This window comes from Streptomyces sp. Ag109_O5-1, assembly GCF_003814875.1.
Classification (GTDB): Bacteria; Actinomycetota; Actinomycetes; order Streptomycetales; family Streptomycetaceae; genus Streptomyces; species Streptomyces sasae.
The window spans coordinates 3,541,514-3,769,210 of record NZ_RKQF01000001.1; the positions used below are offsets into that span (position 1 = coordinate 3,541,514).

Annotated in this window: 213 protein-coding genes, 1 tRNA gene, 3 rRNA genes, 9 pseudogenes and 1 riboswitch; of the genes and pseudogenes, 127 read left to right on the top strand and 99 right to left on the bottom strand. The window is 70.2% G+C overall.

Features of this window, described 5'->3' with window-relative positions:
- Window positions 1-110 precede the first annotated feature (110 nt).
- The gene (locus tag EDD90_RS15865; protein WP_123973640.1) at window positions 111-2,423 is read left to right on the top strand and encodes an FdhF/YdeP family oxidoreductase; all 2,313 of its coding nucleotides are present in this window, start codon (window positions 111-113) and stop codon (window positions 2,421-2,423) included.
- 1 nt (window position 2,424) lies between these two features.
- On the opposite strand, the gene EDD90_RS15870 is transcribed toward EDD90_RS15865, so the two are convergent.
- Complete coding sequence (locus EDD90_RS15870; protein ID WP_260327886.1) at window positions 2,425-4,134, bottom strand: FUSC family protein; 1,710 nt, start codon at window positions 4,132-4,134, stop codon at window positions 2,425-2,427.
- A 193-nt stretch (window positions 4,135-4,327) separates the two neighbouring features.
- Between EDD90_RS15870 and EDD90_RS15875 the strand changes: the two genes are divergently transcribed.
- Window positions 4,328-5,272, top strand: a complete 945-nt coding sequence (locus tag EDD90_RS15875; protein WP_123973642.1) for a hypothetical protein — start codon at window positions 4,328-4,330, stop codon at window positions 5,270-5,272.
- An 8-nt stretch (window positions 5,273-5,280) separates the two neighbouring features.
- On the opposite strand, the gene EDD90_RS15880 is transcribed toward EDD90_RS15875, so the two are convergent.
- The 3 genes and pseudogenes from EDD90_RS15880 to EDD90_RS15890 form a co-directional block, all read right to left on the bottom strand.
- Complete coding sequence (locus EDD90_RS15880; RefSeq protein ID WP_123973643.1) at window positions 5,281-5,589, bottom strand: AzlD domain-containing protein; 309 nt, start codon at window positions 5,587-5,589, stop codon at window positions 5,281-5,283.
- Window positions 5,586-6,332 (bottom strand): AzlC family ABC transporter permease, encoded by a 747-nt coding sequence (locus EDD90_RS15885; protein WP_123973644.1) that lies wholly within the window; start codon window positions 6,330-6,332, stop codon window positions 5,586-5,588. The genes EDD90_RS15880 and EDD90_RS15885 overlap by 4 nt, the downstream gene beginning before the upstream one ends.
- Window positions 6,233-7,194 (bottom strand): annotated as a pseudogene (locus tag EDD90_RS15890) (AraC family transcriptional regulator). The gene EDD90_RS15885 and the pseudogene EDD90_RS15890 overlap by 100 nt, the downstream one beginning before the upstream one ends.
- Before the next feature lie 442 nt (window positions 7,195-7,636).
- Here EDD90_RS15890 and EDD90_RS15895 point away from each other — a divergent pair.
- The 3 genes from EDD90_RS15895 (at window position 7,637) to EDD90_RS15905 (ending at window position 14,284) form a co-directional block, all read left to right on the top strand.
- The gene (locus EDD90_RS15895; protein ID WP_123973646.1) at window positions 7,637-12,589 is read left to right on the top strand and encodes an ATP-dependent helicase; all 4,953 of its coding nucleotides are present in this window, start codon (window positions 7,637-7,639) and stop codon (window positions 12,587-12,589) included.
- Between the two features lie 67 nt (window positions 12,590-12,656).
- Window positions 12,657-13,487 carry an Fpg/Nei family DNA glycosylase gene (locus EDD90_RS15900; RefSeq protein WP_123973647.1) on the top strand — a complete coding sequence of 277 codons (831 nt, stop codon included), beginning with the start codon at window positions 12,657-12,659 and terminating at the stop codon, window positions 13,485-13,487.
- Window positions 13,488-13,519: 32 nt separating this feature from the next.
- A complete protein-coding gene (locus EDD90_RS15905; protein WP_123973648.1) occupies window positions 13,520-14,284 on the top strand; it encodes an SDR family NAD(P)-dependent oxidoreductase in 765 nt (254 codons plus the stop codon).
- A 327-nt stretch (window positions 14,285-14,611) separates the two neighbouring features.
- On the opposite strand, the pseudogene EDD90_RS15915 reads toward EDD90_RS15905, so the two are convergent.
- The 9 genes and pseudogenes from EDD90_RS15915 to EDD90_RS15955 form a co-directional block, all read right to left on the bottom strand.
- A pseudogene (locus EDD90_RS15915) lies at window positions 14,612-14,912 on the bottom strand (hypothetical protein).
- Window positions 14,913-15,102: 190 nt separating this feature from the next.
- A complete protein-coding gene (locus tag EDD90_RS15920) occupies window positions 15,103-15,471 on the bottom strand; it encodes a helix-turn-helix domain-containing protein (RefSeq protein WP_123973650.1) in 369 nt (122 codons plus the stop codon).
- A gap of 109 nt (window positions 15,472-15,580) precedes the next feature.
- Window positions 15,581-16,126 carry a CinA family protein gene (locus EDD90_RS15925; RefSeq protein ID WP_123973651.1) on the bottom strand — a complete coding sequence of 182 codons (546 nt, stop codon included), beginning with the start codon at window positions 16,124-16,126 and terminating at the stop codon, window positions 15,581-15,583.
- Window positions 16,123-16,884, bottom strand: coding sequence for a CDP-diacylglycerol--glycerol-3-phosphate 3-phosphatidyltransferase (gene pgsA, locus EDD90_RS15930; RefSeq protein ID WP_123973652.1), 762 nt, complete (start codon window positions 16,882-16,884; stop codon window positions 16,123-16,125). Before pgsA ends, EDD90_RS15925 begins: the two co-directional genes overlap by 4 nt.
- Window positions 16,881-18,353, bottom strand: a complete 1,473-nt coding sequence (gene rimO / locus EDD90_RS15935; protein WP_123973653.1) for a 30S ribosomal protein S12 methylthiotransferase RimO — start codon at window positions 18,351-18,353, stop codon at window positions 16,881-16,883. Before rimO ends, pgsA begins: the two co-directional genes overlap by 4 nt.
- Before the next feature lie 92 nt (window positions 18,354-18,445).
- A complete protein-coding gene (locus tag EDD90_RS15940; protein WP_123973654.1) occupies window positions 18,446-19,288 on the bottom strand; it encodes a helix-turn-helix domain-containing protein in 843 nt (280 codons plus the stop codon).
- A gap of 276 nt (window positions 19,289-19,564) precedes the next feature.
- Window positions 19,565-22,291, bottom strand: coding sequence for a DNA translocase FtsK (locus EDD90_RS15945; protein ID WP_185149113.1), 2,727 nt, complete (start codon window positions 22,289-22,291; stop codon window positions 19,565-19,567).
- A gap of 124 nt (window positions 22,292-22,415) precedes the next feature.
- A complete protein-coding gene (locus EDD90_RS15950; protein WP_123973656.1) occupies window positions 22,416-23,096 on the bottom strand; it encodes a two-component system response regulator in 681 nt (226 codons plus the stop codon).
- A gap of 274 nt (window positions 23,097-23,370) precedes the next feature.
- Window positions 23,371-28,830: a HAMP domain-containing protein gene (locus tag EDD90_RS15955; protein ID WP_123973657.1), complete on the bottom strand. Its 5,460-nt coding sequence runs from the start codon at window positions 28,828-28,830 to the stop codon at window positions 23,371-23,373.
- Window positions 28,831-29,228: 398 nt separating this feature from the next.
- On the opposite strand from EDD90_RS15955, the gene EDD90_RS15965 reads away from it, so the two are divergent.
- Window positions 29,229-31,985, top strand: coding sequence for a SpoIIE family protein phosphatase (locus tag EDD90_RS15965; RefSeq protein WP_123973658.1), 2,757 nt, complete (start codon window positions 29,229-29,231; stop codon window positions 31,983-31,985).
- 71 nt (window positions 31,986-32,056) lie between these two features.
- On the opposite strand, the gene EDD90_RS15970 is transcribed toward EDD90_RS15965, so the two are convergent.
- The 8 genes from EDD90_RS15970 to thyX form a co-directional block, all read right to left on the bottom strand.
- Window positions 32,057-32,129, bottom strand: a tRNA-Thr gene (locus EDD90_RS15970).
- 75 nt (window positions 32,130-32,204) lie between these two features.
- Window positions 32,205-32,867, bottom strand: coding sequence for a DegT/DnrJ/EryC1/StrS family aminotransferase (locus tag EDD90_RS15975; RefSeq protein ID WP_123981300.1), 663 nt, complete (start codon window positions 32,865-32,867; stop codon window positions 32,205-32,207).
- A gap of 113 nt (window positions 32,868-32,980) precedes the next feature.
- Window positions 32,981-33,097: ribosomal RNA gene (gene rrf, locus EDD90_RS15980) — 5S ribosomal RNA — on the bottom strand.
- Window positions 33,098-33,188: 91 nt separating this feature from the next.
- Window positions 33,189-36,292 (bottom strand): 23S ribosomal RNA (locus tag EDD90_RS15985).
- Window positions 36,293-36,598: 306 nt separating this feature from the next.
- Window positions 36,599-38,122, bottom strand: a 16S ribosomal RNA gene (locus EDD90_RS15990).
- The 16S, 23S and 5S rRNA genes sit together here, the layout of an rRNA operon.
- 486 nt (window positions 38,123-38,608) lie before the next feature.
- Complete coding sequence (locus EDD90_RS16000) at window positions 38,609-40,294, bottom strand: ribonuclease J (RefSeq protein WP_123973659.1); 1,686 nt, start codon at window positions 40,292-40,294, stop codon at window positions 38,609-38,611.
- Window positions 40,295-40,454: 160 nt separating this feature from the next.
- Complete coding sequence (dapA, locus tag EDD90_RS16005) at window positions 40,455-41,354, bottom strand: 4-hydroxy-tetrahydrodipicolinate synthase (protein WP_123973660.1); 900 nt, start codon at window positions 41,352-41,354, stop codon at window positions 40,455-40,457.
- 211 nt (window positions 41,355-41,565) lie between these two features.
- A complete protein-coding gene (gene thyX, locus EDD90_RS16010; protein WP_123973661.1) occupies window positions 41,566-42,306 on the bottom strand; it encodes an FAD-dependent thymidylate synthase in 741 nt (246 codons plus the stop codon).
- A gap of 288 nt (window positions 42,307-42,594) precedes the next feature.
- Between thyX and EDD90_RS16015 the strand changes: the two genes are divergently transcribed.
- Both EDD90_RS16015 and EDD90_RS16020 read left to right on the top strand, forming a co-directional pair.
- A complete protein-coding gene (locus EDD90_RS16015; RefSeq protein WP_123973662.1) occupies window positions 42,595-42,855 on the top strand; it encodes a hypothetical protein in 261 nt (86 codons plus the stop codon).
- Window positions 42,856-42,945: 90 nt separating this feature from the next.
- Window positions 42,946-43,500, top strand: a complete 555-nt coding sequence (locus tag EDD90_RS16020) for a hypothetical protein (RefSeq protein ID WP_123973663.1) — start codon at window positions 42,946-42,948, stop codon at window positions 43,498-43,500.
- Window positions 43,501-43,624: 124 nt separating this feature from the next.
- Here EDD90_RS16020 and EDD90_RS16025 read toward each other — a convergent pair whose 3' ends face one another.
- The 5 genes from EDD90_RS16025 to rpsO form a co-directional block, all read right to left on the bottom strand.
- Window positions 43,625-44,077, bottom strand: coding sequence for a tetratricopeptide repeat protein (locus tag EDD90_RS16025; RefSeq protein ID WP_123973664.1), 453 nt, complete (start codon window positions 44,075-44,077; stop codon window positions 43,625-43,627).
- 20 nt (window positions 44,078-44,097) lie between these two features.
- Window positions 44,098-44,850 (bottom strand): 4-hydroxy-tetrahydrodipicolinate reductase, encoded by a 753-nt coding sequence (gene dapB, locus EDD90_RS16030; RefSeq protein ID WP_123973665.1) that lies wholly within the window; start codon window positions 44,848-44,850, stop codon window positions 44,098-44,100.
- A 26-nt stretch (window positions 44,851-44,876) separates the two neighbouring features.
- A complete protein-coding gene (locus EDD90_RS16035; RefSeq protein ID WP_123973666.1) occupies window positions 44,877-46,256 on the bottom strand; it encodes a pitrilysin family protein in 1,380 nt (459 codons plus the stop codon).
- Window positions 46,253-48,475: a polyribonucleotide nucleotidyltransferase gene (locus EDD90_RS16040; protein WP_123973667.1), complete on the bottom strand. Its 2,223-nt coding sequence runs from the start codon at window positions 48,473-48,475 to the stop codon at window positions 46,253-46,255. Before EDD90_RS16040 ends, EDD90_RS16035 begins: the two co-directional genes overlap by 4 nt.
- A 349-nt stretch (window positions 48,476-48,824) precedes the next feature.
- Entirely contained in the window at window positions 48,825-49,112 is a 288-nt protein-coding gene (gene rpsO / locus EDD90_RS16045) for a 30S ribosomal protein S15 (RefSeq protein ID WP_030041128.1), read from the bottom strand.
- A 269-nt stretch (window positions 49,113-49,381) separates the two neighbouring features.
- On the opposite strand from rpsO, the gene EDD90_RS16050 reads away from it, so the two are divergent.
- Both EDD90_RS16050 and EDD90_RS16055 read left to right on the top strand, forming a co-directional pair.
- Window positions 49,382-49,675, top strand: coding sequence for a DUF397 domain-containing protein (locus EDD90_RS16050; RefSeq protein WP_123973668.1), 294 nt, complete (start codon window positions 49,382-49,384; stop codon window positions 49,673-49,675).
- 463 nt (window positions 49,676-50,138) lie between these two features.
- Window positions 50,139-53,894, top strand: coding sequence for an SCO5717 family growth-regulating ATPase (locus EDD90_RS16055; protein ID WP_123973669.1), 3,756 nt, complete (start codon window positions 50,139-50,141; stop codon window positions 53,892-53,894).
- Window positions 53,895-53,961: 67 nt separating this feature from the next.
- On the opposite strand, the gene EDD90_RS16060 is transcribed toward EDD90_RS16055, so the two are convergent.
- The 9 genes from EDD90_RS16060 to rimP all read right to left on the bottom strand — a co-directional run bounded on the left by EDD90_RS16060 (window position 53,962) and on the right by rimP (window position 66,271).
- Window positions 53,962-54,912: a bifunctional riboflavin kinase/FAD synthetase gene (locus EDD90_RS16060; RefSeq protein WP_123973670.1), complete on the bottom strand. Its 951-nt coding sequence runs from the start codon at window positions 54,910-54,912 to the stop codon at window positions 53,962-53,964.
- A gap of 120 nt (window positions 54,913-55,032) precedes the next feature.
- On the bottom strand, window positions 55,033-58,749 hold the full coding sequence (locus EDD90_RS55465; protein WP_123973671.1) for a trypsin-like peptidase domain-containing protein: 3,717 nt from the start codon (window positions 58,747-58,749) through the stop codon (window positions 55,033-55,035).
- A 262-nt stretch (window positions 58,750-59,011) separates the two neighbouring features.
- On the bottom strand, window positions 59,012-59,917 hold the full coding sequence (gene truB / locus EDD90_RS16070; protein WP_123973672.1) for a tRNA pseudouridine(55) synthase TruB: 906 nt from the start codon (window positions 59,915-59,917) through the stop codon (window positions 59,012-59,014).
- A complete protein-coding gene (gene rbfA, locus EDD90_RS16075) occupies window positions 59,914-60,375 on the bottom strand; it encodes a 30S ribosome-binding factor RbfA (RefSeq protein WP_123973673.1) in 462 nt (153 codons plus the stop codon). Before rbfA ends, truB begins: the two co-directional genes overlap by 4 nt.
- 38 nt (window positions 60,376-60,413) lie before the next feature.
- Entirely contained in the window at window positions 60,414-60,707 is a 294-nt protein-coding gene (locus EDD90_RS16080) for a DUF503 domain-containing protein (protein WP_123973674.1), read from the bottom strand.
- Window positions 60,708-61,081: 374 nt separating this feature from the next.
- On the bottom strand, window positions 61,082-64,207 hold the full coding sequence (infB, locus tag EDD90_RS16085) for a translation initiation factor IF-2 (RefSeq protein WP_123973675.1): 3,126 nt from the start codon (window positions 64,205-64,207) through the stop codon (window positions 61,082-61,084).
- A 154-nt stretch (window positions 64,208-64,361) separates the two neighbouring features.
- Complete coding sequence (locus tag EDD90_RS16090) at window positions 64,362-64,631, bottom strand: YlxR family protein (protein WP_123973676.1); 270 nt, start codon at window positions 64,629-64,631, stop codon at window positions 64,362-64,364.
- Window positions 64,632-64,778: 147 nt separating this feature from the next.
- Window positions 64,779-65,765 (bottom strand): transcription termination factor NusA, encoded by a 987-nt coding sequence (nusA, locus tag EDD90_RS16095; RefSeq protein ID WP_123973677.1) that lies wholly within the window; start codon window positions 65,763-65,765, stop codon window positions 64,779-64,781.
- 2 nt (window positions 65,766-65,767) lie between these two features.
- Window positions 65,768-66,271 carry a ribosome maturation factor RimP gene (gene rimP / locus EDD90_RS16100; protein ID WP_123973678.1) on the bottom strand — a complete coding sequence of 168 codons (504 nt, stop codon included), beginning with the start codon at window positions 66,269-66,271 and terminating at the stop codon, window positions 65,768-65,770.
- Between the two features lie 271 nt (window positions 66,272-66,542).
- Here rimP and EDD90_RS16110 point away from each other — a divergent pair, with 271 nt between their 5' ends.
- From EDD90_RS16110 to EDD90_RS16120, 3 genes are read left to right on the top strand one after another with little or no spacing between them, the layout of a single operon-like run.
- Window positions 66,543-67,103: a hypothetical protein gene (locus EDD90_RS16110; protein ID WP_123973679.1), complete on the top strand. Its 561-nt coding sequence runs from the start codon at window positions 66,543-66,545 to the stop codon at window positions 67,101-67,103.
- Window positions 67,100-67,621, top strand: coding sequence for a ferritin-like domain-containing protein (locus EDD90_RS16115; protein WP_123973680.1), 522 nt, complete (start codon window positions 67,100-67,102; stop codon window positions 67,619-67,621). The genes EDD90_RS16110 and EDD90_RS16115 overlap by 4 nt, the downstream gene beginning before the upstream one ends.
- A gap of 35 nt (window positions 67,622-67,656) precedes the next feature.
- On the top strand, window positions 67,657-68,553 hold the full coding sequence (locus tag EDD90_RS16120; RefSeq protein ID WP_123973681.1) for an aminoglycoside phosphotransferase family protein: 897 nt from the start codon (window positions 67,657-67,659) through the stop codon (window positions 68,551-68,553).
- Window positions 68,554-68,630: 77 nt separating this feature from the next.
- On the opposite strand, the gene EDD90_RS16125 is transcribed toward EDD90_RS16120, so the two are convergent.
- The 11 genes from EDD90_RS16125 to dxr all read right to left on the bottom strand — a co-directional run bounded on the left by EDD90_RS16125 (window position 68,631) and on the right by dxr (window position 80,051).
- Window positions 68,631-68,843 carry a ferredoxin gene (locus EDD90_RS16125; protein WP_123973682.1) on the bottom strand — a complete coding sequence of 71 codons (213 nt, stop codon included), beginning with the start codon at window positions 68,841-68,843 and terminating at the stop codon, window positions 68,631-68,633.
- Window position 68,844: 1 nt separating this feature from the next.
- Window positions 68,845-70,062 carry an NADH-ubiquinone oxidoreductase-F iron-sulfur binding region domain-containing protein gene (locus EDD90_RS16130; protein WP_123973683.1) on the bottom strand — a complete coding sequence of 406 codons (1,218 nt, stop codon included), beginning with the start codon at window positions 70,060-70,062 and terminating at the stop codon, window positions 68,845-68,847.
- Window positions 70,062-70,637 carry a ferric reductase-like transmembrane domain-containing protein gene (locus tag EDD90_RS16135; RefSeq protein WP_123973684.1) on the bottom strand — a complete coding sequence of 192 codons (576 nt, stop codon included), beginning with the start codon at window positions 70,635-70,637 and terminating at the stop codon, window positions 70,062-70,064. The genes EDD90_RS16130 and EDD90_RS16135 overlap by 1 nt, the downstream gene beginning before the upstream one ends.
- Window positions 70,634-71,602, bottom strand: a complete 969-nt coding sequence (locus EDD90_RS16140) for an FAD:protein FMN transferase (protein ID WP_123973685.1) — start codon at window positions 71,600-71,602, stop codon at window positions 70,634-70,636. Before EDD90_RS16140 ends, EDD90_RS16135 begins: the two co-directional genes overlap by 4 nt.
- Window positions 71,599-71,991: a hypothetical protein gene (locus tag EDD90_RS55470; protein ID WP_185149114.1), complete on the bottom strand. Its 393-nt coding sequence runs from the start codon at window positions 71,989-71,991 to the stop codon at window positions 71,599-71,601. Before EDD90_RS55470 ends, EDD90_RS16140 begins: the two co-directional genes overlap by 4 nt.
- Window positions 71,992-72,157: 166 nt before the next feature.
- Window positions 72,158-73,864, bottom strand: coding sequence for a proline--tRNA ligase (locus EDD90_RS16155; protein WP_123973686.1), 1,707 nt, complete (start codon window positions 73,862-73,864; stop codon window positions 72,158-72,160).
- Window positions 73,865-73,937: 73 nt separating this feature from the next.
- Complete coding sequence (locus EDD90_RS16160; protein WP_123973687.1) at window positions 73,938-74,468, bottom strand: GNAT family N-acetyltransferase; 531 nt, start codon at window positions 74,466-74,468, stop codon at window positions 73,938-73,940.
- Window positions 74,469-74,577: 109 nt separating this feature from the next.
- Complete coding sequence (locus EDD90_RS16165) at window positions 74,578-75,426, bottom strand: GNAT family N-acetyltransferase (RefSeq protein WP_123973688.1); 849 nt, start codon at window positions 75,424-75,426, stop codon at window positions 74,578-74,580.
- Between the two features lie 715 nt (window positions 75,427-76,141).
- Window positions 76,142-77,299 carry a flavodoxin-dependent (E)-4-hydroxy-3-methylbut-2-enyl-diphosphate synthase gene (ispG, locus tag EDD90_RS16170; protein ID WP_123973689.1) on the bottom strand — a complete coding sequence of 386 codons (1,158 nt, stop codon included), beginning with the start codon at window positions 77,297-77,299 and terminating at the stop codon, window positions 76,142-76,144.
- A gap of 170 nt (window positions 77,300-77,469) precedes the next feature.
- Entirely contained in the window at window positions 77,470-78,762 is a 1,293-nt protein-coding gene (locus tag EDD90_RS16175; RefSeq protein WP_185149604.1) for an RIP metalloprotease, read from the bottom strand.
- Between the two features lie 8 nt (window positions 78,763-78,770).
- Complete coding sequence (gene dxr / locus EDD90_RS16180; protein WP_123973691.1) at window positions 78,771-80,051, bottom strand: 1-deoxy-D-xylulose-5-phosphate reductoisomerase; 1,281 nt, start codon at window positions 80,049-80,051, stop codon at window positions 78,771-78,773.
- A gap of 169 nt (window positions 80,052-80,220) precedes the next feature.
- Between dxr and EDD90_RS16185 the strand changes: the two genes are divergently transcribed.
- Entirely contained in the window at window positions 80,221-80,679 is a 459-nt protein-coding gene (locus EDD90_RS16185; protein WP_123973692.1) for a lamin tail domain-containing protein, read from the top strand.
- Window positions 80,680-80,782: 103 nt separating this feature from the next.
- On the top strand, window positions 80,783-82,378 hold the full coding sequence (locus EDD90_RS58575) for a recombinase family protein (RefSeq protein ID WP_123973693.1): 1,596 nt from the start codon (window positions 80,783-80,785) through the stop codon (window positions 82,376-82,378).
- Here the strand turns inward: EDD90_RS58575 and EDD90_RS16195 are convergent.
- Window positions 82,305-82,799, bottom strand: a complete 495-nt coding sequence (locus EDD90_RS16195) for a hypothetical protein (protein ID WP_123973694.1) — start codon at window positions 82,797-82,799, stop codon at window positions 82,305-82,307. The genes EDD90_RS58575 and EDD90_RS16195 overlap by 74 nt on opposite strands.
- Before the next feature lie 63 nt (window positions 82,800-82,862).
- The gene (locus EDD90_RS16200) at window positions 82,863-83,312 is read right to left on the bottom strand and encodes a hypothetical protein (RefSeq protein ID WP_123973695.1); all 450 of its coding nucleotides are present in this window, start codon (window positions 83,310-83,312) and stop codon (window positions 82,863-82,865) included.
- Between the two features lie 258 nt (window positions 83,313-83,570).
- Here EDD90_RS16200 and EDD90_RS16205 point away from each other — a divergent pair, with 258 nt between their 5' ends.
- The 39 genes and pseudogenes from EDD90_RS16205 (at window position 83,571) to EDD90_RS16395 (ending at window position 103,569) form a co-directional block, all read left to right on the top strand.
- Window positions 83,571-83,795 carry a helix-turn-helix transcriptional regulator gene (locus EDD90_RS16205; protein ID WP_123973696.1) on the top strand — a complete coding sequence of 75 codons (225 nt, stop codon included), beginning with the start codon at window positions 83,571-83,573 and terminating at the stop codon, window positions 83,793-83,795.
- A complete protein-coding gene (locus EDD90_RS16210; protein WP_123973697.1) occupies window positions 83,792-83,977 on the top strand; it encodes a hypothetical protein in 186 nt (61 codons plus the stop codon). The genes EDD90_RS16205 and EDD90_RS16210 overlap by 4 nt, the downstream gene beginning before the upstream one ends.
- 94 nt (window positions 83,978-84,071) lie before the next feature.
- Window positions 84,072-84,422 (top strand): hypothetical protein, encoded by a 351-nt coding sequence (locus tag EDD90_RS16215; RefSeq protein ID WP_123973698.1) that lies wholly within the window; start codon window positions 84,072-84,074, stop codon window positions 84,420-84,422.
- Window positions 84,419-85,021, top strand: a complete 603-nt coding sequence (locus EDD90_RS16220) for a hypothetical protein (RefSeq protein ID WP_123973699.1) — start codon at window positions 84,419-84,421, stop codon at window positions 85,019-85,021. Before EDD90_RS16215 ends, EDD90_RS16220 begins: the two co-directional genes overlap by 4 nt.
- Window positions 85,018-85,263 (top strand): hypothetical protein, encoded by a 246-nt coding sequence (locus tag EDD90_RS16225; RefSeq protein WP_123973700.1) that lies wholly within the window; start codon window positions 85,018-85,020, stop codon window positions 85,261-85,263. The genes EDD90_RS16220 and EDD90_RS16225 overlap by 4 nt, the downstream gene beginning before the upstream one ends.
- Complete coding sequence (locus EDD90_RS16230) at window positions 85,260-85,628, top strand: hypothetical protein (protein WP_123973701.1); 369 nt, start codon at window positions 85,260-85,262, stop codon at window positions 85,626-85,628. Before EDD90_RS16225 ends, EDD90_RS16230 begins: the two co-directional genes overlap by 4 nt.
- Entirely contained in the window at window positions 85,625-86,149 is a 525-nt protein-coding gene (locus EDD90_RS16235; RefSeq protein WP_123973702.1) for a hypothetical protein, read from the top strand. Before EDD90_RS16230 ends, EDD90_RS16235 begins: the two co-directional genes overlap by 4 nt.
- Window positions 86,149-86,589 carry a hypothetical protein gene (locus tag EDD90_RS16240; protein ID WP_123973703.1) on the top strand — a complete coding sequence of 147 codons (441 nt, stop codon included), beginning with the start codon at window positions 86,149-86,151 and terminating at the stop codon, window positions 86,587-86,589. The genes EDD90_RS16235 and EDD90_RS16240 overlap by 1 nt, the downstream gene beginning before the upstream one ends.
- On the top strand, window positions 86,589-87,638 hold the full coding sequence (locus EDD90_RS16245) for a YqaJ viral recombinase family protein (protein WP_123973704.1): 1,050 nt from the start codon (window positions 86,589-86,591) through the stop codon (window positions 87,636-87,638). Before EDD90_RS16240 ends, EDD90_RS16245 begins: the two co-directional genes overlap by 1 nt.
- Window positions 87,635-87,889: a hypothetical protein gene (locus tag EDD90_RS16250; RefSeq protein WP_123973705.1), complete on the top strand. Its 255-nt coding sequence runs from the start codon at window positions 87,635-87,637 to the stop codon at window positions 87,887-87,889. Before EDD90_RS16245 ends, EDD90_RS16250 begins: the two co-directional genes overlap by 4 nt.
- On the top strand, window positions 87,886-88,674 hold the full coding sequence (locus tag EDD90_RS16255) for an ERF family protein (RefSeq protein WP_260327889.1): 789 nt from the start codon (window positions 87,886-87,888) through the stop codon (window positions 88,672-88,674). Before EDD90_RS16250 ends, EDD90_RS16255 begins: the two co-directional genes overlap by 4 nt.
- Window positions 88,671-89,507: an exonuclease domain-containing protein gene (locus EDD90_RS16260; RefSeq protein ID WP_123973706.1), complete on the top strand. Its 837-nt coding sequence runs from the start codon at window positions 88,671-88,673 to the stop codon at window positions 89,505-89,507. The genes EDD90_RS16255 and EDD90_RS16260 overlap by 4 nt, the downstream gene beginning before the upstream one ends.
- A 5-nt stretch (window positions 89,508-89,512) precedes the next feature.
- Window positions 89,513-89,878: a hypothetical protein gene (locus tag EDD90_RS16265; protein WP_123973707.1), complete on the top strand. Its 366-nt coding sequence runs from the start codon at window positions 89,513-89,515 to the stop codon at window positions 89,876-89,878.
- A complete protein-coding gene (locus EDD90_RS16270) occupies window positions 89,878-90,204 on the top strand; it encodes a hypothetical protein (RefSeq protein WP_123973708.1) in 327 nt (108 codons plus the stop codon). The genes EDD90_RS16265 and EDD90_RS16270 overlap by 1 nt, the downstream gene beginning before the upstream one ends.
- Window positions 90,201-90,455, top strand: a complete 255-nt coding sequence (locus EDD90_RS16275) for a hypothetical protein (RefSeq protein ID WP_123973709.1) — start codon at window positions 90,201-90,203, stop codon at window positions 90,453-90,455. The genes EDD90_RS16270 and EDD90_RS16275 overlap by 4 nt, the downstream gene beginning before the upstream one ends.
- Before the next feature lie 47 nt (window positions 90,456-90,502).
- Complete coding sequence (locus tag EDD90_RS16280; RefSeq protein ID WP_260327890.1) at window positions 90,503-91,270, top strand: phosphoadenosine phosphosulfate reductase; 768 nt, start codon at window positions 90,503-90,505, stop codon at window positions 91,268-91,270.
- Entirely contained in the window at window positions 91,270-91,527 is a 258-nt protein-coding gene (locus EDD90_RS16285; protein ID WP_123973711.1) for a hypothetical protein, read from the top strand. Before EDD90_RS16280 ends, EDD90_RS16285 begins: the two co-directional genes overlap by 1 nt.
- Window positions 91,524-92,144, top strand: a complete 621-nt coding sequence (locus tag EDD90_RS16290) for a hypothetical protein (protein WP_260327891.1) — start codon at window positions 91,524-91,526, stop codon at window positions 92,142-92,144. The genes EDD90_RS16285 and EDD90_RS16290 overlap by 4 nt, the downstream gene beginning before the upstream one ends.
- Entirely contained in the window at window positions 92,141-92,533 is a 393-nt protein-coding gene (locus EDD90_RS16295) for a hypothetical protein (RefSeq protein ID WP_123973712.1), read from the top strand. Before EDD90_RS16290 ends, EDD90_RS16295 begins: the two co-directional genes overlap by 4 nt.
- Entirely contained in the window at window positions 92,530-92,979 is a 450-nt protein-coding gene (locus EDD90_RS16300; protein WP_123973713.1) for a helix-turn-helix domain-containing protein, read from the top strand. The genes EDD90_RS16295 and EDD90_RS16300 overlap by 4 nt, the downstream gene beginning before the upstream one ends.
- Window positions 92,976-93,224 (top strand): annotated as a pseudogene (locus tag EDD90_RS57315) (WhiB family transcriptional regulator); the annotation flags it as partial. The gene EDD90_RS16300 and the pseudogene EDD90_RS57315, both read left to right, overlap by 4 nt.
- Window positions 93,225-93,637: 413 nt before the next feature.
- Window positions 93,638-93,892: a WhiB family transcriptional regulator gene (locus EDD90_RS55475; RefSeq protein WP_185149115.1), complete on the top strand. Its 255-nt coding sequence runs from the start codon at window positions 93,638-93,640 to the stop codon at window positions 93,890-93,892.
- Entirely contained in the window at window positions 93,889-94,077 is a 189-nt protein-coding gene (locus EDD90_RS16315; protein WP_260327892.1) for a transcription factor WhiB, read from the top strand. Before EDD90_RS55475 ends, EDD90_RS16315 begins: the two co-directional genes overlap by 4 nt.
- 93 nt (window positions 94,078-94,170) lie before the next feature.
- The gene (locus EDD90_RS16320) at window positions 94,171-94,566 is read left to right on the top strand and encodes a hypothetical protein (RefSeq protein ID WP_123973715.1); all 396 of its coding nucleotides are present in this window, start codon (window positions 94,171-94,173) and stop codon (window positions 94,564-94,566) included.
- A 3-nt stretch (window positions 94,567-94,569) separates the two neighbouring features.
- Complete coding sequence (locus tag EDD90_RS16325) at window positions 94,570-95,400, top strand: YfdQ family protein (protein WP_123973716.1); 831 nt, start codon at window positions 94,570-94,572, stop codon at window positions 95,398-95,400.
- Entirely contained in the window at window positions 95,400-95,711 is a 312-nt protein-coding gene (locus EDD90_RS16330) for a hypothetical protein (protein WP_123973717.1), read from the top strand. Before EDD90_RS16325 ends, EDD90_RS16330 begins: the two co-directional genes overlap by 1 nt.
- An 11-nt stretch (window positions 95,712-95,722) precedes the next feature.
- Window positions 95,723-97,552, top strand: coding sequence for an AAA family ATPase (locus tag EDD90_RS16335; protein WP_123973718.1), 1,830 nt, complete (start codon window positions 95,723-95,725; stop codon window positions 97,550-97,552).
- A gap of 18 nt (window positions 97,553-97,570) precedes the next feature.
- The gene (locus EDD90_RS16340; RefSeq protein WP_123973719.1) at window positions 97,571-98,395 is read left to right on the top strand and encodes a phosphoadenosine phosphosulfate reductase; all 825 of its coding nucleotides are present in this window, start codon (window positions 97,571-97,573) and stop codon (window positions 98,393-98,395) included.
- A gap of 96 nt (window positions 98,396-98,491) precedes the next feature.
- A complete protein-coding gene (locus EDD90_RS16345) occupies window positions 98,492-98,950 on the top strand; it encodes a DUF4326 domain-containing protein (RefSeq protein WP_123973720.1) in 459 nt (152 codons plus the stop codon).
- Window positions 98,947-99,456 carry a histone-like nucleoid-structuring protein Lsr2 gene (locus tag EDD90_RS16350; protein ID WP_123973721.1) on the top strand — a complete coding sequence of 170 codons (510 nt, stop codon included), beginning with the start codon at window positions 98,947-98,949 and terminating at the stop codon, window positions 99,454-99,456. Before EDD90_RS16345 ends, EDD90_RS16350 begins: the two co-directional genes overlap by 4 nt.
- Before the next feature lie 77 nt (window positions 99,457-99,533).
- A complete protein-coding gene (locus EDD90_RS16355) occupies window positions 99,534-100,400 on the top strand; it encodes a hypothetical protein (protein WP_123973722.1) in 867 nt (288 codons plus the stop codon).
- A complete protein-coding gene (locus EDD90_RS16360) occupies window positions 100,397-100,669 on the top strand; it encodes a hypothetical protein (RefSeq protein WP_123973723.1) in 273 nt (90 codons plus the stop codon). The genes EDD90_RS16355 and EDD90_RS16360 overlap by 4 nt, the downstream gene beginning before the upstream one ends.
- Window positions 100,669-101,001, top strand: coding sequence for a helix-turn-helix domain-containing protein (locus EDD90_RS16365; RefSeq protein WP_123973724.1), 333 nt, complete (start codon window positions 100,669-100,671; stop codon window positions 100,999-101,001). Before EDD90_RS16360 ends, EDD90_RS16365 begins: the two co-directional genes overlap by 1 nt.
- A 117-nt stretch (window positions 101,002-101,118) precedes the next feature.
- Complete coding sequence (locus EDD90_RS16370; protein ID WP_185149116.1) at window positions 101,119-101,559, top strand: hypothetical protein; 441 nt, start codon at window positions 101,119-101,121, stop codon at window positions 101,557-101,559.
- Window positions 101,556-101,948, top strand: a complete 393-nt coding sequence (locus EDD90_RS16375; RefSeq protein WP_123973725.1) for a hypothetical protein — start codon at window positions 101,556-101,558, stop codon at window positions 101,946-101,948. The genes EDD90_RS16370 and EDD90_RS16375 overlap by 4 nt, the downstream gene beginning before the upstream one ends.
- Window positions 101,945-102,202 carry a hypothetical protein gene (locus EDD90_RS16380; protein ID WP_123973726.1) on the top strand — a complete coding sequence of 86 codons (258 nt, stop codon included), beginning with the start codon at window positions 101,945-101,947 and terminating at the stop codon, window positions 102,200-102,202. Before EDD90_RS16375 ends, EDD90_RS16380 begins: the two co-directional genes overlap by 4 nt.
- A complete protein-coding gene (locus tag EDD90_RS16385; protein ID WP_123973727.1) occupies window positions 102,199-102,405 on the top strand; it encodes a hypothetical protein in 207 nt (68 codons plus the stop codon). Before EDD90_RS16380 ends, EDD90_RS16385 begins: the two co-directional genes overlap by 4 nt.
- Window positions 102,402-103,199, top strand: coding sequence for a hypothetical protein (locus EDD90_RS16390; protein WP_123973728.1), 798 nt, complete (start codon window positions 102,402-102,404; stop codon window positions 103,197-103,199). Before EDD90_RS16385 ends, EDD90_RS16390 begins: the two co-directional genes overlap by 4 nt.
- 4 nt (window positions 103,200-103,203) lie before the next feature.
- Window positions 103,204-103,569 carry a hypothetical protein gene (locus EDD90_RS16395; RefSeq protein ID WP_123973729.1) on the top strand — a complete coding sequence of 122 codons (366 nt, stop codon included), beginning with the start codon at window positions 103,204-103,206 and terminating at the stop codon, window positions 103,567-103,569.
- A gap of 355 nt (window positions 103,570-103,924) precedes the next feature.
- Here EDD90_RS16395 and EDD90_RS16400 read toward each other — a convergent pair whose 3' ends face one another.
- Window positions 103,925-104,464, bottom strand: a complete 540-nt coding sequence (locus EDD90_RS16400; RefSeq protein WP_123973730.1) for a hypothetical protein — start codon at window positions 104,462-104,464, stop codon at window positions 103,925-103,927.
- Window positions 104,465-104,634: 170 nt separating this feature from the next.
- Here EDD90_RS16400 and EDD90_RS55480 point away from each other — a divergent pair, with 170 nt between their 5' ends.
- The 8 genes from EDD90_RS55480 (at window position 104,635) to EDD90_RS16435 (ending at window position 108,258) form a co-directional block, all read left to right on the top strand.
- On the top strand, window positions 104,635-104,796 hold the full coding sequence (locus EDD90_RS55480) for a hypothetical protein (protein WP_185149117.1): 162 nt from the start codon (window positions 104,635-104,637) through the stop codon (window positions 104,794-104,796).
- Entirely contained in the window at window positions 104,796-104,999 is a 204-nt protein-coding gene (locus EDD90_RS16405; RefSeq protein ID WP_123973731.1) for a hypothetical protein, read from the top strand. Before EDD90_RS55480 ends, EDD90_RS16405 begins: the two co-directional genes overlap by 1 nt.
- A 79-nt stretch (window positions 105,000-105,078) precedes the next feature.
- Entirely contained in the window at window positions 105,079-106,212 is a 1,134-nt protein-coding gene (locus EDD90_RS16410; RefSeq protein WP_398924622.1) for a DUF2637 domain-containing protein, read from the top strand.
- Window positions 106,209-106,367, top strand: coding sequence for a hypothetical protein (locus EDD90_RS55485; RefSeq protein ID WP_185149118.1), 159 nt, complete (start codon window positions 106,209-106,211; stop codon window positions 106,365-106,367). Before EDD90_RS16410 ends, EDD90_RS55485 begins: the two co-directional genes overlap by 4 nt.
- A 2-nt stretch (window positions 106,368-106,369) precedes the next feature.
- On the top strand, window positions 106,370-106,876 hold the full coding sequence (locus EDD90_RS16420; protein WP_123973732.1) for a hypothetical protein: 507 nt from the start codon (window positions 106,370-106,372) through the stop codon (window positions 106,874-106,876).
- On the top strand, window positions 106,873-107,493 hold the full coding sequence (locus EDD90_RS16425) for a hypothetical protein (protein ID WP_123973733.1): 621 nt from the start codon (window positions 106,873-106,875) through the stop codon (window positions 107,491-107,493). Before EDD90_RS16420 ends, EDD90_RS16425 begins: the two co-directional genes overlap by 4 nt.
- A 21-nt stretch (window positions 107,494-107,514) precedes the next feature.
- A complete protein-coding gene (locus EDD90_RS16430) occupies window positions 107,515-107,694 on the top strand; it encodes a hypothetical protein (RefSeq protein WP_123973734.1) in 180 nt (59 codons plus the stop codon).
- Window positions 107,695-107,859: 165 nt separating this feature from the next.
- A complete protein-coding gene (locus tag EDD90_RS16435) occupies window positions 107,860-108,258 on the top strand; it encodes a hypothetical protein (protein ID WP_123973735.1) in 399 nt (132 codons plus the stop codon).
- A 63-nt stretch (window positions 108,259-108,321) separates the two neighbouring features.
- On the opposite strand, the gene EDD90_RS16440 is transcribed toward EDD90_RS16435, so the two are convergent.
- The 4 genes from EDD90_RS16440 to EDD90_RS16455 are packed head-to-tail and all read right to left on the bottom strand — an operon-like array spanning window position 108,322 to window position 109,275.
- Complete coding sequence (locus tag EDD90_RS16440; protein WP_123973736.1) at window positions 108,322-108,636, bottom strand: hypothetical protein; 315 nt, start codon at window positions 108,634-108,636, stop codon at window positions 108,322-108,324.
- Window positions 108,633-108,818 carry a hypothetical protein gene (locus EDD90_RS16445; protein WP_123973737.1) on the bottom strand — a complete coding sequence of 62 codons (186 nt, stop codon included), beginning with the start codon at window positions 108,816-108,818 and terminating at the stop codon, window positions 108,633-108,635. Before EDD90_RS16445 ends, EDD90_RS16440 begins: the two co-directional genes overlap by 4 nt.
- The gene (locus EDD90_RS16450) at window positions 108,815-109,027 is read right to left on the bottom strand and encodes a hypothetical protein (protein ID WP_123973738.1); all 213 of its coding nucleotides are present in this window, start codon (window positions 109,025-109,027) and stop codon (window positions 108,815-108,817) included. The genes EDD90_RS16445 and EDD90_RS16450 overlap by 4 nt, the downstream gene beginning before the upstream one ends.
- Entirely contained in the window at window positions 109,024-109,275 is a 252-nt protein-coding gene (locus EDD90_RS16455) for a hypothetical protein (protein ID WP_123973739.1), read from the bottom strand. Before EDD90_RS16455 ends, EDD90_RS16450 begins: the two co-directional genes overlap by 4 nt.
- 100 nt (window positions 109,276-109,375) lie before the next feature.
- On the opposite strand from EDD90_RS16455, the gene EDD90_RS16460 reads away from it, so the two are divergent.
- The 12 genes from EDD90_RS16460 (at window position 109,376) to EDD90_RS16515 (ending at window position 118,083) form a co-directional block, all read left to right on the top strand.
- Entirely contained in the window at window positions 109,376-109,762 is a 387-nt protein-coding gene (locus EDD90_RS16460) for a WYL domain-containing protein (RefSeq protein WP_123973740.1), read from the top strand.
- Window positions 109,763-109,779: 17 nt separating this feature from the next.
- Window positions 109,780-110,250 carry a hypothetical protein gene (locus tag EDD90_RS16465; RefSeq protein ID WP_123973741.1) on the top strand — a complete coding sequence of 157 codons (471 nt, stop codon included), beginning with the start codon at window positions 109,780-109,782 and terminating at the stop codon, window positions 110,248-110,250.
- A 113-nt stretch (window positions 110,251-110,363) separates the two neighbouring features.
- On the top strand, window positions 110,364-110,900 hold the full coding sequence (locus EDD90_RS16470) for a hypothetical protein (RefSeq protein ID WP_123973742.1): 537 nt from the start codon (window positions 110,364-110,366) through the stop codon (window positions 110,898-110,900).
- Complete coding sequence (locus tag EDD90_RS16475) at window positions 110,897-111,232, top strand: hypothetical protein (RefSeq protein ID WP_123973743.1); 336 nt, start codon at window positions 110,897-110,899, stop codon at window positions 111,230-111,232. The genes EDD90_RS16470 and EDD90_RS16475 overlap by 4 nt, the downstream gene beginning before the upstream one ends.
- Entirely contained in the window at window positions 111,229-112,569 is a 1,341-nt protein-coding gene (locus EDD90_RS58580) for a phage terminase large subunit (protein WP_123973744.1), read from the top strand. Before EDD90_RS16475 ends, EDD90_RS58580 begins: the two co-directional genes overlap by 4 nt.
- Before the next feature lie 114 nt (window positions 112,570-112,683).
- On the top strand, window positions 112,684-112,923 hold the full coding sequence (locus EDD90_RS16485) for a hypothetical protein (protein ID WP_123973745.1): 240 nt from the start codon (window positions 112,684-112,686) through the stop codon (window positions 112,921-112,923).
- Window positions 112,920-113,147 carry a hypothetical protein gene (locus tag EDD90_RS16490; protein ID WP_123973746.1) on the top strand — a complete coding sequence of 76 codons (228 nt, stop codon included), beginning with the start codon at window positions 112,920-112,922 and terminating at the stop codon, window positions 113,145-113,147. The genes EDD90_RS16485 and EDD90_RS16490 overlap by 4 nt, the downstream gene beginning before the upstream one ends.
- Window positions 113,144-114,508 (top strand): phage portal protein, encoded by a 1,365-nt coding sequence (locus EDD90_RS16495; protein ID WP_123973747.1) that lies wholly within the window; start codon window positions 113,144-113,146, stop codon window positions 114,506-114,508. Before EDD90_RS16490 ends, EDD90_RS16495 begins: the two co-directional genes overlap by 4 nt.
- Window positions 114,508-115,731: a head maturation protease, ClpP-related gene (locus tag EDD90_RS16500; RefSeq protein ID WP_185149119.1), complete on the top strand. Its 1,224-nt coding sequence runs from the start codon at window positions 114,508-114,510 to the stop codon at window positions 115,729-115,731. The genes EDD90_RS16495 and EDD90_RS16500 overlap by 1 nt, the downstream gene beginning before the upstream one ends.
- Window positions 115,728-117,131 (top strand): phage major capsid protein, encoded by a 1,404-nt coding sequence (locus tag EDD90_RS16505; RefSeq protein WP_123973749.1) that lies wholly within the window; start codon window positions 115,728-115,730, stop codon window positions 117,129-117,131. Before EDD90_RS16500 ends, EDD90_RS16505 begins: the two co-directional genes overlap by 4 nt.
- Before the next feature lie 57 nt (window positions 117,132-117,188).
- A complete protein-coding gene (locus EDD90_RS16510) occupies window positions 117,189-117,608 on the top strand; it encodes a hypothetical protein (protein WP_123973750.1) in 420 nt (139 codons plus the stop codon).
- Between the two features lie 4 nt (window positions 117,609-117,612).
- Window positions 117,613-118,083, top strand: a complete 471-nt coding sequence (locus tag EDD90_RS16515; RefSeq protein WP_123973751.1) for a hypothetical protein — start codon at window positions 117,613-117,615, stop codon at window positions 118,081-118,083.
- On the opposite strand, the gene EDD90_RS57325 is transcribed toward EDD90_RS16515, so the two are convergent.
- Window positions 118,070-118,201, bottom strand: a complete 132-nt coding sequence (locus tag EDD90_RS57325; protein WP_260327893.1) for a hypothetical protein — start codon at window positions 118,199-118,201, stop codon at window positions 118,070-118,072. The two genes, EDD90_RS16515 and EDD90_RS57325, sit on opposite strands and share 14 nt — an antisense overlap.
- 402 nt (window positions 118,202-118,603) lie before the next feature.
- Between EDD90_RS57325 and EDD90_RS16520 the strand changes: the two genes are divergently transcribed.
- The 17 genes from EDD90_RS16520 (at window position 118,604) to EDD90_RS16600 (ending at window position 135,319) form a co-directional block, all read left to right on the top strand.
- On the top strand, window positions 118,604-120,382 hold the full coding sequence (locus tag EDD90_RS16520) for a hypothetical protein (protein WP_123973752.1): 1,779 nt from the start codon (window positions 118,604-118,606) through the stop codon (window positions 120,380-120,382).
- Window positions 120,379-121,770, top strand: coding sequence for a hypothetical protein (locus EDD90_RS16525; RefSeq protein ID WP_123973753.1), 1,392 nt, complete (start codon window positions 120,379-120,381; stop codon window positions 121,768-121,770). The genes EDD90_RS16520 and EDD90_RS16525 overlap by 4 nt, the downstream gene beginning before the upstream one ends.
- 1 nt (window position 121,771) lies before the next feature.
- On the top strand, window positions 121,772-122,164 hold the full coding sequence (locus EDD90_RS16530) for a hypothetical protein (protein WP_123973754.1): 393 nt from the start codon (window positions 121,772-121,774) through the stop codon (window positions 122,162-122,164).
- A complete protein-coding gene (locus tag EDD90_RS16535) occupies window positions 122,161-122,619 on the top strand; it encodes a hypothetical protein (protein ID WP_123973755.1) in 459 nt (152 codons plus the stop codon). Before EDD90_RS16530 ends, EDD90_RS16535 begins: the two co-directional genes overlap by 4 nt.
- Window positions 122,619-123,380, top strand: a complete 762-nt coding sequence (locus EDD90_RS16540) for a hypothetical protein (RefSeq protein WP_123973756.1) — start codon at window positions 122,619-122,621, stop codon at window positions 123,378-123,380. The genes EDD90_RS16535 and EDD90_RS16540 overlap by 1 nt, the downstream gene beginning before the upstream one ends.
- A gap of 13 nt (window positions 123,381-123,393) precedes the next feature.
- Window positions 123,394-123,816: a hypothetical protein gene (locus EDD90_RS16545; protein ID WP_123973757.1), complete on the top strand. Its 423-nt coding sequence runs from the start codon at window positions 123,394-123,396 to the stop codon at window positions 123,814-123,816.
- 47 nt (window positions 123,817-123,863) lie between these two features.
- The gene (locus tag EDD90_RS16550) at window positions 123,864-124,271 is read left to right on the top strand and encodes a hypothetical protein (RefSeq protein WP_260327894.1); all 408 of its coding nucleotides are present in this window, start codon (window positions 123,864-123,866) and stop codon (window positions 124,269-124,271) included.
- Between the two features lie 46 nt (window positions 124,272-124,317).
- Window positions 124,318-124,710 carry a hypothetical protein gene (locus tag EDD90_RS16555; protein WP_123973758.1) on the top strand — a complete coding sequence of 131 codons (393 nt, stop codon included), beginning with the start codon at window positions 124,318-124,320 and terminating at the stop codon, window positions 124,708-124,710.
- Window positions 124,711-124,830: 120 nt separating this feature from the next.
- Window positions 124,831-128,721 (top strand): phage tail tape measure protein, encoded by a 3,891-nt coding sequence (locus EDD90_RS16560; protein WP_123973759.1) that lies wholly within the window; start codon window positions 124,831-124,833, stop codon window positions 128,719-128,721.
- Window positions 128,722-128,739: 18 nt separating this feature from the next.
- Window positions 128,740-129,249 (top strand): hypothetical protein, encoded by a 510-nt coding sequence (locus EDD90_RS16565; RefSeq protein ID WP_123973760.1) that lies wholly within the window; start codon window positions 128,740-128,742, stop codon window positions 129,247-129,249.
- 3 nt (window positions 129,250-129,252) lie between these two features.
- The gene (locus tag EDD90_RS16570; protein ID WP_123973761.1) at window positions 129,253-132,108 is read left to right on the top strand and encodes a hypothetical protein; all 2,856 of its coding nucleotides are present in this window, start codon (window positions 129,253-129,255) and stop codon (window positions 132,106-132,108) included.
- A 9-nt stretch (window positions 132,109-132,117) separates the two neighbouring features.
- The gene (locus EDD90_RS16575) at window positions 132,118-132,675 is read left to right on the top strand and encodes a hypothetical protein (RefSeq protein WP_123973762.1); all 558 of its coding nucleotides are present in this window, start codon (window positions 132,118-132,120) and stop codon (window positions 132,673-132,675) included.
- A gap of 11 nt (window positions 132,676-132,686) precedes the next feature.
- The gene (locus tag EDD90_RS16580) at window positions 132,687-132,881 is read left to right on the top strand and encodes a hypothetical protein (RefSeq protein WP_123973763.1); all 195 of its coding nucleotides are present in this window, start codon (window positions 132,687-132,689) and stop codon (window positions 132,879-132,881) included.
- Window positions 132,882-132,962: 81 nt separating this feature from the next.
- Window positions 132,963-133,802 carry a hypothetical protein gene (locus EDD90_RS16585; protein WP_123973764.1) on the top strand — a complete coding sequence of 280 codons (840 nt, stop codon included), beginning with the start codon at window positions 132,963-132,965 and terminating at the stop codon, window positions 133,800-133,802.
- An 11-nt stretch (window positions 133,803-133,813) separates the two neighbouring features.
- A complete protein-coding gene (locus EDD90_RS16590; RefSeq protein ID WP_260327895.1) occupies window positions 133,814-134,701 on the top strand; it encodes a glycoside hydrolase family 25 protein in 888 nt (295 codons plus the stop codon).
- Window positions 134,702-134,712: 11 nt separating this feature from the next.
- Window positions 134,713-135,021 carry a hypothetical protein gene (locus EDD90_RS16595; RefSeq protein WP_123973766.1) on the top strand — a complete coding sequence of 103 codons (309 nt, stop codon included), beginning with the start codon at window positions 134,713-134,715 and terminating at the stop codon, window positions 135,019-135,021.
- Window positions 135,022-135,052: 31 nt separating this feature from the next.
- The gene (locus tag EDD90_RS16600) at window positions 135,053-135,319 is read left to right on the top strand and encodes a hypothetical protein (RefSeq protein ID WP_123973767.1); all 267 of its coding nucleotides are present in this window, start codon (window positions 135,053-135,055) and stop codon (window positions 135,317-135,319) included.
- 765 nt (window positions 135,320-136,084) lie between these two features.
- Here the strand turns inward: EDD90_RS16600 and EDD90_RS16610 are convergent.
- Entirely contained in the window at window positions 136,085-136,267 is a 183-nt protein-coding gene (locus tag EDD90_RS16610) for a hypothetical protein (protein ID WP_123973769.1), read from the bottom strand.
- Between the two features lie 128 nt (window positions 136,268-136,395).
- Here EDD90_RS16610 and EDD90_RS16615 point away from each other — a divergent pair, with 128 nt between their 5' ends.
- From EDD90_RS16615 to EDD90_RS16630, 4 genes are all read left to right on the top strand, one after another.
- Entirely contained in the window at window positions 136,396-137,646 is a 1,251-nt protein-coding gene (locus tag EDD90_RS16615; RefSeq protein ID WP_185149120.1) for a helix-turn-helix domain-containing protein, read from the top strand.
- A 93-nt stretch (window positions 137,647-137,739) separates the two neighbouring features.
- Window positions 137,740-138,069 carry a hypothetical protein gene (locus tag EDD90_RS16620; protein ID WP_123973770.1) on the top strand — a complete coding sequence of 110 codons (330 nt, stop codon included), beginning with the start codon at window positions 137,740-137,742 and terminating at the stop codon, window positions 138,067-138,069.
- Window positions 138,066-138,404, top strand: coding sequence for a DUF6415 family natural product biosynthesis protein (locus EDD90_RS16625; protein WP_123973771.1), 339 nt, complete (start codon window positions 138,066-138,068; stop codon window positions 138,402-138,404). The genes EDD90_RS16620 and EDD90_RS16625 overlap by 4 nt, the downstream gene beginning before the upstream one ends.
- Window positions 138,401-138,595 (top strand): hypothetical protein, encoded by a 195-nt coding sequence (locus EDD90_RS16630; RefSeq protein WP_123973772.1) that lies wholly within the window; start codon window positions 138,401-138,403, stop codon window positions 138,593-138,595. The genes EDD90_RS16625 and EDD90_RS16630 overlap by 4 nt, the downstream gene beginning before the upstream one ends.
- A 123-nt stretch (window positions 138,596-138,718) precedes the next feature.
- Here EDD90_RS16630 and EDD90_RS16635 read toward each other — a convergent pair whose 3' ends face one another.
- On the bottom strand, window positions 138,719-138,952 hold the full coding sequence (locus EDD90_RS16635) for a helix-turn-helix transcriptional regulator (RefSeq protein WP_123973773.1): 234 nt from the start codon (window positions 138,950-138,952) through the stop codon (window positions 138,719-138,721).
- A gap of 202 nt (window positions 138,953-139,154) precedes the next feature.
- Between EDD90_RS16635 and EDD90_RS55490 the strand changes: the two genes are divergently transcribed.
- Window positions 139,155-139,382, top strand: coding sequence for a hypothetical protein (locus EDD90_RS55490; RefSeq protein ID WP_185149121.1), 228 nt, complete (start codon window positions 139,155-139,157; stop codon window positions 139,380-139,382).
- Here the strand turns inward: EDD90_RS55490 and EDD90_RS16640 are convergent.
- The gene (locus EDD90_RS16640; protein ID WP_123973774.1) at window positions 139,379-141,322 is read right to left on the bottom strand and encodes an acyl-CoA dehydrogenase family protein; all 1,944 of its coding nucleotides are present in this window, start codon (window positions 141,320-141,322) and stop codon (window positions 139,379-139,381) included. The two genes, EDD90_RS55490 and EDD90_RS16640, sit on opposite strands and share 4 nt — an antisense overlap.
- Before the next feature lie 147 nt (window positions 141,323-141,469).
- On the bottom strand, window positions 141,470-141,784 hold the full coding sequence (locus EDD90_RS16645) for a GH12 family glycosyl hydrolase domain-containing protein (RefSeq protein WP_260327896.1): 315 nt from the start codon (window positions 141,782-141,784) through the stop codon (window positions 141,470-141,472).
- Between the two features lie 691 nt (window positions 141,785-142,475).
- Between EDD90_RS16645 and EDD90_RS16660 the strand changes: the two genes are divergently transcribed.
- From EDD90_RS16660 to EDD90_RS16670, 3 genes are all read left to right on the top strand, one after another.
- Window positions 142,476-143,489: a LacI family DNA-binding transcriptional regulator gene (locus EDD90_RS16660; RefSeq protein WP_123973776.1), complete on the top strand. Its 1,014-nt coding sequence runs from the start codon at window positions 142,476-142,478 to the stop codon at window positions 143,487-143,489.
- Window positions 143,490-143,570: 81 nt separating this feature from the next.
- A complete protein-coding gene (locus EDD90_RS16665; RefSeq protein ID WP_123973777.1) occupies window positions 143,571-145,628 on the top strand; it encodes a TIM-barrel domain-containing protein in 2,058 nt (685 codons plus the stop codon).
- A 115-nt stretch (window positions 145,629-145,743) separates the two neighbouring features.
- Window positions 145,744-146,931, top strand: coding sequence for a sulfotransferase (locus EDD90_RS16670; protein ID WP_123981318.1), 1,188 nt, complete (start codon window positions 145,744-145,746; stop codon window positions 146,929-146,931).
- Between the two features lie 46 nt (window positions 146,932-146,977).
- On the opposite strand, the gene EDD90_RS16675 is transcribed toward EDD90_RS16670, so the two are convergent.
- From EDD90_RS16675 to EDD90_RS55495, 4 genes are read right to left on the bottom strand one after another with little or no spacing between them, the layout of a single operon-like run.
- Window positions 146,978-147,691, bottom strand: coding sequence for a GH12 family glycosyl hydrolase domain-containing protein (locus EDD90_RS16675; protein ID WP_123973778.1), 714 nt, complete (start codon window positions 147,689-147,691; stop codon window positions 146,978-146,980).
- A 34-nt stretch (window positions 147,692-147,725) separates the two neighbouring features.
- Window positions 147,726-149,939 (bottom strand): glycosyl hydrolase family 95 catalytic domain-containing protein, encoded by a 2,214-nt coding sequence (locus EDD90_RS16680; protein ID WP_123973779.1) that lies wholly within the window; start codon window positions 149,937-149,939, stop codon window positions 147,726-147,728.
- Window positions 149,936-151,942 (bottom strand): beta-galactosidase, encoded by a 2,007-nt coding sequence (locus tag EDD90_RS16685; RefSeq protein WP_123973780.1) that lies wholly within the window; start codon window positions 151,940-151,942, stop codon window positions 149,936-149,938. The genes EDD90_RS16680 and EDD90_RS16685 overlap by 4 nt, the downstream gene beginning before the upstream one ends.
- A complete protein-coding gene (locus EDD90_RS55495; protein WP_185149701.1) occupies window positions 151,939-152,100 on the bottom strand; it encodes a hypothetical protein in 162 nt (53 codons plus the stop codon). The genes EDD90_RS16685 and EDD90_RS55495 overlap by 4 nt, the downstream gene beginning before the upstream one ends.
- Window positions 152,101-152,216: 116 nt before the next feature.
- On the opposite strand from EDD90_RS55495, the pseudogene EDD90_RS57330 reads away from it, so the two are divergent.
- A pseudogene (locus EDD90_RS57330) lies at window positions 152,217-153,041 on the top strand (IS200/IS605 family accessory protein TnpB-related protein); the annotation flags it as partial.
- Between the two features lie 39 nt (window positions 153,042-153,080).
- Here the strand turns inward: EDD90_RS57330 and EDD90_RS16695 are convergent.
- From EDD90_RS16695 to EDD90_RS16705, 3 genes are read right to left on the bottom strand one after another with little or no spacing between them, the layout of a single operon-like run.
- Entirely contained in the window at window positions 153,081-154,019 is a 939-nt protein-coding gene (locus EDD90_RS16695; protein WP_123973781.1) for a carbohydrate ABC transporter permease, read from the bottom strand.
- Entirely contained in the window at window positions 154,016-155,053 is a 1,038-nt protein-coding gene (locus EDD90_RS16700) for a sugar ABC transporter permease (protein WP_123973782.1), read from the bottom strand. The genes EDD90_RS16695 and EDD90_RS16700 overlap by 4 nt, the downstream gene beginning before the upstream one ends.
- 27 nt (window positions 155,054-155,080) lie before the next feature.
- A complete protein-coding gene (locus tag EDD90_RS16705) occupies window positions 155,081-156,772 on the bottom strand; it encodes an extracellular solute-binding protein (protein ID WP_123973783.1) in 1,692 nt (563 codons plus the stop codon).
- Window positions 156,773-157,124: 352 nt separating this feature from the next.
- On the opposite strand from EDD90_RS16705, the gene EDD90_RS16710 reads away from it, so the two are divergent.
- Complete coding sequence (locus EDD90_RS16710) at window positions 157,125-159,965, top strand: glycoside hydrolase family 3 protein (protein WP_123973784.1); 2,841 nt, start codon at window positions 157,125-157,127, stop codon at window positions 159,963-159,965.
- Window positions 159,966-160,055: 90 nt separating this feature from the next.
- Here the strand turns inward: EDD90_RS16710 and EDD90_RS16715 are convergent, their stop codons facing one another.
- From EDD90_RS16715 to EDD90_RS16725, 3 genes are all read right to left on the bottom strand, one after another.
- On the bottom strand, window positions 160,056-161,504 hold the full coding sequence (locus EDD90_RS16715) for an aldehyde dehydrogenase family protein (protein WP_123973785.1): 1,449 nt from the start codon (window positions 161,502-161,504) through the stop codon (window positions 160,056-160,058).
- Between the two features lie 142 nt (window positions 161,505-161,646).
- On the bottom strand, window positions 161,647-163,215 hold the full coding sequence (locus tag EDD90_RS16720) for a PucR family transcriptional regulator (protein ID WP_123973786.1): 1,569 nt from the start codon (window positions 163,213-163,215) through the stop codon (window positions 161,647-161,649).
- Window positions 163,216-163,309: 94 nt separating this feature from the next.
- Window positions 163,310-165,469 carry an ATP-binding protein gene (locus tag EDD90_RS16725; protein ID WP_123973787.1) on the bottom strand — a complete coding sequence of 720 codons (2,160 nt, stop codon included), beginning with the start codon at window positions 165,467-165,469 and terminating at the stop codon, window positions 163,310-163,312.
- Window positions 165,470-165,805: 336 nt separating this feature from the next.
- Between EDD90_RS16725 and gabT the strand changes: the two genes are divergently transcribed.
- Window positions 165,806-167,140, top strand: a complete 1,335-nt coding sequence (gene gabT, locus EDD90_RS16730) for a 4-aminobutyrate--2-oxoglutarate transaminase (RefSeq protein WP_123973788.1) — start codon at window positions 165,806-165,808, stop codon at window positions 167,138-167,140.
- A 222-nt stretch (window positions 167,141-167,362) separates the two neighbouring features.
- Entirely contained in the window at window positions 167,363-168,211 is an 849-nt protein-coding gene (locus tag EDD90_RS16735; RefSeq protein ID WP_260327897.1) for a phosphatase PAP2 family protein, read from the top strand.
- Here EDD90_RS16735 and EDD90_RS16740 read toward each other — a convergent pair.
- The 10 genes and pseudogenes from EDD90_RS16740 to EDD90_RS16785 form a co-directional block, all read right to left on the bottom strand.
- A pseudogene (locus EDD90_RS16740) lies at window positions 168,150-168,473 on the bottom strand (chitinase); the annotation flags it as partial. The gene EDD90_RS16735 and the pseudogene EDD90_RS16740 sit on opposite strands and share 62 nt — an antisense overlap.
- Window positions 168,446-169,759 (bottom strand): RNA-guided endonuclease TnpB family protein, encoded by a 1,314-nt coding sequence (locus tag EDD90_RS16745; RefSeq protein WP_123973790.1) that lies wholly within the window; start codon window positions 169,757-169,759, stop codon window positions 168,446-168,448. The gene EDD90_RS16745 and the pseudogene EDD90_RS16740, both read right to left, overlap by 28 nt.
- 75 nt (window positions 169,760-169,834) lie before the next feature.
- Window positions 169,835-170,036: pseudogene (locus tag EDD90_RS16750) on the bottom strand (chitinase); the annotation flags it as partial.
- 227 nt (window positions 170,037-170,263) lie between these two features.
- Entirely contained in the window at window positions 170,264-170,695 is a 432-nt protein-coding gene (locus EDD90_RS16755) for a hypothetical protein (protein WP_123973791.1), read from the bottom strand.
- 125 nt (window positions 170,696-170,820) lie between these two features.
- A complete protein-coding gene (locus EDD90_RS16760) occupies window positions 170,821-172,248 on the bottom strand; it encodes an FAD-binding oxidoreductase (protein WP_123973792.1) in 1,428 nt (475 codons plus the stop codon).
- 32 nt (window positions 172,249-172,280) lie between these two features.
- A complete protein-coding gene (locus EDD90_RS16765; RefSeq protein WP_123973793.1) occupies window positions 172,281-173,081 on the bottom strand; it encodes an ABC transporter permease in 801 nt (266 codons plus the stop codon).
- Window positions 173,082-174,008, bottom strand: coding sequence for an ABC transporter permease (locus tag EDD90_RS16770; RefSeq protein WP_123973794.1), 927 nt, complete (start codon window positions 174,006-174,008; stop codon window positions 173,082-173,084). It lies immediately after the preceding gene.
- On the bottom strand, window positions 174,008-175,153 hold the full coding sequence (locus EDD90_RS16775) for an ABC transporter ATP-binding protein (RefSeq protein ID WP_123973795.1): 1,146 nt from the start codon (window positions 175,151-175,153) through the stop codon (window positions 174,008-174,010). The genes EDD90_RS16770 and EDD90_RS16775 overlap by 1 nt, the downstream gene beginning before the upstream one ends.
- Before the next feature lie 7 nt (window positions 175,154-175,160).
- On the bottom strand, window positions 175,161-176,396 hold the full coding sequence (locus EDD90_RS16780; protein ID WP_123973796.1) for a spermidine/putrescine ABC transporter substrate-binding protein: 1,236 nt from the start codon (window positions 176,394-176,396) through the stop codon (window positions 175,161-175,163).
- 52 nt (window positions 176,397-176,448) lie between these two features.
- The gene (locus EDD90_RS16785) at window positions 176,449-177,984 is read right to left on the bottom strand and encodes a gamma-aminobutyraldehyde dehydrogenase (RefSeq protein ID WP_123973797.1); all 1,536 of its coding nucleotides are present in this window, start codon (window positions 177,982-177,984) and stop codon (window positions 176,449-176,451) included.
- Window positions 177,985-178,193: 209 nt separating this feature from the next.
- Here EDD90_RS16785 and EDD90_RS16790 point away from each other — a divergent pair, with 209 nt between their 5' ends.
- Window positions 178,194-178,766: an NADAR family protein gene (locus EDD90_RS16790; protein ID WP_123973798.1), complete on the top strand. Its 573-nt coding sequence runs from the start codon at window positions 178,194-178,196 to the stop codon at window positions 178,764-178,766.
- An 86-nt stretch (window positions 178,767-178,852) separates the two neighbouring features.
- Here the strand turns inward: EDD90_RS16790 and EDD90_RS55500 are convergent, their stop codons facing one another.
- Window positions 178,853-179,533: a DUF4190 domain-containing protein gene (locus EDD90_RS55500; protein WP_185149122.1), complete on the bottom strand. Its 681-nt coding sequence runs from the start codon at window positions 179,531-179,533 to the stop codon at window positions 178,853-178,855.
- Between the two features lie 38 nt (window positions 179,534-179,571).
- Here EDD90_RS55500 and EDD90_RS16800 point away from each other — a divergent pair, with 38 nt between their 5' ends.
- Both EDD90_RS16800 and EDD90_RS16805 read left to right on the top strand, forming a co-directional pair.
- Entirely contained in the window at window positions 179,572-180,768 is a 1,197-nt protein-coding gene (locus EDD90_RS16800) for an adenosine deaminase (RefSeq protein ID WP_123973799.1), read from the top strand.
- A gap of 55 nt (window positions 180,769-180,823) precedes the next feature.
- Window positions 180,824-181,519: a glycerophosphodiester phosphodiesterase gene (locus EDD90_RS16805; protein ID WP_123973800.1), complete on the top strand. Its 696-nt coding sequence runs from the start codon at window positions 180,824-180,826 to the stop codon at window positions 181,517-181,519.
- Here the strand turns inward: EDD90_RS16805 and EDD90_RS16810 are convergent.
- The gene (locus EDD90_RS16810; RefSeq protein ID WP_123973801.1) at window positions 181,501-183,198 is read right to left on the bottom strand and encodes an RNA polymerase sigma factor; all 1,698 of its coding nucleotides are present in this window, start codon (window positions 183,196-183,198) and stop codon (window positions 181,501-181,503) included. The genes EDD90_RS16805 and EDD90_RS16810 overlap by 19 nt on opposite strands.
- A gap of 277 nt (window positions 183,199-183,475) precedes the next feature.
- Here EDD90_RS16810 and EDD90_RS16815 point away from each other — a divergent pair, with 277 nt between their 5' ends.
- The gene (locus tag EDD90_RS16815) at window positions 183,476-184,645 is read left to right on the top strand and encodes a serine hydrolase (protein WP_123973802.1); all 1,170 of its coding nucleotides are present in this window, start codon (window positions 183,476-183,478) and stop codon (window positions 184,643-184,645) included.
- On the opposite strand, the gene EDD90_RS16820 is transcribed toward EDD90_RS16815, so the two are convergent.
- On the bottom strand, window positions 184,632-184,997 hold the full coding sequence (locus EDD90_RS16820; RefSeq protein WP_123973803.1) for a hypothetical protein: 366 nt from the start codon (window positions 184,995-184,997) through the stop codon (window positions 184,632-184,634). The genes EDD90_RS16815 and EDD90_RS16820 overlap by 14 nt on opposite strands.
- 130 nt (window positions 184,998-185,127) lie before the next feature.
- Between EDD90_RS16820 and EDD90_RS16825 the strand changes: the two genes are divergently transcribed.
- Window positions 185,128-185,847, top strand: coding sequence for a response regulator transcription factor (locus EDD90_RS16825; protein WP_123981322.1), 720 nt, complete (start codon window positions 185,128-185,130; stop codon window positions 185,845-185,847).
- Window positions 185,848-185,877: 30 nt separating this feature from the next.
- Here the strand turns inward: EDD90_RS16825 and EDD90_RS57335 are convergent, their stop codons facing one another.
- Window positions 185,878-186,012, bottom strand: coding sequence for a nuclear transport factor 2 family protein (locus EDD90_RS57335; RefSeq protein WP_260327898.1), 135 nt, complete (start codon window positions 186,010-186,012; stop codon window positions 185,878-185,880).
- A gap of 122 nt (window positions 186,013-186,134) precedes the next feature.
- Complete coding sequence (locus EDD90_RS16830) at window positions 186,135-187,610, bottom strand: MFS transporter (protein WP_123973804.1); 1,476 nt, start codon at window positions 187,608-187,610, stop codon at window positions 186,135-186,137.
- On the opposite strand from EDD90_RS16830, the gene EDD90_RS57340 reads away from it, so the two are divergent.
- The gene (locus EDD90_RS57340; protein ID WP_260327899.1) at window positions 187,499-187,969 is read left to right on the top strand and encodes a S9 family peptidase; all 471 of its coding nucleotides are present in this window, start codon (window positions 187,499-187,501) and stop codon (window positions 187,967-187,969) included. The two genes, EDD90_RS16830 and EDD90_RS57340, sit on opposite strands and share 112 nt — an antisense overlap.
- Here the strand turns inward: EDD90_RS57340 and EDD90_RS16840 are convergent.
- Window positions 187,954-188,856, bottom strand: coding sequence for an alpha/beta fold hydrolase (locus EDD90_RS16840; protein WP_123973805.1), 903 nt, complete (start codon window positions 188,854-188,856; stop codon window positions 187,954-187,956). The two genes, EDD90_RS57340 and EDD90_RS16840, sit on opposite strands and share 16 nt — an antisense overlap.
- Before the next feature lie 115 nt (window positions 188,857-188,971).
- Between EDD90_RS16840 and EDD90_RS16845 the strand changes: the two genes are divergently transcribed.
- On the top strand, window positions 188,972-189,865 hold the full coding sequence (locus EDD90_RS16845; protein WP_123973806.1) for a LysR family transcriptional regulator: 894 nt from the start codon (window positions 188,972-188,974) through the stop codon (window positions 189,863-189,865).
- A gap of 70 nt (window positions 189,866-189,935) precedes the next feature.
- The gene (locus EDD90_RS16850; RefSeq protein ID WP_123973807.1) at window positions 189,936-190,991 is read left to right on the top strand and encodes a tartrate dehydrogenase; all 1,056 of its coding nucleotides are present in this window, start codon (window positions 189,936-189,938) and stop codon (window positions 190,989-190,991) included.
- A gap of 356 nt (window positions 190,992-191,347) precedes the next feature.
- Here EDD90_RS16850 and EDD90_RS16855 read toward each other — a convergent pair whose 3' ends face one another.
- Window positions 191,348-192,016 (bottom strand): GntR family transcriptional regulator, encoded by a 669-nt coding sequence (locus EDD90_RS16855; protein WP_123973808.1) that lies wholly within the window; start codon window positions 192,014-192,016, stop codon window positions 191,348-191,350.
- 143 nt (window positions 192,017-192,159) lie between these two features.
- On the opposite strand from EDD90_RS16855, the gene glyA reads away from it, so the two are divergent.
- From glyA to purU, 5 genes and pseudogenes are all read left to right on the top strand, one after another.
- Entirely contained in the window at window positions 192,160-193,515 is a 1,356-nt protein-coding gene (gene glyA, locus EDD90_RS16860; RefSeq protein ID WP_123973809.1) for a serine hydroxymethyltransferase, read from the top strand.
- Window positions 193,515-194,759, top strand: coding sequence for a sarcosine oxidase subunit beta family protein (locus tag EDD90_RS16865; RefSeq protein ID WP_123973810.1), 1,245 nt, complete (start codon window positions 193,515-193,517; stop codon window positions 194,757-194,759). The genes glyA and EDD90_RS16865 overlap by 1 nt, the downstream gene beginning before the upstream one ends.
- A 15-nt stretch (window positions 194,760-194,774) precedes the next feature.
- Window positions 194,775-197,950 (top strand): annotated as a pseudogene (locus EDD90_RS16875) (sarcosine oxidase subunit delta family protein).
- Complete coding sequence (locus EDD90_RS16880; RefSeq protein ID WP_123973813.1) at window positions 197,940-198,521, top strand: sarcosine oxidase subunit gamma; 582 nt, start codon at window positions 197,940-197,942, stop codon at window positions 198,519-198,521. Before EDD90_RS16875 ends, EDD90_RS16880 begins: the two are co-directional and overlap by 11 nt.
- A 10-nt stretch (window positions 198,522-198,531) precedes the next feature.
- Window positions 198,532-199,386 carry a formyltetrahydrofolate deformylase gene (gene purU / locus EDD90_RS16885; protein ID WP_123973814.1) on the top strand — a complete coding sequence of 285 codons (855 nt, stop codon included), beginning with the start codon at window positions 198,532-198,534 and terminating at the stop codon, window positions 199,384-199,386.
- Window positions 199,387-199,395: 9 nt separating this feature from the next.
- On the opposite strand, the pseudogene EDD90_RS57345 reads toward purU, so the two are convergent.
- A pseudogene (locus tag EDD90_RS57345) lies at window positions 199,396-199,933 on the bottom strand (hypothetical protein); the annotation flags it as partial.
- Between the two features lie 411 nt (window positions 199,934-200,344).
- Here EDD90_RS57345 and EDD90_RS16895 point away from each other — a divergent pair.
- A pseudogene (locus EDD90_RS16895) lies at window positions 200,345-203,207 on the top strand (DNRLRE domain-containing protein); the annotation flags it as partial.
- A 374-nt stretch (window positions 203,208-203,581) separates the two neighbouring features.
- The gene (locus EDD90_RS16900; RefSeq protein WP_123973815.1) at window positions 203,582-203,977 is read left to right on the top strand and encodes a hypothetical protein; all 396 of its coding nucleotides are present in this window, start codon (window positions 203,582-203,584) and stop codon (window positions 203,975-203,977) included.
- A gap of 30 nt (window positions 203,978-204,007) precedes the next feature.
- Here EDD90_RS16900 and EDD90_RS16905 read toward each other — a convergent pair whose 3' ends face one another.
- The 3 genes from EDD90_RS16905 to EDD90_RS16915 form a co-directional block, all read right to left on the bottom strand.
- Window positions 204,008-205,204 (bottom strand): extracellular solute-binding protein, encoded by a 1,197-nt coding sequence (locus tag EDD90_RS16905; protein ID WP_123973816.1) that lies wholly within the window; start codon window positions 205,202-205,204, stop codon window positions 204,008-204,010.
- A gap of 294 nt (window positions 205,205-205,498) precedes the next feature.
- A complete protein-coding gene (locus tag EDD90_RS57350; protein WP_260327900.1) occupies window positions 205,499-205,732 on the bottom strand; it encodes a histidine kinase dimerization/phospho-acceptor domain-containing protein in 234 nt (77 codons plus the stop codon).
- Window positions 205,733-205,994: 262 nt separating this feature from the next.
- Complete coding sequence (locus tag EDD90_RS16915) at window positions 205,995-207,434, bottom strand: gamma-aminobutyraldehyde dehydrogenase (protein WP_123973818.1); 1,440 nt, start codon at window positions 207,432-207,434, stop codon at window positions 205,995-205,997.
- A gap of 164 nt (window positions 207,435-207,598) precedes the next feature.
- On the opposite strand from EDD90_RS16915, the gene EDD90_RS16920 reads away from it, so the two are divergent.
- The 7 genes from EDD90_RS16920 to EDD90_RS16950 all read left to right on the top strand — a co-directional run bounded on the left by EDD90_RS16920 (window position 207,599) and on the right by EDD90_RS16950 (window position 214,346).
- Complete coding sequence (locus EDD90_RS16920) at window positions 207,599-208,120, top strand: Lrp/AsnC family transcriptional regulator (protein ID WP_185149123.1); 522 nt, start codon at window positions 207,599-207,601, stop codon at window positions 208,118-208,120.
- 2 nt (window positions 208,121-208,122) lie between these two features.
- On the top strand, window positions 208,123-209,487 hold the full coding sequence (locus EDD90_RS16925) for an aspartate aminotransferase family protein (protein WP_185149124.1): 1,365 nt from the start codon (window positions 208,123-208,125) through the stop codon (window positions 209,485-209,487).
- A 229-nt stretch (window positions 209,488-209,716) separates the two neighbouring features.
- Window positions 209,717-210,457, top strand: a complete 741-nt coding sequence (locus EDD90_RS16930) for an ABC transporter ATP-binding protein (RefSeq protein WP_123973821.1) — start codon at window positions 209,717-209,719, stop codon at window positions 210,455-210,457.
- On the top strand, window positions 210,439-211,818 hold the full coding sequence (locus EDD90_RS16935; RefSeq protein ID WP_123973822.1) for a hypothetical protein: 1,380 nt from the start codon (window positions 210,439-210,441) through the stop codon (window positions 211,816-211,818). Before EDD90_RS16930 ends, EDD90_RS16935 begins: the two co-directional genes overlap by 19 nt.
- Window positions 211,819-211,914: 96 nt before the next feature.
- A complete protein-coding gene (locus tag EDD90_RS16940; RefSeq protein WP_123973823.1) occupies window positions 211,915-212,322 on the top strand; it encodes a VOC family protein in 408 nt (135 codons plus the stop codon).
- Window positions 212,323-212,338: 16 nt separating this feature from the next.
- Window positions 212,339-213,493 carry an LOG family protein gene (locus EDD90_RS16945; protein ID WP_123973824.1) on the top strand — a complete coding sequence of 385 codons (1,155 nt, stop codon included), beginning with the start codon at window positions 212,339-212,341 and terminating at the stop codon, window positions 213,491-213,493.
- 202 nt (window positions 213,494-213,695) lie between these two features.
- Window positions 213,696-214,346, top strand: coding sequence for an LAETG motif-containing sortase-dependent surface protein (locus tag EDD90_RS16950; protein WP_260327901.1), 651 nt, complete (start codon window positions 213,696-213,698; stop codon window positions 214,344-214,346).
- 112 nt (window positions 214,347-214,458) lie between these two features.
- On the opposite strand, the gene EDD90_RS16955 is transcribed toward EDD90_RS16950, so the two are convergent.
- From EDD90_RS16955 to rlmN, 4 genes are all read right to left on the bottom strand, one after another.
- A complete protein-coding gene (locus tag EDD90_RS16955; protein WP_123973826.1) occupies window positions 214,459-215,481 on the bottom strand; it encodes an ABC transporter ATP-binding protein in 1,023 nt (340 codons plus the stop codon).
- Window positions 215,481-217,079 carry an iron ABC transporter permease gene (locus tag EDD90_RS16960; protein ID WP_123973827.1) on the bottom strand — a complete coding sequence of 533 codons (1,599 nt, stop codon included), beginning with the start codon at window positions 217,077-217,079 and terminating at the stop codon, window positions 215,481-215,483. The genes EDD90_RS16955 and EDD90_RS16960 overlap by 1 nt, the downstream gene beginning before the upstream one ends.
- A gap of 44 nt (window positions 217,080-217,123) precedes the next feature.
- Window positions 217,124-218,194, bottom strand: coding sequence for a thiamine ABC transporter substrate binding subunit (locus tag EDD90_RS16965; RefSeq protein WP_123973828.1), 1,071 nt, complete (start codon window positions 218,192-218,194; stop codon window positions 217,124-217,126).
- A gap of 77 nt (window positions 218,195-218,271) precedes the next feature.
- Window positions 218,272-218,379, bottom strand: a riboswitch (TPP riboswitch).
- Window positions 218,380-218,403: 24 nt separating this feature from the next.
- On the bottom strand, window positions 218,404-219,510 hold the full coding sequence (rlmN, locus tag EDD90_RS16970; protein ID WP_123973829.1) for a 23S rRNA (adenine(2503)-C(2))-methyltransferase RlmN: 1,107 nt from the start codon (window positions 219,508-219,510) through the stop codon (window positions 218,404-218,406).
- A 320-nt stretch (window positions 219,511-219,830) separates the two neighbouring features.
- Here rlmN and EDD90_RS16975 point away from each other — a divergent pair, with 320 nt between their 5' ends.
- Window positions 219,831-221,156, top strand: a complete 1,326-nt coding sequence (locus tag EDD90_RS16975; RefSeq protein WP_260327902.1) for a cytochrome P450 — start codon at window positions 219,831-219,833, stop codon at window positions 221,154-221,156.
- Window positions 221,157-221,194: 38 nt separating this feature from the next.
- Here EDD90_RS16975 and EDD90_RS16980 read toward each other — a convergent pair whose 3' ends face one another.
- Both EDD90_RS16980 and EDD90_RS16985 read right to left on the bottom strand, forming a co-directional pair.
- Entirely contained in the window at window positions 221,195-222,427 is a 1,233-nt protein-coding gene (locus EDD90_RS16980; protein WP_123973830.1) for a cytochrome P450, read from the bottom strand.
- 216 nt (window positions 222,428-222,643) lie between these two features.
- A complete protein-coding gene (locus EDD90_RS16985) occupies window positions 222,644-223,693 on the bottom strand; it encodes a phosphatidate cytidylyltransferase (RefSeq protein ID WP_123973831.1) in 1,050 nt (349 codons plus the stop codon).
- A gap of 21 nt (window positions 223,694-223,714) precedes the next feature.
- Here EDD90_RS16985 and EDD90_RS59025 point away from each other — a divergent pair, with 21 nt between their 5' ends.
- Window positions 223,715-224,026, top strand: coding sequence for a hypothetical protein (locus tag EDD90_RS59025; protein WP_123973832.1), 312 nt, complete (start codon window positions 223,715-223,717; stop codon window positions 224,024-224,026).
- Window positions 224,027-224,034: 8 nt separating this feature from the next.
- Here the strand turns inward: EDD90_RS59025 and frr are convergent, their stop codons facing one another.
- From frr to rpsB, 4 genes are all read right to left on the bottom strand, one after another.
- Window positions 224,035-224,592 carry a ribosome recycling factor gene (gene frr, locus EDD90_RS16995; protein WP_123973833.1) on the bottom strand — a complete coding sequence of 186 codons (558 nt, stop codon included), beginning with the start codon at window positions 224,590-224,592 and terminating at the stop codon, window positions 224,035-224,037.
- 147 nt (window positions 224,593-224,739) lie between these two features.
- Window positions 224,740-225,498, bottom strand: coding sequence for a UMP kinase (pyrH, locus tag EDD90_RS17000; protein ID WP_123973834.1), 759 nt, complete (start codon window positions 225,496-225,498; stop codon window positions 224,740-224,742).
- A gap of 207 nt (window positions 225,499-225,705) precedes the next feature.
- Window positions 225,706-226,542: a translation elongation factor Ts gene (gene tsf / locus EDD90_RS17005; protein ID WP_123973835.1), complete on the bottom strand. Its 837-nt coding sequence runs from the start codon at window positions 226,540-226,542 to the stop codon at window positions 225,706-225,708.
- Window positions 226,543-226,674: 132 nt separating this feature from the next.
- The gene (gene rpsB / locus EDD90_RS17010; RefSeq protein ID WP_123973836.1) at window positions 226,675-227,592 is read right to left on the bottom strand and encodes a 30S ribosomal protein S2; all 918 of its coding nucleotides are present in this window, start codon (window positions 227,590-227,592) and stop codon (window positions 226,675-226,677) included.
- Between the last annotated feature and the right edge of the window lie 105 nt (window positions 227,593-227,697).

A 227,697-nucleotide genomic window follows, 5' to 3' on the forward strand; every position in this document is an offset into this window, starting at 1 on the left:
TCGCGGGACGGCTGCCCGAGTCGGATGGCGAGCCGTATTCAGTCGTCCTAGCCTGCCGGAAGGCAGCCTTTCACTCAGTGGTTCCCGAAGGTCGAATGGGGTTGAGGACCATGAGCGCCAACCGCGACGGGCAGGAATCACCGGAACCGGAGGCCGGGCCGGCCGCGAAGGGCTCTCCGGAGTTCCATCCGTACCGTCATCCGGCCGCGGGCTGGGGCGCGGCCAAGAGCGTGACCCGGGTCCTGCTGCGTGAGCGCGCACTGGTGGACGGGCCCCGGGCCATCATGCGGATGAACCACGAGAACTCGGGGTTCGACTGTCCTGGATGTGCGTGGCCTGATGACCTCAAGGGTCTGAAACTGGACATCTGCGAGAACGGGATCAAGCACGTCACCTGGGAGATGACACCCAAGCGTGTGGGGCGTGAGTTCTTCGCCGCCCATTCGGTGTCCGAGCTGTCCGAATGGAGCGACTTCTCGCTGGAGGATCAGGGCCGGCTGACCGAGCCGATGAGGTACGACCCCGATACGGACCACTACGTCCCGATCAAGTGGAAGGATGCGTTCGAGCTGTTCGGCCGCGTCGTGCGCGAACTGGACCACCCGGGTCAGGCCTCCTACTACACCTCGGGGCGGCTCGGCAACGAGGCCACGTTCCTCTACCAGTTGATGGCGCGCGAGCTGGGCACGAACAACCTGCCCGACTGCTCCAACATGTGCCACGAGGCCAGTGGCCGTGCTCTGCAGGCGGCGCTGGGCACCGGCAAGGGCACCGCCGACCTCAAGGACTGGGAGACCGCGGACGCGCTGTTCATCATGGGGGTCAACGCCGCCTCCAACGCGCCACGGATGCTCACCGCCCTGGCCAAGGCCTACCATCGCGGCGCCCAGGTCGTACACATCAATCCCCTGGTCGAGGCCGCCGCCACCCGCACCATCGTCCCGCACGACTTCCTGGACATGGCGGTCTTCAAGACGACTCGGACCAGCACCCTGAACCTGCAACCGCGCATCGGCGGCGACATGGCACTCGTCCGCGGTATGGCCAAGGCGGTCCTGGAGCAGTCCAGAACCGACCCCAAGGCGCTGGACCGGGAGTTCATCCACCGCCACACCACGGGCTTCGACGAGTACCGGACGCTGTGCGAGAACACCTCCTGGGAGGACCTCGAGCTCCAGTCCGGTCTGAGCCGGGCCGACATCGTCAAGGCCGCGCGCGTGTACTGCGATGCCGACCGCAGCATCTTCAGCTGGTGCCTGGGCGTCAGCCAGCACGAACACGGTGTCGACATCGTCCGCGAGATCATCAACCTGCTTCTGCTCCGCGGCAACCTGGGGCGCGAAGGAGCGGGGCCCTCCCCGGTGCGCGGGCACAGCAACGTCCAGGGAAACCGCACCTGCGGCATCGATCACCGGCCCACCGAGGAGTTCCTGGACCGCCTCGCCGAGGTCTGCAAGATCGACCCGCCCCGTGAACACGGCCTGGACACCGTGAACACCATCCAGGCCATGCACCGCGGCGACGTGAAGGTGTTCGTCGGCATGGGCGGCAACTTCGCCCTCGCCGCACCCGACACCCCGTACACCCATGCGGCGTTGCGCAAGTGCGCACTCACCGTCCAGGTGAGCACCAAGCTGAACCGCAGCCATCTCGTCCACGGGCGCCAGGCCCTCATCCTGCCGTGCCTCGGCCGGACCGAGAAGGACCATCAGCGCAACGGCCTCCAGAGCACGTCCGTCGAGGACTCGATGAGCATGGTTCACCTGTCCAACGGCATGAAGCGCCCCGCCTCGCGGCATCTGCTGTCCGAACCGGCCGTCATCGCGGGCCTGGCCCGCGCCGCTCTGCCCGACAGCTCCACACCTTGGGAGTGGTACATCGAGGACTACGACCGCATCCGCGACACCATGGCCCAGGTCCTCGACGGTTTCGAGGACTTCAACCGTCGCGTACGCCTTCCCCTCGGCTTCCGCATCAAGCAGCCCGCCCGCGAACTGGTCTTCCTCACGCCGTCCGGAAAAGCCGAGATCTCGACAGCCCCACTGCCCGACGTCGTCCCCACCGCGGGCACCTTGGTGCTGGGCACCATGCGCTCCCACGACCAGTGGAACACCACCATCTACTCCGACAACGACCGCTACCGCGGCATCAAGAACCTGCGCACCCTCGTGTTCATGAACGCGGACGACATGCGCGAACGCGGGATCGCCGAGTTCGGCCGTGTGGACATCACCGCGACCGCCCGGGACGGCAGCATCCGCTCCCTGAAGGACTTCGTCGCGATCCCGTACGAGATCCCGCGCGGTTGCGCGGCCGGCTACATGCCGGAGATGAACGTCCTGATCGCGATCGGCGACTACAGCACCCAGAGCGACCAGCCGCTCATGAAGCACATCAACGTCGTGATCGAGGCAGCGGCCTGAGTCACGGCTCCGGATGTCGTTCCCGTCGGGAAAGCCTGTCGAGCAGGTGATAAGCGCGCTGCTCCACGGCGGTGAGCTCGGTGGGGTCGATCTCCGCCGACCACAGCTCGCCGGCTGCGGCGTCGTCGGCCTCGCGCAGCTCCACCACCGCCGCTGCCAGTCGCGTCCGGACGATCGGAAGCGACGCCTCCCGGCCTTTCGCCAGCGCGCGCTCCGCACGCTCGGCGGCCCGCACACAGACCGCCATGGCTCTCTCCGCCCGGACCGCGGCACGGTCATGGACCACCAGGAGTGCGCAGCACAACCCCACGGCGATCCCCAGCACGCTGCCCACCGCTCGCTCCAGGACCAGCGACCGCGCTGGTTCCGGGGCGGCCAGTTCGGCCAGCAGCAGCGCCAGCGGGGTGAGGAACACGACGCCGAGACCGTAGTTGCGGGCCACGACGTACTCCAGCAGGAACTCCAGAAGCACGATCACGAGGACCAGGGCCGTGGGGCTGGGGGCCGTGGCCAGCACGCCGAGCGCGAGCGCCAGCCCGGCGGCCGTCCCCACGGTGCGCTGGACGGCCCGTTGCGCCGCCGTGCGGACGTTGACCGCGTGGAGTACCGCCGCCGCGGAGATCGCCGCCCAATAGCCGTGCCCGAGCCCGAGGGCGAGCGCCAGAGCACCCGCCAGGCCGGTGCCCAGGGTCATCCGCAGCGCGGGTACCAACAGGGCGGCGGCATGACCGTGCCGCCGCCCCCTCAGCAGCACGGCGGCACGACGGGCGGCGAGGTCGGCCTTCTCGGACCCCGCCTTCGCCGAACTCGGCAGGGTGCCGGTCGGTACGGCCCCGAACGGGAACAACAGCTCGGGCAGCAGGGCGGGAACCGGGCGGCGCAGATCCACGAGAAGCGCGACCTGCCGACGCAGATTCCGCGCCACCTCGGCGGGGCCGTCCGGCGGCCGGCGAGCGGTGTCGGTCAGCAGCGACCAGGAGAGGTCGGTCAGGCGCACGCAGACGCTGCCGCGGACACGCCCGGTGGCCGCGGAGGGCATGAGGCCGAGGGACTCGTACGCCTGCAGGACCGCGGCGGTGGCCCGGTTCCGTACGGGCCTGCTCTCCGCCTCCGCGCCGGTCGCCTCCAGCAGTTCCGCGACCGCGCGCAGTGCCGCGGCCACGGCGAGGCGCTGCGGCCGGTCGGGGTGCACGAACCGGCCCGCCATGGCCACCGCCCAGACCACGGCCGCCCCCGTTGCGGCGAGCACGGTCCGCGGGAGGACGTCGGCGTAGGAGGAGGGATGGGCGTTGGCCGCGACGGCGAACGAGAACAGCAGCAGCACCGCGCCGAGCCCGCCCAGGCGCGTGGCGTCGCAGGCGAACTTCGCCAGCCCCGCCACCGCGGCCATCGCCGCGACCACCGCGGCGGCACCGGCCGCCCCCTCCCACGGCCGAGCCCACGCGGCGAGAGCGGCGCCACAGCCCACACACGCCGTCATGGCCGGCCCCACCACCGCAAGGACCCGAGCGCGCCGCGGGTAGGGCAGGTTCTGCCCGAACGTGGTGCTGAAAGAGCCCAGGATCGTGTAGACGGCGTACTCCGCCCGTCCGGTCAGCAGCAACACCAGGACGGGCAGCGCGGTGGCGATCGCGGCCTGCACGGCGTGGCTGAACGCCCCGTCCACCGTGCGCAGGGCAAGCGCACCGCGTGGGGAGAGTACGCGCGCCACGGCCACCGAACGCCGCCGACCGCTCTCCGCTGCGACAGAACGGAAGGGATACAAACGCCCATAATCTGAAATATCACCCACTACCGTTCCTCGGATACCAGCGTCAACCGCGTGACACCGGTATCCCGCCCCTGAGGGTGGGCCCTGCCCGGGACCGCTTGCCGAGACCGCTTTCCGCCCTACGGTCTTTCGCATGGCCGAAACCGGAGCTTCCCCACTCCCCCCTACGCCCCCGGCGCACTCCCCGCTGTTCCACGCCGAGCAGTTCATGTGGCTCACCGCGCGTGTGCTGGAGCAGCGCCTCTTCTCGTACCACTTCCTGAACGGCGCCCCCGATCCGGTGGAGACCGCGCTGGACGCCTACCGCAACGAGGACGGCGGGTACGGTCACGCGCTGGAGCCCGATCTGCGCGGTCCCGTCAGCCAGCCGCTGCACACCGGGCACGCGCTGCGCGTCCTCGACGCCATCGGGCGGTGCGGCGGGCAGCGGGTGGAGCGGGTGTGCCGCTATCTGACGTCCGTCTCGACGGCGGACGGGGCGCTGCCGGCGGTCCACCCGAGCCAGCGCGGCTACCCGGCGGCGCCGTTCGTCCCGGTCCTCGACGACCCGCCCAGTGAGCTGCTCGCCACCGGTCCGGTGGTGGGCCTGCTGCACCGCAACGAGGTGTGGCACGCCTGGCTGTTCCGGGCGACCGACTTCTGCTGGGAGGCCGTGGAGTCCCTGGAGAAGTCGCACCCCTACGAGATCGAGGCCGCCGTCGCCTTCCTGGATGCCACTCCCGACCGGCCGCGCGCGGAGGCGGCCGCGGACCGGCTGGGCCGCCTGGTGCGCGAGCACCGGCTGGCCGCGCTGGACCCGGAACACCTCGACGCGTACCCGGTCGCGCCCGGCTACGCCCCGGCCGAGCACCACTTCCCGCACGACTTCGCGAAGACCCCGCGCTCCCTCGCGCGCGCGTGGTTCACCGACGAGGAGATGGAGCGCTCGCTGGACTTCCTCGCCGCCGAACAGGCGGACGACGGCGGCTGGCCGATCCGATGGCGGCAGTGGGCGCCGGCCGCCGCCCTGGAGGCCCGCCCCATGGTGACGATCGAGGCCCTGCGCACACTCAGGGCGTACGGCCGCTTCGTGGGGTGACGGGAGTCTCAGCCGGTGAGGGACCGCAGCCCCGCCGTGACCAGCACGGCCACGCCGACGACGACCAGGAAGGGCGCGCGCAGCACCAGTGCCACGGCGGCCGCTCCGAGCCCCGCGGCCCGGGCGTCCAGCACGAGCGCGTGCCCGTCGGCGAACGTCTGCTGGGCCGTCAGGGCGGCGAGCAGGGCCACCGGCAGCAGGGCGGCCAGCCGCCGTACCAGAGGCCGCTCCAGGACACCCACGGGCACCAGCAGTCCGGCGAGCTTGACGGCGTAACAGCCGAGGGCGGTCGCGCCGACGGCGATCCAGGTGTTCATCGGGCGTCCTCAGGTGCGTTGTCACGGGTACGGCCGGACCTGCGGCCAGAGACGAACAGGGCGGCCGGTGCGGCCAGCGCGGCCACCAGGACCGGCACCCCGGCGGGCAGCACGGGCAGCAGACCGAGCCCCAGCAGCACCGCGAGGGCGGCGACCGCCCGCTCCGTCGTGCCCTTGAGCATGGGGGCGAGCAGCGCCAGGAAGACGGCGGGTCCGGCCGCGTCCAGGCCCCAGGCGTCGGTGTCCCCGACGGCCTTGGCGCCGAGCGCGCCGAGCAGGGTGGTGAGGTTCCACAGCACGTACAGGCTGAGCCCGGTGACGGTGAAGCCGATCCGGGCGGCGTGCCGCGTCGGCTGGGCCAGTGTCACCGCCGTTGTCTCGTCGATCACCCACTGGGCGGCCAGCGGCCGCACCGCGCGCGGGAGCGCCAGTACCTGTGAGAGCCGCAGCCCGTAGAACGCGTTGCGCACGCCGAGGAAGAAGGCACCAGCCGCCGCGGTGAGCGGGTTGCCGCCCGCCGCGAGCGCGCCCACCAGGGCGAACTGGGAGGCTCCGGTGAACACCAGGAGGCTGAGCGCGCAGGTCTGGAGCAGGCCGAGCCCGCTGCCGGCCGAGGTCACCCCGAAGGCGAACCCGGACAGTCCTACGGCGACCCCGACCCCGAGGGCGTCCCGGACGACGGCGGAGTCCGGCTTCGGCTCGCCTTCGCCGCGTATGTCTGCGAGTGCTGACTGTTGTGCCACACCCAGGACGCTACGGACGCCCGTCCCGCGCGTCTTGTACGTTCTTGCGCTCGCGCTGGTAGGCGCCCGGCGGAACGCCCACGATCCGGGCGAAGTGGCGGTTGAGGTGCGGCTGGTCGGTGAAGCCGACCGTGACAGCCGCCTCCGCGGGGGTCGTGCCCGCGTCCAGCAGCAGCCGCGCCCGACGCACCCGGGCGTCGGTCAGCCAGGTGTGCGGCGGCATGCCGTAGGCGTCGCGGAACGCCCGCAACAGCGCGAAGGGGCTGGTGCCGAGGTCGGTGGCGAGCCGTTCCAGGGTCGGCGGCTCGGCCATCCGCTCCTCCAGCACGGCACGCGCGCGTGCGGCGAACCCGGCGCCGGCGGTACGGACCTGCCGCTGCGGCAGCGGACCGCCGTTCAGGCGCAGCAGCCGGGTGACCGCGAGCCGCAACAGGGTGTCGGCGGCGAGTGCGTTGCCCTCGTCGGCGGCGCGCAGCACCCGGTGCACCAGGGCGACGGAGCGGGGATCGTCGAGTACGGGGCTGACGAAGCCGGGGGTGCCCCGGATCCCGGTGGTCTCGGCGGCGATCCCCGCGACGAGGCCGGGCGCCGGATAGACCGCCCCGTACCGCCAGCCCTCGGGCACCCCGGCCCGCCCGGTGTGCGGGGTGTCCGGGTTGACCAAGGCGAGCGCCCCCGCTCCCGCGGACACGTCGGAGCCCCGGTGGTGGAAGACCTCGACGCCGTCGGCGATGGCGGCGATCACGAAGTTCTCATGGGTGTGCCGTACGAACGTCTTGCGGATGTACCGAGCCCGCAGCAGATCGACATCCGGCAACCCCTCATACCGCCAGTGCCGCGCCCGCTCGCCCACTCCCGCCATAGGCCCATTGTCAGCCGAACCCAGCCCTCCCGTGTCCCGCCCATGCCCTTGCCCACGCCCGTGGCCCTGCCCCGCCCACGCCCCTGGCCCCGCCCCTCCCACCCCCTTGGCCCTTGGCCCTCGGCCCTGCCCCTGCCCCCGGCCCCGGCCTATCCCCTCCCGTCCCCTCCCGTCCCCTCCCGTCCCGTCGTCACGCGTCGACGCCTGTCTTTCCTTCCCGCCGCTACGGCGATCAGCCACGACGGTGGAGACCGGCGGTGCCGAACCCGCCGCAGCCGCACTCCATTGCGAACCGACGCTCGAAAATCCCTCTGCCGCCATCACCCTCGACCCCGGCACTGCGGTGCGGTGGTGACCGACCCCGCCACGACCCCTTACCTGTTCGGCGCCAGTGTTTTTGCAGGTCAGCCGGAATGTCAGTGGCCGGGTGCAGGATTGACCCATGGCGAAATCCGCTCACCGAGCCCTCGACGGCTTCTCCCCCGCGACCCGCGGCTGGTTCACGGGGGCGTTTTCCGCGCCCACCGCGGCCCAGGCGGGCGCGTGGCAGGCCATCGGTGAGGGCTCGGACGTGCTGGTGGTCGCCCCGACCGGCTCCGGCAAGACACTGGCCGCCTTCCTCGCCGCCCTGGACCAGCTCGCCTCGACCCCACCCCCGGCCGACCCGAGGAAGCGCTGCCGGGTGCTGTACGTGTCGCCGCTGAAGGCACTCGCGGTCGATGTCGAGCGGAACCTGCGCAGTCCGCTGACCGGCATCCGCCAGGAGTCCGTGCGTCTCGGCCTGCCCGAGCCGGAGGTGAAGGTCGGCATCCGCTCGGGCGACACCCCGGCAGCCGAGCGCCGCGCCCTGTCCACGCGCCCGCCGGACATCCTGATCACCACCCCGGAGTCCCTGTTCCTGATGCTGACGTCGGCCACGCGCGACGCGCTGACCGGCATCGAGACGGTGATCCTGGACGAGGTGCACGCGGTCGCCGGCACCAAGCGCGGCGCACACCTCGCGCTCTCCCTGGAGCGGCTGGACGAGCTGCTGCCGAAGCCGGCCCGCCGCATCGGTCTGTCGGCGACCGTCCGCCCGGTCGACGAGGTGGCCCGCTATCTCTCGCCGCGCCGCAAGGTGGAGATCGTCCAGCCGAAGTCCGGCAAGGAGTTCGACCTCTCCGTCGTCGTGCCGGTGGAGGACATGGGGGAGCTGGGCGGCTCCCCGGCCACCGACGGCAGTGAAGGCGCGGAGAAGCCGTCGATCTGGCCGCATGTGGAGGAGCGGATCGCCGACCTGGTCCAGGCCCACCGTTCGACGATCGTGTTCGCCAACTCGCGCCGGCTGGCGGAGCGGCTGTGCAACCGGCTCAACGAGATCGCCTACGAGCGCGCGACCGGCGAGCCGCTCGACGAGCATCACTCCCCGGCCGAGCTGATGGGCGGCTCGGGCGCGGCCCAGGGCGCCCCGCCGGTCATCGCCCGGGCACACCACGGCTCGGTCTCCAAGGAACAGCGCGCGCTGGTCGAGGAGGACCTGAAGGCCGGCCGGCTGCCCGCCGTGGTGGCCACCTCCAGCCTCGAACTGGGCATCGACATGGGCGCGGTGGACCTGGTCGTCCAGGTCGAGTCCCCGCCGTCGGTGGCCTCCGGACTGCAGCGCGTCGGCCGCGCGGGACACCAGGTCGGCGCGGTCTCCACCGGAGTGGTCTTCCCCAAGTACCGGGGCGACCTGGTGCAGGCGGCCGTGGTCACCGAGCGGATGCGCACCGGCTCCATCGAGTCCCTGAGGGTCCCGGCCAACCCGCTGGACGTGCTCGCCCAGCAGCTGGTCGCGATGACCTCCCTGGACACCTGGCAGGTCGACGACCTGCTCGCCATGGTCCGCCGCGCGGCGCCCTTCGCCTCCCTCCCGGAGTCGGCGTTCACCGCGGTCCTCGACATGCTCGCGGGCCGCTATCCGTCGGACGCGTTCGCGGAGCTGCGCCCGCGCGTGGTCTGGGACCGGGTCGCGGGGACAATCACCGGCCGCCCGGGCGCCCAGCGCCTCGCCGTCACCTCCGGCGGCACCATCCCCGACCGCGGCCTCTTCGGCGTCTTCCTCGCCGGCGCCGACCCCAAGAAGGGCGGCGGCCGGGTCGGCGAGCTGGACGAGGAGATGGTCTACGAGTCCCGGGTGGGCGATGTCTTCACCCTGGGCACCAGCTCCTGGCGCATCGAGGACATCACCCGCGACCGCGTCCTGGTCTCCCCCGCCCCCGGTGTCCCCGGCCGACTGCCCTTCTGGAAGGGCGACCAGCTGGGCCGCCCGCTCGAACTGGGCCGCGCGGTGGGCGCGTTCCTGCGCGAGGTCGGCTCGCTCCCCAAGGACGACGCCCGCCTGCGCCTCCTCGCGGCGGGGCTGGATGCGTGGGCGGCGGACAACGTGCTGTCGTACCTCGACGAACAGCGCGAGGCCTGCGGCCATGTCCCCGACGACCGGACGATCGTGGTCGAACGCTTCCGGGACGAACTGGGTGACTGGCGGGTCGTCGTCCACTCCCCCTTCGGCGCGCAGGTCCATGCCCCCTGGGCGCTGGCCCTGGGCGCCCGCCTGTCCGAGCGGTACGGCATGGACGCACAGGTCATGCACGCCGACGACGGCATCGTGCTGCGGCTGCCCGACGCCGACCTGATGGGCCTCGACCTGCTCGACCAGGCACCCATGAAGGCCGGCACGGAGTACGACGCCGACCAGGCCCCCGTGGGCGCGGCGGACGTCGCCTTCGACAAGGGCGAGGTCGACCAGATCGTCACCGACCAGGTCGGCGGCTCCGCCCTGTTCGCCTCCCGGTTCCGCGAGTGCGCCGCACGCGCGCTGCTGCTGCCCCGCCGCAACCCCGGCAAGCGCACCCCGCTGTGGCAGCAGCGCCAGCGCGCCGCCCAGCTGCTGCAGGTGGCGAGTGAGTTCGGGTCCTTCCCGATCGTCCTGGAGGCCGTCCGCGAGTGCCTCCAGGACGTCTTCGACGTCCCGGGCCTGGTCGAGCTGATGGGCGACCTGGAGTCCCGCAAGGTGCGCCTGGTCGAGGTCACCACCCCCGAGCCGTCCCCCTTCGCCCGTTCCCTCCTCTTCGGGTATGTCGCCCAGTTCCTGTACGAGGGCGACTCCCCGCTCGCCGAGCGTCGCGCGGCCGCGCTCTCCCTGGACTCCCGGCTGCTGGCCGAACTGCTGGGCCAGGCGGAGCTGCGCGAACTGCTCGACGCGGACGTCCTGACCGAGCTGGAGCACGAGCTCCAATGGCTCACCGAGGACCGCCGGATCAAGGACCCCGAAGGCGTCGCCGACGTGCTGCGGCTGCTCGGACCGCTCACGGACGCCGAGTTGGCCGAGCGCGGCGCCGAACCGCACTGGGCCAAGGAACTCGCCGGCGCCCGCAGGGCCATCAGGGTGCGGATCGCCGGTACCGGCCACTGGGCGGCGATCGAGGACGCGGGCCGGCTGCGCGACGCCCTCGGCACGGCCCTGCCGGTCGGCGTCCCCGAGGCCTTCATGGAGCCGGTGAAGGACCCGCTCGGCGACCTCCTCGCCCGGTATGCGCGCACCCACGGCCCGTTCACGTCGACCACCGCGGCCGCCCGTTTCGGGCTCGGGGTGGCGGTCACCGAGGGCGCGCTGCAACGGCTCGCCGCGGGCGGGCGGGTGGTTCAGGGCGAGTTCCACCCGGCGGGCATCGGCCAGGAATGGTGCGACGCGGCCGTGCTGCGCAGGCTGCGCCGCCGCTCCCTGGCCGCGCTGCGGCACGAGCTGGAGCCGGTGGCCCCGGCCGCGCTCGCCCAGTTCCTGCCGCAGTGGCAGCACATCGGCAAGGGGCACGGGCTGCGCGGAGTCGACGGACTGGTGCGCGCCGTCGAGCAGTTGCAGGGTGCGTCGGTACCGGCGTCGGCCCTGGAGAAGCTGGTCCTGCCGTCCCGCGTGGCGAACTACACGCCCGCGATGCTCGACGAACTCACCGCCGCCGGAGAGATCGTGTGGGCCGGCGCGGGCGCTCTGCCCGGCAAGGACGGCTGGGTCTCCCTGTATCTGGCGGACGCGGCCCCCGTGCTCCTCCCGCCCCCGCACCCCCTGGAGCCGACCGCCCTCCACCAGTCGGTCCTGGACGCGCTCTCCGGCGGCTACGGCCTGTTCTTCCGTCAGATTGCCGACCAGGTCCGCGCCACCACCCACCCCGACGCCACCGACCCCCAACTGGCCGACGCCGTCTGGGACCTGGCCTGGTCCGGTCGGCTCACCAACGACACGCTGGCCCCGATGCGCGCCCTGCTGGGCTCGGGCCGTACGGCGGGGTCCACGGCCCACCGTGCCAAGCGCGCCGTCCCACGCGGCCGCTATGGCTCTCTGACGGCCGCCGCCCGCGCCGCCTCGCGTACCGGCCCGCCGACGGTGGCCGGCCGCTGGTCACTGCTCCCGCAGCGGGAGCCGGACACCACCGTCCGTGCCCACGCCGTGGCCCGTACCCTTCTCGACCGGCATGGTGTGGTCACCCGGGGTGCGGTCGCGGCGGAGGGCATCGAGGGCGGCTTCTCGGCGGTGTACCGCATCCTGTCGGCGTTCGAGGAGAGCGGCCAGGCGCGTCGTGGTTATGTCGTCGAGGGGCTCGGCGCGGCCCAGTTCGCGATGGACGGCGCGGTCGACCGGCTGCGCGCGGTGTCCAACGCCCGCGACCGCGGCGAGGCCCTGCCGGGCCGCGGCTTCGGATCCGCCGGCGCACCCGTGTTCGCCGGACCCGACGGAAGCGCGGCCCCGGCAGCCGCTTTCGACGGCCCTTCGCCCCTCGGCCCCTTCGACACGGCCGACTTCCCCGACCTCGACGGCGACTTCGCCTGGCCCCCGGAACCCCGCACCGCGCCCGGCGACTACGTCTCCCCCAAGGACCTAGCCCCCGCCGACCCGTTCAGCGCCCCCGGCTACGGCGGCCCCCGGGGCGGCAGCCGCGCGAACCCCTACACCTACGGCAACCACCACACCCGCACTCCTGCCGCCCCCGACCCCAGAGCCGTCGTCCTCGCCGCCGCCGACCCCGCCAACGCCTATGGCGCCGCACTCCCCTGGCCCGAGCCGCCGACCGGCGCCGGTCACAAGCCGGGCCGCAAGGCGGGCTCGCTGGTCGTCCTGGTGGACGGCGAGCTGACCCTCTACATGGAGCGCGGCGGCAAGACCCTGCTGGCCTGGCCCTCCGCCCCGGACACGGCCGCCACCGACGACCCTCGCCTCCGTACGGCCGCCGAGGCCCTCGCGGCCGCCGCCCGCGCGGGCACCCTCGGCACGGTGACGGTGGAGCGCGTCAACGGCGTCTCGGCCCTGACCTCGCCCCTGGGCGCCCTCCTGGAGGCAGCGGGTTTCATCGCGACCCCGCGCGGCCTGCGGCTGAGAGCGTGAACCGCCATGAGAACCTCGCGCCCCACGGGCCCACCCCGCCTCGCCTCTCCCGTGCCACCCTTGACCCATGCCCGAAGGTGACACGGTCTGGCAGGCCGCCCGGCGCCTGCACGACGCGCTCGCCGGCAAGGCGCTGATCCGTAGCGACTTCCGGGTGCCCAGGTACGCCACCGTCGACCTGACCGGGCGTACGGTCCTCGGCACCACCCCGCGCGGCAAACACCTGCTCACCCGCTTCGAGGGCGGTCTGACGCTGCACACGCATCTGCGGATGGAGGGCGCGTGGAAGGTCTACGGCAGCGACGAGCGCTGGCGGGGCGGCCCGGCCCACCAGATCCGGGCGATCCTCGGCACCGCCGACCGCACGGCCGTCGGTTACCGCCTCCAGGTCCTGGAGTTCCTGCGCACCGGCGAGGAGGAACGCGCCGTGGGCCACCTCGGCCCCGACCTGCTGGGCCCCGACTGGAACTCCGACCGCGCCCTCGCCAACCTCCTCGCCGATCCCGCCCGCCCGCTGGGCGAGGCCCTACTCGACCAGCGCAACCTGGCCGGGATCGGCAACATCTACAAGAGCGAGCTCTGCTTCCTGATCGGCGCGACCCCCTGGCTCCCGGTCGGCGCGCTCCCCGCCGACCGTGCCGCGCAGCTCCCCGGGCTCGCCAAGCGGCTCCTGGAGGCCAACCGTGACCGCCCGGTCCGCCGGACCACGGGCCTGCGCAACCAGGACCTGTTCGTCTACGGCCGCGCACCCCGCCCCTGTCTGCGCTGCCACACCCCGATCCGCGTCGCCGACCAGGGCGACGGCTCCCGCGAGCGCCCCACCTACTGGTGCCCCGCCTGCCAGACCGGCCCGGGCCCGGCCCCGCCTCCGTCCCGGAGAACGCGTACGACCAATTGACGACCCGTCAGATCCGCTCGTACCGTCCCTTCATGCCCCTCAAGGCGTACGACCTCACCGGACGCACCGCATTCGTCACCGGCGCCGCCGGCGGCATCGGCCGGGCCTCCGCCGTGCTGCTCGCCGAGGCGGGCGCGACCGTGCACTGTGCCGACCGGGACGCGGAAGGCCTGCACGAGACAGCGACGCTCATCAAGGACCATGGCGGCACCGCCCGCACCCACCCTCTCGATGTCACCGACCGGGCGCAGCTTGCGCAGGCCGTGCGGTCCTGCGAGCGGCTGGACGTCATGGCGGCGATCGCCGGGATCATGCACCGCAGCACGGTGCTTGAGACCCGGGACGAGGACCTCGACCGGGTGCTGGACGTGAACTTCAAGGGGGTACTGCACGCCTGCCAGGAGGCGGCGTGGCTGATGCTGGCCCGGCGCAGCGGCGGCAGCATCGTCACCATGGCGTCCGGCGCGATCGACACCGGCGGCCCCGGACTGCTCTGCTACGGCGCGGCCAAGGCGGCCGTGGTCCAGCTGACCAAGACGCTCGCCAACGAGGTCGGCAAGCACGGTATCCGCGTCAACGCGGTCGCGCCGGGCTGGACCCGCACACCCATGACCGACCGGCACGACAGCGAGGAACAGCGGCAGACGGAGACGTGGATGGCCCGGATGTCACCCCTGGGCCGGGTCGGCGAGGCGGAGGACGTCGCACATGCCGTGCTCTATCTGGCGTCCGACGCCTCCTCGTTCACGACGGGTCAGATCCTGCGCCCGAACGGAGGGGTGGCGATGCCCTGGTAACCCCCTGCGCCCGCCAGGCGGTCCGCCACCTCCCGGGCCCCAGGGCCCCCGCCGCCCGGGCCCTCGGCACACAGTTCACCGGCAGGAGGCTCAGTCCCCATCCTCCGGCCGCCACGGCCCCTTCCAACGCCCCGGCGCCGTCGCCGAACGCGATCCTCAGCACGGCCCACCACCACACCGCCGCGAACCCCAGGGCAACCCCCCAGTGCACTATCCGCCCCACCATGGCCGCCACCTCCAGCCGGACGCTAGAACGCCACCCGGCCCACCGGGGAGGCGCACCAAGGGCTCACCGATGCAACAGCCGTCGGACGGCACCGGCCACTGCTACGCGTTCTCCGCCTGGAACATCCAGTGCTGCTTCTCGAGAACGCATCCGGGTGATCACGGGGCCCAGCGCATCCGCCAGGGTTCCCGTCGCGTCCGCGTCCTTGGCCCAGCCCGCGGGTGCCGTCCCGATGCCGCTGCCGGAGGCCACCGTGACCGCCCGCCCGTCCGGTGGGACACCCAGTGCCGAGGCCCGCTCGGCGACCGGCGCCAGGTCCGCCAGATCGGCGAGGGCGCCCTGCAGCGCATCGGCCACGGTCTTCAGGTCCGCGTGGGACAGCGGGCTCTTCACGACGTACATGCGCTCTCTCCGGTCGTCGGTGGGCCCCCTGTCACGCCTCTCCCACCATGACCGCACCACCGGACACCGGCAAATGGACGCATGTCCCCGCCGGACGCACGAAAGCCCCGGCCGCACCACCCCCAGATGTCCCTGGAGGAGCCCCGGCCGGGGCCTCGTACACTTCTGTCGGTCTAGGCCCGCGCAGGCGTCACGCGGCGACCACGTCCACTGCCTCGGCGGGCGCCTTGATGGTCACCCGTTCCGGTGGCACACCGGTCACCGAGACGGTACCCAGCATCGGACGCACCGGCGTGGGCTCGGTGGCCTGAGCGGACTGGGCCAGCTCGGCGAGGGCGAGCTCGTCGCTCACTTCCCGCATGAGCTCGGACATCCGTACGTCCAGCGCGTCGCAGATGGCGGAGAGCAGCTCGGAGGAAGCCTCCTTCTGCCCCCGCTCCACCTCGGAGAGATAGCCGAGTGAGACTCGGGCGGACGAGGAGACTTCGCGCAGAGTACGGCCCTGGCGCTGGCGCTGCCGACGCAGCACGTCACCAAGCAGGCGACGGAGCAGAATCATCGGTGGCTCCCTCCTCGGACCGCGTAGCCGCATCCTTCACGCCCCACCGTACCGCCTTGCGCCGCGGCCGTGCGGGGAGCGATGTCGTGTTCACTCAGGGCTGCAAACATCAAAACCCCCCGTTCTGTTCCGTATCCTGTGTCCGCTCATTCCCGGTCTGTTCGCTCGCAAGCTCCCTCAGAAGCAGTGCGAGTACGCTCCGTACACTCTCTCTACGAATTTCCGCGCGGTCGCCGTTCAACCGCAGGGCCTCCACTTTTCCGCCAGCGGCAGAACCGGCGCCAGGGCCGAACGGCCCGTCGACGGCCACGAAAACCGTCCCGACCGGCTGGCCGTCCTGCGGTTCGGGGCCGGCGACTCCGGTGGTCGCAAGGCCCCAGTCGGCGCCGAGCGCCTTCCGCACTCCGGCCGCCATCTGGGCCGCGACCTGCGGATCCACTGCTCCGCGCTGGGCCAGGAGGGTGGCGTCGACACCGAGCAGATCGTGCTTCAGCTCGGTGGCGTAGGCGGTGACCGAGCCCCGGAACGCCTTGGACGCCCCCGGGACGGTGGTGACCTCCGCCGCCACCAGGCCGCCGGTGAGCGACTCGGCGACAGCCAGGGTCTCACCCCTCACCGTCAGTAGTCGCACCAGTTCGGCGGCCGTGGAATTCACGCTTCCGTCTCCTCCAACGCCGCTGCGCGCTCGGCGATTCCCTGCCGTCGCAGCACAATGGCTTGTCTCACATAGTCGAGGCCCGTGACGACGGTCAGGACGACGGCCACAGCCATCACCCAGAACCTCAGGGTCGCCAGCCACCCCGTCAGTGCCAGCACGTACATCCCCACGGCCACGCCCTGGGTGAGGGTCTTGAGCTTGCCGCCGCGGCTGGCGGGGATCACGCCGTAGCGGATGACCACGAAACGCATGAGGGTGATGCCGAGTTCCCGGGCGAGGATCACGATCGTCACCCACCAGGGCAGATCGCCCAGTGCGGACAGACAGATCAGCGCCGCCCCCATGATCGCCTTGTCGGCGATGGGGTCGGCGATCTTCCCGAAGTCGGTGACGAGGTTGTAGGTGCGCGCCAGGTGCCCGTCGAACAGGTCGGTGATCATGGCGATGGCGAAGGCGGCCCAGGCAAGAGAGCGCCACGCCGGGTCGTATCCGCCGCCGGCCAGCATCAGGGCGACGAAGCCGGGCACCAGGACCAGCCGGAGCATGGTCAGCAGATTGGCGACGTTCCACAGGCTGGCCTGGTTGACGGCGGCCGCGGCGATCTTCGCTCCGCGCGGCGGCTTCTCCTCGTTCTGAAGATCTGCGCTCTGAGGATCGGCCTGGGAATCACGCTGTGAACCGGAGGTGGCAGCGGAGCCCGGGGCGCCGTGCGCGCCGGACGAGCCGCCCGCGGCGGACGCCGGGACTCCGGTCATCTGCCGGCCTCCTCACTCCATGCGGGCGAGCCCTGCAGCGGCTCGGCGACCAGGTCGACACCTTCCGTACCGACCACCTTCGCCTCGACCATACGACCCACGGACAGCCCCGCGCCGCTCGTGAGCAGCACCTGTCCGTCCGTCTCGGGCGCCTGGTGGGCCCCGCGGCCGTAGACGCCGTCCTCGTCGTCCACCGACTCCACGAGGACGTGCACGGTCTCACCGACGCGCTCCTCGGACCGCTGCGAGACGAGCTCCTCGGCGAGCTGGGAGATGTGTGCGAGCCGCTCGGCGACGACGTCCTCGTCGAGCTTGTTCTCGTACGTCGCCGCCTCGGTGCCCTCCTCGTCGGAGTAGCCGAAGACACCGATGGCGTCCAGCCGGGCGCCGTTCAGGAAGCGCTCCAGCTCGGCCAGGTCGGACTCGGACTCGCCGGGGAAGCCGACGATGAAGTTGGAGCGGACGCCGGCCTGCGGGGCCTTGCCGCGGATGGTGTCGAGCAGCTCCAGGAAGCGGTCGGTGTCGCCGAAGCGGCGCATGGCCCGCAGCACGCCGGGGGCGGAGTGCTGGAAGGACAGGTCGAAGTACGGGACGACCTTCGGGGTGGAGGTCAGTACGTCGATCAGGCCGGGGCGCATCTCGGCGGGCTGGAGGTAGCTGACGCGCACCCGCTCGAGGCCGTCCACCTCGGCGAGCTCGGGCAGCAGGGACTCCAGAAGGCGGATGTCGCCCAGGTCCTTGCCGTAGGAGGTGTTGTTCTCGGAGACCAGCATGATCTCCTTCACGCCCTGCTCGGCCAGCCAGCGGGTCTCGTTCAGCACGTCGCTCGGGCGGCGCGAGATGAAGGAGCCGCGGAAGGACGGGATGGCGCAGAAGGAGCAGCGCCGGTCGCAGCCGGAGGCGAGCTTGACCGAGGCGACCGGGGAGCCGTCCAGACGGCGGCGCAGGGGCGCACGGGGGCCGGAGGCGGGCGCGACGCCCTCCGGGAGGTCGGACGGGCCGTGGCCCGGCAGGGCCACCGTCGCGGCCGAGTCCTGGCGCTCGGCGGGGCTGATGGGCAGCAGCTTGCGCCGGTCGCGCGGGGTGTGCGAGGCGTGGATGCCGCCGTTGAGGATGGTCTGCAGCCGGTCGGAGATGTCGGAGTAGTCGTCGAAGCCGAGCACTCCGTCCGCCTCGGGGAGGGCCTCGGCGAGTTCCTTGCCGTACCGCTCGGCCATGCAGCCCACCGCCACGACGGCCTGGGTTCTGCCGTGCCCCTTGAGGTCATTGGCCTCCAGGAGGGCGTCGACGGAGTCCTTCTTGGCGGCCTCGACGAAACCACAGGTGTTGACGACGGCGACATCGGCATCCGATGCGTCCTCGACGAGCTGCCAGCCGTCCGCCTCCAAACGGCCTGCGAGCTCCTCCGAGTCCACCTCGTTACGGGCGCAGCCGAGAGTGACGAGTGCGACGGTACGGCGTTCAGGCATGGGCTCAAGACTACTTTGTCTCGCTGACACCCCACGTCGAAGGGGCTGGCCGATCATGGCCAACCCCTTGTGCACGCGCCTCATTCGAACGTTTATCCGACTTCCGGGTCACCCTTGGTGTAGGTCAGACGCTCCACGGCTCCGGGCTGGAACTGGTCCTCGATCTTCTTGCCGTTGACGTAGAGCTGGATGGCGCCGGCGTCGCCGAGGATCAGGTTGATCTTGGAGCTGTCCTGGAAGGTCTTGGAGTCGCCCTTCTTCAGGAGCCCGTCGAAGAGCATCCGGCCGTTGTGGTCCTTGGCCGAGATCCAGCTGCGTCCGTTCGTCGCGCTGACCTGGACGGTGACCTTGTCCTGGGGCGCGGCGGCGATCGCGCTGTCGGAGGGCGCGGGAGCCTTGTCGGGCTTGCTCTCCTTGGGGGTCGGCGAGGCCGGCTTGCTGGCCGTCGGGGTGGCTCCCTCGGCGACCGACTGCTTGGCGTCGCTGCCGTCGCCGCCCTTGAAGGCGGTGAAGCCGACGAAGCCGACCACGACGACGATCGCGGCGACCATGGCCGCCGTCCAGTTGGGTCCGCGCCGCTCGGGACGGATGCGTTCCGCCTCGAACAGCGGGGCGGCGGGCGTCGGCGCGGGCCGCCCACCACCGTGCTCGGCCGAGAACTGCGCGAGCAGCGGCTCGGGGTCGAGGCCGACGGCCTTGGCCAGGGTCCGGATGTGCCCGCGGGCGTAGACATCGCCGCCGCAGGGCGCGAAGTCGTCGGCCTCGATGGCGTGCACGATGGCGATACGGACCCGGGTGCTCCCGCTGATCTCGTCGACGGTCAGCCCGGCGGCGATGCGGGCCTGCTTGAGGGCTCGGCCTACGGAGGGGCGGTTTTCCTCGGACTCGTCTTGGAACGGACGCTCGTCTTCAGGGGAGTTGCTGCCGATGGACACGGGGGCGCCTTTCGAGCGTGTAGCCGCCTGTGCTGGAGGTTCAGTCTATGGGGGGTGCAAAAGGGTGAGGCAACCGGGCGGTACGACTTTGTACGCCATCGGTATGGCCCGACATCCCGATGACGGGTCAGGTGTGCGCACCAGGATGGAGTACACACCTTTCCTTTCGCTCAACTTGACGTGCGTCAAAGGGAAACGGTTGCCCGACGATCTCTAACGAGTGGATCACGACCGTGACTCCACCCGGTCTACAGGCGCCCGTGCCCTGAGACAGACCTACCCCTCAGACTCCCCCCGGATCACGGCAAGCACTCCATCCAGCTCATCGGGTTTCACCAGAACGTCACGCGCCTTGGAGCCCTCGCTCGGCCCGACCACCCCTCGGGACTCCATGAGGTCCATGAGCCGGCCGGCCTTGGCGAAGCCCACGCGCAGCTTGCGCTGGAGCATGGACGTCGACCCGAACTGCGTGGAGACGACCAGTTCGGCCGCCTGGCAGAGCAGGTCGAGGTCGTCGCCGATGTCCTCGTCGATCTCCTTCTTCTGCTTGGTGCCCACGACGACGTCGTCCCGGAAGACCGGCGTCATCTGGTCCTTGCAGTGCTGGACGACGGCCGCGACCTCGTCCTCGGTGACGAACGCGCCCTGCATACGCGTGGGTTTGTTCTGCCCCATCGGCAGATAGAGCCCGTCACCCTTGCCGATCAGCTTCTCGGCGCCCGGCTGGTCCAGGATGACGCGGCTGTCGGCCAGCGAGGAGGTGGCGAAGGCGAGCCGCGAGGGCACGTTCGCCTTGATGAGGCCGGTGACGACGTCGACGGACGGCCGCTGGGTGGCGAGCACCAGGTGGATGCCGGCCGCGCGCGCGAGCTGCGTGATGCGCACGATCGAGTCCTCGACGTCCCGTGGCGCGACCATCATCAGGTCCGCGAGCTCGTCGACGATCACCAGCAGATACGGATACGTCTTGAGCTCGCGCTCGCTGCCCTCCGGCGTCTTGAGCTTGCCGTCGCGGATGGCCTGGTTGAAGTCGTCGATGTGCCGGTACCCGAACGCCGCCAGGTCGTCGTAGCGCAGGTCCATCTCGCGTACGACCCACTGGAGCGCCTCGGCGGCCCGCTTGGGGTTGGTGATGATCGGCGTGATCAGGTGCGGGATGCCCTCGTAGGCGGTCAGCTCGACCCGCTTGGGGTCGACGAGGACCATGCGGACGTCCTCGGGGGTCGCGCGGACCATGATGGACGTGATCAGGCAGTTGATGCACGACGACTTACCGGAACCGGTGGCACCGGCGACCAGCACATGCGGCATCTTCGCCAGGTTGGCCATCACATAGCCGCCCTCGACGTCCTTGCCGAGCGCCACCAGCATGGGGTGCTCGTCCTCGGCGGCGGCGGCCAGCCGGAGCACATCACCGAGGTTGACCATCTCGCGGTCGGTGTTCGGGATCTCGATGCCGACCGCGGACTTGCCGGGGATCGGGCTGATGATCCGCACGTCCGGGCTGGCGACGGCGTACGCGATGTTCTTGGTGAGCGCGGTGATCCGCTCGACCTTCACGGCGGGGCCGAGCTCGACCTCGTAGCGGGTGACCGTCGGCCCGCGGGTGAAGCCAGTGACGGCCGCGTCGACCTTGAACTCGGAGAACACGTTGGTGAGCGAGGCGACGACCCGGTCGTTGGCCTCGCTGCGCGCCTTGCCGGGGCCGCCGCGGGTGAGGAGTTCCAGCGAGGGCAGCGAGTAGGTGATGTCGCCGGAGAGCTGGAGCTGCTCGGCACGCGGGGGCAGGTCGCGGGGTTCGTCGGGGGCCGGCTTGGTCAGGTCCGCGACGACGCCCTTGAGCTTCTCCTGCTTGGGCCGCGCGGCCGGGACCGGACTCGGACTCACGGCAGGGCTCGGGCTCGGCAGGGGCGTGGGTGTGGTGTCCTCGCGGTCGCCGATGCCGACGCCCTGGGTGAGGTCGGCGACGAGCGGCGAGGGCGGCATGCCGTGCAGGACGGCGCCGTCGAGCGCCGCGGCCGCGGCCGCCGCGACATCCACGGCGTCCATCTGACGGCCCATCTCGGGCTGCGGCACCGCGGAGCGCCTCGGGCGGCCGCGGCGCTTGGCGAGGGCCTGCTGCTCGGCCTCGTCGGGGTCGTAGTCCTGGGGAGCGCTCGAACGCCTGCGGGGGCGCGCGGGCAGCGCCTCGCGCCACTGTTCGTCGTAGCGCTCGTCGTCCTCGCTGTACTCGTCCGGCTCGGGGGCGTGCAGCACCCCGAGGCGCACACCGAGCGCGCGCAGCCGCTGCGGGATGGCGTTCACCGGGGTCGCGGTGACGACGAGCAGCCCGAATACCGTGAGCAGTACCAGCAGCGGTACCGCGAGGACCTCGGTCATGGTGTACGTCAGCGGGGTCGCCGCCGCCCAGCCGATGAGGCCGCCGGCGTCCCTTATGCCCTGCATGCCGTCGCTGCGGGCCGGGGAGCCGCAGGCGATGTGGACCTGGCCGAGCACACCGATGATGAGTGCGGACAGGCCGATCACGATCCGGCCGTTGGCCTCCGGCTGCTCGGGGTGCCGCATGAACCGTACGGCGATGACCGCGAGCAGTATCGGCACCAGCAGGTCGAGGCGGCCGAAGGCACCGGTGACAAGGATCTCGACCAGGTCGCCGACCGGGCCGTGCAGGTCGGCCCAGGTGCCGGCGGCGACGATCAGGGCGAGGGCGAGCAGGAGCAGGGCGACGCCGTCCTTGCGATGGGCCGGGTCCAGGTTCTTGGCTCCCTGTCCTATACCGCGGAAGATGGCGCCGACGGCGTGCGCGAGACCGAGCCAGAGGGCGCGCACCAGGCGGACGACGCCCCCGGTGGGGCTGGGTGCCGGCTTGGGCGCCGGCACCGACTTCTTGGCCGCGGTCCTCTTGGCGGGCGCCTTCTTGGCCGGGGCTTTCTTCGCCGGGGCCTTCGAGGGAGCGGCCTTCTTCGCGGGCTGCTTCTTGGCTGCCGAGGAACGTGAGGCCATGGGGGTGAGGTTACCGGGGGATGCGACAGGGGACACGTGTGCCCGCTGCTTCACCCGTTCGTGTCGCCCTTGCCGGGGCGCGGAACTGACACGCTCTCATGGGCAACTGTGTCCGCCGTCGCGGTCAGTTCTGTGACGGAAGCGCCGCGCTGCCGCCGCTCGTGCCCGGTTCGAGGGCGTCCAGCGCCCGGCGCAGGCCGGTGAGTTTGCGCTCCAGATGGGCCGCCGTGGCCACCGCCGCCGCGTCCGCGGACTCGTCGTCCAGCTGCTTGGACAGCGCCTCGGCCTGCTCCTCGACGGCCGCGAGCCGAGCGGACAGCTCGGCGAGCAGCCCCGCGGACTCCTTGCCGGCGACCGCGCCCTTGCCGCCGCCCTCCAGCTGGAGCCGCAGCAGCGCCGCCTGCTCGCGGAGCTGGCAGTTCTTCATGTACAGCTCGACGAACACCGAGACCTTGGCGCGCAGCACCCACGGGTCGAAGGGCTTGGAGATGTAGTCGACCGCGCCCGCCGCGTAGCCACGGAAGGTGTGGTGCGGCCCGTGGTTGATGGCGGTGAGGAAGATGATCGGGATGTCCCGGGTCCGCTCCCGTCGCTTGATGTGCGCCGCGGTTTCGAAACCGTCCATGCCCGGCATCTGGACGTCCAGCAGAATGACCGCGAAGTCGTCCGTGAGCAGTGCCTTGAGCGCTTCCTCCCCGGACGATGCCCGCACCAGTGTCTGATCGAGCGCAGAGAGGATGGCCTCCAGCGCCAGCAGATTCTCCGGCCGGTCATCGACCAGGAGGATCTTGGCCTTCTGCACCATGGCCCGCCCTCCTCGCCCCGGCGGTACACCGGGCGCCGCCCCAGGGGACGACTCCCTTTCGCCGCCCGTCCTTGTGCCGGTCATGGTAGCCGCACCCCGCCTGTCGCCACACCCTGTCACCGCGATGTCACTGTGCACGTAGCAGAAACGCAGCCGGAGACCAGAAGGTTCCCCCAATCCCGCACTTCTACACGGGTCCGGCCACCCTGAGTCAGCAACTCCCGGTGCACACGGAAGGTTCCCGCAACGTTCACATCACAACTGGTCACTGCGGTCACTCCGCGCGCATCCACTGCTCCATCACCGCCAGGAGGTGATCGGGATCGACCGGCTTGGTGACGTAGTCGGAGGCGCCCGACTCGATGGCCTTCTCCCGGTCGCCCTTCATCGCCTTCGCGGTCAGCGCGATGATCGGCAGCCCGGCGAACTGCGGCATCCGACGGATCGCCGTAGTCGTCGCATAGCCATCCATCTCGGGCATCATGATGTCCATCAGGACGACCGCGACATCGTCGTGCTGCTCCAGGACCTCGATGCCCTCGCGGCCGTTCTCCGCGTACAGCACCGACAGGCCGTGCTGCTCCAGGACGCTGGTGAGCGCGAAGACATTGCGGATGTCGTCGTCGACGATCAGGACCTTCTCGCCGCCGAACCGCACGCCCCGGCGCGGTAGCGGGGTCGTCGTCTCCTGCTCGGCGAGCACCGGCCACGCCTCGGCGACCTGGGGAACGCCTCGGCGCCGGCGCCGGAAGAGCGCGGCGGCACCGTTCTGGGTCTCCTGGTACGACTTCACCTCGGCCGGCGTCTCGATCTCCACGCCGGACAGCTCCATGCTGTGGCTCTGGGAAGCCACCAGGTCACCTGCCTCCAGCGCGGGCAGGGACTGCTGGTAGCCCTGCGGCGGCAGTTCGCTGGGGTGCAGCGGCAGATACAGCGTGAACGTCGAGCCGCGGCCCGGCTCGCTCTGCGCGTAAATCTCGCCGCCGAGCAGCTGCGCGATCTCCCGGGAGATCGACAGCCCGAGGCCCGTACCGCCGTACTTGCGGCTGGTCGTGCCGTCGGCCTGCTTGAACGCCTCGAAGATCACCCGCATCTTGCTGGCCGCGATCCCGATGCCCGTGTCCGTCACCGAGAACGCGATCAGCGGCGCGTCCGGATCGCTGAGCGAACCGGCCTCCAGGAGCTGTTCCCTGATCCCCACCGGCACATCGCCGCTCGCCGGCCGGATCACCAGCTCCACCGAGCCGGAGTCGGTGAACTTCACCGCGTTGGACAGCAGGTTGCGCAGCACCTGAAGAAGCCGCTGTTCGTCGGTGTGCAAAGTGGCGGGCAGTTCGGGCGACACCCGTACGGACAGGTCCAGGCCCTTCTCCGCGGTCAGCGGCCGGAAGGTGGCCTCCACGTAGTCCACGAGCTGCACGAGCGCGATACGCGTCGGGGAGACGTCCATCTTGCCCGCCTCGACCTTCGACAGGTCGAGGATGTCGTTGATCAGCTGCAGCAGGTCGGAACCGGCGCCGTGGATGGTCTCGGCGAACTCCACCTGCTTCGGCGAGAGGTTGCCCTCGGCGTTGTCCGCGAGCAGCTTGGCCAGGATCAGCAGCGAGTTGAGCGGGGTGCGCAGCTCGTGCGACATGTTGGCGAGGAACTCGCTCTTGTAGCGCATGGAGACGGCGAGTTGCTCGGCACGCTCCTCCAGCACCTGCCGGGCCTCCTCGATCTCGGTGTTCTTCACCTCGATGTCACGGTTCTGCTGGGCCAGCAGCTCGGCCTTCTCCTCCAGTTCGGCGTTGGACGCCTGAAGGGCCTTCTGCCGGTTCTCCAACTCGGCCGACCGCTCCCGCAGCTGCTCGGTCAGCTCCTGCGACTGCTTCAGCAGCACCTCGGTCTTGGTGTTGACGGAGATGGTGTTGACGCTGGTCGCGATCATCTCGGCGATCTGGTTGAGGAAGTCCTTCTGGATCTGTGTGAACGGCGTGAAGGACGCCAGCTCGATCACGCCGAGCACATTGCCCTCGAACAGCACCGGAAGCACGATCACCTGCGCCGGCGGAGCCTCGCCGAGCCCGGAGGAGATCTTCAGATAGCCGCTGGGCGCCTTCTCCACCAGGACCGTGCGCTTCTCCTTGGCGGCCGTGCCGATCAGCGCCTCACCGGGCCGGAACGACGTCGGCATGGAGCCCATCGAGTAGCCGTACGACCCGAGCATGCGCAGTTCGTACGCGTCCTCGCTCTCGGCGCTCAGGTCCTTGCCGTCGACCAGGGGCATCGCCATGAAGAACGCGCCGTGCTGCGCGGAGACCACGGGCGTCAGTTCGCTCATGATCAGGGAGGCCACGTCCGCCAGGTCGCGGCGGCCCTGCATCAGCGCGGAGATACGGGCCAGGTTGCCCTTGAGCCAGTCCTGCTCCTGGTTGGCGACCGTGGTGTCGCGCAGGTTGGCGATCATCTTGTTGATGTAGTCCTGGAGTTCCTGGATCTCGCCGGACGCGTCCACGTCGATCTTCAGGTTCAGGTCGCCACGGGTCACCGCGGTCGCCACGCGCGCGATGGCACGCACCTGCCGGGTCAGGTTCCCGGCCATCTCGTTCACGGACTCGGTGAGGTCCCGCCAGGTGCCGTCGACGTCACGCACGCGTGCCTGACCGCCCAGCTGCCCCTCGGTGCCCACCTCGCGGGCCACCCGGGTGACCTCCTCGGCGAAGCTGGACAGCTGGTCGACCATCGTGTTGATCGTCGTCTTGAGCTCCAGGATCTCACCGCGCGCGTCGATGTCGATCTTCTTGGTCAGATCACCCTTCGCGATGGCCGTGGTGACCATCGCGATGTTGCGCACCTGGCCGGTCAGGTTGGACGCCATCTGGTTCACCGACTCGGTGAGGTCCTTCCAGGTACCCGCCACACCCGGAACGTGCGCCTGACCACCGAGGATGCCGTCCGTGCCCACCTCGCGGGCCACCTTGGTGACCTGGTCGGCGAACGAACTGAGCGTCTTCACCATCGTGTTGATGGTGTCGGCGAGCTGGGCCACCTCACCGCTCGCCTCGATGGTGACCTGCCGGGTCAGGTCGCCGTTGGCGACCGCCGCCGAGACCTGGGAGATGTTGCGCACCTGCATGGTCAGGTTGTTGGCCATCAGGTTCACGTTGTTGCTGAGGTCCTTCCAGATGCCCGTGACACCCGGAACGTGCGCCTGGCCGCCCAGGATGCCCTCGGTGCCCACCTCGCGGGCCACCCGGGTCACCTGCTCGGCGAAGCTGGAGAGCTGGTCGACCATCGTGTTGACCGTCGTGACGAGCTCGAGGATCTCGCCCTTCGCGTCAACAGTGATCTTCTTCGACAGGTCGCCCTTGGCCACCCCGGTCGTGACCTCGGCGATGTTGCGCACCTGGATGGTCAGGTTGTTCGCCATGAAGTTCACGGACTGGGTGAGGTCCTTCCAGGTGCCCGCGACCCCCTGCACCTCGGCCTGGCCGCCGAGGATGCCCTCGGTGCCCACCTCGCGCGCGACGCGCGTGACTTCCTGGGCGAACGACGACAGCTGGTCGACCATCGTGTTCAGGGTGTTCTTCAGCTCCTGGATCTCACCGCGCGCGTCCACGGTGATCTTCTGGGAGAGGTCACCGCGGGCCACCGCGGTCGCGACCTGGGCGATGTTGCGCACCTGGGCCGTGAGGTTGCCGGCCATGCCGTTCACGGAATCCGTCAGGTCCCGCCACACACCGGCCACACCGGGCACCTGCGCCTGACCGCCCAGCCGTCCCTCCGTACCCACCTCACGGGCCACCTTGGTGACCTGGTCGGCGAAGGCGGAGAGTTGGTCGACCATCGTGTTGATCGTGTTCTTGAGTTCGAGGATCTCGCCGCGCGCGTCGACGTCGATCTTCTGGGACAGGTCGCCCCGCGCCACCGCCGTCGTCACCTGGGCGATCTGCCGCACCTGCGAAGTCAGGTTGCCGGCCATGAAGTTGACGGAGTCCGTGAGCTCCTTCCAGGTGCCCGAGACGCCGTCCACGCGGGCCTGACCGCCGAGGCGGCCCTCGGTGCCCACGTCCCTGGCCATCCGAGTCACCTGGTCGGCGAAGCTGGAGAGCTGGTCCACCATCGTGTTCACGGTGTTCTTCAGCTTGAGCATCTCACCGGAGACGTCGACCGTGACCTTCTGCGAGAGGTCGCCGTTGGCCACCGCCGTCGTCACCTGGGCGATGTTGCGCACCTGGCCGGTGAGGTTGCGGAACGCGGTGTTGACGGAGTCGGTCAGGTCCTTCCAGGTACCGGCCGCACCCGGCACCTGCGCCTGGCCGCCCAACTCGCCCTCGACACCGATCTCCCGGGCCACCCGTGTGACCTCGGCACCGAACGACGACAGTTGGTCGACCATGCCGTTGACGGTGTTCTTCAGTTCGAGCATCTCGCCGGCCACGTCCACGGTGACCTTCTGCGAGAGGTCACCGCTGGCCACCGCGGTCGTCACCGCGGCGATGTCGCGCACCTGCGTCGTCAGGTTCCGGAAGACCGTGTTGACCGAGTCCGTCAGGTCCTTCCAGGTGCCCGCCGCACCCGGCACGTTCGCCTGACCGCCCAGCTGCCCGGCCGCGCCGACCTCGTTGGCCACGCGCGTGACCTCGTCCGCGAAGATCCGCAGCGTCTCGGTCATCTGGTTGATGGTGTCCGCGAGCTGCGCGACCTCACCGCGCGCCTGGACGGTCACCTTGCGCGACAGATCACCGTTGGCGACCGCGGTGGTCACCTCGGAGATCCCGCGCACCTGGGCCGTCAGGTTGCCGGCCATGGTGTTGACGGAGTCGGTGAGTTCCTTCCACGTGCCGTCGACCCCCGGCACATGCGCCTGGCCGCCCAGGATGCCGTCCGTGCCCACCTCACGGGCGACCCGGGTCACCTCGGAGGAGAACGCGGACAGCTGGTCCACCATCGTGTTGACGGTTTCCTTCAGCTCCAGCATCTCGCCGGCGACCTGAACGGTGACCTTCCGGGACAGATCACCCTTGGCGACCGCAGTCGTCACCAGCGCGATGTCCCGCACCTGCGCCGTCAGCCGGTACGCCATCGTGTTGACCGAGTCCGTCAGATCACGCCACGAACCCGACATACCGCGCACCCGGGCCTGACCGCCCAGCTTGCCCTCGGTGCCCACCTCACTGGCCACGCGCGTGACCTCGTCGGTGAACGTCGACAACTGGTCGACCAGGTTGTTGACGGTCCGGCCGACCTTCAGGAACTCACCGCGCAGCGGATGCCCGACCCCGTCCGGCGACGGCGACCGCAACTCCATCCGAGGCGACAGATCACCCTCGGCCACCGCCGTCAGGACCCGGCCCACCTCGGAGACCGGCCGCACCAGGTCGTCCACGAGCGCGTTGGAGTTGTCGATGGCGGTCGCCCAAGAACCCTCACAGGCGCCCGTTTCCAGCCGTTCCGTGAGTTTTCCCTCACGTCCGACCACCCGACGTACTCGCGACAACTCACCCGTGAGGTGGAGATTACGGTCGGCCACCTCGTTGAAGACCGCCGCGATCTCCGACATCACGCCGTCGCCGGACACCGTGAGCCGCTTGCGGAAGTTGCCCTCCCGCATCGCCACCAGAGCCACCAGCAACCGGTTCAGGGCGGCCGTGTCCACCGCGGTGGTCCCGCCGCCGCCCCGCTGCCTGCTCAGGGACGGTCCGCCTTTCGCGCGCGCCTTAGTGCCCCGCGCCGCTGCGCCAGACTCCACTGTGTCCCTCCCGCAGGGGTCGACCGTTACTGCTGTGCTTGGGTACCGCCATACTCGGCGTACCGCTTACTTCGGCGTACCAGTTACTGCTGCGTATTTCTGCCAGATGGGATCCGACCACACCAGGGGCTGCTGCCCGCCGTACACGGAACGCACTCAGGCTGATCGGACCTTCACCAGAAGCTTGCCCAGTGTTTCACCCTGGCCGAACCAGGCCATAACAGTTCGGCAGCTTCGCACATCGTCCGCACACCCTGAGGGCGTAAACACTGGCGACCGGCATCCGCTCGGACGGCGAAGGTAAGTAACCTTGCATGCGGCTGTCCAGCCGCACCGGTCCGTCCGGCCTGGGCGGTGGCACGAGAACGAGCGGGCATTCGGAGGGGCGGCCGCAGACCATGACCACCGGAGTGATCCCCGGGGGACACAACCCGGAGCCACGGCCCACGGGCGAGCTGATGCCGCAGCAGCGGCACGAGCCGGCCGGCCAGGCAAGCCTGCATGTCGACACCCGGACTAGGAGTTCTGTGATCACCGCGCGTGCGGCCGCCAGCTTCGAGCCCGTGGGGCGATCGGTCGCGATCGCCCGGTCCTTCGTCCGGGACACGCTCCAGGGCTGGGGCTTCGCGGACATCGTCGACGACGCCGTGGTACTCACCAGCGAGCTGGTGACCAACGCGGTGGTGCACGCCGGCACCCACGCCGACGTCCTGTGCCTGCGCACGGAGGACGGGGTACGCATCGAGGTCGCCGACCGTTACCCGGAACGCGAGGTCCCCCTGCAGGGATCCGCCGTCAACATGGGCAGCCCCGACCGCGAGGGCGGCCGCGGACTCCAGCTCTGCGCGGCCCTCGCCACCCGCTGGGGTGTCGAGTACACACCCACGCACAAGAATGTCTGGTTCCAGCTCGACCTCCCCGAACGCCCGGTCGGCACGCGCGCGGCCGGACCGTCCCTCCCCGCCGACCTGCTCCCCCTCGCCGACGGCCGGGTCCGCGTCGCGGTGGTCCAGATCGACCGCAAGGGCTCTGTGACGGCCTGGAACGAGGACGCCGAGGAACTCTTCGGCCACACCTCCGCGGACGTCACAGGCAAGCCCCTGACCGACCTCGCGGCCTGGCCGCACACCCCGGGCACCGGCACCGGTATCGCGGAGGCCCTCCAACTGTCCCGCTGGGAGGGCAGTTACGGCATCCGCGGCGCCGACGGCCGCGTGACCTCCGTCTACGCCTCGCATCTCAGAGTCCGTGACACCGGCGGCGAGCCCTCCACGGTCTGCCTCCTCGTACGGGACCACGAACGGGCCGTGCTCCAGACCCCGTTGCGCGTCCCCGCGTCCGACACCGGCGGCGGCTCCGACGGCCAGAGCACCGACCCCTTCGAGGTGTTCATCGGCTCCCCGGCCCCGGACGACCTCGACGGCCTCCTGCAGCGCACGGTGGAGCGCGCCCGGGACATGCTCGACGGCGACTCCGCGTTCCTGCTCCTCGCCACCGACGACGAGACCGAGTTGGAGGTCCGCGCCTCCACCGGCCTGCCCTCCGCCAGGCAGCGCTTCGCGCGCGTGCCCGTCGAAGCCGGCCCCGGCCGCTACGGCTCGGCCCGTATGCCGGCCGTCCACGAGGACCTGACGGCCGTACCGGGCGCCGTACCGCTGCTGGCCGGCACCGGCATGCGCTCGGTCGTCACGGTCCCGCTCAAGGTCGAGGGCCGTCTCACGGGCTCCCTGGGCGTCGCGGCGGAGGGCCCGGGCCGGTACTCCAACGAGGAGGCGCTGCGCCTGCAGTTCGCCGCCGACCGCATCGCCCTGGCCGTCGAGTCGGCCCGCCTGGGCGAGCTGGAGCGGCTGCGCCGCGGCTCGCTCAGCTTCCTGGTCGAGGCCTCCGACCTGCTCGCCGGCACCTTGGACCGCGACCAGACCCTCGCCCTGATGGCCCAGATGACGGTCCCGACCCTCGCCACCTGGTGCGCGGTCTACACGATCGCCGACCAGGCCTCCGAGCCGTACCTGTCGTACGTCCTGCACGAGGACGAGGAACTCATCGACGGCATCAAGTCGTTGCTCTCCAAGGTGCCCCCGCCGGACCCGGTGCCCACCCCCGGCGCCCGTGTCTGGACGGCCCCCGGCGAGCACGCCCACCAGGCCGCCCTGCGCAGCTCCATGCGCAGCCTCGGCCTGACCGGCGGCCCAACCCGGCAGGTCTCCTCCGGGATCGGCCCGACCCTCGCCACGGCCTCCGCCGTCGGCGGCGAGACGGTCGTCCTCCCCCTGGTCGCCCGCAACCGCGTCATCGGCATGCTCACCCTCGGCAAGCCCACCGACGAACACTTCCGCCAGGAGATCCTGGAACTCGCCGAGGACCTGTCCCGCCGAGCCGCCCTGGCCCTGGACAACGCCCGCCTGTACTCGGAGCGCACGGCCATCAGCCAGGCCCTCCAGCGCAGCCTGCTGCCCCCGGGCACCCCGCACATCGAGGGCGTCGAGGTCGAGGTCATCTACCGCGCGGCCGGCGAGGGCAACGAGGTCGGCGGCGACTTCTACGACGTCTTCCCCATCTCCGACGGCGCGTACGGCTTCGCCATCGGCGACGTCTGCGGTACGGGCCCCAACGCGGCCGCCGTGACCGGCCTCGCCCGGCACGCCCTGCGGCTCCTCGCACGGGAGGGCCTCAGCGGCCCGGCGGTCCTGGAGCGCCTCAACTCCGCCATCCTCGACGAGGGCTCCCGCAGCCGCTTCCTGACCCTCCTGTACGGCGAGATGCGCCCCCAGGAGGACGGCAGCGCCGAGATGAAGGTCGTCTGCGCCGGCCACCCGCTCCCGCTCCGTCTGCGCCAGGACGGCACGGTGGAGGCGGCGGCCGAGCCGCAGCCGCTCCTCGGTGTCATCGAGGACCTGGAACTGTACGAGCAGACGGTCACCCTCGACCCGGGCGATGTCCTGCTGTGCGTCACCGACGGTGTGACGGAACGCCGGGAGGGCACGCGCATGCTGGGCGACGACGGCCTCGCGGACGTTCTGACGACCTGTACGGGCCTGACTGCGGGCGCGGTGGCCGCACGCATCATGCGCGCGGTGGAACGCTTCGCGTCGGACGCCCCGTCGGACGACATGGCGATTCTGGCGATGCGGGTCCCCGGCCTTCAGAAGGACTGAGGGCGGGGACGGCGGGGACGGAGGAGGACACAAAAAAGTCCCGCCCTTTCGGGCGGGACTTTTCCTGTCGGAGCCCCCAAACGGAATCGAACCGTTGACCTTCTCCTTACCATGGAGACGCTCTGCCGACTGAGCTATAGGGGCCTGTTGCCTTTTCGGGGTTTCCCCTCGGCAACGAAATAGATCATACCCCGAACAGACCCGAGTTCCCAAACTCGTTCAGAAGGCGGGCTGCAGCAGTCCGCCGAGGGCGTTGCAGGCGGACACGATCCGCTGCATCTCCCGCTTGGTCAGGGAAGCGTCCACGGGCAGCGCCAGCGTCTCGTCGGCCGCCCGCTCGGTCTCCGGCAGCGAGACACAGCGCCGGAATTCCGGCAGCCGGTGCACAGCCGTCTTCACCGGCACCCGGCAGTCAACTCCTTTGCCCCGCAAAGCCCGGGCGAAGGCGTCCCGGTCGGGCCGGCCGTTCCCCGGCACCCGCACCACGTACTGCTGGAAGGTGTGCCCGTCACCGCCGTCGGGCGTCCGCACACCGCGCAGCTTCGCATCGAGGTAGGCGGCCCGCTGCCGCCGCTGGGCTATCTCGTCGTACGGCGCCTCGGACTCGCCCTGCTCCAGCACCAGCAGTCCGTGCCGCTGCCCCAGTTCACGCAACCGCCGTACGTCGGCCCACCGTCCGAATCGGTGTACGACAACCACCGCCGCTGAGCGGGGAGTTACGGCCGCCTCCACCGCCGTCACGTCGAGGCAGTAGGTCAGCGGATCTATGTCGGCGAACACCGGAAGCGCACCGGCCAGTGTCACGGCCTCGGCGACCTCGACGTTGCCGAAGGCCGGCACGATGACCTCGTCACCGACTCCGACACCGGCAGCCCTGAGCATTGCAGCAGTACCCATGCTGGGATGTTCGGCGCGGAACGTGAACGACACGTTACGCAAACAGAAAAAGGGTTGGACCCGGAACCGAAGTTCCAGATCCAACCCTTTCAATATTTGTTCGGCGGCGTCCTACTCTCCCACAGGGTCCCCCCTGCAGTACCATCGGCGCTGTGAGGCTTAGCTTCCGGGTTCGGAATGTAACCGGGCGTTTCCCTCACGCTATGACCACCGAAACACTATGAAACTGTGAATGCCGCACCATGCCGTGACCCTGGCATGGGGCTGTTCGTGGTTTCAGAACCAACACAGTGGACGCGAGCAACTGAGGACAAGCCCTCGGCCTATTAGTACCGGTCACCTCCACCAGTTACCTGGCTTCCAGATCCGGCCTATCAACCCAGTCGTCTACTGGGAGCCTTACCCTCTTATAGAGGTGGGAGTCCTCATCTCGAAGCAGGCTTCCCGCTTAGATGCTTTCAGCGGTTATCCCTCCCGAACGTAGCCAACCAGCCATGCCCTTGGCAGAACAACTGGCACACCAGAGGTTCGTCCGTCCCGGTCCTCTCGTACTAGGGACAGCCCTTCTCAAGACTCCTACGCGCACAGCGGATAGGGACCGAACTGTCTCACGACGTTCTAAACCCAGCTCGCGTACCGCTTTAATGGGCGAACAGCCCAACCCTTGGGACCGACTCCAGCCCCAGGATGCGACGAGCCGACATCGAGGTGCCAAACCATCCCGTCGATATGGACTCTTGGGGAAGATCAGCCTGTTATCCCCGGGGTACCTTTTATCCGTTGAGCGACGGCGCTTCCACAAGCCACCGCCGGATCACTAGTCCCGACTTTCGTCCCTGCTCGACCCGTCGGTCTCACAGTCAAGCTCCCTTGTGCACTTACACTCAACACCTGATTGCCAACCAGGCTGAGGGAACCTTTGGGCGCCTCCGTTACTCTTTAGGAGGCAACCGCCCCAGTTAAACTACCCATCAGACACTGTCCCTGATCCGGATCACGGACCCAGGTTAGACATCCAGCACGACCAGACTGGTATTTCAACGACGACTCCACCCGAACTGGCGTCCGAGTTTCAAAGTCTCCCAGCTATCCTACACAAGCCGAACCGAACACCAATATCAAACTGTAGTAAAGGTCCCGGGGTCTTTCCGTCCTGCTGCGCGAAACGAGCATCTTTACTCGTAGTGCAATTTCACCGGGCCTATGGTTGAGACAGTCGAGAAGTCGTTACGCCATTCGTGCAGGTCGGAACTTACCCGACAAGGAATTTCGCTACCTTAGGATGGTTATAGTTACCACCGCCGTTTACTGGCGCTTAAGTTCTCAGCTTCGCCCCGACGAATCAGAGCTAACCGGTCCCCTTAACGTTCCAGCACCGGGCAGGCGTCAGTCCGTATACATCGCCTTACGGCTTCGCACGGACCTGTGTTTTTAGTAAACAGTCGCTTCTCGCTGGTCTCTGCGGCCACCCCCAGCTCGAACAGCAAGTGTTCTCACCAGGTGTGGCCCCCCTTCTCCCGAAGTTACGGGGGCATTTTGCCGAGTTCCTTAACCATAGTTCACCCGAACGCCTCGGTATTCTCTACCTGACCACCTGAGTCGGTTTAGGGTACGGGCCGCCATGAAACTCGCTAGAGGCTTTTCTCGACAGCATAGGATCATCCACTTCACCACAATCGGCTCGGCATCAGGTCTCAGACTATGTGCTGTCCGGATTTGCCTAGACAGCGTCCTACACCCTTACCCCGGGACAACCACCGCCCGGGATGGACTACCTTCCTGCGTCACCCCATCACTCACCTACTACAAGTCTGGTCCGTCGGCTCCACCACTTTCCTTTCCCCGAAGGGTCCGGAACGGCTTCACGGACTTAGCATCGCCTGGTTCGATGTTTGACGCTTCACAGCGGGTACCGGAATATCAACCGGTTATCCATCGACTACGCCTGTCGGCCTCGCCTTAGGTCCCGACTTACCCTGGGCAGATCAGCTTGACCCAGGAACCCTTAGTCAATCGGCGCACACGTTTCTCACGTGTGAATCGCTACTCATGCCTGCATTCTCACTCGTCAACCGTCCACAACTACCTTCCGGTGCTGCTTCACCCGGCAGACGACGCTCCCCTACCCATCACAGCACCCGTTGGGGCTATATGCTGCAATGACACGACTTCGGCGGTACGCTTGAGCCCCGCTACATTGTCGGCGCGGAATCACTAGACCAGTGAGCTATTACGCACTCTTTCAAGGGTGGCTGCTTCTAAGCCAACCTCCTGGTTGTCTCTGCGACTCCACATCCTTTCCCACTTAGCGTACGCTTAGGGGCCTTAGTCGATGCTCTGGGCTGTTTCCCTCTCGACCATGGAGCTTATCCCCCACAGTCTCACTGCCGTGCTCTCACTTACCGGCATTCGGAGTTTGGCTAAGGTCAGTAACCCGGTAGGGCCCATCGCCTATCCAGTGCTCTACCTCCGGCAAGAAACACACGACGCTGCACCTAAATGCATTTCGGGGAGAACCAGCTATCACGGAGTTTGATTGGCCTTTCACCCCTAACCACAGGTCATCCCCCAGGTTTTCAACCCTGGTGGGTTCGGTCCTCCACGAAGTCTTACCTCCGCTTCAACCTGCCCATGGCTAGATCACTCCGCTTCGGGTCTTGAGCGTGCTACTCATACGCCCTATTCGGACTCGCTTTCGCTACGGCTACCCCACACGGGTTAACCTCGCAACACACCGCAAACTCGCAGGCTCATTCTTCAAAAGGCACGCAGTCACACCGAAGTGCTCCCACGGCTTGTAGGCACACGGTTTCAGGTACTATTTCACTCCCCTCCCGGGGTACTTTTCACCATTCCCTCACGGTACTATCCGCTATCGGTCACCAGGGAATATTTAGGCTTAGCGGGTGGTCCCGCCAGATTCACACGGGATTTCTCGGGCCCCGTGCTACTTGGGTGTCTCTCAAACGAGCCGCTGATGTTTCAGCTACGGGGGTCTTACCCTCTACGCCGGACCTTTCGCATGTCCTTCGCCTACATCAACGGTTTCTGACTCGTCTCACGGCCGGCAGACCGTGAAAGAGAGATCCCACAACCCCGTATACGCAACCCCTGCCGGGTCTCACACGCATACGGTTTGGCCTCATCCGGTTTCGCTCGCCACTACTCCCGGAATCACGGTTGTTTTCTCTTCCTGAGGGTACTGAGATGTTTCACTTCCCCTCGTTCCCTCCACACTGCCTATGTGTTCAGCAGTGGGTGACAGCCCATGACGACTGCCGGGTTTCCCCATTCGGAAACCCCCGGATCAAAGCCTGGTTGACGACTCCCCGGGGACTATCGCGGCCTCCCACGTCCTTCATCGGTTCCTGGTGCCAAGGCATCCACCGTGCGCCCTTAAAAACTTGGCCACAGATGCTCGCGTCCACTGTGCAGTTCTCAAACAACGACCAGCCACCCATCACCCCCAAGCCAGAGCCTGGAGTTCACTGGGGCCGGCGACTGAAGGAAGATCATTCCCTCAGACACCCAACAGCGTGCCCGGCCGAACCCCGCCCGAAGATCATGCGTTCCACGCTCCGAAGAGCAGTACTTGCAGCCTCCGACCCGAGAATCCAGACCGAATAATCAACGTTCCACCCATGAGCAACCAGCACCGGACATTCGCCGATGTACTGGCCCCTGACCGGCCGAAACCGGTAAGAAGTGCTCCTTAGAAAGGAGGTGATCCAGCCGCACCTTCCGGTACGGCTACCTTGTTACGACTTCGTCCCAATCGCCAGTCCCACCTTCGACAGCTCCCTCCACAAGGGTTGGGCCACCGGCTTCGGGTGTTACCGACTTTCGTGACGTGACGGGCGGTGTGTACAAGGCCCGGGAACGTATTCACCGCAGCAATGCTGATCTGCGATTACTAGCGACTCCGACTTCATGGGGTCGAGTTGCAGACCCCAATCCGAACTGAGACCGGCTTTTTGAGATTCGCTCCACCTCACGGTATCGCAGCTCATTGTACCGGCCATTGTAGCACGTGTGCAGCCCAAGACATAAGGGGCATGATGACTTGACGTCGTCCCCACCTTCCTCCGAGTTGACCCCGGCGGTCTCCTGTGAGTCCCCATCACCCCGAAGGGCATGCTGGCAACACAGAACAAGGGTTGCGCTCGTTGCGGGACTTAACCCAACATCTCACGACACGAGCTGACGACAGCCATGCACCACCTGTACACCGACCACAAGGGGGCGCCTGTCTCCAGACGTTTCCGGTGTATGTCAAGCCTTGGTAAGGTTCTTCGCGTTGCGTCGAATTAAGCCACATGCTCCGCCGCTTGTGCGGGCCCCCGTCAATTCCTTTGAGTTTTAGCCTTGCGGCCGTACTCCCCAGGCGGGGAACTTAATGCGTTAGCTGCGGCACCGACGACGTGGAATGTCGCCAACACCTAGTTCCCACCGTTTACGGCGTGGACTACCAGGGTATCTAATCCTGTTCGCTCCCCACGCTTTCGCTCCTCAGCGTCAGTAATGGCCCAGAGATCCGCCTTCGCCACCGGTGTTCCTCCTGATATCTGCGCATTTCACCGCTACACCAGGAATTCCGATCTCCCCTACCACACTCTAGCTAGCCCGTATCGACTGCAGACCCGAGGTTAAGCCTCGGGCTTTCACAATCGACGTGACAAGCCGCCTACGAGCTCTTTACGCCCAATAATTCCGGACAACGCTTGCGCCCTACGTATTACCGCGGCTGCTGGCACGTAGTTAGCCGGCGCTTCTTCTGCAGGTACCGTCACTCTCGCTTCTTCCCTGCTGAAAGAGGTTTACAACCCGAAGGCCGTCATCCCTCACGCGGCGTCGCTGCATCAGGCTTTCGCCCATTGTGCAATATTCCCCACTGCTGCCTCCCGTAGGAGTCTGGGCCGTGTCTCAGTCCCAGTGTGGCCGGTCGCCCTCTCAGGCCGGCTACCCGTCGTCGCCTTGGTGAGCCATTACCTCACCAACAAGCTGATAGGCCGCGGGCTCATCCTTCACCGCCGGAGCTTTTAACCCTCACAGATGCCCGTGAAAGTGTTATCCGGTATTAGACCCCGTTTCCAGGGCTTGTCCCAGAGTGAAGGGCAGATTGCCCACGTGTTACTCACCCGTTCGCCACTAATCCCCACCGAAGTGGTTCATCGTTCGACTTGCATGTGTTAAGCACGCCGCCAGCGTTCGTCCTGAGCCAGGATCAAACTCTCCGTGAATGTTTACCGGTAATCCGGTGCACACACACGAGAGCGGAACAGTCGGAGGAATGATCCGACCGTTCACAGCGTCCTCGCTGTGTTTTTTCAAAGGAACCTCGACCATCGGAATGTTCCGACGGACGGGGCATCAACATATCTGGCGTTGATTTTTGGCACGCTGTCGAGTTCTCAAGGAACGGTCGCTTCCTTTGTACTCACCCTCTCGGGCTTTCCTCCGGGCTTCCCTTCGCTGTTTCCGACTCTATCAGATCTTTTTCCGATCCGATTTCCTCGGTGCTTTCCAGGTTCTCGCTTTCGCGTTTCCCTTTCCGGCGGTTCCGACTTTATCAGAAGTTCTGAGTCGGAATTTCCACCCGGTCCGGGGCACCTGGATCCGGTGCATGAAGCACTGGGGTTCCCGGTCGGGCAGAGCCGTAAACCTACTGGAGCGGGGCTCCTCGATGCAAATCGAGGAGCCCCGCTCCGGGTTCACGCGTGCGCGGGTCAGACCTCCACGACGACCGGGAGGATCATCGGCCTGCGGCGATACGTGTCCGAGACCCACTTGCCGAGGGTCCGCCGGATGAGTTGCTGCAGCTGGTGGGGTTCCACCACGCCGTCCTGGGCCGAGCGTTCGAGGACTTCCGAGATCTTCGGGAGGACGTCCGCGAACGCCGAGTCGTCGATGCCGGAGCCGCGCGCCTGGACATGGGGTCCACCCGTGATCTTGCCGGTCGACGAATCGACGACCACGAAGACCGAGATGATGCCCTCGTCGCCGAGGATCTTCCGGTCCTTGAGGGCCGGCTCGCCCACGTCGCCGACCGAGAGGCCGTCGACGTACACGTAACCCGCCTGGACCTTGCCGGAGATCTTCGCCTTGCCCGCGACGAGGTCGACGACGACACCGTCCTCGGCGATGACGATGCGGTCGTGCGGGACGCCGGTGAGCGCGCCCAGTTCGGCGTTGGCGCGCAGGTGCCGCCATTCGCCGTGGACCGGCATCAGGTTCTTCGGCCGGCAGATGTTGTAGAAGTACAACAGCTCGCCGGCGGAGGCGTGGCCGGAGACGTGCACCTTGGCGTTGCCCTTGTGGACGACGTTGGCGCCCCAGCGGGTCAGGCCGTTGATGACGCGGTAGACCGCGTTCTCGTTTCCGGGGATGAGGGACGAGGCCAGGATGACCGTGTCCCCCTCGACGATCCGGATCTGGTGGTCGCGGTTGGCCATCCGGGACAGGGCCGCCATCGGCTCGCCCTGGGAGCCCGTGCAGACCAGGACCACGTCGCTGTCCGGGAGGTCGTCGAGCGTCTTCACGTCCACGACCAGGCCCGGCGGGACCTTCAGATAGCCGAGGTCCCGGGCGATGCCCATGTTGCGGACCATCGAGCGGCCGACGAAGGCGACCCGGCGGCCGTACTCATGGGCCGCGTCCAGGATCTGCTGGATGCGGTGGACGTGGCTGGCGAAGCTCGCCACGATGATCCGCTTGCGGGCGCCGGCGAAGACCTGGCGCAGGACGTTGGAGATGTCGCGCTCGGGCGGGACGAAGCCCGGGACCTCGGCGTTCGTGGAGTCGGCGAGGAGGAGGTCGATGCCTTCTTCGCTGAGCCGGGCGAACGCGTGTAGATCCGTGAGGCGGTTGTCCAGCGGGAGCTGGTCCATCTTGAAGTCGCCGGTGTGGACCGCCATGCCCGCGGGGGTGCGGATCGCGACCGCCAGGGCGTCGGGGATGGAGTGGTTGACGGCGATGAACTCGCAGTCGAAGGGGCCGATGCGCTCGCGCCGGCCCTCCGCCACTTCCAGGGTGTAGGGGCGGATGCGGTGCTCCTGGAGCTTGGCCTCGATGAGCGCGAGGGTCAGCTTGGAGCCGATCAGCGGGATGTCCGGCTTCTCACGGAGCAGGAAGGGGACACCGCCGATGTGGTCCTCGTGGCCATGGGTCAGGACGATGCCCTCGATGTCGTCGAGGCGGTCCCGGATGGACGAGAAATCCGGCAGGATCAGGTCGATTCCGGGCTGCTCCTCCTCGGGGAAGAGCACTCCGCAGTCGACGATCAGCAAGCGGCCGCCGTACTCGAAGACGGTCATGTTTCGGCCGATCTCGCCGAGCCCGCCGAGCGGGGTGACGCGCAGGGCGCCTTCGGGGAGCTGCGGAGGCGCGCCGAGTTCAGGATGCGGATGACTCAAAAGACTCTCCTCACCACGCACGCCACGTACCGGTCGGGCACGTGGCGTGCGTGACGTTCGTGCATAAGCAGTTGTCGTTGTGTGGGGTGCGGGCACACCGGTGGTCCCGCTTATTCAGTTGTGAAGCCTTGCTGCGCGGACAGCCGCGCGAAGTCTGTTGTCAGAGCTGTACCCCGCCAGCAGCAAGATCGATCTTGAGCTGGGAGATCTCCTCGGCCGAACATTCGACCATGGGGGCGCGCAGCGGCCCGGCGGGCAGGCCCTGGAGGGCGAGCGCGGCCTTGGTCGTCATGACGCCCTGGGTGCGGAACATGCCGGTGTAGACCGGGAGCAGCTTCTGGTGGATCTCCGTCGCCTTCTGGACGTCACCGGAGGTGAAGGCCTCGACGAGGGCCCTGAGGTCCGGGGTGACCACGTGGCCGACTACGGAGACGAAGCCGACGGCGCCCACGGAGAGCAGCGGCAGGTTGAGCATGTCGTCGCCGGAGTACCAGGCGAGGCCGGACTGGGCGATGGCCCAGCTCGCGCGGCCGAGGTCGCCCTTGGCGTCCTTGTTGGCGACGATCCTGGGGTGCTCGGCCAGGCGGACGAACGTCTCGGTGCTGATCGGGACGCCACTGCGGCCGGGGATGTCGTAGAGCATGACGGGCAGCTCGGTGACGTCGGCGACGGCCGTGAAGTGCCGGTACAGGCCCTCCTGCGGGGGCTTGTTGTAGTACGGCGTGACGACCAGCAGGCCGTGGGCGCCGTCGCGCTCGGCCTGGCGGGCCAGCTCGATGCTGTGGTGGGTGTCGTTGGTGCCGACGCCGGCCACCACGTGGGCGCGGTCGCCGACCGCCTCCAGTACGGCTCGTACGAGGTCCGATTTCTCCGCGTCGCTGGTGGTGGGGGACTCGCCGGTGGTCCCGTTGATGATCAGGCCGTCGTTGCCTGCGTCCACCAGGTGGGTGGCAAGCCGCTGCGCGCCGTCGAGGTCGAGCGCGCCGTCCGCCGTGAAGGGCGTGACCATGGCGGTGAGGACCCGCCCGAAGGGGGTCTGCGGAGTGGAGGTCGGAGCCATGGGTTACACGCTACTCGGTGCTCACGGCGCGGTCTGCCCTTGGGGTACGGGGAAAGTCCGGACAAATGCGGAGCCCGGCACTGCCTGCTCGGGGGTTCAAGCAGTGCCGGGTCCGTTTGATCAGGCTAGATGAACTTCTCTAAATGCCGCAATACGGACACTTCGCGAGGCTGATCCGTACATCTGTGCCGAGCACGTCAAAATGGCCGGGTTACGGGGCGACACGACCGTTGGCGTTGAACGCGGCATAGGTGAGCGGCATGAGCTTGGCCCACTCCGCTTCCATCTTCTCGCCGACCATCTCGATCTCCCGCTGCGGGAAGGACGGCACCTTGGCCAGCTCGTGCTGGGTCCGCAGGCCGAGGAAGTGCATCAGCGACCGGGCGTTGCAGGTGGCGTACATCGAGGAGAACAGGCCGACGGGAAGCACTGCACGGGCCACCTCACGGGCGACACCGGCGGCGAGCATCTCCTGGTAGGCCTCGTACGCCTGCCGGTAGGAGTCCTCCATCACCCGGCCGACGAGCTCCTGCTGGGCCTGCGTGCCCTCGACGAAGACGTACTTGCCGGGGCGGCCCTCCTGGACGAGCTTGCGGGACTCGTCGGGGACGTAGAAGACCGGCTGAAGCTCCCGGTAACGGCCCGACTCCTCGTTGTAAGACCATCCCACCCTGTGGCGCATGAATTCGCGGAAGACGAAGATCGGGGCGCTGATGAAGAACGTCATCGAGTTGTGCTCGAAGGGGCTGCCGTGCCGGTCCCGCATCAGATAGTTGATCAGGCCCTTGGAGCGCTCGGGGTCCTTCTTCAGCTCGTCCAGGGACTGCTCGCCGGCGGTGGAGACGCGGGCGGCCCACAGCACGTCGGAGTCGGCCGCGCTGTGCTTGACCAGCTCGACGGTCACTTCGCTGCGGAAGCTGGGCTTGAGGTCGCCGGCGGGGGTGTCGGTCACGGCTCGGAGGGTCCTTCCATCACTTCTCTCGGGCGGCGCCCACTCTACGGCCCGGCACTGACATCGGGGCGTTCGGTGCCGGGGCGCTGCATACGGCGGCAAAATTCTGTGAATTCGGTGAAACCGGGCACCTTTCGGGGCACCCGCGCGTCTGTGTAGATGCCGGACATTCCTTCGAGCCGATGCGGTCCCGATGCGGTCCCGATGCGGTCCCGATGCGGTCCCGATGCGGTCCCGATGCGGTCCCGATCCGGTCCCGATGCGATCCCGAGAGGAGAAGCACCGCCCATGTTCATCCCCCAGCCACCGCCGGGAGGTGCCCCCAGCGAACCCGTGCCGTTCGCCTTCCTCGCCGAAGGCGACAGGTTCCGCAGCAATGTCGCTCCCCCGCCCCGTCAGCGGTCGTCCGTGAGTCAGATAGCCGGGCGGTGGCTGCTCGGGCTCACCATCGTGGCCGGACTCGTGGGGTCGGTGGTCCTCGGCATGCCGGCGCTGTCCACGCCGTCCAGCACTGAGACGCAGCAGTCGCAGGCCTCTCAGGGGCACTGACTCTTCCGGACCCCCATGAGTGGTGAGCGGGGACATGGCCGGATAGCCTCACCGGGCACAGCCCATGCATGGATTGAGTGAGGACCAGCCGTGCCCCTGCCCTTCCTGACGGCCGACCGCACCTTCGACGCGGCACCCGACACCGCGCTGCCGTACGACGACCGGGACCGTTGGCGGCGCCCCTACCGGCCCGGCCCGTGGCGTGTGGGCGGGGCTGCCCTGTGGTTGCTGCTCGCCTCGTTCGTGCTGTTCGCGGCGGTCGCACTCGCCCTGACCGGTTCGCTCGGCTCCGCCGGAGTGGTTCTCGGCATCGCGTTGCTGATCATCGCCGGCGCGTTGCGGATACTGCGCATGGGCGTGTGGGTGAGCGCGCGCGGAGTGCGCCAGGTGGGTCTGGTGTACACGCGGACCGTGCCCTGGAAGCGGGTCGCCTCGGTGCGCACGGCGCAGCAGCCGGTGCGCTGGCTGGGGCTGCCGCGCACGGTGCAGGGGCAGGCGCTGACGCTCGTACGCAAGGACCGGTCGCCGGAGGACTCCGCACCGCTGCTGACCACGCACACGATGGACTTCGTGGGCCGCTCGTCCGCCTTCGACCATGCGGCGGACGCGGTGGAGGCATGGGCGGCGGAGTACCGGCGCGGTTAGCGCCCGCAGAGCGGGAAGGGGCCGGTCCGCGGTGTGCGGGCCGGCCCCTTCGTCGTACAAAGCTGTGTACAACCGCGTACATGCTACGTACAAGCCGCTTACGGGCTGATGCAGGCTGTACGGCTCAGGCCTCGATCGGCTTGCCCTCGTGCAGGGCGATGGCGCGCTGCATCGCCTTGCGGGCGCGTGGGGTGTCCCGGGCGTCGTGGTAGGCGACGGCGAGGCGGAACCAGCTGCGCCAGTCGTCCGGTGCGGCCTCCGTCTCGGCCTTGCGCTTGGCGAAGACCTCGTCGGCGGAGTCGCGGTCGATCCGGCCGCCGGGCGTGCGCTTCAGCTCGTCCACGGGCAGGCCGCCCTCGGCGTCGAGTGCGGCGGCGAGGGCGTTGGCCTTGCGGACGAACTGGGTGTTCTTCCACAGGAACCACAGGCCGATGACCGGCAGGATCAGCACCGCCACCCCGAAGGTGACGGTGAGGAGCGTGCCGGTCTGGATCAGCATCACGCCCCGGCTGCCGACCAGGACGAAGTAGAAGAGCAGGACGGCGGCCGTGATGGCGTAGGAGATCTTCGCGCGCATGAGCAGGGGCCTTCCGGGGCTCAGCCGAGGTCCAGGAAGTTCTCCAGGCCGAAGGTCAGGCCCGGAGTGGTGACCACGCGGCGGGCGCCGAGCAGGATGCCCGGCATGAAGCTGCTGTGATGGAGGGAGTCGTGCCGGACGGTGAGGGTCTCGCCCTCGCCGCCCAGCAGGACCTCCTGGTGGGCGAGGAGGCCGCGCAGGCGGACCGCGTGGACCGGGATGCCGTCGACGCTGGCTCCCCGGGCGCCGTCCAGGGCCGTCACCGTGGCGTCCGGGGCCGGGGCGGTGCCGGCCGCGCGGCGGGCCTCGGCGATGAGCTGAGCCGTGCGGGTGGCCGTGCCACTCGGCGCGTCCACCTTGTTCGGGTGGTGGAGCTCGACGACCTCCACCGACTCGAAGTAGGGCGCGGCGATCTGCGCGAACTTCATCGTCAGCACGGCGCCGATGGAGAAGTTCGGGGCGATGAGCACGCCTGTCTCAGGGGACTGGGCGAGCCAGCCCCTCAGCTGCGCGAGGCGTTCGTCGGTCCAGCCCGTCGTGCCGACGACCGCGTGGATGCCGTGGCGCACGCAGAAGTCGAGGTTGCCCATGACCGAGGCGGGGGTGGTGAGTTCGACGGCGACCTGGGCGCCGGACTCGGCCAGCGCCTCCAGCTTGTCGCCCCGGCCGAGGGCGGCGACCAGCTCCATGTCCTCGGCGGCCTCGACCGCCTTGACCGCCTCGGAGCCGATCCGGCCCTTGGCGCCGAGGACCGCCACGCGCAGCTTGCTCATCTTCTTCGTTCCTTACCGGTGGTGTGTCAGGCGACGGCGTCGTGCAGGCGTGCGGCCTGTTTGTCCTTGAGCGGGCCGATGACCGACAGCGACGGGCGCTGTCCCAGGATGTCGCGGGCGACCGAGCGGACCTCGTCCGGGGTCACCGCCGCTATCCGGGCCAGCATGTCGTCGACGGACATCTGCTCGCCCCAGCACAGCTCGCTCTTGCCGATACGGTTCATCAGGGCGCCGGTGTCCTCCAGGCCGAGGACCGTGGAGCCCTGGAGCTGGCCGATGGCGCGCCCTATCTCGTCGTCCGGCAGGCCCTGCTCGGCCACCTGGTCGAGCTCGTCCCGGCAGATCTTGAGCACGTCGTGGACCTGCGAGGGGCGGCAGCCGGCGTAGACGCCGAACAGGCCGCAGTCGGCGAAGCCGGACGTGTACGAGTACACGCTGTAGGCCAGGCCGCGCTTCTCGCGGACCTCCTGGAAGAGCCGGGAGGACATGCCGCCGCCGAGGGCGGTGTTGAGCACGCCGAGCGCCCAGCGGCGGTCGTCGGTGCGGGCGAGGCCGGGCATGCCGAGGACGACGTGCGCCTGCTCGGTCTTGCGGCCGAGGAGTTCGACGCGGCCGGCGGTGCGGATCGTACGGCTGCCGTCGCGCGGGGCGATGGGGGCGGCTGCGGTGTTCCTGAAGGCGCCGGCCTTCTCGAAGGCCGCGCGGACCTGTCGTACGACCTTGATGTGGTCGATGTTGCCGGCCGCGGCGACCACCAGGTGGGTGGGGTCGTAGTGCTTCTTGTAGAAGCGGCGGATGCGGTCGGCGGTGAGGGCGTTGACCGTGTCGACGGTGCCGAGGACCGGGCGGCCGAGGGCGTTGTCGCCGAACATGGTGTGCGCGAACAGGTCGTGCACACAGTCGCCGGGGTCGTCCTCGGTCATGGCGATCTCTTCGAGGATCGCGCCCCGCTCGACGTTGACGTCGTCCTCGAGGATGAGCGAGCCGGTCAGCATGTCGCAGACGACGTCGATGGCGAGCGGCAGGTCGGTGTCGAGCACGCGTGCGTAGTAGCACGTGTACTCCTTCGCCGTGAACGCGTTCATCTCACCGCCGACCGCGTCGATGGCGGAGGAGATGTCCAGGGCGGAGCGGCGCGTGGTGCCCTTGAAGAGCAGGTGCTCCAGGTAGTGGGTGGCGCCGTTCAGGGCGGGGGTCTCGTCGCGGGAGCCGACGTGGGCCCAGATACCGAAGGTCGCGGAGCGGACCGAGGGCAGGGTCTCGGTGACGATGCGAAGGCCGCCGGGGAGGGTGGTCTTACGGACCGTGCCGATGCCGTTCTCGCCCTTGATCAGGGTTTGGGTACGGGCGACGGCCCGCGCCTCCGAGGAGGTGCGGGCCGTCGCCGTGGAGCTGCTCGACGTCACTTGTCGGTGTCGTCCTTCGCGTCCTCGTCGGAACCTTCCTCGCCCTCGATCACGGGGATGAGGGAGAGCTTGCCGCGGGAGTCGATCTCGGCGATCTCGACCTGGACCTTCTGGCCCACACCGAGGACGTCCTCGACGTTCTCCACGCGCTTGCCGCCGGCCAGCTTGCGGATCTGCGAGATGTGCAGCAGACCGTCCTTGCCGGGGAGGAGGGAGACGAAGGCACCGAACGTCGTCGTCTTCACGACCGTGCCCAGGTAGCGCTCGCCGACCTCGGGCATCGTCGGGTTGGCGATGCCGTTGATGGTCGTACGGGCGGCCTCGGCGGACGGGCCGTCGGCGGCACCGATGTAGATGGTGCCGTCGTCCTCGATGGTGATCTCGGCGCCGGTGTCCTCCTGGATCTGGTTGATCATCTTGCCCTTGGGGCCGATGACCTCGCCGATCTTGTCCACGGGGATCTTGACGGTGATGATCCGCGGGGCGTTGGGGGACATCTCGTCCGGGGTGTCGATCGCTTCCATCATCACGTCGAGGATGTGGAGGCGGGCGTCCCGGGCCTGCTTGAGGGCGGCGGCCAGGACGGAGGCCGGGATGCCGTCCAGCTTGGTGTCGAGCTGGAGGGCGGTCACGAACTCCTTGGTGCCGGCGACCTTGAAGTCCATGTCGCCGAAGGCGTCCTCCGCACCGAGGATGTCGGTGAGGGTGACGTAGTGCGTCTCGCCGTCGATCTCCTGGGAGATCAGACCCATGGCGATACCGGCGACCGGGGCCTTCAGCGGCACACCGGCGTTCAGCAGCGACATGGTGGAGGCGCAGACCGAGCCCATGGACGTCGAGCCGTTGGAGCCGAGAGCCTCGGACACCTGGCGGATCGCGTAGGGGAACTCCTCGCGGGTCGGCAGGACCGGGACCAGGGCGCGCTCGGCGAGGGCGCCGTGGCCGATCTCGCGGCGCTTCGGGGAGCCGACGCGGCCGGTCTCGCCGGTGGAGTACGGCGGGAAGTTGTAGTTGTGCATGTAGCGCTTGCGGGTCACCGGGGAGAGGGTGTCCAGCTGCTGCTCCATCCGGAGCATGTTGAGGGTGGTGACGCCCAGGATCTGGGTCTCGCCACGCTCGAACAGCGCCGAACCGTGCACGCGCGGGATGGCCTCGACCTCGGCGGCGAGCGTACGGATGTCCGTGACGCCACGGCCGTCGATGCGCTTCTTCTCCTTGATCACGCGCTCGCGGACCAGCTGCTTGGTGAGCGAGCGGTACGCGGCGGAGATCTCCTTCTCACGGCCCTCGAACTCCGGGAGCAGCTTCTCGGCGGCCAGACCCTTGACGCGGTCCAGCTCGGCCTCGCGCTCCTGCTTGCCCGCGATGGTCAGCGCGGAGGCGAGCTCCGGGCGGACGGCGGCGGACAGCGCCTCCAGGACGTCGTCCTGGTAGTCGAGGAAGATCGGGAACTCGCCGGTCGGCTTGGCGGCCTTCGCGGCGAGGTCGGCCTGGGCCTTGCACAGGACCTTGATGAAGGGCTTCGCGGCGTCCAGACCGGCGGCCACGACGTCCTCGGTCGGCGCCTCGGCGCCGCCCTTGACCAGCTGGATGGTCTTCTCGGTGGCCTCGGCCTCGACCATCATGATCGCGACGTCGCCGTCCTCCAGGACGCGACCGGCGACCACCATGTCGAAGACGGCGTCCTCGAGCTCGGAGTGCGTCGGGAAGGCGACCCACTGGCCGTTGATCAGCGCGACGCGGACGCCGCCGATCGGGCCGGAGAAGGGCAGACCGGCCAGCTGGGTGGACGCGGACGCGGCGTTGATCGCGACGACGTCGTACAGGTGGTCGGGGTTGAGCGCCATGATGGTGGCGACGACCTGGATCTCGTTGCGCAGGCCCTTCTTGAAGGACGGGCGCAGCGGGCGGTCGATCAGACGGCAGGTGAGGATCGCGTCCTCGCTCGGCCGGCCCTCACGGCGGAAGAAGGAACCCGGGATCTTGCCGGCGGCGTACATCCGCTCCTCGACGTCCACCGTGAGGGGGAAGAAGTCGAGCTGGTCCTTGGGGTTCTTGGAGGCGGTGGTGGCCGACAGCACCATGGTGTCGTCGTCCAGGTACGCCACGGCGGAGCCGGCGGCCTGCTTGGCCAGGCGGCCCGTCTCGAAGCGGATGGTGCGGGTGCCGAAGGCGCCGTTGTCGATGACGGCCTCGGCGTAGTGGGTCTCGTTCTCCACTAGCGTTTTCTCCTCGTCTTCGTCCCTCACTGCCCGTGTGGCAGGGGGACGGTTGCGGAGAAGCGCGCCGTGCTGTGCGGGCCGGTCTTCGATCGAAGCACCCGGGGCTCGCTTCCCCCCGGGGGCCACTACCGAGGACCGGCGGCGGCTTGGGTGCGCTTCTCCTTGTTCGTTGTCGTGCTGTGTCATCCGTACTGCGTTGTGCTACCACACTACAAAGCGTGAGTGACACTCCGCACGTTTCCCCACGTACGGGAGTACTTGCGGCAGCGCTTGCGGCAGTACTTTCCGTACGTACGGCAAAGGGAGCGGCCCCGGTGATTCCGGGAACCGCTCCCTTCACTGCGACTTACTTGGCGCCCGCCGCACCACGGCGGATGCCCAGGCGGTCGACCAGCGCACGGAAGCGCTGGATGTCCTTCTTCGCCAGGTACTGCAGGAGGCGACGGCGCTGGCCGACCAGGATCAGCAGACCACGGCGGGAGTGGTGGTCGTGCTTGTGGGTCTTGAGGTGCTCCGTCAGGTCGGAGATCCGGCGCGACAGCATGGCGACCTGGACCTCGGGAGAGCCGGTGTCACCCTCCTTGGTGCCGAACTCGGAGATGATCTGCTTCTTCGTGGCGGCGTCGAGCGACACGCGTACTCCTCATAGTCTGTGAATGACCCCCGAGCGCCCCCGGTCTTCATCGCGGGGAAGCTTCCAGAACTCGGGAGGCGGGATCGGCCGGGCACGGCCTCCGGGGTTCACTGGGGACTCCGGAGGTGCGTACACAAACGGCCGTCGTCAAGGGTACCAGTGCCGGTGGGGGGCCCTGTCCGGGGGTTGTGGAAGAAAGTACGCGCCGGTTCGACCGCCAGTAGTGTGGCGGTCACAGCCTAGGTACGTCGGGAAGGGGTCGCTGCGGCATGAGCGAGACGGCTGAGGAGATGAAGGCGCGCAAGGAGCGGGAACGGGACGAGCTCTACGCGCTCGACATCTCGGGCGTCGAGTGGCACTGCGCGCCCGGTACCGAGCAGGACGAGGAGCGGGTCGAGATCGCCTACCTGCCCGAGGGGGCCGTGGCCATGCGCTCGTCGCTCGACCCGGACACCGTGCTGCGGTACACGGAGGCGGAGTGGCGCGCGTTCGTGCTGGGCGCACGGGACGGCGAGTTCGATCTGGAGCCGAACGAGCGCAACGGAGGTCTCGCCGCACAGTGAGCGGCGATGACCCGGTCGCCCGGTGCAGGGTGACCGCAGGGCGGCACGCATGCGTGCCGCCCTTTTCACGGCCTGACGTCGGCGCGTCCGTGCGCAATGCCGCGGCCTCCGGGGCCAGTTCACGCGCACGCACGACGGGAGGCGCCAACTGGCGCCCGAACTGACGGTTCTTGCCCGTTTTGTTCATCGATTGTTCGGTAACTGGAAAGCCCCGCGCACCACTTCCGGGCAGGGTGTGACCAGGTGGGCTTCGGCCGAGAGACGGACGGGCCTGCCGAGGTGCGGCAGCTGGTGATTAGGCTGGGAGGGGGTGCGACGTCAGGACCGTGAACACGGCGTCGAAGTCCCAAGGGGGAGAGCCGGTGGATCGGACTACCTCGAACGAATACGGATGCTGAGAACGACACGACACGGTCGTCGCGCCGGCACGGCATGAGGGTGCTCGACCACACCAGGAGGAACTGTGAGCAGCGATCGGGACGGGATCCGCGGGGGCTGGGCCACACCCGGCGATGACCAGCCCGACGCGGAGTCCCTCAACGAGATCACGGGCGAGTTCACCATCGACTACGCGCCGCCCGCCTGGTACACGCAGAACGCGGCGGGGGGACCTGGGGCAGCCGACGGTTCCGGCGCGCCGGGTACGGACGCCCCGGGAGCCGGCGGTACGTCCGGTGCGCCGGGCGGGCCGGGGGCCGGTGCGGGTGCCCCGGCCGCCGGTACGGCGCCTGCCGCTCAGCCGCGTTCGCCGTTCCCGCCGGGTGCGCCGATCCCCGGACTGACCCCTCCTCCGCATGCCCAGCAGGGGCAGCGGGGCGGGACACCGGCGCCGGGGGGCGCGTTCACCCCGCCGCCCGCGCCGACGCCCGGCGCTCCCTTCGCTCCGCCGCCCACGTCGTCCCCGGGGGCACCCTTCACGCCTCCGCCCGCGTCAACTCCCGGCGCCCCCTTCACACCTCCGACCGCCGCGACGCCAGGCACCCCGGGCACCCCTGCCCCCACCTCGACACCCGGGGCACCCTTCGCCCCGCCGCCCACGTCAACTCCCGGCGCGCCGTTCACTCCTGCGCCCGTGTCAACGCCGGGGGCGCCCTTCACGCCGCCCCCGACCGCGGCACCTGGGGCACCCTTCACGGCGCCGCCCGCCTCGACGCCGGGAGCACCTTTCACTCCGCCGGCTCCGAGCGCGAACGCGGGGGTGCCGGCCGCTCCGCCCGTGCCGCCCGCCCCACCGGCCGTCCCGCCCACCGCGCCGTTCACCCCGGCCGCGGTGCCCGGGCTGCCCGTCGGTTTCGAGCCGCAGCGGCCCGCTGCCGAGGAGCAGGCGCCGGAGCCCGAGCCCGAGCCCGACAACGGTGACCTGGAGGGCGGTGCGACGATGCGGTTCTCCGCCGCCGCGGTGAAGCGCGAGGTGGCCGAGGCGGCCGCCGGGCAGGCTGCCGCGCCCAGGAGCGAGGCCCCTGATCAGGGCACCCCCGATGAAGCGGAAGAGGATGCGGGCGCCGACGTCGTCGTGCTCCCGGTGGCCTCCGAGACCGAGGCCGAGGCCGAGAACTCGGTCGAGGAGCGCGAGGAGCAGGAGGAGGCACCCGAGGTGCCGGCATCGGCCGACGTGGACGACTCTCTCCACGTCACCATCGACGTGATCGGCTCCGAGGAGGACGAGAGCCACGAGGACGAGGCCGTACTCGACGAGGCCGTCTCCGCCGAAGCCGACGGCACGGACGAGCCCGCCCGGGAAGCCGCCCCGCCGGACGACACCGAGGACGACGAGCCCCAGGTCCCGGTCCTCGACGCCGACGCCGGCCGCGAGGACGACGGTGCCGACGAGGAGGCCCGCTCCGAGACCGGTGCCGCCGTAGCCGCCGAACCCCAGGGCGCACCCCCCGCCCCCCAGGACCCGCCTCCGGCTCCCGAGGACATCGTGCCCACCGCCTGGGCTCCCCCGCCGACACCGCCGGCCGCGGTCCCGCCGTTGCCGCCGTCCTACCAGCCCGCGGCCCCCGCCCCGGCCGCCCAGTGGCCGGCCCAGCCCGCACCGCAGGAGCCGGCGCCCGGTCAGCAGCAGCCCCAGCCCCAGCCGGCACCCGTGCAGGGCCCGGCCGGTGTACCCGGTCAGCAGCAGCCGTTCCAGCCGCAGGCACCGCAGCCCGCGCCCGCCGCCTGGAACCAGCCCGCGCCCCCGCAGCGCCCCGTGCCCGATACGCAGGACGGTTACGGCTTCCCGCAGCCGGGCACCCCCGTCCCGCCGCAGGCACCGGACGGCTACGGCTATCCCCTCCCCGGCGCCCAGCCCCCGGCCCCCGACGCACAGGCCGGCTACGGTTACCCCGGCGCCCCCGCGCCCCAGCCGCCCCTGCCCGGCGGTTACGGCTACCCCCTCGCCGCAGCTCAGCCCCCGGCGCCCCCGGCCCAGCCCGACGGCTACGGCTTCCCGCAGCCCGGCCGGCCGCAACCGCAGGCACCGCAGCCGCAGGCTCCCCAGGACCCACGCGCAGCCCAGCCGGCTCCAGCCGCTCCGCCCGCCCAGGCACCGCAGCCCGAGCAGGCGCCTCAGCAGGCGCCGCAGGCCCCCCAGCCCCCGGTCGACCCCCGTGCCGGTGCCGCCTGGCCGCAGCCGATCCAGCACGACCAGCGGCAGATGACCAACCCCGGTGCCGCGCCGCTGGGTTACACCGCCGCCGTCGAGCTGTCCTCCGACCGGCTGCTCAACAACAAGAAGCAGAAGGCGAAGAGCGGCCGGCCCACCGCCGCGTCCTCCCGGTTCAAGCTCGGCGGAAAGAAGGAAGAGGCCGAGCGGCAGCGGAAGCTGGACCTGATCCGCACGCCGGTGCTGTCCTGCTACCGGATAGCGGTGATCAGCCTCAAGGGCGGTGTCGGCAAGACGACCACGACCACCGCGCTGGGCTCCACGCTCGCCACCGAGCGCCAGGACAAGATCCTCGCCATCGACGCCAACCCGGACGCGGGTACGCTCGGCCGCCGCGTGCGCCGGGAGACCGGGGCCACCATCCGTGACCTCGTCCAGGCGATCCCGTACCTCAACTCCTACATGGACATCCGGCGGTTCACCTCCCAGGCCCCGTCCGGCCTGGAGATCATCGCCAACGACGTCGACCCGGCCGTCTCGACCACGTTCAACGACGAGGACTACCGGCGCGCGATCGACGTCCTCGGCAGGCAGTACCCGATCATCCTCACCGACTCCGGCACCGGTCTGCTCTACAGCGCCATGCGTGGCGTGCTCGACCTCGCCGACCAGCTGATCATCATCTCCACCCCCTCGGTGGACGGTGCCAGCAGCGCCAGTACGACGCTGGACTGGCTGTCCGCGCACGGGTACGCCGACCTCGTCTCGCGGTCCATCACCGTCATCTCCGGGGTCCGCGAGACCGGAAAGATGATCAAGGTCGAGGACATCGTGTCGCACTTCGAGACGCGCTGCCGCGGTGTCCTGGTCGTCCCCTTCGACGAGCACCTGGCCGCCGGTGCCGAGGTGGACCTCGACATGATGCGGCCCAAGGTGCGCGAGGCGTACTTCAACCTCTCGGCGATGGTCGCCGAGGACTTCGTACGGCACCAGCAGATGCACGGTCTGTGGACCAGCGACGGCAACCCGCCGCCGGTGGCCGCCCCGCCGATGCCGGGCCAGCCGCTGCCCGGCCAGCAGCACTACGCACCGGGCCAGCCGCAGCAGCCGTACGCGCCCGGACAGCCACAGCCGTACGCGCCGGGACAGCCGTACCCGCAGCAGCCGGGACAGCCGTACCCGCCCCAGCAGCCGTACCCGCCCCAGCAGGGACAGCCTCCGCAGCAGGAGCTGTACGGCCACCCCGGCCAGCCGCAACCCGCCGCCCAGCCCTACCCGCCGCAGCCGGGACAGCCGTATCCCCCGCAGCCGCAGCCCGGATACGGCTACCCGCAGGCCGGCGCCCAGCCGCCCGCCGCTCCCCCGGCCCAGCCTGACGGCTACGGCTTCCCGCAGCCCGGCCAGCCGCAGGCGCCGCAGGCACCGCAGGCGCCGCAGGCACCGCAGGCGCCGCAGGCACCGCAGGCGCCGCAGGCACCGCAGGCGCCGCAGGCACCGCAGGCGCCGCAGGCACCGCAGGCGCCGCAGGCACCGCAGGCGCCGCAGCCGCCGCAGGCGCCGCAGGCGCCGCAGCCGCCGCAGCCGCCCCAGCAGCCGCAGGCACCGCAGGGCCAGCCCCCGCAGCAGTGACCGATACACCGAAGGGCGGCCGGTGCCTCAGCGCACCGGCCGCCCTTCGGCGTTGTCGACCGACAGGTCAGGCCTCCTCGGCCGCCACCAGTTCCCGGCAGCGCTTGACGTCCTCGGCCATCTGCTCCAACAGGGCGTCGAGGGAGTCGAACCTGGCCTGGCCGCGCACATACGCCAGGAAGTCGACGGCGACGTGCAGGCCGTACAGGTCGAGGCCGAGACGGTCGATGGCGTACGCCTCGACCGTGCGCTCGGTGCCGTCGAACTGCGGGTTCGTGCCGACGGAGATCGCGGCCGGCATCGCCTCGCCCTGGGCGTGCAGGAAGCCGGCGTAGACGCCGTCGGCGGGGATCGCGGTGTGCGGGAGCGTCTCGACGTTGGCCGTGGGGAAGCCCAGCTCGCGGCCGCGCTGGGCGCCGCGCACGACCACGCCCTCCACCCGGTGCGGACGGCCCAGGATCTCCCGGGCGCCGGCCATGTCCCCCTCGGCGACCAGGCGGCGGGTCAGGGTCGAGGAGAACGGCTCGCCGCCGCCCGCCTCGCCGCGCACGTACAGGTCGACGACCTCGACCTCGAAGTCGTACACCTTGCCCTGCTCGGCCAGGAACTCGACGTTGCCCGCGGCCTTGTGGCCGAAGCGGAAGTTCGGGCCCTCGACGACGGCCTTGGCGTGCAGCTTGTCGACCAGGACCTTCACCACGAAGTCGGCGGCCGACAGCTTCGAGAACTCGGTGGTGAAGGGCAGGATCAGCACCGCGTCCACGCCCAGCTCCGCCATCAGCTCGGCGCGGGTGTGGTGCGGGGCGAGCAGCGGCGGGTGGCTGCCGGGGCGGACGACCTCGCTGGGGTGCGGGTCGAAGGTGACGACGACGGCGGGGATGCCCAGCTCACGGGCGCGGTCCACAGCATGCCGGATGATCAGCTGGTGACCGCGGTGCACCCCGTCGTAGGAACCGATGGTGACGACGCTGCGCCCCCAGTCCTCGGGGATGTCCTCCAAGCCACGCCAGCGCTGCACTGTGTCCGCTCCTCGAACCTGTGTCGGTTGTCCCTCTTACGCAGGTCTAAGGGTGCCATGTTTGGCGCACCCGGCTCACACCGGCACGGTCGCTGTGACCGGGCGCACGCACCCGCCGCCTCATGCGGGCACCCGGACACCCGCCAGGTTCCCCAGCATCCGCCGGGTGCTCGGCCCCACCACCGCGGCCCATTCCTCCGGGGTGTCGGTGAGCCAGCGGGCCATCAGCGCGGCGAATCCGGGCACGTGCCGGCCGAGGTCGACCAGGCCGCGGTCGAAGCGGGTCGCCCCGTCAGGGGTGCGGACGAGCAGCATCCCGGTGCGTCTGACCAGCTCACGCATCTCGTCGGCGGCGTCCTCGCGCTGGACGGCGGCCGCGTGCAGCAGCGCGTCGAGCACGCCCGGATCCCGCTCACGGGCGAGCAGGAACTCCAGCAGTTCCCGGCGCAGTGGCCGCGAGGCGGGGGTGCCGGCCGCGCCGAGCACGGTCGCCAGGGCCGCCCGCACCGGCTCGGGGCCGTCGTCGAGCAGTCCGGTGACCAGTGGCAGGAGGCCGGCGCGGGCCTCGGCGCCCCGGTCGAGACGGCGCTCGACGTACCCGGCCACCTGCCCGGCGAGCCCGGGCCGCAGCTCGGCGGCCTCCAGGACCAGTTCGGTGACCCGCTGGGCGAAGCCGGGCGTGGTGACATCGGCGAGGGTGCGCAGCATCTGTCCGGCGTCGGGTCCGCGCAGCCGGGCGCGGAAGGCCTCCAGTACCTCTTCGGGATGGGTGGCCAGGGCGGGTACCAGCGCGGCGGGCGTGAGCTGGGGGTCGCCGGTGGTGAAGTGCCGTAGCGCCTGCGGGAGATGGCGGGAGCGGGTCGCGGGGTCCCGGATCAGCAGGGCGAGCGCGCCGCCGTGCACGGTGCAGTCGGCGGGGCGGGCGAGCAGGGCGAGCGCGGCATAGCGGAGCAGTCCGCGGTCGGGCTCGCCGCGGACGTGCGGGGCGGCACGCAGCCCGTGGGCGACGGCGGCCACCCGGCGGGCCGGGCGCTCGTCGTGCGCCCAGCGGTCGACGGCCCGGCACACCGCGGACGGCTCGTCCTCGGCGAGCACGGCGAGCAGTTCGTCGCCCCGCCGGTGCGCGGCGTCGACCAGCACCTCGGTCAGCTCGTCCAGCGCCCCGTGCCGATGCGTGTGCAGCAGCGCCTGCGCCGCGGTCGCCACGGTGGCGTGCGGCGTCGCGGGCAACGGCCGCTCGTCGTCGAACCACCGGGTCAGATACGGCTGTACGGCGGCGGGGTCGGCGGCGAGCAGCCGGGCGACGGCGTCCAGGTAGCGCGGGAGCGTGTCCTCGGTACCCTCCGCGGTCGGCCGGGCTCCGAACCGACCGAGGCCCACGCTCTCCGGCAGCGGCTCGTCCGCGAGCACCAACCGCCGCAGCAGATCGAAGCGTTCGGTGTCGGGCAGGGCGAGCGCGGTCCAGAAGTCCGGCCCGAACTCGGCGGGAGCGGTGCGCTGCCGGCCGGCGGCCCGGCCCACGACCCGGTCGGCGAGCAGCCGCAGCACGCCGGTGTACGGCGTGGCGTCGGGCAGCTGCAGCAGGGTCTGGGCAAGCAGCCGCGCGGCCCACCAGGATCCGGGGTCGAGGTCGAGGGCATGCGCCAGGTCCGTCAGCCGGGGACCGAGCTGGGCCGGTCCGTGCTGGCGGTCGAGGAACAGCAGGGCCTGGACGACCGGGCCGATCCGGTGGTGCGGGACGGGCAGGGGGTGGGCGTCCTGGGGGTTGCGGGGGCGGTGGACGAGGGCGTGCAGGGCCTCGTCCAGGTCCAGGTGCATGCCCTGGATCCAGTCGGCGAGTTCCTCGTGGGCGAAGCGGTAGCCGCCGCCGGCGGGCACCAGCAGGCCCTCGGTGAGTACGGCGGAGGCCCAGCCGGAGCCGCCGCCGAGGTGGGCCGGGACGGGCCCCCAGGGGAACACCGCCTCGAAGGTCTCCCGGTCCAGCTCTCCCTGCCCCGGTCCGAGGCTGCGCCGTGCGGCCTCGTGCACCTGGCCGGAGACGCGGGCGGCGAGGCGTCGTACGGCCTTGCCGCGCAGGCCGTTCTCGGCGGCCAGCCGGACCGCGATGCGCAGGCACATCAGATCGAGGTGGGCGGCGAAGACGTCGTGCCGGTCGATCGGGCCGTCGGCCGGCGGGGCGGCGTCCGGGAGGGCGGCGCGGACCTCGGAGAGCAGGCGCAGGGCGAGGGGGTGGCGAGCGTCGCGGTCGATGAGGGTGCCGTCGGGAATGCCGTAGCGGGAGCGGGCGTGGCGGGCCTCGTCGGGGGTGAGGTCGGTGAGCCGGATGCACGGCGGCTCGCTGCCGCCTTGGCTGTGCCGCCCGTGCCTGTGCAGCAGGTCGGGTGGGAACTCCGCGCCGGCGCTCTCCCAGTACTCCTCGCGGCAGGCGACGAGGAGGCGGGCGCCGGTGTCGTGCAGCCAGTCCACGGTGCCCGCTGTCCAGGTGGAGAGCCGGTGGGCGAGGACCGGGGGCATCTCCTCGGGGCCGTCCAGCAGGAGGAGCAGTGGGCGTCCGGCGCGGGCGGCCCGGCGGGCCAGCCGTTCTGCCGTCAACTCACCAAGATCGCCCGGGAGTTGGGAGCGGGAGGCGGCGACGATCCGGACCGCCCGTTCCAGGGCGCGGCGGGCCGCGTCGGCCACGGAGTCGTCGGCGTCCTTGAGGTCGGCGCCGCGGAGCCAGAGGGTGGGAGCCGGGTTCGCTTCGCGGTTGCGGCGGGCGGCGAGGGTGGCGAGCTCTGTGGTGCGGCCGGTGCCGGGGGAGCCGACCAGGGCCAGGACAATTCCGGTGTTGGTTCCGGTGCCGGTGCCTTCGGCGAAGGCCGACAAGGCCTTTGAGACTGCGGCTCGGTCCACGGGGTGGACGGGGTCGGTGTATTCGCCTGCGCGTGCCGTGAAAGGTGGTGGAGCGGCTGCGGGTGGGTGGGGGCTGGTCGCGCAGTTTCCCGCGCCCCTTCGGGGCGCTCCAGTGCGGGGCGCCGACATGTGAGGCGACATGCGCGGAACCGTCGCGCCGATGTAGCCGGCCAGGGCGCCCGGGGGGCCGTCCTGGGCCACGGATGTCGCCGTCAGTTCCAGTACGCCGGCCAGATTGAGGTCGATGCCGTAGGCCGGGACCGTTGCCGCGTTGCGGGCGAGCAGGTCGGACAGGGGACCCGGGGCCGGGTGGTGGAAGGGAACCGCGAAGCCCACGTCCCGCTGGCCGGACTGGAGGGCGGTGCCGAGGACGGCGAGGACCGCGTCGGTCTCCGCGTCCAGTACCGGTCCCCCGGCCGCTCCGCCGCCGAGTCGCAGGGCGTCCCGGCCTGCCGTTCCGATCGCCAACTCCAGGGCGTCCTGGACGAGATGGAAGCGGTCGGTGGCGGTGTACGTCACCTGGGTCGCCGCCAGCACCCGGGCCTCGCGCCAGCGGTCTGCGGCGATCCGTACATAGGTGCCGGCCGGGATCCGCTCTCGTACGGTGATCGGGAGCGGGTCCACGCCGAGACCCTCGGTGCGGATCAGGGCCAGGTCGTGGGCGGGCAGTGGGGTGACCGCGTCCGAGGCGACCACGCAGGTGCGGTTCCCGGCCACGTGCAGCACGATCCGGGCCAGGCCGTCGACCGCCTCGTGACTGGTGACGAGCGTCCCGTGGTGGTCGGCCAGGAAGCCGATGCCGCGCGGGCGTCCGGCGAGGTCGCGGACCCGGACCAGCCGGTGGTCGAGCGCCGGCCCCGACTCCCGCCCCGGCTCCTGCTCCGCCTCCCCCGCACCGTCCGCCGTCCGGCGACCGCTCCCGGTCCGCGGACCGCGTCCCGCCATGATCGAACCTCCCCGCCCGTGCCTCAGGGCCGGTCCGGCGGATCCAGCAGGCCCTGTTCTCCGACCGTAGGCGCGAAATGATCAGTGGGACAGAGCGGGCCTTGAACGCGCCCCCCTCCGCTCCCCCGGTTCACTCCGAGCGCCTGCTCGGTCGGGTGAATAGCCCGGAGCGGGTGGATACACCCTAGGGGTGGGGGAACCGAGGGGGGACCGTGGAGCGGCGGCGGCGCAGACCCCGTGGTCGCCGCTCCACGGGCAGACCTCAGGCGAACACGGCGAGGCTCTTGGCCTTGCCCTTCTGCTCCTCGACGAGCGCGAGGAAGCGCCCCTCGGGGTCGAACACGGCGACGGGGCCGGCGCCCGCGTACTCGTCGGGCATCTCCAGGCGCACGCCGTTGAGGAGCAGCCGGGCCCGCTTGGCGTCGACGTTCCAGCGCGGGAAGGCGGCGCCCGCCGCGTCGGCGATCGGCATCACGGTCAGCTCCTGCTGGAGCTGGTCGAGGGTGCGTGCCGCATCCAGCTTGTACGGCCCTACGCGCGTCCGGCGCAGCGCGGTGAGGTGGCCGCCGACGCCCAGGTCGGCGCCCAGGTCGCGGGCGAGGGCGCGGATGTAGGTGCCCGAGGAGCAGACGACCGAGACGACCAGGTCGAGCACGGGGGTGCCGTCCTCGGCGACGGCGTCCCGGACGTCGTACACGGCGAACGAGGAGACGGTCACCGGGCGGGCCGGGATCTCGAAGTCCTCGCCCTCGCGGGCGCGCTTGTACGACCGTACGCCGTCGATCTTGATGGCGCTGACCTTGGACGGCACCTGCATGATGGCGCCGGTCAGCTTGGCGACGCCGGTGTCGACGGCCTCGCGGGTGACCTTGGAGGCGTCGGTGGACGAGATGATCTCGCCCTCGGCGTCGTCCGTGACGGTGTTCTGTCCGAGGCGGACGGTCCCCAGGTACTCCTTCTCGGTGAGGGCGAGGTGCCCGAGGAGCTTGGTCGCCCGCTCGATGCCCAGGACGAGGACGCCCGTGGCCATCGGGTCGAGGGTGCCGGCGTGCCCGACGCGCCGGGTGCGGGCGATGCCCCGCATCTTGGCGACGACGTCGTGCGAGGTGAAGCCCGACGGCTTGTCGACGATGACAAGGCCGTCGGGCGGGGTGGGCTTGCTGGTCATTCGGTGGCGTCGTCCGTCTCGTCGGCCTCTTCGTCCGCGCCCGGCTTCTTGTACGGGTCGGCGTCTCCGGCGTAGTCGGCGCCCGCGGAGGCCTCGCGGACCTTCGCGTCGGACAGGCGTGCCCGGTCGAGGAGGTCCTCGATGTTGCGGGCGGTGTCCGGCAGGGCGTCCGCGACGAAGGCGAGGGTCGGCGTGAACTTCACGCCGGCGGCCCGGCCGACCTCGGACCGGAGAATGCCCTTGGCGCTCTCCAGGCCGGCGGCGGCGGCCTGCCGCTCCTCCTCGTCGCCGTACACCGTGTAGAAGACGGTCGCCTCCCGGAGGTCACCCGTGACCCGGGTGTCCGTGATGGTGACGTGCGAGCCGAGCCGCGGGTCCTTGATCCCGCGCTGCAGCTTCTGGGCCACCACCTCTCGGATGAGGTCCGCCAGCCTTTTCGCTCGCGCGTTGTCGGCCACTGGTCCGCTCCCGTTCTTTCTTCTTGTCGTTCTCAGGTCTAGTCGTCGTCGCCGTGGAGGCGCCGTCGGACGGACAGCAGCTCCACCTCGGGGCGGGCGGCGACCAGCCGTTCGCACCGGTCGAGTACGTCGGTCAGGTGCGCGGCGTCGCCGGAGACCATGGCGAGGCCGATACCGGCCCTGCGATGGAGGTCCAGATGGTCCACCTCGGCCGCGCTCACGGCGTACTTCCGCTGGAGTTCGGCGACGATCGGGCGGACGACGGAGCGCTTCTCCTTGAGCGAGTGGATGTCGCCGAGGAGGAGGTCGAAGGACAGGGTCCCCACGTACATGTATGTATCCGGTTAACCCGCCGGTACGGGATCGATGGCCCTGTCAGGAACGGTACCCCGTCCCTGCCGGGGGCTCGACCGACTTTCCCCGGCCGTCACAGGGCTCCGCCCCGGACCCGGGACTTTCCCCACCCGCCCGCCGGACTCGGTGGGCCGAGAGGCCCCGCCACGGGGCTCCGCCCCGGCCCCCGGCCCTTCGCTCACCCACCACCCGACTCGGTCGGCCGGGAAGGCACCGCCCTGGGGGGCGCCTTGTCAGCTCACCGAGTCGGGTGGCGGGTGGGTGAAGGCGGAGTCCGCGGCGGTCACCTCTCGGCGGGAAAAGTGCCGGCCGACGGTACCGAAGTCCCGTCGGCCGGCACCAACCGTCGGCCTTACGCCCGCGGCTTCTCGCGCATCTCGTACGTCGCGATGACGTCGTCGATCTTGATGTCGTTGAAGTTTCCGAGGTTGATACCGCCCTCGTAGCCTTCGCGGATCTCGGTGACGTCGTCCTTGAAGCGGCGCAGACCCTCGATGTTGAGGTTCTCCGCGATGACCTTGCCGTCGCGGACGAGGCGGGCCTTCGTGTTGCGCTTGACCTCGCCCGAGCGGATGAGGACACCGGCGATGTTGCCCAGCTTGGACGACTTGAAGACCTCGCGGATCTCCGCCGTACCGAGCTCGACCTCCTCGTACTCCGGCTTGAGCATGCCCTTGAGGGCCGCCTCGATCTCCTCGATCGCCTGGTAGATGACCGAGTAGTACCGGACGTCCACACCCTCGCGCTCGGCCATCTGCGCCGCGCGGCCGGCCGCGCGGACGTTGAAGCCGATCACGATGGCGTCGGAGCCCATCGCCAGGTCGATGTCGGACTCCGTGACCGCACCGACACCGCGGTGCAGGACGCGGATGTCGACCTCTTCGCCGACGTCCAGCTGGAGCAGGGAGGACTCCAGGGCCTCGACGGAACCAGAAGCGTCACCCTTGATGATGAGGTTGAGCTGCTGGATCTCGCCGGCCTTGAGCACCTTGTCCAGGTCCTCGAGGGACACGCGGCGGGTGCGCTTGGCGAACGCGGCGTTGCGCTCACGGGCGGCGCGCTTCTCCGCGATCTGGCGGGCCGTACGGTCCTCCTCGACCACGAGGAAGTTGTCACCGGCGCCCGGGACGTTGGTCAGACCCAGGACCTGGACCGGCGTGGAGGGGCCGGCCTCGGCGACGTTGTTGCCGTTGTCGTCGAGCATGGCGCGGACGCGACCGTAGGCGTCGCCCACGACCATCGTGTCGCCGACCCGCAGCGTGCCTCGCTGGACGAGGACCGTCGCCACGGCACCACGGCCGCGGTCGAGGCGGGACTCGATCGAGATGCCCTGCGCGTCCTGGTGCGGGTTGGCCCGCAGGTCGAGCGAGGCGTCGGCCGTGAGGACCACGGCCTCCAGCAGCGAGTCGATGTGCAGACCCTGCTTGGCGGAGATGTCGACGAACATGGTGTCGCCGCCGTACTCCTCGGCCACCAGGCCGTACTCGGTCAGCTGACCGCGCACCTTGGTCGGGTCGGCACCCTCGACGTCGATCTTGTTGACCGCGACGACGATCGGGACGTCGGCCGCCTTGGCGTGGTTGAGCGCCTCGACCGTCTGCGGCATGACGCCGTCGTTGGCCGCGACGACCAGGATCGCGATGTCGGTCGACTTCGCACCACGGGCACGCATGGCGGTGAACGCCTCGTGACCCGGGGTGTCGATGAAGGTGATCTTGCGCTCTTCGTCGTTGACCTCGGTCGCGACCTGGTAGGCACCGATGTGCTGGGTGATGCCGCCGGCCTCGCCCGCGATGACGTTCGTCTTGCGGATGGCGTCGAGCAGTCGGGTCTTACCGTGGTCGACGTGACCCATGACGGTGACGACCGGCGGACGGACCACCAGGTCCTCCTCGTCGCCCTCGTCCTCGCCGAACTCGATGTCGAAGGACTCGAGCAGCTCGCGGTCCTCCTCCTCGGGGCTGACGATCTGAACCGCGTAGTTCATCTCGCCCGCGAGGAGCTGCAGCGTCTCGTCGGAGACGGACTGCGTGGCCGTGACCATCTCGCCGAGGTTCATCATGACCGCGACGAGGGACGCCGGGTTGGCGTTGATCTTCTCCGCGAAGTCGGTGAGCGACGCGCCGCGGGAGAGACGGATGGTCTCGCCGTTGCCGCGCGGCAGCATCACGCCGCCGACGCTCGGGGCCTGCATGGCCTCGTACTCCTGGCGACGCTGCCGCTTCGACTTGCGACCGCGACGCGCCGGACCGCCGGGACGGCCGAAGGCACCCTGCGTGCCACCACGGCCACCGGGACCGCCCGGACGACCGCCGAAGCCGGGACGACCGCCGCCGCCACCGCCGGGACCGCCGCCGAAGCCGCCGCCACCGCCGCCGGGGCCACCGCCGCCGGGACGGCCGGCGAAGCCGCCGCCACCGCCCGGACGGGCGCCACCGCCGGCGCCACCGGGACGACCGGCGAAGCCGCCGCCGCCACCGGGACGACCGGCGCCGCCGGGACGACCCGCACCACCGGGACCGCGACCGCCGCCACCGGGGCCGGGACGCGGGCCGGCAGCGGGACGCTGCGGCATCATGCCGGGGTTAGGACGCGGACCCGCGGAGCCGCCGCCGGGACGCGGACCGCCCTGCGGACGGGGCATGCCGGACGGGCTCGGACGGGCACCGCCGGGAGCCTGCGGACGCGGACCGCCGCCCTGGGCGCCGGGCGCCTGCGGACGGGGACCGGCGCCGGGGGCACCGGGGCCACCCGGGCGCGGACCGCCCTGCGGGCGCGGGGCCTGCGGACGGGCCATGCCGGTGGAGCCACCGGACGTGAAGGGGTTGTTGCCCGGACGCGGACCGGCCGGACGGGCACCGCCGGGACGCTGACCCTGACCCTGGCCACCGGCACGCGGGGCACCCTGACCCGGACGGGCCTGGCCCTGACCGGGGGCGGGACGACCGCCGGGACGCGGCGCGCCCTGACCCGGACGGGGGGCGTTACCGGGACGCGGACCCTGCGCGGCGGCCGGGCTCGGCGCCGCGGCGGCCGGAGGCGCCGGCGGGGCCGTGAACTCGGGCGCGGCCGGGGCCGGACGCGGGGCGGGCTTGGGACCCGGACGCGGGCCGGAGGCGGCCGGCGCGGGGGTGACCGGAGCCGGAGCCACGGGCGCCGCCGGAGCCACGGGCGCCGCCGGAGCCGCGGGCGCGGCAGGGGGCTGCGGGGCAGCCGGACGTGGGGCACCCGGCTTCGGGGCACCCGGACGGGCCGACTGCGCCGGAGAGGGCGCGCCGGGCTTGGGGGCCGCCTTGCGCGGGGCGGGCTTGCCGCTGCCGCCACCCTGGAGGGCGTCGGTCAGCTTGCGTACAACGGGCGCCTCGATCGTCGAGGACGCCGAACGGACGAATTCACCGAGTTCCTGGAGCTTGGCCATGACGACCTTGCTCTCAACCCCGAACTCCTTGGCGAGTTCGTATACCCGGACCTTAGCCACTTCGCTCCTTTTAGGTCCGGGTGCGTCCGGACCGTCGCTACTTCATGGGCGTACTCATCGCGTGCTCATCGAGTGCTCATCGCAATCTCGACCTACTTCCAACTCGCGGGGTACCAGAGCCGCACGGACGTTCCGAACGACGCTTCTTACGGTGTTACTGCTCGACGTGCCGGCGCAACGCCTTTACGTCCAGCGGACCCGGGGCACGCAGCGCCCGCGGGAGTGCCCGGCGGCGCACCGCCTGGTCCAGACAGACCTGGGCGGGGTGTACATACGCACCCCGGCCGGGCAGCGTACCGCGAGGATCGGGGACACATTCGTCCTCGATCGCCACGATCCGCAGCAGTTCGGTCTTGGCCGCTCGCTGCCTGCACCCCACACAGGTGCGCTCAGGGCATGCGCGGGCACGCGTCCGGCCAGACACTGCTAAGTCTACCTCCCCGCACCGACCTCACCCCTTCGGGGCAAAGATCGAACGGCTGTTGTCGTAATCCAAGCCACCTACGGCTTGGAACTATTCCCCTCGTCCGGGTGAACCCCGGACGAGGGCCCGAGGTCATCCCCCGGTGATCTACTCGGGCGCCTGCTCGGTGTCCGGGCGGATGTCGATGCGCCAGCCGGTGAGGCGGGCGGCGAGACGGGCGTTCTGTCCCTCTTTGCCGATCGCCAGCGACAGCTGGTAGTCCGGCACGGTCACCCGGGCGGACCGGGACGCCAGGTCCACGACCTCGACCTTGGAGACGCGGGCCGGGGACAGCGCGTTCGCCACCATCTCGGCCGGGTCGTCCGACCAGTCGACGATGTCGATCTTCTCGCCGTTCAGCTCGCCCATGACGTTGCGGACCCGGCCGCCCATGGGGCCGATACAGGCGCCCTTGGCGTTCAGACCCGAACGGGTGGAGCGGACCGCGATCTTCGTCCGGTGACCGGCCTCGCGGGCGATGGCGGCGATCTCCACGGACCCGTCGGCGATCTCCGGCACCTCGAGGGCGAAGAGCTTCTTGACCAGGTTCGGGTGTGTGCGGGACAGCGTCACGGACGGCCCGCGGACACCCTTCGCCACCCGGACGACGTACGACCGCAGCCGCAGACCGTGCTGATACGTCTCGCCGGGCACCTGCTCCTGCACCGGCAGGATGGCCTCCAGCTTGCCGATGTCGACGAGCACGTTCTTCGGGTCGCGGCCCTGCTGGACCACGCCGGTGACGATGTCGCCCTCGCGCCCGGCGTACTCGCCGAGCGTGGCGTCGTCCTCGGCGTCGCGCAGCCGCTGCAGGATCACCTGCTTGGCGGTGGTGGCGGCGATCCGCCCGAAGTCCGACGGGGTGTCGTCGAACTCGCGCGGCTCCTGCCCCTCCTCCAGGTCCTCGGGGTCCTCCTTCGCCCACACGGTCACATGCCCGGTCTCCCGGTCGAGCTTCACGCGCGCGTGGCGGCGGCTTCCCTCGGTGCGGTGGTAGGCGATGAGGAGGGCCGCCTCGATCGCCTCGACCAGCAGGTCGAAGGAGATCTCCTTCTCCCGAACCAAGCCCCGCAGGGCACTCATGTCGATGTCCACGGCTACGCCTCCTCTTCCTTCTCGTTCTTGTCCTTGCGGTTGAACTCGACCTGGACGCGCGCCTTGTCGATCTCGGCGAAGGCGAGTCTGCGGCTCGTGGCCTTACGGCCCTTCACGCCGGGCACCTCCAGGTCGAGACCCGCGTCGTCGACGTCCAGAATCCTGGCGACCAGTTCCCCGCCCTCGGCCAGCTGGAACCTCACCAGCCGGTCCACGGCCCGCACATAGTGCCGGTGTTCCTTCAGGGGGCGCTCCGCGCCCGGGGTGCCGACCTCGAGGGTGTACTCCGCCTCGCCCATCGCGTCGGTCTCGTCGAGCTTCGCCGAGAGCTCACGGCTCACATCGGCGATCTGGTCCAGGTCCGCCCCGGCGTCGGAGTCGACGACCACACGCAGCACACGCTTGCGTCCGACGGAGTCCACGGCGATCTCTTCGAGATCCAGTCCCTGGGAGGTGACGAGCGGTTCCAGGAGCTCTCGCAGCCTCTCGCTCTGGGTCGTGCTCATCCGGGTGACTCCTCGGCCGCGTGTGCTGTTGTGGGATAGGTCGCGTGTCTGGTCAAAGGGTATCGGGTCGTGAGGTGTGTTGCCGTCCACCCGGGTAAGGGCGGTGCCGATGAGTGGCTTCGGTCAGGTGCGCAGGTACGGTGATCACGGGCGGGTCCGTCCCTTGCCCCATTCCTTTCGTGTTTCTTCGTTTTTCTTCGTGTCCAGCCCCCGATTTCTTCGTGTCCAGCCCCCGTCCAGCCCCCTCATCCAGCCCCCGAGGACGTCTGCCGTGCCGTTGCCCCCGCCGTCGCGTACCCGCTCGGGAGTACGCAGAAGGAGCCTGATCGTCTCGGCGGCCTCGGCCGCCGTGCTGGCGGGCTGCTCCACCGCCCCCGACTCCGCCGGCAACGGCGGCAGCCCGTCGGTCTCCGCGCGGGCACGCGCGCGTGCGGCCCGGGACAGCCGGGGGCTGCTCCGGCAGTACGACGCCGTCCTCGCCGCCCATCCCGCGCTCGCGGAGCGGCTGCGACCGCTGCGGGCGGAGGTGGCGGCACACGCGGCGGCCTTCGAGGAGGGCGCGGCTTCGCCCTCGGCGACGGAATCGCCCACGGCGACGGGATCGACGACGGCGACGGGGTCGACGACCGCCTCGCCGTCCGCGTCGCCCTCCGCCACGGTCCCGACCGACGAGAAGTCCGCGCTCGCCTCCCTGGCCACCGCCGAGCGGACCCTCGCCGACCAGCGGGCCAAGGCGCTGCTGGACGTGCCGGGCGAACTGGCGCGACTGCTGGCCGGGGTGGCGGCGGCCGGGGCCGGACACGCGTACCTGCTGACGGAGGGTGGCAAGTGAGCGACGGGGCGGAGTCCGGGGTGCTGACGGCACTCCAGGCGGCATTGGCGGCCGAGCACGCGGCGGTGTACGGGTACGGCGTCATCGGCGGCCGGATAGGAGAGCAGCGGCAGGCCGAGGCGCGCTCGGCGTACGACGCGCACCGGGCCCGCCGGGACGCGCTGGTCCGCGAGGTGCGGGACCTGGGTGGTCAGCCCGTCGCCGCGAGCGCGGCGTACGCCCTGCCGTTCGCCGTGACCGACTCGGCGACGGCCGTGCGGCTCGCGGCCGAGTTGGAGGAACGGGTGGCCGACGTGTACTCCGACCTGGTCCGGGCGTCCTCCGGTCAGCGGCGCGGGGCGGCGGCCGGAGCGCTGCGGGAGGCCGCGGTGCGGGCGGTGCGGTGGAGCGGCGAGAGCGTAGCCTTCCCTGGGCTCGCGGAACGGGCGTCCACGGCGGCGACTGCGCCGGCGACGGAGACCGGGGCGGCGGCAGCGGGGGTGGCCGGCGGGTCGGCCTCGGCTTCGGCGACTCCCTAGAGCAGGACCGAGAGCAGGAAGGGAACGACTCGCGTATGGCTTTCGAACCGCCGCGGCGCCTGGTGAAGGCGCTCGGTGAGACGGCGCCGGACGGTGACGAGTGGCTGGAGAAGCTGCCGGGCGCGGTGGAACACGCCGTCGCGCTACGCGAGTTGACCGTGGAACGGGTGCAGGTGCCGGGCGGCCGCAGCAGCGTCGTCATGCTGGTGCGGCGGGCGGACGACACCCCGGCCGTGCTGAAGCTGGCCCCTCGGCGGGCCCGGCCGGAGAGCGAGGCGGCCGCGCTGGCGCACTGGGGTGGGCTGGGCTCGGTGCAGTTGCTGGAGGCCGACGCGGCCGCGGGGGTGCTGTTGCTGGAACGGCTGCATCCGGAGGTCTCGGTGCGGTCGCTGCCCGAGGCGAAGGCGCTGCTGGAGGCGGCGGGGACGCTGCGGCGGCTCTGGGTGGAGCCGCCGGAGGGGCATGCGTTCGAGACCGTGGCCGAGCGGTCGGGGCGGCAGGCGACCGCGATGGCCGCGGCGGCCGGCGACGCCGACGTGGCGCCGTTGGTGCAGGCCGCGATCGCAGCTCGGGAGGAGTTGCTGGTCTCGCCGCCCGAGCGGCGGCTGCTGCACGGCACGTTCCGGCAGAGCAAGGTGCTGGCCGGGGAGCGGCTGCCGTGGCTGGCGGTGGGGCCGGATCCGGTGGTCGGGGAGTGTGCGTTCGATCTGGCGCGGTTGGTGCGGGACCGGGTGGAGGATCTGATCGCGTCCCCCTCCGGGGCGTCCATCACCCGGCGGCGGATCAAGCGGCTCGCGGAGTCGCTCGAGGTGGATCAGGAGCGGCTGCGGGGGTGGACCTTGTTCCGGGCCGTGGAGTCGGGTGTGCGGGCGCTTCGCGTGGGGCGGCCGCGGGATGCGGAGCTGTTGCTTGAATTCGCCGGGTGGGTCTGACGGGGGCCGGTGCGGGTTCGGTGGGGGCTGGTCGCGCCCACGCGGCGGAGCCGCACATCGAATACAGCCCCGCGCCCCTATCGGGGCGCTCGGTCCTCCCTCAGTTTCACAGCGAGTACCGGACAGTCAGCCACTGCCCTGCGGGCTCGTTTCCTTGTGCGGGGCGGTATGGGACGGCCGTCGACCAGTGGGTAGCCCCACTCGTCCAGCGTGATGTGTTCCGGCAACAGCTCTGCGCACAGGCCGTGGCCCTGGCAGGACGTCCAGTCGATGTCTATGTGCTGGTCCATGTCAGATCTCTTCGGTGGGTACGGGGAGCAGCGGGGTGCGGTCGGTTGCGGTGCAGTGGCCCTGGGCGTGGGCGTCCACTTCCGACGCGAAGGTGGTCAGCGCGCTGCGGACCAGGCGGATCGTGCCGTCGGGGTGGTGGCAGGCGCCTCTGCCCTCCACCAGGCCCGCCCAGCGGGAGATGTCCGTGCGGGCGGTGCCCTGGGGGCCCGGCGTGGCCAGGGTCTGGAAGGCGGTGGCCATGCGCGGGAGGCCGTTGAGGCAGGGGCCGCACTGGCCCGCCGACTGCAACGCCAGGTAGCGCAGGACGCGGGCGGTCTCGGTCAGGCCGCAGCGGTCGGCGGGGAGCGCTGCCAGCACGCCCGCGCCCAGGTACGCGGAGGACAGGGGGACCCGGGCCGCCTCCGCGGCCGGGATCCAGGTGCCGTGGTAGCCGCCGACCAGGGCCGCGGACGCGCCCTCCAGCGGGAGGAGCCGGCCGATCCTCATGCCGAACGGGGCTTCCACCACTCGGACTTCGCGGCCCGGGACGTGCAGGGTGCAGAGGGCGCTGCCGGGTTCGGCCGGGGTGCCCGCCGAGCGGAACCACTCCGCGCCGTAGCGGGCCGTCAGGGCCAGGTGGGCCAGGGTCTCGACGTTCTGGACGAGGGTGGGGGCGCGGCGCACCCCGCGTTCGCGGACCGGTGGGGTCGGATGGGTGGGGCGGGCCTGGCCGCCGGAGAGGTACTGGACGAGGGCCGCTGCCTGGCCGGAGAGGAAGCGGGCGGGCAGGCGTACGACCTGCACGCGTACCGGGTCGCGGCGCTGGGCGATGGCCGACTGCAGGTAGGAGGCGCCGTCCTCGACGGCGAGGTACGCCTCCGCCGCGCCGGTCGCCGCGGCCGCCAGCTGCAGCCCGTCCAGGACCAGATGGGGCGACAGCCGGAGCAGGGTCTTGTCCTTCTGGCTGGCCGGTTCGCTCTCCGCGCCGTTGGCGACGACGATCGGCGCCCGCTCGGTGCGGCGGGCCGCGTCGGTGACCGCGACGAACTTGCGGTACGCCGGGAAGCCCGCCCCGCCTCGTCCGGTGAGGCCGGATTCGGCGAGGGTGCGCAGGAGCGCGGCCGGATCGCCGTACGCGAGCGGGCCGTAGCGCTGTTCGTGGGTGGTGAGGTCGGCCGGGGTGCCGCCGGGGGCCAGCAGGCGCGGGGGCATGTAGACGTCGGTGAAGAGCGCGGTCATCAGTGGGCCCCTTCGGTGTGCAGAAGTGCGGCGGGCGTCTGGCGGGAGCCCCGGACGGCTTGGGCGGTGCGCAGGGCGAAGGCGGTGATCACCGTCGCCACGCAGGCCACGGTCAGCCAGGTCATCCAGTCGGTGCCGGCGTCCGTGCCGATGCCGATGCCGTGGACGAGGGCGACCGGCCAGGAGGCGTAGGCCAGCCAGTGCACGGCCCGCCAGGTGCGGTGACCGAGGCGGTCCCGGAGCAGGCTGGTGACCAGGACCGCGAGCATCAGGTCGAAGGCGACCGTGCCGAGGCCGAGCCAGAGCGGCTGGTAGTCGGAGACGAAGGGGACGAGGGCGTCGAGGACCGTGATGTCGACGTAGCCGTCGACGACCGCCACCGCGATGTGCAGGGCCAGGAAGGCGGTGGCGGAGAGGGAGAGGGTGCGGTGCAGAGTGACCGTGCCGAAGCGGGGCAGGCCGGGGAGGCGGGTGCGGAGCCGGACGGCGATGCCGAGCAGGACGACGACCGTGAAGAGGACCAGGCAGACGGCGCCGGTGGCCCGGTTGGCGTACCAGAGGGTCTCGGAGGTCATGCCGCCGCCTCCGGGGCCACGAGGGAAGCGGGCCAGCCGGGGGTCGTGACGACCGTGCCGTTGTGCGCCACCAGCCGGGCGGGCAGGCCGAGGTGGGTCAGCCAGCGTTCCGCGCCCGCGCCCTTGACCAGGGCCGCCGTGGTCGCCGCGTTGGCGTCGGCGCAGCTCGCGGCGGCCACCGAGACCGTGCGCCACGGGGAGCGGACGGGCAGGCCGGTGCGCGGGTCGACGATGTGGTGCAGGTCGTATCCGCCGCGCTGCCAGCGACGGGCGGTGGTGCCGGAGGTGGCGAGACCGCCCGAGCGGAGCCCGACGGTGTCGTACGACCCCTGCGCGGGCGTCTCCTCGACCGGCCCTGTGATGTCCTGGACGCGGATCTGCCAGCCGCCCGTCGGGGGCTCGCCGGCGACGGCCGTGTCACCGCCGAGACTCACCAGCACCCCGCAGCCGGCGACCTCGGCCAGCATCCGCGCGGCGCGGTCGGCGGCCCAGGCCTTGGCCGTCGCGCCCAGGTCGAGGCGGACGCCCTCGGGAACGGTGACCGTGCCGGTCTCCTGGTCGAGGGTGACCTTGCGCCAGCCGGGGGCGCGGCGGACGCGCAGCGAGACCGGACGGTCGTCCTCGCGGACGAGGGTGAAGTCGCGGTCGTAGCCGATCGCGTCCATCGCCGAGCCGACCGTGGGGTCCACCGCGCCGTCCGTCGCCTGCGCGGCACGCAGGGCGACGGCGAGGGCCTCGGCGAGCAGCGGGCTGACCCGGACCGGGCGGCCGTGGGCGGTGTCGAGGGCGGTCAGTTCGGAGTCGGTGCGGAACCGGCTGCAGGCCACGTCCACCTCGGCGAGCTGCCGGGCGAGGAGCAGGTTGCAGGAGTCCAGCAGGGCGGGGTCGGTGACGACCAGGCGGACGGTGGTACCGAGGGCGCGCCACTCGGCGGCGGCCGTGGTGCGCAGCGCGGTGGTGGTCACGACGCCCCCGAGGTGGAGTCGGAGGAGCCGCTGCCGGAGGTGAGCCCGTCGGAGGAGGACTGCAGGTCCGACGAGGACGACGAGGACGACGACGAGCTGGATGAGTCGGTCGACTTGGACGACGAGGACGACGAGGTCGAGGAGCTGTCCGTGCTCGAACTGGAGCTGCTTCCGGAGCTGCTGGCGCTCGATGTCGTACCGCTGCCGCTCGCCGCCGTCTCGGCGTCCGACTGCACCGTGCCGACCAGGGCGAACACCCCGGCCGCCGCCGCGAGCGTGACCGCCGCCGCGAGGGCCGCCGTACGCCGGGTGCCCCGGCGGACCGCCGCGGCCGCGCCCTTCTCCCCCTGCCGCTCCCTCGGTTGCCTGCGCTGCACTCTCTCGGTCATGACCGATCCCCTCCTGCGTGACTCTCTGTCACGCATTACGTTCGGGTATCGGCCTGAGAGAAGTCTGTGAGGCTCCCATACGGATCGGAAGAACTGTCTGAGACCTTCCTGAAAAGACGTGGGGGCCGCCGGTGGTCACCGGCGGCCCCCACGAAGGGAGTCGGGCTCAGTTGGCGGTCAGGCGGGCGATCGCCTCGTCGACCGTCAGCTCCTCGCGCTCGCCCGTCTTGCGGTCCTTGAGCTCAAGGACGCCCTCGGCGGAGCGGCGGCCCGCGATCAGGATCTGCGGTACGCCGAAGAGATCGGCGTCGGTGAACTTCACGCCCGGGGAGACCCCGGCCCGGTCGTCGACCAGGACCCGCAGGCCGGCCGCGCGCAGCTTCTCGGAGACATCCAGGGCGAGTTCGGTCTGCAGGGCCTTGCCGGCCGCGACCACGTGCACATCGGCCGGGGCGATCTCGCGGGGCCAGACCAGGCCGCGCTCGTCGGCGGTCTGCTCGGCGAGGGCGGCGACGGCACGGGAGACACCGATGCCGTAGGAGCCCATGGTCACGCGGACCGGCTTGCCGTTCTGGCCGAGGACGTCGAGCTTGAGGGCGTCGGCGTACTTGCGGCCCAGCTGGAAGATGTGGCCGATCTCGATGGCGCGGTCCAGCCTGAGGCCGGTGCCGCACTTCGGGCAGGGGTCGCCCTCCAGCACCACGACGACATCGACGTACTCGTCGACGGTGAAGTCACGGTCCGCCACGACGTTCTTGGCGTGCACGCCGGCCTTGTTGGCGCCGGTGATCCAGGCGGTGCCGGGGGCCACGCGCGGGTCGGCGATGTACTTGACCTTCTCGCCGCGGCCCTGCGGGCCGACGTAGCCGCGGACCAGGTCGGGACGGCCGGCGAAGTCGGACTCGGTGACCAGCTCGACGGCGGCCGGGGCGAAGTGCTCCTCGACCTTGCCCATGTCGACCTCGCGGTCACCCGGAACGCCGATGGCGACGATCTCCCCGTCGACCTTCACCAGCAGGTTCTTCAGGGTCTCGGAGGCCTGGACGCCGAGGTACGCGGCGAGGGTCTCGATGGTCGGGGTGTCCGGGGTCGGGATCTCCTCCAGCGCGGGCGCGTCGGTGGCGTCCACCGGCTTCAGCGTGTAGGTGATCGCCTCCGTGTTCGCCGCGAAGTCACAGTTCGGGCAGTCCGCGAAGGTGTCCTCGCCGGCCTCGGCCGGGGCCAGGAACTCCTCCGACTTCGAGCCGCCCATGGCACCGGCCGTGGCGGCGACGATGCGGTAGTCGAGGCCGAGGCGCTCGAAGATGCGCTGGTAGGCCTGGCGGTGCAGGGCGTAGGAGTGGGCGAGCCCGTCGTCGTCCAGGTCGAAGGAGTAGGAGTCCTTCATCAGGAACTCGCGGCCGCGCAGGATGCCGGCCCGCGGGCGGGCCTCGTCACGGTACTTGTTCTGGATCTGGTAGAGGGTGACGGGCAGGTCCTTGTACGACGACGCCTGGTCCTTCACCAGGAGGGTGAAGATCTCCTCGTGGGTCGGGCCGAGCAGGTAGTCGCCGCCCTTTCGGTCCTGGAGGCGGAACAGCTCCTGGCCGTACTCGTCCCAGCGGCCGGTCGCCTCGTACGGCTCCCGGGGCAGAAGAGCCGGGAGCAGCACCTCCTGGGCGCCGATCGCGTCCATCTCCTCGCGGACGATCCGCTCGATGTTCGAGAGGACGCGCAGGCCGAGCGGCAGCCAGGACCAGATACCGGCCGCGGTACGCCGGACGTACCCGGCGCGGACGAGCAGCTTGTGGCTGAGGACCTCGGCGTCCGCCGGGTCGTCACGCAGCGTCTTCGCCATCAACTGGGACATGCGTTGGACCGGTGCGTTCGCCATGGTTCTTGTACTCCTGCCGGGAAACGGTGATGGCTAGGAGGTTAGCCGGGCTTGCTGTGCCGGTGGAAATCCGTTAACGGCGACGGAGTGGGAGGGGGGCACCCATGACGGCGTACGGCTTCGGGGCGCTGGGGAAGTGCACCTGGCGGGCGAGGTCGACATAGCCGAGGGAGTGGTAGAGACCGCGGGCCGGGCTGTCGGTGTCGATCGCGGAGAGGATCGAGCGGGGTTCGGTGGCACCGTCGGTGATCATCGTGATCAGCCGGCGCCCGATGCCGCGGTTCTGGTAGCGGGGGTGCACATGCAGCTCGGTGATGACGAAGGACTCGTCGAGCCAGTCGGCGTGGCCCTGGGCTCGGAGGTAGGGCTCCACGACGGTGGACCACCAGTGGGTGCGGGAGTTGGGCATGCCGTAGACGAACCCGACGAGGTGGCCGTCGCTGGTGGCGCCGAGGGACCGGGCACCGGGGTACTGCATATGGCGGAGGACGATCTGGCGGCGGACCGCCACCTCGTCGGCGCCCAGGCCGAAAGCGATCGCCTGGACTGCCAGGGCCTCGTCTACGTGGGAGGGGAGGTCCAGGGGGCCGATCACGAGGTCCATGTGGGGAGAGTACAGGGGGCGGAGCCCCGTCGTCCGAGTGCGGGTGCGTCGTGGTTGCCCGCGCTCAAGCGGCGGTAGCCGCATGTCGAACACAGCCCCGCGCCCTCGGCTAGAAGAGCACGCTCATGAACGCGCCGACCTCCTGGAACCCCACCTTCAGATACGTCCTTCTCGCCGCCGTGTTGAAGTCGTTGACGTAGAGGCTGACCACCGGGGCCACGTCCGCCAGCGCATAGCGCAGGACCGCCGCCATCCCCGGGGCCGCCAGGCCCATGCCCCGGTACTCCGGGGCCACCCAGACGCCCTGGATCTGGCAGGCCTGGGCCGTGGCCGCGCCGATCTCCGCCTTGAAGACGACCTTGCCGTTGTCGTCGAGCCGGGCGAACGAGCGGCCGGAGCCGACCAGTTCGGCCACCCTCGCCTGGTAGAGGAGACCGCCGTCACCGGCCATCGGGGAGACGCCCACCTCCTCGGTGAACATCGCCACGCACGCCGGCATGATCGTCTCCATCTCGTCCTTGCGGATGCGGCGGACGTAGGGATCCGGGGCGATGTCGGCGGGCATGCGGTCGGTGACCATCAGGGGCTGGTGACCGCGGACCTCGCGGGCCGGGCCCCAGTGCGGTTCCAGGAGGCGCCACAGCTGGGCGGTCGCCTCGGAAGGGCCGACGATGGAGGAACAGCGGCGGCCGGCCCTGCGGGCGCGGTCGGCGAAGGCCCGGATCGCGCGCGGGGTGGCGCAGATCGGGACGAGGTTGGCGCCGGCGTAGCAGAGGGACGTGAGCATGCCGTCCTCGTACCAGCCCCACATCTCGCCGCCGAGGCGCCAGGGGTCGAGGCCGGCCACCTGGACGCGTGAGGTCACGAAGGCGTTCGCGACCGGCTCGCGGTCGAGTACGGCGAGCGCGGCGTCCAGGTCACTCGGTTCGAGCACCCGTGAGGTGGTCTGCGTCAACACGTGCGGGGCCTCATGCTGATGGGTTCTGCTGATCTCCGCACTGTACCTGCGGAAGCTGAGCCGTGCCGCCTCGTGTGGGGTGCCGTTGGCTTGTAGGTTGCCGTCGGTTGTGGGTGCCGCCCTCTGGGGGCTGCCGCCCCCGGCCCCGCTTTCACGCCTACGGACTCGGGAAAGCCGCTCGGTTCGGCGGGTACGGGTGGTGGGGGGCCGGTCGCGCAGTTCCCCGCGCCCCTTTCGGGGCGCTGCCCCTGGCGGAGTGGAAAAGACCAGGCCCCCTGCCTCCGAAACACTGACGGGGTTCACGAGCCGCAGCCCCTCGTGCGGGTCTACGGGCCGCAGCCCCTCGTGCGGGTCTATGGGCCGCAGCCCCTCGTGCGGGTCCAAGGGGCGCAGCCCTCGTACACGGTCGAGGGGGCGCAGTCCTCGTACACGAGGGCCGCAGCCCCTCATACGGATCCGATGGGCGCAGCCCCTCGTGCGGGTCCAAGGGGCGCAGCCCTCGTAGACGGTCGAGGGGCCACAGTCCTCGTACACACTCGAGGGGCGCACTCCTCGTACACGGTCCAGCGGCGGTGGCCGCCGGACGCGGTCACCGTACGAGGTCCAAGACCGCAGCCCCCCATGGCGGGGTCCAAGGGGCGCAGCCCCTTGAAGATGGGACGGGTAGGGGCGGCGGGGGCGAAAAAGCTCCCCCGGCGCCCGAAGGCCGGCTGCCTCAGCCCGCCACCGCGACCGACGGCTCGCCCGAGGCCACGCCCTCCGCCTCCATCTGCTCGGCCAGCTTCATGGCCTCCTCGATGAGGGTCTCGACGATCTTGGACTCGGGGACCGTCTTGATGACCTCGCCCTTGACGAAGATCTGGCCCTTGCCGTTGCCGGAGGCCACGCCGAGGTCGGCCTCGCGGGCCTCGCCGGGGCCGTTCACGACGCAGCCCATGACGGCGACGCGGAGGGGGACCTCCATGCCGGTGAGGCCTGCCGTGACCTCTTCGGCGAGCTTGTAGACGTCCACCTGGGCGCGGCCGCAGGACGGGCAGGAGACGATCTCCAGGCCGCGCTGCTTGAGGTTGAGGGACTCCAGGATCTGGTTGCCGACCTTGACCTCCTCTACCGGAGGGGCCGACAGGGACACCCGGATCGTGTCGCCGATGCCCTGGGAGAGGAGGGCGCCGAAGGCGACGGCCGACTTGATCGTGCCCTGGAAGGCCGGGCCCGCCTCGGTGACGCCGAGGTGCAGCGGGTACTCGCACTGGGCGGCCAGCTGGCGGTACGCCTCGATCATCACGACCGGGTCGTTGTGCTTGACGGAGATCTTGATCTCCCGGAAGTCGTGCTCCTCGAAGAGCGACGCCTCCCACAGGGCGGACTCGACCAGCGCCTCGGGGGTCGCCTTGCCGTACTTCTGGAGCAGCCGGCGGTCCAGGGAGCCGGCGTTGACGCCGATGCGGATCGGGGTGCCGTGGTCCTTGGCGGCCCGCGCGATCTCCTTGACCTTGTCGTCGAACTGCTTGATGTTGCCCGGGTTGACGCGGACGGCGGCGCAGCCGGCCTCGATCGCCGCGAAGACGTACTTCGGCTGGAAGTGGATGTCGGCGATGACCGGGATCTGGGACTTCTTGGCGATCGTGGCGAGCGCGTCGGCGTCGTCCTGGGTGGGGCAGGCGACCCGGACGATCTGGCAGCCGGACGCGGTCAGCTCGGCGATCTGCTGGAGGGTCGCGCCGATGTCGGACGTACGGGTCGTCGTCATCGACTGGACCGAGACCGGGGCGTCTCCGCCGACCGCGACGGAGCCGACCTGGATCTGTCGGCTCTTCCGGCGCTCGGCGAGCTTGGTCGGAACGGACGGCATGCCGAGAGAAATCGCAGTCATCTGCTGTGCAACCCCAAGTCGTGGATCTAGGTCCAGGTCCCGTCCGAGGCGGGCTCCAGGCTCCGAGATTACGGCACCGGCACAGGAGCGAGCACATCCCCCACCCGTAAACCCACTCGATGGAAGCGGCCCGGAACACAATGTTCCGGGCCGCTTCGAACGTCGTATGGCTACGAGATTTTCACTGGGTTAACCACGTCGGCGACCAGGACGAGGAGGGTGAAGCAGACGAACACCCCGGCCACCACATAGGCCACCGGCATCAGCTTCGCCACGTCGAACGGGCCGGGGTCCGGGCGGCGCAGGACCTTTGCCAGGTTGCGGCGCAGGGACTCCCACAGGGCGCCCGCGATGTGGCCGCCGTCCAGGGGCAGCAGCGGGAGCATGTTGAAGAGGAACAGGGAGAGGTTGAAGCCGGCGACCAGCATCAGGGCCATGGCCAGCTGCTCGGTGGGCGGGATGTCCAGGGTGAAGATCTCGCCGCCGACCCGTGCCGCGCCGACCACCCCCATCGGGGAGTCCGGCTGGCGGGGGGCGCCGTCGAAGGCCGCGTCCCAGAGGGCCGGGATCTTGCCGGGCAGGCCGACGATGGAGTCCACGGCGTCACCGGCCCGGTCGCCCATCCAGGTCAGGGACTCGCCGAAGTCCTGGCGGACGATGCCGGTGGCGGCGCTGAAGCCGAGGAAGCCGGCGGTGACGTACTGGCCCTGGACGATCTGGCCGCTGGAGTCCTTCTTGGCGACCTGGTTGGTGGCGATCTTCGCGTGCAGGGTGACGTCCTGGCCCTTGCGGTCGACGACGATCGCGACGTCCTTGCCGGGGGTGGACCGGATCAGGTCGGAGAGCTGGTTCCAGCTCGTGGTGTGCACGCCGTTGAAGGAGAGGATCTTGTCGCCGGCCTTCAGGCCCGCGGCGGCGGCCGGGGAGGCCGCGTCGGTCGTCTTGCAGTTGTCGCGGTTCTCGCTCTGCGCGATCACGCACTGGGAGACCGAGCTGACCGTGGTGGTCTGCTGGCTGATGCCGAAGCCCATCAGGACGGTGAGGAACAGTGCGACGGCGAGGACCAGGTTCATGAAGGGGCCCGCGAACATCACGATCACGCGCTTCCAGGGGGCGCGCGTGTAGAAGAGGCGGGTCTCGTCGCCTTCCCGGACCTCCTCGAAGGCGGCCGAGCGGGCGTCCTCGATCATGCTGCGCCAGGGCGAGGTGGAGCGGGCGCTGATCCGGCCGTCGGCGCCCGGCGGGAACATCCCGATCATACGGATGTAGCCGCCGAACGGGATGGCCTTGATGCCGTACTCCGTCTCACCCTTGTGCCGAGACCAGATGGTGGGGCCGAAGCCGACCATGTACTGCGGGACACGGATGCCGAAGAGCTTGGCGGTGGAGAGATGCCCCAGCTCGTGCCAGGCGATCGAGACCAGCAGGCCGATCACGAAGACGAGTATGCCGAGAATCATCATCAGGGCTGTCATGCACGCGCCTCCGCGGTCGCCTTCTGCGCTGTCAGTTCCCGGGCCCGGGCCCGTGCCCAGGTCTCCGCTTCGAGGACGTCCGGCACGGTGAGCGAGGTTCCCGTACGGGGGGTGCCGTGTTCCTCGACCACCCGGGTGACGGTCTCCATGATGCCGTTGAACGGCAGCAGACCGGTCCGGAAGGCCTCGACGCACTCCTCGTTGGCCGCATTGAACACCGCCGGGGCGGTGCCCGCGAGCTCGCCGACGTGCCGGGCGAGGTTCACGGACGGGAAGGCCTCGTTGTCCAGCGGGAAGAACTCCCAGGTGGACGCCTTGCTCCAGTCGAAGGCGGGCGCCGCGTCCGGGACCCGTTCGGGCCAGCCGAGACCGATGGCGATCGGCCCCCGCATGTCGGGGGGCGTCACCTGCGCGATCGTGGATCCGTCCGTGAACTCAACCATCGAGTGGACATACGACTGCGGGTGGACGACGACCTCAATGCGATCGAAGGGAATGTCGTAGAGGAGGTGTGCCTCGATCACTTCCAGCCCCTTGTTGACCAGGGTCGCGGAGTTGATCGTGATGACCGGGCCCATCGCCCAGGTGGGGTGGGCCAGCGCGTCCTCGACGGTGACGTTCGCCAGCTCGGCCTTGGTGCGGCCCCGGAAGGGCCCGCCGGACGCCGTGACGACCAGCTTGCGGACGTCGGCCCGGGTACCCGCCGCCAGCGACTGGAAGAGCGCCGCGTGCTCGGAGTCGACCGGGATGATCTGGCCGGGCTCGGCCAGCGCCTTGACCAGCGGGCCGCCGACGATCAGCGACTCCTTGTTGGCGAGGGCCAGGGTGTGGCCCGCCTCCAGGGCGGCGAGGGTCGGTGCGAGGCCGATGGAGCCGGTGATGCCGTTGAGGACCGTGTGGCACTGCGCGGAGTCGGAGGCGGCGACCTGCGTGGCCGCGTCGGGGCCGGCGAGGATCTCGGGGAGCGGCTCACCGGTGCCGTACAGGCCCGTCAGCGCCTCGCGCAGCGCCGGTACGACGTCCTCGCGGGCGACCGCGACGGTCCGTACCCGCAGCCGGTGCGCCTGCTCGGCGAGGAGGGCGACCCGGCCGCCGTTGGCGGACAGGGCGGTCACCCGGAAGCGGTCGGGGTTGCGCAGCACGAGGTCGATGGCCTGGGTGCCGATGGATCCGGTGGAGCCGAGGATCACCACGTCCTTCGGGCCGTCGCCCACGAGCGGGTCGTACACGAGGTGCGGGTCTGCCAGGGGTGCCGGACTGGCGGGACTGTCGGTCATCCCCCCATTGTTGCCGCAACCGGCGGCCCGGTGGACAGCGCGTCCCTCGCCCGGGTGCCTTATCAGTTCTTGGCGCCGTATGGAGCGGAATTCCCTTTGTGTGGTTCACGTGAAGATCATGTGATAACACTTCTGTCCATTCGGATTTGGATCCAGGGGGGATCTCTCCATGCGTACTCCGCACATACGCACCGTCCTGCCCGCGCTCGCGGGCGCCGCGCTGCTCACCGGCACCGTGCTCAGCACCCCGGCCCAGGCGGCCGGCGGCGTGACGATCTACCACGTCTGGTTCGACAGCCCGGGCAGCGACAACCGTTCCAACGCCAGCCTCAACGCCGAGTGGGTGCAGATCAAGAACACCGGCGGCTCGGCCGTCTCGCTCAAGGGCTGGGTCCTGAAGGACGTCTCCAACCACCGGTACGTGTTCAAGGACGTCAGGATCGGCGCCCACAAGACGATGAAGGTGCACACGGGCCGGGGCACGGACACCGCGTCGGACAAGTTCCAGAACCGCCGTGCCTATGTGTGGAACAACACCAGCGACACGGCGACGCTGACCAGGGCGAGCGGCGCCAAGGTCGACTCCTGCTCCTGGACGACGCGGGATCCGAGCGACAAGTACTGCTGACCCCCTACTCGAACGGACGGCGGACGTTGTCCCGCTGCGAAGGCCCCGGGGTCGCGTCGGCGAATCCCTACCAGGGCCCTCGCTCGACTCGTAGAGTGAGGGCATGCCGCTCGCCCCCGAATACCTCCACATGGTCTTCCCTCAAGTCACCTTCCACGCCTGGCTCTACGGCCGCAACAGCGTCGACCCCCGCAAGAAAGGCCGCTCCGTCGCCGACCAACTCTCCGAAGGCCGCGGGCTCTGCACCAACTTCGGGTGGATCATCGACGACGAGTTCAAAGACACCGGCATCTCCGCAAGCCGCCACGCCCGCCGCAGCCGCGACGACTTCGAAGCACTCCTCGACACCATCGAGAGCGCCGACACACCACCCGGCACCATGCGCGTCCTCGTCGCCTACGAGGCCTCCCGCTACTACCGCGACCTTGAGGCCTACGTCCGGCTGCGCAACGCCTGCTACCACGCTGGCGTACTGCTCTGCTACAACGGCCAGGTCTACGACCTGTCCAAACGCGAGGACCGCAAGGCCACCGCCATGGACGCCATCGCCGCCGAGGACGAAGGCGAAGGCATCCGGGACCGAAACGTGCGCACCGCCCGACTCAACGCAGAAGCCGGCGGCATCTGGGGAAAGTGCCCGTTCGGCTTCAAGCGCAAGTACGACCCCGACAGCGGCGAGCTAATCGGCCAGTTCGAAGACCCGGTGCAGGGCGCGGTCGTAATCGCCGCGCTCCAGCACATCGACGGCGGCGGCTCCATCAACTCCCTGATGAAACACCTCAAGAACAACCCGGACGCGGTCCGCCCTGACGGCTCCGAGTGGGACGAGGGCCTCATCAAGTACATGCTCGTCAACCGGGCCTATCTCGGCGAGCGCATGCACCACGGCCAGAGCCGCAAGGCCAAGTGGGACGCGCTGAAGGAACTTCAGACCACTGAAGGCCGGGCGCTGTTCCGCCGCGTGACGAAAATCCTGACCGCCCCGGACCGCAGCATCCACTACGACTCCCGCGCAGCCCACCTCCTGTCCCACATCGCCTTGTGCGGACAGTGCGGGGACGGTGTCGTCCTCAAGGCCAGCAAGCGGGCTGGTGACAAGAAGGGCGTATACCGGTGCAGCGGGGCACGCGACTTGACGATCGTGGAGGAGACCCTCGACGCCTACGTTGAGCAGGCGCTCATGGCGTGGCTGTCGCGGAAGGAGCAGGCGCGGGCCGCTCTGGTACCGGACCAGTCGAAGGAGCGGGCGGAGGTGCAGCGCGCGCAGCAGCTGCTCGGCGTGTACACCGAGGAGTTGGAGGAGGCCCGGCGGCTGAACCGCACCCGGAACGAGCAGGGGCGCCCGCTGCTGTCGTTGACCGTGCTGTCCGAGAAGGAGCTGGAGCTGCTGCCGAAGATCGAGCAGCTGGAGCAGCGCCTGGAGTCGGCGACCGGTGTCCCGCTGCTGGTGCAGCAACTGCTGGGCGCGGCGGACCCGGAGGAGAAGTGGGAGGGCCTGTCGCTGGAGCAGAAGCGTGAGGCGCTCCGGCTGCTGGTGACGGTACGGCTGTTCCGGGACCCGAAGCCCGGCGGCAGGGGGATCACACCGGGACGTGTCGGGTTGTCGTTCGTCGGCTCAGCAGGGTTCAGGGATGCACAGAGCCGTGTTCACGCGAGCGTTCCCGCCGCTGCCCGGGCTGAGGCTGCGGGAAGGGAATGAGGTTGCCCGCTGGCGTGTCCGGGGCGAGTTTCCTGTCGCGGATCATGAGTACGGTGGCTTCCATGGTTTCAGCGATCAGGGCGGCGCGCTTCTCCTCGAACTCGGCCTCAAGCGCTACGCGTTCCACCTTGAGCCGCTCGGTGAGCCGGGCGCGCGCGGCGGCGACGTCCTGGCTGAGCCGGGACCGCTCGTTCACCTGCGCGGCCTGGCCTGCGAAGTAGCGGGAGCGCTCGGCGACGGCGGCTCGCTCGGCGGCGGCGAGGGCTCGGCGCTCGTCGGAGGTGTTGAGAATCCACCGACGGATCGCGACGATCCCCAGCAGCAGCACGGCAGTGATGGTGAGGCATCCTCCGCCAAGGGCGTGCGCGATGTCGCTGCGGAGGATGCCGTGCAGGAGGACTGCCAGCCCCCCGGCGAGCACTGCTGACGCTGCTGTGGTTGCGGCCCGGGTGCTCCCGGTGAGTTGCATTCGTACCCCCACTGCTCACATCTCTGCTGCTGTCCCTCCAGCGTCGGCGCTGCCGTCGGTGTGCTCGTCTTCGAGACGCTTGAGACGTTCGATGGTCGCGTAGAACAGCTCGCGTCCCACTTCGTCCCTGATCCCGAGCCGATCAGCTGCTTCTTCCGGAGTGAGGCCAGAGCCTACCCGCGTTCGATCGGTTTCGGACAGTGACTGAAGAGATTCGGGTGACAGAATCCCGCCCTCCACTAGAAGGGCGCCCAGCTCAATGCCGGTGGCCTCGCTGATGGCGGCGTAAAACCGGGCGTCCGGTAGGGCACTTCCTTGCCAAAGCCGGGTGACGCTTGCTTCGGCCATGCCGGTATCGCGGGCGAATCGCGCCTTGGCGCCGTGGCCGGTGTAGCCGGCGCGCTCAGCTGCTGGCACAACGATGTCGGCAAATCGTCGTGCGCGTGTGGGGGTCCCCTCGCTCATGTCCGCCGACTCTATCGCCCTAGGTAGGGAGATAGCCAGAAACTTCCTTGCCCGCAAGGGTGCCCATTGAGCCATTGACCTGCATTAACACAGGCCACTCATATTATCGAACGCTCGTTCGGTGGCAATCGGGCGAAAATCCCCCCGCCATCTTCCTTGCGCGCAAGGAAGGAAAGTGGCAGAGTCTTCCTCGTGAGCAAGGAACCCCCTTCCACCAGTGACGACTCCTGCCAACCCCCCACCGAGGGAGGTGACTACGTGTTCCGTCTTGACGTCCGCAAGCTCCGCGAAGCCGCCGCCCGCAAGGGCGACAGGCGCAACGCCGAGATCGCCCGCCGGACCGGCATCGCCGAATCGTCCGTGTCCCGCATCCTCCGCGGCGAAGCACAGCCTGACCTGAACTCGGCCATGCGCTTCGCCGAGCAGTACGACCTCGACCTCCGCGCCGTCATCAAGCGCGTGACCGTCGAGGCCGCCGCATGACCCCCGAGCGCCGACGCGAACTGCTCGGCGACGAGGCCATCGCCTACATCAACGAGGTCGTCGACGCCGCGCCCGAGCCGACTCCGGACGTTGTCGAACGGCTTCGCCAGATCTTCAGCAACCCCCAGGGCGCTGCGCAGCAGCAGCTGGCCGTCGACCGGCCGGCGCCTCGCGCCGCCTGACCCCCCTCGAACGCGCCGAAGGGCCGCTCCGACTGGCCGGCCTGAGCAGCCCAACGACTCGGCGACCCCAACCACACAGAAAGAAGAGGTCACCGTGACCACTGAGATTACCTTCCGCCCGGGCCTCGAAGGCCTGATGGCTGCACTGTCCGTCGCCGAACAGGTGACGGCCGCCTCCCCGGCAGTCCCGGACCAGGTGAACCTGACCTCGGCCCACTTCGACTACGTGCCGGGCACCGACTTCCAGCGGCCGACGGGCGTCCTCCTGTTCTTCCACCGGAGCATCGAGCAGGTCCGTGAGTTCGCCGCGGCCTTCGGACTGGAGACCGCCGACCGGGCGCACGGCGAGACGGACGTCTACACGTACGCCGAGGGCGTCCTCAACGGGGTGCCGTTCCGGGCGTGGACGCTGACCGCTGTCGAGGCGCCGGCGGTGGCGGCATGAACACGAAGTCGGTGAACAGCGCAGCCGGGGTGATCCTCGCGGCGCTGGCCCAGAACCGGACGGCGGCGGGGATCGCGCTGGCGCTGGAGTCGGCCGGCTTGTTGATGTCGCCGGAGGCTGCGGCGGATCTGGCGTCGACGTCGACCGACGCGGTGGTGGTTGCTGAGCAGGCAGTCGAGGAGCTCAAGCGGGAGCACGAGGTGTCTGCTCGGCTGCGGGACCGGCTCGCTGAGCTGGAGGCGTGGAAGGCCCGCGACGAGGAGGTGCAGCCCCACCGTCAGGCGATCGGCGCGGCCAACATGCGGATGATCGGTGTACTGGAACTGCGTATCCGCCGGGTCCGCATGCTGCATTCGAGGGGCTGGGGCGCGAAGTCCGAGCGGTGCGAGCACGACGGGCAGCCGTGGCCGTGCTCGACCTTGGGGGCGTTGGACGCGGCGGTCGGGACGGCCGGGCGTGAGGCGTCGGTGGACGGGATCACGCAGCGGATCGCCCCGATGCAGGCCCTGCGTGAGGTCCCGGACGGCGAGCACTACGCCGCCACCCACCACGACTACCGCCTGAGCCACGACCTCCCCGAGACGGGCGGTCCCCGATGACCGGCACCACCACCCCCGAACTCCTCACCTGCCTCGGCATCGGCATCGGCAGCTTCGTCCTCCCCCTGCCCGTGTTCTTCGCCCTCGCCAACCGCGAGCAGCTCCTCCCCGACCGCGCCCACCAGGCGCTGGCCCAGGGCCGCGTGGTCGTGCTGGCCACTGCCGACCGCGGCCGCGAACTGCTCGTGACGCTGCTGCTCGCCATCGTCCGCCACCTCGAACCGAAGGGAAGCGTCCGATGACCCGCATCGACGGCCCGTTCCCGATCACCGTCAACGCCACCGACGACGGCGCCGAGCTCGACATCTCCTCGTTCCTGATCCGCGCCGTCCTCACCCAGCTGGTGACGGACGCCGCGGAGGACCCGGAGGGCGTCGGCGAGGAGTTGGCGGGGATCGGCGGCCTCCTCAAGTCGGCCGTGCACCAGGGCCGCGACTCGCACGCCCGGCACGAGTTCGACGCCAAGATGCAGGAGCTGGTGGAGCGGTTCGCGGCGGGCGGGACGATCCCGCTGTACGGGGCCGCTGTGGGGCAGATGCGGGACGCGCTCGCGGTGATCGCCGCGCCCCGCCCGGTCCCGGCGCAGCGCGAGGCAGGTGCCGCATGAGCGCCGCTTGGCTGGAGCTGCACACCGTCCTCTCGCTGAAGGTCGACGCCACCGAGGCGTACCGGCTCATGCACAACTACCGCGACGAGGAGCTGCACAAGTCCCGCACGGCCGAGGCGTACCCCGGTCAGCTGGCCATGCTGAGCGGCCTCATCGCCACCCTCCGCGCCGTCGCCCAACACGGCGACCTCTCCGACGTGCGGAAGCTGCTCGCCGAGCACGAGCGGGACGAGCAGGACGCATACGCCGAGGCCGAGGGGAAGAGCAGCCGCCGCGCGGCCGACGCCACCCCCGGATTGACCGAGCGCCAGGAGCGTCTCCTCGACGCCATCCGGGCCCACGGCGGCGAATGGACCACCCGTCGCGTCCTCGGGTTCTTCGCGCTCACCGACCCCGACGTCGTCCAGCGCGGCACGGCCCGCCGCGACCTCGCCACTCTCCAGCGGGCCGGTCACCTCGTGCTCGTGGACACCCCCGACAACCGGCACTACGTGCTGCACACCCGGAAGGACGGCGCCTGATGGCCGACCTCGCCACCCGCCGCGGCCACCTCCTCGCCGCCATAAGGCAGCACGGGCGCCCGGTCACTACCCAGCTCGCCGAGCAGCTCCTCACCGGCGCGTGGCCGACGTACGGCCGGAACACCGCGCGGAAGGACCTGCGCGGGCTCGCCCGGGCCGGGCTCCTCACCGCGGCCGACGTCAACGGCCGCCGCGTCTACCACCCCACCAGCCGAGAGGTCGGGCCGCCCGTGACCGCCACCCGCCATATCCAGCCCTCGCCCGACACCGAACGCGTCCTCGGCCAGATCGAGCGCGGCGAGATCCGCTGCGGCCGTGACGCGGCCCGTGAGATCGCGGCCCGCCATCAGGCCGCGTACGGCGACGAGGTGTGGCCGGACTCCGCGTGGGCGGCCGCGCTCGCCAGCCTTCCGGCCAGCGCGAAGGGCGGTAACGCCTGATGACGACCACCACCGACGCCGGGGCGGCGAACGCCCCGGCCGCCGGCCGCCGCGTCACACCGACCGGCCGGCTCATCCTCTCCGCGGACGCCGACCGCGCCAACTGGCTCACCGCCCGCCGCCAAGGGATCGGCTCCAGCGACATCGCCGCGATCCTCGGCATCAGCCGCTACGGCAACGCCCTGTCCGTCTGGCACGACAAGACCGGCGGTCTCCCCCTGGAATCCGACGACAGCGAACCCGCCCTGTGGGGGCGCGCGTTCGAGGAGACCGTCGCCCGCGAATGGGCCCGCCGCAACCGCAGCGTGGTCCGCCGCGTCGGCCTCGTCGCCAACGTCGACCGGCCGTGGCAGATGTGCACCCTCGACCGCCGCGTCCTGGAGTGCCCGCTCGCCGACGGCCGAGAGAAGTGCGCGGTCGAGATCAAGTGCCGCGACAAGATGAAGGCCGGACAGTTCCGCCGCGGTGTCGCCGACGACGTCCTCGTGCAAACCCTGTGGCAGGCCGACGTGTGCGGCTTCGACCACGTCCACGCCGCCGTCCTGATCGGCGGCAACGACTACCGGCAGTTCGTGATCCGGGTCGCCGACCACGCCGAGCTCGTCGACGACCTGCGCACGGCCGGGGCCCGGGCCTGGCAGCAAATCCTCGACCGGCGGCCGCCGTCCGTCCCCGGCGACGCCGACCCGGACGTCCTCCTCGACCTGTACGAGCGGCTCTACCCCGACCGGGCCGGGACGGTCGACATCACCCGGGACGTCGACACGCAGGACGCGGTCGCCGACTACCTCGACGCCCACCAGGACTACGCGGCCGCCGAGAAGCGGAAGAAGGCGGCGAAGGCCCGGATCCTCGCCGGGCTCGGCGGCGCCGAGGCCGCCACGGTCCTGGACCGGCTGCATGTGTCGCTCGATGAGCGGTCCAAGGAGTGGACGGACACCAAGCGGCTCGCCGAGCACTGGCCGGACGCGTACGCGGACTGCGTCGAGGACCGCACGTACCGGCAGATCAACATTCCCCGCTCTGTCCGTGAGGAGCACGCCGCATGATCACGCCTCCGCGCTGGGGCTGCGCCGAGTGGCGTCGCGAGAACCTCCTCGCCGCGATCAGCGAGCAGGGCGGCGAGTGGACCGTCGGCCGCGTCAAGCAGATCTACCGGCGCTGGCTCCGCCGCCACATCTACCGCCACACGATCCGCCTCGACCTGGCCCGTCTCCACCGTGACGGCCATCTCGACCGGCACGGCGACGGCACCCCGCGCCGCTTCTACACGCTCCGCCAGGAAGGCGCCACCTCATGACCACGATCGCTGAGCGGGCCGCCGCAGCAGCCGGCCGCACCACGGACACCGATGACCTGAAGCTGCCCGAGGAATACGTCGATCAGTTCCCGGAGTCCGCGCCCATGCCGGACCCGATGGCCGGATACGAGCCGGGCGAAGACGACCCCGAGATGGTGCCCGTCCACCTCGCCTGGCTCCGCGTCCGCAAGGACATCCGCGGCATCGCCAAGGGCGAGGAGTACAACGACGGCTACTCCCGCTACAACTTCCGCGGCGTGGACGCCACCGTCATGGCCTTCGCCCCGGTGACCATGCGGCACGGCGTCAACGTCGTCCCCCACCAGGTCGACGCCACCTACCGGGACACGAAGACCGCCAAGGGCAAGGCCACCCGCGAGTGCACCGTCACCATCACGTGGCACATCATCGGCCCGCGCGGAGACGTCATCGTCGCGCAGTCGCAGGGCGAGGCCCTGGACTCCGGTGACAAGGGCACCGCGAAAGCTCAGTCCGTCGCGCTGCGGGTGCTGCTGCTGAACGGCGGCCTCGTGCCGACCGGCGACCCGGACCCCGGGAGCAGCACCATCGACCGCGGCGAAGCGTCCGTCCGCTCGGCCGTGTCGTACCTCGACGAGATCTGCGACCCCAACACCAGCGCCGGGCGCCTACGGCAGATCCACTTCGAGCTGAAGCAGGGCAACCTCCTCGGCGCGCTCATCACGAACGAGGTCGGCGTCGAGGAGCGGATCGGCGACATGGTCGTCCGCATCGGCAAGGAGCGCGCCGCCGGGGGTGCCGAGTGACTACCTGGCACCTGGAGCACATGGCCGCCCTCGACTTCGAGAGCAGCGACAAAGACGCCGACACCGCCCGCATCGTCAGCTGCGCCCTCATCCTCGGCGGCGCCGGCCGCACCCCCGACACCCGAACCTGGCTCCTCAACCCAGGCATCCCCATGGAACCCGAGGCCATCGAAGTACACGGCATCACCGACGAGTACGCCGCCAAACACGGCATGCCCGCCGAACAAGGCGTCTCCGAGATCGCCAAGGCCATCAGCGAAGTCGTCGCCGCCGGCGTCCCGCTCGTCGGCCACAACATCGGCGGCTACGACCTCAACCTCCTCGACCGCGAATGCCGCCGCCACCTCGGCGACAGCCTCGAAGGCATCTGCCGGGCCCCTCTCACCCGGGTCATCGACACGATGGTCCTCGACCGGCAGGCCGCCCCGTTCCGGAAGCGGATCAGCGAGAAGCAGGGCCCGTACCAGATGCGGACCACCGCTGAGACGTACGGGCTGGACTGGGACGAGGAGAAGGCCCACGGCGCCGAGTACGACGCGTGGATGTCCGCGCGGGCCGCGTACCGCATGGGCGTCATCGCGCACACCCCGTACCGGCAGCGCCCGGCGTGGGTGCTGGCGCTGCGGCCGAACCGCTTCAACGCGCTGCGGGACATCACCGTCGACGAGCTGCACCAGCGGCAGATCGAGTGGTACCGCGAGGACGCCGCGAACTACCAGGCGTGGCTGCGGAACAAGGCGAAGGCCAAGGACAAGTACGACCCGACTGCGGTGATCGATGGCCGGTGGCCCCTGCGCCCTGCCCCTGAGCCGGAGGCGGGTGAGGGCTCGTGAACCCCATGACCAGCGAGCAGCGCCGCGACCTCCAGAACCTCCTCGGCTTCACCATCGCCGCCGACCCCGACGCCGTCACCCGGACGCTCGCCGCCGTACGCCGCGCAGCACAGCCCAACGCCGACCGACTGGCAGTCACCCAGGCCGTCGCCGGAGCCCTGTCGCTCACCAAGCGGCTCCTCGCCATCGAGGAGGCCTACGCCACCGTCCGCACGACGATCGCCCGCCTGGAGATCGCCAACGCCCGCGGCCACGACGACTACAACCTGCACGACCTCGCCGCCGAGCTGGAGCGCGCCGGCATCGACCTGAAGACCGACTACGACGCGGCCGATGATCTGGCGCGCGCGGCAGAGAGCGAGGCCCTGTGATGCCCGTCCTGAGGAGCACCTACCAGGAACTCCGCGACCGCTACCGCAAGGTGGTCGAGGAGCGCGACGACGCGGTGAAGCTCGCCGCCGAGCGGCTGTCCACCATCACCCGACAGGCCAACGAGATCTCCCGGCTCCGCGACGAGCAGCCGGACCGGATCGTCGCCGCCCCGCCGCCCGCGCGGGGAGACGCCGAGGTGCGACGCCAACTGTTCCTGACGCAGCGGGCCCTGGCCGACATGCAGCAGCGCCTCGACGACTTGCAGACCTCGCACATCGCGGACACGCGGGAGCTGCACGACCTCCGGCAGGGGGCGACGTCGTGATCACACCACTCGCCGTCGGCACCTGCTGCCTCATCGTCAGCCTCTCCGGGGCATTCCTCATCGCCCGGGCGTGGCCGCAGCCGTCCGGCGGCCAGCACCGGCGGGGCACGCGCCCGATGCTGCGGCCTGTCGAGGCTCTGGACCAGTTCGAGGACTGGTGCCCGGTCGAGCACAGGCGGACCCTGCACACCCGGCTGCGGTCGGGCGGGGTGCTGTGCATGGACTGCCGCAACCCGGGCCGGGGTGCGTGATGACCACTGCCATCCGTTCTTTCAGCTTCGGGGGGGGCGTGCAGTCCATGAGCGCACTCGTTCTCGCCGCTGAGCGTCGTATCGACTTCCCGCTGTTCGTGTTCTCCAACGTCGGCGACGACAGCGAGAACCCCGGCACGCTCCGCTACGTCGAGGAGTATGCCAAGCCCTACGCGGCAGAGCACGGCATCGAACTCGTCGAGGTGCACCGCGTCATGCAGCGCACCGGCGAGTCGCGCACGCTGATGCAGGACCTCACGCGCCCCGGCTCGAAGTCCCTGAAGATCCCCGTGCGGATGTCGAACGGGGCCCCTGGCACCCGCTCCTGCACCGCCACCTACAAGATCGAGCAGGTCGGTCGGGAGCTGAAGCGGCGGGGCGCCACCCCGGAGAACCCGGCAACGATCGGCATCGGCATCTCCGTCGACGAGATCCACCGGGCGAACAACCGGATCACCGAGCCGCACGAGCGGATCGTGTACCCGCTCCTCGACCTCGGACTGCGGCGCACGGACTGCGCGCGCGTCATCCGCGACGCAGGGCTGCCGGTACCGCCCAAGAGCAGCTGCTTCTTCTGCCCGTTCCACCGGCCGGAGACCTGGCACGACCAGCGGCGCAACGAGCCGGAACTGTTCGAGAAGTCCTGCCAGCTCGAAGAGCACCTCAACCAGGTGCGCGACGAACTCGGCAAGGACCACGTCTACTTGACCCGCTTCGGCAAGCCGCTGCGGGAGGCGATCCCGGACGGTGTGGATCTGCTGCCGATGTTCGACGAGGCCGACGGCCTCTGCGACTCCGGGTGGTGCATGACGTGATGGACACGATCACCACCGCCCTCGGCGCCTACGGCATCGCCTGCGTCGTCACCTGGTCCCTGTTCGTGCCCCGCTCCGTCCGAGCCCTCCGGGCGCCCCGGCGGACGCAGCTGGCCGAACGCGTCGCCGACGCCCAGGCCCGCACTGGCGTGACCCCGGAGGAGCTGGAGGACGCGGCGTTCGTCCGCCGCGTCCAGGCCGAGCTGAAGGACTACGGCGCCGGGATCGCCGACTACTACGACAAGGGGGAGTCGTGACCACCCTTTTCGATCTCGCTGACACCCCGGCTGCCCCCGTGGCGGCCGGCCGCGCCCCGAAGGTGATCGGCCTCGACGTCGCCATGGGCATCACCGGCATCGCAGGCGAAGGCTGGACCGACTACGTCAAGGCCAAGGGCTCCAGCCAGCACTCCCGATTCGAGCAGCAGCTCGTCGGGATCGCCGACCACATCCGCAACGCCGACTTCGTCGTCATCGAAGGCCCCGCGTTCTCCAAGAACAACCAGGGCGCCGACGCCCTGTCCGCGATGCGGTGGATGGTCCGCCACGACCTGTGGAAGCGACGCATCCCCTACGTCGTCGTGAACCCGGACATCCGGCTCATCTACGCCGTCGGCACCGCAGCACCCAAGGACCCCGACACCGGCCTCCGGCTGAAGGGCGAACCCCTCAAGGCCGTCGTCCGGCAGGCCGTCGCAGACACGTACGGCATCACCACCGAAGGCCACGCCAAGTACGACGAAGCCGACGCCTACGTGCTGCTCTGTATGGGCCTGCACTGGCTGGGGCGCCCGCTCGCCGTAGTCCCGGACACGCACCGCCGCGCACTCGACTCCGTGCGCTGGCCCGCCCGGGCGGAGGTGATCGCCCGATGATCGAGATCACCATCCGCCTCAACACCCCCGACAGCGCACGCCGGTTCGCCGGCCACCTCCGCGCCCTCGCCGCCACCGAAGCCCACCGCGGGCAGGCCCGCCAGTTCCGCGGCACCGCCCGCCGCCTGGAGCAGCTCACCCGACCGGTCCTGCACTACGCGCCGCGTGTCCGCCGCCCGGCCCACCCCGGCATCGACGAGGGCGCCGTGCAACGGGTCGTCGCCGGGCACCAGCCGTTCCCGGTGCTGTCCCGGGACGAAGCGCGCCTCGCCTGCTGGCACTTGACCCAACGCGCTTGCCCGGCGCCGGAAATCGCCGCCCGGATCCGGGTGGCGCAGCGCACGGTGCACCGCTGGCGCGCCGAAGACCGACAGGCGGTGACCGCATGAAGATCCGTGCTGACGTCGCCCAGATGCTGCGCGCCGGCCATTCCGACCGCCAGATCGCACGCCAGCTTGGCGTCCACCGTGACCAGGTCATCAGGGCCCGACGGCTCCTCGGCATCCCCGCGGGGCCCACGTTCCCGCAGCCCAAGGCGGTCGAAGACCTCTTCCGGGAGCGGGTCGAGGAAGTCGACGGCGGCCACCTGAAGTGGAGGGGCTTCCGCAACGAGCGCGGCACTCCGGTCCTGAAACACCGCAGCCGAGGCGCCCTGCGCAACGAGACCGCCTACCGCGTGGCATGGCGGCTCCAGCACGACCGCGAGCCGGAAGGGCTGGTCCTTCCCGGCTGCGGCTACGACCAGTGCGTCGCGCCCGGCCACGTGGAAGACCGGCGCCTGCGCAACCAAGTCACGGCCGCATACGCGGCGATCTTCGGGGAGACAGCGGCATGAGCCACGACACCGACTGGCGGAAGTCTGCGGTCTGCCGCACCAAGGACCCCGAACTCTTCTTCCCGAAGGGCACCGAGGGCCCCTGGGCGCTCGCCATCGAGGAGGCCAAGGCGGCGTGCCGCCGCTGTCCCGCCGTCGAAGCCTGCCTCCAGTTCGCCTTCCAGACCGGCATCGACCACGGCATCTTCGGCGGCCTCACCGAAGCCGAACGGCGCTCCCTGCGCCGCCGCGCCAACGCCGGACGCATCACCGGCGACAACATCACCAAGTCCGCCCAGCGCGCCCGCCAGCCGCAGGAGCCCCGCACCCTGCGCAGCATCCTCGACGCCAACACCGCCCGCGTCGGCGACGGCCACCTCACGTGGACCGGCCCCGAACAGATCCACTTCAAAGGCCGCGTCTACACGCCACGGCAGGCCGCGTTCATCGTCGACCGCGGCTACTACCCGACCGGCCGGATCACCTCCATCTGCGGTGTCCCGGACTGCGTCCTGGCAGCGCACATCGAGGACTACGAGGAACGCACCCGCTGCGGCACCCGGCCCGGCTACCAGAGGCACCTGCGGGAGCGGACAGAGGTCTGCGGGCCGTGCCGGCAGGCGAACACGGACGCCGACAACCGGCTGCGCAGGAGCGGCAGCACGAAGGCGGTGGCAGTGTGAACGGCCACTACCCGAACCCCGCCGAGCCCGCGCTCGCCTGGGCCGAGGACGCCGCCTGCCGCGGCCGGGACGTAAGCGAGTTCTTCACCAAGAACCAGCGCCGCGTTCAGGAGATCAAAAACCTCTGCGAACGCTGCCCAGTACGGGAGAAGTGCCTCGACGAAGCGCTCCGCGCCGAGGACACCAGCCGGTACGGGATCTACGGCGGCCTCACCGCAGAGGAACGGGCCCGGCTGGGGAGGCGCAGGTGAACGGCCCCTGGATGAGCGGCGTCCAGGTCCGCCGCATGGAGCACGGCCAGACCCCGATCGCCGACCAGCTGTGCACCGCCTGCGGCATGCACAAGCGGGTCACCGGCCGGGCGAAGGTCGAGGACTTCATGCGGGCAAACCCGCTCGCCGAACACCGGGCCGTGTGCCAACCCAAGACCACCTGACCGGGGCCGCCCCGCTTCCCCCCGCCGCTCACGGGGCGGCCCCACCCCCACACACCACACCAGCACCACCAACCAGAAAGGCACCACCGGCACATGACCACCAACACCGAAACCGGCGAGATCCAGCAAGCGCCCGTCGCCGCATTCCTCGCCAGCCACCTCAACGGCCGCACCGACGAAGACCTCAGCACCGAATTCCACACCCTCCTCGACGCCGTCCGCGCCCACGGCAAAAAGGGCTCCCTCACCATCACCATCGTCGTCGACCCCCCCGCCAACGGCGTCGAGTCCGCACCGCTCCCCATCGGCGTCGAGTCCACCGTCAAGGCCCCCAAGCCCACCCCCGTCAAGAGCCTGTACTTCCTCAACGACGAAGGCCTGCCCGTCCGCGAAGACCCCCGGCAGATGGCCGCCGGCGTGTACCGCACCGCCGACGGCGCCACCGAGTTCCGCATGTCCAACTCCACCACCGAGTACAAGGAAGCCTGATCTGTGACCAGCTACCGCGACCTCACCGCCACCCCCGGCGAGGCCCAAGTCATCGTCGACACCGCCCTCCTCGCCGCCGCCCCCGCCGAGCTGGAGATCGGCAAGGTGTACGCCTTCCGCACCCCGGCCGGCGTCGAAAAGGTCGACCTCACCGGCGACCAGTACAAGGACGCCCCCACCCGCAAGACCGGCACCACCACCGTCCGCGACACCGCCTCCTTCCTCGCCTACTTCGGAAAGCACGCCGACGCGGACAGCGAGGTCTACGCCGACGCCGAACGCTTCACCGTCACCGCCGTCCTCGACGCCAACACCGCGGGCGCCGCCCGCTGGGGCGGCCACCGCGCTGTCCTCGCCCTGCGGCAGACCGACGCCTGGAAGCAGTGGGCCGCCTCCGACGGCAAGCTCATGACCCAGGAGCAGTTCGCCGAGTTCCTCGAGGACCACCTCCCCGAGCTCCTGGAGCCCGACGCCGCCACGATGCTGGAGATCGCCCAGTCCATCCAGGGCGTCGCCAAGGCAGAGTTCCAGTCCGGCACCCGCCTCAACAGCGGCGAGCGAAAGCTCGCCTACGTCGAGACCGTCACCGCGAAGGCCGGGCAGAAGGGCGAGCTCGTCATCCCCGAAACCTTCGTGGTCGGCCTGGTGCCGTTCGAGGGCGGCGAGGGCTTCCGGCTGACGGCCCGGCTGCGGTACCGCATCAACGGCGGCCCGCTCCAACTCGGTTACAAGCTGGAGCGTCCGGCGGACGTGCTGCGCACCGCGTTCCAGGGGGTGGTCACCGAGATCAGCGAGGGCATCACGGTGCCGGTCCTGAACGGGACGTCGGTCTGATGGCCGGGCGCGCTGGCAGCCAGGACGGCGACGGCTCCCGCTGCCCTGCCTGCCGCGCGCCCATCCTCACCCAGTGGGTCGGCGACACCGCCGCCCTCAAGGCCCGCGTCGAACTCCCGGCGCCCAGCGAGCCGCGCCCCTACGGCCCGGCCGCCACGGCCAGCACACCCGACGACCTCGTCTGGTGCCTGCCCCGCCCCCGCCACGGCCCGCTCCGCCTGCGCTGGACCACCGGCCGGCATCCCCCCGACTGCCCACACCAGCACCTCACCTCGCACCAGTGCACCACCGAACCCAGCACGATCTTTTGAGGAGACCGCCCGTGAGCAACGTCCGCCAGCTGCCCCCGCAGGACTCCGCGGCGGCCAGCGACGACGGCCGGCGGACGCCTCCGTGCGACCTGGAGGCCGAAGAGTTCGTCGTCGGTGTCGCCATGCACTCCAAGGCCGCCTACGACGAGTGCTCCCTCCTCATCACCCGAGACGACTTCTACCGGCCCGCCCACCAGCTCCTCTGGGACACCATCGCCGGGATCATCGCCACCGGCATCCAGCCCCACCCCGCCCTCGTACGCGCCGAACTGGACAAGCAGGGCCAGCTCCACCGCGTCGAGGGCGGCAACCTCATCTACCGGCTCAGCTCCGACACCATCAGCCCCTCCCACGCCGCCGCATTTGCCGAGCGCATCGCCGAGACCGGCCGGCAACGCCGCTACGACGCCCACTCCACCGCCCTCAAGGCAGCGATCGACCGGAAGGCCGACGGCGACGAACTCGCCGCCCTCGTCGCCGACTTCCAGCAGGGCGAAGCCCTCCGCGAGAACACCGGCCGCGGCCCCGCCCACCTCGTCGCCTCCCTGCTGAACTGGGACGAGTTCTTCCTCACCGACTTCGGCGCCATCCAGCTCCTGCCCGGCAAGCTCATGGGCCCCGGCCAGCAGATCACGTTGGTCGGTGACGGCAAGGCCGGCAAGTCCCTGTTCACGCAGGAGTGGATGTGGCGGATGGCCACCGGCCAGCCGTTCCTCGGCGACCGGGCGCAGGCCCCGGTACGCATCCTGTACCTGGACGCGGAGAACGGGCAGGAGCAGGTGCAGGAACGGTTCCTGTCTTTCGGTGCCAACGCCCGCCACATGGGGGAACTGCGGTACGCCAGCTTCCCGCCGATCCGCCCCCTCGACACTGCGGGCGGCGGCGCCGACCTCCTCGCGCTCGTGAAGGCCACAGGTGCCGAGCTGGTCGTCATCGACACCGTCTCCCGGTTCATCTCCGGCCCGGAGAACGACGCCGACACCTGGCTGAACCTGTACCGGCACACCCTCCTGCCCCTCAAGCGCGACCGGATCGCCTCCGTCCGCCTGGACCACTTCGGCAAGGACAAGGACCGCGGCGGCCGCGGAAGTAGCGCGAAGACCCAGGACGTCGACCACGTGTGGGAGCTGTCCGCGCAGGGCGGCGGCACCCTCACCCTGAAGCGCACCCACACCCGCACCGGCATCGGCCCCGACCATTTCACCCTCGTCCGCCAGGCCCGCCGTGACGGCGACAACTGGATGCTCGGCGGCACCCGCCACATCCTCATGGCCTACGACGTGGAGCCGGACATGGAAGCCGCCATGGCCGCCACCCCGGGCACGGTCGAGCACATCGTGGCCGCCCTGGACCGGGCCGGCATGCCGGACGATGCGGGCAACCGGGCGGTCCGCCAGAAGCTTGCTGATCTTCAGGTGCCGGGCGGCAACGACAAGATCGCGGAGGCTGTCCGGCGCCGCAAAGCACGGTCCGAAACGCCCGGTTTCGACGTTTCCGGAAAGCGTTCCGGAGACCGTTCCGACGAACGTTTCCCGGAAACGTTTCCCGGAACGCTCCCCGGAACGGAAGAAACCGCAGGTCAGACGTTTCCCGGAACGGTCGCGGAAACATCCGGAACGCCCCCTGTTCCCCACGTTCCCCCCACGAAGTGGGGGAACGGGGAGGGAACGCCGGAACAGGCAGACCCCAAAACCCCCCTCTGCACCGTCTGCCACCACCCCCTCAACCCCACCCGGATCGAACACGGCCACACCACACACCTCGCCTGCCAACCCGGCCTCGGACACCACCCCGACGGACCCGCACACCCACACGACGACGCCCACCACGGCGCCGCCTGACCACGAAAGGCACAGCGCATGACCACGCCCACAGACGCCGATGGCGTCAGCTTCGGCGGCGGCCAGCAGTCCACCGCGCTCCTGGTCCTCGCCGCTCAAGGCAAGCTCCCGTACCGGCGGTTCTACTTCGCCAACGTCGGCGCCGACACCGAGTACCCCGGCACCCTGCGCTACGTCGATGAGTACGCCAAGCCCTACGCCGCCCAGCACGGGCTGGAGTTCATCGAGTTGCGCCGCGTGATGCAGAACGGCCCGGACAAGGGCCAGGAGCGCACGCTGCTCCAGGAGATCCGGCGGCCGGGCTCCCGCTCGATCCCCTTCCCGATGCGCGTCGCCAACGGCATGCCCGGCACCCGCGCCTGCACCGAGACCTACAAGCGTCGGCTCGTGGCCAAAGAGACCCGCCGCCGCGGCGCCAGCCCAGAGCACCCGGCACGACTGGCCATCGGCATCAGCGTTGACGAGATCGGCCGCGCTAAGGACAGCAACATCCCGCACCAGACCAACGTGCACCCGCTCCTCGACCTCGGCCTGCGGCGCACCGACTGCCAGCACATCATCAACGCGGCCGGTCTGCCTGTCCCGCCCAAGTCAGCGTGCTGGTTCTGCCCCATGAAGACCCCGGAGCAGTGGCGGCGTATGCGGCAGGAAGAGCCAGCGCTGTTCGCCGAGGCGTGCGCGCTTGAGGCCGAGATGATCGGCCGCCGCGCCGAGCTCGGCAAGGACGCGATGTACATGACCCGGTTCGGCGTCCCGCTCGCCAAAGCCATCCCGGACGGAGTCGACGCCCTCCCGTTCTTTGACGAGGACCAGGGCTGCGACGACAGCGCCTGCTTCACCTGACCCAGCCTGACCTGCACCGCAGACCAACCACCCCAACACCACCCAACCAACCAAACGCCGCCACAACACCACCAACTACTGAACGGACAGTCAGTAATGACCCAGATCAGCCGCCAGATCGCCCTCGACACACAGCCCCGCCGCATCCAACGCCGCCGACTCAAGGGCTGGCGCGCACCGGCCGGCGCCGTCTACGTCGGCCGCGGTAGCCGCTGGGGCAACCCGTGCACGCAGGTGCGGATGCCCGCCCTCGACGGCTCCGAGTGGGAGCGCGAGGGCCGTCTCGGGAAGGCGTCCGGCCAGTACCACGCGTTCGTGCACCCGGACAAGACGGTGACCTCGCACCTGGTGCAGGACGCCACTCGGGAGCAGGCCGTGGCCATGTTCCGGGAGTGGGTCGACCTGATGCCCAGGCTGGCCGCCGCGGCGCGTGCTGAGCTCCGTGGCCGGGACCTCATGTGCTGGTGCCCGCTCGTGGACGACGAGGGCAATCCGGTGCCGTGTCACGCGGACGTGCTGCTGGAGCTGGCGAACGAGCCCGGCCGCGAGCCGTGACCATCGCCGCGTTCCGCGCCCTCCTCGACGAGATCGACACCCAAGGCGGCCCCGAGGCCGCCCGCACGAATCGCCTCCACCTCCCCGACGAAGGGACCGAACCCGTGAACACCACCGTCCATGCGGCCCAGGCCGCCAACTCCGACCAGCTGCCCGTCGGCAAGCTCCTCGCGTGGGGTGACGCCCACCTCGACCCGGAGATCCAGGACCAGGCCGCCCGCGCCCGCGCCGCCCTCGTAGGCCTGCGCCAGCGGTACGCCGCCGACCAGGAGCTGACCGCCATTACCACCGAGGCCGAGCAGCTGGAGAAGCGGCTTGCCGAACTCCGGGCCCGGGAGCAGGAGCTGGCGCCGGCGAAGAAACCGCGGAAGAAGACGCCGCTCGACTACGACGCGGGGGTTGTGCGGGCGTGGGCGCGTGAGCAGGGCGTTGCGTGCCCGGAGCGGGGGCGGGTGCCGAAGGCGGTGCTGGAGGCGTGGCGGGAGTCGTTGCCGCAGTCCGCGTGACCACGAGCACGGCCGCCCGCGCTGGTATCGCGGGCGGCCGGCCAGACCGATCCCATCACACGACCAGGAGCCACACCATGACCGACCGATCCACGGGCCCGCGCTGCGGGAACAACCCGAACACCCGCCTCACACCCGGCGACCGGAAGGCCGTCGACGACTTCAAGGCCCGCCTCGCCCTCCAGGCCGCCGCGAAGCCGTACATCGAGAGTGCGGCATGGGTCGACTTCGACCCCCTGATGGAGGTCATCGCCGCCACCGTGTGGGGGCACTGCGCCCGCGATGACGCGGAGATGCCGCAGCTGGTGCGTGATGATCCGCGCACGATCGCTGCGTTCGCTGCTGCTGTGGCCCGTGCGCACGCTGCTGCTGCGCCGGCGGCCGCGACCGACCAGACCGCGCTCCGCGACCGCATCGCCGACGCCCTCCGCGTCCACTACCACTGCCCCGGCGACCTCGACCCCGACGGGCCCATCCCCTGCGCCTGCGGCTGGATGGACCCGGGCCCGGACGCCACGCACGAGACGGACTTCGACGCGCACATGGCGGATGTGGTGCTGGGGGTGCTCACCGGCTCGGTGCCCCCGCCTACTGACCCGGCTGAACGCCACGGCCGGTACGCGCAGGCCGTTCGCGCGGCGGCGGACACCGCGTACGGGAACAGCCCGTTCTACGACGCGGTCACCGCCGCCGTCATCGCCGTCGCGGACGCCGAGCAGGCCGAGCTGCGCCGCGACCGTGACCTCGCTATCGCCCACGACCGTCAGCCGTACCCGACCGCGTGGGCCTACGAGCAGGCCTGCAAGGCACTCCGCCGCAAGACCGAGGCGATCGAGAGGGTGCGCGCCCTGCATGCCCCTGACGGGAACGGCGAATGCCAGCACTGCCATCACAGCGCACCGTGCCCGACCGTGCAGGGTCTGGACGACGGGCCGCGCCCGTGAGCAACGCACAGCTGATCGCCGACGCAATCGACACCCTCATCACCCTCGGCTGGGCCGCACTCGCCTGGCTCGCCGTCCTCGCCGCAGCCGTCACGGTCGTGCTGTTCGCCGGAACCGCCGTCGGGGCATGGGCCGTATCCGCCGTGTGGCGGCGCACGGTCGGCCCGTCCTGGGCGCGCGGACGCCTCCGCGCCCGAATCCTCGCCCGCACCCGCGTCAGGCGCTCCAGCAGGCGCACAGCCGCCCAGGACTACCGGGAGGCAGCCTGATGCCACCCCGCCTCGCCCAAGACCTCCCCATCTCCCGCATCGTCGGCGCCCACATCCACGCGCTACGCACCGAACGCGGCTGGTCCCTCCGCGAACTCGGCCGCCAAGCCGGAGCAGCAGGCAAACCCATCGGCTACGCCACCGTCGGCCGCATCGAACGCAACCGCGACCCCAGCCGACCGGCCGTCGCCGTCATCGTCGATGACCTCGTCTTCCTCGCAGGCGTGTTCGCGGTGCGGCCCGAGCAACTGCTCACCGCGCCCGCATGCTTCGCCTGCATGGACCGGCCGCCGGCTGGGTTCTCCTGCCGCAGCTGCGGGGCCGAAGCGTGATCGCCCGCGGCATCGCCGTCGGCGTCATCTGCGCCCCGTTCATCTCCGCCGCCCTGCTCGGCCTCAGCCGGGCCGGGCGCGCCCTCCACACCCGCCTCACCCGAAAGGACAGCTGACATGGGCTGGTCCAGCGCCAACGAGATCTTCAACCCCGTCGCCCGCTCCCTCCAAGAAGCCGGCGTCTCCGACCAGACGAAGCGGAAGGTCCTCGGCGACCTCATCGGCGGCCTCCAGGACGGCGACTGGGACACCGAAGACGAGTCCCTGGAGCAGTTCCTCGACGACCCCGCGATCATCGCCGCGTTCCACGACCACACGGTCCACACCCAGGACCGGCGCTGCTGCAGCGCTGTGCATGCCGGCGACCCGCGGGCGCATCTGCTGGCGATGCGGCACGAGGACGTCACCGAGGACGAGATGGCGGCCGCGGTCGACGCCTTCGCCCACCAGCTCGCCGAGCGGATCCGGGCGACTCGGGACGACACCAAGGGCGCGGTGCAGGCCACGAAGGTCATGGACTTCGCCGCCGACCTGATCGACCCGGCAGTGACCCGATGACCCGCAGGAAGAAGACCGGCCACCACCGCAGCGGCGACCCCCGCAAAACCGGCGGCGACATCGCCGGCCCCGGCGGCCCCCACGACCGCAACAGCGTGATCATCGACACCACCAACGCCGTCCTCCTCGACAACAGCAACGTCTGCCTCGTCGAGACCGCCAACGGCTCCGTGGCCATGGCGATGCTCCTCGAAGGCCGCATCAACAAGACCACCGACCGCGCCCGCAACCTGTACCTCCTCAACGGCGACGGCGCAGCCGCGATCATCACCGAACTCCTCGCGCTCGCCCACCGCATCGGGCCCGAGTTCGGCGACCGGCTCATGGCCCGCATCACACACCTGCTCGACACCGACGCCTTCACCGGCCAGCAAGGAGACCAGTCATGACCGACCGCCACCCCTCCACCACCCACCTGCTGCGCTACTTCGAGTGGAGCCACCTGCCCGAGCAGCTCCAAGGGTTCAGCCAGCCGTTCGCACAGCTGGCGTACGAACTCGTGGGCTACCTGGACGATGGCCCCGAGCTGACGGCCGGCCTGCGGAAGCTGCTGGAAGCGAAGGACTGCATCGTCCGCGCCGCCGTCGACCAGATGCGCGACGAGGCGGCGGCCGCCGAGCCGGATGGTGGCGAGCAGCAGTGACCGGCCCGTCGTCCACACCCCGGCCGGAGCACACGCCCCGGCCGGGCGTCACCTGGAACACCGAGCTCGTGTCGCTCGGCGAGATCGTCGTCGACTGCGACGACGGCGAGTCCCCCTTCGGCTGGCGCGAGCTGCCCGCGCCGTCGGCCACGAACCGCGAGACCCGGCGCGCGGTCGCGCGCGCAGCACGGAGGAAGAAATGACCGACCAGCCCAAGCGCATCACCATCGACGCACCCGACGGCCTGACCATCCTCGCCGCCCGGCACCTCGACGCCACGGAAGGCCGCGTCCAGGTCGGCACCGCGGTGGACACGGCGACCCGGACCGCGATCACCCGCGTGCTCGCCTACGTGGCCAAGGCGCACAACAGCCGTCCCACACCCACCGCGGACCGCCGGGCCGAGCCGAGCGCCGAGGCGCGCGAGCTGATGACCCAGCACGACCAGCTCGACCTCGCCAACATGGTCGTCGCCCTCCACAAGCTCGAAGCCGACGCGCGTGCCGAACGCGACACCGCCCGCCAGCACGCCGCCGCGATCGCAGGCCAACGCGATCGGCTCCGCCAGCGCATGAACGCGCTCGCTGACCGGTGGGAACACGCGCTCGCCGTCGATAAGCCGTACGCCTGTACTCTGCGCGAGGAGATCTCCTGCGATCCGTACGCGTCTGTGTCCATGGCCGTTCACCAGTACCGGGCTGACGACGGCGCCCAGAGGTGGGCGGCGCGCTGCTGGGGCACCGAGACCTGCGACGGGTGGCTGTCCCTCGGCCACGACACACAGCGGTGGGCGGAGATCGTGCGTGACCGGCACGTTGCCGAGGAGCACGCCGCCCTCGACGAGCCCGCACCCGAACCGGCAGCCGAGGACCTGGCCGCCACCATCCTCCGCATCCACGCGCTCGCTGAGCAGCATCCAGTCGCCATCCCCACCCACCTTGTAGACGCCGCCCTCGACCAGCCTGCGCCCGAACCAGCAGCGACCGAGGAGCACTAGCCCCATGGGAACCAACTACTACGTCCACACCCCCGCCTGCGCCAACGCCTGCGAACACTGCTCCGCAAGCGAACAACTCCACCTCGGTAAGTCCTCGATGGGCTGGCGATTCCTGTTCCAAGCCGAACCCGACTGGCCACGCGAGCAGGCGTACAGCCTGTGGCTGGAGCGCGCGAAGTCTGGGGAGATCCGCGACGAGTACGGGCGGGCGACAACCCTTGATGAACTGCTGGCCTTCGTGCAGAAGAAGCAGGACGGGCGCAGCCACGTCGGCATCCGCCCCCAGCTGTCGAGCGCCCTGTACGCGAGCATGCGCGAGGCCGACTTCGACTGTGGCGGCTACGACTTCTGCGACCGGTACTTCAGCTGACGTGGCATCCTGGTTGCGGCTCGGCTCCAACCGGCTACGCGGGCGTCCCATTGGCGTGAGACCCCTACCGCCCCGGCTCTCCTCTACTGCGGGAGAGGCCGGGGCGGTCGTGCGTTCAGACATGGAGCGGCCCGCTGCTGAAGGAGCAGCGGGCCGCCGCCTCGAAGGGCACCCCTCACGGGGGACCCCGACGCTACGCCCCACCCCGGCCGGAACGGAACCCCTGCGACGCGGCTTGACACTCGTGTGAGCATGGGTGTGCCGTCCGGTCGTACCGCTGCTCCGACCGGGACGGTGCTACTCACAGCAAGAGCCCCGCCGGTCCAGGCCCGGCGGGGCTCTCGTTCGTTCAGGGCTACGGCACACGCTTCAGCTTCGCGGCGACCGTGGCCGCCTCATGCCACACCTGCGCCCGCTCCTCCAGATCACGGCGCATCTCTGCCTCCGCCTCCGTCGACAGTTCCTGCGCCTTCACCGTAAGCGCCTCGACCACCTCGGCGACAACAGCCGCTCGGTAGGCGTCGAGCAGCTTCACCGCGTCATCCCACGGCATGCCGTACGCCTCGGGTACCGGGTGCCACGACGGCGAGGACAGGTCGGACAGGACCGCGATGCGCGGGTCCACGGTCGTACTCACGGGATCTCCTTGCTGCTGTGGGCGCCGCTTCTTACGCGGCTCCTTGGCGGGCCCCCGACCGGGCTTCCGCGCCTGGATGTACGGCGCGAGCAGCTCGTAGGGGAGCATCCGCGTCTTGCCCACGACGCGGTAGTCATTAGGCCCGATCGGCCAGCCAGACTGCGGATCACGAGCCAGCCTGCGCAGGCCTTCCGCCGTCATGCTCTGGGCGATGCCGTCTCTGACGAGCCGATCGGCAGCCTCGGCGAAGGACAGCATCAGCGGCTGCTCCTCTCCTGGCGTGTCTTCGGGCATGGCTCAGCCTCCCAGACTTCTTGCGTTGAACGCAAGAAGTCGCTACGTTCGTACAGCACCAACAAGTACGCCCGGCAGGGGGCGCAACCCCTGCCGGGCAAGCCATCCACCTGCTTCACCAGGAGAGATGACCAATGCCGGAGTCTACGGCCCAACCCCAAGCACAGCCCAGCCCCCGCACCGAGCCCACCCCCATCACCGCCGACGCCACCGCCACGCCCGGCGAACTCCTCGCCCGCGCCCAAGCCGACTACGCCAACGCGCACCCCGCCGACCCCGACGGAGGCGACCAGTAGTGGGGCTCCTCGACCGGCTGTTCGGCGACGACCACCAACGCGCCGCGACGAAGTACGAGGGCCGCGAGTCCGCAACCGACCGCGCCGCCCGGCAACGCCGCCAGTCCCACCGGCGTACCGGCGCCCAGCGCGCCGCCCAACAGGGCCAAGCCTGGGAAGACCGCGACCGCAAACGCCGCGGCACCAGCTTCTGGACCTGGTAACCCACCCCGATCGGCCGGCCCCGCGCGAACCCGTTCCCCCACGGCGCGCGGGGCCGGCTCCTCGCTCCGGAGGAGCACCGTGACGACCCCCACCGGCGACCGCCCCGACCTCACAACCCTGCAGCGCCGACTCATCATCGCCGTCGCCGCCGGAGCCGCCACGATCGCAGCCATCGGATTCGTCGGCTCCTACGCCGCGGTGCGCCGTCTCGCCGAGGCGAAGCACTTCGGTGGCTTCGCCATGATCTTCCCGATCGGCATCGACGCAGGCATCCTCGTCCTCCTCGCCCTCGACCTGCTGCTCACCTGGCTGCGGATGCCGCTCGCCATGCTCCGCCACACCGCATGGCTCCTCACCACGGCCACGATCGCGTTCAACGGCGCTGCGGCATGGCCCGACCCGATCGGCACCGGCATGCACGCCGTGATCCCCGTCCTGTTCGTGGTCGTCGTCGAGGCGGCCCGCCACGCGATCGGCCGGACCGCGGACATCACGGCCGGGCGGCACATGGACTCCGTCCGCGTCTCCCGGTGGCTCCTCGACCCGATCTCCACGTTCCGCATGTGGCGGCGCATGAAGCTGTGGGAGCTGCGTTCCTACGACCAGGTGATCCAGCTGGAGCAGTCCCGGCTCGTCGAGCGGGCCAGGCTGCGAGCGAGGTACGGACGACGCTGGAGGAGCAAGGCCCCCGTCTCGGCGGTCATGGCCCTGCGACTCACCCGCTACGGGCGCGCCCTGGCTCCGGTGCCCGGCGTCCTCAACATTGAGCCCGACCCGGCTCACACCCCCGTGAGCCGTGAGCCCGATCCGGTTGAGCCTGAGCCGGTCGACTACGAGACGACCGTCCACACCGCCCTCGGTGTCGCCGGGGGCGAGCCGCGCCCAGCGTTGGCCGACCCGATCCAACTGGCCGCCATCACCTCCGGAACCCCCGCTGACCTGCCCGTCTCACGTGAGCCGGTCTTGAGCCCGGCCGAGCCCATCACCGTGAGCCGTCCCGAGCCGAGCCCTGAGCCGGTCGGTGAAGGGGGTGAGCCGGCCGACGACGAGATCGAGCAGCAGATCACCACGCTGGCTCACCGGCTGAGGTCCGGCGAGCGGCTCACCAAGACCACCGCGGCTCAACTCCTCGGCGTGAGCCCGGCCACCGCGGGCCGTCGGCTCAAGGACGCCCGCGCCCGCATCGGAGAAGGAACGGGGAACTATCTGTGAGCCTCTTCTGGCCCCTGGCCGCGCTCCTCGGCGCGGCCGGCCTCCACGCCATAGCACCCCGCCGCGCCCCGCTCCTCTACCTCGGCCCCGCCGCCTGCACCGTCGCCCTCATCACCCTCGCCGTCGCCTACGTCGCGGCCGTCTGGAGTCACTGACCATGCCGTACACCGTCATCAACCTGGGAGGCGTCGCCGTCGGCGTCGGCATCATCCTCATGTTCTTGATCCGCTGGTGGTTCCGGGAGAAACGCCAGTGGGCCGCCCTCGTCCCCTTCGTGCTCGCGCACCTCTACGGTCTGTTGGCCGCGCTCGCCACGTTCACCGCCTGGTCCCTCCTCGGCATCGTCACGTGGGCCGCGATCTGGGCTGCGAACGCCGCCGGGTACGCCGGTCTGGTCTGGGGTGTCGGCGGCAACTCGCCGATGGTGACCCGCGGCCATCCGATCGTGCTGACGAACGGCGGGTTCGTCGTCGTTTTCCTGTTCACGCTGGTGTTCTTCGCCCTGTGGAAGTGGGCGCCCCGTATCTCGAACGGCAAGTTGAGCGCTGGCGCGTTCTCCGGAGTGTGCCTGGCCTTGTCCGGATCGGTGGCCGGCATCGCGGCGGTGCCGCTCGGGTCCGGGGCGAACATGCTCGGCGCCCTGTTCACGGGGACGTTCGCGTGAGCGCGGGGGAGCAGCCAGCGACGGAGGCCGCGGTCGAGGAGACCGAACCGGACGCGGAGCCGCGGCAGATGAGCGAGCGGACCGCGAAGGCGATCGTCGTCGTCGTCGCGGCCGGCGCCGTGTGGGGGCTGGTGGTCGCGTTCCCATGGATCGCGTACGTGATTGTCGGGGTGCTGGGGACGCTCGGCTGGCAGAAGATCCGCGGCTGGATCGGCCACCGGGAGGGGAGCGGCGAGGAGGCCGATGCGGACGAGACGGACGCCGTCCAGGCTGCGGCCAGTCTCCGCCGTGAACTCGTCTCCGCCCTCCACGCTGTCGGTGCTCCCCACGCCCACATCACCGCGCTCGCCGAGCACCTCGGCGCCCCCAACGACCGCGTCCGCACGGCCCTCAACGATGCCGGAATCCCCATCTCCGGCGGGGTCCGTATGAAGGGCCGGAAGGTGGCCGTGTCGCCGGGGGTGAAGCGGGAGGACTTCCCGCCGCTCCCCTCTCCCGACGAGGACGGCTCTGTGGAAGGGGTGTTGACCAGCAACAACAACAGCAACAACGCCTACGTTCTGGAGGACGACGACAAGAACCCGGTACGCACGCACGTCCGCTGGCGCGCCGGGTAGCCGTTCAGGGATGCTTGCTCCATGCCCGCGACGATCCGGTTCACCGGCGAAGACAAAGACCTCACCCTCGACGAGCTGGCGCAGTTCGTGAAGGACGCCCGCAGTGCCGGCGTCCCCGGCGACAACCCGGTCCGCGCGGACGTGTCGACGTCGGGGAAGATCAAGGTGGTTGAGGTTCTGCTGGACGTCGACCGCAGCTGACGGCCGCGTGCCAGACTTGGTGCAGCCGGGTCCTGGTCGAGCATCCGGCGCCCCTGAGAAGGCCCACCGCGTTCCCCCGTCGCGGTGGGCCTTCGCCCATTCCCGGGGCCGGTTGTCGGCGGCCGGCGCTACGATCCGGGGCATTCACCGGTCCTTGGGGGGATCATGCGTAGAACCGCCGTCATCGGCCTATTCGCCTGCCTGGCACTCACCGGCTGTTCCAACACGGGCAGCAGCACCGCGGACGCGAAGCCGAGCCCGAGCAAGACCGTCAGCAAGGCGGACCGTTACCTGACCGTTGCGCACGGCATCTCGTTCAACGGGGACCCGGGCGACGATGTGCTGCTGACGTTCCCGGCGAAGTGGTGCGGCGCGTTGGATGCGGGGCACAGCGTGAAGTGGATGTTCGACAGTACGGGTGGGGGTGGCCTGTATCCGTGGGGTGCTGATTGGGGGACGGCGCAGCAGGACGCGGACACGCTGGTGGTGGCAGGGGTGAAGGCGTACTGCCCGCGCAACCTCAAGGCGGTGGCTGACGAGTTGCGGGCGTCGGGCGAGTACTGACCTGCCGACGAGGTGAAGGCCCCATCCGGGAGGGTTCCGGGCGGGGCCTTCGTCATGCGGCGGCTACCAGCGGTCGGGCGAGCGGAGGAACTCCGCCCACGGAACGATCTCCGCGTCCGGCGCCAACTGGAGCTCGGCGCGGCGCAGGAACTCGTCCAGTTCGATGGTTCCGGCGTATGGCTGGTCGGGGTCGTGGAACTCGGCGATCACGGGGTCGTAGTCATCGCCCCAGGTGTTGACATCTGGGTTGGCGTGCCGTTCGACGCTGCCGTGCCCGAACCGGTAGCGGAGGTAGAGGTACTGGCCTTCGGTGGTCCAGGCGTCCCATTGGGAGGGGCATGCTTGGCAGGTCTCGACTACGCGGGCGAGCGTGGTCATGGTGTGGGTTCCTCGTCCGGGCGCACCGGGCCCGCGCCGACCTCGACCCACTGTGAGCCGTCCCAGCGGACAGTCAGCGGCTCATCCGTGTACTTGTCGGCTCCTGTCCGGGTGCCGGCCTCGCCGTCGTCGAGGTAAGCCGTCGACTCGCTCCCGGACTCGGTGCGGTAGTTGACCTTCATGTGGTCGTCTCCTCGCTGCCCACCGAGCGCGGTCGGAGCCCGGCCCGCCACTTCTCCGCCAGCTCCTGCGCCGTCCACCCTGCCGCACGCAGGGTCGCGAGGCCGCGCGCGAACTGCTCAGCGGAGTACGACGGAATGGATGCGCTGACCCGGTGCCGGTCGAGCTGGTGCCGGGCGCGGTCGAGGTTGGGGTACGGACGGTGCGTCATGCGGTTGGCTCCTTCCTCGGGCGGCCGCCCTTGCGTGCGCGCCGCTCGGCCAGCTCCTGCTCGGCGGCCGCCAACTCGGCAAGCTCGTGCTCGTCACCGTGCTGCCGCAGGAAGTCGCGGACGTGGTCGACGAGGTCGGCGCTGCGGTCGATGCCCTGCCGGTTGGCGGCTGTTCCGTAGGCGTCCCACATGCGGCGGGGGATGCGGAACTTCGGTGAGTAGGTGTGGTCCTTGTCGTCTGGGGCCATGCCCTTATGTTCCCACACGGTTTTCTCGACGCAACCCCTTGTGTGGGTACACAGTTAAGCGTTACTGTGTACCCACAAGGAAACGAGCGAGGGGCACACGATGAGGCACACGAACCGCGAGACCACCACCCAGACCCTCACCCGCCTCATCAAGGCCCTCGACGCCAAGCACCCCGTCACCATCACCTACGTCAAGGCCGACGAGACCACCACCGTCCGCACCATCGAGATCTACGACATCGTGGTCAGCGCGGCCGGCGACATCATCCTCAAGGCCATGGACCGCGAGACCGGCGAGTCCCGCTCCTTCCGCCTCGACCGGCTCGTCTCCTACACGGTCCACCGCACCGGCTACACCGTCGCCCGCCCGGCCGCCGACGAGCCCACCCGCCCGGGCCACGGCCTCGCCACGGTCACGGTGCTGTACCCGGTCGACCTGCCCGTCCTCGCCCGCGTCGAGCTCCTCGCCGACGCCCTCGCTGCCTAACCGAAACGGAGAACCCCATGGACTTCAACGACGCCCTCAACATCGTCACCGCCGAACTCACCCCGCAGCCCTGGGACTACACCACCCCCGACGGCACCACTCTCCGCGTCATCCCCGCCGGGCTCCGCGAGGACGCCGGATACGCCGAGGTGCTCATCCGCATCACCCGCCCGGACGCAACCGGCCTCGGCGACTACGGGATCACCGGCCCGGACAGCCGGGGCGTCGCCGAGGTCGGCGTGACCACCACGGACCTGCCCAAGGTGATCGAAGCGCTCACCGAGCGAGGATGGTGGGCCGACAACACGTTGGTCTCCGGCGCTCTGCTGGTCGCGGCAGCTTCCGGAGGGGTAGTTGTGGGCGTCACGGAGACTCACGGAGCGGGACAGCACGTCGACGTCGGGATCGTTCTCCCGGAATCCCAGCGTCTCCCGCTCGCGTCGGCGCTGTCCCGGGCGCTGGACGTCGCCCGCGGCTGGGAGAACTGACCGCGCGCATGCAGAAGGCCCTCGATCCCGCCACCAGGGACCGAGGGCCTTCGCGCTACCCCTCAACCGCTCATCAGTATCCACGATGACCAACCGCCGTATCATCACAGACCATGAACACCGGTAACGAGCCACCCGTACCGGCCGAGCCCACAACCGCTCCCCGGGAACCCGCCCGCGACGCCCGCGGCCACTTCATCACCACCATCGACCACGACCAACGCGCCGCCCAAGCGGCACGCCTCCGCGCCGACAACCCCAAGATGACGTACCAGCAGATCGCCGACGCCGTCGGCTACAGCAACAAGGGCGACGCCTGGCGCGCCATCCAACGCTGCCGCGAAGCCGTCATCAAGGGCGCCGGCGCCGAACTCATCAGCGCCGAAGCACAGCAGCTCGACGACCTGTTCGTCGCCGCCCTGGAAGTGCTGGAGCGGGACCACCTCGTGGTGTCCCACGGCAAGGTCGTCACCGACACGGAGGGCCAGCCGCTCCTCGACGACGGCCCCAAGCTCGCCGCGATCCGGGAGATGCGGATGCTCCGCGAGTCGTACCGGAAGCTGTACGGCCTCGACGCCGAGCAGAAGGTGTCCGTGGCCGGGTCGGTGCGGTACGAGGTCGTCGGCGTGAACCCGGAGGAGCTGACGTGAGCAAGCACGGGCCCTGCCTCCAGTGTCTCGACCCCGCGGTGGCGTGGCTTCACTTCGCCGACGGTGCGCGGACGGTGCGGCTGTGCCAGCTGGATCTCGACGCCTGGTTCGATCTCGCTGACGACCACCCGGAGATGGAGCCCCGGATCTGGGGCTGGTTCGTCCCGCCTGTCCGCGTGCCCGACGAGATCGCGGCGTGGTTCCGTGACCCGCGCAATCACACGGCTGTCAGCTTCGCGTTGCGCCGTGAGGCCCGCGCTGACCCCGAGTGGCTGCGGGAGTTCATCTGGCGTGATGCCCGCATCCGTGGCGGCGGCCTGGTGCGGGGATGACGACCGCCCTCGACCAGGACGCGATCGTCCGGTACGAGCCCCGCGGCGCGGCCCGGGAGTTGTTCCGCGCCCGCGAGGCCGAGGTGTTCATCGCCGGACCGGCCGGCACCGGCAAGAGCCTCGCTTGCCTGTTCCGGCTGCACCTGACGGCGCTGCACAACCCGAACATCCGCTGCCTCATCGTCCGCAAGACCGCCGTGTCGCTGGGTGCGACGACCCTCGTGACCTACGAGAAGAAGGTCGCCGCGGACACGATCGCGCGCGGTATCGTCCGCTGGTTCGGCGGCAGCCCGCGGGAGGCGCCCGGCTACCGGTACAGCAACGGCGCGAAGATCGACGTTGCAGGCATGGACAAGCCCGAAAAGATCATGTCCGCGGAGTACGACCTGGTGTTCGTCGACGAGGCCACCGAACTCGCCGTCGGCGACTGGGAAGCGATCGGCACCCGCCTGCGCAACGGGATCCTGTCGTGGCAGCAGCAGATGGGCGCCTGCAACCCGGCCCACCCCACCCACTGGATCAAGCAGCGCTGCGACCAGGGCCAAGCCCGCATGCTGGTGTCCCGGCACGTCGACAACCCGGCGTACATGAACGCCGACGGCACCCCCACCGAGGTCGGCCGCGACTACTTCGCCAAGCTCGACGCCCTCACCGGCGTCCGCAAGCTGCGGCTGCGCGACGGGACATGGGCCGCCGCCGAGGGCCTGATCTACGAGGAGTTCGACGAAGCCGTCCACCTCGTCGACCAGTTCACCATCCCGCACGCCTGGACCCGCTGGATCACGGTCGACTTCGGGTTCACCAACCCGTTCGTCATGCAGTGGTGGGCCGAGGACCCGGACGGCCGACTGTTCCTGTACCGGGAGATCTACCACACCCGCCGCCTCGTCGAGGACCACGCCCGGCAGGCTCGCGGCCTGATGGTGTACCCGTCCGGGCAGTGGCGGGAGCCGCAGCCGCGCGCGGTGATCTGCGACCACGACGCGGAAGACCGGGCCACGCTGGAGAAGCACCTCCAGATGGGCACCTCGGCCGCGCACAAGTCGGTGTCGGACGGCATCCAGGCATTCCAGTCCAGGCTGAAGCTGCAACAGGACGGCCGAGCCAGGTTGTTCATCGTGCGGGGCGCGCTCGTGGAGCGGGATCCGGAGCTGGATGCGGCGCGGAAGCCGGCGTGCACGCAGGAGGAGATCACTGGCTACGTGTGGCAGGTGAAGCCGGGCGGCGCGGTGCCGGAGGTGCCGTTGAAGGAGAACGATCACGGTATGGATGCGGGCCGGTACATGGTCGCGGAGCGGGATCTGGGTGGCCGGCCGCGGATGCGGACGCTGGGCTGACGGGTTGTAGCGGTCTCGCAAACCAACCGTGATTTGTAGGGTCACGACAGCTTGCAAGGCTCATTTCGGGTCCTTAGTTGTGGGAAGTCCACAACAGCGCCTACCATCGCGCACATGACGGCAGTGATCGACGGCCTCTCTACCCACCGACACCCCCGCCTTCAGGGCGCCCTCAGCCGTCTCGCCAGCCGCACCGCCACCCTCGCCCGCGACACCGCGGAACGGCTCTCCGGGAGCCTCCTCACTGCCGTCGGGCTCGGCTGCATCGACGTCGGCGCGTTCGAGGCGCACCCCATCGCCGGGTGGATCACCACCGGGGTCACGGTGCTGCTCCTCGACTGGAAGATCGAGTGACCGGGCCCGAGCGGCCGATGACTGCCGCCGGACTCCTCGACACCGTCGAGGTCGAACGCCTCGCGCTGCAGCCCGGCGACATCCTCGTGTTCAAGTGCCCGATGCGCCTGAGCGACGCCGAATACACAGAGATCTACGAGCGGATCAAGGAGCGTCTCCCGGACACGGAGGCCATGATCCTCGAAGGCGGCATGGACATCGCGGTCCTGAGGGCCGAACCGTGAGCAGCCTCATCGGGAAGGTCCTCGCCAAGGCCGGAAGCGTTGAGCCCCCGGTCCCGTTCGCCGGCCGCGGCTTTCTTCGCCAGTCGATGATGGACGGCGGCGCCGACCCCACCAGCTACATGCGCGCCTACGGGGCGTCCGGGACGGTCTTCTCCATCGTCAGCATGCTGGCCCGGCAGACCGCGAAGAAGGACTGGCACCTCTACAGGAGCCAGCCGCAGGACGGGCGCCGCCGCTACACCACCGGCGACAAGGGATCCGACCAGCGGACCGAGGTCATCAAGCACCAGGCCATCAGCCTGTGGCACCGCCCGAATCCGTGGACGACCGGCTTCCAGTTCCGCGAGCTCGGCCAGACGTACCTCGACCTGACCGGCGAGGACTACATCGTCGTCGGCTACGACCCGCGGGCCACGTTCCCGATGAGTCTGTGGCAGGTGCGGCCGGACCGGATGGAGCCGGTGCCGTCCCGGGACGAGTACTTGCAGGGCTACATCTACTCGGGGCCGTCGGGTGAGCGGGTTCCGTTGCAGCCTCACGAGGTCATTCAGCTGAGGTATCCGAACCCGTTCGACCCGTATCACGGGCTGGGGCCGATCCAGTCGATCCTCGTCGACATCGACGCGGCCCGGTATTCGGCGCAGTGGAACCGGAACTTCTTCCTGAACAGCGCCACTCCGGGCGGTGTGATCCAGGTCGACAAGCGGCTGTCCGACGACGAGTGGAACGAGTTCACCAACCGCTGGCGGGAGACCCACCGCGGCGTCGGCGCCGCCCACCGCGTCGCCGTCCTGGAGCAGGGCGCGACGTGGGTCCCGAACGCCCACAGCATGCGGGACATGGACTTCGGCGGGCTGCGGAACGTCGGCCGGGACGTGATCCGCGAGGCGTTCGCCATGCACAAGAGCATCCTGGGCACCGCTGACGACGTGAACCGCGCAAACGCGGTGACCGCCCAGGAGCACTTCGAGTCCTTCCTCCTCACCGACCGCTTGGACCGCTGGAAGGACGTCCTCAACTGCTCCTACCTGCCGCTTTTCGGGTCGACGGGTGAGGGCGTCGAGATGGACTACGAGGACCCGGTCACCTCGAACCGTGAGGCGGACGCGCTGGAACTCAAGTCGAAGGCGCAGGCCGCTCAGCTCCTCGTCGCCGCCGGATACGACGCACATGACGTGCTGGAGACGGTCGGGTTGCCCGACATGGCGGTGGCGGAGAAGGCGACGCAGGAACCGGCCCTGCCTCCGAACTGGGTGGCCGCGCCGCCGGCCCCGGCCGAGGGCGGCGATGACGAACAGCAGAAGGCAGCCCTGGAGGCGCTGATGGCACGGCAGTTGGCATGGAACAAGGCGGGTGCCTGATGAACGTCGACGCCGCGCGGCGCTCCGTACGCCGCCTCACCAACCTCGTCCAGCAGCCCCAGGCAGGCGGCTGGTACAAGGTCATCCGCAACGACGCCGGACCCACCCGGGTCGACATCTACGACGAGATCGGCGGGAGCTGGCTGTTCGGCGGGGTGTCGGCCGCGGACTTCGTGGCCGAGCTGGCGCAGATCAACGGCGACCTGGAAGTCCACATCAACTCGCCAGGCGGCGACGTCTTCGACGGGCTCGCTATCTACAACTCGCTGGCGCAGCGGCCCGGGAACGTCACCACCGTCGTCGACGGGCTCGCCGCGTCGGCTGCCTCGTTCATCGCGCAGGCCGGGAAGGTCCGCACGATCGCCCCCGGCGCGATGATGATGATCCACGACGCGGCCGGGGCCTGCTACGGCAACGCGAGCGACATGCGCGAGTTGGCCGACCTCCTCGACAAGGTGTCCGACAACCTCGCCTCGATCTACGCCGACCGCACCGGCCGCGCTGACGGCTGGCGGGACGCCATGAAGGCCGAGACCTGGTACACGGCCGACGAGGCGGTTGCGGCCGGGCTGGCACACCGGGTGGCGGAGCGGCCAGAGGAGCAGGCGCTCGCCGCGGTGGCTGGCTTCGACCTGTCGGTGTTCGCGCACGTCCCGGACCGGCTGCGCGACAGCACACCGTCCGCGTCGGCCGCGCTGACGGAGGACGTACGGTCGCTGATCGGCGAGGAGGTCGCCGCGCAGCTGCGGGCGGCCGTCGCCCCGCAGGTCACCGCGAAGGCCCTCCCCGTCCACCACACGGCGACCGTTGACGAGCCGTGGGACGGCCCGGCCGCCGTGGCCGCGATGCCCAACGACGACACGGTGCTGGAGTACTGCTTCGCCTGGCAGTCCGACGAAGCCGCCGCCACCCCGCACAAGGAGGGCGACGGCGACGCGGACGACCAGAAGGCCAACTACAAGTTCCCGCACCACAAGACCAAGGGCGGCCCCGCCAACCTGGCGGCCTGCCGCAACGGTCTCGCCCGCCTCGAAGGCTCCTCGATCCCCGAGGGCGACAAGGCCGGCGTGAAGGCGCACCTTCAGGCCCACCTCGACGACGCCGGCCACGGCGACGACGACAAGGGCGCCCAGGACCACGCCGGAATGCCCGGCTGGCTGAACACACACGACACCGCGCCGTTCCCGGCGTGGCTGGCAGACGCCGAGGAGGCAACGAAGTGACGATCACCATTCCGGACTCCCCGGCGGGGCTGGCCGAGACTCTGAGCGACGCGGACAAGATGAAGGAGCTGTGGGCGAGCAAGGAAGCCCTCGGCGAGTTCATCGAGGGCTACGCGCAGGCCGTCGACAAGTCGAACCGCGGTGAGATCAACGCGCAGGCCCGCGAGCAGATGCAGCTGGTGCTCGCCGAGTACCTGAAGAACAACGGCTCCGACGCGAAGCCGCCGGTGGACTTCGCCGGGGAGCGTGCGCACAACCTGCGCCCGGAGATCAAGGGCCTGTCGTCCGGTGCCCGCAAGTCCCTGTACAACCGGCGCGCCCCCGGCGCGGCCGCGGATGGCATCTTCCAGGACGCGTCCGAGTTCTTCCGCTCCACCTGGTACCGGGCCGACCGGCTGAAGGACTTCGGGCAGCTGCGGCCGAAGCTGGAGAAGCTCGTCGAGGTCCAGAACTCCTACGGCAGCGAGGTCCCGGCGGACGGCGGGTTCCTCATCCCGGAGGAGCTGCGGAGCGAGATCCTTCAGCTCGCCCTGGAGACTGCGGTCGTCCGGCCGCGCGCCACGGTCATCCCCATGTCCTCGCTGCGGGTCCCGATCCCGATGATCGACGACACCTCCCACCAGTCCAGCATCCTCGGTGGCGTCGTCGGCTACTGGACCGAGGAAGCCGCGGGCCTCACCGAGTCCCAGGCCAGCTTCGGGCGCGTCGTCCTGGACGCGAAGAAGCTGACGGCCTACGCGGAGGTGCCGAACGAGCTCCTCATGGACGCCCCCGCGTTCGAGGGCTTCTTCAACGGGACCTTCCCCAAGGCCATCTCCTGGTTCGAGGACGTCGCCTTCCTCACCGGCACCGGCATGGGCGAGCCCCTGGGCTACATCAACTCCCCCGTCTCGGTGCAGGTCGCCGCCGAGAACAACCAGCCTTCCGCGACGATCGCCTGGGAGAACATCGTCAAGATGTACGCCCAGATGCTCCCCACCAGCCTGGGACGCGCGGTGTGGATCGCGAGCATCGACACCTTCCCGCAGCTCGCCACCATGGCCCTCTCGGTCGGCACCGGCGGCGGCCCCGTCTGGATCGGGAACATGGCCGGCGGCAACGGCGGCGCGGACGCCCCGCCCCTGACCATCCTCGGCCGGCCCGTGTACTTCACCGAGAAGGTCGGCCCGCTCGGCACCACCGGCGACATCAGCTTCGTGGACCTGTCGTACTACCTGATCGGCGATCGCATGGAGATGCAGTCGTCGAGCTCCGAGCACTACAAGTTCGCCAACGACAAGACCGCGTACCGCGTGATCGAGCGCGTGGACGGCCGCCCGTGGCTGCAGTCGCCGCTCACCCCCAAGAACGGCAGCAGCGCGAAGCTGTCGCCCGTCGTCCAGCTCGCGTCTCGCCCCTGACGCCTGCGGCAGTGACGCCCCGCTAACCACCCCAGTCACAAACGGAAGGCACCAGCAATGGCAGGCATGTACGGACTCGGGCGCGTGTACAACGTGATCCCGATCGCCGCCGGAAACGCGTTCAAGTTCCGCGGCGCGTCCGCGTGCAGCTTCGTCTGCACCGGAAATGACACCTTCACCCTCACCGCGTCCGCCACGTTCGGCGGCTCCTACGCGAGCCCCGGCAACATCATCACTCGCAAGGTGACGAACACCGCCACCAACGGCACCGCCGCCTGGGTCGACGCCACCCAGTCCGGGTCCAACGCCGTCACGATCTCGTCCGGCACGGTCGTGTTCACCGTGCTGACGTCGCAGATCGCCGACCCGCTCGCCTACCTCAAGGTCAGCGTGGGCGCCTCCGGTCTCGTCACGGCGTTCCTCCACGACCTGACCGTGCAGCGGAAGCCCGCCAACCTCGAAATCCTGGGGGCGTAGTCCGATGACGACGCTCATCCAGAACAAGGACGTCCGCCTCATGGCGGCCGGGCTCGCTGTCAGCCGGTCCACGGCCACCCTGCCCGCCAGCGCGACAGGGAACATCTTCGTCGTCGCCGGTGGCCGCATCCTCGTGCGCGGCCTGATCGGCGAGGTCACCACCGCCGTGCAGAACCAGGCGTGCACCCTCGCGATCGGTACCGCCCCCACGGTCGGTACCGGCTCGACGACGGCGCTCGGTACGGCGTCCAGCATCATCGCCGCGCCGATCGGCACCCACATGGCGGCCAACCCGGGCGGCGCGACCACGGTGGACCTGTCCACTCAGGCGGGCGTCCTCATCAGCACGGCAGCCCTGTTCGTGGTCAACGCCGGGAACATCACGATCACCACGTCGGCGACGAACACCGGCTCCGTGAAGTGGGACCTGCTGTACATCCCGCTCGACAACGGCGCCCAGGTCACGGCGGCCTGACCGTGCTGGAGACCTGCCCGAAGTGCACCACCCGGTTCGCGGTGGGCCTGCTGCGCTGCCCGCACTGCCAGGCCCCCGCACCGGCATTCGCCGACCGCATGACGAAGGAGGACACCATGCCGCGCATCACCGTCGCCGGAGGCCCGTCCAACCCGGACGCGGCACCCGGCGAGACCGGCTACATCGCACCCGAAGGCGGTGAGGACGTATCAGCTGGCAGCAACTCCTCGACATCCGACGGCAAGCACGAGCCGAGTGGGAGCGAGACCCCAACGTCGTCGGACCACCCGTCGCCTGCCCCCTCGACGGAGAACCCCTCCAGCCCGGACCACCCAGCGAGCCCGGCATCTTCTTCTGCCAGTTCGACGGATGGCAGTACCCCCGCGACTGGGTCCAGCCGACGCCGCCGGGAGGGCTCTTCGACGGAGTCGCGGAAGGCCCAGGGTCGTACGGGGGACTCCCGTAAGTCCAACGACGCCTGACCCAGCAGCACACGACGAGTTCGAGGGAGGAGGAGCAGATGACCGCGACCGGCTACGTCTCAACGACCGGCGACCCCCGCAAAGTGTCCAAGGCGGGCGACACCATGACCGGCGACCTGGTCCTCAACGACTCCTCCCCGGACACCACCTTGTCGGCCGCCTCCAAGGGCTACGTCGACACGGCGGTGTCGGGGGCGCAGCAGACATCCCCGTGGGTGTTCGACGTCACCGCGGCCGCCTACGGCGCCAAGGGGGACGCGCAGGTCGTCGCGGATGGAGCGATGTCCAGCGGTTCGGCAGTGCTCACCAGCGCGACGGCGAACTGGCCCACGTCGGTCGTCGGCAAGTCGATCGCCGTCAAGAACGCCGGCGCGACCGGTGTGACGACCGGCATCGGCACGGTCCTGTCCCGGCAGAGCAGCAGCCAGATCACCCTCTCGTTCACCAACGCCTCCGGCGGCAACATCACCGGCGCGGTCGTCATCTGGGGCACCGACGACACCGCAGCGATCCAGGCCGCCGTGGATGCGGCCGAGGCATATCTCGCCACTCACACCTACGCGCAGGTCGCCTTCCCGCCGCGCGGGTACATCGTGGCCGGCGCGCTGAACCGGTCCAAGAGCGGCAACGGGCAGATCGTGTTCGGCCCATACGCGATGACCGCCGTCAGCAAGGCCCTGGAGTTCGCTGGCGTCGGCAACGGGGCGAATGTCCGGACGTGGCTTCAGACCGTCCCGCAGTTCGGCGGGAGCTGCCTGATCAGCTTCGGTGTGTACGCCTCCACCTCCGCGCAGACCGCCGACATCAACGCTCACGGCAACCCGGCCGTCCTGTGCGGCCCCAACGAGGCCTCCGGCTACGGGGCGGCCGCCACCTTCAGCAACCTCATGCCGATCGTCCGCAACCTCGCGATCCTCACCACGCACTCGGCATACGGCCTGACCTACGGCGCCGCGAACTTCTGGGGCTGCGCCAAAGCCCACCTGGAGAACTTCGGCTACGGCACCGCCGGCACCGTCGCCAGCCCGAGCACTGACTACACGTCGCCGGGCACGTTCGGCACCGGCCTCTCGATCGGGCTGCTGCTGCCCGCGCCCGGCAACAACGACCACGTCGTGGCCGACAACATCTCGTGCGGGGGCGGTTACACCTACGCCACGTTCCTCACCGAACACAGCCTCATCTCCCGCTACATGGCCCTGTACTGCTGGGCGGCGATCGTCGCCGTCGGCAACTACGCGGGCAGCGTCGGCTCCGTGCACGCGATGAAGGTCCTGTCCGCGTCGATCGAAGCGTGCACGCACGAGCTGATGGTGTACGGCGTCGGCTCCGGTGGCGTCGGCCCGATCATCGACATCGACCAGCTCAGTACCGAGTCGGGCACGCCGAACATCCACGCGTCCTCCAGCGCGGCCGCGGGCGGCGCGCTGGGTCGGGTGAAACTGACGGGCTTGTTCACCGAGTCCGGCGTGTCCACCACGTACCCGACCGGGATCGAGCTGGTCGACGGCCAGGTGCCGTCCCCGATCAAACGGAAGACCGGCACCTTCACAGCGAGTCCGATCGACCGTGTGCTGATCTGTGACACCACGGCGGGCGGCGCATTCACCGGCACCCTGCCGGCGGCTGATTTCTGCCCGGTCGAGTACGTTTTCAAGAACGTCGGCAACAGCAACCTCACGGTCGCGACGACATCCAGCCAGCTGATCTACACCAGCAGCGGCACGGGAGCCACCACCGCCACCCTCACCACCGGGCAGAGCCTACGTGTGCGGGCGCTCTACAACGGCTCGTCGTGGGGGTGGTACGCGACATGACCGAAGTCATCGCGGGCCAGCCCGTGACCCTGCTGGGGCAGTTCTACGACTTCCAGGGCGGCTCCCTCACCGACCTCGACGCCACGCCGACGATCACGGTCACCAGCATCGCCACCGGGGCAACCGCACTCGCCGCCACCAGCACGGGCGTCACCCACCCCGGGACCGGCTCGTACGGCTACGCCTGGACGCCGGGAGCCACACTCGCCGCAGGCGACTACCTCGCAACCTGGTCCGGCCTCAAGTCCGGGGCCCCGGTCACGGCGGCCGAGACCGTCACCGTCATCGCCCTGTACAGCGGCACCGCCGCCAACTCCAGCGCCGAGGGCATCTGCTACTGCACCCGCGAGGACGTCAAACGGGCCCTCGACGTCAAGGAGACCGCCCGCAGCAACGCACAGATCGACCGGGCGATCCGCTCCGCCCGCGCCGACATCGACGGCCAGATGAACCGCGTGTTCTACCCGACCGACGCCACGAAACTGTTCGACTGGCCCAACTTCCAGTACGCCTATCCGTGGAGGCTGTGGCTCGACCAGTGGGAGCTCGCTGCGATCCCGACCGCGGTCACCTCCGGCGGCGTGCAGATCCCGCTGTCCGCGTGCAACTTCGAGCCCGTCAACTCCGGGCCCCCGTATACATCCCTGGAGCTGCGCCGCGACCTGCCGTACAGCTTCGGGGTCGGGCCGACGCCGCAGCGGGACATTGCCATCACCGGCACGTGGGCCGGGTGCCCACTGGACACCGATCCGGCCGGCCAGCTCACCGCCGCCGTCTCCACGACGACCGCCACCACCGTTGGCGTGACGGACGGCAGCCTCGTCGGCGTCGGTGACCTCCTCATCGTCGACTTGGAGCGGATGCTCGTCACCGGCCGGGCGAGCAATGACACCGGCCAGACCCTCGTGTCCGGGGCGACGACGGCGAACCCCGGCGACAACGCGCTCACCATCCCCGACGGCACACAGGTCCACGTCGACGAGGTCATCCAGGTAGATGCGGAGCGCATGCTGATCTACGACATCACCGGGAACGTCGCGACGGTGAAGCGGGCCTGGGACGGCACCGTCCTGGCCACCCACAGCGCCGGCGCCCACGTGTACGCCTTCCGCACCCTGAACGTGCGGCGCGGCATGCTCGGCACGGCCGCGGCCACCCACGCCAACGCGGCCGCGTGCGCCATCCACCGCGTCCCGGCCCTCATCAAGGACCTCGCGGTCGCCGAGGCGGAGAACCGGCTGCTGCAGGAGATCTCGGGGTACGCCCGGTCGACGCCCAGCAGCTCCGGGAACAGCAAGCAGACCCAGGCCCGCCTGGACGCGCTGAACGACCTCCGGGACCGCGCATACACCGCCCACGGGCGCAAGAACCGGCAGCGGGTGATCTGACATGGCGTCCTACGGCATCAGCCTGCGCCTGAAGGGCCCGATTGTGGAGGGCCGCGGCCCGGCCATCGTCAAGGCGATGACCGAGGTCGCGATCGAGGAGCTCGCCGACTACACCCGCTACGAGGTCCTCATGCAGCTCGACAGCGTGCTGCAGCATCCCACCGGCTACTACGAGTCGCAGATCGTCAAGGACCGCGTCGCACCGGACATCTACTCCGTCAACGACTCCGGCGTGATCTACGGGCCGTGGCTGGAGGGCATCGGCTCCCGCAACGCCCCCGTCACCAAGTTCGAGGGCTACCACACGTTCCGCACCGTCCGGAACCGCATGGCGCAGAAGGCCATGGCCATCAGCGAGGCGGCCATCGCACGGCAGATGGGGGCCCTGGAATGAGCCTCGACGCGACCACCATCCTCAACGCCGTCGTCGGACACGCCCTCGCCTCCGGCTACTTCGAGCAGGTCAACGGACACGAGCCCCTGTCACCGCCCACGACCGGCGTGACGGCCGCAGTGTGGACGGAAGAGATCGGTCCGGCCCGCGGCACCTCCGGCCTCGATTCGACGTCCGCGCGGCTGGCCCTGTTCGTCCGCCTCTACATGCCGATGGCACAGCTGCCGTCCGACGCGATCGACCCGAACATGATGGCCGCCATCGACGCGCTCTTCACGGCCTACAGCGGCGACTTCGAACTCGGCGGCCTCGTCCGCGAGGTCGACCTCCTCGGGAGCTACGGCGCCCCGCTGTCCGGCCGCGCGGGCTATCTGAAGACGTCCGGCGTCGATTACCGGGTGTTCACGATCACCCTTCCACTCGTAGTTAATGATCTTTGGGAGCAGGTGTCGTAGTGGCAAAAACCTCAGGCCTCGGGAACGCCCTCTACATCTCCGGCAACGACCTGTCCGGCGACATCACCGCCCTCGGCAACGTCGGCGGCGGCCCGGCCGTCCTGGAGAACACGGGCATCAACAAGAGCGCGTACGAGCGGCTCGGCGGCGTGCGGGACGGCCGCCTGGAGGCCACCAGCTGGTGGAACCCCACCGGCGCCCACCCCGTGCTGTCCGCCCTGCCGACCACGGACGTCCACGCGATGTACTGCTGCGGCACCGCGCTCGGCAGCCCGGCCGCGTGCATCGTCGCCAAGCAGGTCAACTACGACGGCACCCGCGGCAACGACGGCGCCTTCAACTTCGCCGTGTCGTTGCAGTCCAACGCGTTCGGCCTGGAGTGGGGCTACCTCCTTACCGCCGGCCAGCGCACCGATGTGGCGGCCACGAACGGCACCGGGGTGGACTTCGGGGTCGGTAGCTTCCCGCTGTTCAACGGGCAGGCCCTGTACGGGGCGCAGTGCTATCTGCAGGTGTTTGCGTTCACCGGCACCGACATCACGGTCAAGGTCCAGGACTCGGCGGACAACGTCAGCTTCGCCGACGTGGCAGGCATGGCGTTCACCGCGGTCACCAGCGGGCCCGGCGTGCAGCGCATCGCGACCGCTTCGAACCAGACGGTGCGCCGATACCTGCGTGCGGTGACCACCACCAGCGGCGGGTTCACGACGTGCACGTTCGCGGTCGCCGTGTCCCGCAACGACGTCTCGACGAGTTTCTGAGGAGGCGGAGCAGATGGCGATCGAACCAGCGATGCCCGTTGGCGCATACCAGACGTACGAGGTCCGCGCCCCGCGGGACGTGCAGCAGAAGTCGGCGTGCGAGCAGGCGAACTGCAGGGCGTGGCGGTATGGGTGGGAGTCCGTCATCGACGAGTCCACCCCGCTCGGCCAGCAGCAGGCCGCGTACATCCGCACCCAGTCGGGGCGCACCTTCCGTGAGCAGCGGTCCGACGGCGGCCTGACGGTGTTCCGGTTCGAGTCGGGGCAGCGCTGCTTCGCCGAGCACGGCACCCGGCCGGAGCTCTACCTCGTCCGCGACGGCGACCGTCGGGGCAACCCGACCGGCCGCCTGCGGCAGCACACGCGGCCGGCGGACTGGGTGGAGGACATGGCCGAGTCCCTGGACGCGGTCAGGACGGCCCAAGAGCGCGGATGACCGGCGTCTCCCGGGATCCAGCTAAATCGGAAAGAAAGGTGTAAACCATGGCGAAGCAAAGCGGACTTGGCTGGACCACCCTCAGCGTCGACGACGCCTCGGGCACGCCGCGCGACATCCGCAACGACATCACCAACCTCCAGTGGGCGATGCCCCGCGGTGTGCAGGACATCACCGGCATCGACAAGAGCGCGTACGAGCGGCTGCTGCTGCTCGCCGACTTCTCGATCACCCTGACCGTCGTGGCGAACTTCGCGACGAACCAGGAGCACGACGTCTTCAAGACCGTGTCGTCGACGTCCGTGAACCGGACCACGACCATCGGTATCGGCGGCAAGTCCCTCGCCAACGAGGTCCTGTACACCGACTACCCGCTCCAGCGGTCCAACTCCGGTGAACTCACCGCGTCCATCCCTGGCGTCCTCGCGGACGGAACTGTGCCGACCTGGGCGTAGGCCCTGCGGAATTCCACCAGCCAATTCACAGCAGAAAGAGAATTCCGTGGGCTTCGAACGCAACCCGAAGGTGTACCACCTCAAGTGGCAGGACGGCGAATACGCGGGCCTCGAAGTCCGCGTGCGCACCGTCAACATGGGCCAGCTCCTGGCCATGCGCACCGGGAGCGAAGGCAAGGACAGCACACAGGTCAGCGTGGACTACCTCGCTGAGCGCATCGTCGACTGGAACCTCACCAGCAACGGCGTCCCCGTACCTCCGACGCTGGAGAACATCCTCGCCGAGGACGACGATTTCGTCCTGGCCATCATCACCAAGTGGTCCCAGGCCATTTCAGGGGTGAGCGCCCCTTTGCCCGAGAGCTCGCCCAGTGGCGAGCCTTCCCCGGAGGAATCCGTAATTCCGATGGCACCACTGTCGGCGAGCCAAGCGAGCTGACCTACGCCCGCCAGATCCTCGCGCTCGCCGACCGCTGGAAGCGGCTGCCGTCCGAGATCGAGAACGAACCAGCCGAAACATTCCGGCTGCTGGAGATCGAACGATTGGGGGTGAACCCGGATGACCAACGTGGTGGAGATCCTGATCACGGCTAAGGACCTCGCAGGCCCGGCCATGAAGCAGGTCACCGCGCAGGTGGAAGGCACCAGCACGGCGATGAAGACCTTCCACAAGACCGCGCTCGTCGCCGGGGGCGCCCTCGCTCTGATCGGCGCCGAGTCGGTGAAGATGGCGTCCAAGTTCGACGCCAGCATGACCCTGTTGCACACGCAGGCCGGCGTGTCACAGGACAAGATTGCAGGGTTGAAGGCGGGCGTTCTCGCGCTGGCCGGGAAGGTCGGCCAGGACCCCGACAGCCTCGCCGAGAGCCTGTTCCACGTCGAGTCGAACTTCGAGTCGATGGGCATCTCCTCGTCGAAGGCGCTGCACCTCGTCGAGACGGCCGCGAAGGGCGCCACCACCGGCCACGCCAAGCTCGTCGACGTCACCAACGCCCTCACCGCCGCCGTCGCCTCCGGCATCCCGGGTGTACAGAACATGGACCAGGCGATGGGCGTCCTCAACGCCACCGTCGGCGTCGGCGACATGAAAATGCAGGACCTCGCCAACGCGTTCGGGTCCGGCATGGTCGCCACCGTCAAAGGCTTCGGCCTGTCCATCACCGACGTCGGCGCCGCGCTGGCCGTGTTCGGCGACAACAACATCCGCGGCTCGCTGGCGGGCAACCAGCTCCGCATGTCCGTCATGGCGCTCGCCCACCCGGTGGCGACCGCCGGGGACGCGCTCCAGAAACTCGGCCTGACGCAGACCACCCTCGCCACCGACATGCAGAAAGGCGGCCTGAAACTCGCCCTGGAAGACCTCGTCGACCGCATGCACAAGGCGGGGATCTCCTCCAAAGAGCAGGGCCAGATCATCACCGAGGCTTTCGGCCGGAAGGCCGGCGCCGGTCTGAACATCCTCGTCGGGCAGATGGACCGGCTGGAGTCGAAGTACCCCGCCCTGGCGAAGGGCGCCAAGAACTTCGGGCAGTCGTGGGCCGACACCCAAAAGACGTTCGCGTTCCAGTCCAAGCAGCTCCAGACCAGCCTCGACGCACTGATGATCAGCCTTGGCGAGAAACTCATCCCACCCCTGCAGAGCGTCGTCACCCTGCTGCTCGCCCACAAGACTGCCACCGTCGGCGCGACCGTGGCGATCGCCGGGATGCTCGCGGCCACCGTGGCGGTGTCGGCGGCGATGAAGGTGGCCGCTGCTGCCCAGATGGCGTGGGCGGCGGGCGGGAAGGCCGTGGCCGTACTGTCGGGCGTCTTCGAAACCGCCGCGCTCAAGGCCATGTACATGAAGGAGTCGTTCATTGCCGCGGGTGGCGGCGTGGCCGGGCTGAAGGCCGCGTTCGCTGAACTGGGCACCGTGGGCAAGCTGTCCGTCCTCGCGGGCGGCGTAGCGCTCCTCGCAGGCGCCGTCGTCCTGCTATCCCAGGCCGGTAAGCGCGTCCCGCCGGACGTCGACAAGATGACGACGTCGGTCGAGAAACTCGGCCTCACCGGGCAGACGTCAGGCGAGGCGCTGAGAATCTTCGGTAAGGACATGGGTGGCCTGGCGTACGACGTCGACCGGCTGGCCGGCAAGTCGTCGGGGATGGACAAGTTCAACGACGTCATGAACAAGATCTTCACCCTTGGCATGGAGAAGTCGAACTCGTTCAACATGGCCAAGGAGGACATCAGCGCCCTCGACAAATCCTTGGCCGGCCTGGTGGAGGGCGGCAAGGCGAATCTCGCGGCGGCGGCGTTGAAGCAGCTGCAGGACGCGTACGCGAAGAAGGGCGGGGACCCGAAGAAGCTCGCCGCCGAGCTGGGCGACTACAACAACGCGCTGGCGGGGACGGCGATCGAGCAGAAGCTCACGGCCGACTCGATGGGGCTGTTCGGGCAGAAGGCGGTGTCCACGCAGGCGGCGCTCGACGCGGAGAGCCAGGCTGCAAAGGGCCTCGAACAGTCGATCATGGCGTTGAACGAAGTCCACCGCGGCGCTTACGACGCCGAAACCGGCTTCTACCAGGCCATGGCAGACGCGACGAAGGCAATCAAGGACAACGGGAAGACGCTCAGCCTCAGCTCGGACGCAGGCCGGAAGAACCGTGACGTCCTCTCCCAGCTGGCGGCGAAGACCGAGGACCTCGTCGACAAGAAGATGAAGGAGAAGGCGTCCTGGGACCAGGTCGACAAGATCTACCAGCGGGGCCGTAAGAGCCTGATCGACACCGCGATGGCGATGGGCGACACGAAGAAGCAGGCCGCGGCCCTCGCCGACGAGATCCTGAAGGCGCCGGACGCGAAGAAGCTGAAGGTCAGCGTCGACAAGAAGACGGCCGAGCAGGACATCAACGCGTTCAACGCGGCGGTGAAGAAGACCCCGGGCGCCAAGTCGGTGACGCTGGCGGCACTGTCGAAGCCGGCGGAGACGGTGCTGGAGGCGTTCGGCCTCAAGGTCAAGCACCTCCCGAACGGCAAGGTCACGGTCACCGCAGCGGCTGGCGGCGCACTGGCCGCGATCAGCAACGTCGCGGGCGCGCTGAACAACCTCGACGGGAAGACCGCACACACCTACATCATCGAGGCAACCAAGACATCGAACGCGGGCACCGTCTACCACGAGGGCGGCAAGTACGCCCGCGGCGGCCTGGTCCGCCGCTACGCCGACGGCGGCAGCATCGAAGGCGGATCCGGCACGCAGGACGACGTGCCGCTGCTCGCGATGGGCGGCGAGTTCATCGTCAACAAGAAGCAGACGCAGAAGTACCGCGCCATGCTGGAGGCGATCAACGCAGACAGGGTCCCGCACTTCGCGAAGGGCGGCCTCACCAGCGCGGAGAAGGACGCCCGCAAGCAACTCGAAGGCAGCTTCGGGATCTCCTACTTCGGCAGAGCTGCCGGCTATCAGCACACACCGTTCGAACGTGACCTCGGCTCGCCCACGGACCTGGGCGCTCTGGTGTCGTCGCTGAACAGCGTGGCAGGGGAGATCCGGGCAGCGTTCCGCGGGCGCACGGAAACGCACCTGCTGAAGGAACTGGACTCCGTCGGCAAGTCGCTGATCCGCTACGACAAGAAGCTTGCCGACGTCACCAACTCCCTCGACAAGGCGAAGTCGAAGCTCGATGACCTGAAGAACTCCGCCAGCCAGCTGTCCGACAGCGTGAAGTCCGGGATCCTCTCCAGCGCGAACATCACCCAGGGCACGTCCGGGCAGACGGTGACCGTCGCGTCGATCATGGGCGGTCTGACGCAGTCCCGCGACCAGGCGTCTGCGTTCGCCGGCGCGCTGAAGGGCTTGAAGGCGAAGGGCCTGTCCGCGTCTCTGATCCAGCAGATCGGCGAGGCCGGCATCAACGGCGGCGGCCTGGAGACGGCGGGAGCGCTGCTGGGGGCGTCGTCGTCGGAGATCTCCTCCCTGAATTCGTTGCAGGGGCAGATCAACAAGGCTGCGGGGGCGGCGGGGAAGTCCACGTCGGATGCGGTGTACGGGGCGCAGATCAAGGCGCAGGACAAGCTCGTCAAGAGCCTGGGCCAGCAGCAGGCCCGGCTGGAGAAGGCGATGAACCACCTCGCCAATGTGATGGAGAAGTCGCTGTCGAAGGCGATCGGCCGGAAGGCGTCGGGCGGCGTCGTCGGCGCGGCCGCGTCCGGTGGTGTACGGGGCGGTCTGACGTGGGTGGGCGAGTACGAGCCGGAACTGCTGGAGCTCCCGGTGGGGGCGCGGGTGCATTCGGGCCCGGACTCGCGCCGCATGGCCGGCGCGGGCGGGGGCGGTCACGGCCAGCCGATCGTCATTCAACTGGATCTCGATGGCAAGCGGTTCGGTGAGGTGTGGGTGAACGTCGGGCGCCGTGAGGTGCGGGCCCGGGGCGGTATCGAGGCGACATTGCGGCCGCCGCGCGGCCGATAGAGCGAGAGGAACAGGCAATTGCCGTACATCACCTGGAACGGGCCAGCCCCGACGACCGCCGCACTCGCGTCGGTGAACACCGGGACCACCATCAAGACCATGCTCCAGCTGGCCACCCCGGCAACGCGCATGATTCAGCTGCTGGAGTGGGGGTGGAGCAGCGACGACCCGCCGGGCGCGGACGGCGTCATCGAGCTGCTCCAGACCGACGTGGCGGCCACTGTGGCCGCGCACGTCGCCTCCGGGGTGGTCAACCTGGACCCGAACGGCACCGCCAGCCTGCTGACGCTGGGCACCTCGGCGACCGGCTACACGGCGAGTGCCGAGGGCACGATCACTGCGACGCGGCCCTTCGATGCGATCTCTCTCAGCTCGGTGTCTGGCGAGTCGTCGCTGTCGTACGTGCGGCAGTGGATGCCGGACGCCCGCCCGATCATTCCCGTGTCCAAGTTCTTGCGGGTGCGTGCGACGACGCCGACCACGGGCATCGACATGCGCTGCTACATCGTGTTCAACGAGGTGGGCTGACCTGTGGCGCCTGGGCTTGCCCCGCAGCTTGCGGCGCTCAAGCGCCGCCTGTTCAACCTGCCCGCGCCCGCGCGCAGCAGCGGGGAGGCGTCCAACGGCCAGCCAGTCCAGGTCGAAATGCTTGTCGCGGGAACGTGGATCGACATCACGGACCCGTACACGATGGTCCGCGACGACTCCGGGAACATCCCCGTCTCCACCGGCATCCAGGGCGGGGAAGGCTCGCAGACGGAACGGGCACAGGCCAAGCTGGTCTTGAAGAACCAGGACGGCCGCTTCAGCCCACGGAACCCGTCAGGCCCCTACTACGGCGCGATCGGACGAAACACGCAGTTCCGGATCAGCGTCCCGGACGGCAACGGCGGCAAGAGCTACCGGATCTGGGGTGAGGCCTCCGCGTGGGAGCCCGGATGGGACTCGACGGGCACCGACGTGTGGGTGGACGTCACCATCGTCGGGATCATGCAGCGACTCGCGCAGGCCCCGACCCCGGAACGGTCGGTCATCTACAACGCCATCACGAGTCCACCGCCGTCCGGTCTGGTGGCGTACTGGCCGATGGAGGACCCGACGGGGTCCACCCAGCTCGCCTCGGCGCTCACCAGCGGCTCACCGATGACATGGACGGGCACACCCAACCTGGCCTCGTATGAGGGGTTCTCGGCGTCCGATCCGCTGCCCGACCTCACCTCGGCCAGCCTCTCCGGCGGCGTCGCCCACTACGACGATCCGACCGCCACCCAGTGCAGGTTCCTGCTGTACGTGCCCAAGGCGGGGCTGGCGGACGGCAAGCTGATCTGCGCGATCGACCAGCTCGACTACTCGTCTGGGTCGGCACAGATCTTCGAGCTGTACTACAGCACCACCGACGCTTCCAACTCGCTGGTCCTGCGGACCCTCGCCTCCGACGGCACGTTCCTCGGCATCCAGCTGCCGAACACCCTCGACGTCCGCGGCCGCCTCCTCTACGTCAGCATCGAGTTGCAGGAGTCAGGGACGGCCATCACCCGGCAGATGCAGCTCAAGGACGTCGCGACCGGCCGCACGTACACGGTCTCCGACACCCAGAACCTCACCCAGCTCACCCGCGTCACGAAGGTCAGCTTCGGGATCGCGTCCCGCGCCGCGGCTGGGCCTACCTCGACCGCGAACCTGCCCGGGACGGTCATCGGCCACGCAACGCTTGAGAACGCCATCACCACGATCGACGCCCTCGGCGTGCGCCTCAACCCCGTCGGGGAGACCGCGGGCCGGCGTATCCAGCGGCTGTGTGGCGAGGCCGGGATTCCCTTCGAGTGGATCGGCAGCCTCGACGACACCGTCCCGCTCGGCGCGCAGCCCAAACAGAACACGCTCGCGTTGGTGCAGGAGGCGTGCCTGGCTGACGGCGGCCTCCTGTACGAGACGAAAGACGTCCTCGGCCTCGGCTACCGCACCCGCGCCTCCCTCACCCAAGACCCGGTACTGGTCCTGTCGTACACCGGCTACAACCTCGCCGACATTCCCGTCCCCGTCGAAGACGACCGGCAAATCCAGAACAGCCTCACCGTCACCGTCAACGGCGTCAGCGCCACCTACACCGAAACCGACGGCACCCTCGGCACCGACAGCATCGGCACCTACGGCGAGAACACCGGCCTCACCCTCAACCTCGCCTCGACTGACACGCCGACGCTCCTCGACGCAGCTGCGTGGCGTGTCCACCTCGGCACCGTCGACGAGGCCCGCTACCCGACCATCGCCGTCAACCTCGCCCACCCGTCGATCACTCCGGACCTGAAGCGGGCCATCCTGGGCCTGCGCATGGGCGACCGTGCACAGATCACGGGCATGCCCTCCTGGCTGCCGCCGGACAACCCGGATCAGCTGGCCGTCGCCACCGACGAGACCATCACCCAATTCGAGCACAAGATCACGCTCAGTTGTGCACCGGCATCCCCGTACTCGTACATCGGCTACCTCGACACCACCGCCCGCATCGACACCGACGGCTCCCAGCTGCTCACCGCGATCGGCAGCGCAGACACGTCCATCGACATCGCCCCCGTCTCGGATCCGACGATGCTGTGGACCACCAGCACCTCCGACGTCCCCCTCGACGTCCGGATGGGCGGCGAGGTCATGCGGGTCACCGCCATCGGCCCGAAGGTCTCCGACACGTTCACCCGGGTCACAGCATCCGGGTGGGGCACAGCCGACACCGGGCAGGCGTGGTCGACGGCCGGAGGGTCGGCGTCGGACTTCTCGACGAACGGCACGCAGGGCCTGCATTCGGTGGGGTCGGTGAACGCCTCCCGGTACACGGTCCTCACCGCGCCGACGGCGGATGTGGATGTGCAGGTGCAGGTGGCGACGAGCGCGCTGGCCACCGGCGGCCCGCAGTACGCGCACGTGGTCGCCCGCTATCTGGACGCGAACAACTTGTACGCGGCCCGGCTGGCGTTCCAGACGGACCAGACGGTGATCCTCACCCTGCAGAAGCGGGTGGGCGGCGGGCAGACGGATCTGACCGCGGTCACGACACCGCTCACGCACGCGGCCGGCACGTTCTACACGCTGCGGTTCCAGCTGTGGGGCAGCCTGCTCCGGGCGAAGGCGTGGGCGCCGGCCACGGATGGGGAACCGCCGTGGCTGCTGACGACGACGGACACAGCACTCACGGTGGCGGGCTCGGTGGGGGCGCGGACGGTCCTCGACGCCACGAACACCAACACCCTGCCAGTGACGTTCACGTTCGACGGCTTCCAGGTGACGAGCCCGCAGACGTTCACGGTGACCCGCTCCATCAATGGCGTGGTCAAAGCCCATAACGCGGGTGAGCCGGTCTCGCTCGCCTTCCCGACGATTCTCAGCCTGTAAGGAGGCCCTGTGGCTACCGAGGCCTACCCCACGTTCCTGGCCGGACAGAAGCTGACCGCGAGTCTCCTGCGGTCGGCGCAGCCGCTGGTGGTCCGGAAGACCGCCGACACGTCCAGGTCGGCGACCACGACGACGACCCCCGACCCGCACTTGCAGATGGATGTCGTGGCGGGCGCGGTCTATGTCTGGGACGGCTGGGTGAAATACGACGCGGACATCGCAGGCGACCTCAACCTCGACTTCACCGTCCCGACGGGCGCGCTCGGCGAATGGACGGGCCTGGGCGCCGGTAACCCCGTAACCGGCGCGAGCTCGACGCCGACGCTGCGGATCGACACGGCCGGGGTCAGCGGCTACCTGATCCGGACCGAGACCAACGACGTCGCCCAGTCCCGCAGTTTCGGCGCGCTCGGGGTGGGTGCCACGCTCACCGTCGACATGAAGGGCACGCTCCGCATGGGCGCGACGGCCGGGACGTTCAGCCTGGACTGGGCGCAGGGCACGTCCAGTGCCACGGCCACGACCTTGTACACCGACAGCTGGCTGCGCTTCCAGCGCATCGCCTGAGAGGAGCGCACGTGGCGACGTATGTGGTGACGGGCAAGTCGAACGGGTCCCCGCTGGTGGCGGTGTCGATCGACTCGATCAGCCAGGACAGCCCGGTGGTGGAGGAGCTCGCGGTCGTGAATGCGGTCCGGGTGTTCCTGGAGGGCGTGCCTGGGGTGCAGACGGTGGTGGCGCAGCGGTACGAGCAGGTCGTAACGATCGTCTGATGACCGGGCTGGTTCATAGCCTGGAGACTTACGCTACGAGTCGTAGCGAAAGTACGGCACCGGCCGCGAAGGGACACCGCGTTGAACATCGTCCGCATCCCCGAAACCCACAACCGCGAGTACCGGCTGGGTCGGCACGTCCGCCACGACCCCCGCAGTGCCGACTACGCGCTCCCCGAGCTGCCCCGGACGGCCATCAAGAGCGTCACCTGGCAACGCCGCATCGCCATCCTCGACCAGAAGAACATCGGTGCCTGCGTCCCCAACATGGGCACCGCGCTCGTCGGCACCGACGCCCTGGGCTACACCGGTGTCTCCTCCGTCGCCATCGCGGAGGCCGACACGAAGGGCGAGTTCAAGGCCGGTTCCACTTGGGCGCTGGACGAGACGTTCGCCCTGAACATGTACCGGCTCGTCACCCGCCTCGACACCTACCCCGGGCAGTGGGAACCGGACGACACCGGATCCGACGGCCTCACCCTCGCCAAGGCCCTCGTCATGCTCGGCCTCTCGGACATCTACCAGCACGCGTTCTCCTACGGAGCTCTCGTGTCATCCCTCAACACGAAGGGCCCGGCCGGTTGCGGGACCGTCTGGTACAACTCGATGTTCGACCCGAAGCCCGACGGTGAGATCGTCGTCGACCCGACGTCCGGTGTGGCCGGCGGCCACGAGTACCTGGTCCGGCAGTTCGACGCAGACCAGGACCGGGTGTGGATCGACAACTCGTGGGGCGAGTCCTGGGGCCTGGACGGGCGGGCGTGGATCTCGGGCGCGGGGATGACGACGCTCCTGAAGGCGCAGGGTGACGTCACCGTGCCGCACCTGCTGGGCGCCGCACCCATCCCGACGCCGACCGGCCCGACCGGCGCCCAGGTCGCCGCCACGGTCCGCAGCGCACTGACCGGACTGGGGGTGTGATGATCCACGGCGTGGACGTGGCGGACTACCAGTCGGCCACATTCAGCACATCCGGCCTGGACTTCGTGTTCGTCAAGGCCACCGAGGGCCTGTCGTACACCAACCCGCTCCTGGCCGCGCAGACCAGACGCGGCCGGGACGCCGGGCTCGTCGTCGGCTTCTACCACTACCCGCACATGGCCAACTCGCCGCAGGCCGAGGCCGACTACTTCCTCAGCAAGGCGCCCATCCAGGCCGGGGACATCATCGGCTTCGACTGGGAGGGCTACGACACCGCCAACCAGAACGTCCCCAAGTCCCGGCAGCTCGCCTACCGCGACGCATGGCTGAGCTACGTCAAGGACAAGCTGCCGACTCACCGGGTCGGCATGTACTGCAACACCGACTACTGGCTCAACGTCGACAAGACGTCGACCTGCGGCGACTTCCTGTGGATCGCCACCGGCGGCCTCCCCGCCGGACAACCCGGCATCAAGCACCCGTGGACGTTCCACCAGTACAGCACCGCGGGCGGCATCGACCACGACGTCGCCAACTTCACCGACCGCGCCGCGCTCACCGCCTGGGCCCGCGGCCTCATCGAGGAGGACCCCATGGCGGGGATCACCAAGCAGGACATCGCCGACGCGTGCTGGCGGACCGACGACATCGCCGCCGGCTCCACGGAGGCCCACCCGCAGGCGAACCCGACGTGGGTGGCCGAGACCTACCTCAAGGGCACCTTCGAGAACACGGTGAAGCTGCTCGCGCAGGAGGCGGCGCAGGCGGCGGCCATCGCGAAGCTGGCCAGTCTCGTCGGTTCGGGTGTGGATACCGCGACGGTGGTTGCGGCGGTACAGACGGCCATCGCGGACGCGGTGGTGAAGGTGTCGGTCGACGTGACCGGCCCCCAGGGCTGAAGGAGCTCATCATGCAGGTGCAACTCGACAAGGCCTACTGGCTCGGCCTGGTCATCTCCGTCGTACTTCCCGTCCTCGTCGGCCTGGTGACCACAAGAGTCACGTCGGCCAGCCTCAAGTCGGTGCTGCTGCTCGCCCTTTCCACGATCAATGGGTTCGTCGTGGAGTACGCAGGCCCGCACCCCTCCGGGTACAGCGCGGCAACCGCCGCGGTGCTGGCGCTGGTGTCGTTTGGCACGGGCGTGCTGGCGCACTTCGGGTTCTGGAAGCCCATCGGGGTCGCCGCCAAGGCGCAGGACTCGTTCGTCAAGGCTGCCTGATCCTGCCCGATGCACGCTGCGGGGAGGTGGGATGGACGCCGCGCTGCTTACGTCCGTGTCCGCGTTGATCGCGGGCCCTGTGGCAGCAGCGGCGGCCATCTACAGCTCCCGTGGCGCCAACAGGGCAGCCCAGGAGGGCAACGCCGTGACCGGATTCAGCAGTCTGACGAATGAGCTCCAGGAGGAGCGCAAGGAGCTGCGCGCCGACCTGGCGACGGTGCGCGCCGAACTGGCCGCGGAGAAGCTGGAGACGGCACGCCTCCGGCTGTTGGTGCAGCAGCTGGGGGGTACGCCGTGACGCGCGCGTTGTACCGGGCCCGGCATCTGCTGTGGATCGTCGCCGCGCTCCTGTTCCTCGGCGGCGGCTTGGGCGTGGCGTTCATCCTGATCGGCAACGAATCAAGCCGCGCCGACGACCTGGCCACCGAGGCGAACCTCCGCGGGAACGCGGTGGCCACCCTCGCGGGGGACGTGCGGGCACTCCGAGAGCAGGTCAAAGCCCACGGTGGGACGCCGATAGTGCCGGATCCGACGAAGGCCGTGCCATCGCTCAGCGCGCGGGCGGAGGTCCCGGTGCCGATCCCGGGGCCGGCGGGTCCAAGTGGCGCTCCTGGCCCGTCGGGAGCGTCCGGGGCGCCGGGAGTCCCGGGGACCGCGGGGAGCCAGGGCGCGTCCGGTGCCCCGGGAGTGGCTGGCGCGACCGGTCCGGCCGGAGTTGCTGGCCCGGCGGGTGCCCAGGGTGCGGCTGGTCCGGCCGGCCCGAAGGGCGACCCGGGCGAGCGGGGGCCTGCGGGTCCGGCGCCGTCGGGTTGGACGTTCACCGACGGGACCGGGGTGACGCAGGAGTGCACGCCGGATAGTGACGGGTCGACGCATTACACCTGTGTGCCGGTGTCGTCGCCGTCGCCGTCTTCGTTGTTGTCGGTGAATCCGCAGGCTGCGCTTCTGGTGGGTGTTGCTGCTGTGGTGCGTAGGGGTGATCGGGGAGACCGGCGGGGAAACGGTTCGGCGCGAGGGTCAGGCCGTCACCGTGCTGGCAGCGCGCATCGGTGAGAAACCGCCGTCACGCGGCTTCGACGACCTCGGCCCGATCAGCAGCCGCCCACTCCACCACCAGCGCCGCATACTCGCTGCTCTCCTCGTCCGTGAACGGGCGGAACCTGGCACCCATAGCGAGCGCACGGATCGCGTCGTTCACCACGTCAGCAGGGCGCACCCTGCCAGGGGCGGAAGGGGTTGGGGGCATGCTCTCAGTCTAGAGATCCACACCCCGAAAGACTCATGCCAGTCACGCCCGTTTGACGAGCGCCCCCACGAAAAAGGCCCCGCCCCATACTCTGGCAGTGCGACCTGTACAGAGAGAGGGGCGAGACCGTGCCTGTTGATGCTACCCCGGACCCATACGCCGACCCGCTCAAGTTCGGCCAACGGGTGCAAGTGCTCCGTGAGCGCCGCGGCATGACCCAAGCGCAACTCGCCGACCTCGTCGGCCTGTCACCGCACACCCTCCGGAAAATCGAGAACGGGCAGCAGAAAGCCCCCAGCCTCGACATGGTGCTGCGCATCGCCGAGGCACTCCGGGTCCGGGACCTCGCCGACCTCACAGGACTCCCCGACGCCCACGTTGACCTCTTCATCGGCCCCGGCCACCCCCGGCTCGCCGCAGTCAAAGCTGCCATCGACAACTTCGCGCTCGGCTCAAGTCTCGAACCGCCGCCGATTCCGCACCTGGAGGCCCGACTCCACGCCGCATGGAAGGCCCGGCACGGGGCCGGCAACCACCGCGAAGAGATCGGGAAACTCCTGCCTGACCTGATCCGCGACGCGCAGGCACTCGTCCGGCATGCGGATTCAAGCAACGACCGGCGCCACGCCCAGGCCCTCCTTGCCGAGGCCTACAGCCTCAGCCAGTTCTTTGTCGCCTACCAGCCGGACTCAAGCCTTCTGTGGCGCGTCGCCGAACGAGGCATGGTCGCCGCCCAAGACAGCGGGGACCCGCACGCGATCGGCGTCGCCGCATGGCTCCTCGCCCAAGCCCACCGCGACACCGGACCCCGGCACTTCGACGCCGCGGATGCCATCAACCTGGAGGCCATCCGCTTCCTTGAACCGCTCTTGTCCGACGCGAGTGACGATGTCCTCGCGATCGCCGGCGCGCTCCGGTTCGAGCTGGGCTACACGGCCGCGCGCCGCCGGGATACCGGTACTGCGTGGGGGCACTGGGACAAGGCTCGGGAGATGGCGGCCCGGCTGCCGGGCGACTACTACCACCCGATCACGTCGTTCTCTCAGGCCATCATGGGTGCGCACGCGGTCACCGTGGCGGTCGAGCTCCATCAGGGTGGCGAGTCGGTGCGGCAGGCGGCCCAGGCGGACGCGGCTGTCATCAGGTCGAAGCCGCGCCGCGCGAGGCACCGAATCGAGGAGGCCCGCGGCTACCACCTAGACAATCAGCCGGACGTCGCGATCGCCACGCTGGAGAAGGCGGCCCGCACCGCCCCGGAGACCATCAAATACAACGGGTATGCGCGGGCCATCATTCTCGAGCAGGTGGAGTCGAAGCAGGCGCAGCGCCGTCAGCGGGCCTCGCAGTTGGCGATGGACATCGGCCTGTTGGCGGCATAGGGATACCGACCGGATTCCGGTCGTCGGTCGGCTCGGGGCGCCTCTACGGTCACAGGTGTGAGACGGATCACCGTGACCGTGGAGGCGTGAGCCATGACGAGCGAGACAGCAAGAAGTACAGCCGACGCGCTCGTCCTCCTCGAAGTGCCCCCTTACGACGAGCTCTCCGAGGAACAGAGGCGCGGCGCACGCTGCGTGTGGACGAACATGCCGCTCACGGCGGAAACGGCGATAGATCTCGGCGAGCGTGCCGACGATGACGGGGTGCCGTGGTGGCCGCGCGCCTGGCGGTCCGGCATGCACGACGTCGCCGTTGCCACGCTCCGGGCCCACGCCGGCTGCTGCGAGATGTGCGCCATCGACGCCAACCTGTGCGAGACGGCGACGGCCTTGAGTGGGTTGACGAGGGAGTACCCGCGGTGAGCGCGGCCGCCCGGTCTGCTGGGGAACAGGCCGACCTGATACCGGCGCTGATCGGCGAAGCGTTCGAGTCCACTCGGAATCCGCCGCCGCCTGCACGATTCGCCGAGATCGACAGGGCACTTCGGGGAGAGATCAAGCGCCTGTCGAAGATCGCCGACGGCCTGTGCCGGCAGCGACCGCACCGCTCGCGCGGCTGGTATGCCCTGGTGAACGCCATCGAGAAGGCCGACGACGCCCTGTCGTGCGAGCTCGCCGAGGCGCCGCTTGCGGCGGGTCTGCACGTCTCTGAACTCGCTCGCAGGGTTCTCGAACTGAAGAGGGAGATCGCGTCATGATGAAGACGGACGCGGAGAAGCGGGTGGAGCAGGCTGACGGTTCGGGCTACCGCGCGGCCGGCCTCTGCGCGGCCCGGCACTCCAGCGGTGCGCTGTGCACCCGCAGCGCCAAGGACCGCCACGGCGCCGGCGAGCACGGCAACCCCTACATCCGCAAGTCACCCGCGGACGCCGTCGGTCTGCGGTGGTAGAGCTCCGGTCCCGGCGTACGCCGATCGCGCCGGGGCCGGGTAGAGCCGGCCGCCCCCGCCACCCCGACGGCGGCGGCCGAAGGCCCGCTGTCAGGTCCACCCCTGTGCCTGGCAGCGGGCCGCTCAGCGGACGAGATCCGCGAGCGGCACGTTCAGGGCATCGGCGATGAGGAGTAGCCGGTCGATGCTCGTGGCGTGGGCGCCTTGCTCGATCCGGTTGATGGTTTTGCGGTCGACGTCGACGAGCTCGGCTAACTGCTCCTGCGAGATCTTGCAGGATTCGCGGGCTGCCCGGATGGCGTCTCCGATGGCCTGGCGGCGGGTGAGTACCCAGTCGGGCAGGGGATCGGATGGCACGCATACACGCTGGTCAACGGATTGATCTTTGTCTGTACCATCGTTGGTACATCGTGAGTGCGGACTTCGGACATTACACAACCCTTACATGGATAAAACACACGTTCGAGTGGCGTGACAGTTGACTCATTGCCTAATAAAGGTTCAAGGAGCAACTATTGCGTGTCCATTCCAAGCAAACGAACAGCGCAGGTGGCACCACATGACCGATGAGCAGCCCCACCCGCCAGCGGGGCCCCTCACCGACCTCCAGTGCGCCCGCGTCGAACGCGTCCGGCGCGACCTGGAACGGACCCGCGCCGACGACCTCACCCAGCTCGACGCCGACGGCCTCATCCTCCTCGTCGAACGCCTCCGAGGGTGCCTCGTCGACGTCCTCGAAGTCGTCGACGAAGTCCTTGAGGAATCCGACGAGCTCACCGAGCCCTAGCTGCCCCCACCGATCTTCCTCCTCACGCTCGGGCGAGGGGTCTCGCTCGGATTGGCGTCGGCGATCCACGGGCCCTCGTCCGACGGGTCGACGACACCCTGTTCCAGCCACTCGTAGGAGCCGCCGAGGACACCTTTGACGACCTTGCGGTCCAGGTCGTCGGTGTTCGACCAGAGGCGGGTGAACAGCTCGTCGACGCGGATGCGGGCCTGCCGGCAGAACGCGTCGGCGAGCTGGTAGGCCTCGCGTCCGTGGTCGCCCTGGCTGCGCAGCAGCTCGGCACGGACGCAGGCCGCGCTCATCGCGAACAGTTCGGCGCCGATGTCCACGATCCGGCCCAGGAAACCCTGCTTGGTCTCCATCCGGCCCTGCCAGCGGGACATGGCGTAGAAGGTGGAGCGGGCCAGCTTGCGGGCGTGCCGCTCGACGTAGCGCAGATGCGGGGAGAGGTCCACGTCGTGCTTGAAGTCGCCGTAGGACGTGGGGAGCTGACCCGGTCCCGCGACCAGCTTCGGCAGCCACTTGGCGTAGAAGACGCCCGCGTTCGCGCCCGCCTTCGCCTTGTCCTGGAGGGACTTGTCGGGGTCGATGAGGTCGCCGGCGACCGAGAGGTGGGCGTCGACGGCCTCGCGGGCGATCAGCAGGTGCATGATCTCCGTGGAGCCCTCGAAGATGCGGTTGATCCGCAGGTCGCGCAGGATCTGCTCGGCGGGTACGGCGCGTTCGCCGCGCGCCTTGAGCGACTCGGCGGTCTCGAAGCCGCGGCCGCCGCGGATCTGGACCAGCTCGTCCGCCATCAGGCAGCCCATCTCGGAGCCGTAGAGCTTGGCGAGGGCGGCCTCGATGCGGATGTCGTTGCGGTCCTCGTCGGCCATCTGGGAGGAGAGGTCGACGACCGCCTCCAGGGCGAAGGTGGTCGCCGCGATGAAGCTGATCTTGGAGCCGACCGCCTCGTGCAGCGCGACCGGCTTGCCCCACTGCTCGCGGACCCCCGACCACTCCCGGGCGATCTTCAGACACCACTTCCCGGCGCCCACGCACATGGCGGGCAGGGAGAGCCGGCCGGTGTTGAGGGTGGTGAGCGCGATCTTCAGGCCCGAGCCCTCGGGTCCGATGCGGTTGGCGGCCGGGACCCGGACCTGGTGGAAGCGGGTCACGCCGTTCTCGATGCCGCGCAGTCCCATGAAGGCGTTGCGGTTCTCGACCGTGATGCCCGGGGAGTCCGCCTCGACGACGAAGGCGGTGATGCCGCCCTTGCCGTCCTCGGACTTCGGGACGCGGGCCATGACCACGAGCAGGTTGGCGACCACGCCGTTGGTGGTCCACAGCTTCACCCCGTCGAGGACGTAGTCGTCCCCGTCCCGTACGGCGGTGGTGGCCAGGCGTGCCGGGTCCGAGCCGACGTCCGGCTCAGTGAGCAGGAACGCCGAGATGTCGGTGCGGGCGCAGCGGGGCAGGAAGGCGTCCTTCTGCTCCTGAGTGCCGAAGATCTTCAGCGGCTGCGGTACGCCGATGGACTGGTGGGCGGAGAGCAGTGCGCCGACGGCCGGGTTCGCGGAGCCGACCAGGGCGAGGGCCTTGTTGTAGTAGACCTGGGTGAGGCCGAGGCCGCCGTACTTGGGGTCGATCTTCATGCCGAGGGCGCCGATCTCCTTGAGGCCGGCGATGACCTCGTCGGGGATGCGGGCCTCGCGCTCGATGAGCGCCGAGTCGATCTTCGTCTCGCAGAACTCGCGCAGTTCGGCGAGGAACTCCTCGCCGCGGCGCACGTCGTCGTCCGCGGGGAGCGGATGAGGGTGGATGAGGTCGAGCCGGAAGCGCCCGAGGAACAGTTCCTTGGCGAAACTGGGCTTGCGCCAGTTCTGTTCCCGGGCGGCCTCCGCCACCTGGCGGGCCTCCCGCTCGGTGACGGTGGGTTTCTTGGTGGTGGGGGCGGACATTCGAGGCTCACCTCGCCACAAAAGGGGACGTTGAGGACCGTTCGTTACCGACCAGTGCTACTGGATCGTTGGTACCCGAAACGGGCCGCCCCCACCAGTCCTCGCGGTCCGATCGGACGACAAGCCGACCGTCCCGAGGGTCCCCTCTCAGCCGATGTCGACGGAGTACGACTTGGTGTCAAGCCGTCCCGAGCCCTTGAAGACCTCGGTGCCGGACTCGATACCGGAGACGTACTTGTCGTTGCTCAGCAGCTTGCGGCGGACCAGAGCCTGGGTGAAGTCGTCCAGGTTGAGCGTGGCGCCGGTGGTGTTGGCGCGGCGGACGAAGGAGTAGACGTTCCAGCCGATGTCGCCCTGGTAGATGTCCCACATCGCGCCGTCGAGGCTGACGCTGCCGCACTTGGTGCCCAGGACCACGGCGCCGCGCCGACCAGGGCGGGGCCGGGCCTGACACTCGAACACGCGTCCCCGCGGTCGCCGGATGCGGTGATGACCCGCCACACGAGTGGGCCGACACCGTAACGTCGCATTGTCAGTCCGTAAGCCCTTGAAGGCACGAACCGGCGAACACCGGGGACACGGTCGTACGTGGCGTCGACCGGACTGCCGTCATCGGGTGCTGCCCGAGGTGGGTGCCTGCCACCGTACCCGCACTCGCAGGTTGGGGTGGATGCGACCCGTGACCGCCCTGTCGTAGGGGGCAGTCGCGCGCGCGACAAGGCGTGCACGGCCGAGGGGCGAACTCGGTCGGGCACGACCGAGGGGGTGGCGTAGTACGTGCCGGGCGCGGCGCAGGCTGCGCTCGGCTTGCCACTCGCACCGCCCTACGCAACCGTGACGCCCGCGGCGGCGGTGAGCGCGACCGAGGCGGCCAGTAGCGTCTTCGCCGACTTGGACAGGCGCGGTCTGCGGTGTTGCATCCAGGGGTCCTTCCGGGGGACGGTTCGGGGTACGACCCGTCTGACGGCCGTACGACCTCTTTGTGGCCGCCGCCCCCGTGAAAGGTTGCCGACTCCGGCTCCCGAATTGAGTGTCGAAGCGCTTCGACAACCTATGGACACCCACTCCCACTGGGGCTACTGTCGAGACACCCTCACTCGCCCCTGTCAGCAATGCGCACTGTCGAAGCGCTTCACAATGCTTGGAGAGCTGGATGGTCACCCTCGCCGAGGTCGCCCAGCACGCCGGAGTCTCGGCGAGCACGGTGAGCTATGTCCTCAGCGGCAAGCGGTCCATCTCCACCACCACCCGGCAGCGGGTCGAGCAGAGCATCCGGGAGCTGGGCTACCACCCGAACGCGGGCGCCCGCGCCCTGGCCAGCAGCCGGTCGAACATCATCGCGCTGATGATCCCTCTGCGCACGGACATGTACGTGCCGGTGATGATGGAGATCGCCATCGCGGTGGCCACCACGGCCCGCATCCATGGCTACGACGTCCTGCTGCTCACGGGCGAGGAGGGGCCGGACGCGGTGCGCCGGGTCACCGGCAGCGGGCTCGCCGACGCCATGATCCTGATGGACGTGGAGCTGGAGGACGAACGACTGCCGCTGCTCAGGCAGACCGACCAGCCCTCCGTGCTCATCGGCCTGCCCGCCTCCACCTCCGGTCTGACCTGCGTCGATCTCGACTTCGGGGCGACCGGCGCACTGTGTGTGGAGCACCTCGCGAAGCTCGGTCACCGTGACATCGCTGTCATCGGCGAGGCCCCTGCGGTCTACGAGCGGCACACCGGATTCGCCGAACGCACCCTCGACGGACTGCGGTCCCGGGCCCGGGAGCTGGGCCTGAGGGTGCTGCACCGGCCGTGCGAGGGCGGGTACGACGCGATGACCGCGACCCTCGCCCGGATCTTCGACGAACGCCCGGGCACCACGGGCTTCGTCGTCCAGAACGAGTCCGCGGTGGAGCCGCTGCTCGCGCTGCTGCGCCAGCAGGGCCGGGCCGTGCCCGAGGACGTGTCGGTGGTCGCGATCTGCCCGGACCAGGTCGCCGTCCAGGCCTCGGTGCGGCTGACGTCGGTCGCCATCCCCGCGCAGGAGATGGGCCGGCACGCCGTGGAACACCTGGTTGCCAAACTGGACGGCCGGGGCAGTGACGAAGTCGTGCTGATCGCACCCGAGTTGACGGTACGGGCGAGCACGGGACCGGCGCCGGCCGGTTCCTGAACCGTTTTTCTTCCGGCTCATTTGCAGTGCCCTGGCCTGCCGGGGCACCTCCCTGTCTGCACTCCTTCAGGAGCACCCCCAGTGAATCAGCCTGCCGAAAACCAGTCCCCGGAAGTCCAGCCCAAGGTCAGCCTCGCGCAGTCCTCCCCCACCGTCGGCACGTTCCGTGAGCGGGACGGTGCGCTGGAGTGGAGCGGGCGCCAGGAGACACTGCGGATCGAGCCGTGGGGGCCGGACGCGGTCCGGGTGCGTGCCCGGCTCGGCGGTCCGGTCCTCGACGGCCTGCCGGGCGCGCTGCTCGACGAACGCCCGGTCACCGGGTCGACCGTCAAGATCGGTGACGGGGAAGGGTGGCTGACGGTCGGGGACCTGACCGTGGAGGTGTCCGCCGAGGGCCTGATCCGGTTCCTGCGCACCGACGACCTCACCGAGATCCTCGCCGAGGAACGCGCCCACTTCTGGTGGCCCGGCTCCCGCCTCTACACCGCCGTCGGCAACGGCTACCACCGGCTGGAGCAGCGGTTCGCCGCCTACGAGGGCGAGAAGCTGTTCGGCCTGGGCCAGCACCAGCACGGCCGGCTGGACCAGAAGGGCCTGGTCCTGGACCTGATCCAGCGCAACGCCGAGGTGTCGATCCCGGTCCTGGTCTCCAGCCGCGGCTACACGCTGCTCTGGAACAACCCGGCGATCGGCCGGGTCGAGCTGGCCGGTAACGGCACCCGCTGGGTGGCGGACTCGGCCCGTCAGCTCGACTACTGGATCACGGCCGGCACTCCGGCGGACGGGCAGCGCAACTACAGCGCGGCGACCGGCCGTTCGCCGATGCTGCCGGAGTGGGCGGCGGGCTTCTGGCAGTGCAAGCTGCGCTACCGCACCCAGGACGAACTGCTCGCGGTGGCAAGGGAGTACAAGCGCCGGGGCCTGCCCATCTCGGCCATCGTCTGCGACTTCTTCCACTGGACCCATCTGGGCGAGTGGAAGTTCGACCCGAAGGAGTGGCCCGACCCGGCCGCGATGGTCCGCGAACTGGACGAGCTGGGCATCAAGCTGGTGGTGAGCGTCTGGCCTTCGGTGTCCCCGCTGAGCGAGAACCACCCGGTCATGGAGCAGCGTGGCTACTTCATCGGCACCCAGTACGGCCCGATGGCACACGCCGACTGGCCGGACAAGGAGGTGGCGTCGACCGTCCAGGTGGCCTTCTACGACGCGACCAACCCGGACGCCCGGGACTACCTCTGGTCGAAGATCAAGGAGAACTACGTCGACCCCTACGGCATCACGGCCTTCTGGCTGGACGCCTGCGAGCCCGAGCTGAAGCCCGGCTTCCAGGAGAACCTGCGCTACTGGACCGGACCGGGTCTGGAGGTCGGCAACAGCTACCCCGCCGAGAACTCCCGCACCTTCTACGAGGGCCTGCGCGCGGAGGGCGAGGAGGAGATCGTCACCCTCAACCGCTCGGCGTGGGCGGGCAGTCAGCGCTACGGCGCCGCGGTGTGGTCGGGTGACATCCCCACCGACTTCGCCTCGCTGCGCCGCCAGATAGCGGCCGGTCTCAACACCGCGCTGTCCGGCATCCCCTGGTGGAACACGGACATCGGCGGCTTCCACGGCGGCGACCCGGACGACCCGGCGTACCGGGAGGTGATGGTCCGCTGGTTCCAGTTCGGCGCGCTGTCCCCGCTGATGCGTCTGCACGGCTTCCGCGAGCCTGGGATGCCGCTGGGCCCGGACATGACCGGCGGCCCGAACGAGGTGTGGTCGTACGGCGAGGAGGCGGGCGCGGTGCTGGAGAAGTACCTGCGGCTGCGCGAGCGCCTGCGACCCTACGTCCTGGAGGTCATGCGGGAGGCCCATCAGGAGGGCCTGCCGGCGATGCGGCCGCTGTTCCTGGAGTTCCCGCAGGACCAGGCGGCCTGGACGGTCGACGACGCGTATCTGTTCGGCCGGGACCTCCTTGTGGCCCCTGTACTGACGGCGGGTGCGACGGCCCGGACGACGTATCTGCCGGCGGGCGCCCGGTGGACGGACGCCTGGACGGGCGAGTCGTACGAGGGGGGTACGGCGGTGACGGTGGACGCGCCGCTGGATCGTATTCCGCTGTTCCTGCGGGACGGCGCGAAACTGCCGGTGACGGAGTAGCCACGGCGGGTTGCGGTTACCAGTCGGTAAATGTCTCAACTCGGCGGTGTGGTCGGGCAGTTGGAGGGGGTAGTCAGTATCCCCTCCCCTGTCCCCCATGAAGGGATCCGCTGCCGTGTCCTCCGGCCCGCTCTCGCTCACGCTCGCGAACGCCCTCCTGAGACCCGCCTCCCGCTCGCGCCGCACGCCCGACCAAGCCTTCGACCGGCTGCTCGACGCGGCCGGGCGGACGGAGGGCGACGAGCAATTCGTCGACGACTTCCGGTTCCTGCTGCGATGTTGGTCGGGCGCCGAGCACCTCACCCCGGTCGGCTGGCTGTCCGCGCGCGGACACGTCGGCCGCCATCTCGCCAACCGGGCCCGTATCCGCCGGCTGCTCGCCGAGCACCCCGGGATCGAGCGGGAACCGATCGAGCGTCCGGTGTTCGTGGTGGGCCTGCCCCGCACCGCCACCACGCTCACGCACAGTGTGCTGTCACTCTCCGCGGACCACCGCTGTCCGCTGCTCTGGGAGTTACTGACCCCGGACCTCGAACCCGGTTCCGAGGAAAGGCAGAAGGCGATCGCGACCGCCCGTCGCCTGGCCGGCGGGATCAACCTGTTCGCCCCGCGCTTCCGGCACATCCACGCCCTGCGCCCCGAGGGCCCGGAGGAGTGCACCTTCGCGCTGCCGCACACGGTGATGCCGCTGTCCCAGGCCGTCATCCCCGAGTACCTGCCCTGGCACGAGACCCGTGACTTCGAGGCCGACTACCGCTACCTCAAGCAGATCTACCAGGTGCTCCAGTACGGCCGGCCGCGCCGCCGCTGGGTGCTGAAGTCCCCGCTGCACCTGGAGAACCTGGACGCGCTGCGCACGGTGTTCCCGGATGCCACGATCGTGTGGACGCACCGCGATCCGGCCACCGCCGTGGCCTCGTTCTGCAGCCTGGTCGAGCACGGCATGGCGGTGAACACCCGCCCCCTCGACCTGAATTGGATAGGCGCCACCTGGCTGGAGCTGCTGGCCCGCTCGGCGTCCCGCGGCCTCGCCGCCCGTGCGGCCGTCCCCCGCGAGTCCCTCGTCGACGTGCCGTACTCCTGGCTGGGCTCCGACCCGGCCGCGGGCGCCCCGAAGCTCTACGCGGCCGTGGGCGCCCGCTGGACCCAGGCCGACGCGGCCCGCCTCTCCGCCGTCGCCGCCCGCCCCAAGGGCACTCGCGTCCACTCCTACGACCTGGCCCGCTACGGCCTGACCCGTGCCGACGTCGACACGGCCTTCGCCGACTACAACGCGCTGCGCGCGGAGGTCGACCGGGCCTGACCGCGAGGGGGTCGGCCCCGCACCGCACGCGGGGCCGACCCGTTGCTCAACTGCTGCTCACGCTCTCGCTGTTGACCGTGAAGTTCAGCCCGCCCGACGAGGACGTGATCTCGAAGCCGAACTGGAAGTCACCGATGGTGACGTTCCCGAACCAGCCCTTGGTGTCCTTGATCCACTTCAGGATCGGGAGCACGTTGACGGTGCCGGAGGACGAGTTCGAGGTGCGCACGAACGAGAAGACGTCGTTCGAGCCGTTGTTGCCCTTGTAGACGGTCCAGGTGTGGCCGCCCAGGGTCAGCGTGCCCTGCGAGGTGCCGAGGGGGCCGACGGCACCGGTGTAGTTCATCCAGAGCATGATCTCGTACTTGTGGCCCGTGTCCCAGATGTCGTACGACGTGTTGTACGCGCCGGACGACGGAACCGTGACGTTGTAGCTGCTGGAGAGCGAGGACAGCGAGGTGATCGACTTGCTGATCACCGCCTTGGCGTCGGGGTAGGACTTGATGCCGCCGGTGTTGGGGTGGTTGGCCCAGACCCCCCAGTTGGTGCCGGAGTTGGCCCAGATGCACTGGCTGCCGGCGCCGGAGCCCCAGATGTTGTTGTAGAGGGTGTAGCCGTTCAGCGTGGTGTTGCCCCACTGGTCGCAGGAGCTCCAGACGGCGGCCGAGGCCGGGGCGGAGGCGAGGCCGACGGTGGCACCGAGGGCGAGCGCGGGGGCGATCAGGGCCTTGGCGACCCTGCGGAGCGTGCGTGTTGCCATGGTGTCCCTTCCATGGGTGGGGGAATTGCGGTGGCTACCACGCCCCCGGGCTGAGGACGTGGTCTTCTCCGGCGACGAGGTCGAGCGGCTGCACGCCGGAGGAAGTCCACAGGTCGATGCGGAGCGTCCGGGACGGCTTCAGGACGGCCTGCGCACCGTCGGGGGTCCAGGAGAGGTCGAGTTCGGCTCCGAAGCGGGTGCGGATGCCGTGGAGGCGCCCCTGTGCGAGGGCGGCCGGGAGCGCGGGGAGCAGGACCAGGCGGTCCGGGGTCGACTGGACGAGGGCTTCGATCAGTACGGCGGGCAGGGTGTGGGCGGCGTCGGCGTTGTAGACGTTGCGGTTCGGGTAGTGGGCGCTCATCAGGGAGGCGTGGAAGAAGTCGCCGTCCAGGACCTGGCCGAGGGCGGCGGCGACCCGGTCGCCGTCCCGCAGCCGGGCCGCGATGAGCGCGTGGTGCAGGTGCCCGTGGGCCGAGTCGTTCTCGGCGCCCCGCAGTTCGAGCGCGCGGTGGGCGGCGGCCGCGAGCTCGGGGGTGTCGTACGGGGTGATCTCGTCGAGCGGCCAGACGCCGTAGAGGTGGCTGAGGTGGCGGTGGTCGTAGGTGTCGTCGAGACCGGGCCAGGCCCACTCGGCGAGCGCGCCGTCGGCGTTGACCCGGTGCGGGGGCAGCCGGTCGGCCAGGGCGCGCCAGCGGTCGGCGTCGGGTCCTGGGTGGTAGTCGGCGGCCGTGCGCAGGGCGTGCCGGGCGGCGGAGAGGTCCATCGCCGCGTTGATCGCGCCCCAGCTCGCGTCGGCGGGCCGGTTCTCGGGCGAGTAGGAAGGGACGACGACCAGGTGCCCGTCGGCGTCGGTCCGGGTGAGGAAGTCCTCGTAGAACGCGGCGACCTCGGCGAGCGCCGCCGCCGTCCGCGGATCGCGCTCGCCGCGGATCTCGTCGTGGTCGACGAGCGGCTTGAGCAGCCAGTCGGCGCCGGCCGTCCACAGATGCAGGGGGTACTCACGGCTGAAGTGGTACGACAGCCCGGACTCGCCGTCGCTGTGCGCGGGCGCGACCGCGCCGCGGGCGCCGAACACCGCACGGGCGTTCTCCCGCCAGTCGCCCAGCTGACGCTGGACCAGAGCGGCGCAGGCAGCGCTGACCTCGGGGAGCGCTGCGGCGGCCGCGGAGGCCGTCTGGAGGTTGACGTTGGCGTCGTTGGTGAAGGCGCCGGACCAGGCGGTGTCCCAGTCGCCGGTCCACAGCCCGGTCAGGCGGGGTGGGTTGAGGCCGGAGGCGGAGAGCAGGTGGTAGCGGCCGGCGGCGAAGAGCCGCTCCAGCAGGGCGGCCTTGGCCGGCTGCTGGAGCAACTCGGAGCCCGATAGCGCGCGTTCGGCCGGTGCGGCGGCCAGGTCGAGGGTGACACGGGTGTAGGCGGCGCGGTGCGTGTCGAGGTGGCGGGCGAGGAGGGTGTCGTACGACCGCCCGTACGACCTTTCGTCCGCGAGCAGTTCGCGCAGCTCCCGTGCCTCGGCGGCCACGTCGAGTTCGCCGGTGTGGCGGCGGACGCGTGTCAGGAGGAGGACGGTGGACACACCGGTGACCCGGACTCCCGGCGGGACGAGTTCGGTGGTGCCGCCGGTGACCGCGACGAGGGTGACACCGGTGTAGGCGCGGTCGCTGCCCGGGTAGCGGGCACGGAGGGCGAGCAGGGCACCCTCGGGGGTGCGGAGGGCGCCGTGACCGACGCCCAAGGCCTGTGGGGCGCCGGGGAGTCGGTGATCGAGGGAGATGTCGAGGTCGGCGGTGGTGCTGATCCGCTGCACGATCACGTCGTCCGCGCGGGAGACGAAGACCTGGCTGGTCCGGTCGGCGGTGGTGGCGGTGACCTCGCCGGTGGTGAAGTCGACGCTTCGGCGGTAGCCGTCGGTGCCGCCGGCCGGCGTGCGTCGCACCCGCGTCTGGAAGGCGGGGTGGAAGGGCTGGACCCACTGGAGGGGGCGGCCGTCGGTGAAACCCTCGGCGGCCTTCAGGTCCCCGGCGAGCAACCGGTCCTGGATGTCCGCGAGTTCTGCCGCCAGGCGTGGCGGACGGGCGTGTTCGCCGCCGTTCGGGCGGACCAGGGTGTGATGAGTGACGATGACACGGTCGTCGTTCGGATCGCCGAACACGAGGGCGCCATGGCGGCCGTTGCCGCTGAGGAAGGCGTCCTCCCAGCGGGCGGCCGGGGCGGGTTCCCAGGTGCCGTGGACAGGGCCGGTGGTGGTCATGGCAGCTCCGATGATCGTCGTGGCTTCAGCACCGCCACTCCGTACCGGCTGAGAACGATCTCGTCAATCAGGGTGGAGTCGGTCAGCAGGTCCCTGTGCGTACCGGGCACGGGGACCTTCACCTCCTCGCGCGCATGGTTGAAGAGGAACAGCAGCTCACCCCGGCGGACCGCCTCAACGCTGGTGGGCAGCCCATCGAGGACCGGGCGGACCCCGGCCCCGGCGGCGATCCCGGCGACCAGCTCGCGCAGCGCGGCCGGTTCCGGGAGCGTGGAGACGTACCAGGCGCGCCCGTTGCGCAGTACGGCGGGCAGGCCGTCGAGTTCGCCGCCCCGGTAGGGCACCGTCTCACAGACGCCGGGCGCGGCCTCGATCTCCTCCGACCACAGGGTCCCGCGGAAGCCCTCGCACTCGACGGACTCCCCCGCGTCCAGCGGCCACCACTCGTGCAGGGTGCGGATCCCGAACAGCTCGCGCAGCCGGGCGTCCATGCCGCCGGGGCGGATCCGGTCGTCCTCGTCTGCGATGCCGGTCAGGAAGCCGCTGACGAGGGTTCCGCCGCCGCGGACGTAGGCGAGGAGGTTGTCGACGGCGGCGTCGGTGAGGAGGTAGAGCTGGGGGACGACCACCAGCTTGTAGGAGAACAGGTCGTGTTCGGGGTGGGCGAAGTCGGTGGTGAGGTTCGCCTCCCAGAGGGCGCGGTGCCAGGCGTGCAGGACGTCGGGGAGGTCCACCTCCGTCGAGAGCCGGCCTTCGTGGGCGCCGGCCCACCAGGAGTGCCAGTCGTGGAGGACGGCGACGTCGGCTCCGATGTGATGATCAGTCACCTCTGCACTGATGCAGGCGAGTTCGGCACCGAGCTGCCTGACCTCCTGGTATGTGCGGCCCTCCTCCCCCGCGTGGCCGACCATTCCGGAGTGGAACTTCTCCGCGCCCTGCCTCGACTGCCGCCACTGGAAGTAGCAGACGGCGTCGGCGCCCCGGGCCACGGCCTGGAGGGACCACTGGCGGTTGAGGCCGCGGGGCTTGGGGTGGTTCACCCCGCGCCAGTTGACCGGTCCGGCGGCCTGCTCCATGAGCATCCAGGGGCCGCGCGCCTGGGAGCGGGTGAGGTCGTGGACGAGCGCGCCGTGCTGCGCGCCCAGGGGATCCCGCGGGTCGGGGTAGAGGTCGACGGAGACGACGTCCTCCTCGGCGGCCCAGCGCCAGGCGTCCTGGCCGATCCAGAGCGGCATGAAATTGGTGGTCACCGGGATGTGCGGGGTGTGCCGGGCGACGATGTCCCGTTCGGCCTGGTAGCACTCCAGGAGCATGTCGGAGGTGAAGCGGCGGAAGTCCAGCACCTGGGTGGGGTTCTTCAGGTAGTGGGCGTGGCGCGGGGGCAGGATGCCGTCCCAGGTGTCGTATCCCTGGCTCCAGAAGGCGGTCCCCCAGGCGGTGTTGAGGGCGTCGAGGGTCCCGTAGCGCTCGCGCAGCCAGCGCCGGAAGGCGGCGGCTGCTTCGTCTCCGTGGTCGAAGGTGCAGTACTCGTTGTTGATGTGCCACATGGTGAGGGCGGGGTGGCCGCCGTAGCGGGCGGCGAGGTCCTCGGTGATGGCGGCGGCGTAGCGGCGGTAGGTGGCGCTGGAGTGCGAGAAGTGCTGGCGGCCGCCCCACCACTCGGTGCGGCCGTCTGCGTCCCTGGGCAGCGTGTCCGGGTGCAGCCGCCCCAGCCACGGCGGCGGGGAGGAGGTCGGGGTGGCGAGGACGACCCCGATGCGGTTCTCGTGCATCAGGTCCATCAGCCGGTCCAGCCAGCCGAAGTCCCGTTCTCCCGGCTGGGGTTCGAGCTTCGCCCAGGAGAAAACGCCCATGGTCACGGAGTTGACGTGGGCGGCCTTCATCAGCCGGACGTCCTCGTGCCAGGTCTCCTCGGGCCACTGCTCGGGGTTGTAGTCGCCGCCGAAGAGGATGCGGCCGCGGGTGGCGTCGGAGAGCCTCGGTGGTCTTTTCTCAGCGGTCATCGGGCCGGCTCCCCGTACTGGATGCCGCGCCCGTTGGTGGCCAGGTAGACCCGCCCGTACACACGCGGGTCGCCGGTGACGGCCTGCCCGGTCCGGCCCCACTGGTGAGTTCGCACCTGTTGCCGGTTTGCGCTGTCCTGGCGTTTTCTGGTGTACACGGCTGAGTCCTTCTGTCGCAGCGCTGCCTTGGGAAACGAGAGTTCCTCTGCCGAACGCGTGACCTGCGCGAAAGCTGATCGTCGGGAGGGACGAAAACATCTTCTTGTCGGAGCGGGAGAGGGCGGACCGCGAGGCCGGACGTGTACACGTGGTACGCGGTGGCAGGAAGCTGCTGCGTAGTCGGCACAACCTCGAAGCGGCCCGTCCGGCTGAGGCGCAGTGGCGTCTGCGGTGGGAGGCCGAGCACTTCTTCCTCCAGGCCGACGGCGAGTCGGGCAGGCGGTTGGGGAACGAAACGATCCGTGTCACTCCCGGCGGTGAGGTGAGCATCAAACTTCCGGCGCCGCTGGCCGGTCTGGCAAACGCGCCCCACGACCGGTACGTGCTGTCCTGCCGGGTGGAGTTCCAGCACCGTGGCGAGCAGTGGGCCGACCGCATCACCGCCAACCGCGCCGTGGCGTACCGCGTCCACTACGACGTAGCACGTGATCGCTGGTATCTGACCGCCTCCTGGCAGATCCCGCCAGTGAGGTTGGTGCCGCTTCAGGCGGCCCGGGCCGACGGGCTGATCGGCGTCGACATGAATGCCGACCACCTCGCCGCATGGCGGTTGGACGCTCATGGCAACCCCGTCGGCGAGCCTCGCAGATTCGACTACGACCTCACCGGCACCGCGCACCATCGCGACGCGCAGCTGCGGCACGCCCTGATCCAGCTCCTGCACTGGGCGAAACGCCAGGGCCTGGCTGTGGGGCGTCGGACCCTCCAGGCCGGACCGGACGTCCAGGGGTTCGAGGGAACCCGCCCGCGCATCCCCGGACCACGGACACGATCCGTATGCGCCGGGTGTGGAGCGAAAGCGGGGGACCAGTGTGCCCACAACCGTTCGGGGCACACGGCTGAGCATGAGCTCTGGCAACAGGACTCACTCCCGCTCAGTCGCTGGGAACGGTGGAAGAGGACGCCGGTAGACGCACGTTCACCCCTTGACCGCCCCCGTCAGCATCCCCTTCTTGAAGTGCTTCTGGACGAACGGCGACAGGACCGCCACCGGCAGCAGTGCCATCACCATCACCGCCATCTGCACCGCGAGCCCCGACAGCTCACCCGTCTTGATGGCTTGGGCCATCCCCACCGGGGCCTCCTGCTTCTGGACCAGCTGGATCATGACGTTCTGCAGCGGCATCATGTCCTGGTTGTTGAGGTACAGGGACGCGTTGAACCAGGCGCTCCAGTACCCGACCGCGTAGAACAGGGTGATCACGGCCAGCACCGCCCGCGACAGCGGCATGACGATCTGCCACAGGATCCGGAAGTCGCCGGCGCCGTCGATGCGCGCGCTGTCGATGAGTTCCTGCGAGATGCCCATGAAGAACCCGCGCAGGACAAGGATGTTGAAGACGCTCACCGCGCTGGGGAGGATCAGGGCGAGATAGCTGTTCGTGAGGCCCAGGGACTGGACCAGGAGGTACGTCGGGATCAGGCCCGCGCTGAAGAACATCGTCGCGAGCAGCAGCATCAGGAACCAGCGGTGGCCGAGGGAACCGATGCGCGAGAGGCCGTAGGCGCACAGGACCGACACGGTCATCGAGAAGAGCGTGCCGACCAGGGCGATCGCGATGCTGATGATCGTGGCCCGGGTGACCTGGCCGCCGCTCAGCAGTTCCTTGTAGGCGACGAAGGTGATGCCCTTGGGCACCATCACCAGGCCGCCGGCCTGGTCGATCGTCCTCCGTGAGGAGAGGCTGGTGACGACGATGATCCACAGCGGGAAGAGGACGCCCAGGCAGGTCAGGGCGAGGACGAGCCCCTTGCCGGCCACTCCAGCCTTGCTCGGCTCCTCCTCCCAGACCGGGCGGGGCGGAGCGGCCCACCGGGACGGTTCCCGTACGGGCGGCTCGTCGATGACGGCGGTCACTTCTTGTACACCCCCTGCTCGCCCATGAGATGGGCCACCTTGTTCGCGGCGAGGACCAGGCCGATGCTGACCACGCCCTTGATGAGGCCGGCGGCGGCCGCGTAGCCGAAGTCCTGGTTGCGGACGCCGTTCCACCAGACGAAGGTGTCGAGGACATCCGAGGCTCCGGGGCCGACGGCGTCGCGTTGGAGGAGGATCTGTTCGAAGCCGACGGTCAGGGCGTCGCCGACGCGCAGCACCAGCAGCAGGGCGATCACCGGACGCAGGGCGGGGAGTGTGACATGCCACATGCGGCGCCAGCGGCCCGCTCCGTCCATCGCCGCCGCCTCGTAGAGGTCCGGGCTCACGGACGCCAGTGCCGCCAGGAAGACGATGATCCCCCAGCCCGCGTCCTTCCAGACGCTCTCCGCCGTGACCAGGAACTTGAAGGTCGACGGGTCGGACATGATGTTGATGCCGTCGTAGCCGTGCCGTCGCAGCAGCTGTGACAGCAGGCCCGCGCCGCCGAAGATCTGCTGGAAGACGGAGATGACCAGCACCCAGGAGAAGAAGTGCGGGAGGTACAGGACCGCCTGCGCGATCGCCCGCACCCGGGGCCGGACCACGCTGTTGATGAGCAGTGCGAGCGCGATCGGGATCGGGAAGAACAGCACGAGTTGCAGGAAGAACAGCACCAGGGTGTTCTTCACCGCGTTCCAGAACGCCGAGTCCGCGAAGATCTGCTGGAAGTTCTCCAGGCCCACCCAGGCGCTGTGCAGCATGGAGACGATGCCGTTGTCGCTGACGTACGGGTCGTAGTCCTGGAAGGCGACGATGTTGCCGAGGATCGGCAGGTAGTTGAAGACCAGGAGCAGCAGGACCGCCGGCAGCGTCATCAGGATCAGTACGCGGTCGCGTCTGAATCTGAGGCGCAGGCTCAGTTTCCCGGCCTTCGACTTCTTCTCCGTTCCGGTGGTGCCTTCGGACGCCACCGGAGTCCTCCCCGCTCTGTCGTCTGCCTCGGCCCTGCTGCGAGGCACCGTGCTGTGGGACACGGCCGTTCTCCTTGCCTCGGTGCCTGGTCAGCTCGCGGACGAACCGTTGTCGTCGAGCAGCTTCTGGTACCAGTCGCGCAGCTTGTCGCCGCCCTTGCTCTTCCAGTCGGAGACGGCCTGCTGCATGTCGCTGATCTTCTTGCGGCCGCGCGTGATGTCGTCTTCCAGCGTCTCGAAGTTGTCCATGAGGTTGGCGTAGCGGGACGGCTCGGTGATCATCTGGCCGAAGAAGCTGGACTTCTTGGTGAAGGAGCCCATCCGCTGCTGCCACTCCACCTGGGCCTTGGCGACCTCGGGGAAGTCGGGGTGGGCGATGGTGGAGGCGGGGCTGGCGACCATGACGTAGGCGTTGATGACCTCGTTGTTGCCCTGGGTGGTCTTGGTGGGCACACCGTTCTTGACGGTGTAGTGGGTGCCCTCGACGCCGTAGTTGGTGGCCATGTACTCCTTGGTGCCGTACGGCGCGGCGGTGGTGTTGGCGACGGCCAGCACGTCGTGGATCACGGACTCCGAGGCCTTCTTGTTGACGAACGCGAAGATGCCGGCGGGCTGTTCGGCCCAGACCTGCGGGTTGCCGCCGTCGTGGGCGTAGACGTCCATGCCCCAGATCTTGTAGTCCGGGTTCTGAGTGGCCTGTTCGGCGGTGCGGCTCCACCACTGGCTGATGTCGTTGGGGTAGATCAGGAACTCGCCGGCCGCGAACTTGGGGCCCGCGTCGGGGGCGTTCTTGCCCAGCATGGCGTCGGGGTGGACGACCCCGGCGGCGAAGAGCTTGCGGGTCCACTCCAGCGCTTCGAGGTATTCCTGGGTCTCGATGCGGTTGATCAGCTTGCCGTCGACGAGGTTCCAGCCGAGCGGCTTCTCGCTGCCGGAGAGCACGCTGAACATCTGCCAGGCGGTCCACTTCATGTCCATGCAGGCCCAGCGCTTGGCCTTGGCGTTGGTGATCTCCTTGGCCAGCGCGAGGAACTCGTCCGCCGAACGCGGAACCTGGTAGCCCTTCTTGTCGAAGATGTCCTTGCGGTACAAGGGCACGATGTTGGTCACGTACGAGGAGGGCATCGGCAGGCCGCGCAGCTTGCCGCCGAAGATGCAGCGCCGCCAGGCGTCGGTGGGGATGGCGGCGAGGTTCGGGTAGTCCTTGACCTTGTCGCCCGACAGGTAGGGGCCGAGGTCGGCGAACTTGCTGATGATGGCGGTGGGTATCTTGCCGCCCATGTTCCAGTTCGGGACGACCACGACGTCCGGTACGTCGCTGGAGGCGAGGACCGCGCCCAGCTTCTGGTCGTAGGTGTTGCCGTCCTGGTTCTGCCACTCGACGTCGACGCCGATCATGCTGTTCATCGCCGTGTAGTAGGCGTTGTCCTGCTTCGGCGGGGAGCCCCAGAACGGGGCCATGATGGTGACCTTGCCGCCCTTGCCGAGCTTCTTCGGGACGGAGGTCTTCAGGGTCGCCAGGTCGAGCTTGCTGGTGAAGCCGATCGAGGAGCCGTTCTTCGACGGGATGTCCGGCGTCACCACGTTGTTGGCGACGTAGGACGGCAGCAGCTTCTTCGCGTCCTTGCCCGAGGAGGAGCCCCCTCCCGACCCGCTGTCCGACCCTCCGCAGGCGGCGAGCAGCGGCATCCCGCCGGCCACCGCTGCGGTGGCGACTGCCGTGGAGGCGAGGAAACTTCTCCGGCTCGGCCCGGAGGGGGCGGAAGCGGCGTTCGGCGTCATTGCGTCAACCCTTCATGGCGCACCAGGACACCCGGCGGTGGCCGTCGGCTGCGGTGTCTCGAGTGGAACTGGCTGAGCTGAAGCGGTCCCCCGACCCATGTCCCACGACCCCTGTCATGCGTCCCTGGGGCGAACTGGCTAGTCGAAGCGCTTCGATGTTGCTGCGAGGTTAAGTGAACACCCGGGGGTGCACAAGGGTCGCTTCCAAGATTCCTCCGAGGCGCCGGGGATGACCTCTGGGTATGCGGCGCTTGAAATAACGGTGTGCATCCCTTGACACCCACCCCTGCGTCGAATGAGCATCGAAGCGCTTCGAAAGCTCCTCGCCGCTCCATCTCAAGGGGAACCGCACGTGACCGCACAAACGCCGCCTACGCCGCCTTTCCGCGATGCGCACCTGCCGTTCGCGAAGCGCATCGACGACCTGCTGGCACGGCTCACCCTGGACGAGAAGGTCTCCTTCCTGCACCAGTTCGCGCCCGCCGTCGAGCGTCTGGGCATCGCGGCCTTCCGCACCGGCCAGGAGGCCCTGCACGGGGTGGCCTGGATGGGCCCGGCGACGGTGTTCCCGCAGGCGGTGGGACTCGGCGCGACCTGGAACACCGAGCTCGTACGACGGGTCGGGGAGGCCGTGTCCAAGGAGGTCCGGGCGATGCGCGCCCGCGACGACCGGGTCGGCCTCAACGTCTGGGCCCCCACGGTGAACCTGCTGCGCCACCCGCTCTGGGGCCGTAACGAGGAGGGCTACTCCGAGGACCCGAAGCTGACCTCCGCCATCGCGACCGCCTACACCCGTGGCCTGCGCGGCGACCACCCGGTGTACTGGCGCACGGCTCCCGTGCTGAAGCACTGGCTGGCCCACAACAACGAGACGGACCGGGCCACTTCCTCCTCCTCGGTCCGCCCGCGCGTGCTGCACGAATACGACCTGCGCGCCTTCAAGGAGACCGTGGAGGCGGGTGCGGTGGCCGGGGTGATGCCCGCCTACAACCTGGTCAACGGCCGCCCCAACCACGTCTCCCCGTACCTGCGCGAGCAGCTGCGCACCTGGACCGAGGAGGACCTGCTGGTCTGCTCGGACGCCGGCGCGCCCTCCAACCTGGTCGACCACGAGCACTACTTCGACATCCACGAGGAAGCGACGGCGGCCGCCCTCCTCGCCGGCGTCGACAGCTTCACCGACCACGGCACGGACGGCTCGCAGATCGTCGCGCGGGTCAAGGGGGCCCTGGAGCGGGGCCTGTTGACGGAGGCCGACGTCGACACGGCGGTCCGCCGCCAGCTCTCGGTCCGGTTCCGCCTCGGCGAGTTCGACCCGCACTACGACCCGCACCTGAGCACCACGGAGTTCGACACCCCGGCGCACCGCGCCCTCGCCCAGGAGGCCGCGGAACAGGCCGTGGTACTCCTCAAGAACGACGACGACCTGCTGCCGCTCGCGCCCGACACCCGGATCGCCGTGGTCGGTCTGCTTGCCGACGAGTGCAAGCTCGACTGGTACAGCGGCACCCTGATCCACCGCTCCACCCCGCTGGAGGGTCTGTACGAGCGGTTCGGCGCGGAGCGGGTGGAGTTCGCGGAGGGCGTGGACCGGGTCCGGCTGAAGCTCGCGGACGGTGCCTTCCTGCACGTACCGGCCGCCCCCGAGGCCACCGACGAGGTGCGCGGCGCGGAAGGCGCCCTGGATCCCGCCCTCCTCGCCGGCCGTACGGACCTGCCCCCGCTCACCACCGACCCGACGGGCACCGAATTCGCCCTCGTCGACTGGGGCGAGGGGGTGCTGACGCTGCGCGCCCCGGACGGCCGTTACCTCTCGGCCGCCGACGACGGCTTCGTCCGCGCCGCCGCGGACCAGCCCGGCGGCTGGGTCGTCCAGGAGACGTTCCGCCTGGAACCCCACGACAACGGTCACCTCCTCCGGCATCTCGGCACGGGTCGCCACGTCTCTGTCGCCGCCGACGGTGTGAGGGTTGCCGCCGAAAACGCTTCCATCTTCGAACTGATCATCGTCGAACGGGGTACGGACGCCGTCGCCAGGGTCGCCGCCGCGGCCGACGCGGTCCTGGTGGTCGCGGGCAACGACCCGCACATCAACGGCCGCGAGACCGAGGACCGTACGACCCTCGCGCTGCCCCCGCAGCAGGAGCGGCTGCTGCGGGCGGCCCGCGCCGCGAACCCGAGGACCGTGCTGGCGCTGACGTCGGCCTACCCCTACGCGGTGGACGTGGCCCGCCTCCCGGCCGTGCTCTGGACGGCCCACGGCGGCCAGGCGGCCGGCACCGCCCTCGCCCGTGTCCTCGCCGGTGACGTCTCCCCCGCGGGCCGCCTCCCGCAGACCTGGTACGCGGCCGACGCCGACCTTCCCGACCTTCTCGACTACGACATCCTGGGCGCCCGCCAGACCTACCTCTACTTCGAGGGCACCCCGCTCTTCCCGTTCGGCCACGGGCTGTCCTACGCGTCCTTCTCCTACGCGGACCTGACGACCGAGGTGACGGACGGGACGCTCCGTGTCACCTTCACGGTCGCCAACACCGGCGATGTGGCGGCGGACGAGGTCGCCCAGCTCTACACCCGGGCCGTCGAACCGTCGTCGATCCGCCCGCGCCGGGAACTCCTCGCCCACCGCCGCCTCACCCTGGCCCCCGGCGAACGGACCGGGGTGGCCTTCGAAGTACCGCTCTCCGCCTTCGAGTTCTGGGATGTGGCACACGGCCGACGGCGCCTGGAGCACGGTCCGTACGACGTACTGGTCGGTGCGTCCAGCGAGGACGTCCGCCTGCGTACGACGCTGGTCCTGGACGGCGAGCAGGCGACACCGCGGCCTGCCGCCGAACGCGGCCTGGAGGCGGCGGACTTCGACGAGCAGTCGAACATCGCGATCGTGGACCGTACGAGGACGGAGGGCGACGCGGTCACGCCGCAGGGCGACGGCTCCGGTGAACTCGTCTACCGGGACTGCGACTTGGGCCGGGGAGTGACGGAGGTGACCGCCCGGGTGTCAGGCACGGGCACGCTGGAACTCACCCTGGACGGCGGCCCGTCACTGGCGGAGCTGAAACTCACGGACCCGACGCCGGACGCATACACGTACACCTCGCTGACGGCCCCCCTCGCCACCGAGGGCGTCCACGACGTCCACCTCAGACTGCGCGGCCCCCTACGGCTCGCGCACGTCGACTTCTCCGGTTGAGGGTCCGGAGCGGTCGGCACGGAGAACGGCCGCAGCCCCCGCACAGCGGGCTGCGGCCGTTCTCTTTCTCTCCGGTCTGTCCGTGGCAGGTCAGAGGGCGAGGCCCGTGAGGACCAGGACTCGTTCGTAGGTGTAGTCGTCCATCGCGAACTTGACGCCCTCGCGGCCGACGCCGGACTGCTTGGCGCCGCCGTACGGCATCTGGTCGGCGCGGTAGGAGGGGACGTCGCCGACGACCACGCCGCCGACCTCCAGCGCGCGGTGGGCGCGGAAGGCGGCCTGGAGGTCGTGGGTGAACACGCCCGCCTGGAGGCCGTACTTGGAGTCGTTGACGGCGGCGAAGGCCTCGGCCTCGCCGTTCACCTTCTGCACGGTGAGGACGGGTCCGAAGATCTCCTCGCACGCGACGTTGGTGCCGGCCGGGACGTCGGTGAGGACGGTCGGCGCGAAGGTGGCTCCGTCGCGGTCGCCGCCGGTGACCAGCGTGGCGCCGGCCTCGATGGCCTCCTTCACCCAGGCTTCGACGCGCTCGGCGGCGGCCTCGCTGACCAGCGGGCCGACGTCGGTGTTGTCGTCGGCGGGGTTGCCGGTGACCTGGGCCTCGACGGCGGCGACGATGCGCGGGAGGAGGCGGTCGTAGACGGACGCGTCGGCGATGACCCGCTGCACCGAGATGCAGGACTGGCCGCCCTGGTAGTTCGAGAAGGTCGCGATGCGGGTCGCGGCCCAGTCGAGGTCGGCGTCGGAGGAGTAGTCGCCGAGGACTACGGCCGCGCCGTTGCCGCCGAGCTCCAGGGTGCAGTGCTTGCGGGGCACCGAGTCCATGATCGAGTAGCCGACCTTCTCGGAACCGGTGAAGGAGATGACCGGGAGGCGCTCGTCCTGGACGAGAGCGGTCATCTTGTCGTTGGCGACCGGGAGGACCGACCAGGAGCCGACGGGGAGACCGGTGGTCTCGGCGAGCAGGTCGCCGATGATCAGGCCGGAGAGCGGGGTCGCGGGAGCCGGCTTGAGGATGATCGGCACGCCGGCGGCGATGGCCGGGGCGATCTTGTGGGCGCAGAGGTTGAGGGGGAAGTTGAACGGCGCGATGCCGAGGACGACGCCCTTCGGGAAGCGGCGGGTCAGCGCGAGGCGACCCTGGCCGCCGAGGTCGGTGTCGAGGCGCTGGGCCTCACCGCTGTTGAAGCGGCGGGCCTCCTCGGCCGCGAACCGGAAGACGGAGACGGCACGGCCGACCTCGCCGCGGGCCCACTTGATGGGCTTGCCGTTCTCGGCGGAGATCAGCCGGGCTATCTCCTCGGTGCGCTCGACGAGGCGCCGGCTGACGTGGTCGAGGGCGGCGGCGCGGACATGGGCCGGGGTGGCGGCGAACTCGTCCCGTACGGCGTACGCGGCGGCGACGGCTTCCTCGACCTGGGCGTCGGTCGGTACGCCGACCTTGCCGACGAGACGGCCGTCCCACGGACTGGTGACGTCGAAGGTGTCCTCGCTGGTGACCTGGCGGCCGGCGAGCCAGAAGGCGTGCGTGGAGGTCATGAGGATCCCGGCCTTTCCGCGTATGGGATGTGCACTTGGCTTTCGCTGTCCACGGTAGGCGTGGCAGCGGGAAGCAGCGTTTGTCCGGGGTGTAGTGGTGGGGGGCGCAGCCACGCCGGTTTGGCGCAGTGACGGAGCGGTCTCACTCCGTCGACGTCGCCTTCAGGGCCAGCCAGAGTTCCATCCGGACGTCCGGGTCGTCCAGGGAGCGGCCCAGGATCTCCTCCACCCTGCGCATCCGGTAGCGGAGCGTGTGGCGGTGGACGCCCAGGTCGGCCGCCGCGGCGTCCCACTGGCCGTGCCGGGACAGCCACGCCCTGAGGGAGGCCACCAGGTCTCCCCGGCCCGTGGCGTCGTGCTCGTACAGGGCTCGCAGCAGACCGTCGGCGAACGCCTTCACCGCGTCGTCGGCCAGCAGGGGAAGCACCGACCCCGACGCCAGCTGCTCGTGCTCCACCAGAACCCGTCCCCGCCGCCGGGCCACGGACTGTGCCTGCTCGGCCTGCTTGTAGGCGGCGGCCGCGGCGATCGGGCCGGACGGGGCGGAGAGACCCACGACCGGTTCGTCGTCCTCCCCGCCGCCCTGCTCCGCCGTCCCCGCCCGCGCAGCCTCCCGCGCCGCCGCGTAGTCCAGGCACGCCGTCACCGCCGCACCCCCGTCCGCGGCCAGCACCACCAGCCGCTCCCCCTCCGGCACCACCAGCACGGCCTCCCCGGCACGCGCCGCCGCCGACTCCACCGCCTCCGCGAGCCCGGCCAGCCGTTCGCCGCCCGCGTCCGCGACGATCACCCGGAACGGGGCGTCGAGCAGCCCGCCGTACAGGTCCCCGGCGACCCCTCGCGCATGGTCCGGCTGCCCGGCGAGCAGCATACGCAGCACCGCCGCCCCGACCCGCTGCTCGGCCGCGTGGAGGGAGCGGGAGCGTTCCGTCGTGAGGGTCAGCAGCGCGATGGCCGAATGGACGGCGTAGCGCTCCGCCGTGCCGAGGGCCGCCGCCGTGCCGACCGCGAGGGCCGCGCGCGGTCGCCGGCCGGTCCCGAGCGAGTGCAGTTCCACCCGGTCCTCGTTGTCCGGGCCGCCGACCACCGAGGACGCCGGCGCCGGGCGCTCCCGCAGCCGTTCCACCTCCGCCGTCAGACGGGCCGCCCTGCGGCCCGCCCACTCCGGTGCCGTGGCCACCACCGCGCCCGACGCGTCGTACAGCGCCGCCCAGCCGTCCACCTGCGCGGCGAGCGCGGCCAGCAGGCCCTCCGGGCCGGCGTTCAGCGCCTGCCTGGTGAGTTCGCGCTGGGCGGCGAAGCCCGCCGTGACGGCGCGGTACTGGTCGGCCGCGATGGCCGCCGAGACCGCCTTGCTGATGGCGAGGAAGGGGGTGCGGCGGGGCACCTCCAGCAGGGGCAGGCCCTCCTGTTCCGCCGCGTCGACGAGGGCCTTGGGGATCTCGTCGTAGTTGACCCCGACGGCGAAGCCGAGGCCCACCACACCGGCTCCCACCAGCCGTTTCACATAGCGCCGCATCACCTCCGGATCCTCCGCGTCGAGCTTCAGCGCGGTGATCAGGAGCAGTTCCCCGCCCTCCATGTACGGCACCGGGTCGGCGAGTTCGCTGACATGGGCCCAGCGCACGGGCACGTCGAGGCGGTCCTCGCCCGCGCGCACGGTCAGTTTGAGCGCGGAGTGGTGGACGAGCGAGGCGAGCGTCGGAGGCATGGGGCCGATCTTCTCTTCACAGGGACTTTGGCCGTCTCGTATGAACGGCCTCTATCGATTCTGCCTCACTGTACGGTCCTGTCGAGCGGCCTGTTCAGACCCGCGGACCGCCCCTCAGATCCACCAGCAGCGGTGGCGCGTGTTCTCCCTTGACGGTGGTCAGGGAGAGGACCGCATGGCCCGCCGGGACCCCGTGCGCCAGCTCGGAGGCCGACCAGCGCTCCCGCTCGACCTGCCGGACGGTGACCGCGCGGGCGGTGGGCGCCTTGCCGGTGATGACCCGGCGGACGACGGTGAACGCCTTGCCCGCGGGGGTCTCCGCGATGATCTGGCGGTCGGTGACGTCCCGGGCCTCGGTCCACTCCTTGCCCCAGACCTCGGCGAAGTCCTGGCCGTCCCAGGGGGTCAGACCGGAGAAGGCCATCCTGCAGCCGGTGGCGCCCAGCAGGGGGCCGCGGAGCGGGCGGGGTACGTCGTCCAGGGTGCGCAGGGTCAGCGCCACGCCCCCGTTGGCCGAGCGCAGCCGCTGTACGGCACGGACCGCCTCCGGTGTGACCACGCCCGTCGCGTCGTCCAGGAGCAGACAGGCAAAGAGCGAGCGGTCGTCCCGTACCGTCACGCTCGCCGTGAACTGGGCGAGCACCAGGCGGGCCAGGATGCGGGAGGCGTCCGCGTGGCCGCGCTCGGGCAGGTCGATGCGGACCCGGACCGGGTGGTCGAGGGCCTTGAGGGAGAAGGGGCGGGACTGGCCGGAGGTGTCGAAGAAACCGGCGAAGGCCGGGCGGTCGAGGAGGGCGATGCGGTCGGCCAGGACCGCGCCGACGTCCCCGGGGTGGCCCATCTGCCGTTCCCGGGCGTCGAGTTCGCGCAGCAGGGACTCGTGTCCGGTGGCCGTGAGCGCCTTGCGGAGCGCGGCCAGCGGGCCGGCGGCGCCGTCGAGGAGCTGGCGGAGTTCGGGGACGGAGGGGAAGCGGCCGTGGACCGCCTTGAACGGGCCGAGCAGCTGGGCGAGGACGGTGGTGGAGCGGCGGCTGTCGCTGCCGGGGTGCGGGTCGGCGAGGTCGCCGACAAGGGCCTCGGCGAGTATGGCGGCGGCCTCGTCGGGGTCGGTGGTGCCGCCGTACAGGTCGAGGTCGTAGACCGACTCGGGGTGGGCGATGCGGACGACGACGTCGTAGGAGTCGGCGGGTCCGAGCCCGGCGCCGGCCGCCCCGACGACGACCACGGAGGCGCGGCCGGCGAGCGCGTGCAGGCACAGCGACTCGGCGAGCGGGCGGACCAGTGCGCCGGTCTTGCCGGAGCCGGCCGGGCCGACGGCGAGCAGGGAGGTGCCGAGCAGCTCGGGGCCGAGGGCGAGGCCGGCGCCCCGGTAGTGGTAGGGGTTGCGGGGGTCGTCGACCGTCGTACCGAGCCGGACCTGGCCGGTGACCAGGTCGTGCGGGGCGTGCCGGGCGGGCAGGTCACGCTCGCCCGATGGGTGCAGACAGGCGGCGGCGCCGTCGCTGAGCACCGCACTTGTGAAGGTGGCCATGCTGTGCCGGCCGCTGCGCACGCCCTGCCAGGCGCGGGCGATCCGGGCGTGGTCCACGTCCCGCATCAGCCCGGTCCGCGCCTCGGCGGCGAGCCGGTCGGCGGCCTCGGCGGCCCCGGCCTGACGGAGGTAGAGGAACTCGGCGGGGTCCTGCTCGGGCGCGGGCGGCCGTTCGGCGGCGGGGGCGGCCTGGGCCCAGGCGGGCGGGCCGTAGCGGCGCCAGACCTCGCCCCAGCGGCCGAGGCGGCCGACGACGAGCATGATCGCGAGGGCGATCAGGCTGTAGTAGCCGTACCAGAGGAAGGCGTTGCCGACGGCGTTGTCGCTGTGCCGCCAGGAGTCCGGGGTGAACAGGTCCAGGGGGACGACCCACCAGCCGCCCAGGTAGCCGTTCCACAGCAGCGACCAGACCAGCCAGCCGACCAGGAACGCGATCAGCGCGCCGCTGAGCAGCTGCCGGGCCGGGATCCGCTCGGGCTCCTGCTCCGGCCGCGGTTTGTACCGGAACCGCCACACCCCGGGCGCCGCCTCCGGCCTGGGCGCCCGCAGCCAGCTGAGAAAGGCCGAGCCGTCCGGCAGCGGAGGCACGGCCGGCGGTGCCGTCGGCCGCGGCGGCACCGCGGCGGCCTCGGTCGGCGTACCGCCCGTGTCCTGCGGCCCCGCCGGACGCGGCACAGGATTCGCCTGCGTGCCCCGCGCGTCCCGCGTCCCGTCGCTGTCCATCGCTCTCGCTCCCTGACCAGCCGTTCCGTCCACCGTCAGCGGCCAATCTAATGCCCCCACAAGGGGAGTTCACCGCTTACGCGGCCGAGGATCCTTCCGGTCCGGCCGCGGCCCCGCCGTCCGCGCCATGTCCGCCACGGACAACGTCACCTGTCCACTGCGGACAACGTCACTCTCCGACAACGCCCACATGGAGCATGCCCACCTCCCACGCCCGGCCCTAGCCTGCGAAGAAAGAAGGAAAGCGTCCGAAAACGCACCACCGGAGTCACCCGGGAGAACACTCGGTACGCAGCCCGGAACGCGCCGGTTCGCACGATTCATCAGGGAGCCCCCATGACCGCACTTCCGCAGGAGCGCCGCGTCGTCACCGCCATCCCCGGCCCCAAGTCGCAGGAGCTGCAGACCCGCCGTCTCGCCGCGGTCGCGCAGGGCGTCGGTTCCGTGCTGCCGGTGTTCACCGCCCGCGCGGGCGGCGGCATCATCGAGGACGTCGACGGCAACCGTCTGATCGACTTCGGTTCCGGTATCGCCGTGACCTCCGTGGGTGCCTCCGCCGAGGCCGTCGTACGCCGGGCGAGCGCCCAGCTGGCCGACTTCACCCACACCTGTTTCATGGTCACCCCGTACGAGGGCTACGTGGAGGTCGCCGAGGCGCTCGCCGAGCTGACCCCCGGTGACCACGCCAAGAAGAGCGCCCTGTTCAACTCCGGTGCCGAGGCCGTCGAGAACGCCGTCAAGATCGCGCGTGCGTACACCAAGCGGCAGGCCGTGGTCGTCTTCGACCACGGTTACCACGGCCGGACCAACCTGACGATGGCGCTCACCGCCAAGAACATGCCGTACAAGCACGGCTTCGGACCCTTCGCCCCCGAGGTCTACCGCGTCCCGGTCGCCTACGGCTACCGCTGGCCGACCGGTGCCGAGAACGCCGGCCCCGAGGCCGCCAAGCAGGCCATCGACCAGATGTCCAAGCAGGTCGGCGCGGACAACATCGCCGCGATCATCATCGAGCCGGTGCTCGGCGAGGGCGGCTTCATCGAGCCGGCCAAGGGCTTCCTGCCGGCGATCAGCCAGTTCGCCAAGGACAACGGCATCGTCTTCGTCGCGGACGAGATCCAGTCCGGGTTCTGCCGTACGGGCCAGTGGTTCGCCTGCGAGGACGAGGGCATCGTCCCCGACCTGATCACCACCGCCAAGGGCATCGCGGGCGGTCTGCCGCTCGCCGCCGTCACCGGCCGCGCCGAGATCATGGATGCCGCGCACGCCGGCGGCCTGGGCGGCACCTACGGCGGCAACCCGGTCGCCTGCGCCGGTGCGCTCGGCGCCATCGAGACCATGAAGGAGCTCGACCTCAACGCCAAGGCGAAGGCCATCGAGGCGATCATGAAGCCGCGCCTCACCGCCATGGCCGAGAAGTTCGACGTCATCGGTGACGTCCGCGGCCGCGGCGCGATGATCGCCATCGAGCTGGTCAAGGACCGTACGACGAAGGAGCCCAACCCTGAGGCGACCGCCGCCCTCGCCAAGGCCTGCCACCAGGAGGGCCTGCTGGTCCTGACCTGTGGCACCTACGGCAACGTGCTGCGGTTCCTGCCCCCGCTGGTCATCGGCGAGGACCTCCTCAACGAGGGCCTGGACATCATCGAGCAGGCCTTCGCCCGGATCTGAGCCACAGGCTTCTCGCAGCCGGCTCAAAGGCTGTCGAACCCCTGTGCCACCGCTGCCCCACCCCTCCCACCTGGCGTGATGCGAGGGGCTGGGGCGGCCTCCGTCAGGCCGTGTGAAGAAGGTGTGCGGGGTGGATGACGGGACGCGATTCTGCCTGTCGCGGCACCCGCCCCTGCCGTAGGTTTTATCCAGATGAGAGATACACCCCGCCCACAGGGGACTGTGGGCGATTTCAGGCCGGGGCCTCCCCAGCTTCGACCTGGTCGTGCCCTCGCGCACACAACCGGGGCCTCCGGCTCCGGATCTCCTCACCGATCGGACGGTCGCCCGCCCCAAACCCCCCGGGGCGCGCGGCGTTCCGATCCGGACGGCCGCCTCGGAACCACCCCCCCTGTTCCGGGGCGGCCGACCTCCTTCCTTCTCTTTCCCCTCCTGGGACTCCTGGGCCTGCCGGCCCTCCTCTTCGCGCTGATCACCTGGCAGGTCGTGGCCCATGGCCCGCTGCTCCGTCTGGACAGCCGTCTGAGCAGCGCACTCGTCCATCCGGACCGGTTCTCCTCCGGCCTCTCCGACCTCGGGAACGTACAGGTCGCGATCCCGGTCCTGGTGGCCGCCATCGGCTACGTCGCCTGGCGGGGCCGTGCCACCGGTACAGACCGCTGGTGGCTGCCGCCCACGGCCGCCGCCGTGCTGATGGCCCTGGTCCCCGCGATCATCGTGCCGCTCAAGGACTGGACCGCCCGCCCGGGAACCCCGGTGGTGCCCCCGGCGATCGGTTACTTCCCGTCCGGCCACACGGCGACGGCCGCGATCGCGTACGGCTCCGCGACCCTGATCCTCCTCCCCTGGCTGACCTCGGTGAAGGTCCGCCGGATCGCCGTCGTAATCTGCGCGGCCCTGATCCTGGGCGTCTCCTACGGCCTGGTCCGGCGGGGCTGGCACTGGCCGCTGGACGTGGTGGCCAGCTGGTGCCTGGCCACCGTCCTGCTGACGGCACTGCGACTGCTGCTCACCCGAAGTACGCGTCGAAGTTCCTCTGGAACTCCCAGTTCGAGTACCGGTCCCAGTTGACCGACCAGGTCATCAGGCCGCGCAGCGCCGGCCAGGTGCCGTGCGTGCCGTACGACCCGCAGTTCGTCTTCTTCGTCAGACAGTCCAGGGCCTTGGTGACCTCGGACGGGGCCACATAGCCGTTGCCCGCGTTGGTCGACGCCGGCAAGCCGATCGCCACCTGGTCGGGTCGCAGCGGCGGGAAGACGTTGTCGGCGTCACCCGCCACCGGGAAGCCGGTCAGCAGCATGTCGGTCATGGCGATTTGACATCCTCCCCCTCCTGAAAGAGAGGGATTCCAACCCAGGCGGGTTGAGGTTCACGGGCGCTCGAACGGCTGATGGCCGCAGTCACCCCTCCGGCACCGGCTGTCCGCCGGGGGCGAGGGATCCCGCCCTGTCCTGCCGCGACGTTCATACTTGCGTTCTCATCCGCGTTGCAGGTGAACCCGCAGGACACGCAGACGAAGTCGGCTTGGCTCTTGCGCGACTTCTTCTCGATCCACCCGCAGGCACTGCACCGCAGACTAGTGAAAGCTGCGGGCACATCCTCGACCCGCCCCGGAGCCTTCTGCTCCGTGCGCCGCCTCAACAGGCCCCACCCCTGAGCGAGAACGGCCCTGTTCAGTCCGGCCTTCTGCCGAACGTTGCTGCCAGGCTGCTCAACAGTCCCCCTCGCCGAGCGAGTCATATTCTTGATGTTCAGTTTCTCGAACCGCACCAGACCGTACGACCCGGCGAGCATCGTGCTGGTCTTCTCACACCAGTCCTTGCGCCGGTCGGCCTCGCGCGCCTTCAACCGGGCAGCCTTCGCGTACTCAGCAGTCTTGACGTCACTGCCCTTCGGGGCTCGGGCGGCACGCCGCTGGTACTTGCGGATTTGCGCGCGCTCCTTGACCGTGAGCTGTGGGCAGTTCAGCTTTCGGCCGTCGGACAGAGCGGCCGTGATGGTCACACCCCGGTCGATGCCGATGACCTCGCTCGTCGTCGGCGCGGCGACCGGTTCGGGTATTGCGGCGAACGCAACGTGCCACTGTCCGTTACGGAAGGTGACCCGGAACGTCTTCGCCGCGGGCAGTTCGGCACGGGTGAGGCGGAAACGCACCCAGCCACAGCCAGGTACCTTAACCCGCGCCCACCGCCGGTTCAGCCTCTGTACCACGACTGAGCGTCCCATGACCTGCTTGCCCCTGGCGTTCAACTTCGGGCTGCCGTCCGGTTCGAACTCCGGGACACGGTCAGTACCGACGCCCCTGAAGCCCTCGTGCACATGCTTCCTGCGCCAAGTCGGCTCACCGAATGCCGAGGTGAAGCGCGCGTTCTTGGCTGCGGCGAAGTCCCTCAGAGCCTGCTGCTGCACATCCACGTTCCCCGTACCGAGCCACGCGTTTTCACGCCGGGCCTCAGTCAGTTGACGGCACTGCTCCGCCAAACCTGGCGCGGATCTGCGCCCGGGGCGCCAGTGCGCGTGCTGCTCGACCGCCAGGTTCCACACGTACCGGGCGTGCGCGCAGTGCAGCAGCATCTGCTGCTCCTGTACGGGCGTCGGGTACAGCCGGAAACGGGACATGTCGCGAACCTAGCTACCCCATTCCCCGCCCGCGCACGTCTTCGATCAACATCACCCACGAGAGTGACCGACACGTCCTGCCGGCCGGGGTCGCCTGCAGCGCGGAACCTCCGCTGTGCACGGGTGAGTTCACCGTCGTACCGCTGCCCGCCGTACAACTCCAGCCGGAGAGACCGGACTCGAAGCCACCGTTGACGGCGAGGTCCGCGTCGGCCGCACGGGCGGCCGACGAGAGCGCGGTGATACCGGGTACGGCCAGCAGCAAGGCCGTGAGCATGGTGAGGACAGGTCTCGCGCGAACCACAAGGACCTCCGGGCGTGGGGGAATTGGAGGGTGGGGCCGCCCTCAATTTGGTCCAGACCAATCCACTTGTCAAGGCCACGGCAAGGATCTGACGGACAGCCACTGCAGCACCCCGCCAGGGGCGCGGGGCTCTGCGCGACCAGCCACGACGAGGCCGCAGCCGACCGACGACCCACACACAAACGGCGCCTGGTCGTCAGTCAACCCGCAGCCGCTTCATGCATGGCCAGTTCCAACAGCGCCGGATCCGTCAGCGTCCCCGACCCGTCCGGCGCCACCAGCCACCGCATCCCCCGGCTCGCCCGCCCGGGATACGGCACGACGATCCAGGTCCCGGCCCCCGTCGTGCGGATCCCCGTGCCGAGCCACCGCGCAGCCGTTCCGGGCGGCACGAAGAAACCCACCCGGTTGTCCCCGAAGTCGACCAGGACGGGCCCTGGTTGGTCGAGGACGCGGGTGAGCACGTCGAGGGCGGGATAGCCGAGTTCGCCCGGCAGGATCAGCACGTCCCAGGCCCTGCCCACGGGCAGCAGCGCGACCCCCAGCGGGTTGCGCTCCCATTCCCGGCGGCAGGACTCGGGATCCGGCGCCACGGATGCCAGCCACTCGACCGCCGTCTTCGCCCCAGTCATCAGAGGACCTCCCCGGCTCACATGTGGACGCGGGTTTCGCGCCACGGGGAGAGAGGGAGGTCCTCCGCGAGCATTACGCGGCTTTCGGTAGGCTTTTGAAGTGACCTGGGTCACATGTCAGAAGGTCAGCTGTCGAAGCCCAGTCCCAGCCGGTCCATCGCCCTGAGCCACAGGTTCCGGTGCCCGCCATGCGCGTCCGCGCGGGCCAGCGACCACTTGGTGAGGGCGATGCCCGTCCAGGCGAACGGCTCGGGCGGGAAGGGCAACGGTTTCTTGCGGACCATCTCCAGGCGGGTGCGCTCGGTCTCCTCCCCCGACAGCAGGTCCAGCATCACGTCGGCGCCGAATCGCGTCGCGCCGACACCGAGGCCGGTGTAGCCCGCCGCGTACGCCACCTTCCCCTGGTGCGCGGCGCCGAAGAACGCCGAGAAACGGGCGCAGGTGTCGATCGCGCCGCCCCAGGCGTGCGTGAAGCGGACGCCCTCCAGCTGCGGGAAGCAGGTGAAGAAGTGCCCGGCGAGCTTGGCGTAGGTCTCCGGGCGGTCGTCGTACTCACGGCGGACCCGGCCGCCGTAGTGGTGGATCGCGTCGTAGCCGCCCCAGAGGATGCGGTTGTCGGCGGAGAGGCGGAAGTAGTGGAACTGGTTGGCGGAGTCGCCGAGGCCCTGCCGGTTCTTCCAGCCGATCGCGCCGAGCTGCTCGGCGGTGAGCGGCTCGGTCATCAGGGCGTAGTCGTAGACCGGCACGGTGTAGGCGCGGACCCGCTTGAGCAGGTTCGGGAAGATGTTGGTGCAGAGCGCGACCCGGCGGGCGCGGACCGAGCCGTACGGGGTGCGTACGGCCATGCCGGCGCCGTACGCCTTCAGGTCGAGGGCGGGCGTGTGCTCGTACACGCGGACGCCGAGCGCGAGGCAGGCCTGCTTGAGGCCCCAGGCGAGCCTGGCCGGGTTGAGCATGGCCACGCCCCGCCGGTCCCACAGGCCGGCCTCGAAGGTGGGCGAGGCGACCTGCGCGCGCACCTCGTCGGCGTCGAGGAACTCGATGCCGTCCGCGAGGCCCTTCTGCTCCAGTTGCTTGTGCCAGTCGCGGAGTTCCCAGGCCTGGTAGGTCTCGGTGGCGACGTCGATCTCGCCGGTGCGCTCGAACTCGCAGTCGATGCCGTGCCGGGTGACGGCGGCCTCGATCTCGTCGAGGTTGCGCCGGCCCAGCTCCTGGAGTGTGTGGATCTCGTCGGGCCAGCGGGCGAGCCCGTTGGGCAGCCCGTGGGTGAGGGAGGCGGCGCAGAAGCCGCCGTTGCGGCCCGAGGCGGCCCAGCCCACCTCGTGGCCTTCCAGCAGGACCACATCGCGCCCGGGGTCGCGCTCCTTGGCGTTGAGCGCGGTCCACAGTCCGCTGTACCCGCCGCCGACGACCAGCAGGTCGCAGGTGTCGGCGCCGGTGAGCGCGGGCTCGGGGTGGGGCTTGCCGGGGTCTTCCAGCCAGTACGGCACCGGCTGTGCTTCGGAAAGTGACTTGGTCCAATCTGCCTGACGGCTCATGGCGCTTGGGGCCATGATTTTCAACTCCCTACAGAGTCAATCAGTGGTTATGCTTTTTGCCTGTTACGGCGGTTGTTGATGAGCATCGACGCCAGCACGAACAGTACGGCGACCAGGAACATGGCCGTACCGATGACGTTGATCTGGACGGGCGTACCGCGCTGTGCCGAACCCCAGACGAACATGGGGAAGGTGACGGTGGAGCCCGCGTTGAAATTGGTGATGATGAAATCGTCGAAGGAGAGCGCGAAGGACAGCAGCGCGCCCGCCGCGATTCCGGGGGCCGCGATAGGGAGGGTGACCCGGACGAACGTCTGCACCGGTCCGGCGTAGAGGTCCCGGGCCGCCTCCTCCAGACGCGGGTCCATCGACATCACACGCGCCTTGACCGCGGTGACGACGAAGCTGAGGCAGAACATGATGTGGGCGATCAGGATGGTGTAGAAGCCCAGCTGGGCGCCCATGTTGAGGAACAGGGTGAGCAGCGAGGCCGCCATCACGACCTCGGGCATGGCCATCGGCAGGAAGATCAGCGAGTTCACGGCACCGCGCGCCCGGAAGCGGTAGCGGACCAGCGCGAAGGCGATCATCGTGCCGAGGACGGTGGCCCCGATCGTCGCCAGGGCGGCGATCCGGAGGCTGATGGAGAGCGAGCCGCACATGTCGGCGACCCCGCACGGCTGTTTCCAGGCGTCGAGCGAGAACTGCTGCCATTCGTAGTTGAAGCGCCCCTTCGGTTTGTTGAAGGAGAACACCGTGACGATGACGTTCGGAAGCAGGAGATATCCGAGGGTCAGCAGTCCCGCGATGACGACGAGATTCTTCTTGAGCCAGTTGACGAAGGGCATTTAGACCAGATCCTCCGTCCCGGACCGGCGAATGTAGATCGTGACCATGGCGAGGATCGCGGCCATGAGGATGAAGGAGAGCGCGGCCGCCGTCGGGTAGTCCAGAATCCGCAGGAACTGCGTCTGGATCACGTTTCCGATCATGCGGGTGTCGGTCGAGCCGAGGAGTTCGGCGTTGACGTAGTCACCGGCCGCCGGGATGAAGGTCAGCAGCGTGCCGGAGACCACGCCCGGCATCGACAGCGGGAAGGTGACCTTGCGGAACGTCGTCCACGGCTTGGCGTACAGGTCGCCGGCCGCTTCGTGCAGCCGTCCGTCGATGCGCTCCAGCGAGGTGTAGAGCGGCAGGATCATGAACGGCAGGAAGTTGTACGTCAGACCGCACACCACCGCGAGCGGGGTCGCGAGCACCCGGTCGCCGGCCGTCCAGCCGAGGAAGTCGGTGAGGCTCAGGATGTGCAGCGAGTTCAGGACGTGCACGACCGGGCCGTTGTCGGCGAGGATCGTCTTCCAGGCCAGGGTGCGGATCAGGAAGCTGGTGAAGAACGGCGCGATCACCAGGATCATGATCAGGTTCCGCCAGCGCCCCGCGCGGAAGGCGATGAGGTAGGCCAGCGGGTAGCCGAGCAGCAGGCACAGGACCGTGGCCGCGGCCGCGTAGAAGACGGACCGCAGGAACTGCGGCCAGTACTCGCTCAGCGCGTCCCAGTAGGTCGCGAAGTGCCAGGTGACCTTGTAGCCCTCTTCCAGGGAGCCCGTCTGGACCGACGTGGACGCCTGGTAGATCATCGGCAGCGCGAAGAAGATGATCAGCCACAGGATGCCGGGCAGCAGCAGCCAGTACGGCGTGAACCGGCCGCGCTTCCGCGCCGGCTTCTTCTCGGGGGCCGGCGCCAGGGGCGGCGGCGCTTCCGTCAGCGTGGCCATCAGGCCGCCTCCTCCTCGGTGCCGGCGTCGATGTCCTGGGCGGCGTCGAGACCGAAGGTGTGGGCCGGGCTCCAGTGCAGGACGACGTCGGCGCCCGGGACGAGCCGTCCGTCGCGCTCGATGTTCTGCACGTACACCGCGAACTCGGGGCAGACCGCGCTGTCGATGACGTACTGCGTGGAGACGCCGATGAAACTGGCGTCCGCGACCTTGCCGGTGATCCGGTTGCGGCCCTCGGGGATGGAGCCCGCGTCGTCGGCGTGGGTGAGGGAGATCTTCTCGGGGCGGACCCCGACCAGCACCTTGCCGCCGGTCGTGGCGGGCGCCGAACATCGCGCCTCGGGCAGCACCAGCTTCCCGCCGCCGGCCTTGAGGATGATGTCGTCGCCGCTCTTCGTGTCGACCTCGGCCTCGATCAGGTTCGAGGTGCCGAGGAAGTTCGCCACGAAGGTCGTGTTCGGGTTCTCGTAGAGATCGGCGGGCGAGCCGAGCTGCTCCACGCGCCCGGCGTTCATCACGGCGACCGTGTCGGCCATGGTCATGGCCTCCTCCTGGTCGTGCGTGACATGGACGAAGGTGATGCCGACCTCGGTCTGGATCCGCTTGAGCTCCAGCTGCATCTGGCGGCGCAGCTTGAGGTCGAGGGCGCCGAGGGGCTCGTCGAGGAGCAGCACCTTGGGGTGGTTGATGAGCGCGCGGGCCACCGCGACCCGCTGCTGCTGGCCGCCGGAGAGCTGGTGCGGCTTCTTGCGCGCCTGCTCGCCGAGCTGGACCAGTTCCAGCATGTCCTCGACCTGCTTCTTCACGCTCTTGATGCCGCGCCGGCGCAGACCGAAGGCGACGTTCTCGAAGATGTCGAGGTGCGGGAAGAGGGCGTACGACTGGAAGACCGTGTTCACCGGCCTCTTGTACGGCGGCAGGTGGGTGACGTCCTGGTCGCCGAGGTGCACGGTGCCGGTGGTCGGCTCCTCCAGGCCCGCGATCATGCGCAGGGTGGTGGTCTTGCCGCAGCCCGAGGCACCGAGGAGGGCGAAGAAGGAGCCCTGCGGCACGGTCAGGTCCATCGGCTGTACGGCGGTGAAGCCGTTGTCGTAGGTCTTGCCGATGCCGGTGAGGCGGACGTCGCCGCTGCTGTCTGTCGTCATGGTGTCGTCACGCCCCTGTGAGCTTCGCGAACTTCTGCTGGTAGGCCGTCTCTTCCTTCGAGCTCAGGGAGCGGAAGGCACGGGACTTGGCCTGCATGGCCTTGTCGGGAACGATCAGCGGGTTGCTCGCCGCCGACTTGTCGATCTTGGCAAGGTAAGGCTGCACGTCCGCGACCGGACTGACGTAGTTGATGTAGGCGGCGAGTTCCGCGGCCTGCTCGGGCTCGTAGTAGTAGTCGATGAGCCGCTCGGCGTTCGTCTTGTGGCGCGCCTTGTTCGGGATCAGCATGTTGTCGGTCGACGTCATGTAGCCGCTGTCCGGGATGACGTAGGCGACATCCGGGTTGTCGGCCTGGAGCTGCACGATGTCGCCGCCCCAGGCGACACAGGCGGCCAGGTCGCCCTTGCTGAGGTCCGAGGTGTAGTCGTTGCCGGTGAAGCGGCGGATCTGCCCCTTGTCGACGGCCTTCTGCAGCCGCGCGATCACCGCGTCGTAGTTGTCGTCGGTGAACTTCGCCGGGTCGATGCCCATGTCGAGCATGGTCATGCCGACGGTGTCCCGCATCTCCGTGAGCAGGCCGACCCGGCCCTTGAGCGCGGGGTTGTCGAGCAGGTCGGAGACCGACTTCACCTCGACACCGTTCAGCGCCTTCTTGTTGAAGGCGACGACGGTCGAGATGCCCTGCCAGGGGTACGAGTAGGCGCGGCCCGGGTCCCAGTCGGGGCTGCGGAACTGCTCCGACAGGTTGGCGAAGGCGTGCGGCAGGTTGGACGCGTCCAGCTTCTGGACGTAGCCGAGCCGGATCATGCGGGCGGCCAGCCAGTCGGTGAGGACGATCAGGTCACGGCCGGTGTCCTGGCCGGCGGCGAGCTGCGGCTGGATCTTGCCGAAGAACTCGTCGTTGTCGTTGATGTCCTCGGTGTACTTGACCGTGATGCCGGTCCGCTTGCGGAACGCGTCCAGCGTGGGGTGGATCTTCCCGCTGTCGTCGACGTCGATGTACTCGGGCCAGTTGGAGAAGTTGACGACCCTCTCCTTGGCCGAGTGGTCGTCGGCGGAGACCCCGCCCTGGGACTTGCCGGCCGCGGGGATGCCGCAGGCGCTCAGCGCCCCGACGCCGCCCACCGCGAGCGCGCCGCCCAGGAACGACCGGCGGGCCAGGGCGGCCCGGCCGTTGCGGAGGCTGCGCCGCATGGCGGCCACTTCGACCGGGGTAGGGCGGTCGGGCTCGTACTGCCTCATGCGCTAGATGCCCTTTCGGGAAGATGGCCGTGATGAGCGGCCGAAGATCTGACTATCGGTCCCCGAAGATCGTGCGGTGCCAGTCCTTCCGCGCCACCGCCGTGTTGTCGAACATTACGTGCTTGACCTGGGTGTACTCCTCGAACGAGTACGCCGACATGTCCTTGCCGAAGCCGGACGCCTTGTAGCCGCCGTGCGGCATCTCGCTGATGATCGGGATGTGGTCGTTGACCCACACACAGCCCGCCTTGATCTCACGCGTCGCGCGGTTGGCCCGGTAGACGCCGCCGGTCCACGCGGAGGCGGCCAGACCGTAGGGCGTGTCGTTGGCCAGCCGGATGCCCTCATCATCACTGTCGAACGGGAGAACGACCAGCACCGGCCCGAAGATCTCGGACTGGACGATCTCGCTGTCCTGCGGCGCGTCGGCGACCAGGGTCGGCCGGTAGTACGCACCGCTCTTCAGCTCCCCTCCGGGAGCCTCGCCGCCGGTCACCACGCGCGCGTAGCCGCGCGCCCGCTCGACGAAGGCGGCGACCCGGTCCCGCTGGGTGTGCGAGATCAGCGGGCCGAGGTCGGTACCGGGAGCGAACGGGTCCCCCAGCCGCACGGTCTCCATCAGGGCGGCCGTCCGCTCGACGAAGGCGTCGTAGAGCGGCCGCTGCACGTACGCGCGCGTGGCGGCGGTGCAGTCCTGCCCGGTGTTGATCAGCGCGCCCGCGACGGCCCCGTTCACCGCGGCCTCCAGATCGGCGTCATCGAAGACCACGAACGGCGCCTTGCCGCCGAGCTCCAGATGCAGCCGCTTCACCGTCGCCGTCGCGATCTCGGCGACGCGCTTTCCCACCCCGGTGGAGCCGGTGAAGGACGTCATCGCCACGTCGGGATGCCCGACGAGATGCTCACCGGCCGCCTTCCCCGTCCCGGTGACGATGTTGATGACACCGTCGGGGATGCCGGCGTAGGTGGCGGCTTCGGCGAAGAGCAGCGAGGTGAGCGGGGTCAGCTCGGCCGGCTTGAGCACGATGGTGTTGCCGGCGGCGATGGCCGGGAGGATCTTCCAGGCGGCCATCTGGAGCGGATAGTTCCAGGGCGCGATGGAGCCGACGACGCCGATGGCCTCACGGCGGACGTACGAGGTGTGGTCGCCGGAGTACTCACCGGCCGCCTGCCCCTGCAGGTGCCGGGCGGCACCGGCGAAGAACGCGGTGTTGTCGATGGTCCCCGGCACATCGAACTCGCGCGTCAGCTTCAGCGGCTTGCCGCACTGGAGGGACTCGGCACGGGCGAATTCCTCGGCGCGGTCGGCGAGCACGGCGGCGAACCGGTGCAGCGCGTCGGACCGCTCGCCGGGGGTGGCCCCGGCCCAGCCCGGGAAGGCCGCGCGGGCCGCCGCTACGGCATCGTCGACGTCGTCGGTCCCGGCCAGCTCGTAGGGGTACACCTCCGCGCCGGTGGCCGGGTCGACCACGGCGTGCGTACGGCCGGACGTGCCCTTGGTGAGCCGCCCCCCGATGTACTGCGCGCCGCCCGCGAGCCGCTCCTGCGCGGGGAAGGTCTCCGGGGTGGCGGTGCCCGGCTTGTCCATGTCGCTTCTCCTCCGCCGTCACCCCGTCCCGAGAGGCGGGTGGCGTAGCTCCAGCTCGATTTGACTGCCGATCCTGACAGAGCAAGGGGAGTCCAACAAGTGATTCCGTTGTTGCCTTTTGGTTACGCGACGGAATCTGTCGACCAGGTGTCGAGTCGAGGAGGAAAAGGCAGGACGGAGTGTCAGTGGTGCGTGCCACAGTGGCATGCATGACGAGGATCGATTCCGTGGAGGCCCTGATCAGGGCGGTCCGGGCGGGGGCCGGGATCAAGTACCTGCACTTCTGGGGACACCGCCCGCGACCGGACGGCCGGGTCTCGGCGAGCTGTCTGAGCCAGTGGTGGCCGTCACGCTTCGTGGTCAAGGGTGTCGAATACGCGACCGCCGAGCACTGGATGATGGCGGCGAAGGCGAGGCTTTTCGAAGACGCGGAGGCGGAGCGCCGGGTCCTGGCGGCGGCGCATCCGGCCGAGGCGAAGAAGGCGGGCCGACTCGTCCGCGGCTTCGACGAGGCGATATGGCAGCGTGAGCGCTTCGGCATCGTGACCGAGGGCAGCGTGCACAAGTTCGCGGCCGACGAGCAGCTGCGGGACTTTCTGCTGGGGACGCGGGGCCGGGTCCTGGTGGAGGCGAGCCCGGTGGACAGGGTGTGGGGGATCGGCCTGGCGGCGACGGACACGGCGGCGGAGGATCCGACGCGGTGGAGGGGGCTGAACCTCCTGGGGTTCGCGCTGATGGAAGCAAGGGACAAGTTGCTGACCGACAGGACCGGTCCCGCCTGAGGGGCGCGGGGCTGTATCGATATGCGGCTCCGCCGCGTGGGCGCGACCAGCCCCCCACCAGCCCGCACCCGAACTGCGACCGTTCCTTATCCTCCGTGCCTCGCAGCCAACGCGATCAGCACGACGAACCCGCCGGAAATCACCAGTCCCGCCGACCCGCAGATGATCCCCGCCAGCGCCTGCCCACCGTTCGTGGCCTCGCCCCGCCCCACCCGGGCCCGCCCGATGGAACCGAAGACGATCGCCAGCACCCCCATCACCAGCGAGACCGGCACCAGACAGAACCCGATCGCGCTGATGATCCCGGTGACCAGGCTGGCGGTGCCGAGCCCGTTGTTGGGCATCGGCTGCATTCCGGGCCAGCCGCCGTAGCCCGCGGGCCCGCCCGGGTAGGAGGGGAGCGGTTGGCCTGGATAGCCGTAACCGGGGCCGGGAGCGACGGGGGCAGGGGGCCCGGGATAGCCGTAGGGAACCCGCCCGGGCCCGTCCGGGGCTATCGGCGGCGGAGGCACGGCCGCACCCTGCTGCGGCGCGGGCGGCGCGTAGGGGTTCGGCGCCGCGAAGGGGTTCGCGGGCGGAGCCGCAGCGGTGCCGGACGGCGCGGCGTAGGGGTTGGCCCACCCCGGCGGCGGCACGTCGGCGACGGCGTCCCCCACCGGCCCGCCCCCGGGCCCGTCTCCGGGCCCGTCTCCGAGGCCGCCCCCGGGACCCGCGTCCGCCCCCTTCTCCAGCCGTATCTTCGGAGCCTCCGGCACCTCGTCAGCCATCGTGCGATGTCCCCTTCTCCTGCGCGTATGCCGCCGTCATGCTAAGGCCCGGCACCCCGCCGCATCCCGGCCCGGCCTACGATGACCCCGAGTCACCGATCAGCCGATCACCGCGCAGGACCCCACGGCCGTACCCCGCCGTAGGCGGCCCGCGCCGTTCCGGGGAGGAACCCTTGACCGACCGCCACACCGATACCGCCGCCCTGCGTGATGTGCACGCCTTCATCGCCGGGCTGCCCAAGGCCGAACTGCACGTCCATCACGTCGGCTCCGCCTCCCCCCGTATCGTCTCGGAACTGGCCGCCCGGCACCCCGACTCCAAGGTCCCCAGCGACCCCGAGGCCCTGGCCGACTACTTCACGTTCACGGACTTCGCCCACTTCATCGACGTCTATCTGTCGGTCGTCGACCTGATCCGCACGCCCGAGGACGTCCGGCTGCTCACCTACGAGGTGGCCCGCGACCTGGCCCGCCAGCAGGTGCGCTACGCCGAGCTGACGATCACACCGTTCTCGTCCACCCGGCGCGGGATCGACGAGCGGGCCTTCATGGACGCCATCGAGGACGCGCGGAAGGCGGCGGAGGCCGAGTTCGGCACGGTGCTGCGCTGGTGCTTCGACATCCCCGGCGAGGCGGGTCTGGAGGCCGCCGAGGAGACGGTACGGCTGGCGACCGACGACCGGATCCGCCCGGAGGGTCTTGTCTCCTTCGGTCTCGGCGGCCCCGAGATCGGCGTGCCCCGGCCGCAGTTCAAGCCGTACTTCGACCGGGCCATCGCGGCCGGCCTGCACTCCGTCCCGCACGCCGGCGAGACCACGGGCCCCGGCACCGTCTGGGACGCGCTCGTCGAGCTGCGTGCCGAGCGCATCGGCCACGGCACCAGCTCCGCCCAGGACCCGAAGCTCCTGGCGCACCTCGCCGAGCACCGCATCGCGCTGGAGGTGTGCCCGACCTCCAACATCGCCACCCGCGCGGTCCGCGCCCTCGAAGAACACCCGATCAAGGACTTCGTGGACGCCGGCGTCCTGGTCACGATCAACTCCGACGACCCGCCGATGTTCGGCACCGACCTCGACGGCGAGTACGCGGTCGCCGCCCGCCTCCTCGGCCTCGACGAGCGCGGCATCGCCGACCTCGCCAAGAACGCGGTGGAGGCGTCGTTCCTGGACGAGTCGGGCAAGGCCAGGATCTCGACCGAGATCGACGCCTACACCAAGGCGTGGCTCGCCCCCTGAAACCCCTGTCCGCGCCCCGGCCCGGGCTCGGGCCCGCCCCTGAGAACATGGGCTCATGCAGACCGTGACCGCCGTGGCCCACCGCGGCGACCCCTACCGCTTCCGCGAGAACACGCTCGACTCCCTGCGTTCCGCGCTCCGACTGGGCGCGGACGCGGTGGAGACCGACGTACGCCTCACCCGTGACGGCGTCCCCGTCCTGCTGCATGACGGCACGCTCAAGCGGTTGTGGGGGCACGACCGCCCGTTGACCGCGCTGTCGGCCGACGAGGTGCGTGGGCTGACGGCGGGCGGTGTCCCGACGCTCGCCGAGGCGCTCGCGGCGACGGAGGGCGGCCGGGTGATGATCGACCTGCCCGGTGCGCCGAGCGAGCGGGCGGTGGCCAGGATCGTGGCCGTGGCCCGGGAGTGCGGTGCGACGGACCGCGTGTACTACACGGGGGACGCCCCGTCGATGCTGGCGGTACGGGCGGCCGACGCGGCCGCCGAGATCGCCCTGACCCGCACGACCCTGGCCCCGGCCCGCCCGGTGCTGCTGGCCTCGATCCGCCCGCACTACCTCAACTACCGCTTCAGCCTGCTTGACCGCGCCCTCACGGAACACGTGCACCGCAGCGGCTACCTGGTCTCGTGCTGGACCCCGGACACCCGCCGCTCGATGCGCCGCCTCCTGGAGACGGGCGTCGACTCGATCACGACGAACAGGGTGGACGTGCTGAACGCGCTGCGTGGTTACACGGCCGACCGCTGAGGCACCGTCGAGGCGTCACTCGGCGTCTTCCGCGTCACGTACTGCGGAACCGGCGCCGAATCCTTCCCGTCGTCCCGCACCAGCCCGTACCGGATGGCCCCGTCCGGCGGCCCGTACAGCACGTCCTTCGCCGCCGCGTCCCACGACGAGGGAAAGACGCTCAGACCGTAGTCCGCCCCCCGCTCGTTCACGGTCAGCGTGACGCTTCCGTCGACGTAGTAGTACTCGTTCTGCCACATCTGCTGAGCGCCGGAGGGCAACACCGCGTACCCCACCGCCGAGTTGCCCATCCCCGTCGCGGAGGTGTCCGTCGTGCTCACCCGGTCGTCCATGCGCCGCCCGCCCCCGGACGCCACATGGAAGAGCTTCCCCTTCAACCCGGTCCAGGAGGGCATCACCAGGCTCCCGGCCCGGTACTGCGGTGAGATCTGCCAGCGGACCAGCACATAGCCCTGTCCGCTGAGGGTCACGCTGTCCCCGCGGTGGTTCATGACGGCGTGCGCACCGCCCGTACTGGTGATCCCGGCCTCCGGCCGGTGCGGCAGCGCGCCCGGCCTGGTGTCCGGGTCCGGCGCCTTGTCCACCGCGTCGACAACCGAGCCGTAGCCCCCCGCACTCGCCGAGGCCGACAAAGACGGGGACGGCGAGGCGGACGGCGAGACCGAAGGGGACGGCGCGGTGGTGGTCGGCCCCGGCGCCGCGGGCCGCGCACTCGTGACCACCGCCGTCGGCGACACCCCCGTACGCGGTGCGGGATCCCCCGGCGTCTGTACGACGACATACGCGCCGCCCGCGACGATCGTCGCCCCCGCCGTCACCGCGACCGCCGGTTTGGTCAGCGCGCCCAGCACCTTCGCCGACCACCCGGTGGAGGTCGCGGCGGTGGCCGCCACCGCCGTCTTGCCGCCGAGGGCCAGCGACAGCGTGAAGCCCACCGGCACCGGTACCAGGGCGATCCCGACCAGCAGCCGGTCCGCCGGTACGACGGATTCGCGGGTGTCGCCGCAGTAGCCGCAGCCCCGGATGTGCCGGGCCAGCCGCTTGCGCCAGACGGAGTCGGGCCGCCCGTCCCAGCGGGCGGTCAGCTCGCGCAGCTCCGGACAGGCCCCCTCCAGCGCGCGCACGATGCCGCGCGAGACCTCCAGCCGTTCCTTCATCCGCTGGACGCGTACGGCGGCGTGCTGCCGGCTGATGCCGACGGCCGATGCCAGCTCGCGCCGGGTGAGTTCACCGGAGACCTCCAGCCACCACAGCGACACCAGCTGCCGGTCCTCGGGGTCCAGCCAGCGCACCGCCTCCGCGACCTCCCTCCGCTGCCCCTCCAACTGGAGTCGCAGCACGGTGAGTTCGGCGAAGTCGACACCCCCGTCCGGGACCGTCTCGTCCAGTTTCCGCTCCTGTCTGCGGCGGGCCCGGTCCCGTATCTGCCGCATGGCGATGGCCACCAGCCAGGACCGGAAGCTGTCCGGGTCGCGGAGGGTGCCGAGGTTGCCGACGGCACGCAGCATGGTCTCCTGGACGACGTCGTCGACGTCGGCGTGACCGTTGAGGGCGCGGCCGACGACGTTGTAGACCAGCGGCAGCCAGCCCTCGACCAGTTCGTCCAGCGCGCGCCGGTCGCCCGTCTGCGCGGCCGCGATGGTGGCATGCCACTGCCGCACGTGCACGTCCGTCCTCATAACCGCACCCTCTCAGCCGGGGCGGTGGCGTGGGCAATGTCGGGGATCACAGGGTGGAGACGGAGTGAGGGGTTCCGGGATAACACTTTTTCGCCCCGGAGTTCTGCGGCGCTCACCGCCCCTAGGGGAAGACCCTTGTCAACTCCCCCATTTTCAGAGTCAGTTGCTGGGTGACGGCTCCGGGGCACACACCCTCCTCGCCGACGATCCGGGAGCCGCCGCGCCCCCGGAAGATGATCACATCCCCTTCACCGATCGCCTTCTGAGGAGCTCACGCATGCGTGTCCGCACCCGGAGCACCGCTCTCGCCGCCTCCCTCGTCCTGGCCCTCGCGGCCGGACCGCTGGCGGCACCCGCCTTCGCCGCGACCGCGGCATCGGCCCCCGCCGCCGGCCAGAGCACCACCGGCCCGGACGCCGAGGCGCTGCGCGCCGCGATCGCCGGGCTGCCCGATGCGGACGCCACCGCCGCGCTCGTCCGGGTGGGCGGCACCGACGGTGTCTGGCGGGGCAGCGCGGGCGTGCACGATCTGGCGAGCGGCCGGGCGGCGGACCCGGACGCCCGGTTCCGGGCCGGTTCGACGACGAAGGTGGTGACGGCGGCGGCCGTGCTGAGGCTGGCGGCGGACGGGCGGATCGACCTCGGCGCGCCCGTCCAGCGCTACCTCCCGGGACTGTTCACCCCGGCCTTCCGGCCCATCACCGTACGGCAGTTGCTGAACCACACCAGCGGCATCCAGGCCGGCGACGGCTGGGGCGACTCCTTCGAGGCGCAGTACGCGCACCGCTTCGACACGCTCACCCCGGAGCAGGTCGTACGGTCGGCGGTGGCGAAGGGGCCGGAGTTCGCCCCGGGCGCCCGGCAGGACTACCTCAACATCAACTACACGGTGCTCGGGCTGCTGATCGAGAAGGTGACCGGTCGGTCGTACGCCGACGAGGCGACCCGGCTGGTGCTGCGCCCCGCCGGGATGCGGGACACCTACTTCCCCGGCACCGACCCGCGGATCCGCGGCCCGCACAACCACGGCTACCAGAAGGTGACCAAGGCCGACGGGACCACCGGGTTCGTGGACGTCACGGAGTGGAACCAGGCGGACCGGTTCGCGGCCGGGGACATGATCTCCACGACCGCCGACCTGGAACGGCTGCTCACCTCCCTCTTCCGGGGCCGGATCGTGCCGCCGGGACCGCAGCTGGAGGAGATGTTCACGGTCCCGGCGCACATCGAGGGCGCCACCTACAGTGCCGGGCTGCAGCGGTTCGCGTACCAGGGGCGGGTGTACTGGCTCAAGTCGGGTGCCCGGTACGGCTACAGCTCCGTCATCGCCGGGACCCGCGACCTGGGTCGGACCCTCGTCTACTCGGTCGGCTCGACCGACGCGAAGGGCGAGGAGATGAACCCAGTGGCCCAGCGGATCGCGCTGGCCGCGCTCAAGCAGGGGTGAGGGTGAGCGCGCCGGTGTAGGTGGCGCCGGGGGTCAGGGCGGTCGCCGTGCCGTCGACGGTGAGGGTGAGGGTCCGGCCCGTCGGCCCCTGCACCGTCGCGTCCGCGTCGACGACCAGCTTCGTCAGGTACGACGTGCCGGTGACCGTCCAGACCGATCCGGCGCCCAGCTTCACGATCACGCCGTTGTTGACCGCGGCCTGCGGGGTGTTGGTGACGCGGTTGATCTGCCGCCACTCCGTCGAAGTGATGGTGGTGACGGCGTGCCGGGAGGCCGACGCGGAGATCACGCCCTCGACCCGGGTGCGCTCGAAGGCGGCGACCAGGTTCTTGCCGGGACTGGTGCGGGCCAAGTAACAGCGGGGCGGTCTCCCGGCGGCGCGGGAGTGGGCGTAGCATGTGAACGAAACCGTTTCGTTCACGGAACGGACCTCGCATGGAACGGACCCCGCACGGAACGGACCTCGCATGGAGAAGACAGGCATCGTCTCCGTACTCGTCGTCAACGACCAATCCCTCCAGCGCCTCGCCCTGCGCATGCTCCTCACCGCCGAGCCCGGCCTGACGGTCGTCGGGGAAGCGGCGGACGGGGACGAGGCGATCCGTGCGAGCGCCGCGCTCCGCCCCGATGTCGTCCTCATGGACAGCCAGCCGTCCGGGGCGGGCGGCATCGAGACCATCCGACGCCTCGCCCGCCCGCCCCGCCCCGCCCGCCGGGCCCCCGGCCTCACCGACCTCGCCGGCCTCACCGGAGAGGAGGCGTTCACCCCCCGGGTGCTGGTGCTGACCGCGGCCGACCGGGAGGCGGACGCCTGGGCCGCCCTGCGCGCGGGCGCCGACGGCTTTCTGCTGAACGACGCCGACCCGGCCGAACTGACCGCGGCCATCCGGGTGGTGGCCGCCGGGGACGCCGTCATCACCCCCGGTCTGACCCGGGCGCTCATCGACGCCGTCCGCGAGCAGCACACCGTCCGCCCCCTCCCCCGCCCCTCGGGGCTCGGCGCCCTCACCGAACGCGAGCGGGACGTCCTGGTCGCCGTCGCCTCCGGCTGGTCCAACGCCGAGATCGCACAGTGGCTGTCCATCGCCCCGACCACCGTGAAGACCCATGTCAGCAACGTCCTCGGAAAGATCGGCGCCCGCGCCCGCGTCCAGGCGGTGACCTTTGCCTACGAGTCGGGGCTCCTCAGGCCGGCGGCCTGAGGAGCCCCGACGGACAGCCACTAGAAGCCCCTAGAAGCTCTCGCCGCCCAGCGCCTTGAGGAACGCCAGTGGGTTCCAGTACTCGCGGTACTTGGCGGCCTTGCCGTCCTTGAACGTCACGAACGTCGCGTAACTCACGTTGTAGGGGTTCCCGTTGGCCAGCACGCGGCCGGTGACGCTCCAGTCGGCGATGGCCGTGTCCGGGTCGTCGGTCGAGTGGATCTCCAGCGATGTGATGCTGTGGAACGCACCTACGCGACCGCGCGGCGCGGCTGACTGCCCGGCGACTAGCGCACGCCGTACCGGCGGGCGCCCGTCAGCGGGGCCGTCACGCTGAGGAGGGCGACCGCGAGCAGGTAGTACGACGGTGCGATCCGCGAGCCCGTCGCGGTGACCAGCGTCGCCGCGATCGTCGGGGTGAAGCCGCCGAAGACCGCCACCGCGGTGTTGTAGCTGAAGGACAGACCGGTCGCCCGCGCTTCGGCCGGGAACATGTCCGCCATCACCGAGGGGAGCGCCCCGAAGTACGCGGCCTTGAGGAGGCCGAGGACCGCCATGCACAGGGTGAGGGTGAGGAACGACGGCGCCTCGGTGAGCCAGCCGAACAGGGGCACGGCGGCGGCGCCGATCAGCAGCGCGGCCGGGAGCATGATGCGGACGCGGCCGTGGCGGTCGGCGAGCAGTCCGGCCACGGGGGTGCCGACGGTCAGGACCGCGCCGGTGACGAACAGGGCGACGTACGAGAGCGAGTCGTCCAGGCCCAGTTCCCTGATCCCGAAGGGCGGCAGGTACTGGAGGATGAAGTTCAACGCCGTCGACACGACCAGCATCCCGCCCGCGACGAGCAGCCCGCCCCAGTGGTCCCGGAAGACGGCGAGCACGACGGACGGCCGCTGCGGCGCGCTGTCCGCCATCGCCGGGGACTCCTCCACGTACCGGCGGACGAAGTAGCCCACCGGTCCGATCAGCAGCCCGACGGCGAACGGCAGCCACAGCGCGGGCAGGCCGAGGACGTCGGTGAAGACGGCGTGCGGGAGGGAGCCGCCAATGTTGGGCAGGACGGCGACGGGCCGCTCCGCCACCTGTTCCAGGGCAGCCCTGGCCCAGCCGACCCACGGGTCGTCGAGCGGGGTACGGCCGGCCGCGAACCGCCCGGTGACGGTCACGTCGACCATGGAGAAGCCGGCGCGGGCGAGGTGTGCCGCCATGACGTCGCCGACGCGGCCGACGTCCGTACCGGCGACGTACCGGAGTTGGAGGACGGCCCGGGCGCGGCCGGGGATCGCGTTGACCGGCCGGTCGATGTCGCCGGCGCCGATCGAGAGCACCTCCAGAGTGTTCCAGCCGTAGAGGCGTTCGGCGGGAGTGAGCGAGGGGTCGCCCCAGCCGCCGTCGGGGACCGGGCCGCCGGGGCTGTTCGCGACGGTGACACCGGCGAGCGACTGCCGTACGGCATCCTGGAGTTCGGGCGGCAGCAACTCCGGTACCCGGATGCGGCCGTGCCCGTCGACGAGGCTCGCGACGGCCGCGGCCAGGGTGGTGGCCGGGTTGCGCAGAAGCCCGCCCCAGTTGCCGGAGTGGTGGGAGCCGGGTCGCAGGTCGGCGTCGAGCAGGATCTGGACGCCGCCGCGGGCGCCGAGGAAGAGCGTGGGTGTCGCCGCGTCCAGGCGCGGTCCGTCGGAGGCGATCAGTACATCGGCCCGCAATTCCTCGCGGTGCGCGGCGGCGAACGGCACGCAGGCCCGCCGGGCGCCCGGAGGCATCGACGGTCACCCGGAAGTCGCGGGACCGGGGCGGCTCTTCGAGGGGCTTCGGGCGGCGCTTCCGCGAGGGGTTCATGCCGGCCATCGGCGACCGGGAGCTGGAGGACATCGAGGCGGCGGTGCGGTGGCCGGTCGCGGAGGGCGTGGCCGATCCCGACAAGGTGTTCGTCACGGGCGCCTCGTACGGCGGCTTCCTGTCGCTGCTGTCCGTGGGACGGCTGCCCGGACTGTCCGCCGGGGCGCCGGCACACGTGCCGATGGCGGACTGGCCGGCGGGGCACGAGGACATGAAGTCCAGGATGCTCGGCCTGGTCCATGCCGCCCTGCGCCAACTTCCTTGGAGTCAGGGCCTGTCGTGAGCCGCGAGGAAGTCCCGGAGGTGGCCGAGGGTCTCCTCCGGGGCCTCCTCGGGGACGTAGTGGTCGCAGGGCAGGGCCGCGCCCCGTACGTCGTCGGCGTACTCGGACCAGACGGCCGGTACGTCGTAGTGGCGGCCGACGAAGCTGTGCTCGCCCCAGAGCGCCAGCACCGGCTGGGTGAGTCGGCGTCCGGCCGCCGCGTCCTCCTCGTCGTGGACGAGGTCGATCGAGCCGGCCGCGCGGTAGTCCTCGCAGGAGGCGTGGATCGCCGCCGGGTCGGAGAAGCAGCGCACGTACTCGGCCTGGGCGTCCGGGTCGAAGGGGGTGCCGCCGTGGTGCCGGGCGCCCATCCGGGCCCGGATCCAGAACTCGGGGTCGCCGCCGATCAGGTGCTCGGGGATGTCGTTGCCCGCGGTCAGGAAGAACCAGTGGTAATAGCCGCGCCCGAAGTCGGCGTCGGCGTGCCGGTAGGCGTGGCGGGTCGGCACGATGTCCAGGACCGCCAACGCGGAGACCGCCCGCGGATGGTCGAGCGCCAGACGGTGGGCGACCCGCCCGCCCCGGTCGTGCCCGGCCACCGCGAACCGCTCGAAGCCCAGCTCCCGCATGACCAGCAGCTGGTCGCGGGCCATGACCCGCTTGGCGTACGGGGTGTGCCCGGCGTCCGACGGCGGCTTGTCGCTGTCGCCGTAACCGCGCAGGTCGGTGAGGACCACTGTGTGGGTCTCGGCCAGCCGCGGGGCCACCATGTGCCAGAGGGCGTGGGTCTGCGGATAGCCGTGCAGCAGCAGGACCGGCGGCCCCTCCCCGCCCACGCGGGTGTTGATGCGCACGTCCTCCGCAGCGACGGTGTGCCGGGCGAACGAGGCAGGCAGCAGACTGTTCATGGTGCGATCCCAGCAGTGCGGGGGCGGGCCCGTCCAAGACCCGTGGCCGACAATGCATATAGGCACGGCCTATCGGCGGACGGGGACGGGCGGGCGGGCGAGGGAAGGCGGCACCATGGATGTCCGGCAGCTGGAGTACTTCCTCGCGGTGGTCGACCACGGCAGTTTCAACCGTGCGGCGACCGCGCTCTACCTCTCCCAGCCCTCGCTGTCCCAGGCGATCCGGGCCCTGGAGCGGGACCTGGGCAGCGACCTGTTCCACCGGATCGGCCGCCGGGTCGTCCTGACCGAGGCCGGTACGGCCCTGGTCGAGCCGGCCAGGACCGCGGTCCGCAGCCTGGAACTGGCCCGCGCGAGCGTGGAGTCGGTGCACGGGCTGCGCACCGGCCGGGTGGAGATCGCGGCCATGCCGTCCCAGGCCGTCGCTCCGCTCACCGGGATGATCAGCCGCTTCCATCGGGCGCATCCGGGTGTGTCGGTGACCGTCCGGGCCGCCTTCACCCCCCGGGACGTGACCGAGATGGTGCGCACCGGCGTGGCCGAACTGGGGCTGCTGGCCGCCCCGCACCCGCCCCCGGACACGGAGGTCCGCGCCCATCCCCTCCCGGAGCAGCGGTTCGTGCTGCTGGCGCCCCCGGACGGCCCGTTCGCCCCGGACGCGACCGTCGTGGACAGGAAGGATCTGGCCGGGCACCGGCTGATCGTCGGGCAGCAAGGCACCGGGATGCGCCGGTACGTCGACGACCTGATCGCCGAGGGGGTAGCGGTGACGCTCGCCGTGGAGACCGAGCACCGGGTGGCGATCCTGCCGCTGGTCCTGGCGGGCGCGGGCCTCGCGGTGGTCACCGACGCCTGGCGGGAGCTGGCCCGGCAGGCGGGCGTCCGGGTACTGGACCTGGAGCCGCGCACCAGCCTGCGAGTGACGCTGGTGAGCCGGCACGGCGCGACGACCCCGGCGGCGGAGGCGTTCCTGCGCACGGCGCTGACGGAGGGTACGACTCCCTTATAAGGGTGGCCTATAAGGCACATGGGCAGCCGGTCTTGGACGCGCCGCACGAACCGTTGCTGCAATCCCTCTCATGGAGAAGCACCGCATCGCCCTGATCCCCGGCGACGGCATCGGCACCGAGGTGGTCCCCGCGGCCCGCCGGGTGCTGGACGCCGTCGCCGCCCGCCACGGCATCGCGCTCACGTACGACACCTTCGACTGGTCCTGCGAGCGCCACCTCGCCGAGGGCGCGATGATGCCGCCCGACGGCCTGGACCGGATCCGCGGGCACGACGCGATCCTGCTCGGCGCGGTCGGCTACCCCGGGGTCCCGGACCATGTCTCGCTGTGGGGCCTGCTGATCCCCATCAGGCGCGGCTTCCAGCAGTATGTGAACCTGCGCCCGATCCGCGTCTTCGAGGGCGTACCGAGTCCGCTGCGCGAGGCCCGGCCCGGCGACGTGGACTTCGTCGTCGTACGGGAGAACGTGGAGGGCGAGTACGGCGAGATCGGCGGCCGGCTGTACCGCGGCCTGCCCGAGGAGACGGCCGTGCAGGAGGCCGTGTTCACCCGCAAGGGCGTCACCCGGATCGTGGACTACGCGTTCGAGCTGGCCGCGGGCCGGTCCGGCCGGCTGACCTCGGCGACGAAGTCCAACGGGATCGTGCACACGATGCCCTTCTGGGACGAGCTCGTCGCCGAGCGCGCCGCCCTGCGCCCGGAGGTGGCGTGGGACCAGGAGCACATCGACGCGCTGGCTGCGAAGTTCGTGCTCGACCCGGGCCGCTTCGACGTCGTCGTCGCCTCCAACCTCTTCGGTGACATCCTCAGCGACCTCGCGGCAGCGATCGCCGGCAGTATCGGCATCGCCCCCGCGGCCAACCTCAACCCCGAGCGGGACTTCCCCTCCATGTTCGAGCCGGTGCACGGCTCGGCCCCCGACATCGCGGGGCGCGGGACGGCCAACCCGCTCGGTGCGATCTGGTCCGCCGCGATGATGCTCGACCACCTCGGTCACCCCGAGGCGGCCGGCGCCGTCACCGACGCGATCGCCACGCTCCTGTCCACGACCGGACTGCGCACCCCGGACCTCGGCGGCACGGCGACGACGGACCAGTTCACGAAGGCGCTCGTCGAGTTGCTGTGACCCGGCCGGTCTCCGCGCGTCCGCGATGATCGTGCCGACGTCGAGGCCGACCGGGCTCGGCCCCCGGCCTTTTCGGTCTCTTCGGTCTCTTCGGTCTCTTCGGTCTCTTCGGTCTGCTCGGTCTGCTCGGTCTGCTCGGCCGACTCGGCTGACTCGGTCGGCTCCGGGAACGGCAACGCGCCCACGTCGCCGTGGAGTTCGTGGTGCGGTGCCACAGGCGGTCGGTGAGCCGTTCGATCGTGGCGGTGAGATGGCGCCGGTAGGTGCTGAAGGGCAGCCCCAGACGCTCCGCGGCCGCTCCTGCGTCCGTACTCCGCTGAAGTACGTGGTGAGCAGGGCCCGATGGCGTCCGCCGCTCAGATCACGCTGCGGATCGCCGCCTCGAACCCTTTGACGTGTTCGTCGGCCAGCGCCGCCGCCTTCTCCGTGTCGCCCTCCATGATGGCTCGCAGCAGGGGGCCGTGTTCGTGTACGTGGCCCGCCAGGCCCGGCAGGCGGTCGAGGAACAGGCACCAGATGCGGGTGGCCAGGTTGTCGTACCGGATCAGCGTGTCTTCGAGGTAGGGATTGCGGGTCGCGGCGTAGATGGCACGGTGCAGGGTCATGTCGAGCCGGATCAGGTCGGCACCGGCGTCGGACGCGTCCGCCAGGTGGGCCAGCAGCCCGTCGAGGACGGCGCGGTCGGCCTCGCCGGCCCGCTGTGCCGCCAGGCCCGCGGCGAGGGGCTCCAGCTCTCTGCGGACCTCCGAGATGTGCCCGAGGTCGGCGATCTGCACCTCGGTGGCGAAGGTCCCGCGCCGGGGGTAGGCCACGATAAGGCGCTCGTGCTCCAGGCGCTTGAGGGCCTCCCGGACAGGAGTGCGCCCGAAGCCGAGCTCGGCGGCGATCCGCTCGTCGTTGATGGGCTCTCCGGGACGGATCTGGAGGGTCACCAGGCGGTCCGAGATGGCGCGATAGGCCTGATCGGCGAGTGTTCCAGCGCCCTGACCAGCTGCGCTCTGACCAGCGACGGTCGACGAAGTCACGCGAAACCCTCCCTTGACGCGGGCCGATCCGTCCTCTTAGCGTATCGCAACAGCAGGTTGATATATCAGTCTCCTTCCAGTCGGTCTCCAGATCTTCAGACCTTTCAGGTCTCTCAGGTCTTTCAGGTCTTCAAGGAGTTCTCATGACTGCCCACGCCCCCGGCCGGCACGCGGCCCGTTCCGCGGTTCTCAGCGCACAGCTCGGTGACTTCGACCCCGAGATCGCCTCGGCGATCGACGCGGAGCTGGCCCGGCAGCGCGGCACCCTGGAGATGATCGCGAGCGAGAACTTCGCGCCGCTCGCGGTCATGCAGGCCCAGGGCTCGGTCCTGACCAACAAGTACGCCGAGGGCTACCCCGGCCGCCGCTACTACGGCGGCTGCGAGCACGTCGACGCCATCGAGCAGATCGCGATCGACCGCATCAAGGCGCTGTTCGGAGCCGAGGCCGCCAATGTGCAGCCGCACTCCGGCGCCCAGGCCAACGCGGCCGTGATGGCCGCCCTGCTGCAGCCCGGCGACACCATCCTCGGCCTCGACCTGGCGCACGGCGGCCACCTCACCCACGGCATGCGGCTCAACTTCTCCGGCCGCCTGTACAAGGTGGCGGCCTACCAGGTCGGCGAGGACGACCACCGCATCGACATGGACCAGGTCCGCAAGCTCGCCCACGAGCACCGGCCGAAGCTGATCGTGGCCGGCTGGTCGGCCTACCCCCGCCACCTCGACTTCGCGGAGTTCCGCCGGATCGCGGACGAGGTCGGCGCCTACCTGATGGTCGACATGGCCCACTTCGCGGGCCTGGTCGCCGCCGGTCTGCACCCCTCCCCCGTACCGCACGCGCATGTGGTGACCACGACCACCCACAAGACCCTCGGCGGTCCGCGCGGCGGGGTGATCCTGTCCACCGCCGAACTCGCCAAGAAGATCAACTCCGCGGTCTTTCCCGGCCAGCAGGGCGGCCCGCTCGAACACGTCGTCGCGGCGAAGGCCGTGGCGTTCAGGATGGCCGCCCAGCCGGAGTTCGCGGACCGGCAGCGCCGCACCCTGGAGGGCGCGGCGATCCTGGCGGAGCGGCTGCTGGCCGAGGACACGAAGGCGGCCGGGGTCAGCGTGCTGACCGGCGGCACCGATGTGCATCTGGTCCTGGTGGACCTGCGCCACTCCGAACTCGACGGCAAGCAGGCCGAGGACCGGCTGCACCGGGTCGGCATCACCGTCAACCGCAACGCCGTCCCCTTCGACCCGCGCCCGCCGATGGTCAGCTCCGGTGTCCGCATCGGCACCCCGGCCCTGGCCGCCCGCGGCTTCGGCGCGGCGGAGTTCACGGAGGTCGCCGACATCGTGGCCACGGCCTTCCTGCCCGGCTTCGACGACCAGGTCGCCGCGGAGCTGCGCCGACGCGTCCAGGTCCTCACCGACCGCTTCCCGCTGTACCCCGTCGCCCCGCAACCGGCGGCCGGCGAACCGCAGTTCGTGGCCGAGGAGGCTGCCCAGTGATGCACCGCGACACCGCCCCCGCCACACCGGGCGCCGACCTGCCCGACCACCCCGAGTTCCTCTGGCGCAACCCCGCCCCCAAGCGGTCGTACGACGTCGTCATCGTCGGCGGCGGCGGGCACGGCCTGGCCACCGCCTACTACCTGGCCAAGAACCACGGCATCACCAACGTCGCCGTGCTGGAGAAGGGCTGGCTCGCGGGCGGCAACATGGCCCGCAACACCACGATCATTCGCTCCAACTACCTGTGGGACGAGAGCTCCGGCATCTACGAGCACTCCCTCAAGCTCTGGGAGACCCTCGAAGAGGACCTCGACTATCCGATCCTCTTCAGCCAGCGCGGCGTCCTCAACCTCGCCCACACCCTCCAGGACATCCGCGACAGCAAGCGCCGGGTCTACGCCAACCAGCTCAACGGCATCGACGCCGAGTGGCTGGAGCCGGACGAGGTCGCCAAGGTCTGTCCCATCGTCAACATCTCGCCGGACGTGCGCTATCCGGTGCTCGGCGCCACCTACCAGCCGCGCGCGGGCATCGCCAAGCACGACTACGTGGCCTGGGGCTTCGCCCGCCGGGCCGACGCGTACGGCATCGACCTGATCCAGGACTGCGAGGTCACCGGCCTCGACATCGTCGACGGCCGGGTGCGCGGCGTACAGACCACCCGCGGCCACATCGCCGCCGGGAAGGTCGCGCTCGCGGCGGCCGGTCACTCCTCCGTCCTCGCGTCCATGGCCGGACTGCGGCTGCCGCTGCAGAGCCACCCCCTCCAGGCGCTGGTCTCGGAGCTCCTGGAACCGGTGCACCCGACCGTGGTGATGTCCAACGCCGTGCATGTGTACGTGTCCCAGGCGCACAAGGGCGAACTGGTCATGGGCGCCGGCATCGACAGCTACAACGGCTACGGCCAGCGCGGCGCGTTCCACATCCTGGAGCGCCAGATGGCCGCCGCCCTGGAGCTCTTCCCCGTCTTCGCCCGCGCCCACATGCTGCGCACCTGGGCCGGCATCGTCGACACCACCCCGGACGCCTCCCCCATCGTCGGCCTGACGCCGGTCGAGGACCTCTATCTCAACTGCGGGTGGGGAACCGGCGGTTTCAAGGCCACACCGGGCGTCGGCTGGTGCTTCGCGCACACCGTCGCCACCGGCGAACCGCACCCCTACAACGCGCCCTTCACCCTCGACCGTTTCACCACCGGTGCCCTGGTCGACGAGCACGGCGCCGCCGCCGTGGCCCACTGAGCGAGGAGTACCGGCATGCAGCTCATCACCTGCCCCTGGTGCGGTGACCGCGAGGAGATCGAGTTCCACTACGGCGGTCAGGCGCACATCGCCTACCCCGAGGACCCCTACGCGCTCGACGACGAGCAGTGGGCCCAGTACGTCTTCTTCCGGGACAACCCCAAGGGCCCGTTCGCCGAACGCTGGGTGCACTCGGCCGGCTGCCGGCGCTGGTTCAACGCCGTGCGCGACACCGTCACCCACGAGGTCCTCGCCGTCTACCAGGCCGGCGCCGAACGCCCTGCCATCACGAGCACCGCGAAGGGCCAGGAGGCCAGCCGATGAACACCCCCTTCCGCGCCCCGGGCCACGGTCGCGTCGACCGTGACACCGCCCTCTCCTTCACCTTCGACGGCACCGCCTACACCGGGCACCCGGGCGACACCCTCGCCTCGGCCCTGCTGGCCAACAGCGTGCACCACGTGGCCGACGGCATCAAGTACGGCCGGCCGCGCGGGATCCTGGCCGCCGGAGCCGAAGAGCCCAACGCGCTCGTGCAGATCGAGGCGCCCTTCCCCGAGCCCATGCTCACGGCCACCACCCTGGAGCTGTACGACGGCCTGGTCGCCCGGGGGCTGTCCGGTCAGGGCAAGTTGGCCGCCGAGCCGGACACCGCCCGCTACGACACCATGCACGCCCACTGCGACCTCCTGGTCGTCGGCGCGGGCCCGGCAGGACTGGCCGCTGCGCTGGCCGCCGCCCGGACCGGAGCCCGGGTCGTCCTCGTCGACGAACTCCCCGAGCCGGGCGGGTCGTTGCTCGGCAGCCAGGAACTGATCGACGGAGCACCGGCTCTCACGTGGGTCGACGAGGTCCTCACCGAACTCGCCGACAACCCCGACGTACAGGTCCTCTCGCGCACCACCGCCTTCGGCCACTACGACGACGGACTCGTCCTCGCCCTGGAGAAGCGCACCGACCACCTCGGTGCCGCCGCGCCCGCCCATGTCTCCCGGCAGCGGATCTGGCGGATCCGCTCCCGGCAGATCGTGTACGCCACCGGTGCCTACGAGCGTCCGGTCGCCTTCGACAACAACGACCGCCCCGGGATCATGCTGGCCGGCTCGGCCCGCACGTACCTCAACCGCTTCGGTGTCCTGCCCGGTTCGCGGGCCGTCGTCTTCACCACGAACGACAGCGCCTACCCGGCCGCCCTCGAACTGGCAGACGCGGGCGTGCGGATCGCCGCGGTCGTCGACGTACGCGAGGAGGTGCCGGAGCACTGGCGCACCGCCTGCGCCGAGCGTGGCATCGGCATCCGCGCGGGCCATGTCGTCACCGGCACCAGCGGCATCGAGCATGTCACCCGTGCCCATGTCGCCCCGTTCGACCAGGGGAACCTCGGCGAACGGCAGGGCGTCGACTGCGATCTGCTGCTGGTCTCCGGCGGCTGGAACCCCGCGGTGGCCCTGTTCAGCCAGGCCCGCGGCACCCTGCGCTACGACGCCGGGATCGGCGCCTTCGTCCCCGCCGACGGGCCCGGCAACGTCCGTACGGCGGGGGCGGCCGGCGGCACGTTCACGCTCTCCGGCTGTCTCACGGACGGAGTGGACGCGGCCCGGCAGGCCCTGTCCGCGATCGGCAGGACCGGCCCGGAGACCGCCCCGCCGGCCACCGCCCCGCTCCCGGGCGGAGCGCCGACCCGGGTGCTCTGGCGGGTGCCGAGCCCCCAGGACGCTGACGACAGCCCGGAAGGCGCGGTGCAGTTCGTCGACCTCCAGCGCGACGCGACCGTCTCCGACGTACTGCGGGCGACCGGGGCGGGCCTGCGGTCGGTGGAGCACGTCAAGCGGTACACCACCATCGGCACCGCCCACGACCAGGGCCGTACCTCGGGCGTGATGACCTCGGGCATCGTCGCCGAGGCGCTCGGGGTGGACGTCGCCGACCTCGGCACCACCCGCTTCCGGCCGCCCGCCGTGCCGGTCTCCTTCGCCGCCCTCGCGGGCCGCAACCGCGGGGAACTGTTCGACCCGGTCCGGGTGACCGCGATCCACCCCTGGCATGTCGAGCACGGTGCCCTGTTCGAGAACGTCGGCCAGTGGAAGCGCCCCTGGTACTACCCGCGGGCCGGGGAGACCATGGAGGAGGCGGTACTGCGCGAGTGCCGGGCCGCCCGTACCGGCGTGGCGATGATGGACGGCTCCACGCTCGGCAAGATCAATGTGCAGGGCCCGGACTCCGGTGTACTGCTGGACCGGCTCTACACGAACCTGATGAGCACCCTGAAGGTGGGCCGGGTCCGCTACGGCGTGATGTGCGGCGCGGACGGCATGGCGATCGACGACGGCACCGTGATCCGGGTGGCCGAGCAGGAGTTCCTGCTGACCACCACCACCGGTAACGCGGCCAAGGTCCTCGAATGGATGGAGGAGTGGCTGCAGACGGAGTGGCCCGACCTGCGCGTGCACCTCACCTCCGTCACCGAGCACTGGGTGACGATCCCCCTGGTCGGCCCCCGCTCCCGGGACGTACTGGCCCTGGTGGCACCGGACTTGGACGTCGACAACGACGCCTTCCCCTTCATGTCGTGGCAGGACACCAGCGTCGCCGGGGTGGCGGCGCGGGTGTGCCGGATCAGCTTCTCCGGTGAGCTCGCCTACGAGATCAACGTGCCCGCCTGGTACGGCATCACGGTGTGGGAAGCCCTCTGCGCGGCGGGCAGCGGGTTCGGCCTCACGACGTACGGCACCGAGACGATGCACGTGCTGCGTGCCGAGAAGGCCTACCCGATCATCGGGCAGGACACCGACGGCACCGTCACCCCGCAGGACCTGGGCATGTCGTGGGTCGTGTCCAAGAAGAAGCCGGACTTCGTGGGCAAGCGGTCCTTCAGCCGCGCGGAGAACCGGCGGGAGGACCGCAAGCAGCTGGTGGGCCTGCTGCCGGCCGACGAGCGCGTGCTGCTTCCCGAAGGCGCCCAGATCATCGCCACCAGCGACATCCCGGAGCCCCCGGTGCCGATGCTGGGCCATGTCACCTCCAGCTACCGCAGCGACGCCCTGCGGCGGACGTTCGCCCTGGCCCTGGTGCGCTCGGGAACCCGGCGCATCGGCGAGACCCTCTACGTCCCGCTGGACGGCCGCGCCGTCCCGGTGACCGTGACCGACCCCGTGCTCTTCGACAAGGAGGGAGCTCGCCGTGACGGTTGAGACACCCGCTCGCTTCAGTCCGCTGGCCGAGTGGCAGGACCGCCTCGCGCAGTCGCCGGCCGGATTCCAGGTGCGGGAACTGCCCTGCCTGACCCAGCTCACCCTCCGTGTGCAGCCCGGCGGCGCCGCGGCGAAGGCCGTCGAGTCCTGCCTGGGCGTCACCCTGCCCGGCCCGCTGCGTGCCGAACTCTCCGGTGACGTCGAGGTGTTGTGGATGGGGCCGGACGAATGGCTGCTGGTGGCCCCGGACGGCCGGCAGGACGACCTGCTCGCACGACTGCGCTCGGCCATCGGTGACGAGTTCGCCACCGTCACCGACGTCTCGGCGCAGCGCACCACGCTGGCCCTGTCCGGAGACCTCGTCCGCACGGTCCTGGCCCAGGGCTGTGCCATCGACCTGGATCCGCGAGTGACGCCCGCCGGCTCCTGTCTGACCACGCTGCTGGCCCAGGCCCCGGTGACCCTCGTGGTGCACGACGGGGCGGCCTCCGGTGTCCGGCTGCTGGTCCGCTCCTCGTTCGCCTCCTACCTGGCCGCCTGGCTGGTCGACGCCTGCACGGAATACCGCTGAGGAGCCCTGTATGAAGAACGAGTTCGTCCTCACCCTCAGCTGCCCGGAACGCCCCGGCATCCTGCACGCCGTGACGTCGTTCCTGCTCGGGCACGGCTGTGACATCACCGAGCACCAGCAGTTCGATGACCCGGACCACGGCATCGTGTTCCTGCGCACGAGTTTCGCCGCCCCCGGCACCGAGGTCTCCCTGGACCGGCTGCGGGACACGTTCGCGCCCGTGGCCGCCGAGTTCGGGATGGACTGGCAGCTCAGGGACGCCGCGGTCAAGCCGCGGGTGCTGGTGATGGTGTCCAGGTTCGACCACTGCCTGGCCGACCTGCTCTACCGGTGGCGCAGCGGCGCCCTGGACGCCGAGATCGTCCTGGTGGTCTCCAACCACCCCGACCTGGAGCCGCTTGCGGCGGCCGAGGGCCTGCCCTTCGCACACGTCCCCGTCACGGCCGGCACCAAACCGCAGGCGGAGGCCCGGCTGCTGGCCCTGGTCGAGGAGCACCACGTCGACCTGGTCGTCCTCGCCCGCTATATGCAGGTGCTCTCCGACGACCTGTGCAAGCGGCTGGAAGGCCGGGCCATCAACATCCACCACTCCTTCCTGCCGAGCTTCGCCGGAGCCAAGCCGTACCACCAGGCCCACCGGCGCGGGGTGAAGCTCGTCGGCGCGACCGCCCACTACGTCACGGCCGACCTGGACGAGGGACCGATCATCGAGCAGGAGATCATCCGGGTCGATCACCGTTGCGGTGCCGAACGACTGGTCACCGTCGGCCGCGACGCCGAACGCCTGGCACTGGCCCGCGCCGTCAACTGGCACTGCCAGGGCCGCGTCCTGATCCACGGCAACCGGACCGTGGTCTTCAGCTGACCGTTCCTGATCAGTGAGCAGGAGTGGGTCTTGGACCCCTACCCGGTCCCTGCGAGCACCCCGAACGGCTTTGGATGTCCTGGTTGCCCGCGTACTCGCCGCGTCCGGCGGCAGGGATCGTGTCCGTGGTCCGTGGTCCGTGGTCCGTGGTCCGTGGTCCGGGGACGCAGGGGCGGGGTCCCTCACGCCGAGGGGCACAACGGTCGGCCTGGACGGTCCGATGCCCGTGCACATCGCTCCGGTGTGCACGGGGCGGTGCCGTCCTCCCCCAGTGCCTTGAGAGCCTGGGAGGTGCCCCCGTCCGGATCAGGTGTCCCTGGGCTCGTCGTCCGATCGCGATGCTCGCCGCATCGTGCCGGGTGGTCTTGCGGGTGCGGACGGCCATCGGCTTCTGCCAGTGCTGGGCGCCCCACTTGCTGGTGCAGGCCGGGTCCACGGCGATGATCGCGATACCTGTGGCGTCGGCCATGGAGGTCAGCCGAGCGCGGAGCCTGCCGGTCGGCATGCCGGAGATGAGCTGCCGGAATCGGCGCCTGCGCCCGTGCTTGGCCGACGACCCGACCGTCTCCCGGCTGGTCGACGCCCCTGCCACGGGCGGGAAGCGGGACGTGGCGGCGATGACCGTGCCCAAGTACGCGAGCGTGTCCGGCGGTTGGCCGGTGGCACGGCGCCGGATACGGACGGCTCGCCCGTCGTGGACCCAGCAAAAAACCGATCCCATGCGACAGTGACGCAGATCACGTCACTTTGCGGGCCCACGTCATCCACTTGCTGTGACCTTGACACCCTTTCAGCTCTTCACCTCTCACATACCTTCTCTTTGTCATCACATGGGTTAGGTAAAGGAGACCGAGAGGCCGGTGAATCATGACGGTTCACAGAACCCGTGCCCCAGTGGCGCGGGCGGTCGTGGTCCGGGGGAAGTGTCCGCTGGGTAGCGGGCGGTGTCGCCCTGGCCATGGCCGTCACACTGATCGACGCGGCGAGTTCCGCGGCGACGACTCCCTCCGAGACCGCGGACGCGCCGAAGAAGGCGGCGGTGACACAGGCGGCGGACATCCCGTCGGCGCGCGTCGCCGCCCGCCTGTCGGGCAAGCGGGTGGAGGCACTGTCCGAGCGTACAGAGACCTCCACGACCTGGGCGAACAGGGACGGTTCGCTCACCACCGAACTCGCCGCCGGGCCGGTTCGGTTCAGGGACGGGGTCACCGGCGTGTGGCGCCCCGTGGACCTGGACCTCGTGCAGGGCGAGGGCGGGGCCGTGGAGCCCAAGGCGCATCCGGGCGGGCTGCGACTGGCCGGACGGACCGGGACGCCCGCGAAGTCGCTCGCGGCGGCGCGCGAGGCCCGGGCCACCGACCTGGTGACGCTGGGCGAGGGCGACCAGCAGATCACCCTCCAGTGGAAGGGCGGTCTGCCGCAGCCCCAACTGGACGGCACCCGCGCGCAGTACGTCAACGCCGTACCTGGGGCGGACGTGGTCGTGGAGGCCACGCGCACCGGCTTCGAGCAGTTCGTCGAGATCAAGCGGCGCCCCGGCTCGGGCGGTTACTCCTACACGCTGCCGTTGCAGGCCAAGGGGCTGAAGGCGAAGCAACTCGCCGACGGCAGTGTGGAGTTCACCGACGGGAAGAACAAGAAGCGGGCCGTCATGCCCGCTCCGGTGATGTGGGACGCCACCGTCGACGAGCGCTCCGGCGAGCACACCAACCGGGCCAGGGTCGGCCTGAAGGTGGTCCAGAAGGGCTCCGGGGTCGACCTGGTGGTCACTCCGGACGCGAAGTTCCTCGCCGATCCGCAGACCCGGTTCCCGGTGACGGTCGACCCGTCCACCTCCTCGTTGTCCAACGTCTTCGACACCTACGTCCAGCAGGGCGAGACCGTCGACTGGTCCGCCGACACCGAGCTGGACCTGGGCAACCCCGGTACCACCAACGCCGACGGCACCCCGCGCATCGCGCGGTCCTTCATCTCCTGGAACACCACGCCGATCCAGGACGCGCTGGTCTCCAGCGCCAAGCTCAGCCTGTGGAACTTCCACTCCGGCAACACCGACTGCAAGGCCTACCCGTGGGAGGTGGGGTCGGCCGGCGCGGCCTCCACGTCCTCGCGGTGGACGTCGCAGCCGGCCTGGACGGCGACGAAGGCCACGTCCACCGAGACCACCGGCAACTCCGGCTGCTCCACCCAGCCGGACGGCTGGATCAACGCCGACGTGACCACCCTGGTACAGGAGTGGGCCTCGGCCAAGGCCACCCGCGGCCATCTGGGCCTGCGCGCCGCCAGTGAGAGCGTGCTCGCGCAGTGGAAGCGGGTCAACTCCGCCAACGCCGCGTCGAATCCGCCGAAGCTGGTCGTCACCTACAACTACCGGCCGCGCACCGGCACCAAGCAGGAGGCCGGCCCGCCGTACTTCTCCTACCCGCACCACCGCCGTCGGCACCGACGCCGCGGGGCGTATCAACTCGGTGAGGACCACCGGCGGAGTGGGCCAGGCCGCACCGGAGACCATGGCCGAGTACGACGCGGCGTCCGGCCGGGAGACCAGGAGCGTGTCTCCCAGCGGCGGGACCCTGACCACGGTGTTCGACAAGCTGGGCCGGGTCGTCTCCTACACCGACGCGGACGGCGGCACCACGACCACCGAGTACGACCTGCTCAACCGAATCGTGAAGACCGGCAACAACATCCCGTCCACGGTGACGTACAGCTATGACCACACGGCCGAGCCGCGCGGTCTGGTGACCAGGGCCGTGGACTCCGTGGCCGGTACGTTCACCGCGTCCTACGACGGTGACGGCATCCTCGTGGGCGAGAAGCTGCCCGGCGGATACAGCCTCAAGCAGACACCGGACCCCACGGCCACCCCGGTCGACCGCACCTACACCCGCGACAGCGACGGCGTGATCGTGCAGTCCGACACCACCACGCGGTCCGTACACGGCCAGGTGGTCTCCGACGCGCAGATCTCCGACCAGGCCTACGGCTACGACGCCATCGGCCGACTGACCTCCGTCCAGGACACCGCGGAGACGGTCTGCACCAACCGCACCTACACCTTCGACACCCGTTCCAACCGCAAGAGCCTGACCACCGCCACCGGCACGCCCGGTACGGACTGCCCGACCACGGGAGGCACCACCACCACCTACGCCTACGACAGCGCCGACCGCCAGGTCGACAGCGGTTACGTCTACGACGCCTTCGGCCGCACCACCGCCAAGCCCGGCGGCGTGACCCTCGGCTACTACAACAACGACCGCATCCAGCAGGAAACGGTGGGCTCCCAGCGCCAGACCTGGAAGCTGGACGGCTCCATGCGGATCCGCTCCTGGACGGTGGAGTCGAACAGTTCGGGCACCTGGACCCAGACCCAGTCGAAGGTGAACCACTACGACTGCGGTTGCGACCGGCCGAGCTGGGTCGTGGAGGACACCGCCACCGGAACGGTCACCCGCAACGTCCAGGCGCTGGGCGGTGAGCTCGCCGCCACCACCGGCAAGACCGGGGACACCGTCCTCCAGCTCAGCGACATCCACGGCGACGTGGCGCTCCAGCTGCCGCTGGACACCTCCAAGGCACCGACCGTGCTCGACACGGACGAGTACGGCAATCCCCGCGCGAGCGCCGGATCCGCCCGCTACGACTGGCTGGGCGCCCGGCAGCGGTCCGGCGACACGCTCTCGGGGCTGACCCTGATGGGAGCCAGGGCCTACGACACGGCCACCGGCCGCTTCCTCCAGCCCGATCCGGTGACCGGCGGCGGCGCGAACGCCTACGGCTACCCGGTCGATCCGATCACCATGTACGACCTCAACGGCAAGTGGTGGTGGTCGGAGAGCACCTGGTGGAAGATCGCCAAGTGCGTCTACGCCATCATCGAGCTGGCCGCGTGGGCGAGCGCGGTCGGCTGGCTGATGAAGGTCAACAAGATCCGCAAGGCCGTGAAGCTCATCCGCAAGATCGGCTTCAAGCGGCTGTACCGGCTGATCAAGGCGATCAGGAACAAGCCCCGCCGCAAGTGGTGGAAGGTCGCCGCCGGAATCGGAGTCGGACTCTACGCGGCCTTCAGCGTCTTCATGGGCTTCTCCGGGGTCCAGGAAGACTGTTACGACGCGTTCAAGTGACCAGACGCCCGGGGGACCCCGTCATGGTCCCCCGGGCCGCCCCCCCACCTCATCCGATCGGAACCCTCATGCCCGCTTCAGTATGGAAGTCGGCCGGAATCGCAGCGCTTCTGGCCGCCATCGTCATCACGGCCACGTTCCTGGTCATGGCCTTCCGGGCGTCCCGGGCCCGAAAGCCCGGACGCGAACATCTCAAGTGGTCGTTCTCCGGCCCCGTGGTCGTCGCGTCCGTGCTCAGCGTGCTCATCGGCGCCTGGGTCACCGACCGGAGCCCGCGGTTCGACATGGACGAGTTCAGGACTCTGCTGGTCCCGCTCACCATGGGTCTGCCGGCGCACGCCCTGGTCCGGTCCCGGCTCGCCGACGACAAGGGAACCCGGTGGCCCACCCGCACCGTCCCGGCGGCCCTGACCCTGCTCGTCGGAACCCTCGTCGCCGGCGCGACGACGTACCTCGGCGCCTAGTCGCCCCGGTCGCACCGCGCGTCCCCGGACCTACAGCCCCACGATCTTGTTCCAGCGCTTCGCGAAGTCCACACGTTCGCTCGACGTGATGTCCCGGGCGATGGCGAGGCGCTTGCGCATCTCGGTGTTCGGGAAGATCAGCGGGTTGTCGGCGAGGGCCGCGGTGTCCTTGTCCTTGGAGGTGGCGAGGACCTGTTGGGCCGCCGGGACGGGGCAGACGTAGTTGACCCAGGCGGCCAGTTCGGCGGCGACCTCCGGCTCGTAGTAGTAGTCGATGAGCCGTTCCGCGTTGGCCTTGTGGGCGGCGCGGTCCGGGATCATCAGCGAGTCGGACCACAGCTCCGCGCCCTCCTCGGGGACGACGAAGCGGATGTCCGGGTTGTCGGCCTGGAGCTGGATGACGTCGCCGGAGTAGGCCTGGCAGGCCAGGACATCGCCGCTGACCAGGTCCTTCGTGTAGTCGTTGCCGGTGAAGCGGCGGATCTGGCCCCGGTCGACCTGATGCTGCACCTCGTCGCAGACTGCGTAGAAGTCGTAGGCCGTCCACTTGGTGATGTCCACGCCGTTGCCCTGCATCAGCAGCGCGAACGCCTCGTCGAGCCCGGAGAGCAGGGTCACCCGGCCCTTGAGGTCGCTCGCCCACAGGTCCTTGACGTGCCGGATCTCGCGGCCCAGCTTCCTGCGGTTGTACGCGATGCCGGTGATGCCCGACTGCCACGGCACCGTGTACAGACGGCCCGGGTCGAAGGCGGGCGAGCGGAGCTGCGGGTCCAGGTACTTCGCGACGTTCGGCTGGTGGGCCCGGTCCATCTTCTGGACCCAGCCCAGGCGCACGAACCGCGCGCACATCCAGTCGCTTATGACGATCAGGTCCCGGCCGGTGGACTGGTGGTTCATCAGCGCGGGGCTGATCTTGCCGAAGAACTCGTCGTTGTCGTTGATCTCCTCGATGTAGTCGACGGAGATCCCGGCGCGCTTCTCGAAGGCGTCGAGGGTGGGCCGCTTGTTCGGGTTGTCGTCGTCCACGTCGATGTACAGCGGCCAGTTCGCGAAGACCAGCCTGTGGTCCTTGGCGGACAGGTCGGTCACGCCGCGGTCGTCGGCCTCGACGTAGGCCGCGGGCACCCCGCAGCCCGCCAGGGCGCCCAGCGCGGCGGTGCCGCCGAGCGCGCGCAGCAGGGAGCGACGGGAGAGCGCGGGCGTCGTTCGAGAGGGATTCTGGGGCACCCATGAAGCATGCCGCCGATGCCGGTGATCGGACAATCGACGCTGCGTCGAGCCGCCCGACGTGGGCCGGACACCTTGTCAATGCCCCCGGTCAACGCGGAGTCACCTCTGCGATCACCGATGGCAGTGCCGGCTCGACGGTGAGTCCGCCGCCGGGGTGCGTGTGCGCCCGTACCCGGCCGTCGTGCGCCGCGGCCACGATGGACATCCCGGGCCCGAGGCCGTCCCGCTTCCCGGTCCGCTCCGCGCCCAGTCGCCGGAACGGCCGGAACAGCCCCGCCGCCCTCCGGAAGGTTATGGCCCCGCCAGATCCACCAACTCCCGCCGCTCAAGCCCCCGCTGACAGCGGGCCGACGTCAACAGCGCCTCGATCAGCCGCTCCTGCTCCTGTCCGGCCGCCCGCACCCGGACCAGTGCGGCGCGCAGTACGTCGGCGGAGGCGTCCGGGTCGGCAAGGGCGACATCGACGACGGCCTGCTGGAGGGTGAGCGGGGTGCGCAGTTCGTGGGAGGCGGGCCTGACCTTCACGACCGGCAAGGACCTGCCGCCGCTCCCGGCCAGGCCCGGGCCGGCCCGGCAGGGGAGAAGGGCCTGCGGACGTCCACGGGCACGGACGAGGGCCCGAGCCTGACGACTTCGGAGGCCTGACGGCAAAAGTGCTGCCCGGGGCGGCTTTCCAGCCCCGGGCAGCGCAACTCACCTAAGGGGCGCGAGGCCGTGTCGATTTGCGGCTCCGCCGCGTGGGCGCGACCAGCCCCCACACACCCGCAGCCGAAGTACGGCCTATGACCTACGCGTCCAGCGACGTCATCACGTGCTTGATCCGCGTGTAGTCGTCGAACCCGTACGCGGACAGGTCCTTGCCGTACCCGGACTTCTTGAACCCGCCGTGCGGCATCTCCGCGACCAGCGGAATGTGCGTGTTGATCCACACACACCCGAAGTCCAGCCGCTTGGACATCCGCATCGCACGCCCGTGGTCCTTCGTCCACACGGACGACGCCAGCGCGTACTCGACGCCGTTGGCCCACTCCACGGCCTGGTCCTCGTCGGAGAAGGACTGGACGGTGATGACGGGTCCGAAGACCTCGTTCTGGATGATCTCGTCGTCCTGCTTCAACCCGGAGACGACGGTGGGCGCGTAGAAGTAGCCCTTGTCGCCGACCCGCTGACCGCCGGCCTCGACCTTGGCGTGGGCGGGCAGCCGCTCGATGAAGCCGGAGACCTGCTTGAGCTGGTTGGGGTTGTTCAACGGCCCGTACAGCACGTCCTCGTCGTCCGGCTGGCCCGTCTTCGTCTCGGCCGCGGCCTTCGCGAGCGCGGCCACGAACTCGTCGTGGATGGACTCCTGGACGAGGACACGGGTGGCGGCCGTACAGTCCTGGCCGGCGTTGAAGAAGCCCGCGACGGAGATGTCCTCGACGGCCTTGGCGATGTCCGTGTCCTCGAAGACCACGACCGGCGCCTTGCCGCCCAGCTCCAGGTGGACGCGCTTGACGTCCTTGGACGCGGACTCGGCGACCTGGATGCCGGCGCGTACGGAGCCGGTGATGGAGGCCATCGCCGGGGTCGGGTGCTCGACCATCAGACGGCCGGTCTCGCGGTCGCCCGTGACGACGTTGAAGACACCCTTCGGCAGGATCCCGCCGAGGATCTCCGCGATCAGGACCGTCGAGGCCGGGGTCGTGTCGGACGGCTTCAGCACGACCGTGTTGCCCGCCGCGATCGCCGGGGCGAACTTCCACACGGCCATCATCATCGGGTAGTTCCACGGCGCGACCTGCGCGCAGACACCGACCGGCTCACGGCGGACGATCGAGGTCATCCCCTCCATGTACTCGCCGGCCGAGCGGCCCTCCAGCATCCGGGCCGCACCGGCGAAGAACCGGATCTGGTCCACCATCGGCGGGATCTCCTCGGAGCGGGTGAGCCCGGTCGGCTTGCCCGTGTTCTCCACCTCCGCCGCGATCAGTTCCTCGGCCCGCTCCTCGAACGCGTCGGCGATCTTCAGCAGGGCCTTCTGCCGCTCGGACGGGGTGGTGTCGCGCCAGCCCGGGAAGGCCGCGGCCGCGGCGGCCATCGCGGCGTCGACGTCCGCCTCACCGGACAGCGGCGCGGTCGCGTACGCCTCGCCGGTCGCGGGGTTGACCACCTCGGTGGTCCGTCCGTCGGCGGCGTCCCGGAACTCACCGTCGATGTAGTTGCGCAGGCGACGCAGCTCGGTGCTCACTGCCGGCCCTCCAAGTTCGGTGTCCATTCACTGAGACACCCACAGTAATCCGAGATCCCACGTTTTCAACACCCCCGCGCCCGCCGAGTCTGCGAAATCCGCAATCCTCGACACCGTAAACAACGAATTTCATCGCTATGGCCTTGCGGAACCGTCGAGACGTCGTGCACAGTGAGGTCGTGGCCAGTCGAAGCGCAGACCAGAGGGACTCGTCCCGCGAGTCCAGGAACGGCAACAGTCCCCAGCTGGACGCCGTCTCCCTCGCCATCATTCAGCAGCTCCAGGAGGACGGCCGTCGGCCGTACGCCGCGATCGGCAAGGCCGTCGGCCTGTCGGAGGCGGCCGTGCGCCAGCGCGTCCAGAAGCTGCTGGACCAGGGCGTCATGCAGATCGTCGCCGTCACGGACCCGCTCACCGTGGGCTTCCGCCGGCAGGCGATGGTCGGCATCAACGTCGAGGGCGATGTCGAGTCCATCGCGGACGCGCTGACCGGCATGTCGGAAGTCGAGTACGTGGTGATGACCGCGGGCTCGTTCGACATCCTCGCGGAGATCGTCTGCGAGGACGACGACCACCTGCTGGACGTCATCAACAAACGCATCCGGGCGCTGCCCGGCGTGCGCTCCACCGAAAGCTTCGTCTATCTGAAGCTGAAGAAGCAGACCTACATGTGGGGAACCCGATAACCGTGACCCAGAAGGACCTCAGCCGCACCGCGTACGACCACCTGTGGATGCACTTCACCCGCATGTCCTCGTACGAGAACTCGCCCGTCCCGACCATCGTCCGGGGCGAGGGCACGCACATCTACGACGACAAGGGCAAGCGCTACCTCGACGGTCTCGCCGGTCTGTTCGTGGTCCAGGCCGGTCACGGCCGCACGGAACTCGCCGAGACCGCCTTCAAGCAGGCCCAGGAGCTGGCGTTCTTCCCGGTGTGGTCGTACGCCCACCCGAAGGCCGTCGAGCTCGCGGAGCGGCTGGCCGACTACGCGCCGGGCGACCTGAACAAGGTCTTCTTCACCACCGGCGGCGGCGAGGCCGTCGAGACCGCCTGGAAGCTGGCCAAGCAGTACTTCAAGCTGCAGGGCAAGCCGACCAAGTACAAGGTCATCTCCCGCGCGGTCGCCTACCACGGCACCCCGCAGGGCGCCCTGTCCATCACCGGCCTGCCGGGCCTGAAGGCCCCCTTCGAGCCGCTGGTCCCCGGCGCGCACAAGGTGCCGAACACCAACATCTACCGCGCCCCTCTCTTCGGCGACGACCCGCAGGCCTTCGGCCGCTGGGCCGCCGACCAGATCGAGCAGGAGATCCTCTTCGAGGGCCCCGACACGGTCGCGGCCGTCTTCCTGGAGCCGGTGCAGAACGCGGGCGGCTGCTTCCCGCCCCCGCCCGGCTACTTCCAGCGGGTCCGCGAGATCTGCGACAAGTACGACGTGCTGCTCGTCTCCGACGAGGTCATCTGCGCCTTCGGCCGCCTGGGCACGATGTTCGCCTGTGACAAGTTCGGCTACGTCCCGGACATGATCACCTGTGCCAAGGGCATGACCTCGGGCTACTCCCCGATCGGCGCCTGCATCGTCTCCGACAGGATCGCCGAGCCGTTCTACAAGGGCGACAACACCTTCCTGCACGGCTACACCTTCGGCGGCCACCCGGTGTCGGCGGCGGTGGGTCTCGCCAACCTCGACCTGTTCGAGCGCGAGAACCTCAACCAGCACGTCCTCGACAACGAGGCGGCGTTCCTGTCCACCCTGCAGAAGCTGCACGACCTGCCGATCGTCGGCGACGTCCGCGGCAACGGCTTCTTCTACGGCATCGAGCTGGTCAAGGACAAGAACACCAAGGAGTCCTTCGACGCCGACGAGACCGAGCGCGTCCTGTACGGCTTCCTCTCCAAGGCCCTGTTCGAGAACGGCCTGTACTGCCGTGCCGACGACCGCGGCGACCCGGTCGTCCAGCTCGCCCCGCCGCTGATCTCCAACCAGGAGACCTTCGACGAGATCGAGCAGATCCTGCGCGCCACGCTGACGGAGGCCTGGACGAAGCTCTGAGCCTCGTACCTCTGAGTGCCTCCGAGTACCTCCGAGTACCTCTGATCAGCTGATCAACACCGGCCCCGGTGCCGTCCGTTCGAGTGAGAACGGCGGCCCGGGGCCGTGTGCTGTCCGGGCTCCGCCCGCCGACCTGCCTAGCGTGCACGTGACCGATCGGCCCACCTTTCGTTCCCCCGGACGAGGGATCGGGATGCGGGAAAACGGATCAGAACCGAGGTGTACGCCCATGGAGGCCCCGCCGGACAACGACGTGCTGTGGGCACGCTCCCTGCACTTCTGTCACCCGGACGGCTCGCCCGGTGTCGCCGGGGTCTCGCTCGGTGTGCGGGAGGGCGAGATCCTCGCCGTCGGCGGCCCGCGCGGCAGCGGCAAGACCACGCTGCTGAGGTGCCTCGCAGGTCTGGTCCCGGCGCAGCACGGCGAGGTCTGGTTCAACAGCACGGCCGTGCACCGGATGGGCCCGGTCGACCGGGAACGGCTGCGCCGCGACCGCTTCGGCTGGATCGACCCGGCCCCCGTGCTCGTCCCCGAGCTCAACGTCTGGGAGAACACCGCCCTCCCCCTCATGCTGCGGGGCGTCGGCCGCCGCCGGGCCAAGGTGGCCGCGCTGGAGTGGCTGGAACGTCTCGACGTCGGCGACAAGGCCCGCAGACGCCCGGTTGAACTCCGGCAGGCCGAACGCCAGCGCGTCGCCATCGCCCGGGCCATCGCCCCCTCCCCCACGGTCCTCTTCGCCGACGAGCCGACGGCCCCGCTGCACCGCGCCGAGCGCGCGCATGTGCTCCGCACCCTGACCACGGCGGCCCGCTCGCACGGGATCACGGTCGTTCTCGCCACGCACGACGCGGAGACGGCGGCCCTCGCCGACCGCAGGATCTCCCTCCTGGACGGCCGCCGGGTGAACACGGTCCACCTGCCGCCGGTGTCCGAAGCGGAAGGCCGGGCCGAGTGCTCGCTCTCCGTCTGATCCGCGTCGCCCACCCGGCCGTCCAGCTGCGCCGCCTCCTGGTGGCCACGGCGGCCGCCGGCTCGGGCTTCCTCCTGCTGTCCGCCCTCGGCTACGCGATGGCTCACCCGCAGAACTCGGCGGGCGCACTCCTGCGGCTGTCCTGGTGCGCGATCCCGCTCGCCGCCACCGTGCACCTCGCGGTCGCCGTGGCCCGCACCGACCCCGGCACCAAGCCCCGCCCCGGCCTCTCCGCCCTGGGCCTGGGCCCGTCCCGCCTGATGGCCGTCGCCGCGCTGCACACCGCCCTCGCCTGCACCCTGGGCTCCGTGCTGGCCCTCCTGGTCTTCCTGCACCTGCGGGGCGACCTGAACGGCATGCCCTTCGACGGCGCGGCGAAGGACTTCCTGGCGGCGGACCAGCCCCTGCCCCTGCCGGCGGCCCTGACCCTGCTGGGGGTGCTCCCGGTCGTCGCGTCCACGGCGGTGGCGCTGGCCCTCCGCCCACCGGACCTGCTCCACCCCGAGGGCCACCGCCGCTCCTACGGCCGTTTCGGCGCGTACGGCACGACGGCGAGGCGGGAGACCTTCGGCACGTACGGCCGCTTCGGAGCCCGGCTGTTCCGGCAGCCGTCCGAGCCCCCCACACTCCCCACGGGCATCCGCCCCGCGGACACCCCGCAGCCGGTGGCGACGGCGGACGGCGACAGCCAGGCACCCCCGGACCAGGTACCCGCCCCCTCTTCACCCCCCGCACCTCCCGAACCTCCCGCATCCCCCACAGGGCTCCCCTGGGGCGTCGCCGTCCTGGCCGCGGGCCTCGCCGTGGAGTCGTACGCCAGCGTCACCGAAACCACCCCCCGCACGGCCCTGCCCGGCGGCCTCGCCGTGGGCGCCGTCGGCGTCCTGGCCGGCTGGGCCCTCACCGCCCTCGGTCTGGTCCTCGCCGCCCCCGGCCTCACCCACCTCTGCGGCCGTCTCCTGCAGACGGCCCGCCCCGGTGCCCTCCGTCTCCTCGCCGGCCGTGTCCTGATGGCGGAGGCCACCCGCATCGGCCGCCCCCTCGGCGTCGTGTGCGTGGTCGCGTCCGCGGCCTTCGCGACCACCACGCTCTCCGACTACGACGGCAGCGCACCGGCCTTCGGCCCGCTCACCGCCCTCGGCGGCCTCGTGGTCGCCGGCTGCACCGTCGCCACCCTCCTCACCGCCGCCGTGGAGGCCCGCCAGTCCCGCGCGGACACCACCGAGGCCCTGCTCCGCATGGGCGCCCCGGCCGCGGCGCTGCGCAGCGCCGCGGCCCTGCGCACCGGCGCCCTGCTGGCGTTCTTCGTCCCCTTCACCCTGCTGATCGCGGACCTCGCCGCACTGCCGCTCGCCCGCTGAAAAGCCGTACGAAAAAAAATCCGGACCCAGCGATGACTTCCGCCGCGTCCCCCGGTCTGTCCCCCCGAACGGCACGACACCCGAGGGAGAGACCCCATGTACCAGCAGATGATCTTCGTGAACCTGGCCACCGACGACGTCGCCGCGTCCCGGAAGTTCTTCACCGAGCTCGGTTACTCGATCAACCCGCAGTTCAGCAACGACGACTGCTCCTGTGTCGTGATCAGCGACACGATCATCGCGATGCTGCTGAGCAAGCAGCGCTACGCCGACTTCACCAAGAAGGAGATCGCCGACTCCACGAAGACCAGCGAGGTGCTGATCTGTCTGAGCGCGGAGAGCCGCGAAAAGGTCGACGAACTGGTGGAGAAGGCGGTCGCGGCCGGCGGCACCGCGAACGACGACGTCCAGGACCAGGGCTTCATGTACGGCCGCTCCTTCGAGGACCTCGACGGCCACTCCTGGGAGGTCGTGTGGATGGACCCGGCGGCGGTGCAGGGCTGACACCTAGAGTGGGCGGGTGCATCCGACACCCGCCCAGCCGCATCCCGCCCAGCCGCGGTCCGCGCAGCCCAACCGTGCCGCCCGCGACCGTGAGATCGAGTCCCTCGCCGAGTTCGACGAGGTCGTCGCCGCGCAGGGCACGCTCGCCCAGTACCGTGTCCAGGCGGTCGACCTGACGGACCGTACGGACGTCCTGCTCACCACCGACACCACGGGCGCGGTCTTCCTCGGCTGCCCGATGTCGGCCGAGGCCGCCGCCCGGGTCGGCGCCACGGGCGCCCTGGTGTTCCCGCCCGTGCCGGACCTCCCCTTCGACCCGTACCGCGCCTTCGCCTACACCCCCGCCGAGTTGTTCGACTCGCTCGGCGAGGGCTATGAGGCGACCCCGGACGCCCGCTCGTACGCCTGGTTCCAGCAGACGAAGGCGGACGGCGACATATTCGCGTCGATGCTCCGCTCGATCCACGACGACGCGGTCTCCGACGCGCTGGACGAAATCCTCGCCGGGGCCCGGGTGGTGGGTGTGATGGGCGGCCACGCGATGGCGCGCGGCACGGAGGAGTACGCCGGTGCCGCCCGGCTCGGCCGGGACCTCGCGCGGGCCGGCTTCACGGTGGCGACCGGCGGCGGCCCGGGCGCGATGGAGGCGGCGAACCTCGGCGCGTACGCTGCGCCCTTCGACGACGGCATGCTGGAGGAGGCGTGCCGGCTCCTCGCCAAGGCCCCGTCGTTCCGGCCGTCGGTCACCGACTGGGCGCGGGCCGCCTTCGAGGTCCGCGAACGCTGGCCGGACGGGGGTCGCTCGGTCGGCATCCCCACCTGGTTCTACGGCCATGAGCCGCCGAACGCCTTCGCCGCGCACATCGCGAAGTACTTCGCCAACGCCACCCGCGAGGACGGTCTGCTGGCCCGTTCGAACGCCGGTGTGGTGTTCCTGCCGGGCGCGGCCGGGACCGTACAGGAGATCTTCGACAACGCGACTCCCAACTACTACGAGTCGCGGGGCGAACCGACCCCGATGGTGCTCGTGAACCGGGCGCACTGGACCGAACGGCTACCGGCCTGGCCACTGTTGACCTCGCTCGCTCGGGAACGGTCGATGGCATCCCGTATCGCCCTGGTTGACCGGATCGACCAGGCTTCCGCGGCGGTGAAACGTCTCAGCGCTTAACAAGCGGGTAAAGTCAACGCCCGTGGACCGCATATGCATTGACACTACTTATGGAGCGCTTATAGACCTGTGAGCCTCCTGGGGATTCCGATGCCTCGCCTCACCGTTGCATCAACTCCCGCCAAAGCCCCCCGCAGTTATGCACTCAGTAAGGACAAACGTGTCCATATCCCGCCGTAGTGCACGTCGTTCCGTGCGCATCATGGGTGTCGCCGCCGCTTCGGCCGCGCTGTCGCTGGGCCTCTCCAGCACCGCGTTCGCGTGCAACATCAAGGAGTTCTCCGCCGAAGCCACCTGCGACGGCTCCAAGGGTGTCATCACCGTCACCGACAAGGACGCCTCCCGTACTCCGGCCACGATCACCGTCTTCCTGGAGAACAACGGCTCCGACGCCAAGCAGGTCGGCGACGCGACGCCCATCAAGGGGTCCAAGGAAGGCACCTCGGTCACCTTCTCCGAGAAATGGCAGCCGAACGCGGAGTACCGCATCCGCGTCAAGACCGACAACGGTCAGGTGGACGCTGACATCTCGCCCAGCCTGACCACCCCGTCCACCGCCTGCAAGGCCGACGAGAGCTCCAGCCCGACGCCGTCGGCCACGCCGTCGCCCTCCGAGTCCACCCCGGCCGAGTCCGGCTCCCCGACCCCGTCGGCCTCGGAGAGCAGCAGCACCGCCCCGGCGGCCACGCCGAGCAACGCCCCGTCCCCGGCGGTCGGTGAGTCGAACCTCGCCGAGACCGGTGCCAACTCCAACACCGGGCTGATCGCCGGTGTCGCGGGCGCGCTGGTCGTGGTCGGTGGCGGTGCCGTGTGGTTCGGCATGCGCCGCCGCGGAGCGCACAGCGGCAGCTGACGCGCTACCCCAGCACTTCCCCCGTACGTCGTCGAGGCCCGTCCCCGTATCCCCGGGGGACGGGCCTCGGTCGTATGCGCGCACGCGCGAATGCGTGCATGGGCGCATACGGTCAGTCCAGTACGACCGTCTCCGCCGCGTCGAACTCGACGCCCACCGTGTCCCCGGCCTCCGGCGCCTCGCGCAGCGCGCAGGCCGCCGCCAGCCGCGGGCCGTCCTGGGGCTGGAGGTGGACGGTGACATGGGTGCCCTGGAAGGTACGGGCGGTCACCGTGCAGGGCAGCCCCGCGTCGGCCGCCACAAGGCGAACCCCGGCGGGCCGGACCAGCAGCGTGCGCTGCCCCTGGGGCGCGTTCCGGGCCACCGGCAGCTTCCCCCACGGCGTCACCGCGACCGATCCCTCGACGGTCGCCGGGACCACGTTGTCGAAGCCGAGGAAGCGGGCCACGAACTCGTCGGCGGGCCGCTGCCAGACATCGAGCGGCGTGCCGGACTGGGCGATCCGCCCGTCCCGCATCACCACCACCCGGTCGGCCAGCGCGAACGCCTCACCCTGGTCGTGCGTCACGGCGAGCACGGTCGTACCCAACCGCCCGAACAGCTCGCGCAGTTCGACCACCAGCCGCTCCCGCAGCGAGCGGTCGAGCTGTCCCAGCGGTTCGTCGAGCATCAGCAGCCGGGGCCGGGGCGCCAGCGCCCGCGCGAGCGCCACCCGCTGCTGTTCACCACCGGAGAGCCCGGCGACGGCCCGCCGCGCGGCGCCCGGAAGCCCGACCAGCTCCAGCAACTCGCTTACCCGCTGGGCCTGTTGCCCCTTGCCCTCGCCTCGCATCCGGATCCCGAAGGCCACGTTCCCGCCCACGTCCCGCTGCGGGAACAGCTGGTGGTCCTGGAACATCAGCCCGACCCCCCGCTGATGCGCCGGCACCCGCGCCTGGTCGTGCCCGTCGAGCGACACCTGTCCGGAGTCGAGCGGTTGCAGCCCCGCCACCACCCTGAGCAGGGTGGACTTGCCGCTCCCGCTGGGCCCGAGCACACACACCACCTCGTGCTCGGCGACTTCGAGATCGACGGCGTCGAGCACGGCCCGGCCGCCGAACCGCACCGTGGCCCGCTCCAGTTCGAGAAGTGGCATCAGAACTCCCCCGTCCGGTCCGTCCGCAGCCGCTCCAGGACCAGCAGCGCCACCGCACACACCACCATCAGAATCGTGGAAAGGGCCATCGCCTGGCCGTAGTTGAGATCACCGGGGCGACTGAGCAGCCGGGCCACGGCGACCGGCAGGGTCGGATTGTCCGGCCGCGCGATGAAGACCGTCGCCCCGAACTCCCCCAGCGACACCGCGAACGCGAAACCCGCCGCGATCAGCAGCGCCCGCCGCACCATGGGCAGATCGACCTCCCGCCACACCCGCCAGGGCGAGGCGCCGAGCACGGCCGCCGCCTCCCGCAGCCGTTCGTCCACGGCCCGCAGCACGGGCAGCATGGTCCGCACGACGAACGGGACCCCGACCAGCGCCTGCGCGAGCGGCACGAGGATCCAGGACTGCCGCAGATCCAGCGGCGGCTTGTCGAGCGCGATCAGGAACCCGAAGCCGACGGTCACCGCGGACACCCCGAGCGGCAGCATCAGCAGCGCGTCGAAGCCCCGTACCAGCCGTCCCGCGTCCCGCCGGGCCAGCGCGGCGGCGGCGAGCCCGCCGATCACCAGCGCGACGGCGGTGGCCACGACCGCGTACTGCAGCGAGTTGACGACCGACTCGATCGGCGCGACCAGGAAGGTCCCGCCGTCGGCGTCGCCCAGCGCCCGGTAGTACCCGAACCCCCCGTCGAGTGACCGCCGTACCAGCACGGCCGGCGGCAGCACCAGGAGTACGGCGACGGTGGCGAGGACCCCGCCGAGCAGCGCCCACTGCCCGGCCCCGCGCGGCCGGCGTGCGGTCGTCTCCGGGGCGACGAGCCTGAGCGCGCTCTCCCGGCGCCGTACCGTCCACGCGTGCACGACGAGGATCGCGCCCACCGCGACGAACTGCACGATGGTGAGGACGGCGGCCGTCGTGAGGTCGAAGATCTCGGAGGTCTGCCGGTAGATCTCCACTTCGAGGGTGGAGAAGGTGGGGCCGCCGAGGATCTGCACCACGCCGAAGGAGGTGAAGGTGAACAGGAAGACCATCAGCGCGGCGGCGGCCACCGCGGGCGCGAGCGCGGGCAGGGTCACCTTCCGCCAGGCGCCCAGCGGGGAGGCGCCGAGCATCCGGGCGGCCTCCTCCTGCCGCGGGTCCAGCTGGGACCAGAGCCCGCCCACGGTCCGTACGACGACCGCGTAGTTGAAGAAGACATGCGCGAGCAGGATGGCCCAGACGGTGGTGTCGAGTCGTACGCCCCACAGTTCGTCCAGCAGTCCGCCCCGCCCGACGAGCGCGAGGAAGGCGGTCCCGACCACGACCGTCGGCAGCACGAACGGCACCGTGACCACCGCCCGCAGCACGTTCTTGCCCGGGAAGTCGAGGCGGGCGAAGACATAGGCGGCGGGCAGCGCGACCAGCAGGGTGAGCGCGGTGGAGGCGAGCGCCTGCCAGGTGGTGAACCACAGGACGTGCCGGATGTCGGACTGACCGACGACGTCGGCGATCCGCCCGAGCCGCCACCGCCCGTCGGCCTTCAGTCCGCGCGCGACGATCGCCGCGACGGGCCAGGCGAAGAAGACGGCGAAGAACGCGACGGGCACGGCCATCAGACCGAGCCGCGCCGCGTTCCCCGAACGGCGCTTGCGGGGGGCTACTTCAGTACGAGTGACGTCCACGTCTTGACCCACTGGTCACGGTTGGCGGCGATCTTCTCCGGCGCCATGGTCTCGGGGTCCTTGGCGGCGGGACCGTACTTCGTGAACTCGGCGGGCACGCTCGCTCCCTGGACCACCGGGTAGACGAACATGTTCAGCGGCATGTCCTCCTGGAACTCCTTGGAGACCAGGAAGTCGATGAGCGCCTTGCCGCCCTTGGTGTTCTTCGCGTTGCTCAGCAGTCCGGCGAACTCGATCTGCCGGAAGCAGGTGCCGGTCGCGACGCCGGTGGGCGCGGTGCTGGGCTTCGGGTCGCCGTAGATCACCTCGGCGGGCGGGGACGAGGCGTACGACACGACCAGCGGCCGGTCGCCCTTGGCCTTCTTGCCGCCGGCCGAGCCGGAGAACTCCTCGTTGTAGGCCTGCTCCCAGCCGTCGACGACCTTGACGCCGTTGGCCGTGAGCTTCTTCCAGTAGTCCTGCCACCCGTTGTCGCCGTACTGGGCGGCGGAGCCGAGCAGGAAGCCGAGCCCCGGCGAGGAGGTGGACGCGTTCTCGGTGACGAGGAGGTTCTTGTACTGCGGCTTGACCAGGTCGGCGTAGGAGGTGGGCGGGGTCAGCTTGTGCTCGCTGAAGTACGCCTTGTCGTAGTTGACGCAGATGTCGCCGTAGTCGATGGGCGTGACCCGGTGCTTGGCCGCGTCGAGCTGGTACGACATGCCGACCTGGTCGAGGCCCTTGGCCTGGTACGGCTGGAAGAGCCCGTTGTCGAGGGCCCGGGACAGCAGGGTGTTGTCGACGCCGAAGAAGACATCGCCCTGCGGGTTGTCCTTGGTCAGGATCGCCTTGTTGACGGCCTGTCCGGCGTCGCCGTCCTTGAGGACCCGCACCTTGTAGCCGGACTGCTTCTCGAAGTCCTGGAGCACGTTCTTGGAGACGGCCCATGAGTCATGACTGACCAGGGTGATGGTCTTCGAGTCCGCCTGGGCGCCGTTGGACGACCCGCACGCGGACAGCGTGACAAGACCGAGCCCGACGGCCGCGGCCACGAAGGTCTTGGTGTGCACTGGTGTTTTTCCTCCTGGAGTTGACCAGGAAGAGACGCGGCCCTGCCCAGTGAGGCTCACTGGGCAGGGCGCAACAGCTTGAGTGGTGACCGAACTTCCTACCCAGAATGACCTGGGCGAGGTTCAGAGGGTCTGCGGCCCGATTGCCGCACTCTCAGCGCTGTGGCGCTCCCCTGTCGGAATATGAAGATATGGGTACGGCCCTCAGATTACCTCTCGGTGGCCGCGAGCTGACCACAGGCGCCGTCGATCTCCTGGCCACGGGTGTCCCGGACGGTGACGGGCACCCCGTGCGCCGCGATCGCCTCGACGAACGCCTTCTCGTCCTCGGGCCGCGACGCGGTCCACTTCGAACCCGGAGTCGGGTTCAGCGGGATGAGGTTGACGTGCACGGGCTTGCCCCGGAGCAGACGGCCCAGCCGGTCGCCGCGCCACGCCTGGTCGTTGATGTCCCGGATGAGGGCGTACTCGATGGACAGCCGGCGGCCGCTCTTCTCGACGTACTCGAACCCGGCATCGAGGACCTCGCGCACCTTCCACCGGGTGTTGACCGGCACGAGGGTGTCGCGGAGCTCGTCGTCGGGGGCGTGCAGGGAGATCGCGAGCCGGCACTTGAGGCCCTCGTCGGCGAGCCGGTGGATGGCCGGGACCAGTCCGACGGTCGAGACGGTGATCCCGCGCTGCGAGAGCCCCAGTCCGTCGGGCGCCGGGTCGGTCAGCGCCCGGATGGCGGTGACGACCCGCTTGTAGTTGGCGAGCGGCTCACCCATGCCCATGAAGACGATGTTGGAGAGCCGGGCGGGACCGCCGGGCACGTCGCCGTCCCTGAGCGCGCGCATCCCGTCCACGATCTGATGGACGATCTCGGCGGTGGACAGATTCCGGTCCAGCCCCGCCTGCCCGGTCGCGCAGAACGGGCAGTTCATCCCGCACCCGGCCTGCGAGCTGATGCACATGGTCACCCGGTCCGGGTAGCGCATCAGCACCGACTCGACGAGCGTGCCGTCGAACAGCCGCCACAGCGTCTTGCGGGTGGTCCCCTCGTCCGTCGACAGATGCCGTACGACGGTCATCAGCTCCGGGAACAGCGCCTCGCGCAGCTTGTCCCGGGAGCCGGCCGGGATGTCCGTCCACTGCTCGGGTTCGTGCGCGTACCGCGCGAAGTAGTGCTGCGAGAGCTGCTTGGCGCGGAACGGCTTCTCCCCGATCTCGGCCACCGCGTCCTTGCGCTCGGCGGGCGTGAGGTCGGCGAGATGCCGCGGCGGCTTCTTGGCTCCGCGCGGGGCGACGAAAGTGAGTTCTCCTGGCTTAGGCATGGCTGTACCAGTGTCTCAGATCCAGTCGGGACCCCGGCCTGGCAATTATGGGCAAATATGACGTATGCGTCACATGTGGCAATATGGAATGTGTGGCATCTGGTGCTGAAGACAGGCGAGAGGAGAGCATCATGATCGCCAAGCTGCTCGGCAAACTGTCCTTCACCCGCCACTACGGTGCGTACGGGGAACACGAGTGGGACGGATACGCCGGCGACGACTCGGCCTGACCACACCGCCGGCGGGCACCTCCGGGCGCCCGCCGGTTCCCAGCCACACTGCCGACGACATCGGGTGGGACAGCCACCAGGAACGATCTCATGGGCCCAATGCAACAGCCGCCGCGGTTGCCCGGAGGCAGCTTCGCGGCCTGGAGTCATGACCGGCTGGCGGTGGCGCGCCGCGGTGCCGAAGAGTGCGGGGACATCTGGCAGCTGGAGCCGGGGGTCTATGTGGCCGCCTCGGCCGGGCCGTGCGAGGACGTCCTGCGCCGCGCGCGGGATTTCCCCAAGGCATCCGCACCTCTTTTCCCGCCGTTGAAGCCGTCGAGCACGGCACCGACGTCCGAGGAGCGTGCGCACGCCCACGCCGCCCGTATGCGCGGACTGCGCTCGCAGGCGGTCGCGGCCCGGATCGGCGAGATCGCGCCCGGGGCCGCCCGATTCGCCGACCAGTGGCCCACGGACCAGGACGTCGAGGTTCTGCCACTCGTACGGCACGCCCTGGCGGAGATCGGCCTGCGCTACCTCTTCTCCGAAGACGCTCCGGCCCTGCTGCCCTTCGCCGCGCGGCTCTTCCTGGCCCGGGAGGTGCTCGCCAGCCCCTCGCGCTGGGTGTGGCCACGCTGGGTCCCCACACCGGCACGGCGGTACCGCACCCGGCAGCAGGTCGCCTTCACCGACGCGCTGCGGCCCGTCATCCGCCGGCGCCGTTCCCCGGGCCCGCTCGGTGACGACGTGCTGGGACAGATGCTCCAGCCCTCCCCCCACTACGGCCTGCTGCCGGAGGAGGCCGCCCTCGACACTCTCCCCGGAATCACCGTCGCCACCTTCGAAGCACCCTCCCGGGCAGCCGGATGGATCCTGCTCCACCTGGCCCGGTACCCCCAGGCAGCGGACCGCGTCGCGGCCGAAGCCGCCCTGCTGCCCGCGGACCCGGCCGCGACGACGAGCGAACACCTCGAAAGCCTGCGGTACACCCAGGCACTGGTGCGCGAGGTGCTCCGACTGCACCCGCCGAGCTGGCTGCTGACCCGGCAGGCCAGGCACCGGACCCAGGTCGCCGGCTACACCATCGACGCCGGGTCCACCGTTCTCGTCTGCCCCTACACCGCCCACCGCGACGCGCGGGAACACCCCGAGCCGGACCGGTTCCGGCCCGAGCGCTGGCTCGATGAAGCGGACTCGCCGGCGACGACCGGGGCCTTCCTCTCCTTCGGTACCGGGCCGCACGGCTGCGAGGGGGCCGCCCTGGCCACTGCGATGCTGACGCTCCTGACCGCGCAGACCGCCCGCCGCCACCAGTTGAGCGAGCCGCCCGGACCGGAGCCCAGCCACCAGGTCACCACCTTCGTCGGTCTCGCGACCGCCGGCCTGCGGCTGCGTGCCACCTTGCGTGAGAACGCCGTTCCGTACCCGCTGGGATGACCGGCTCCTGGTCGGCGCATCCTGCCCGCCCTCCTCCGTCACCAGGTCACAGGCAGGGTGCGCGGTCCGCGGATCAGGCCCTGGCGCTGGAACTCGACCTCCTCGGGGGGTACGGCCAGACGGATGCCGGGGAAGCGGGCGAGGACCGAGCCGATCATGATCTCGGCCTCCATACGCGCCATGATCGCGGCCATGCAGTGGTGGGGGCCGTGCCCGAAGGCCAGATGGGGGCCGTTCGAGCGGTCGAAGTCCAGGGTGTCGGGGTCGGGGAAGACCGCGGGGTCGCGGTTGGCGGCGACATACGCGCTGTAGACGACCTCGCCGGCCCGGATCAGCTGGCCGCCGACCTCCACGTCCTCGACGGCGACGCGCGGGATGCCGACGCCGTTGCGGTGCGGGACGTAGCGGAAGAGTTCGTCCACGGCCTTGGGCAGCAGCTCCGGCTCGCGGCGCAGCCGGTCCAGGTGGCCGGGCCGGGTGAGCAGCGCGTACATCATCGAGCCGCTGTTGTTGCGGACCGCGTGCCCACCGCTGACCTGGATGGAGGTGGCCAGGGAGATCGCCTCGTCGTCGGTGATCTCACCCTCGGCCGCGGCCAGCGCCAGCACACCGGCGAGGTCGTCGCGGGGTTCCTCGCGGCGGCTCCGGAGCAGCTCGGCGAGCCGGGCCCGGGTGGCCCGCGCGGCCTGCCTGGCACGGTCCTCGGCGTCGGCGCCCGCGGACAGCAGGGCCTCGCCGGTCGCCGCCCAGCGGTGCCAGTCCTTCTCGTCGACGCCGAGGAAGTCACGGACCACCGCGATCGGGAAGGGGCCGTGCAGATGCTCCATCAGATCGGCCGGCGGCCCCGCGTCCTCCATCACGTCCAGGAGTTCGGCGGCCCTGCGTTCGGCCATCGGCCGCAGCCGCTGCATGGCCCTGCCGGTGAAGGCGCGGGCGACGACCCGGCGCAGCCGGTTGTGCCCGGGCGGGTCGATGTACTGCAGGCCCGCCGTCTGCGAGGCCACGGGCACCGGCCGCATGCTGGTGATGTCACGGCCGGCGACGGCTTCCCGGGAGAAGCGGGGGTCGGAGGTGACGAAGCGGACGTCCTCGTACCGGGTGACCAGCCAGGCGTGCCCCTCGCCGTGCCCGAGCCTGATCCGTGCGACCGGCTCCTCGCGGAGCAGCTCGTCCAGGAACGGGTCGGGGTCGAGCGCGGGCAGGTCGTCGACGGGCCAGAACCGCACCGGCGGAGGAGGCGGGGTGGCGGCCTGGGCCGGGTCGAGGGGCATGGGCACACTCCCTGCACGCACGTCGGAGGACGGAGCATCCTCACAGGGAGTCTGCCTCCCGCCGGTGTGCCCGTGCGATTTCTGCTGCGGCATCCGGGGCCGAGATGCCGACGAGCCCCCGCCCTGTGGAGGACGGGGGCTCGCCTACGACAGCTCTTGTACGGCGGTCAGGTTCTTGTACGTCAGCTGTTCTTGTACGTCAGCTGTTCTTGTACGTCAGCTGCTGCCGACGAACAACACCATCAGCAGCCACACCACCGGAGCCGTCGGGAGCAGGGAGTCCAGCCGGTCCATGATGCCGCCATGGCCCGGCAGGAGCGTGCCCATGTCCTTGATGCCCAGGTCCCGCTTGATCATGGACTCGCCGAGGTCGCCGAGCGTGGCGCTGGCCGCGACCACGAGGCCCAGCAGCAGGCCCTGCCACCAGGTGCCGTCGTCGATCAGGAACTGCATGCACAGCGCGCCCGCGACCATGGCGAACAGCACCGCACCGACCAGGCCCTCGCGGGTCTTGCCGGGGCTGATGCGCGGGGCGAGCTTGTGGGTGCCGAAGCGCCAGCCGACCGCGTAGGCGCCGGTGTCGCTGACCACCGTGAGGAGCAGGAAGGTCATGACCCGGAAGGCGCCGTCGTCGGCGGTGAGCATCATCGCGACGAACGTCGCCAGGAACGGGACGTAGAAGGCCGCGAAGAGGCCCGCCGTGACGTCCTTGAGATAGCCCTCCGGCGGTTCGGTCATCCGCCAGACCAGGACCGCCAGCCCGGTGAAGGCCAGTGCGACCCAGGCGCCCTCGGCTCCACGGGCATAACCGGCGACCACCATCGCCGCGCCGCCCAGCGCCAGCGGGACGAGCGGCGCCTTGATGCCCTTGCGCTCCTGGAGCCTGCTGGTGAGCTCCCACAGGCCCACCACCACCGCGACCGCCACCACGCCGACGAAGACGGCCTTGACGACGAACAGGGACGCCACGATCACGACACCCAGTCCGACGCCGACCCCTATGGCCGCACCCAGGTCGCGACCCGCGCTTTTCTTCTGCGGCGCGGGCGCCGGCTGTGGGGCGTCGGGCATGGGCTCCGGATTCTGCGGCGCCGCCGCGTGAGGCAGGGGCTGCGCCGACGAGGTGTCGTTGCGGAACGTGCCGTCGCGGAACGTCCCGTCGCGGAACGTCCCGTCGCGGAACAAGGGGCCGCTCAGCCGAGCGGCCCCCCGGTCGTCGTCCTGGTCTCCGCCGTACTCGGATACGTCGTCGGGCACGATGGGCATGGGGCGAGTCTGCTGCGCGTCATGCGCATCGTACGCGGGACCCGCCGGGGCGGCTCCCTGGACGTGCCCCTGACCGTAGCCATGGGCATGGCCGTGGTCGTAACCCTGACCGGGACCGTGTCCATGGCCCTGGACCTGGCTCTGGCCGTACCCCTGACCGGGCACGTACCCGTGGCCGGGGACCTGCCCCTGGCCCTGGTCGTACCCCTGACCGGGGTCGTACCCCCGGCCGGTGCCCTGATCGGTCGGCCCCCAGTACCCGGCCGGTGCGTCGGCCTGCCCGGCCTGCGGTCCCGCCTGCGGCCCGGCGTGTGGCGGCGCTCCCCAGGATGAGTCGTTCATCAGACTTCGAGAAGCTCCGCTTCCTTGTGCTTGAGGAGCTCGTCCACCTGCGCGACGTACTTCGCGGTGAGGTCGTCGAGCTCCTTCTCGGCGCGACGGCCCTCGTCCTCGCCGACCTCGCCGTCCTTGATCAGCTTGTCGATCGCGTCCTTGGCCTTGCGGCGGACGGAACGGATGGAGACCCGGGAGTCCTCCGCCTTGCCCTTGGCGACCTTGATGTAGTCGCGGCGGCGCTCCTCGGTGAGCTCGGGGAACACCACACGGATGATGTTGCCGTCGTTGCTCGGGTTGACGCCCAGGTCCGAGTCGCGGATGGCCTGCTCGATGTTGCGCAGGGCCGTCTTGTCGAACGGGGTCACGACCGCCATGCGCGGTTCCGGCACGGAGAACGAGGCCAGCTGGTTGATCGGCGTCGGCGCGCCGTAGTAGTCGGCCACGATCTTGTTGAACATCGCCGGGTGCGCACGGCCGGTGCGGATCGCGGCGAAGTCCTCCTTGGCGACCACGACGGCCTTCTCCATCTTCTCCTCGGCCTCGAGGAGGGTCTCTTCGATCACCACTTGCTCCTGCGTGTCTTGAGTAAGGCCCGGCTGCGGTTCCGTTGGCGGGGCGGCGGCCGGCTGCGTCGCGTCTTCTTTCCTGAACGGTTCCCGACCGGCAGGACATTGTCCATCCCCCGGTCAGGGTGCGTCAGGCGTTGTCGGTCAGGCCCGGCTGCCCTGGTCACCCACCAGCGTGCCGATCTTCTCACCCTTGACGGCGCGCGCGATATTGCCCTCCGCCAGCAGCTCGAACACGAGGATCGGCAGCTTGTTGTCGCGGCAGAGGGTGATCGCGGTGGCGTCGGCGACCTTGAGCTCGCGGGTGATGACCTCGCCGTAGCCGAGGGAGTCGAACTTGACGGCGTCGGGGTTGGTCTTGGGGTCGGAGTCGTAGACCCCGTCCACGCCGTTCTTGCCCATGAGCAGCGCCTCGGCGTCGATCTCCAGGGCGCGCTGGGCGGCGGTGGTGTCGGTGGAGAAGTACGGCATGCCCATACCGGCGCCGAAGATGACCACGCGGCCCTTCTCCAGGTGGCGCACGGCGCGCAGCGGGATGTACGGCTCGGCGACCTGCCCCATGGTGATCGCGGTCTGCACCCGGCTGTCGATGCCCTCCTTCTCCAGGAAGTCCTGGAGGGCGAGGCAGTTCATCACGGTGCCGAGCATGCCCATGTAGTCGGACCGGGCCCGGTCCATGCCGCGCTGCTGGAGTTCGGCGCCGCGGAAGAAGTTGCCGCCGCCGATGACGACGGCGACCTGCGCGCCGTCCCGCACGACGGCCGCGATCTCGCGGGCGATCTTGTGCACCACGTCGGGGTCCACGCCCAGGCCGCCGCCACCGGAGAAGGCCTCTCCGGACAGCTTCAGCAGAAACCGGCCGTGTACTTTGCCGTCGTCGCTCTTCTGGGCTTTGGTGGTCATGGAGATCCCGCCTCTTTCACGTGGTGCACATACGAAGAAGGCCATTGCCGGTGGGGTCGCTTTTCGCTGCCCATGCGCGGCAATGGCCTCCTCGTCAGATCTGCCGCCGTCCGTCACGCCCTGGGTGTGGCGGTGCGTACGGACGACTGCTGTCGGCCGACCCTATCGGGATTTCCCCGCGGGTCGCGCGTCGATCGCGGTACGGACTCAGATGCCGACCTTGATGCGCGCGAAGCGCTTCAGGGTGACACCGGCCTCGTCCAGGACCTTCTGGACCGACTTCTTGTTGTCGATGGCGTACGGCTGGCCGAGCAGCGTGGCGTCCTTGAAGAAGCCGTTGAGACGACCCTCGACGATCTTGGCGATCGCGGCCTCGGGCTTGCCCTCGGCGCGGGTGGTCTCCTCGGCGACGCGGCGCTCGGACTCGACGACGTCGGCCGGCACGTCCTCCTTGGCGAGGTACTTCGGCGCGAAGGCGGCGATGTGCTGGGCGACGCCCTTGGCGACCTCGGCGTTCGGCTTGTCCAGCTCGACGAGGACACCGATCTGCGGGGGCAGGTCGGGCATCGTGCGGTGCATGTACGCGGTCACGAAGCCGTCGGAGAACTGCGCGAAGCGGTCCAGGACGATCTTCTCGCCGAGGTTGGCGTTGGCCTCGTCCACGAACGCCTGGACGGTCTTGCCGGGCTCGATCTCGGAGGCGAGCAGGGCCTCCAGGTCGGCCGGGGAGGTCTTGGCGACGTGCTCGGCGATGGTGTTGGCGACGGCCTGGAACTTGTCACCCTTGGCGACGAAGTCCGTCTCGCACTTCAGCTCGACGATGACGCCGGAGGAGTTGTCGTCGGCGATGATCGAGACCACGGCGCCGTTCTCGGCGGAGCGGCCCTCGCGCTTGGCGACGCCCTTCTGGCCCTTGATGCGGAGCGCCTCGACAGCCTTGTCGACATCGCCCTCGGCCTCGTCCAGGGCCTTCTTGCAGTCCATCATGCCGGCGCCGGTGAGCTCGCGGAGCTTCTTGACGTCAGCGGCGGTGTAGTTCGCCATGAGTCGTAAGTCTTTCTCGAAGTCGGGAGATCTGCCCGATCCACGATCTACACGTAGATGTAGAGCGCGAATCTATGGGTGAACGGCGGGGGCGTTCGGGATGTCGCCGCCCCCGCCGTCAACGCTGACGGGTCAGGCCTGCTCGGCGTCCGCGGCCGGAGCCTCGGCGGGGGCCTCAGCCGGGGCCTCGGCAGCAACCTCGGCGGGCGCCTCAGCAGCGACCTCGGCGGGCGCCTCGACAGCGGCCTCGGCGGGCTTCTCCGCCTCGTCGGCCTTCTTCTCGCCCTCGAGCAGGTCACGCTCCCACTCGGCGAGCGGCTCGCCGGCGGCCTTCTCGCCCTTGTCGCCGGTGGCGACGCGCGAGCGGCTGATGAGGCCCTCGGCGACGGCGTCGGCGATCACGCGGGTGAGCAGGGTGACGGAGCGGATCGCGTCGTCGTTGCCCGGGATCTTGTAGTCGACCTCGTCAGGGTCGCAGTTGGTGTCGAGGATCGCGACGACCGGAATGTTGAGCTTCCGGGCCTCACCAACGGCGATGTGCTCCTTCTTGGTGTCCACGATCCAGACGGCGCTGGGCACCTTCTGCATCTCGCGGATACCGCCGAGGGTCTTCTCCAGCTTGGCCTTCTCGCGCGAGAGCACGAGAAGCTCCTTCTTGGTCAGACCGGACGCGGCGACGTCCTCGAAGTCGATCTGCTCGAGCTCCTTGAGGCGCTGCAGACGCTTGTAGACGGTCGAGAAGTTGGTGAGCATGCCGCCCAGCCAGCGCTGGTTGACGAAGGGCATGCCGACGCGGGTGGCCTGCTCGGCGATGGCCTCCTGCGCCTGCTTCTTCGTGCCGACGAACATGACCGTGCCGCCGTGGGCGACGGTCTCCTTGACGAACTCGTAGGCGCGGTCGATGTACGACAGCGACTGGAGCAGGTCGATGATGTAGATGCCGTTGCGCTCGGTGAAGATGAAGCGCTTCATCTTCGGGTTCCAGCGACGGGTCTGGTGACCGAAGTGGACGCCGCTCTCCAGCAGCTCCCGCATCGTGACGACGGCCATGGCCATCTCCTTGAATTTCTCGGTTGTGCCGCGGGTACCGGACGGCTCCCGCGCCTGACGCCCGGGTGCGCTGTGCCGCAAAGGACCGAGAAGCGCTGACTCAGA

Excerpts from the sequence above, each read along its gene's own strand:
- EDD90_RS15900 (WP_123973647.1), top strand. The coding sequence starts at position 12,657 with ATGCCCGAAGGTGACACGGTCTGGCAGGCCGCCCGGCGCCTGCACGAC.
- EDD90_RS16715 (WP_123973785.1), bottom strand. The coding sequence starts at position 161,504 with ATGACCTCCACGCACGCCTTCTGGCTCGCCGGCCGCCAGGTCACCAGC.
- EDD90_RS16300 (WP_123973713.1), top strand. The coding sequence starts at position 92,530 with ATGAAGATCCGTGCTGACGTCGCCCAGATGCTGCGCGCCGGCCATTCC.
- EDD90_RS16560 (WP_123973759.1), top strand. The coding sequence starts at position 124,831 with ATGACCAACGTGGTGGAGATCCTGATCACGGCTAAGGACCTCGCAGGC.
- EDD90_RS16485 (WP_123973745.1), top strand. The coding sequence starts at position 112,684 with ATGACGGCAGTGATCGACGGCCTCTCTACCCACCGACACCCCCGCCTT.
- EDD90_RS16450 (WP_123973738.1), bottom strand. The coding sequence starts at position 109,027 with ATGACGCACCGTCCGTACCCCAACCTCGACCGCGCCCGGCACCAGCTC.
- EDD90_RS16840 (WP_123973805.1), bottom strand. The coding sequence starts at position 188,856 with ATGAACAGTCTGCTGCCTGCCTCGTTCGCCCGGCACACCGTCGCTGCG.
- EDD90_RS15865 (WP_123973640.1), top strand. The coding sequence starts at position 111 with ATGAGCGCCAACCGCGACGGGCAGGAATCACCGGAACCGGAGGCCGGG.
- EDD90_RS16240 (WP_123973703.1), top strand. The coding sequence starts at position 86,149 with ATGGCCGACCTCGCCACCCGCCGCGGCCACCTCCTCGCCGCCATAAGG.
- EDD90_RS16255 (WP_260327889.1), top strand. The coding sequence starts at position 87,886 with ATGACCACGATCGCTGAGCGGGCCGCCGCAGCAGCCGGCCGCACCACG.
- EDD90_RS16375 (WP_123973725.1), top strand. The coding sequence starts at position 101,556 with ATGACCCGCAGGAAGAAGACCGGCCACCACCGCAGCGGCGACCCCCGC.
- EDD90_RS55500 (WP_185149122.1), bottom strand. The coding sequence starts at position 179,533 with ATGGCTGACGAGGTGCCGGAGGCTCCGAAGATACGGCTGGAGAAGGGG.
- EDD90_RS16285 (WP_123973711.1), top strand. The coding sequence starts at position 91,270 with ATGGACACGATCACCACCGCCCTCGGCGCCTACGGCATCGCCTGCGTC.
- EDD90_RS16500 (WP_185149119.1), top strand. The coding sequence starts at position 114,508 with ATGAACGTCGACGCCGCGCGGCGCTCCGTACGCCGCCTCACCAACCTC.
- EDD90_RS16980 (WP_123973830.1), bottom strand. The coding sequence starts at position 222,427 with ATGCCCCTCGACCCGGCCCAGGCCGCCACCCCGCCTCCTCCGCCGGTG.
- EDD90_RS16850 (WP_123973807.1), top strand. The coding sequence starts at position 189,936 with ATGGAGAAGCACCGCATCGCCCTGATCCCCGGCGACGGCATCGGCACC.
- EDD90_RS55480 (WP_185149117.1), top strand. The coding sequence starts at position 104,635 with ATGCCGGAGTCTACGGCCCAACCCCAAGCACAGCCCAGCCCCCGCACC.
- EDD90_RS16810 (WP_123973801.1), bottom strand. The coding sequence starts at position 183,198 with ATGAGGACGGACGTGCACGTGCGGCAGTGGCATGCCACCATCGCGGCC.
- EDD90_RS16765 (WP_123973793.1), bottom strand. The coding sequence starts at position 173,081 with ATGCCCTTCGTCAACTGGCTCAAGAAGAATCTCGTCGTCATCGCGGGA.
- EDD90_RS57325 (WP_260327893.1), bottom strand. The coding sequence starts at position 118,201 with ATGGTGTCCTCCTTCGTCATGCGGTCGGCGAATGCCGGTGCGGGGGCC.
- EDD90_RS16675 (WP_123973778.1), bottom strand. The coding sequence starts at position 147,691 with ATGGCAACACGCACGCTCCGCAGGGTCGCCAAGGCCCTGATCGCCCCC.
- rlmN (WP_123973829.1), bottom strand. The coding sequence starts at position 219,510 with ATGCCTAAGCCAGGAGAACTCACTTTCGTCGCCCCGCGCGGAGCCAAG.
- EDD90_RS16160 (WP_123973687.1), bottom strand. The coding sequence starts at position 74,468 with ATGGACCTCGTGATCGGCCCCCTGGACCTCCCCTCCCACGTAGACGAG.
- EDD90_RS15895 (WP_123973646.1), top strand. The coding sequence starts at position 7,637 with ATGGCGAAATCCGCTCACCGAGCCCTCGACGGCTTCTCCCCCGCGACC.
- EDD90_RS16185 (WP_123973692.1), top strand. The coding sequence starts at position 80,221 with ATGCGTACTCCGCACATACGCACCGTCCTGCCCGCGCTCGCGGGCGCC.
- EDD90_RS16660 (WP_123973776.1), top strand. The coding sequence starts at position 142,476 with ATGGTCACCCTCGCCGAGGTCGCCCAGCACGCCGGAGTCTCGGCGAGC.
- EDD90_RS16515 (WP_123973751.1), top strand. The coding sequence starts at position 117,613 with ATGACGACGCTCATCCAGAACAAGGACGTCCGCCTCATGGCGGCCGGG.
- EDD90_RS16050 (WP_123973668.1), top strand. The coding sequence starts at position 49,382 with ATGAGCGAGACGGCTGAGGAGATGAAGGCGCGCAAGGAGCGGGAACGG.
- EDD90_RS16550 (WP_260327894.1), top strand. The coding sequence starts at position 123,864 with ATGGCGAAGCAAAGCGGACTTGGCTGGACCACCCTCAGCGTCGACGAC.
- EDD90_RS58580 (WP_123973744.1), top strand. The coding sequence starts at position 111,229 with ATGACGACCGCCCTCGACCAGGACGCGATCGTCCGGTACGAGCCCCGC.
- EDD90_RS16235 (WP_123973702.1), top strand. The coding sequence starts at position 85,625 with ATGAGCGCCGCTTGGCTGGAGCTGCACACCGTCCTCTCGCTGAAGGTC.
- EDD90_RS16975 (WP_260327902.1), top strand. The coding sequence starts at position 219,831 with ATGGGCCCAATGCAACAGCCGCCGCGGTTGCCCGGAGGCAGCTTCGCG.
- EDD90_RS16370 (WP_185149116.1), top strand. The coding sequence starts at position 101,119 with ATGGGCTGGTCCAGCGCCAACGAGATCTTCAACCCCGTCGCCCGCTCC.
- EDD90_RS16595 (WP_123973766.1), top strand. The coding sequence starts at position 134,713 with ATGCAGGTGCAACTCGACAAGGCCTACTGGCTCGGCCTGGTCATCTCC.
- EDD90_RS16760 (WP_123973792.1), bottom strand. The coding sequence starts at position 172,248 with ATGGCCCCAAGCGCCATGAGCCGTCAGGCAGATTGGACCAAGTCACTT.
- EDD90_RS16545 (WP_123973757.1), top strand. The coding sequence starts at position 123,394 with ATGGCGATCGAACCAGCGATGCCCGTTGGCGCATACCAGACGTACGAG.
- EDD90_RS16380 (WP_123973726.1), top strand. The coding sequence starts at position 101,945 with ATGACCGACCGCCACCCCTCCACCACCCACCTGCTGCGCTACTTCGAG.
- EDD90_RS16435 (WP_123973735.1), top strand. The coding sequence starts at position 107,860 with ATGCGTAGAACCGCCGTCATCGGCCTATTCGCCTGCCTGGCACTCACC.
- EDD90_RS16025 (WP_123973664.1), bottom strand. The coding sequence starts at position 44,077 with ATGCGCGCGAAGATCTCCTACGCCATCACGGCCGCCGTCCTGCTCTTC.
- EDD90_RS55465 (WP_123973671.1), bottom strand. The coding sequence starts at position 58,749 with ATGGCGGGACGCGGTCCGCGGACCGGGAGCGGTCGCCGGACGGCGGAC.
- EDD90_RS16530 (WP_123973754.1), top strand. The coding sequence starts at position 121,772 with ATGGCGTCCTACGGCATCAGCCTGCGCCTGAAGGGCCCGATTGTGGAG.
- EDD90_RS16785 (WP_123973797.1), bottom strand. The coding sequence starts at position 177,984 with ATGGACAAGCCGGGCACCGCCACCCCGGAGACCTTCCCCGCGCAGGAG.
- purU (WP_123973814.1), top strand. The coding sequence starts at position 198,532 with ATGAAGAACGAGTTCGTCCTCACCCTCAGCTGCCCGGAACGCCCCGGC.
- EDD90_RS16725 (WP_123973787.1), bottom strand. The coding sequence starts at position 165,469 with ATGGACAGCGACGGGACGCGGGACGCGCGGGGCACGCAGGCGAATCCT.
- glyA (WP_123973809.1), top strand. The coding sequence starts at position 192,160 with ATGACTGCCCACGCCCCCGGCCGGCACGCGGCCCGTTCCGCGGTTCTC.
- ispG (WP_123973689.1), bottom strand. The coding sequence starts at position 77,299 with ATGACTGCGATTTCTCTCGGCATGCCGTCCGTTCCGACCAAGCTCGCC.
- pyrH (WP_123973834.1), bottom strand. The coding sequence starts at position 225,498 with ATGACCACCAAAGCCCAGAAGAGCGACGACGGCAAAGTACACGGCCGG.
- EDD90_RS16210 (WP_123973697.1), top strand. The coding sequence starts at position 83,792 with ATGACCCCCGAGCGCCGACGCGAACTGCTCGGCGACGAGGCCATCGCC.
- EDD90_RS16200 (WP_123973695.1), bottom strand. The coding sequence starts at position 83,312 with ATGAGCGAGGGGACCCCCACACGCGCACGACGATTTGCCGACATCGTT.
- EDD90_RS16525 (WP_123973753.1), top strand. The coding sequence starts at position 120,379 with ATGACCGAAGTCATCGCGGGCCAGCCCGTGACCCTGCTGGGGCAGTTC.
- EDD90_RS16470 (WP_123973742.1), top strand. The coding sequence starts at position 110,364 with ATGAACACCGGTAACGAGCCACCCGTACCGGCCGAGCCCACAACCGCT.
- EDD90_RS55470 (WP_185149114.1), bottom strand. The coding sequence starts at position 71,991 with ATGACCGAGAGAGTGCAGCGCAGGCAACCGAGGGAGCGGCAGGGGGAG.
- pgsA (WP_123973652.1), bottom strand. The coding sequence starts at position 16,884 with ATGACCGGAGTCCCGGCGTCCGCCGCGGGCGGCTCGTCCGGCGCGCAC.
- rimP (WP_123973678.1), bottom strand. The coding sequence starts at position 66,271 with ATGAGCACGACCCAGAGCGAGAGGCTGCGAGAGCTCCTGGAACCGCTC.
- EDD90_RS16900 (WP_123973815.1), top strand. The coding sequence starts at position 203,582 with ATGCCCGCTTCAGTATGGAAGTCGGCCGGAATCGCAGCGCTTCTGGCC.
- EDD90_RS16950 (WP_260327901.1), top strand. The coding sequence starts at position 213,696 with ATGGGTGTCGCCGCCGCTTCGGCCGCGCTGTCGCTGGGCCTCTCCAGC.
- EDD90_RS16685 (WP_123973780.1), bottom strand. The coding sequence starts at position 151,942 with ATGACCGCTGAGAAAAGACCACCGAGGCTCTCCGACGCCACCCGCGGC.
- EDD90_RS16455 (WP_123973739.1), bottom strand. The coding sequence starts at position 109,275 with ATGGCCCCAGACGACAAGGACCACACCTACTCACCGAAGTTCCGCATC.
- EDD90_RS55490 (WP_185149121.1), top strand. The coding sequence starts at position 139,155 with ATGACCGATGAGCAGCCCCACCCGCCAGCGGGGCCCCTCACCGACCTC.
- EDD90_RS16790 (WP_123973798.1), top strand. The coding sequence starts at position 178,194 with ATGACGAGGATCGATTCCGTGGAGGCCCTGATCAGGGCGGTCCGGGCG.
- EDD90_RS16400 (WP_123973730.1), bottom strand. The coding sequence starts at position 104,464 with ATGCTGTCCTTCGCCGAGGCTGCCGATCGGCTCGTCAGAGACGGCATC.
- EDD90_RS16125 (WP_123973682.1), bottom strand. The coding sequence starts at position 68,843 with ATGGACCAGCACATAGACATCGACTGGACGTCCTGCCAGGGCCACGGC.
- rpsB (WP_123973836.1), bottom strand. The coding sequence starts at position 227,592 with ATGGCCGTCGTCACGATGCGGGAGCTGCTGGAGAGCGGCGTCCACTTC.
- EDD90_RS16775 (WP_123973795.1), bottom strand. The coding sequence starts at position 175,153 with ATGACGACAGACAGCAGCGGCGACGTCCGCCTCACCGGCATCGGCAAG.
- EDD90_RS16440 (WP_123973736.1), bottom strand. The coding sequence starts at position 108,636 with ATGACCACGCTCGCCCGCGTAGTCGAGACCTGCCAAGCATGCCCCTCC.
- EDD90_RS16705 (WP_123973783.1), bottom strand. The coding sequence starts at position 156,772 with ATGACGCCGAACGCCGCTTCCGCCCCCTCCGGGCCGAGCCGGAGAAGT.
- EDD90_RS16175 (WP_185149604.1), bottom strand. The coding sequence starts at position 78,762 with ATGATGATTCTCGGCATACTCGTCTTCGTGATCGGCCTGCTGGTCTCG.
- EDD90_RS16805 (WP_123973800.1), top strand. The coding sequence starts at position 180,824 with ATGCAGACCGTGACCGCCGTGGCCCACCGCGGCGACCCCTACCGCTTC.
- EDD90_RS15965 (WP_123973658.1), top strand. The coding sequence starts at position 29,229 with ATGACCACCGGAGTGATCCCCGGGGGACACAACCCGGAGCCACGGCCC.
- EDD90_RS16955 (WP_123973826.1), bottom strand. The coding sequence starts at position 215,481 with ATGCCACTTCTCGAACTGGAGCGGGCCACGGTGCGGTTCGGCGGCCGG.
- EDD90_RS16135 (WP_123973684.1), bottom strand. The coding sequence starts at position 70,637 with ATGACCTCCGAGACCCTCTGGTACGCCAACCGGGCCACCGGCGCCGTC.
- EDD90_RS16460 (WP_123973740.1), top strand. The coding sequence starts at position 109,376 with ATGAGGCACACGAACCGCGAGACCACCACCCAGACCCTCACCCGCCTC.
- EDD90_RS16520 (WP_123973752.1), top strand. The coding sequence starts at position 118,604 with ATGACCGCGACCGGCTACGTCTCAACGACCGGCGACCCCCGCAAAGTG.
- EDD90_RS16815 (WP_123973802.1), top strand. The coding sequence starts at position 183,476 with ATGCGTGTCCGCACCCGGAGCACCGCTCTCGCCGCCTCCCTCGTCCTG.
- EDD90_RS16230 (WP_123973701.1), top strand. The coding sequence starts at position 85,260 with ATGACCCGCATCGACGGCCCGTTCCCGATCACCGTCAACGCCACCGAC.
- EDD90_RS15945 (WP_185149113.1), bottom strand. The coding sequence starts at position 22,291 with ATGGCCTCACGTTCCTCGGCAGCCAAGAAGCAGCCCGCGAAGAAGGCC.
- tsf (WP_123973835.1), bottom strand. The coding sequence starts at position 226,542 with ATGGCGAACTACACCGCCGCTGACGTCAAGAAGCTCCGCGAGCTCACC.
- EDD90_RS15920 (WP_123973650.1), bottom strand. The coding sequence starts at position 15,471 with ATGATTCTGCTCCGTCGCCTGCTTGGTGACGTGCTGCGTCGGCAGCGC.
- truB (WP_123973672.1), bottom strand. The coding sequence starts at position 59,917 with ATGACCAGCAAGCCCACCCCGCCCGACGGCCTTGTCATCGTCGACAAG.
- dapA (WP_123973660.1), bottom strand. The coding sequence starts at position 41,354 with ATGGCTCCGACCTCCACTCCGCAGACCCCCTTCGGGCGGGTCCTCACC.
- EDD90_RS16080 (WP_123973674.1), bottom strand. The coding sequence starts at position 60,707 with ATGTACGTGGGGACCCTGTCCTTCGACCTCCTCCTCGGCGACATCCAC.
- EDD90_RS15905 (WP_123973648.1), top strand. The coding sequence starts at position 13,520 with ATGCCCCTCAAGGCGTACGACCTCACCGGACGCACCGCATTCGTCACC.
- EDD90_RS16630 (WP_123973772.1), top strand. The coding sequence starts at position 138,401 with ATGATGAAGACGGACGCGGAGAAGCGGGTGGAGCAGGCTGACGGTTCG.
- EDD90_RS16465 (WP_123973741.1), top strand. The coding sequence starts at position 109,780 with ATGGACTTCAACGACGCCCTCAACATCGTCACCGCCGAACTCACCCCG.
- EDD90_RS59025 (WP_123973832.1), top strand. The coding sequence starts at position 223,715 with ATGCGCATCGTACGCGGGACCCGCCGGGGCGGCTCCCTGGACGTGCCC.
- EDD90_RS16445 (WP_123973737.1), bottom strand. The coding sequence starts at position 108,818 with ATGAAGGTCAACTACCGCACCGAGTCCGGGAGCGAGTCGACGGCTTAC.
- EDD90_RS16250 (WP_123973705.1), top strand. The coding sequence starts at position 87,635 with ATGATCACGCCTCCGCGCTGGGGCTGCGCCGAGTGGCGTCGCGAGAAC.
- EDD90_RS16800 (WP_123973799.1), top strand. The coding sequence starts at position 179,572 with ATGCTAAGGCCCGGCACCCCGCCGCATCCCGGCCCGGCCTACGATGAC.
- EDD90_RS16320 (WP_123973715.1), top strand. The coding sequence starts at position 94,171 with ATGACCACCAACACCGAAACCGGCGAGATCCAGCAAGCGCCCGTCGCC.
- EDD90_RS16015 (WP_123973662.1), top strand. The coding sequence starts at position 42,595 with ATGTTCATCCCCCAGCCACCGCCGGGAGGTGCCCCCAGCGAACCCGTG.
- EDD90_RS16755 (WP_123973791.1), bottom strand. The coding sequence starts at position 170,695 with ATGACTGGGGCGAAGACGGCGGTCGAGTGGCTGGCATCCGTGGCGCCG.
- EDD90_RS16130 (WP_123973683.1), bottom strand. The coding sequence starts at position 70,062 with ATGACCGCGCTCTTCACCGACGTCTACATGCCCCCGCGCCTGCTGGCC.
- EDD90_RS16345 (WP_123973720.1), top strand. The coding sequence starts at position 98,492 with ATGACCCAGATCAGCCGCCAGATCGCCCTCGACACACAGCCCCGCCGC.
- EDD90_RS15950 (WP_123973656.1), bottom strand. The coding sequence starts at position 23,096 with ATGGTGCAGAAGGCCAAGATCCTCCTGGTCGATGACCGGCCGGAGAAT.
- EDD90_RS16930 (WP_123973821.1), top strand. The coding sequence starts at position 209,717 with ATGGAGGCCCCGCCGGACAACGACGTGCTGTGGGCACGCTCCCTGCAC.
- EDD90_RS16295 (WP_123973712.1), top strand. The coding sequence starts at position 92,141 with ATGATCGAGATCACCATCCGCCTCAACACCCCCGACAGCGCACGCCGG.
- EDD90_RS16390 (WP_123973728.1), top strand. The coding sequence starts at position 102,402 with ATGACCGACCAGCCCAAGCGCATCACCATCGACGCACCCGACGGCCTG.
- EDD90_RS16610 (WP_123973769.1), bottom strand. The coding sequence starts at position 136,267 with ATGCCCCCAACCCCTTCCGCCCCTGGCAGGGTGCGCCCTGCTGACGTG.
- EDD90_RS16155 (WP_123973686.1), bottom strand. The coding sequence starts at position 73,864 with ATGGCGAACGCACCGGTCCAACGCATGTCCCAGTTGATGGCGAAGACG.
- EDD90_RS16620 (WP_123973770.1), top strand. The coding sequence starts at position 137,740 with ATGACGAGCGAGACAGCAAGAAGTACAGCCGACGCGCTCGTCCTCCTC.
- rimO (WP_123973653.1), bottom strand. The coding sequence starts at position 18,353 with ATGCCTGAACGCCGTACCGTCGCACTCGTCACTCTCGGCTGCGCCCGT.
- EDD90_RS16265 (WP_123973707.1), top strand. The coding sequence starts at position 89,513 with ATGACCAGCGAGCAGCGCCGCGACCTCCAGAACCTCCTCGGCTTCACC.
- EDD90_RS16535 (WP_123973755.1), top strand. The coding sequence starts at position 122,161 with ATGAGCCTCGACGCGACCACCATCCTCAACGCCGTCGTCGGACACGCC.
- EDD90_RS58575 (WP_123973693.1), top strand. The coding sequence starts at position 80,783 with ATGCCGCTCGCCCCCGAATACCTCCACATGGTCTTCCCTCAAGTCACC.
- EDD90_RS16270 (WP_123973708.1), top strand. The coding sequence starts at position 89,878 with ATGCCCGTCCTGAGGAGCACCTACCAGGAACTCCGCGACCGCTACCGC.
- EDD90_RS16745 (WP_123973790.1), bottom strand. The coding sequence starts at position 169,759 with ATGTCCCGTTTCCGGCTGTACCCGACGCCCGTACAGGAGCAGCAGATG.
- EDD90_RS16770 (WP_123973794.1), bottom strand. The coding sequence starts at position 174,008 with ATGGCCACGCTGACGGAAGCGCCGCCGCCCCTGGCGCCGGCCCCCGAG.
- EDD90_RS16355 (WP_123973722.1), top strand. The coding sequence starts at position 99,534 with ATGACCGACCGATCCACGGGCCCGCGCTGCGGGAACAACCCGAACACC.
- EDD90_RS15975 (WP_123981300.1), bottom strand. The coding sequence starts at position 32,867 with ATGCTCAGGGCTGCCGGTGTCGGAGTCGGTGACGAGGTCATCGTGCCG.
- EDD90_RS16245 (WP_123973704.1), top strand. The coding sequence starts at position 86,589 with ATGACGACCACCACCGACGCCGGGGCGGCGAACGCCCCGGCCGCCGGC.
- EDD90_RS16940 (WP_123973823.1), top strand. The coding sequence starts at position 211,915 with ATGTACCAGCAGATGATCTTCGTGAACCTGGCCACCGACGACGTCGCC.
- EDD90_RS16600 (WP_123973767.1), top strand. The coding sequence starts at position 135,053 with ATGGACGCCGCGCTGCTTACGTCCGTGTCCGCGTTGATCGCGGGCCCT.
- EDD90_RS16720 (WP_123973786.1), bottom strand. The coding sequence starts at position 163,215 with ATGCCTCCGACGCTCGCCTCGCTCGTCCACCACTCCGCGCTCAAACTG.
- dapB (WP_123973665.1), bottom strand. The coding sequence starts at position 44,850 with ATGAGCAAGCTGCGCGTGGCGGTCCTCGGCGCCAAGGGCCGGATCGGC.
- EDD90_RS16420 (WP_123973732.1), top strand. The coding sequence starts at position 106,370 with ATGCCGTACACCGTCATCAACCTGGGAGGCGTCGCCGTCGGCGTCGGC.
- EDD90_RS16780 (WP_123973796.1), bottom strand. The coding sequence starts at position 176,396 with ATGAGGCAGTACGAGCCCGACCGCCCTACCCCGGTCGAAGTGGCCGCC.
- EDD90_RS16430 (WP_123973734.1), top strand. The coding sequence starts at position 107,515 with ATGCCCGCGACGATCCGGTTCACCGGCGAAGACAAAGACCTCACCCTC.
- EDD90_RS16680 (WP_123973779.1), bottom strand. The coding sequence starts at position 149,939 with ATGACCACCACCGGCCCTGTCCACGGCACCTGGGAACCCGCCCCGGCC.
- dxr (WP_123973691.1), bottom strand. The coding sequence starts at position 80,051 with ATGACCGACAGTCCCGCCAGTCCGGCACCCCTGGCAGACCCGCACCTC.
- EDD90_RS16330 (WP_123973717.1), top strand. The coding sequence starts at position 95,400 with ATGGCCGGGCGCGCTGGCAGCCAGGACGGCGACGGCTCCCGCTGCCCT.
- EDD90_RS16865 (WP_123973810.1), top strand. The coding sequence starts at position 193,515 with ATGCACCGCGACACCGCCCCCGCCACACCGGGCGCCGACCTGCCCGAC.
- gabT (WP_123973788.1), top strand. The coding sequence starts at position 165,806 with ATGACCGCACTTCCGCAGGAGCGCCGCGTCGTCACCGCCATCCCCGGC.
- EDD90_RS16220 (WP_123973699.1), top strand. The coding sequence starts at position 84,419 with ATGAACACGAAGTCGGTGAACAGCGCAGCCGGGGTGATCCTCGCGGCG.
- EDD90_RS16395 (WP_123973729.1), top strand. The coding sequence starts at position 103,204 with ATGGGAACCAACTACTACGTCCACACCCCCGCCTGCGCCAACGCCTGC.
- EDD90_RS16640 (WP_123973774.1), bottom strand. The coding sequence starts at position 141,322 with ATGTCCGCCCCCACCACCAAGAAACCCACCGTCACCGAGCGGGAGGCC.
- EDD90_RS16830 (WP_123973804.1), bottom strand. The coding sequence starts at position 187,610 with ATGCCTCCGGGCGCCCGGCGGGCCTGCGTGCCGTTCGCCGCCGCGCAC.
- EDD90_RS16340 (WP_123973719.1), top strand. The coding sequence starts at position 97,571 with ATGACCACGCCCACAGACGCCGATGGCGTCAGCTTCGGCGGCGGCCAG.
- EDD90_RS16225 (WP_123973700.1), top strand. The coding sequence starts at position 85,018 with ATGACCGGCACCACCACCCCCGAACTCCTCACCTGCCTCGGCATCGGC.
- EDD90_RS15880 (WP_123973643.1), bottom strand. The coding sequence starts at position 5,589 with ATGAACACCTGGATCGCCGTCGGCGCGACCGCCCTCGGCTGTTACGCC.
- EDD90_RS16845 (WP_123973806.1), top strand. The coding sequence starts at position 188,972 with ATGGATGTCCGGCAGCTGGAGTACTTCCTCGCGGTGGTCGACCACGGC.
- EDD90_RS16985 (WP_123973831.1), bottom strand. The coding sequence starts at position 223,693 with ATGCCCATCGTGCCCGACGACGTATCCGAGTACGGCGGAGACCAGGAC.
- EDD90_RS16120 (WP_123973681.1), top strand. The coding sequence starts at position 67,657 with ATGGCTTTCGAACCGCCGCGGCGCCTGGTGAAGGCGCTCGGTGAGACG.
- EDD90_RS16510 (WP_123973750.1), top strand. The coding sequence starts at position 117,189 with ATGGCAGGCATGTACGGACTCGGGCGCGTGTACAACGTGATCCCGATC.
- EDD90_RS15875 (WP_123973642.1), top strand. The coding sequence starts at position 4,328 with ATGGCCGAAACCGGAGCTTCCCCACTCCCCCCTACGCCCCCGGCGCAC.
- EDD90_RS16280 (WP_260327890.1), top strand. The coding sequence starts at position 90,503 with ATGAGCGCACTCGTTCTCGCCGCTGAGCGTCGTATCGACTTCCCGCTG.
- EDD90_RS16365 (WP_123973724.1), top strand. The coding sequence starts at position 100,669 with ATGCCACCCCGCCTCGCCCAAGACCTCCCCATCTCCCGCATCGTCGGC.
- EDD90_RS16960 (WP_123973827.1), bottom strand. The coding sequence starts at position 217,079 with ATGGCCGTGCCCGTCGCGTTCTTCGCCGTCTTCTTCGCCTGGCCCGTC.